Source organism: Olivibacter domesticus (assembly GCF_900109575.1).
GTDB classification, from domain to species: Bacteria; Bacteroidota; Bacteroidia; order Sphingobacteriales; family Sphingobacteriaceae; genus Olivibacter; species Olivibacter domesticus.
On the sequence record NZ_FOAF01000002.1, the window covers coordinates 576,714 to 807,399 of the forward strand.

177 protein-coding genes and 1 tRNA gene (2 of these 178 only partly in view) are annotated in these 230,686 nt (G+C 39.1%); 53 read left to right on the top strand and 125 right to left on the bottom strand.

The window, feature by feature from the left end; all coding sequences use genetic code 11:
- From BMY50_RS12960 to BMY50_RS12990, 7 genes are all read right to left on the bottom strand, one after another.
- Positions 1 to 180, bottom strand: partial view of an SCO family protein gene (locus BMY50_RS12960; protein WP_093324950.1) — the beginning only. The gene continues 423 nt to the left of window position 1, outside the view; the window shows 180 of its 603 coding nt (coding positions 1-180); it begins with the start codon at positions 178 to 180; the stop codon falls past the left edge of the window.
- A 15-nt stretch (positions 181 to 195) separates the two neighbouring features.
- A complete protein-coding gene (locus BMY50_RS12965) occupies positions 196 to 1,131 on the bottom strand; it encodes a transporter (protein ID WP_093324953.1) in 936 nt (311 codons plus the stop codon).
- A gap of 149 nt (positions 1,132 to 1,280) precedes the next feature.
- The gene (locus BMY50_RS12970) at positions 1,281 to 2,321 is read right to left on the bottom strand and encodes a cytochrome-c peroxidase (RefSeq protein WP_093324956.1); all 1,041 of its coding nucleotides are present in this window, start codon (positions 2,319 to 2,321) and stop codon (positions 1,281 to 1,283) included.
- On the bottom strand, positions 2,321 to 3,157 hold the full coding sequence (locus BMY50_RS12975) for an MbnP family protein (RefSeq protein ID WP_093324959.1): 837 nt from the start codon (positions 3,155 to 3,157) through the stop codon (positions 2,321 to 2,323). The genes BMY50_RS12970 and BMY50_RS12975 overlap by 1 nt, the downstream gene beginning before the upstream one ends.
- Before the next feature lie 3 nt (positions 3,158 to 3,160).
- The gene (locus tag BMY50_RS12980; RefSeq protein ID WP_139202253.1) at positions 3,161 to 4,027 is read right to left on the bottom strand and encodes a FixH family protein; all 867 of its coding nucleotides are present in this window, start codon (positions 4,025 to 4,027) and stop codon (positions 3,161 to 3,163) included.
- Positions 4,028 to 4,193: 166 nt separating this feature from the next.
- Positions 4,194 to 4,412 (bottom strand): hypothetical protein, encoded by a 219-nt coding sequence (locus tag BMY50_RS27940; RefSeq protein ID WP_139202254.1) that lies wholly within the window; start codon positions 4,410 to 4,412, stop codon positions 4,194 to 4,196.
- Positions 4,413 to 4,720: 308 nt separating this feature from the next.
- Positions 4,721 to 5,092, bottom strand: a complete 372-nt coding sequence (locus BMY50_RS12990) for a hypothetical protein (RefSeq protein WP_093324968.1) — start codon at positions 5,090 to 5,092, stop codon at positions 4,721 to 4,723.
- Between the two features lie 167 nt (positions 5,093 to 5,259).
- Between BMY50_RS12990 and BMY50_RS12995 the strand changes: the two genes are divergently transcribed.
- The 4 genes from BMY50_RS12995 (at position 5,260) to BMY50_RS13010 (ending at position 9,119) form a co-directional block, all read left to right on the top strand.
- Positions 5,260 to 6,864 (top strand): Na+/H+ antiporter, encoded by a 1,605-nt coding sequence (locus BMY50_RS12995; RefSeq protein WP_093324971.1) that lies wholly within the window; start codon positions 5,260 to 5,262, stop codon positions 6,862 to 6,864.
- Positions 6,865 to 6,900: 36 nt separating this feature from the next.
- A complete protein-coding gene (locus BMY50_RS13000) occupies positions 6,901 to 7,296 on the top strand; it encodes a DUF2721 domain-containing protein (protein WP_093324974.1) in 396 nt (131 codons plus the stop codon).
- Positions 7,297 to 7,405: 109 nt separating this feature from the next.
- A complete protein-coding gene (locus BMY50_RS13005; protein WP_093324977.1) occupies positions 7,406 to 8,059 on the top strand; it encodes an ABC transporter ATP-binding protein in 654 nt (217 codons plus the stop codon).
- Positions 8,043 to 9,119: a hypothetical protein gene (locus BMY50_RS13010; RefSeq protein WP_093324980.1), complete on the top strand. Its 1,077-nt coding sequence runs from the start codon at positions 8,043 to 8,045 to the stop codon at positions 9,117 to 9,119. Before BMY50_RS13005 ends, BMY50_RS13010 begins: the two co-directional genes overlap by 17 nt.
- 205 nt (positions 9,120 to 9,324) lie before the next feature.
- Here the strand turns inward: BMY50_RS13010 and BMY50_RS13015 are convergent, their stop codons facing one another.
- The 3 genes from BMY50_RS13015 to BMY50_RS13025 form a co-directional block, all read right to left on the bottom strand.
- Entirely contained in the window at positions 9,325 to 10,641 is a 1,317-nt protein-coding gene (locus BMY50_RS13015; protein WP_093324983.1) for a hypothetical protein, read from the bottom strand.
- Positions 10,642 to 10,721: 80 nt separating this feature from the next.
- A complete protein-coding gene (locus BMY50_RS13020; RefSeq protein WP_093324986.1) occupies positions 10,722 to 12,635 on the bottom strand; it encodes a hypothetical protein in 1,914 nt (637 codons plus the stop codon).
- A gap of 5 nt (positions 12,636 to 12,640) precedes the next feature.
- On the bottom strand, positions 12,641 to 13,321 hold the full coding sequence (locus BMY50_RS13025) for a hypothetical protein (protein WP_093324988.1): 681 nt from the start codon (positions 13,319 to 13,321) through the stop codon (positions 12,641 to 12,643).
- A 261-nt stretch (positions 13,322 to 13,582) separates the two neighbouring features.
- On the opposite strand from BMY50_RS13025, the gene BMY50_RS13030 reads away from it, so the two are divergent.
- The gene (locus BMY50_RS13030; protein WP_162276585.1) at positions 13,583 to 14,446 is read left to right on the top strand and encodes an alpha/beta hydrolase family protein; all 864 of its coding nucleotides are present in this window, start codon (positions 13,583 to 13,585) and stop codon (positions 14,444 to 14,446) included.
- Between the two features lie 68 nt (positions 14,447 to 14,514).
- Here the strand turns inward: BMY50_RS13030 and BMY50_RS13035 are convergent, their stop codons facing one another.
- The 5 genes from BMY50_RS13035 to BMY50_RS13055 all read right to left on the bottom strand — a co-directional run bounded on the left by BMY50_RS13035 (position 14,515) and on the right by BMY50_RS13055 (position 22,711).
- The gene (locus BMY50_RS13035) at positions 14,515 to 15,729 is read right to left on the bottom strand and encodes a glycoside hydrolase family 88 protein (protein ID WP_093325827.1); all 1,215 of its coding nucleotides are present in this window, start codon (positions 15,727 to 15,729) and stop codon (positions 14,515 to 14,517) included.
- A gap of 48 nt (positions 15,730 to 15,777) precedes the next feature.
- A complete protein-coding gene (locus tag BMY50_RS13040; RefSeq protein WP_202907830.1) occupies positions 15,778 to 17,277 on the bottom strand; it encodes a RagB/SusD family nutrient uptake outer membrane protein in 1,500 nt (499 codons plus the stop codon).
- 12 nt (positions 17,278 to 17,289) lie between these two features.
- Positions 17,290 to 20,568 (bottom strand): TonB-dependent receptor, encoded by a 3,279-nt coding sequence (locus BMY50_RS13045; protein ID WP_238383756.1) that lies wholly within the window; start codon positions 20,566 to 20,568, stop codon positions 17,290 to 17,292.
- Positions 20,569 to 20,744: 176 nt separating this feature from the next.
- Positions 20,745 to 21,941, bottom strand: coding sequence for a FecR family protein (locus tag BMY50_RS13050; RefSeq protein WP_093324997.1), 1,197 nt, complete (start codon positions 21,939 to 21,941; stop codon positions 20,745 to 20,747).
- Between the two features lie 182 nt (positions 21,942 to 22,123).
- On the bottom strand, positions 22,124 to 22,711 hold the full coding sequence (locus BMY50_RS13055; RefSeq protein ID WP_093324999.1) for an RNA polymerase sigma factor: 588 nt from the start codon (positions 22,709 to 22,711) through the stop codon (positions 22,124 to 22,126).
- Between the two features lie 218 nt (positions 22,712 to 22,929).
- Here BMY50_RS13055 and BMY50_RS13060 point away from each other — a divergent pair, with 218 nt between their 5' ends.
- Entirely contained in the window at positions 22,930 to 23,946 is a 1,017-nt protein-coding gene (locus tag BMY50_RS13060) for an aldo/keto reductase (protein WP_238383757.1), read from the top strand.
- Between the two features lie 12 nt (positions 23,947 to 23,958).
- Here BMY50_RS13060 and BMY50_RS13065 read toward each other — a convergent pair whose 3' ends face one another.
- A complete protein-coding gene (locus BMY50_RS13065; RefSeq protein WP_093325002.1) occupies positions 23,959 to 24,675 on the bottom strand; it encodes a DUF4198 domain-containing protein in 717 nt (238 codons plus the stop codon).
- A 336-nt stretch (positions 24,676 to 25,011) separates the two neighbouring features.
- Here BMY50_RS13065 and BMY50_RS13070 point away from each other — a divergent pair, with 336 nt between their 5' ends.
- The gene (locus BMY50_RS13070; RefSeq protein ID WP_093325005.1) at positions 25,012 to 25,662 is read left to right on the top strand and encodes a DUF6266 family protein; all 651 of its coding nucleotides are present in this window, start codon (positions 25,012 to 25,014) and stop codon (positions 25,660 to 25,662) included.
- Here BMY50_RS13070 and BMY50_RS13075 read toward each other — a convergent pair.
- Entirely contained in the window at positions 25,640 to 26,119 is a 480-nt protein-coding gene (locus BMY50_RS13075; protein WP_093325008.1) for a thioredoxin family protein, read from the bottom strand. The two genes, BMY50_RS13070 and BMY50_RS13075, sit on opposite strands and share 23 nt — an antisense overlap.
- A gap of 274 nt (positions 26,120 to 26,393) precedes the next feature.
- The gene (locus BMY50_RS13080) at positions 26,394 to 28,736 is read right to left on the bottom strand and encodes a TonB-dependent receptor (protein ID WP_093325011.1); all 2,343 of its coding nucleotides are present in this window, start codon (positions 28,734 to 28,736) and stop codon (positions 26,394 to 26,396) included.
- 305 nt (positions 28,737 to 29,041) lie between these two features.
- Between BMY50_RS13080 and BMY50_RS13085 the strand changes: the two genes are divergently transcribed.
- Genes BMY50_RS13085 through BMY50_RS13100 form a run of 4 tightly spaced genes read left to right on the top strand, consistent with a single transcriptional unit; the run spans position 29,042 to position 38,099 of the window.
- A complete protein-coding gene (locus tag BMY50_RS13085) occupies positions 29,042 to 32,143 on the top strand; it encodes a SusC/RagA family TonB-linked outer membrane protein (RefSeq protein ID WP_093325014.1) in 3,102 nt (1,033 codons plus the stop codon).
- Positions 32,144 to 32,176: 33 nt separating this feature from the next.
- Entirely contained in the window at positions 32,177 to 33,700 is a 1,524-nt protein-coding gene (locus BMY50_RS13090; protein ID WP_093325017.1) for a SusD/RagB family nutrient-binding outer membrane lipoprotein, read from the top strand.
- 33 nt (positions 33,701 to 33,733) lie between these two features.
- Positions 33,734 to 35,215: a S10 family peptidase gene (locus tag BMY50_RS13095; RefSeq protein WP_093325020.1), complete on the top strand. Its 1,482-nt coding sequence runs from the start codon at positions 33,734 to 33,736 to the stop codon at positions 35,213 to 35,215.
- A gap of 1 nt (position 35,216) precedes the next feature.
- Positions 35,217 to 38,099 carry a tetratricopeptide repeat protein gene (locus BMY50_RS13100; RefSeq protein WP_093325023.1) on the top strand — a complete coding sequence of 961 codons (2,883 nt, stop codon included), beginning with the start codon at positions 35,217 to 35,219 and terminating at the stop codon, positions 38,097 to 38,099.
- A gap of 96 nt (positions 38,100 to 38,195) precedes the next feature.
- On the opposite strand, the gene BMY50_RS13105 is transcribed toward BMY50_RS13100, so the two are convergent.
- The 8 genes from BMY50_RS13105 to BMY50_RS13140 all read right to left on the bottom strand — a co-directional run bounded on the left by BMY50_RS13105 (position 38,196) and on the right by BMY50_RS13140 (position 53,067).
- On the bottom strand, positions 38,196 to 39,092 hold the full coding sequence (locus BMY50_RS13105) for an AraC family transcriptional regulator (RefSeq protein ID WP_093325026.1): 897 nt from the start codon (positions 39,090 to 39,092) through the stop codon (positions 38,196 to 38,198).
- Between the two features lie 95 nt (positions 39,093 to 39,187).
- Complete coding sequence (locus tag BMY50_RS13110) at positions 39,188 to 41,908, bottom strand: M14 family metallopeptidase (protein ID WP_093325029.1); 2,721 nt, start codon at positions 41,906 to 41,908, stop codon at positions 39,188 to 39,190.
- A gap of 11 nt (positions 41,909 to 41,919) precedes the next feature.
- Positions 41,920 to 44,343 (bottom strand): S9 family peptidase, encoded by a 2,424-nt coding sequence (locus tag BMY50_RS13115; RefSeq protein WP_093325032.1) that lies wholly within the window; start codon positions 44,341 to 44,343, stop codon positions 41,920 to 41,922.
- Positions 44,343 to 45,938 (bottom strand): S10 family peptidase, encoded by a 1,596-nt coding sequence (locus BMY50_RS13120; protein WP_202907831.1) that lies wholly within the window; start codon positions 45,936 to 45,938, stop codon positions 44,343 to 44,345. Before BMY50_RS13120 ends, BMY50_RS13115 begins: the two co-directional genes overlap by 1 nt.
- A 10-nt stretch (positions 45,939 to 45,948) precedes the next feature.
- Positions 45,949 to 47,451, bottom strand: a complete 1,503-nt coding sequence (locus tag BMY50_RS13125) for a RagB/SusD family nutrient uptake outer membrane protein (protein WP_093325035.1) — start codon at positions 47,449 to 47,451, stop codon at positions 45,949 to 45,951.
- Positions 47,452 to 47,492: 41 nt separating this feature from the next.
- Complete coding sequence (locus BMY50_RS13130; RefSeq protein ID WP_162276586.1) at positions 47,493 to 50,963, bottom strand: TonB-dependent receptor; 3,471 nt, start codon at positions 50,961 to 50,963, stop codon at positions 47,493 to 47,495.
- Positions 50,964 to 51,249: 286 nt separating this feature from the next.
- Positions 51,250 to 52,419 (bottom strand): FecR family protein, encoded by a 1,170-nt coding sequence (locus BMY50_RS13135; protein WP_093325041.1) that lies wholly within the window; start codon positions 52,417 to 52,419, stop codon positions 51,250 to 51,252.
- 111 nt (positions 52,420 to 52,530) lie between these two features.
- On the bottom strand, positions 52,531 to 53,067 hold the full coding sequence (locus BMY50_RS13140) for an RNA polymerase sigma-70 factor (protein WP_093325044.1): 537 nt from the start codon (positions 53,065 to 53,067) through the stop codon (positions 52,531 to 52,533).
- Between the two features lie 626 nt (positions 53,068 to 53,693).
- Between BMY50_RS13140 and BMY50_RS13145 the strand changes: the two genes are divergently transcribed.
- Complete coding sequence (locus BMY50_RS13145; RefSeq protein ID WP_093325047.1) at positions 53,694 to 54,611, top strand: arginase family protein; 918 nt, start codon at positions 53,694 to 53,696, stop codon at positions 54,609 to 54,611.
- Between the two features lie 55 nt (positions 54,612 to 54,666).
- Here BMY50_RS13145 and BMY50_RS13150 read toward each other — a convergent pair whose 3' ends face one another.
- Entirely contained in the window at positions 54,667 to 55,662 is a 996-nt protein-coding gene (locus tag BMY50_RS13150) for an aldo/keto reductase (protein ID WP_093325049.1), read from the bottom strand.
- Between the two features lie 62 nt (positions 55,663 to 55,724).
- On the opposite strand from BMY50_RS13150, the gene BMY50_RS13155 reads away from it, so the two are divergent.
- From BMY50_RS13155 to BMY50_RS13170, 3 genes are all read left to right on the top strand, one after another.
- Entirely contained in the window at positions 55,725 to 56,081 is a 357-nt protein-coding gene (locus BMY50_RS13155) for a winged helix-turn-helix transcriptional regulator (RefSeq protein ID WP_093325051.1), read from the top strand.
- Positions 56,082 to 56,462: 381 nt separating this feature from the next.
- The gene (locus tag BMY50_RS13160; protein WP_093325054.1) at positions 56,463 to 57,236 is read left to right on the top strand and encodes an NIPSNAP family protein; all 774 of its coding nucleotides are present in this window, start codon (positions 56,463 to 56,465) and stop codon (positions 57,234 to 57,236) included.
- A 618-nt stretch (positions 57,237 to 57,854) separates the two neighbouring features.
- Positions 57,855 to 58,499, top strand: coding sequence for a DedA family protein (locus BMY50_RS13170; RefSeq protein WP_093325058.1), 645 nt, complete (start codon positions 57,855 to 57,857; stop codon positions 58,497 to 58,499).
- Positions 58,500 to 58,711: 212 nt separating this feature from the next.
- On the opposite strand, the gene BMY50_RS13175 is transcribed toward BMY50_RS13170, so the two are convergent.
- From BMY50_RS13175 to ppk2, 12 genes are all read right to left on the bottom strand, one after another.
- The gene (locus BMY50_RS13175; protein ID WP_162276587.1) at positions 58,712 to 59,752 is read right to left on the bottom strand and encodes a PKD domain-containing protein; all 1,041 of its coding nucleotides are present in this window, start codon (positions 59,750 to 59,752) and stop codon (positions 58,712 to 58,714) included.
- 76 nt (positions 59,753 to 59,828) lie between these two features.
- Complete coding sequence (locus BMY50_RS13180) at positions 59,829 to 61,223, bottom strand: BT_3987 domain-containing protein (RefSeq protein ID WP_093325062.1); 1,395 nt, start codon at positions 61,221 to 61,223, stop codon at positions 59,829 to 59,831.
- Positions 61,224 to 61,260: 37 nt separating this feature from the next.
- On the bottom strand, positions 61,261 to 62,982 hold the full coding sequence (locus BMY50_RS13185; protein ID WP_093325064.1) for an alkaline phosphatase family protein: 1,722 nt from the start codon (positions 62,980 to 62,982) through the stop codon (positions 61,261 to 61,263).
- Between the two features lie 16 nt (positions 62,983 to 62,998).
- The gene (locus BMY50_RS13190; RefSeq protein WP_093325067.1) at positions 62,999 to 64,600 is read right to left on the bottom strand and encodes a DUF5008 domain-containing protein; all 1,602 of its coding nucleotides are present in this window, start codon (positions 64,598 to 64,600) and stop codon (positions 62,999 to 63,001) included.
- An 11-nt stretch (positions 64,601 to 64,611) separates the two neighbouring features.
- The gene (locus BMY50_RS13195; protein WP_139202256.1) at positions 64,612 to 65,322 is read right to left on the bottom strand and encodes a hypothetical protein; all 711 of its coding nucleotides are present in this window, start codon (positions 65,320 to 65,322) and stop codon (positions 64,612 to 64,614) included.
- Between the two features lie 23 nt (positions 65,323 to 65,345).
- Entirely contained in the window at positions 65,346 to 66,875 is a 1,530-nt protein-coding gene (locus tag BMY50_RS13200; protein ID WP_238383758.1) for a RagB/SusD family nutrient uptake outer membrane protein, read from the bottom strand.
- A 69-nt stretch (positions 66,876 to 66,944) separates the two neighbouring features.
- Positions 66,945 to 70,112, bottom strand: a complete 3,168-nt coding sequence (locus tag BMY50_RS13205) for a SusC/RagA family TonB-linked outer membrane protein (protein ID WP_093325836.1) — start codon at positions 70,110 to 70,112, stop codon at positions 66,945 to 66,947.
- Positions 70,113 to 70,134: 22 nt separating this feature from the next.
- A complete protein-coding gene (locus tag BMY50_RS13210; protein WP_093325075.1) occupies positions 70,135 to 71,235 on the bottom strand; it encodes a DUF5007 domain-containing protein in 1,101 nt (366 codons plus the stop codon).
- A 39-nt stretch (positions 71,236 to 71,274) separates the two neighbouring features.
- Complete coding sequence (locus BMY50_RS13215) at positions 71,275 to 72,381, bottom strand: discoidin domain-containing protein (RefSeq protein WP_093325077.1); 1,107 nt, start codon at positions 72,379 to 72,381, stop codon at positions 71,275 to 71,277.
- A gap of 13 nt (positions 72,382 to 72,394) precedes the next feature.
- Positions 72,395 to 73,903 carry a RagB/SusD family nutrient uptake outer membrane protein gene (locus BMY50_RS13220; protein ID WP_093325079.1) on the bottom strand — a complete coding sequence of 503 codons (1,509 nt, stop codon included), beginning with the start codon at positions 73,901 to 73,903 and terminating at the stop codon, positions 72,395 to 72,397.
- A gap of 36 nt (positions 73,904 to 73,939) precedes the next feature.
- Positions 73,940 to 76,957, bottom strand: coding sequence for a SusC/RagA family TonB-linked outer membrane protein (locus tag BMY50_RS13225; RefSeq protein ID WP_093325082.1), 3,018 nt, complete (start codon positions 76,955 to 76,957; stop codon positions 73,940 to 73,942).
- Between the two features lie 838 nt (positions 76,958 to 77,795).
- Complete coding sequence (gene ppk2 / locus BMY50_RS13230) at positions 77,796 to 78,614, bottom strand: polyphosphate kinase 2 (RefSeq protein ID WP_093325085.1); 819 nt, start codon at positions 78,612 to 78,614, stop codon at positions 77,796 to 77,798.
- A gap of 215 nt (positions 78,615 to 78,829) precedes the next feature.
- Between ppk2 and pxpB the strand changes: the two genes are divergently transcribed.
- From pxpB to BMY50_RS13255, 5 genes are all read left to right on the top strand, one after another.
- Positions 78,830 to 79,600 carry a 5-oxoprolinase subunit PxpB gene (gene pxpB, locus BMY50_RS13235; RefSeq protein WP_093325087.1) on the top strand — a complete coding sequence of 257 codons (771 nt, stop codon included), beginning with the start codon at positions 78,830 to 78,832 and terminating at the stop codon, positions 79,598 to 79,600.
- Complete coding sequence (locus BMY50_RS13240) at positions 79,581 to 80,573, top strand: 5-oxoprolinase subunit C family protein (protein ID WP_093325090.1); 993 nt, start codon at positions 79,581 to 79,583, stop codon at positions 80,571 to 80,573. The genes pxpB and BMY50_RS13240 overlap by 20 nt, the downstream gene beginning before the upstream one ends.
- An 8-nt stretch (positions 80,574 to 80,581) precedes the next feature.
- Positions 80,582 to 81,349 (top strand): LamB/YcsF family protein, encoded by a 768-nt coding sequence (locus tag BMY50_RS13245; RefSeq protein WP_093325093.1) that lies wholly within the window; start codon positions 80,582 to 80,584, stop codon positions 81,347 to 81,349.
- On the top strand, positions 81,346 to 82,521 hold the full coding sequence (locus BMY50_RS13250) for an NRAMP family divalent metal transporter (protein WP_093325096.1): 1,176 nt from the start codon (positions 81,346 to 81,348) through the stop codon (positions 82,519 to 82,521). Before BMY50_RS13245 ends, BMY50_RS13250 begins: the two co-directional genes overlap by 4 nt.
- A gap of 309 nt (positions 82,522 to 82,830) precedes the next feature.
- Entirely contained in the window at positions 82,831 to 83,346 is a 516-nt protein-coding gene (locus tag BMY50_RS13255) for a hypothetical protein (protein ID WP_139202257.1), read from the top strand.
- 25 nt (positions 83,347 to 83,371) lie between these two features.
- On the opposite strand, the gene BMY50_RS13260 is transcribed toward BMY50_RS13255, so the two are convergent.
- The 3 genes from BMY50_RS13260 to BMY50_RS13270 form a co-directional block, all read right to left on the bottom strand.
- Positions 83,372 to 84,277, bottom strand: coding sequence for a hypothetical protein (locus tag BMY50_RS13260; RefSeq protein ID WP_093325102.1), 906 nt, complete (start codon positions 84,275 to 84,277; stop codon positions 83,372 to 83,374).
- A 58-nt stretch (positions 84,278 to 84,335) separates the two neighbouring features.
- Positions 84,336 to 85,133, bottom strand: coding sequence for a M12 family metallopeptidase (locus BMY50_RS13265; protein WP_093325105.1), 798 nt, complete (start codon positions 85,131 to 85,133; stop codon positions 84,336 to 84,338).
- 252 nt (positions 85,134 to 85,385) lie between these two features.
- On the bottom strand, positions 85,386 to 86,039 hold the full coding sequence (locus tag BMY50_RS13270) for a DinB family protein (RefSeq protein WP_202907832.1): 654 nt from the start codon (positions 86,037 to 86,039) through the stop codon (positions 85,386 to 85,388).
- Between the two features lie 352 nt (positions 86,040 to 86,391).
- Between BMY50_RS13270 and BMY50_RS13275 the strand changes: the two genes are divergently transcribed.
- The 3 genes from BMY50_RS13275 to BMY50_RS13285 all read left to right on the top strand — a co-directional run bounded on the left by BMY50_RS13275 (position 86,392) and on the right by BMY50_RS13285 (position 87,981).
- A complete protein-coding gene (locus tag BMY50_RS13275) occupies positions 86,392 to 86,883 on the top strand; it encodes a hypothetical protein (protein ID WP_093325108.1) in 492 nt (163 codons plus the stop codon).
- Positions 86,884 to 86,944: 61 nt separating this feature from the next.
- Positions 86,945 to 87,448 (top strand): hypothetical protein, encoded by a 504-nt coding sequence (locus tag BMY50_RS13280; RefSeq protein WP_093325111.1) that lies wholly within the window; start codon positions 86,945 to 86,947, stop codon positions 87,446 to 87,448.
- A 119-nt stretch (positions 87,449 to 87,567) separates the two neighbouring features.
- Positions 87,568 to 87,981: a putative signal transducing protein gene (locus tag BMY50_RS13285; protein ID WP_238383759.1), complete on the top strand. Its 414-nt coding sequence runs from the start codon at positions 87,568 to 87,570 to the stop codon at positions 87,979 to 87,981.
- 21 nt (positions 87,982 to 88,002) lie between these two features.
- Here BMY50_RS13285 and BMY50_RS13290 read toward each other — a convergent pair whose 3' ends face one another.
- The gene (locus BMY50_RS13290; RefSeq protein ID WP_093325117.1) at positions 88,003 to 88,539 is read right to left on the bottom strand and encodes an SRPBCC family protein; all 537 of its coding nucleotides are present in this window, start codon (positions 88,537 to 88,539) and stop codon (positions 88,003 to 88,005) included.
- Positions 88,540 to 88,780: 241 nt separating this feature from the next.
- Between BMY50_RS13290 and BMY50_RS13295 the strand changes: the two genes are divergently transcribed.
- Entirely contained in the window at positions 88,781 to 89,911 is a 1,131-nt protein-coding gene (locus BMY50_RS13295; protein WP_093325121.1) for a glycoside hydrolase family 88/105 protein, read from the top strand.
- Between the two features lie 94 nt (positions 89,912 to 90,005).
- Here the strand turns inward: BMY50_RS13295 and BMY50_RS13300 are convergent, their stop codons facing one another.
- The 3 genes from BMY50_RS13300 to BMY50_RS13310 form a co-directional block, all read right to left on the bottom strand.
- The gene (locus tag BMY50_RS13300) at positions 90,006 to 91,472 is read right to left on the bottom strand and encodes a RagB/SusD family nutrient uptake outer membrane protein (RefSeq protein WP_093325124.1); all 1,467 of its coding nucleotides are present in this window, start codon (positions 91,470 to 91,472) and stop codon (positions 90,006 to 90,008) included.
- A 21-nt stretch (positions 91,473 to 91,493) separates the two neighbouring features.
- Positions 91,494 to 94,637 carry a SusC/RagA family TonB-linked outer membrane protein gene (locus BMY50_RS13305; protein WP_093325841.1) on the bottom strand — a complete coding sequence of 1,048 codons (3,144 nt, stop codon included), beginning with the start codon at positions 94,635 to 94,637 and terminating at the stop codon, positions 91,494 to 91,496.
- Between the two features lie 167 nt (positions 94,638 to 94,804).
- The gene (locus tag BMY50_RS13310; RefSeq protein ID WP_093325126.1) at positions 94,805 to 95,680 is read right to left on the bottom strand and encodes an AraC family transcriptional regulator; all 876 of its coding nucleotides are present in this window, start codon (positions 95,678 to 95,680) and stop codon (positions 94,805 to 94,807) included.
- 383 nt (positions 95,681 to 96,063) lie between these two features.
- Here BMY50_RS13310 and BMY50_RS13315 point away from each other — a divergent pair, with 383 nt between their 5' ends.
- The 4 genes from BMY50_RS13315 (at position 96,064) to BMY50_RS13330 (ending at position 100,337) form a co-directional block, all read left to right on the top strand.
- A complete protein-coding gene (locus tag BMY50_RS13315; RefSeq protein WP_093325128.1) occupies positions 96,064 to 96,879 on the top strand; it encodes a universal stress protein in 816 nt (271 codons plus the stop codon).
- A 14-nt stretch (positions 96,880 to 96,893) separates the two neighbouring features.
- Positions 96,894 to 97,682 (top strand): SDR family oxidoreductase, encoded by a 789-nt coding sequence (locus BMY50_RS13320; protein WP_093325131.1) that lies wholly within the window; start codon positions 96,894 to 96,896, stop codon positions 97,680 to 97,682.
- 114 nt (positions 97,683 to 97,796) lie between these two features.
- On the top strand, positions 97,797 to 98,984 hold the full coding sequence (locus BMY50_RS13325) for an ankyrin repeat domain-containing protein (RefSeq protein ID WP_093325133.1): 1,188 nt from the start codon (positions 97,797 to 97,799) through the stop codon (positions 98,982 to 98,984).
- Positions 98,985 to 99,005: 21 nt separating this feature from the next.
- Complete coding sequence (locus tag BMY50_RS13330; protein WP_238383760.1) at positions 99,006 to 100,337, top strand: ankyrin repeat domain-containing protein; 1,332 nt, start codon at positions 99,006 to 99,008, stop codon at positions 100,335 to 100,337.
- A gap of 49 nt (positions 100,338 to 100,386) precedes the next feature.
- On the opposite strand, the gene BMY50_RS13335 is transcribed toward BMY50_RS13330, so the two are convergent.
- Complete coding sequence (locus tag BMY50_RS13335) at positions 100,387 to 101,205, bottom strand: alpha/beta hydrolase (RefSeq protein ID WP_093325137.1); 819 nt, start codon at positions 101,203 to 101,205, stop codon at positions 100,387 to 100,389.
- An 11-nt stretch (positions 101,206 to 101,216) separates the two neighbouring features.
- Complete coding sequence (locus BMY50_RS13340; protein WP_202907833.1) at positions 101,217 to 102,059, bottom strand: glycoside hydrolase family 16 protein; 843 nt, start codon at positions 102,057 to 102,059, stop codon at positions 101,217 to 101,219.
- 126 nt (positions 102,060 to 102,185) lie between these two features.
- Between BMY50_RS13340 and BMY50_RS13345 the strand changes: the two genes are divergently transcribed.
- The gene (locus tag BMY50_RS13345) at positions 102,186 to 102,650 is read left to right on the top strand and encodes a DUF1801 domain-containing protein (RefSeq protein WP_093325847.1); all 465 of its coding nucleotides are present in this window, start codon (positions 102,186 to 102,188) and stop codon (positions 102,648 to 102,650) included.
- Positions 102,651 to 102,660: 10 nt separating this feature from the next.
- Here BMY50_RS13345 and BMY50_RS13350 read toward each other — a convergent pair whose 3' ends face one another.
- From BMY50_RS13350 to BMY50_RS13365, 4 genes are read right to left on the bottom strand one after another with little or no spacing between them, the layout of a single operon-like run.
- A complete protein-coding gene (locus tag BMY50_RS13350; RefSeq protein ID WP_093325139.1) occupies positions 102,661 to 104,193 on the bottom strand; it encodes a SulP family inorganic anion transporter in 1,533 nt (510 codons plus the stop codon).
- Positions 104,194 to 104,216: 23 nt separating this feature from the next.
- A complete protein-coding gene (locus BMY50_RS13355; RefSeq protein ID WP_093325141.1) occupies positions 104,217 to 104,600 on the bottom strand; it encodes a DUF3037 domain-containing protein in 384 nt (127 codons plus the stop codon).
- Entirely contained in the window at positions 104,578 to 105,369 is a 792-nt protein-coding gene (locus BMY50_RS13360; RefSeq protein WP_093325143.1) for a HipA family kinase, read from the bottom strand. Before BMY50_RS13360 ends, BMY50_RS13355 begins: the two co-directional genes overlap by 23 nt.
- Positions 105,366 to 106,454 carry a glycoside hydrolase family 18 protein gene (locus tag BMY50_RS13365; protein ID WP_093325146.1) on the bottom strand — a complete coding sequence of 363 codons (1,089 nt, stop codon included), beginning with the start codon at positions 106,452 to 106,454 and terminating at the stop codon, positions 105,366 to 105,368. Before BMY50_RS13365 ends, BMY50_RS13360 begins: the two co-directional genes overlap by 4 nt.
- Before the next feature lie 349 nt (positions 106,455 to 106,803).
- Between BMY50_RS13365 and BMY50_RS13370 the strand changes: the two genes are divergently transcribed.
- Entirely contained in the window at positions 106,804 to 107,115 is a 312-nt protein-coding gene (locus BMY50_RS13370) for a GNAT family N-acetyltransferase (RefSeq protein WP_093325149.1), read from the top strand.
- A gap of 83 nt (positions 107,116 to 107,198) precedes the next feature.
- On the opposite strand, the gene BMY50_RS13375 is transcribed toward BMY50_RS13370, so the two are convergent.
- The 6 genes from BMY50_RS13375 to BMY50_RS13400 form a co-directional block, all read right to left on the bottom strand.
- A complete protein-coding gene (locus tag BMY50_RS13375; RefSeq protein ID WP_093325152.1) occupies positions 107,199 to 107,912 on the bottom strand; it encodes an HAD family hydrolase in 714 nt (237 codons plus the stop codon).
- A 9-nt stretch (positions 107,913 to 107,921) separates the two neighbouring features.
- Positions 107,922 to 108,956, bottom strand: coding sequence for a lysylphosphatidylglycerol synthase transmembrane domain-containing protein (locus BMY50_RS13380; RefSeq protein ID WP_093325155.1), 1,035 nt, complete (start codon positions 108,954 to 108,956; stop codon positions 107,922 to 107,924).
- Positions 108,957 to 109,901, bottom strand: coding sequence for a CDP-alcohol phosphatidyltransferase family protein (locus BMY50_RS13385; RefSeq protein ID WP_093325157.1), 945 nt, complete (start codon positions 109,899 to 109,901; stop codon positions 108,957 to 108,959). It lies immediately after the preceding gene.
- Complete coding sequence (locus BMY50_RS13390) at positions 109,867 to 110,772, bottom strand: ATP-grasp domain-containing protein (RefSeq protein ID WP_093325160.1); 906 nt, start codon at positions 110,770 to 110,772, stop codon at positions 109,867 to 109,869. Before BMY50_RS13390 ends, BMY50_RS13385 begins: the two co-directional genes overlap by 35 nt.
- Before the next feature lie 6 nt (positions 110,773 to 110,778).
- On the bottom strand, positions 110,779 to 111,498 hold the full coding sequence (locus BMY50_RS13395) for a nucleotidyltransferase family protein (RefSeq protein ID WP_093325163.1): 720 nt from the start codon (positions 111,496 to 111,498) through the stop codon (positions 110,779 to 110,781).
- Positions 111,499 to 111,574: 76 nt separating this feature from the next.
- The gene (locus tag BMY50_RS13400) at positions 111,575 to 112,900 is read right to left on the bottom strand and encodes an inositol-3-phosphate synthase (RefSeq protein WP_093325166.1); all 1,326 of its coding nucleotides are present in this window, start codon (positions 112,898 to 112,900) and stop codon (positions 111,575 to 111,577) included.
- A 323-nt stretch (positions 112,901 to 113,223) separates the two neighbouring features.
- On the opposite strand from BMY50_RS13400, the gene BMY50_RS13405 reads away from it, so the two are divergent.
- Positions 113,224 to 114,468: an MFS transporter gene (locus tag BMY50_RS13405; RefSeq protein WP_093325170.1), complete on the top strand. Its 1,245-nt coding sequence runs from the start codon at positions 113,224 to 113,226 to the stop codon at positions 114,466 to 114,468.
- 42 nt (positions 114,469 to 114,510) lie between these two features.
- Here BMY50_RS13405 and BMY50_RS28150 read toward each other — a convergent pair whose 3' ends face one another.
- Positions 114,511 to 114,675, bottom strand: coding sequence for a hypothetical protein (locus BMY50_RS28150; RefSeq protein ID WP_162276588.1), 165 nt, complete (start codon positions 114,673 to 114,675; stop codon positions 114,511 to 114,513).
- 400 nt (positions 114,676 to 115,075) lie between these two features.
- On the opposite strand from BMY50_RS28150, the gene BMY50_RS13410 reads away from it, so the two are divergent.
- Positions 115,076 to 115,624 carry a DUF922 domain-containing protein gene (locus tag BMY50_RS13410; protein ID WP_093325173.1) on the top strand — a complete coding sequence of 183 codons (549 nt, stop codon included), beginning with the start codon at positions 115,076 to 115,078 and terminating at the stop codon, positions 115,622 to 115,624.
- Positions 115,625 to 115,639: 15 nt separating this feature from the next.
- On the opposite strand, the gene BMY50_RS13415 is transcribed toward BMY50_RS13410, so the two are convergent.
- The 30 genes from BMY50_RS13415 to BMY50_RS13570 form a co-directional block, all read right to left on the bottom strand.
- Positions 115,640 to 116,842: an anhydro-N-acetylmuramic acid kinase gene (locus tag BMY50_RS13415; protein ID WP_093325176.1), complete on the bottom strand. Its 1,203-nt coding sequence runs from the start codon at positions 116,840 to 116,842 to the stop codon at positions 115,640 to 115,642.
- 142 nt (positions 116,843 to 116,984) lie between these two features.
- Positions 116,985 to 123,140, bottom strand: a complete 6,156-nt coding sequence (locus tag BMY50_RS13420; RefSeq protein WP_162276589.1) for an alpha-2-macroglobulin family protein — start codon at positions 123,138 to 123,140, stop codon at positions 116,985 to 116,987.
- A gap of 168 nt (positions 123,141 to 123,308) precedes the next feature.
- The gene (locus tag BMY50_RS13425) at positions 123,309 to 124,538 is read right to left on the bottom strand and encodes an FG-GAP repeat domain-containing protein (RefSeq protein ID WP_162276590.1); all 1,230 of its coding nucleotides are present in this window, start codon (positions 124,536 to 124,538) and stop codon (positions 123,309 to 123,311) included.
- Between the two features lie 89 nt (positions 124,539 to 124,627).
- Positions 124,628 to 125,872: an MFS transporter gene (locus BMY50_RS13430; RefSeq protein WP_093325185.1), complete on the bottom strand. Its 1,245-nt coding sequence runs from the start codon at positions 125,870 to 125,872 to the stop codon at positions 124,628 to 124,630.
- A 369-nt stretch (positions 125,873 to 126,241) separates the two neighbouring features.
- Positions 126,242 to 127,003, bottom strand: coding sequence for a phosphate ABC transporter ATP-binding protein (locus BMY50_RS13435; RefSeq protein ID WP_093325188.1), 762 nt, complete (start codon positions 127,001 to 127,003; stop codon positions 126,242 to 126,244).
- Entirely contained in the window at positions 127,000 to 127,842 is an 843-nt protein-coding gene (locus BMY50_RS13440; protein ID WP_093325190.1) for a PstA family ABC transporter permease, read from the bottom strand. The genes BMY50_RS13435 and BMY50_RS13440 overlap by 4 nt, the downstream gene beginning before the upstream one ends.
- On the bottom strand, positions 127,835 to 128,725 hold the full coding sequence (gene pstC / locus BMY50_RS13445; RefSeq protein WP_093325193.1) for a phosphate ABC transporter permease subunit PstC: 891 nt from the start codon (positions 128,723 to 128,725) through the stop codon (positions 127,835 to 127,837). The genes BMY50_RS13440 and pstC overlap by 8 nt, the downstream gene beginning before the upstream one ends.
- A complete protein-coding gene (locus tag BMY50_RS13450; RefSeq protein ID WP_093325195.1) occupies positions 128,722 to 129,681 on the bottom strand; it encodes a PstS family phosphate ABC transporter substrate-binding protein in 960 nt (319 codons plus the stop codon). Before BMY50_RS13450 ends, pstC begins: the two co-directional genes overlap by 4 nt.
- A gap of 399 nt (positions 129,682 to 130,080) precedes the next feature.
- A tRNA-Cys gene (locus BMY50_RS13455) sits at positions 130,081 to 130,151 on the bottom strand.
- Positions 130,152 to 130,161: 10 nt separating this feature from the next.
- Positions 130,162 to 130,968, bottom strand: a complete 807-nt coding sequence (locus tag BMY50_RS13460; protein WP_093325198.1) for a phytanoyl-CoA dioxygenase family protein — start codon at positions 130,966 to 130,968, stop codon at positions 130,162 to 130,164.
- A gap of 219 nt (positions 130,969 to 131,187) precedes the next feature.
- Positions 131,188 to 131,964, bottom strand: coding sequence for an SDR family NAD(P)-dependent oxidoreductase (locus tag BMY50_RS13465; RefSeq protein WP_093325851.1), 777 nt, complete (start codon positions 131,962 to 131,964; stop codon positions 131,188 to 131,190).
- Positions 131,965 to 132,164: 200 nt separating this feature from the next.
- A complete protein-coding gene (locus BMY50_RS13470) occupies positions 132,165 to 132,707 on the bottom strand; it encodes a hypothetical protein (RefSeq protein ID WP_093325201.1) in 543 nt (180 codons plus the stop codon).
- A gap of 39 nt (positions 132,708 to 132,746) precedes the next feature.
- On the bottom strand, positions 132,747 to 133,013 hold the full coding sequence (locus BMY50_RS13475; protein WP_093325203.1) for a hypothetical protein: 267 nt from the start codon (positions 133,011 to 133,013) through the stop codon (positions 132,747 to 132,749).
- Between the two features lie 306 nt (positions 133,014 to 133,319).
- The gene (locus tag BMY50_RS13480) at positions 133,320 to 134,783 is read right to left on the bottom strand and encodes a phytoene desaturase family protein (protein ID WP_093325206.1); all 1,464 of its coding nucleotides are present in this window, start codon (positions 134,781 to 134,783) and stop codon (positions 133,320 to 133,322) included.
- A gap of 18 nt (positions 134,784 to 134,801) precedes the next feature.
- Positions 134,802 to 136,061, bottom strand: a complete 1,260-nt coding sequence (soxC, locus tag BMY50_RS13485; RefSeq protein WP_093325209.1) for a sulfite dehydrogenase — start codon at positions 136,059 to 136,061, stop codon at positions 134,802 to 134,804.
- 13 nt (positions 136,062 to 136,074) lie between these two features.
- Complete coding sequence (locus tag BMY50_RS13490) at positions 136,075 to 136,635, bottom strand: c-type cytochrome (protein ID WP_093325854.1); 561 nt, start codon at positions 136,633 to 136,635, stop codon at positions 136,075 to 136,077.
- Between the two features lie 31 nt (positions 136,636 to 136,666).
- Positions 136,667 to 138,301, bottom strand: coding sequence for a hypothetical protein (locus BMY50_RS13495; protein WP_202907835.1), 1,635 nt, complete (start codon positions 138,299 to 138,301; stop codon positions 136,667 to 136,669).
- Between the two features lie 15 nt (positions 138,302 to 138,316).
- Entirely contained in the window at positions 138,317 to 139,678 is a 1,362-nt protein-coding gene (locus tag BMY50_RS13500) for a hypothetical protein (RefSeq protein WP_093325215.1), read from the bottom strand.
- A gap of 24 nt (positions 139,679 to 139,702) precedes the next feature.
- A complete protein-coding gene (locus tag BMY50_RS13505) occupies positions 139,703 to 141,037 on the bottom strand; it encodes a RagB/SusD family nutrient uptake outer membrane protein (RefSeq protein WP_202907836.1) in 1,335 nt (444 codons plus the stop codon).
- A gap of 11 nt (positions 141,038 to 141,048) precedes the next feature.
- Entirely contained in the window at positions 141,049 to 144,105 is a 3,057-nt protein-coding gene (locus BMY50_RS13510; RefSeq protein ID WP_093325221.1) for a SusC/RagA family TonB-linked outer membrane protein, read from the bottom strand.
- A 387-nt stretch (positions 144,106 to 144,492) separates the two neighbouring features.
- On the bottom strand, positions 144,493 to 145,311 hold the full coding sequence (gene metQ, locus BMY50_RS13515; RefSeq protein ID WP_093325223.1) for a methionine ABC transporter substrate-binding lipoprotein MetQ: 819 nt from the start codon (positions 145,309 to 145,311) through the stop codon (positions 144,493 to 144,495).
- Positions 145,312 to 145,322: 11 nt separating this feature from the next.
- A complete protein-coding gene (gene metI, locus BMY50_RS13520) occupies positions 145,323 to 145,979 on the bottom strand; it encodes a methionine ABC transporter permease MetI (protein WP_093325225.1) in 657 nt (218 codons plus the stop codon).
- The gene (metN, locus tag BMY50_RS13525) at positions 145,972 to 147,006 is read right to left on the bottom strand and encodes a methionine ABC transporter ATP-binding protein MetN (protein ID WP_093325228.1); all 1,035 of its coding nucleotides are present in this window, start codon (positions 147,004 to 147,006) and stop codon (positions 145,972 to 145,974) included. Before metN ends, metI begins: the two co-directional genes overlap by 8 nt.
- Before the next feature lie 136 nt (positions 147,007 to 147,142).
- The gene (locus tag BMY50_RS13530; RefSeq protein WP_093325231.1) at positions 147,143 to 148,837 is read right to left on the bottom strand and encodes a sulfatase family protein; all 1,695 of its coding nucleotides are present in this window, start codon (positions 148,835 to 148,837) and stop codon (positions 147,143 to 147,145) included.
- Positions 148,838 to 148,840: 3 nt separating this feature from the next.
- Positions 148,841 to 150,247, bottom strand: a complete 1,407-nt coding sequence (locus BMY50_RS13535) for a sulfatase family protein (protein WP_093325233.1) — start codon at positions 150,245 to 150,247, stop codon at positions 148,841 to 148,843.
- Positions 150,248 to 150,481: 234 nt separating this feature from the next.
- Positions 150,482 to 151,243 carry a class I SAM-dependent methyltransferase gene (locus BMY50_RS13540; protein ID WP_093325236.1) on the bottom strand — a complete coding sequence of 254 codons (762 nt, stop codon included), beginning with the start codon at positions 151,241 to 151,243 and terminating at the stop codon, positions 150,482 to 150,484.
- A 469-nt stretch (positions 151,244 to 151,712) separates the two neighbouring features.
- Positions 151,713 to 152,636: an AraC family transcriptional regulator gene (locus BMY50_RS13545; RefSeq protein WP_093325239.1), complete on the bottom strand. Its 924-nt coding sequence runs from the start codon at positions 152,634 to 152,636 to the stop codon at positions 151,713 to 151,715.
- 195 nt (positions 152,637 to 152,831) lie between these two features.
- Positions 152,832 to 153,389 carry a hypothetical protein gene (locus tag BMY50_RS13550; protein ID WP_238383762.1) on the bottom strand — a complete coding sequence of 186 codons (558 nt, stop codon included), beginning with the start codon at positions 153,387 to 153,389 and terminating at the stop codon, positions 152,832 to 152,834.
- Between the two features lie 207 nt (positions 153,390 to 153,596).
- The gene (locus BMY50_RS13555; protein WP_093325244.1) at positions 153,597 to 156,092 is read right to left on the bottom strand and encodes an outer membrane beta-barrel protein; all 2,496 of its coding nucleotides are present in this window, start codon (positions 156,090 to 156,092) and stop codon (positions 153,597 to 153,599) included.
- A gap of 657 nt (positions 156,093 to 156,749) precedes the next feature.
- The gene (locus BMY50_RS13570; protein WP_093325252.1) at positions 156,750 to 157,991 is read right to left on the bottom strand and encodes a PQQ-dependent sugar dehydrogenase; all 1,242 of its coding nucleotides are present in this window, start codon (positions 157,989 to 157,991) and stop codon (positions 156,750 to 156,752) included.
- 362 nt (positions 157,992 to 158,353) lie between these two features.
- Here BMY50_RS13570 and BMY50_RS13575 point away from each other — a divergent pair, with 362 nt between their 5' ends.
- The 4 genes from BMY50_RS13575 to BMY50_RS13590 all read left to right on the top strand — a co-directional run bounded on the left by BMY50_RS13575 (position 158,354) and on the right by BMY50_RS13590 (position 164,451).
- The gene (locus BMY50_RS13575) at positions 158,354 to 160,714 is read left to right on the top strand and encodes an ABC transporter permease (protein WP_093325255.1); all 2,361 of its coding nucleotides are present in this window, start codon (positions 158,354 to 158,356) and stop codon (positions 160,712 to 160,714) included.
- A 54-nt stretch (positions 160,715 to 160,768) separates the two neighbouring features.
- Positions 160,769 to 161,290, top strand: a complete 522-nt coding sequence (locus BMY50_RS13580) for a MepB family protein (protein ID WP_093325258.1) — start codon at positions 160,769 to 160,771, stop codon at positions 161,288 to 161,290.
- Positions 161,291 to 161,408: 118 nt separating this feature from the next.
- Positions 161,409 to 161,981 (top strand): Crp/Fnr family transcriptional regulator, encoded by a 573-nt coding sequence (locus BMY50_RS13585; RefSeq protein ID WP_093325261.1) that lies wholly within the window; start codon positions 161,409 to 161,411, stop codon positions 161,979 to 161,981.
- Positions 161,982 to 162,078: 97 nt separating this feature from the next.
- Positions 162,079 to 164,451 (top strand): TonB-dependent receptor, encoded by a 2,373-nt coding sequence (locus BMY50_RS13590; RefSeq protein WP_093325265.1) that lies wholly within the window; start codon positions 162,079 to 162,081, stop codon positions 164,449 to 164,451.
- Positions 164,452 to 164,680: 229 nt separating this feature from the next.
- Here BMY50_RS13590 and BMY50_RS13595 read toward each other — a convergent pair whose 3' ends face one another.
- Positions 164,681 to 165,559, bottom strand: coding sequence for an SDR family oxidoreductase (locus tag BMY50_RS13595; RefSeq protein WP_093325268.1), 879 nt, complete (start codon positions 165,557 to 165,559; stop codon positions 164,681 to 164,683).
- Between the two features lie 159 nt (positions 165,560 to 165,718).
- Between BMY50_RS13595 and BMY50_RS13600 the strand changes: the two genes are divergently transcribed.
- The 3 genes from BMY50_RS13600 (at position 165,719) to BMY50_RS13610 (ending at position 171,937) form a co-directional block, all read left to right on the top strand.
- The gene (locus tag BMY50_RS13600) at positions 165,719 to 166,552 is read left to right on the top strand and encodes a helix-turn-helix domain-containing protein (RefSeq protein ID WP_093325271.1); all 834 of its coding nucleotides are present in this window, start codon (positions 165,719 to 165,721) and stop codon (positions 166,550 to 166,552) included.
- 85 nt (positions 166,553 to 166,637) lie between these two features.
- Positions 166,638 to 169,088 (top strand): TonB-dependent receptor domain-containing protein, encoded by a 2,451-nt coding sequence (locus BMY50_RS13605; RefSeq protein WP_093325275.1) that lies wholly within the window; start codon positions 166,638 to 166,640, stop codon positions 169,086 to 169,088.
- Positions 169,089 to 169,378: 290 nt separating this feature from the next.
- Positions 169,379 to 171,937, top strand: coding sequence for an adenosylcobalamin-dependent ribonucleoside-diphosphate reductase (locus tag BMY50_RS13610; protein WP_093325277.1), 2,559 nt, complete (start codon positions 169,379 to 169,381; stop codon positions 171,935 to 171,937).
- Positions 171,938 to 171,963: 26 nt separating this feature from the next.
- On the opposite strand, the gene BMY50_RS28155 is transcribed toward BMY50_RS13610, so the two are convergent.
- The 3 genes from BMY50_RS28155 to BMY50_RS13625 all read right to left on the bottom strand — a co-directional run bounded on the left by BMY50_RS28155 (position 171,964) and on the right by BMY50_RS13625 (position 174,456).
- Positions 171,964 to 172,131, bottom strand: a complete 168-nt coding sequence (locus tag BMY50_RS28155; protein ID WP_162276591.1) for a hypothetical protein — start codon at positions 172,129 to 172,131, stop codon at positions 171,964 to 171,966.
- A 137-nt stretch (positions 172,132 to 172,268) separates the two neighbouring features.
- The gene (locus BMY50_RS13620; protein WP_093325283.1) at positions 172,269 to 173,456 is read right to left on the bottom strand and encodes an MFS transporter; all 1,188 of its coding nucleotides are present in this window, start codon (positions 173,454 to 173,456) and stop codon (positions 172,269 to 172,271) included.
- Between the two features lie 82 nt (positions 173,457 to 173,538).
- On the bottom strand, positions 173,539 to 174,456 hold the full coding sequence (locus tag BMY50_RS13625) for a helix-turn-helix domain-containing protein (protein ID WP_093325857.1): 918 nt from the start codon (positions 174,454 to 174,456) through the stop codon (positions 173,539 to 173,541).
- A gap of 241 nt (positions 174,457 to 174,697) precedes the next feature.
- Between BMY50_RS13625 and BMY50_RS13630 the strand changes: the two genes are divergently transcribed.
- Together BMY50_RS13630 and BMY50_RS13635 are read left to right on the top strand one after the other, a co-directional pair.
- A complete protein-coding gene (locus BMY50_RS13630) occupies positions 174,698 to 177,043 on the top strand; it encodes a TonB-dependent receptor (RefSeq protein ID WP_093325286.1) in 2,346 nt (781 codons plus the stop codon).
- A 5-nt stretch (positions 177,044 to 177,048) separates the two neighbouring features.
- Positions 177,049 to 178,224: a PepSY-associated TM helix domain-containing protein gene (locus BMY50_RS13635; protein ID WP_093325289.1), complete on the top strand. Its 1,176-nt coding sequence runs from the start codon at positions 177,049 to 177,051 to the stop codon at positions 178,222 to 178,224.
- 20 nt (positions 178,225 to 178,244) lie between these two features.
- Here BMY50_RS13635 and BMY50_RS13640 read toward each other — a convergent pair whose 3' ends face one another.
- From BMY50_RS13640 to BMY50_RS13660, 6 genes are all read right to left on the bottom strand, one after another.
- Positions 178,245 to 179,168 (bottom strand): hypothetical protein, encoded by a 924-nt coding sequence (locus tag BMY50_RS13640; protein ID WP_139202258.1) that lies wholly within the window; start codon positions 179,166 to 179,168, stop codon positions 178,245 to 178,247.
- Positions 179,169 to 179,172: 4 nt separating this feature from the next.
- Entirely contained in the window at positions 179,173 to 180,354 is a 1,182-nt protein-coding gene (locus BMY50_RS13645; protein WP_093325294.1) for a zinc metalloprotease, read from the bottom strand.
- A 5-nt stretch (positions 180,355 to 180,359) separates the two neighbouring features.
- Positions 180,360 to 180,890, bottom strand: a complete 531-nt coding sequence (locus tag BMY50_RS13650) for a hypothetical protein (protein WP_093325297.1) — start codon at positions 180,888 to 180,890, stop codon at positions 180,360 to 180,362.
- 46 nt (positions 180,891 to 180,936) lie between these two features.
- A complete protein-coding gene (locus BMY50_RS28325; protein ID WP_202907837.1) occupies positions 180,937 to 181,251 on the bottom strand; it encodes a lipocalin-like domain-containing protein in 315 nt (104 codons plus the stop codon).
- Positions 181,244 to 182,155, bottom strand: a complete 912-nt coding sequence (locus tag BMY50_RS13655) for a zinc metalloprotease (protein ID WP_202907838.1) — start codon at positions 182,153 to 182,155, stop codon at positions 181,244 to 181,246. The genes BMY50_RS28325 and BMY50_RS13655 overlap by 8 nt, the downstream gene beginning before the upstream one ends.
- A 124-nt stretch (positions 182,156 to 182,279) precedes the next feature.
- Positions 182,280 to 184,127 (bottom strand): endonuclease, encoded by a 1,848-nt coding sequence (locus BMY50_RS13660; protein WP_093325299.1) that lies wholly within the window; start codon positions 184,125 to 184,127, stop codon positions 182,280 to 182,282.
- 334 nt (positions 184,128 to 184,461) lie between these two features.
- Here BMY50_RS13660 and BMY50_RS13665 point away from each other — a divergent pair, with 334 nt between their 5' ends.
- On the top strand, positions 184,462 to 186,096 hold the full coding sequence (locus tag BMY50_RS13665) for an arylsulfatase (protein WP_093325302.1): 1,635 nt from the start codon (positions 184,462 to 184,464) through the stop codon (positions 186,094 to 186,096).
- A gap of 153 nt (positions 186,097 to 186,249) precedes the next feature.
- On the opposite strand, the gene BMY50_RS13670 is transcribed toward BMY50_RS13665, so the two are convergent.
- Positions 186,250 to 186,696 (bottom strand): GNAT family N-acetyltransferase, encoded by a 447-nt coding sequence (locus tag BMY50_RS13670; protein ID WP_238383763.1) that lies wholly within the window; start codon positions 186,694 to 186,696, stop codon positions 186,250 to 186,252.
- 143 nt (positions 186,697 to 186,839) lie between these two features.
- Between BMY50_RS13670 and BMY50_RS13675 the strand changes: the two genes are divergently transcribed.
- Both BMY50_RS13675 and BMY50_RS13680 read left to right on the top strand, forming a co-directional pair.
- Complete coding sequence (locus BMY50_RS13675; protein ID WP_093325307.1) at positions 186,840 to 187,076, top strand: hypothetical protein; 237 nt, start codon at positions 186,840 to 186,842, stop codon at positions 187,074 to 187,076.
- Between the two features lie 43 nt (positions 187,077 to 187,119).
- Positions 187,120 to 187,788, top strand: coding sequence for an FAD-binding oxidoreductase (locus tag BMY50_RS13680; RefSeq protein WP_093325310.1), 669 nt, complete (start codon positions 187,120 to 187,122; stop codon positions 187,786 to 187,788).
- Between the two features lie 47 nt (positions 187,789 to 187,835).
- Here the strand turns inward: BMY50_RS13680 and BMY50_RS13685 are convergent, their stop codons facing one another.
- From BMY50_RS13685 to BMY50_RS13695, 3 genes are all read right to left on the bottom strand, one after another.
- Positions 187,836 to 188,312 (bottom strand): nuclear transport factor 2 family protein, encoded by a 477-nt coding sequence (locus BMY50_RS13685; RefSeq protein WP_093325314.1) that lies wholly within the window; start codon positions 188,310 to 188,312, stop codon positions 187,836 to 187,838.
- 185 nt (positions 188,313 to 188,497) lie between these two features.
- Positions 188,498 to 188,746 carry a hypothetical protein gene (locus BMY50_RS13690; RefSeq protein WP_093325316.1) on the bottom strand — a complete coding sequence of 83 codons (249 nt, stop codon included), beginning with the start codon at positions 188,744 to 188,746 and terminating at the stop codon, positions 188,498 to 188,500.
- 21 nt (positions 188,747 to 188,767) lie between these two features.
- Positions 188,768 to 189,028 carry a hypothetical protein gene (locus tag BMY50_RS13695; RefSeq protein WP_093325320.1) on the bottom strand — a complete coding sequence of 87 codons (261 nt, stop codon included), beginning with the start codon at positions 189,026 to 189,028 and terminating at the stop codon, positions 188,768 to 188,770.
- Between the two features lie 278 nt (positions 189,029 to 189,306).
- Here BMY50_RS13695 and BMY50_RS13700 point away from each other — a divergent pair, with 278 nt between their 5' ends.
- Entirely contained in the window at positions 189,307 to 191,538 is a 2,232-nt protein-coding gene (locus tag BMY50_RS13700) for a heavy metal translocating P-type ATPase (RefSeq protein WP_093325324.1), read from the top strand.
- 43 nt (positions 191,539 to 191,581) lie between these two features.
- The gene (locus BMY50_RS13705; RefSeq protein WP_093325328.1) at positions 191,582 to 191,794 is read left to right on the top strand and encodes a heavy-metal-associated domain-containing protein; all 213 of its coding nucleotides are present in this window, start codon (positions 191,582 to 191,584) and stop codon (positions 191,792 to 191,794) included.
- A 61-nt stretch (positions 191,795 to 191,855) separates the two neighbouring features.
- On the opposite strand, the gene BMY50_RS13710 is transcribed toward BMY50_RS13705, so the two are convergent.
- The 7 genes from BMY50_RS13710 to BMY50_RS13740 form a co-directional block, all read right to left on the bottom strand.
- On the bottom strand, positions 191,856 to 192,560 hold the full coding sequence (locus tag BMY50_RS13710) for a 3-keto-disaccharide hydrolase (protein ID WP_162276592.1): 705 nt from the start codon (positions 192,558 to 192,560) through the stop codon (positions 191,856 to 191,858).
- 100 nt (positions 192,561 to 192,660) lie between these two features.
- A complete protein-coding gene (locus BMY50_RS13715; RefSeq protein WP_093325334.1) occupies positions 192,661 to 194,028 on the bottom strand; it encodes a Gfo/Idh/MocA family protein in 1,368 nt (455 codons plus the stop codon).
- 21 nt (positions 194,029 to 194,049) lie between these two features.
- A complete protein-coding gene (locus BMY50_RS13720; RefSeq protein WP_093325337.1) occupies positions 194,050 to 194,775 on the bottom strand; it encodes a 3-keto-disaccharide hydrolase in 726 nt (241 codons plus the stop codon).
- A gap of 10 nt (positions 194,776 to 194,785) precedes the next feature.
- Complete coding sequence (locus tag BMY50_RS13725; RefSeq protein ID WP_093325340.1) at positions 194,786 to 196,354, bottom strand: RagB/SusD family nutrient uptake outer membrane protein; 1,569 nt, start codon at positions 196,352 to 196,354, stop codon at positions 194,786 to 194,788.
- A 30-nt stretch (positions 196,355 to 196,384) separates the two neighbouring features.
- Positions 196,385 to 199,930: a TonB-dependent receptor gene (locus tag BMY50_RS13730; protein WP_202907839.1), complete on the bottom strand. Its 3,546-nt coding sequence runs from the start codon at positions 199,928 to 199,930 to the stop codon at positions 196,385 to 196,387.
- A 181-nt stretch (positions 199,931 to 200,111) separates the two neighbouring features.
- On the bottom strand, positions 200,112 to 201,257 hold the full coding sequence (locus tag BMY50_RS13735) for a FecR family protein (RefSeq protein WP_093325343.1): 1,146 nt from the start codon (positions 201,255 to 201,257) through the stop codon (positions 200,112 to 200,114).
- A gap of 86 nt (positions 201,258 to 201,343) precedes the next feature.
- Positions 201,344 to 201,928 (bottom strand): RNA polymerase sigma factor, encoded by a 585-nt coding sequence (locus tag BMY50_RS13740; RefSeq protein WP_093325345.1) that lies wholly within the window; start codon positions 201,926 to 201,928, stop codon positions 201,344 to 201,346.
- A 138-nt stretch (positions 201,929 to 202,066) separates the two neighbouring features.
- Here BMY50_RS13740 and BMY50_RS13745 point away from each other — a divergent pair, with 138 nt between their 5' ends.
- Entirely contained in the window at positions 202,067 to 202,612 is a 546-nt protein-coding gene (locus BMY50_RS13745; protein ID WP_093325347.1) for a DUF1003 domain-containing protein, read from the top strand.
- A gap of 74 nt (positions 202,613 to 202,686) precedes the next feature.
- On the opposite strand, the gene BMY50_RS13750 is transcribed toward BMY50_RS13745, so the two are convergent.
- From BMY50_RS13750 to BMY50_RS13760, 3 genes are all read right to left on the bottom strand, one after another.
- Complete coding sequence (locus BMY50_RS13750) at positions 202,687 to 204,105, bottom strand: arylsulfatase (protein ID WP_238383764.1); 1,419 nt, start codon at positions 204,103 to 204,105, stop codon at positions 202,687 to 202,689.
- Between the two features lie 15 nt (positions 204,106 to 204,120).
- Entirely contained in the window at positions 204,121 to 205,626 is a 1,506-nt protein-coding gene (locus BMY50_RS13755) for a RagB/SusD family nutrient uptake outer membrane protein (RefSeq protein WP_093325350.1), read from the bottom strand.
- A gap of 75 nt (positions 205,627 to 205,701) precedes the next feature.
- Positions 205,702 to 208,782, bottom strand: a complete 3,081-nt coding sequence (locus BMY50_RS13760) for a SusC/RagA family TonB-linked outer membrane protein (RefSeq protein WP_093325353.1) — start codon at positions 208,780 to 208,782, stop codon at positions 205,702 to 205,704.
- Positions 208,783 to 209,750: 968 nt separating this feature from the next.
- Between BMY50_RS13760 and BMY50_RS13765 the strand changes: the two genes are divergently transcribed.
- The gene (locus BMY50_RS13765) at positions 209,751 to 210,107 is read left to right on the top strand and encodes a hypothetical protein (protein WP_093325356.1); all 357 of its coding nucleotides are present in this window, start codon (positions 209,751 to 209,753) and stop codon (positions 210,105 to 210,107) included.
- Between the two features lie 138 nt (positions 210,108 to 210,245).
- Here BMY50_RS13765 and BMY50_RS13770 read toward each other — a convergent pair whose 3' ends face one another.
- From BMY50_RS13770 to BMY50_RS13825, 12 genes are all read right to left on the bottom strand, one after another.
- Positions 210,246 to 210,701, bottom strand: coding sequence for a PepSY-like domain-containing protein (locus BMY50_RS13770; protein WP_238383765.1), 456 nt, complete (start codon positions 210,699 to 210,701; stop codon positions 210,246 to 210,248).
- Positions 210,702 to 210,919: 218 nt separating this feature from the next.
- Entirely contained in the window at positions 210,920 to 212,197 is a 1,278-nt protein-coding gene (locus tag BMY50_RS13775; protein WP_093325361.1) for a sensor histidine kinase, read from the bottom strand.
- Positions 212,194 to 212,871 (bottom strand): response regulator transcription factor, encoded by a 678-nt coding sequence (locus BMY50_RS13780; RefSeq protein ID WP_093325867.1) that lies wholly within the window; start codon positions 212,869 to 212,871, stop codon positions 212,194 to 212,196. The genes BMY50_RS13775 and BMY50_RS13780 overlap by 4 nt, the downstream gene beginning before the upstream one ends.
- A 344-nt stretch (positions 212,872 to 213,215) precedes the next feature.
- Entirely contained in the window at positions 213,216 to 214,700 is a 1,485-nt protein-coding gene (locus BMY50_RS13785; RefSeq protein ID WP_093325364.1) for an FGGY family carbohydrate kinase, read from the bottom strand.
- Between the two features lie 2 nt (positions 214,701 to 214,702).
- A complete protein-coding gene (locus BMY50_RS13790; RefSeq protein ID WP_093325367.1) occupies positions 214,703 to 215,671 on the bottom strand; it encodes an ABC transporter permease in 969 nt (322 codons plus the stop codon).
- A gap of 8 nt (positions 215,672 to 215,679) precedes the next feature.
- On the bottom strand, positions 215,680 to 217,185 hold the full coding sequence (locus tag BMY50_RS13795) for a sugar ABC transporter ATP-binding protein (RefSeq protein ID WP_093325370.1): 1,506 nt from the start codon (positions 217,183 to 217,185) through the stop codon (positions 215,680 to 215,682).
- 1 nt (position 217,186) lies between these two features.
- Positions 217,187 to 217,816, bottom strand: a complete 630-nt coding sequence (locus BMY50_RS13800) for a DUF2291 family protein (RefSeq protein ID WP_093325373.1) — start codon at positions 217,814 to 217,816, stop codon at positions 217,187 to 217,189.
- 5 nt (positions 217,817 to 217,821) lie between these two features.
- Positions 217,822 to 218,760 carry a D-ribose ABC transporter substrate-binding protein gene (locus BMY50_RS13805; RefSeq protein WP_093325376.1) on the bottom strand — a complete coding sequence of 313 codons (939 nt, stop codon included), beginning with the start codon at positions 218,758 to 218,760 and terminating at the stop codon, positions 217,822 to 217,824.
- A gap of 136 nt (positions 218,761 to 218,896) precedes the next feature.
- The gene (locus BMY50_RS13810; RefSeq protein ID WP_093325379.1) at positions 218,897 to 219,871 is read right to left on the bottom strand and encodes a transketolase family protein; all 975 of its coding nucleotides are present in this window, start codon (positions 219,869 to 219,871) and stop codon (positions 218,897 to 218,899) included.
- Between the two features lie 2 nt (positions 219,872 to 219,873).
- The gene (locus BMY50_RS13815) at positions 219,874 to 220,683 is read right to left on the bottom strand and encodes a transketolase (RefSeq protein WP_093325382.1); all 810 of its coding nucleotides are present in this window, start codon (positions 220,681 to 220,683) and stop codon (positions 219,874 to 219,876) included.
- A 15-nt stretch (positions 220,684 to 220,698) separates the two neighbouring features.
- Positions 220,699 to 222,117, bottom strand: coding sequence for an L-fucose/L-arabinose isomerase family protein (locus tag BMY50_RS13820; protein WP_093325385.1), 1,419 nt, complete (start codon positions 222,115 to 222,117; stop codon positions 220,699 to 220,701).
- Positions 222,118 to 222,147: 30 nt separating this feature from the next.
- Positions 222,148 to 222,921, bottom strand: a complete 774-nt coding sequence (locus tag BMY50_RS13825; protein WP_202907840.1) for a DeoR/GlpR family DNA-binding transcription regulator — start codon at positions 222,919 to 222,921, stop codon at positions 222,148 to 222,150.
- Positions 222,922 to 223,452: 531 nt separating this feature from the next.
- On the opposite strand from BMY50_RS13825, the gene BMY50_RS13830 reads away from it, so the two are divergent.
- From BMY50_RS13830 to BMY50_RS13850, 5 genes are all read left to right on the top strand, one after another.
- Entirely contained in the window at positions 223,453 to 224,028 is a 576-nt protein-coding gene (locus BMY50_RS13830) for an RNA polymerase sigma-70 factor (RefSeq protein WP_093325388.1), read from the top strand.
- Between the two features lie 52 nt (positions 224,029 to 224,080).
- Entirely contained in the window at positions 224,081 to 225,226 is a 1,146-nt protein-coding gene (locus tag BMY50_RS13835) for a FecR family protein (RefSeq protein WP_093325391.1), read from the top strand.
- Positions 225,227 to 225,334: 108 nt separating this feature from the next.
- On the top strand, positions 225,335 to 228,757 hold the full coding sequence (locus BMY50_RS13840; protein ID WP_093325395.1) for a TonB-dependent receptor: 3,423 nt from the start codon (positions 225,335 to 225,337) through the stop codon (positions 228,755 to 228,757).
- 36 nt (positions 228,758 to 228,793) lie between these two features.
- A complete protein-coding gene (locus tag BMY50_RS13845) occupies positions 228,794 to 230,428 on the top strand; it encodes a RagB/SusD family nutrient uptake outer membrane protein (protein WP_093325398.1) in 1,635 nt (544 codons plus the stop codon).
- On the top strand, positions 230,428 to 230,686 hold the 5' portion of the coding sequence (locus BMY50_RS13850) for a heparinase II/III domain-containing protein (protein WP_162276593.1). The gene runs 1,712 nt beyond the window's last position; only the first 259 of its 1,971 coding nucleotides appear in the window; the start codon lies at positions 230,428 to 230,430; the stop codon falls past the right edge of the window. Before BMY50_RS13845 ends, BMY50_RS13850 begins: the two co-directional genes overlap by 1 nt.

A 230,686-nucleotide genomic window follows, 5' to 3' on the forward strand; every position in this document is an offset into this window, starting at 1 on the left:
CTTATCCTTAAAGGTGTTATTGGTAATCCAATTGCCATCCTGATCTTGAAAACGGAAATCAGCAATACGATGACTTTTATCACCATAAATAGGTAAAGCAGCCCGCTCCTTATTGTTGCAGCTAGCGAGCATCAGCATACAAGCCAATGCCATTATTATGTTTGATTGTTTAACTATCATAGCAATTAGTTTTAATTAAAAAGCAAAAGAAATGTGTGTCATCAGTCGGTTTCCAGCGTCGACCCTACCATCAGCCAAGTTTTGAGAAAACGGCATTTGATAATTCGCTCCCAGTGAAATCCTTTCATAACTTAACTCGACGCCTGTCACAGCCGAAGTAATATAGCCACCTGATTGCCCTACATTAAAAGTATTATACTCTACATCATGGGCTGCTCGTTCATACATCAGGCCTGCATTGGGAGCAATTCTTAACTTCATGTCTATTAAGAATTTATAATAGAAAAGTGCATTACCTGTAAACTTATTTCCGTAACGATATTCGTATTTATTTTCTGTATTGATCTTGTACAGCATATTAAGGTTAAGACCCAGGTCCATCAATCGGGCATCATATGACATATTTAAAGTAAAATCGGTACTACCAGTTCCCAATTGAAAATTATTGGGCGCATCCGATCCTATCGTCGAACGCTCTGTATTATCGTATTTTCCCGTTGGTATTTTAACACCAAATCCAGCCCATAGTGAATGATTGAATAGCTTACTGTTCTTTGTTGTTGCCCCTCCCTCAAAAATTTTGTAATACCCCATAACGGCAACATCCCCTATGCCATTCTTACTTCCAGCGGTTCCTGCGCCAGATACGTTCCTGTGGTTAAAATTATAAGGAAGAATAGCCATTACCCGGAAGCGCTTCCCGATATTCCAAGCACCCCATAGCTCTGCTATACGGTATGTCTCATCTGCACTTAATGCTGTCCGCTCGCCCTGTGGCCCTAAGTGTGTTTCCAGCGAATTGTACTGGTAACGTAGCCCAATAAAGCGCTTATTAAAATCAGGAAGAATCCCTAAATAATAGCTACCAACTCCGCAACCACAAATATCACAGGCAAAGAGTGGTATACTCGTTAATAATATTAAACTTGTAATTATAATGTTCTTTTTCATTTCTTGAATAATTAGGTATCTATACGCACCAGCCCAACGTGTTTACATCTTGAACTTGTGTCTTATGTCTTGATACTTGCGTCTTATGTCTTGATACTTGTGTCCTATGTCTTGATACTTGTGTCCTACGTCTTGATACTCATAAAACATCATTCAGCCAATAACTTGTTCTGTACGAAAGACTCATCATTAAGCGTTTCTAAAAATGCAAGCAGCAACTTTTTTTCCTTCGCTGTAAGTTGTATCCCTAATTTACCATCGTCATTTTCCAATGAGGGGTCAATTGTTCCATTATCCACAACTTCACTGGAATAGTGATTTAACACACCCTCCAAATTCAAAAACCGTCCGTCATGCATAAAGGGTGCAGTATATTTAAGATTGCGTAAACTAGGCACCTTAAACTTGTACTTTTCTAAAGGATTCAAGGTAATATCATATCGACCCAAATCGTTTACAGCACTTGGCACTAGCCCGTTATTACGGAAAGTTCCGTCGGTAAATAGCGGCTCGGGATGGCAGTTGGCACACTTACTTCGAAAAAGTGCATAGCCTTGTTCTTCCTCCTGGGTAAAGTCTGCCCCTTCTTTTCGCATTACCTTATCATATTTGGCGTTGCTACTTGTTGCCATTACCATAAAGGAAGATAATGCTTTCAAAAAGCGGATAGATGTGATTGCTGAAGTTCCGTATGCCTTTTCAAAAAGAGCGTGATATTGCTCATCTCCTTGAAGCTTTTTAAGAATATTAGGCACCTTTTCATCCATCTCCACAGGATTTTCTATTGGCACAATAGCCAATAGATCCAAATCCGCAACACCTCCATCCCAAAAGAAAGCTTTGTTCCAGGCAACATTCATAATAGGCATAGAATTACGTGTCCCAAGTTGATCATCAATACCGTGACTTACATCATGTCCATGATGTGTAAAACCAGCGGCCTGTATATGGCAACTGCCGCACGAAATGGTGTTATTCCGCGATAACCGTGCATCATAAAACAATTTTTTTCCCAGCTCAAACTGTTCCTTGCTTATTGGATTCTTTGCTACGTTATAAGCAGGTGCTGGAAAATTAGCCGGCTGTTTAAATCCTTCAAACAATTCTGGTAATTCCGGAATAATTTCTGAAGCTTTATTACAGGCTATTACCACAAGTAATAGCCCGATAAAAACAATCATTTTGTTCATTACAACTCATTTTCGTTGCGCACTCCGTTTTCCGTATGGTCATGACTAAACATGTGCTGATAGTTGTTTGCCACTACACTACTAAAATCACTTACCATTACCGTAGGATGTTGAGCGATATCGATATTGGGAGAGCCGTTAAATACTTTCATTAAATCAACCAATAAATGAATGTTGCTGCGATATCCCTTACGGACTTCAGCAACTCCACCTGGAGAAAGATCTAGCGTAATAGTTTTTATATTATTAAGTGTAGGTGTTGTTGGGTCATAGCCCCCATAAAGTCCTATATGATAGCGAAATTTATTATCGGCGCTCGCAACAACGGAAGAGGTACCTTCCATTTTAAAGAATATGTAACCACTATTCCAGCCCCAGTACATCCCAGCGCCATCATGCCCTCCTGTAGGGTCTAAAACACCTTGCCGTTGTTCAACAGGCATGGTACTTCGTATACTATCTACACCCAGGGTGAAGGTCACACTTCTATAATCGCCTTCAGGCACATTTACTTTAGCGAAACGACTGTTACGATCATGACCTAATATAAGAAAATAGCTACTGTCTTGGGGCACTATGTATTCTGCTCCTTGCGTATTAGTGAATTTTAAATTACTGACATAATATTGAACCAAAGAGAGATTGAATGTTTCGCCGGAAGCGTTGGTGTAATTTGCAGTATTCAGTTGTAGTGTCTTATTGCCTACAATGTTATCGAACTCCACCGACAGTTCCCCGACATTATTGCTGTCTGGCGCTGGCGTTTCATTTTTCTTACAAGCAGCTAGTAAGAGCGTCATTGCACTAAGTAGAAATATATGTTTAATCGCTTTCATCTTCTATTTTTTAACCTGAATTTTAAATATTACCGGCTCAGTGGAAACTTTCTTTCCATCTTTTAATAAGTCGGCCTTTACCTCCCAGAGGCCCGGCATCGAGAGGTTAACTTTACCTTTATAATAACCCTCGCCCGCTGCTTTGGCATTTTCATTTCCCTCAGAACCATGTCCCATATCGGGCATATGTGTATTTAATGCAATCTCATAACCATCGAAAACCGCCGGAAATTCATTTTTGCTTACTCTATGAAGCATAAAACGAATAAACTGATTACCTACCGGTAATCTTTCAGGCGCGATGAGGGATAAAAAGAAGCGTCCTTCATCTCCTCCGTCAAACGCGATCGTTCTTGCTTCCTTCACCTCTTTTACGTGAATAGGAACATTAACTCTATTGGATGGCTCTCCCATTTGATCCACCAATAAATTAATAGTCCAGTTATGCTGACTTTCAATCGAACTAGGCATGATAAAGATCACCCCGCCTTTAAAAAAACCATTTGCTGCGCTTTCAGCAGGCTGTATTACAGGCGCCCCATGGGCCATCATACCCATTTTCATCTCGGGTAATAAACTGATTTTCGCTTTCTTAACTACTGTACCTTTCGAATCTTCCATTTGTATGAACAGTTCCTGATAGCTATCTGTTAAGGAATCTGTTGCGAATACTTTTGCTGAAAGATTTCCGTCAACTGATTTACCTTCCCCAACTTCTATAAGCTTATCAGGAATATTATCTTGATCTTCTATTGTTTTTTCTTGATGAGTATCTGCCTGCTTATACGCTTTGGTATTGTTGTTACAAGCCATAAACAGAGGCAAGACCCAAGGAATGAGCGCAAGCACTATCTTATTGATATTTAACATATTAAATAACTTATTTTGAAATAAAATGATATATAATAAAAGAAGGGTATCAGATTTGTCATCCTGATTAGTCACAAATCCATTTTTGTTGACACCACGCTATGCAGCGCAAATCTCAAAAAGGAATGAATGTAATGAAAGCTTTTCAGCAATCAAATCTTTACCACTATAAACCGCTACAATTTCGTTTTGGCGGTAAGAAAGGGCAGTTACTAAAAAGATAAGAATAAGATTTATTATAGGGGGGAGTTATATTTTTGAAGGCTATTTTAATGAGCTCGGGTAAAACCAACTTTGTGGGAATAACAATAGCAACTTCCACTTTATTAAAATTAGAAGCATGTTCTTTATCTTGTTTATCTTCTAATTTTTTAAGCTTTTTCATGAGCACACATTGCCCATTGCAATGCATGGCCGGCTTATCTTTGTTTTCGCAAAGTTCGGCGACAATGTACGACTGGTTTGCTTGAAACCAAGCCAATACACCTAAACTACACAGGCACTGAAACACCAGTGTAACAAATAAAATAATCGATATAAATTTATTGAACACAATTACTCAATAAGTAAATATAATATTGAAGGGGCATATTCCTCCGTAATCGTAGAAAAATCTGGATAACACATTTATAGAGGTCCTTCAATAAAAAGACAATACTGCAAATGGTAGAAGACTAAGTTTAATGTAGAAAATTAGACTAGGGGTGGATGGAAAATAGTAGCAATAATTTCTATAGTATATATAGGTTTAACATAGGTTGCATAAGATAGCTGGACAATTGCGGCCACCGGCGTTTTTGTTAGTGTACTTACTGTATGACTCAATAGTAACTGCACTTCCTTAAATTTTAAATCTGGTTGTTTTTCTTCTCGCTCCTGTTCCTTCTTCAGGCTTTCTGTTAACACACAAGATCCGCCGCACATACTAACCGGCCGATTACGGTAATCACAGAGGTTCTTAGCAATATAATCTCTGTTGGCATAAAAAGCCGTCATAATAAATAAACCGGCACAACTCTGCAAGAGCATCATTGGCACCAGTAATATGACCGCTAAACGTTTCATCGCAGCAAACTTAGGTAAAGTTATTGTAAGTATCAAGATGGAAAATAGAGATATAAGATGCAAGACGTTAGACACAAGATACAAAACTTCGGTGACACCTCTATCTTGCTACTTGATACTCACATCTTGATACTTGATTCTTAACACTTAAATGCTATTTTTACTATATGATTCATGAGAACCTTTTGTTAATTCTGGCTTTGTTTTTTGCTATGGCGATGCTATACTTATTAAGTCAGCGTCTAAAAATATCTTATCCTATACTCTTAGTTATAGGTGGTTTGGGCATATGTTTTATCCCCGGAATCCCTAAAATAAGTATTAACCCCGATTTAGTATTCTTAATTTTCCTACCCCCATTACTCTTTGAAGCTGCATGGTATACCTCATGGAACGATTTTTGGAAGTGGCGCCGGTCTATTCTATTACTGGGATTTGGCCTCGTATTATTTACCTCTTTAGCGGTAGCTTACTTCTCCGTGTTCATTATCCCTGGCTTTACACTTGCTATGGGTTTTTTATTAGGAGGTATTATCTCACCGCCAGATGCTGTTGCAGCAACCTCTGTATTGAAAGGAGTCAATATGCCCAGAAGAGGCTTAGCTATTTTAGAGGGTGAAAGCTTAGTGAACGATGCGGCCTCCCTTACGGTTTTCCGTTTCGCATTGGCATCTGTTTTAACTGGTCAATTTGTTATCCAAGAAGCAACGGTCGATTTTCTAACACTCTCTATAATGGGTGTAATCGTTGGATTGGTTATTGCTCACATACTTTATTTCGTACTTCGTTATCTCGCAAAATCGTCCAATATTACCACTCCAATTACGCTAATAGCCCCCTATTTAATGTATCTTGTTGCTGAATCTTTTGAATGGTCTGGTGTATTGGCTGTAGTAAGTGGAGGTCTATTCTTATCTTTCAGGTCGAAAGATTTCCTGAATTATCATACACGGATACAGGCGACCGAAGTGTGGGCTACCGTAGGCTTTTTACTGAATGGTTTTGTGTTTATACTAATAGGCTTAGAATTACCTGTAATAATGGGTGGGCTGGAAGGTTATTCAAAGAAAGAAGCTATTCAATATGCGCTTATAATAAGTGCCATTGTGATTGTGCTACGTCTTCTTTTAGTTTATTTAGCAGCCTTTTTGCCCCGACTCATAAGCCACAGAATACGTACTAAAGAAAAAGGGCCCGGACTTAAACTACCTTTTGCTATTGGCTGGGCCGGCATGCGCGGAGTGGTTTCCCTCGCTTCGGCTCTAGCAATTCCCTTAACGTTAGAAAATGGTGAAGCCTTTCCGCATCGCAATTTAATATTATTTATCACCTTCGTTGTTATCTTAATAACCTTGGTATTTCAAGGTCTTACCCTCCCATTATTTTTAAAGGTGCTTAAAATAGAGGAGATTGATGAATATGCACCCGTTGCAGATCAAGTAGAAGCTATCCGCTTGCAGCTTGCGAAATCAAGCATTAAATATCTCGATAAAAATTATGATCATGAGATGGGAGAACATCCTACCATCGGTCGAATAAAAGAACAATTACAAAGGAGCATTGATGCAACTGAAAGTTCGTCCCAAGAACAGGAGAAAAAAGAAAAATTAATCTCCGTGCGAATGCTGTATAGACGTGTTATGCTTGAGTTAATAACGCACAGACGAGAAGGATTGGAGAAACTACGTAAGGAAAAAAAATACGATGACCATGTTATCCGTCAACTAGAACACAACTTAGATTTAGAAGAATCGAGGTTGAATAAACAATAATTCAATTTACTGGCTGTTTACTAAAAATTTTGAAAAATGATCACAATCACCACACCTGCTTTGTTGTTCTCGGCAATTAGCCTTATTATGCTGGCCTATACAAATCGTTTTCTGGCGCTTGCAAGCTTAGTAAGGAGTTTACATGCCAAATATTTAGAACACAATCAAAGTGGTGTCATCCACGGACAGATTCAGAATCTAAGATATCGACTTCAATTGATCAAATATATGCAAACGTATGGAGTACTAAGTTTTGTGAGCTGCGTAATTTGTATGTTTTTCATATTCATGAATTGGCTTTTTTGGGCTGAAATGCTTTTCGGACTGAGCCTTATTTTCTTTACTATATCGCTCATAATTTCCCTTATTGAAATACAAAAAAGCACCAAGGCACTTGAATTAGAGTTAAGTAGCATGGAAAAGACTAAATAAAACACGCTTTAAAAATTTCAAAAAGAGCGAAGAAATGCGCGCGCGCTTTCAACCTTACAGTATTACAATTAAAATGTAACTTTTTAGGTTTTGAAGGGTCTCAATATATATGCTAGAATTAGCCAACCTTTCTAAATCTTATGGATCAAATACTATTTTAGAAATCGACCATTTCTCGATTCCAAGTGGAATCTTTTGGCTTCTAGGGCACAATGGGATTGGTAAAACAACCTTACTCAAGATGATTGGCGGGATAGAGCCCTTTAAGGGAAATATTGCCTTTAATGGTATCGATCTAAGGCAATCACCAGTTGAGTATCGTCGATCAGTGAATATAGGAGAAGCTGAACCTCTATTTCCTACTTTCTTAAAAGGTAAGGAATTGATCGAATTATTTGCAAAAGCAAAACAAGCTGAGGCAACGCAAGTAAGCTTCTTACTAAAGACCTTGGACGTGCATCATTATATCAATACACCAATAGGTTCATACTCCTCAGGGATGATAAAAAAGCTTTCTTTAATATTGGCTTTCTTAGGGAATCCTTCCCTTATTCTGTTGGATGAACCACTTATAACCTTAGATAAAGAGTCTCAGGAGATGATACAAACTTTAATAATAAATAGCTGGAAAGAAAGGAATGTCAGCTTTATTATTTCCTCTCATCAAGAATTACCCATAACCGCTTCATCACTTTCCAAAATAATGATCCGGGATCGAAAGCTTGTTTTATTGGATAATATTATTAATGCTGGTCTTTTATAAAATCTTTGTTGCAGACTTTTATCGAGTTCATTTCGGATTCTTTCTTTTTGTAACACTCATATTATTCGGAGCAGGAGATCCTGGCCAGTTGCTGGCTTTTCATACTGGGGTTATTTATGCCATTTTGACTAATTCCTTTCCACTTACGATTACAATTTGTTTATGGTTCGTTTACCTACTGAAATCGTTACTCTTCATAAGAGAAAAGTTAAAAGAGGAAGCACAACAATTCTTATGCTACAGTTTTTCTTCACTTAGCAAAACGGCACGCATGACCTACTGGTTCACTACCATGGTTCTTATAAATATGCCCATTCTACTATATGCTATTACATGTGCGCTCGTTGGGTTCTATTCGAAAAATATAATTATTGCCCTTTTACTTATCATTGTGATAATTGCGTTCATTTCCGCTGGCTCCTTTGTAGCAGATAGGTTTTTCTATAGGAGGATTACGGTACAAACGGCAAAAGAAAATAAATTTTATTTTGCCAACACGCTACCTATCAGTTACCTATTCATTGGAATGAAGTATTTACTTGCCGAACAGAAACTAGCCTACGGAATCTGCAAATTATTTTCCTACTTGCTGATAATAGGTATGTACCATATATTCCATGATTTACAAAATAATGTAGCGCTAGCAGCCATCATTGTTACCTCCTTCGTTATTGCTCATGTCGTTCTTTTATTTGCTCAATTCAGATTCGAATATCAATCATTAGCTATCCTGAGGAACTTGCCATACACCGATAACTTCAGGTTTTATGCTGCTTTAAAAAGGAACTTTCTTTTGTTTATTCCTGAGGTAATTTGGCTATTTTCACGTTTCAAATTTTTTGAATCAGGTATTCTAGCACTATATATGCTTTCGCTATCTATATTTCTTTACCAAAGTATATCTTTGGTGGGTTTGAAGCTTGATTCCTTTGTGAAATTTACATTTTTCCTCTTTCTCTTCTTAGTCATCATCATTCCTATTGGGTATTTAGCCGTCATCTCTATTATACTTCTTTGTACTGCCTGGGCCATTTTTAAATTAAAAACCCAACCATACTAATCATGTTTCTTAAATTAATGGCAGCGTTAAAGGTTTTGACTTCTCTTTAACAATATCCATCACAAATACAGTTTGAATAGTACTAATACCGTCAACTTCGCTTAATTTATTCACATGAAACCGATCTTCACACTATTGGCTATTATATATTTATTAATTAGAAACAATCGATTAAAAAACAGGCTGTAATGTTTCTATAAATCAGCTAAGGCATTGCATAAAACCATTGTACTAGGCTATTTATAGTAGGCTCTTTAAAATCTAACTTGCCTTCAAGATTTATTAAAGAACCTTCTTCTGTGCGGCCTTTCATGGTGAAGGATTTCATTGCTGTAGTATATCTTTTTAGTTGGGGAAACTGCTCGTTGTTAAATAGTTTCTCAGCATTCACAAATAAATAAAAAAAATGCCCGCTTAAACTATTCACATGATCATCTTTAAAAGATGTTCCTGTTCCAAAATATAATCTGTTTGCTGTTGTACCTGATTGAAACTTATAATAGACCTGTTTCGGAATGTAATTTGCCAAGTGGGGAGAGGCTTCAAGCGCAAGGTATATTTCCGGTACCCGTTCTTCCTTTATCGTTCTTTTTTCAACTCTTTCAAAATCGTCGTTGTAATCGTAAGTTATAATGGTATCCTTCTGAATGATCTGCTGATTTTTCCATTCGAAATCTAGGTAGCTCCCGTAATATCTTAGCAAGGTATCTGCCGGTACATGATGTTGATCAAAAAACTGTCTATTTTTTCTAATAAAAGGAGTTATATCTGCAGCTAGCCATCCTTTAACTAAGCTATTGTCTGCAAATTTTTTAGGTTTCAATTTTTTCTTTCCGATCAGCATAGATGAACGAATTGAACCTTGCAGATCTAATTCACCTCTATTGAAATTTGCAATTAGTATGGATGAATCGTTTGTATAAGTAATGTGCTCTTCTTTATTACTTAGTTGTTTAAAAAACAGGCTTTCTTTTACTTTTTGAGTGTTTTTTTGATGGAGTACATCAACTAATATCTCAAGCGTATTCTCGGAAGTAGCAGAGAAGGAAATGGCCAATTTATCCTTCGAATAGGCGATAGTAACCTTTCCATTTTTACTCTTTGCCCAACGTATATGTTTATCCCGATCGTATACTTGATAATCCTTTATGTCCAATATTTGATGCGTAAAAGCTTTAAATGCTATGGAATCATCAATGGATAAGGAAGTAAAACAGGTGGTATTTGGCTTATTTTTAACGGTATAAAAAAAGAGATTAGCAGGTATCTTCAATCCAATATTAAGTGGCCGTTTTCCCTTTTCTTTTTTCTGATTGTTGGTTTTTATGTAGTAGGCCGGATTAGTTATGGCATTCCAAACAATGGATTTTAATATTCCATCTACATTGATTCTCGTTAAGGATGTAATATTTTGTGGAATGTTTTGTTTATATGATTGCTTTTGACGAAAATAAAACACACCAAGTCCTATCAAAAACAAGACTAGCAAAATCAAACCTAACCGTATAACAACCTTCTTCATATTAGGCCAATAAATAGTATTTGTTATCTATCAAATAAAATTGGATAAATACTTCAATGCAATATTGATGATACACCTAATTACATGCCTCCAAAAGCGGTATTTTCTATTAAAAACAAAATATATTTCAAAGCGTTTTTATGAGTGCTTGGAAATTCGCCACTAAATTCTGCAACCATTTTATTTCCATCCATACCTTTGGATGTGAAGTAGAAGTCGCCCAAGTTTTGAAGTCGCTCTTTCAACGCCTTAGAACCATAGCTATCCGACAAGTCCAACGTATTGACCGCTTTGCTTATTTTACTGGCGTTTAGCGCTAAAACCATACTATTCTTTTTCAATACAGCCTTATTTTTGGCAGAAAGATTATTTTTACTTTTTCCTTGCTGTACAGCTACCAAACTTTCAAATGAGGTTCCTATAAAGACAATACCGTCTTTAAGCAGTATGTGCACGTCAAAAGGACTTTTTTTATTTTTAAAAGTGTAGACCCCACTTTCTTCTGTAATAGCATGTTTAGACAAACCAATCGACAAAAGCTTCTCCATAAGCTTCGTATCGTCAGAAGAAAACATCCATAAAAAGTCGGGTAAAGTTTCTTTCTTCATTTTTTCGACTTCGATTGAATTATAATCATCGTCATATTCATAGGTAGTATACTTTACTTCTTGTTTTTTCAGGCCATTAAGTATAAGCACACCATCTCCTTTAACTACTTTTCCAATCGCTTTTTCATCTAATACTAATGAAAATAAGGTAGCCCCTAAATCTATCTCTTCTTTAAAACCACCTAATAAACTTCCATAATATTGCTTCATCAGGTTTGGAAGCTCTTCCAGGTATGCCTGTGTATTAACTTTATAACCCATATAAGCCAAAGCATCTTCATTAATATATTTGAAGAATTTTTTATTCATCTTGCGATTATAAATTCTATGATACCTCTTTACCTGATCATCGGCTACTTCTAAGGCCCCACTTAGCTTAACATGGTTTCCTTCAACAACAAGATGGGCATTGGCACTTCCAAATCCCGCATTAAACTTATTCGTTTTCGTTCCTAAAACCGCACTGTAAACGGTTGACAAAAAATCGTTATAAAGCTCGTCAACATTGCGTATCCAAACACTTGCCAATGCTTTTTTATTAACTGCGTGTTTAAAGGATTTATTTTCAAATGTTACCTTTGTTATTGACAAACGATTGACCTCGTTATTTAACCATTTATTCAGCAGTGCGCTTTTTATAGAATCATCAGCCGCTATACTGGCATAATAGTCATCATAGATCGAATCCTGGTTCACTGAATCTGTATAGTGATCGCTACTGTAATCGTTATACTCATCCTCTTGCATCACTACATCTGTGGAATCTAGCGATTCCGCAACAGTATCAGCTTTGTTCCAATAGGAATCAATTGTATCCGTCATGGGAGGTTCAGGGCTTGTTACTGTTGTATCATATGTATCACTGAGCTTTCTGTTTTTAATGCCATACTTCATTGCAACCTGTTCATTTTCGAAAAAACGATCTTGTAAGTTTCCAGAAAAGAGATGTAGAATTTTATCATTCCAGGTCACAATTTGTTTTTTGTCTTCCAGCTCAATTCTACGTAATCCATTCTGTGTATTAAGCGGAGTACCAAGGCCTCTCAATAATGTATCTAGTTTTTTAGCGTCATTTAATGGCACACACATTCCATAGTATACAATGCTATCTGTTTTGGTGCTGTAAATATACACCTGCCCATGTAAATCAATACCAAAATCTTCTACGCTTTGATATCGTATGTTATTATTTTTACCTACTTTCTCCAGTAGTGCCTGGCCAATTTTTGACTGGTTGAACTCACTTATACTTATTAGATCAAAGAAATATTTGCTGTTCACGGTGGCCACTGCATAGGCATTTTCCGGCACACCATTTTCTACTTGTTGAGCTGCCGCGGCAAATGCCAAGAATATACTTAGCAGTATTAAACTAAATTTATGCATATAAATTAATTAACTAATTGTATTTGATTGGAAATATTTTTGTTGCCGTTAATAAGATCTAAAATATTGGCTCGGAACATCACAGCTTTTTTACTGCCCGAAAGCTTCGCTTCTTTATTACGTTGGAATAAAATGGGTGAATCAAATCTATAAATACTCGTATAAGTGGCTTTCTTAAATACTTCTTTATCTTGACTTTTTAATTTTTGATAAGCTTGTTTTGCTTCGGAAGAATATTGATAATTTCGCACAAATAAATGGTTAGCATGTTGATAGCTGTACGAAGACTCACCCGTCGGCTTAACCTTTAATTTCTGGTAAATTAATTTATTAACGACATTTAAATCAGCAACCTTTGAAAATGAAAAGCTAATAGAAGCAATGTAATTATCAAAGTCTAATCGTTGCGATACCTTACTTATGCCTGGTGTTTTCCTTAAGTTGGCAACCGCATCATGCAGACCTTGCTGAATCGTTTCTTTATTAGGCACCTTATAACCATTGATGCTATCGAGTAACATAATGGAAGCTACCTTGGTCTTACTCTGACTAAGATTCAATGTTACGGTCATTTGTCCGCTGCCATCCCGCTTAACCACCATTTCTTCAACCACCTCAAAGCAGCCACTCAAACTTAATACCAGTATGGTCAATAAAAAATAATATAGTTTAATGTGACCTTGCATATCGAATTTTTAAAGGCAGCTACAAAAATAGCTAAAAATCAACCTTACGGACTACCTGATTTCAGGGGTATTTGCTTTAGTTGTTGGTTATCCGTTATTGGTTGCTGGTTATTCGTTGTTGGTTTGGCAGTTTGAGTGCGCTTGACAGCTAATTTCAGCGGTCTGCCATGAACTTTTGCTTTAGGCACTGCATTTTAGCTTTGTGCCCTTCACTTTCCTCTTAGCATTTCGTAACTTTATATGTTAAAACGAGGAGGTATTATGGCAAAAGTGAAGAATTTAACGATGAGGGGATGTGATAAAAAACCTATTACCTTTGATATTTTTTTTAATGAGTCTCTCATGCCTCAACCCGTTATTATTTACGCGCATGGCTTTAACGGTTTTAAAGATTGGGGCAATTTCGACCTAATTGCAGATCAATTTTTGGCATCGGGATTTGCATTTATTAAGTTCAATTTTTCTTACAACGGCACTTCTCCGGAACAACCTGAACATTTTGTGGATTTAGCTGCCTTTGGAGAGAATAATTATACCAGGCAGTTAGATGATCTCAAGTGCATTATTGACTGGATATACAATCCATTTAACCCCTATCGTTCAGCTCTGGCAATTGATAAAATTGGACTGATAGGTCATAGTATGGGAGGAGGAATAAGTATCATTAAGACGGCTGAAGATCGACGTATAAAATCGTTGATAACATGGGCGGCAATTGATCAATGCAAGACCCCGTGGGGAAATTGGTCAAGAGAACAATTAAAGGAATGGAAACATGAAGGAGTCGCTTATTATATAAACGGCCGTACCAGACAGCAGATGCCTCTAAATTATCAACTATATGAAGACTTTCTAACCAATCAGGAGCATTTAGATATTTTGAAGGCGGCCAATCAAATTAAAGTACCGTGGCTTATATGTCATGGAACAGAAGACATTAACGTACCGGTTACACAAGCATATAACTTAAAGAAGGGTAATGCTAATGCAGCCTTATTTACTATATCAACTGATCATGTTTTTGGCAGAAGACATCCCTGGAACAGTATTACGCAACCTTTTGCTATGCAAGAAGTGTTAAATAGAAATATCCTCTTCTTCAAACAGCACTTGGGAACACAATGACGGATTATTACGATATAAAAGCAATAAAAGGGTAGCTTAACTTGTTAATGCTTAAGCTACCCCTTATTCTATTTCTTTAGCATCTTCTTATACCGCATTAGCGCTTCAACATAATAATAATCAGCGTACGTTAAGGGCACATCTATCTCGCTTTTATGAGGAATAGACCCGACACTTTGCATCAAAATAAATCCGCCATTAGATCCAATGGTAGCTTTGTACGGAGATGATGACAAGCTTATCAGCATTTTTTCGGCCGATTGAAGGTATCGCTTAGCTTTCGACGGCTTAACAAAGGTACTTAACTCTAATAGCGCCGAGGCATTTATCGCAGCAGCAGAAGCATCTCTATTATTTTTATACATTGTAGCATACGGGCTGTCGGTAGGTAAATCAGGTGCATTAAAATCCCAATAAGGAACGAAATCCTCCGGTAAATTCGGATGATTTAAAATAAAATCTGCAATTTTTTCAGCAAACTTTAAATAACGCTTATCCTTAGTCTCACGGTACATCATGGTATAACCATAGAGGCCCCAAGCTTGGCCACGAGCCCAGGCAGATTCATCGTATGCGCCTTGTGCTGTTTTTTTTGCTACAATTCCGCCTGTTGTTGGGTTGTAATCGACCACATGATAACAACTCATATCTTTCCTATAATGATTAAGCATAGTTGTGTTAGCATGTGTGCTGGCTATCTCTCGGTACTTATTATCTCCAGTCATTTTTGATGCCTGCGTAAGGAATTCTAAATTCATCATATTATCAATAATTACCGGATAGGTCCACCCTTCCCACGATCTAATTGTTTTCGTTATCGGACTGAATCTAGTAATTAATGAATTCGCGCCAGTGAGTAAGACATTCTTATAAGCGCTGCTATCATGTGTTAATCGTAAAGCATTTCCAAAACTACAGTATAACATAAACCCAAGATCGTGCGTGGAAGTGTTCAGTTTCTCCTGTTCTAAAATTTTCAGCTTTTCTTTCGCTTTATTCAATAAATCATCATTGCCACTGTATTCACATAAATAAAGCAATGTTCCGGGGTAAAAACCAGATGTCCACCAAGCACTATTTGAACTGATAGATTTACCATCTTCGTAGGTTCTGGGAAATTTATCAGTAGGAATGTTTGGCGCTAAAAAGCCAATTTGTTCTACCGCTTCCGTTAAATTTTTGTCAATAAAGTTGCTACTCAAAGCATATTGTCCCCATGTGCTGTTTATACTTAAAAAACACAAGCCTGTTACCAGCAACAGCGATCTAAAATATTTCCACATATCACTCATTATAGAAAAATTGATTAATCAGTTAATTTGCTATTCTAATTAATAACCCGTATTCTGGGGCAATAAATTAGGGTTTCTACCTATTTCCTCTTGTGGAATAGGTAACAGCTTATGGTAATCTTTTACATTTGCTCTTTTCTCGTAAGCGTTTTCCGCTGTAAATGCTTCCACTACCGTATCCCAACGTTTCAAGTCATACCAGCGTTTCCATTCAAAGGCCAGCTCTACCCTACGTTCCTCTCTTACTGCCTCTCTGAAGTCCGACTGACTAAGTCCCACAGGTAAATCTACAGGCATTTCGCGTACACCTTGCGGCGTGTTCCTGGCTCGTCTCCTTACGGCATTTATATATTCATACGCCTTATCTGTAGGTCCAACATTTTCATTTATAGATTCCGCTGCCATCAACAACACCTCAGCATAACGAAATATTACATGTTTAATATCAGAATCAGCTCCTTCAGCATTTGCACCTGCCCCAGGAAATAAGCACCACTTAGCGGTATGTATTCTTGGCCATTTCCATCGCTGATAGGGTGTCATCACGCCCTTTACAGGTGTTTCAGTCAAATAACTCACTTCTTTTCTGTAATCATTCGCATTAAAGCTGTCATACATTCCAGGAGACGGAACAAGCACACTCCACCCCAACATATCTGCATCTCTTACACCTGTCATTGGAGCTGTATAATCCTGATTAGTAGAAGTTTCCCCAGTAATTCCACCCATAAAATCAACAATCCATACATGTTCCAATTGATGACCAAGGTCTGCTTTCCAAAGATCCTGAAAATCATTAACCAATCCATATTGATAGGTACTTGCATTGCTAATTACCACCTCGGCATGTTCTGCGGCTTTATCCCACTGCTTTAAAACCATATAAATTGATGCCAACATTGTATGTGCAACTCCTTTGGTAGCGCGCGATTTAATGCCGGGAAAAACGTCCGGTAAATTCGTAACGCCAAACTCGCAATCTTCAATTATCCGTTGATAAATTTCCGCAGCGGGCGTTCTTGAAACATCTTTAATGCTATTCGGATCGGTTACAAATTCACCTATATAAGGTACATCCCCAAACAGTTGTACCAAATGGTAATAATTTAATGCGCGGATCATACGTGCCTCTGCGATGAGCGCATTCTTCTTTTCTTCATTCATCTCAACCTTAGGGATGCCGTCTATAGCGGCATTAGCCGCACCAATTCCAAGATAAGCTAATCGCCATACAGCTAAGATATCCTGATTACTTGCGTCATGTGTAAAGCCGTTCAACTGAATCCGGCTCGACTGCGTTCCAATATCTGCAATATCGATATCATCACCCAACAACTGTAAAACCATTGTTAAACGTCTGCCGTAATAATCGGCACTGCTTAACAAGGCGTACGACCCCATAACCGCGGCCTCAGCATCTGCTTCTGTATTGAAATATTGTCCGGGCACGAGTATACTAACCGGCTTTTCATCTAGCTTCGTACAGGAGGCAAGTGCGAGTAAGACCCCTATAAATTTATATTTTGATAACCTTTTCATCTGTTTAAAAATCTAAAATCCAACGTTTATACCAACCGTTACTGACCTAATATTTGGATAACCCATATAATCTAACCCTACATTTCTATTAGAATCTTCGAAGCTCACTTCTGGGTCAAAACCTTTATATTTCGTGAAGGTTAAAATATTTTGAGCACTTGCATAAATTCTCAACCTACTTACCTGAAGCTTTCCTAATGCAAACTGGGGGAAATTATAACCAAGTGCCACGTTTTTTAACCGAAGGTAAGAACCATCTTCTACCCACCTGGAGGATACTTCTGGATTATTGGAAGCACTTGCTCGCGGTACGTCCGTATTCGTATTCTGGGGCGTCCAACGGTTTAAAGCGTCGGTAGTTGCATTACCTTTTCCAGCCATCCAATCTAATTCCATGCGCGTGATATTCAGCATATCATTTCCGTAGCTTCCTTGAAAAAATATATTCAAATCGAAGTTCTTATACTTAAAATCGTTATTTATGCCATAAATAAAGTCAGGATGGGGATTTCCGATGATCGTACGATCATCTGCGTTGACAACACCATTAGGACCTTCTACTAGATTATTGTTTTCATCTCTACCGTAAATATCCTTATATTTTACATCCCCCGGCTTTTTATTGCTTGCATTTGTAAAATCATCTCCCTCCTGATATAAACCGTCAAACATCCAACCATAGAAAGCACCAACGACCTCTCCTACACGAAGAATTTGTGATTCTGTTGAAAGCATATGTCCTGGTATCGTGTTATAACGGATATCTCCACCAGGCAATGCAAGAATTTTGTTTCGATTGAAGGTGATATTAAAGTCAGTTGTCCACTTAAAATCACCCTTTAAGTTGGTCGTATTTACAGCAAACTCCCATCCTTTATTCTCGACACTTCCAATATTTTGCAAGGAGGTTGTATATCCTGAATATATCGGTAGGGGTACTTCATAAAGCAAATCAACCGTTTTCTTATAATAGTAATCTACCGCAAGATTAATCCGTCCATCTAAAAAACCTATATCCAATCCAACATCCGTTTGTTTTGTAGTTTCCCAGGTAAGACTTGGATTAGCTACATTGGTTGGTCGTACAGCATTAACAGGTACGCCGTTAATGGTTGTCAACGTTGGTGAAAAACGTGCTAGCGATCGATATGAACCAATCTCTGTATTTCCTGTTTCCCCATAACTCGTCCGGATTTTTAAATTAGAAATCGCCTGTATTTCTTGCATAAAAGGTTCTTGACTGATATTCCATGCGAGTGCACCTGAAGGGAAAAAAGCCCATTTATTATTATCTCCAAAACGTGATGAACCATCATAACGGCCCGTAATCGTTAAGAAATATTTGCTTTTGAAGTTATAGTTCGCACGACCGTAAAAAGACGACATCACCCAATCTTCAAGATCCGACGTTGCTCGCTGATAATTGGATCCGGCACCTAAATTCCAAAAAGAAAAGTTGTCTGACACAAAATCTCTATTGTTGGCCACCCACTCTTCATTTCTTGAAGATTGATAGGAATAGCCACCCATTAGATCTAAATTATGGTCCTCCTGAAAGGTCTTTGTATAGGTGAGGAAATTTTCATTGATTACATTGGTATTTTTATGTGCCGTTATAGAACCGGTTCCCCCGTAATTACGCCCTTCCACCAACTCCTTGGTTACATAATTACCTGTTCGCTGATTGCTTATCTGTACACCGAGTGTGCTTCTGAATTTTAAGCCCGTCAATAATTCAACCTCGCCATAAGCATTTCCCTGAAAAAGGTCAGTTATCACCTCATTTTTACGTTCGCGGGCAACTGCAACCGGATTGTCATGGGGGTCTCCCACCTGTTTTAATGTATATTTTCCATTTTCATCATAAATCCCTTGTACAGGTTCAAATCTAAGTGCTGCTGAAATCACGCCAGCGCTAGACGTCCCACTGCTTGTTTCCTGCGTTCTCACACCATCCAATTTATTCCGTATAAAAAACATTTTACTACCCAATCTAACTCTATCAGAAACTTTTATATCTAAATTAGACGTACCCGAGAGCCTTCTAAAATCAGAATTTATAACAGTACCTTTTTGGCCATAGTGACTAAGCGAGGTATAATATCTCACATTTTCGCTACCACCCGAAACAGCTAATTGGTTGTTCAGCAATCCGCCAGTGCGAAAAATCAGGTCTTGCCAATCCGTACCTTCACCGTAAGAGGCTGGGTCTGCATACGGAACAGTTGTATTGCCACTGTTTTTGTATATATCATTAATATATTCAGCAAACTCCTGACCATTTAGCAAATCGAGTCTTTTACCTACATGCTGAAAAGAATAAGAGTTATTAAAGTCTATAATAGGCCTTCCAATTTTTCCTTTTTTTGTTGTAACCATGATGACGCCATTAGCACCTCTCGACCCATAAATAGCTGTTGCAGAAGCATCTTTCAATACTTCAACAGACTCTACATCCTCTGGTGGTGGAGGAGTTCCACCAGCAAAGCCATCTACCACGTAAAGCGGATCACTGCTAGCATTGATGGATGTACCTCCCCGAATGCGCACACGTGGTGCTTTGCCGGGCTCGCCATTTACACTGGAGACAGCCACACCAGGTGATCTGCCTTGTAAGGCCTGAGCGGTACCTGCAACAGGAAATGCAGCAATCTTTTCAGCGGAAACAGATGATACTGCACCTGTTAAATCGCTCTTTCTTTGTGTTCCGTAACCTATAACCACTACCTCGTCCAGTTCAGCATCATCAGCCATGAGTTCAACCGCAAGACTTGTTTGTCCTTCGTTCAGCCTTATTTCCTGGCGTATAAAACCAATTGAACTGACAATAATAGTCGCATTCTTCGGTACACTTAAGGTAAATGCACCTTTATCGTTCGTTTGTGTTCCTCTGTTTGAAACACCTTTGATACTAATAGAAACACCGGAAAGCTCTTTTCCTTTTTCATCTTTAACAATACCTGAAATCGTATTATCCTGTATCAGACTACGCGTATTTTCTTTTCTGGAGATAACAATATTTTTCTCTACTATTTTATAGCTTAATGGTTGATTTTCCAAGCATTTATCAATGGCTTCCTGCACCGTAGCACCCATTAAATCTATATCGATTGGTTTTGTATGATTCAAGACGCTGGCTGTATATAATATATTATACCCAGTCTGTTTTCTTATTTCAGAAAACACTTCGTTTAAAGAAGCATTTTTTTTATGGAGCGTTAATTTCTGAGCAAAGGTGAAAGCCTGAACCTTCAACATGCTCATTAAGATCAAGATTAAGGATAATTTCATGATCAATAGAGGTTTGGAATCAGCACAATTTCTCCTTATGTGCCAATTTTTAGCGTTTATTTTATACATTTGATTAGGTTAAAGAATTGGTTTGAAGTATTAAATCTTTAATCCGACAAGCAGCATAGCTTGTGCTTATCAGGGGCGTTGCACCGCCTCTGATAATTATTGTTATCTTATTTCATTACAACTACTTTCCTCCCTTCTATTTTAAAGTGAACCCCACCTGTTAATGCTATGGTATTTAACAATTTCTCAATGCTGTCGAATTTTGAAACAGTGCCAATAAAGGTTTCTCCACTTACGTCTCCAGCATAAACAACATCTACATCATACCACCTTTCTATGGTTTTCATCACCGTCCGGATATTATCTCCTTGAAAGACTAAAGACCCGCTTTTCCATGCTAGAACATCGTTTACATCTACCTGACGCATTGATATTCTTTTGGTCTGAACGTCTACAGTAGCCTGCTGCCCGGGTTTCAATGTCACAGCATTTTCATTGGATTTATTATCCGGTAACATCGCATTTATCCTGACCTTTCCTTCAACCAATGTGGTTGTATTTTTTTTCATATCCTCGTAGGCACTCACTAAAAAACTTGTTCCCAATACGTGGATTTCAGCTCCATTAGCATTTACTATAAATGGACGTACTTGATTTTTTGCAATTTCAAAATAAGCTTCACCTTTAAGGGTAACAACTCTTTTTTCAACCTCAAAATCTGTAGGATAGAGCAAAGAAGAAGCGGCGCTCAGCCATACCTTAGAGCCATCAGGCAAGACTAACTGGTATTGGCCCCCTCGAGGAGTCGAAAGCACATTTTGGCTTATTTGATTACTTTTAATCTCCTTGTTGGCCTTTGCCTCATAAATGAGTTTGCCATCACCTGTTTTTTTTATTATTACTCCCCCCTCTTTGATTTCTCCTCTTTCGATCTCTTCCAAATTAACCACCTTGCCATTTCCAAGCATCAACGTTGCTTTATTCTTTACCGGCATTATATTATTCAATACGACCCTCTGTTGGGGCAAAGAGTGTATTTTAGCCGTATTTAAATAAAAGAAAATGCCAATACCTATAACCAACACAATAGCAGCTGCCATAGCTAGCAAACGGTAACGAAGTTGATGTTTATGATGATTTATTTGAGCTTTTCTTATAATTGATCTTTCTAAGTTTTCGGTTTCTTGCTCAGAAAAAAAAGGCTTTTCATCAACGTAACTAAATCTAGCCTTTTCAAAAAGTTGTTCGATTTCATGGTTATTTCCCTCTTCTTCCAATAGGAGAAACAGTTCTTCTCTTTCTTGATCAGAAATATTATTACTTAATGCCTTTTCAAACAGAAGGGAAAGTCGGTTTTTATTCATAATTTATAATCGTAACCTATTATGCTACGAACAGGTGGTCTTCTAAATTAGCTTGCTAGTATCTGCATTTCTATTACTACATATATATGCCGACTTTTCGCAGGTTTATTATAAAGACACCAAAAGGAAAAATTGTGGATGTGAAAAATTCATTTTTTTTAAAAAAGATAATTAACTGATCATTAAGACAGGTAGATATACAATAAAGGCGTGATGACACTATAAGCCTTTACATAATCATTAATAAACCGCAAAGCCAACTGTTGGTATTTGGCTACAGACACCGTTGAAATATTCAGTATTCTAGCAATTTCCGGATTTTTAAGTCCTTGTTGTCTTAACGTAAAAACCTTCTGTTGCTGTGGAGGTAAATTGTTCACAGCCCTTTCTATCAACTGATAACGCTTCTCTATATCTTGTTGTTCTTCTAAAGCGGTATTTTCTAAAGTAATTGCTGACTGTAAGTAAGAGTCATGCTTCTCCTTTTCTCTTAACAGTTGTCTTATTTTATTTAAAACATGGTTACGCGTAATAATGAAAAGATAAGCTGTAAAATTGTTGATTTCTAACAACTGAGCTCTATTAAGCCATACTTTCACAAAAATATCCTGCACTACTTCTAGTGTAGTCTCACGGTCATGAAGCAAAGAATTTATAAAAGAGCCAATCTCATGATGGTAGGAAATGAATAGCTCCCGAAACGCTTGCTCATCATCCATTGCAATCCTTTGCAATAAAATATGCTCATTTTCTACTTTACTCAATAACATGAATTAGGTCTATTTTAAGGTCCTTCTCAGGGTAGCTTATGGAAGGCTAAATTAAGCTTTTTTGATAAAAAACAAACAAACGTGTTGAAGATATCGTTGTCATTGCTAAAATATGTTAAATCACTCTGCGTTAAGATACCTTATAAAATCGTCAAAATGCCTGAATAAAATGATCAGAATATATGTATTCTTTGTAATCGTATACATTAATATGCTAAATGATGATAAACCTACCCAATATAATTTTTGGAACCAGTGCATTAGGTAATCTATATACAACTATTGAAGAGCACATAAAACATCAAATTGTAGCATCGTGCATAAACAACAGTAAAGATATTCCAGTCTTTGACAGTGCAGGTAAATATGGAGCGGGTCTGGCACTCGAGGTATTAGGTCGAAGCTTTAAAGCATTAGGTGTAAAACAAGACCAAATCCTCATTAGCAATAAATTAGGTTGGTACCGTGTTCCCCTCGAAGGAAATGAACCAACTTTCGAAAAAGGCGTGTGGAAAGATTTGAAGTATGACGCTATTCAAAAAATAAGCTACGAAGGCATTCTAGCATGTTTTTATCAGGGAAACGACTTGTTACAAGGATATACTCCTCAGATGGTTTCTGTACATGATCCCGATGAATTTCTAAAGGCTGCAGCAAGTATTAAAGAAGAAGAACAGCGTTTCAAGAAAATTTTGCAGGCTTATCAAGCCTTAGCCGAATTAAAAGCGCAAGGACAAGTAAAATATATTGGTGTAGGAGCTAAAAATTGGCGTATCATAGAAAAAATCAGTCAGTTTGTTAAATTAGACTGGGTGATGATAGCGAATAGTTTAACACTTCACAGCCACCCAAAACAACTAATTAATTTTATTAATACACTGACAGAGAAAGGCATATCCGTTGTTAATTCGGCTGTTTTTAACGGTGGATTTTTAATTGGAAGCGATTACTATAATTATGCCTATGTTGATAAAGAGAGTGCAGAAGGTAAAGAATTGCATGTTTGGCGGGAAGAATTTTTCAAACAATGTGGAGAGCAAGGTATCAGTCCGGCTGCAGCCTGTGTACATTTCGGTTTACAATTCAAAGGGGTAAAAAGCATTGCGCTCAACACATCAAAGCCTGAACATGTTGAGCGCAATCTATCCTTAACAAAGGAAAAAATAGGTGTGGAATTTTGGAAGAGATTAAATGAAAAGGGACTGATAAAAATAGATGTTTCTGCTCCTTTTTAATTCCCTAACCTGCTATTTCACCTCAAAGGAAAACGTCGAGCCAATCCAGGCGGCATCAAAGGTTTTTCCATTATGTGTGCCCGCAGCTTTTTCATAATTCTCAGCTTCGGCCACATAACGTCCTGACCACAAAGGAGCAAATTCAAAAGCGCCTTCCGCATCAGTGGTAAATCCTTTTGACCAGCCCTCTGGTGAAGCTATATTAACCACCTTGTTAGCAAGAGGTTGCCCATTTAATTGCGCATATAATTTAATAGACTTGCCTTTACCAAAAATTTCTTGATTTGCAGCGTATACTTTAAGGCTATTTGTATTTAGATCTGCATTTACTTTCGTTGATTTACCAACGGCTACCTGCGCTGATGAAATAAAGTGATATTTAGTTGTTCCGCCAAGTTCCGCTGCTTCATGGCTTACCATTAATGTATAGACACCGTCATTTTCAGGTGTAAAACTACTGGTATAATGGGTACCCCCAGCTTTTGTTTCCAACTTTGTTTTCTTACCATCAGGTGCTACCAACCATAATGTAAACTCCTTTACATCCGAATACCATTTTTCGGGAGCATCCCGTTCATTGAGTGCAAATTCGCCATAGTAGACTTTCACATCGTGTAATGTCCCCTTTTTACCAAGGGTTGCTGTTTCAATCCATAACGCATGGGCATTTGCATGTGTGTAAACAAGCAAGCAAAAAAGTGCCAGTAAAGTAGTTTTTAAGATTTTCATTGTTTTACATTAAAGTTAATTCCGTATCATGAAGCCTCATCTTCATAAAGAATGGTTTTGTGAAGCAAATATACATTTATTTAGATTTATTACAAATAAAACAATTGCTTTCATATACACGAAGTGTTGTTGCAACCGAAGCAAAGGTATCTTATTGTTTTAACAATGTCTTATTTATTTATACAGTTATTTTTCAGTTATTCTTCAGTTTTTATTCAGTTATTGCTCAGTTAAAACTGAAAAATAGCTGTATTATATATGTAGTAATTTTTTAATATAGTTTGTATTATAGAATAAAACTATATAACTTCGTCTTTACACTAAGTAACAAAGCGTATGGCAACAGCAAAAAATGGTATTAATGGGCCCTTTTCGGGAAAAATAGGTTCGGTAGTTGGGTACATGTGGAAAGGTAGACCCGTTATGCGAGCGATGCCTAAAAAAACCAAAAAAAAACCTTCTATCTCACAGCTTGCCAATAGGCAGCGCATGGCTGTTACCCAACGCTTTTTGAAACATATCGTACTTATTCTGCGCAAAGGTTTTGCAGAAATAGCGGACGAAAAGAACATAACGCCTTATATGGCCGCTACCTCATATAACAAATTACATGCTATTAGTGGTGAATATCCGAACATAATTTTCAACCCAGCTTTAGCGAAGATATCAATGGGAGGTTTGCCAGGAGTGGAAAACGCGCAGATGACAAAGACGGAAGAAGGGCTTTTATTCAACTGGGAAGATAACCAATATACCAAAGGTGCGGATGATAAAGACCGTATTCTTATAGTGGCTTATGATCCTGCTCCTCCCCTGTTTCATTATATTGTAGGTGGTGCTTATCGTGCTGATAAAGAAGAGTTTTTATCGATGAAAAATATGCCATCGGGGGTCTACGAAATTTACATGGCATTTATAACTTTGGAAGGAGACAAAACGTCAGACAGTATTCATATTGGTACCATTACTTGGGAGGAAGAAAATTAATTAGCAACTTGTACAGCTCTCCACGTTTGAGAAAACCATTATAGCGAAAAACAATTTCGTTCTTACCATTAAGAATGCAAACTGTTGGAAAAGACAAGCTACCTTTTTCATCCGTAGCAAAATACGCCGCCAGGTCATGAACACCGGTTGATGCACCTGTTGGTCTATAATAGAACATGCGATCGTTAAATTTTAATGCTTTCCGTTCTTCACCGTCTATTTTTACGAAGTAATATTGATCATGAAGTATTTTGGTCAATTCCTTCTTTTTTAAGGAAGCTTCCATTGCGCTGCAATACTTACACCATTCTGTACCTATTATAACAAGTACCGGACGTTTTTCTTCTTGTTGCAGCTTAGCAAGTTGGTCAATAGCCACCGTATCCAAGGGCACTGCCAAAGCAGTCACCCTTAGAACAATGGCACAAACCAAACAAAAAACACCTTTTTTACTCATCTTTGGCACTTATTCTTTATTAATTTAATTGCTGTCTTAATCGCTGTTAAACGCCTAAAATATAGCTGGGCCTCCGACATATTTTTATGCATTAAGTCATGCCTTTTTACAGTCGACTCTAACCTATATTTCTCCTTTTCTAATAATTCAATTGCATAATCCATATCCATCATTTTTTATTATCAACAAATATCGTTTTGATACTTATTTTTGGTCTTGCTACTTATGTCTTACATCTTGATACTAACAACGAATAACCATCAACCAATAAAAACTACAAATTAACTCTTATGCCCAAAAAGCCTCTTATTCCCTGATTTGGTCCGTATGAATAACCATCCGGATCAAATTGCAATGCGTAAGGGTTGTCTTGCGTCCGTTCTATTTGGCCATTAACATCGTACTTAACCTTATCATTAAACGGATCAAAAGCTCTTGCGATGGGGGATTGAATACCTGCTCCTTCACCTTCCTCAAAAGCAGGTATGCTTTTGGAGATCGTCCAGTTTAGCAGGTTCTTCACACCACCGTAAACTTCAATTTTGGCACCACTATGCCAGGTAAACTGAACATTCTGTATACTCCACACCGGGGAATGATCAGGCCGCGGGTCAAAATCACTTAACAGCGCCAAACGCATGGGGCCATATATATTACCAGTATAATCGACGCTCAAATTCAACGGTTTAATAAGATAAGATACTGCCCAGGTACCCATCCAATTCTCGGTTAAGATGGGTCGAAATTTTTCCACTAGCCCCTCCTCATTTCTTTCCTTGTTAAATACATTCATTAAGGTGCCACCTGCAGTAATTTTCAGACCGTTGTACATCGCTAAATCCATATTTAAACTGAGTCCACGTGTGACCCCATGTCCATCTAAATTTCTATAAATAATTTTTTGAGGGTTTTCATCGTAATTTGGTAAAATGCGATTACTGAAATACGTATACCATGCCGAAGATTCAAAGCTCAATAAGTTCCCGTCTCCTACCTGCACTTTCTTAATATAGTTTAAATTCACGTTGACACTGCGTTCAGGTTTCAGATCTTCCTCAATCACCACATCACGTGCACCTGTTATGGCCGCATGGTCTTCCGTAAAGAGGTTAACCACCCGAAATCCAGTCCCAGCATTTAGCCGCAGTATATCATTCTCTGTGATACGCCATTTATAAGCCATTCGCGGAGTAAAAATATTACCATGTTCCGAATTATAATCATAGCGCATGCCCAGTAACAAGCTATGCTTTTCTGCTAATTTAATTTCATCCTGCACAAAAATACCTGGCATGGTTATTTTATTTGCATCGTTGATGATTTCTCCATTCGCACCTGTTTTAGTAGTTGCCGGTGTGTTATCGTTATAATACGTATAGCGTACAGCTGCTCCTGCTAACAAATCATGCCTTCCCAATTGTTTGTCCCATGTTAACTGGCCAAAGGCTATCCGTTGCTTGGCCATGTACCAATCCTCTCCATAAACTGAATTTTGATCGTGATCGTTATAGGAGAACATAAAAAACATTTTTTCTTTTACAGGTAGTTGATAATTACCTAAAACTTCCCATCTTTTGGTATAAATACTTTCGCCGTATATTTCATCACTCCCCCTAAAAGACCTGTTCCAATTCATTTGCCCTCCCCACCTATCTTCATATAGATATCTTCCGGCCAAAGAAAACAACCTATTCTCTTTTCTATTAAAATTCCATTTCTGAAATACCGATATCCTGTCTTGTAAAGTCATATCGGTAAAGCCGTCATGGTTATGGTCAATCCTATTGGTAAAGTTAAAATAATTTATGCCCGTCAATACATTTGCACTTTTTCCTACTTGTTGGTTAAACCCAAGATCTGCATTGTATTCTCCCCAAGTTGTCCCAAATATGTCGGCACTTAATCTTGATGCATTTTGAGGTTTCTTTGTAATGATATTTATCAAGCCGCCTACAGCTTCTGATCCATATAGAGAAGATGCTGGCCCTTTTACCACCTCAACCCGTTCAATCAGTGAAGAAGGAATTCCGGATAGTCCATAAACCGTTGACAAACCACTTACGATCGGCATACCATCAATAAGCACCATCGTATAAGGACCTTCCAAGCCATTAATGTGAATATCACCTGTATTACATACATTACAATTAATTTGTGGTCTAACGCCATTCACCATTTGTAGTGCATCAAAAATAGTTGCCGTTGGGTTCTTCTTGAAAAAATTATGGTTATAGACTTCTACAGGAACCGGTGTTTCCAATCTATTCACTTCTTTCATAGTTCCCGTTACCACTACCTCATCTAAACCATCCTCTTTTGTCTCCATATCAAAATTTAATATTTCGGCTTGACCTTCTTTTACCTGAACAGTTTTCGTTAGTCTATTAAAACCAACCCTGCTGGCCGTTAATTGGTACGACTTGGGAGCCAGCTGCTCAAAATGATACTTCCCTGCACTATCTGTAACGGCACCTACCTTAAGCCCCTCTATTTTTATCGTTACGCCTTCTAAAGGCAATCCTTTATTTATAACCCTACCTTCAATAGCCATTTTATTTTGGGCCATCGCAAGGAAGGACATTGAGAAAAAAAATAAGAAAGTATTAAACTGCTTCATTCGTGTATTTTTTAAATCGACATATGATTTTATATTCGAAACACAAAACTATAAAAGTTAGGTATATCTAACAAATAAAAATTCAAAATTCTAACATTTTATCATCATTCCTGTATTAAAGCAACATTATTGCATTTAAACAAATGTAAGATTTTTATTTTCTTTCCATTGCATTTTAAACCAAAATAAGTAGATGATTAATTTATGTTAACAAGTCGCCATTTTTGGTAAAAAAAGGCAAACAGCTATTGGCTAATTTCGAAATGTATTCACCCTTTTCCTGAACATTATAAACAATCGTCAGTATGAAGCGAATTATCCAATTAACATGTTTCTTTTTCTTAACAGCCATAGCCATTGCACAAGAACGAAATATAGGGGGTATCGTAACCTCTAAAGACGACGGAGAGCCCTTGCCTGGAATTTCTATTCGCATAGCAGGGACAACACAGGGAACAACAACAGATGTAAATGGCAAATTTTCGTTAAGAGCACCTATTACATCCACTTTAACTATTAGTGGAATAGGATATATAGAGCAAAAGGTCCTTATTGGTAATCGTAATATTATCAACATTGCTTTGGAAACGAACGCACAGAACTTAGATGAAGTTGTAGTGACTTCTTTCGGCATACAGCGTGATCGAAAAACATTAGGTTACGGTGTTAGTGAGATAAAGGCCGACCAATTGGCAAGGGCTCCGACTACAGATGTAACCAATTCGCTAGCAGGCAAAGTCGCAGGAGTACAAGTAAGTGGAGCAGGTGGTGGATTTGCAGGTTCAAATGTTACTATTCGTGGGTTTACGACCTTCACTGGCAGTAACCAACCGTTGTATGTTGTCGACGGCATTCCGCTGGATAATAGTGGAGGTAATAATTCCGTGAACACTGGTGTCGTCAATTCCAGTAGAATTTCAGATATCAATCCACAGGATATAGCAAATGTAAGCATTCTGAAAGGAGCCGCTGCAACGGTTCTTTATGGTTCCAGAGCAGCTTCAGGAGCTATTTTAATTACTACCAAGAAAGGGCAAAAGGGCACCCGTAACCAGCTAAGCTTTTCCAGCAATACCGCCGTCGGAACCGTAAGTCGTTTTCCTGATTTCCAGAACGAGTATGCTCAAGGAAGCAATGGAAATTATATTAACAATGTTTCTGGATCATGGGGGCCGCAGATTATGGGGCAAACAGTTACGAATTGGTTCGGAGAGGAAGAAACGCTTCAAGCATATCCTAATAATGTTCGCGATGTCCTACAAAATTCCATTTCATCCCAAAATGATCTCAGTTTTTCGGGTGCAAATGATAAGTTTGACTATCGAGTAGCTTATGGTTTTGCTACAGAGACCGGGCTTGTTCCCAACAACAAGCTTTATAGAAACAATCTATCTGTCAATGCTGGAATGCAAATGACTGAAAAATTTAAAATCTCGACTTCTTTTTCTATCTCAAATAATACGTCAGATCGAACGCAGTCGGGAAACCAAGGTGCAAATCCATTATGGAGAGGCATTTATGCTCCACGATCATACGATTTAACGCATCTTCCATTTGAAGATGCGGCCGGAAATCAGCTTTGGTATGCCGCTGAAGATCATCCTTACTGGTCTATTGAGCATGTAAAAAATCATCGGGAGGTAAATCGGTTCTACGGAAACCTCAATATGAAATACGACATTCTTTCGTGGCTACAGGCCGACCTGAAAATTGGAGCGGATATATTTACATCACGTCTTAAGGGCTTTGACGATAAAGGAATTAGAAGCAATGGAAATACTAGTTCCGCTGGTGCTGGAGGACTGCGCGAACAGTCTAATGCTGTCCGAAATATTAACTCCTATTTTACTCTTACTGGAAATAAACGATTAAATGATAACTTCAATTTAATGGCTACTGTAGGTAATGAAATCATTGTGAACTACAGTAACGATTTAGAAGCTATCGGCTTAGGGATTGTGGTGCCTGGATTTGATAACTTAAAAAACTTTATCACCTACAACCCCTCAGGCGCTATTACAAAACAAAGAGGTATCGGGGTATTTGCAGATGTAGTGCTCGACTATAAAAGCTTCCTTTCTATCAATGCAAAGGCAAGAAATGATTTCCCTTCGACGCTGTTAACAGGCAATCGATCAATTTTTTATCCCGCTTTGGCTATTAGCTTTGTTCCAACGGAAGCATTTCCCTCATTAAAATCAGGTATTCTTAACAACGCAAAAATCCGTGCCAATATTGGTGAGGTTGGAAAAGGGGCAGATCCTTACGCCATTGGCAGCTATTATGGAAGAGCGGCTGCCTCTGATGGTTTAGGTTCTACCGCCGTAAATTTTCCGTTCAATGGTTTAGCAGGTTATACGTTTAATAATAGCACCGGCAACCCAAACCTCACGCCGGAATTTACCAGAGAATATGAATTAGGTACCGAATTGAACTTGTTTAATAATCGTTTAGCCATAGATGCCTCCTTCTATAGACGGGACACACGTAACCTGATTTTTTCGGTACCAGTACCTGCCTCATCTGGCTTTACCAGCTTAGTAACAAATGCGGGTAAACTTTCTACCAAGGGTATAGAATTACTGGTAACGGGTATTCCTATACAACATGAACATTTCAGCTGGGAAGCTTCTTTAAACTTCACTAAATTCAAATCCATTGTTAAAGAACTTGCTCCAGGCGTTAATAATATTTCCATTGGTGGCTTCACCTCACCCAATGTGCGTTTAGTTGCGGGAGAGGAATACGGTCAGATCTGGTCGAACGCCTACGTCAGGGATGATCAGGGACGTATGATTATCGGATCTAACGGCCTGCCACAGGTAACGAGTGCCGTGCAGAAGGTAGGTAATCCGAACCCTAAATTTACAATGGGCCTAACGAATACGTTCCGGTACAAAGATTTTAGCTTCTCTTTTTTAATTGATTTCAAATACAAAGGTGATCAATTATCCCGCACTATTGGCGATCTCCGTATCAATGGTGTTGCAGCTGAAACTGCCGAATATCCACGTTTTAACGCAGATGGCACTCCAAATACACCTTATGTCTTTGAAGGCGTTTTGGCAGATGGAACACCCAACACAATTGGTGTTACCGCCCAACAATATTATGGCTTGCAAGGAAAATATGTGGCATGGGAAGGATATGTATTGGACGCCACTTATTTAAAATTAAGAGAAGCGAACTTCACCTATGTTCTCCCTTCCTCGTTGTTTGATAACATTAAATTTATCAAAGGATTACAGGTATCCATCTATGGGCGCAATTTATTCATATATGCACCAAATTATCCACACCTTGACCCAGAACAAAATTTATTAGGTGTTAGCAATGCCCGTGGTTTGGAATTTGGTATACAGCCAACGTCGCGAATCATTGGGGGGAGTTTAAGAGTTCAATTTTAATGACCATCCTGCTCAGGAGATAAAGAAAATAAGATGAAGAAATTAACACAACACTTTTTATTAACTATCGGATTATTGCTTTGCATTTCATGCAATCAATTCCTTGATGTAAACGATGATCCTAACAATATCAAACAGGCACAGGTCAGCCAAATGCTTCCTTCCATTACCGTCAATATCGGTTACATGGGAGCAAGCGATCTTTTCCGCGTAAGTAGCCTTTTTATGCAGCAATTTAGCGGCCATGGACCGGTGGCTGGCTTCAGTGCCAATAAGGAGTATGAACGGTATAACATCAATGATTCAGATATTAACAACCAGTGGGTCTCCATATTTGCGACTATCTTAAGTGATCTTGAACTATTAATAACACAAGCTACTGAAGAAGGAAGTCCTCATTATTCGGGTGTTGCTAAAATATTGAAGGCTTATGTTTATCAGGTAGTAGTAGACACTTGGGGAGACGTTCCATTTTATCAGGCCGTGAAGCATACGGACAACTTTTATCCGTCCTTTGATGATGATGAAGAGATTTACAACCAGCTTATCAGACTTTTAGATGAAGGCTTAGCCGAGATAAAAGCCGAACAATCCGTTCTCTCACCAAATCAATACAGCACCATTTACAACAGCTCTTCATGGACCAACAGTCAAACACAATGGGAGCGGTTCGCGAACACCTTAAAGTTGCGTATTTATTTACATTACAGTGCGAAAGATCCCTCTTTCACGGCCCAACAGCTTAACAATTTAGTAAATAGTGGAGTGCCTTTTATGCAGAGCAATACAGATAATTTCGAAATGCCTTTCTTAAATGAGTCACAACGGCAAAATCCACTGTACAGTGCTGAAAATGGTCAGTTCAAAAATCAGTTCTTTCCCAACCGTTATTTGGTAAATCTTATGAATGAGCGTAACGACCCACGTCGCTCAGCCTACTTTATTCCTTTCCCTTATGCTTCTAATCCTGCCACATATAAAGGATCGAGTATTTTGGAAGCGAATCCGTCCTTATCATACTCTCGATCTTACCAATATCTCTATGGCTCTCCTTCCGCTGTGGATCCTTCTCTTATAAATGCCGATGGAAGTTTAAAAGACGGAGCGATTACGTTTGGAGGAGACAGTCCAGCAAGGCTCATGAATTTTTCGGAATACAATTTTATTCGCGCTGAGGCGGCATTACGTTTTGGTATAACGGGTGATGCTCAAACCTTCTTTCAGGAAGGAATAAGGGCTTCATTTGAACAAGCTGGCATTTCAGTGCAACAGTTACAAACATACTTAGCAGCACATGGAACGTTGACGGGAGATGAAGAGGAAAAGTTGGAGCAGATAATTACGGAAAAATACCTCGCTAATTTTGGTGTATTGGTGGAGCCATGGACAGATTTTCGTCGCACAGGCTATCCAAAACTAACGCCCTTATCGCAACCATTAGCTATTTATAATGAAGTGCCAAGATCATTATTTTATGCCCAATCAGAAATTAACAACAATCCAAATGCCCAACAAAAGTCGAGCCTCCTGAATCGTGTGTTTTGGGATGTTAACTAAAACAAATAGTCTTATTCTTAAAAAACAATAGAAATGAATAAAAGAAAAATTTATTTATGTTTTGTACTTTTCATCTGTAATGCGCATTTATATGCCCAGAAGAAGCTCAATCCGGATAGTACGGTAGTCACAAAGCATCAAACAAGCATTAACGGCCAAGCCATGGGTTACACAGCAATGATGGGAACACAACCCGTTTGGGATGAAGCGGGCAAGGCAATTGCTTCGGTCAGTTATACCTATTACGAAAGAGATGGAATAAAAGACAGGAGTCAGCGACCTTTGGTTATTTCGTTTAACGGCGGGCCAGGCACTCCTTCCGTATGGATGCAAATTGCATATACCGGGCCCGCACTTATCAATATTGATGATGAGGGTTACCCGCTTCAACCTTATGGCACTAGTTCAAACCCTTATTCCATCTTAGATATCGCAGACATTGTCTATATTAATCCTGTGAATACGGGTTATTCCAGAATATTGGAAAAGGAAACTGATAAGTCGCAGTTTTTTGGGACCAATGCCGACATTAAATACCTAGCGGATTGGATTAACACCTTTGTCACACGTATCAATAGATGGCCTTCGCCTAAATACCTGATCGGAGAAAGCTACGGCACCACCCGTGTGTCAGGTTTGGCTTTGGCCTTACAGAGCACACAATGGATGTACCTAAATGGCGTAATATTGGTATCGCCAACCGATTTAGGTATTACAAGAGACGGCCCTGTAGGTATGGCACTCAGTCTACCTTATTATGCTGCCACAGCATGGTACCATAAGGCCCTGCCTACCGATTTGCAACAAAAGGATCTATTGGACATTCTACCAGAGGTTGAAAAATTCACAGTAGATCAATATCTGCCTGCACTCACTTGGGGAGGTTCCTTATCTGTAGAAAAGCGTCAAACCATTGCAAAACAGATAGCGCATTATACGGGTTTATCTGAGAAAACAATCTTGCAACAAAACCTAAGTATCTCCACCAATTTCTTCTGGAAGGAACTACTTAGAGATCGTGGTTTTACTCTTGGAAGATTAGATTCACGCTATTTAGGCAGAGATAAAAAAGATGCTGGGGAAAGACCCGATTATAATGCCGAATTAACTTCTTGGTTACACTCTTTTACGCCGGCAATAAATCATTATATGCGTAATGTGCTAAACTATAAAACAGACACAAAATATTATATGTTTGGGCCTGTACACCCTTGGGATAGAAGCAACGATCATACCGGCGAAAATCTCCAGTTAGCAATGGCCCAAAATCCTTATTTAAAAGTTATGCTTCAGTCTGGTTATTATGATGGAGCGTGCGACTATTTTAATGCCAAATACAATTTTTGGCAGATGGACTCCGGCGGAAAATTCCAAGATAGATTTAGCATAAAAGGCTACCGAAGTGGTCATATGATGTATCTTCGCAAGGAAGATCTCAAACAAGCGAATGACGACCTTCGTGAATTTATACAAAACAGCTTACCCAAACAGGGTCAGCCTGCTAAATACGAATAATATGAAATTTCGGCCCGCCTTTATTTGTTTCTTATTTCTGACGGCATCCATAAGCATTAGCTATGCCCAAGTTGATGATACGAAGGCAGCATTGAATCGGCTTGAAGACACTGGTCGGCTTTTTATTCAGCAATTAAAAACAGTACCTTCTTCCCAAAAGCCAGCGCTCTTAAAAAAAATGTTAAACCATGGTTTTTGGGAGGAAGCCTTTCGGTTCATTCAGTACGACAAGAAACTTTCAGAAAGGGATCGGAATCTACTATTAGTCCGTTATTACTGGCTAAATAATCGTTTCCAAGAAGCAGAAAAATACACTAATTTGGTATTGCAACATGATGCAGCCGATCTAGATGCGTTGAAGGCAAAAGCCACCCTATTTATTGAAGCGTGGAAATTACAGGAAGCCACAGATCTATGTTATGATCTTTTGCGTTTATCAACACAGGATAGTGAAACATCATTAATTTTAGGCAGAGCGCTTTTATTACAGCGTCACTATGATAAAGCACTCGCTTTAGCCAAAAAGCTACAAAAACAACATCCCAAATTAGCAGCTGCCTATCTACTGGAAGCGAATGTATATTTTTGGGACCAACATCCAGAAAAAGCGACGCCACTCATTATAAAAGCACTTGAATTGGATCCTTTTGATGCGGAGGCACGTTTCAGCTATGGTTATGCTATTTGGAGGAGAGTTGATGCCACGCAACTCAATCAGATGGCTGCCCAATGGGAGCTTGCACTAGCTATTAATCCCCTTCATTTTCAAACACATTGGCATTGGGGCAATGGGCATACGAATTTAACCTTTGCAGATTATGCCGATCCACAAGAGCAGGAAATACGTAAAAAACTGGAACCAGCCGATAGTTTAGTGAGGCAAAATCACCTACAAGAGGCACTTACATTAACAAAACAGGTTGCAAAAAAATACCCTTTATCTGTTTTGCCGTTGATGCATCAAGCTTCTATCTATTACAGCAGTTTTGATAGTCCACAACGGGAACGAAATCTCGATTCAGCAGAAGTTATATTTCGCCAAATTCTTGATAAAAAACCACATTATGGCCCTGCGCATAATGGCTTATCGGCTATCATTAAGTCAAAACGAATCCCTTATTTGAGTACTTACGACTCAATAAAAACCGTTTTAAAGCAATTAAAAATCAGTGATCCGACTAATTTTGAAGCTGTATTCCCCGATGTTATTTATTATCCGGGTGATTTAGCAAAAGCAATGGTCTGGAATCAATTGTATACGAGTACCGTTTATTTTCCTTTTTTGGCCAAGCAAGGGAATACATTTGTTATTCCTCCTCTGCACCAAGATTTAGCTATTGCTATGAAACGCCCGTTTTTTCGTTCCAGTACAACTTTTGATAATCGCCAATGGATGGATATCCGTGGTGTTGGAAGCGGTGCTGCTGCCATTGAATATGTAGAAAGGGGTGCCTACCAAGAACGCAATGTGATTTTACATGAATATGTACATCTTTTTCATGGCAGAGTACTCACCGATCAAGAAAACAGAAGGATCCGGTCGTTATACTATAATGCCATGGAGAACAAACGAACGCTTGACTATTATTCACAAAATAATGAATCAGAGTATTTTGCCCAGACCTATCCCGCTTATTTTGAAACGGTGAAGGTACACCCGTTGGATTTTAAATCAATGAATACACGTGCTGCATTAATCAGCAAAGACCCCGATATGTACCATTTTCTCGATAGTTTGATCCATAAAGAAAAGAGTTATTTAGCGGGTAATAAAAAGGCGATGGCTAGCAATTGGTCGGAAGTTTACATTAATTTAAGCAATCAAGTTACCGACTCTCTTTTAGCAGGACGCTTGCTAGACACTGCCCTTCAATACGATAAATATTACCAACCAGCCTATCTAGCTTACGCACGACTCAAGATAAAGCAAAAAAAGTGGAAGGAGGCCCATGCTTTATTGGAAACAGCAAAACATATAGACACCCTGTATGCCCCTACCTACCAAGTATTTGCTGAATGGGAAGCACAACAACTAATACATGCATCAATTACTGAGCAAGAAGCAGGTGTAGAAAGGCAGGCCAAGCTATTGAAAAAGGCGTTAAAGCTTGAATCTGATTATCAAACAAACGCCTATTTAGCCGCAGCGCTACGAACGTTATATGATCGGCAAGGAAAAATTGGTTTAGCGATAGCAGCCGCTGACGCTTACATTCGAACAGGCAGTGAGTTATCTACCTATTTACGTGATCAAAAAGATGCCGCCAGAACCTATGCTGCCACGAAGCGAGCACTTTTAGGTGATAGCACGCAGCTGACACAGCTAGATTATTTAGCCAAACAAAAACCGCAAAATATTGAGCTTCAACTAGCTTATGCAAAAGCCTTAACTTATCATCAATTATTTGAAAAAAGCAACAAGCAATTGCTGCGTGTACAAAAAATTTTAGCCGCCAATAAGCATAGGAATGTCGAATTTGATCTTCAAATAGCTGAAAATTATCTTGCATTAAGTCAACCTGATTCTACTTCTTTTTATTTAACTCAAGCAACCATCAACAAAAACCTATCAAGCGAAAACAAGCTTCTTGTACTACAATTGTTATTAAAATCAAATCGCTTAGAAGAAACTAAAACCCTTTTAAAAGATATAGAAGAGATTCAAACACCCCAATACCAAGCCATTAAATATTACACGAAGGGTTTGTTGCACGAAAAGCAAAGAGAGCCCGAAAAAGCAGCAGCAAATTATCGGCAATCACTCACTAACAACCCCTACTTAATGGAAGCTTATAATCATCTTACGGCTATTTATACAGCGCAAGGTAATAAGGAAGCTGCTGATAAGCTTAAGGAACAGCGTGCTTCCCTATTCATACCTTAATGGCGTGTTGATATCAAGCTATAAAATACAAGTAGCAACATTTTTATTTATCGTAAAGACGCCCCTATCATCGGCGCTATTTACTATTTAAACACCCTACTCAACAAACCGTCTTTGAATGGCCTGGTGATGTCTCAAATACCCTGTTGGTGAAGATCCAGTAACTTTTTTAAAGGTTCTATTAAAGTGCACAGCACTTTTAAAGCCCGTGCTATATGCGGTTTGCGATATTCCTAAAAAGTCTTCCCCAGTCATCTGGCTAATGGCTTCTTTAATACGTATTTCATTTAAAAAACTACTGAATGTTTTACGCGTTCTTTTCTTAAAATATTTACAAAACGCCTGAGGGGTTAGGTTAGCGATCTCTGCAATATCTCTTAATGAAATACTATCTGTATAGTGGGCCAACACATAACGGTATACTTTATTCCATTTAGCACCCTCTTGTATATCATACCTTACACTAAAATTACTAAAAACAATATGATGGTGTACGCCAGGTCTTTCGCATATATAGTTCAGTAATGAGACAAATTTTATAAATCGATCTACTCCAACAGTCTGCTGAATTGCTCGAATTTTTTCAGGGATAAATGGTTGATTTTCAATATTTATCAACAAACCATTATCCATACGGTCCATCACCATTCTGATATTCGTAAATTCGGGTAGATGTTTTAAATGACCTATTATTCGTTTATAGTTAAAATAGATATGAATGGCGTGGATTGCATTGGGGTTGTCCCCGTAAAGATATTCTTGCCTAGATTTAAAAACATGCGGAACATCCCCTTTGACTAAAAAAGCTGTGGAAGGGGCATAATCAAACGGTTTATCGCCAATTAATACGGTTCCTTCTCCCCGTAGGATAAGTGTTATTTGCATTTCCTCGTGCTTATGCAAATGTGAAAACATATAAGGGGCGATATCTTCTTCAACAACAACTGAATTATTTAGGGACGAAGGAAGAGAAAAGGTTATAATTTTCAACATAATTTGCTTTTTAACAACGATGATATATCATGTGTAGCGATTAAAAACAGCTACACATGACGCTCATTGATATAATCCACCTTCTTTAAGAAGGTTTATTTGTTCTTATACAACTCATTAAATAGTAATTTAAATGTAGCATGCGCTTGACCTCTATTCGTAATTTCGGGGCCAAAGGCATAAAAGTTGCCTTTACCAATAGGAACATAAAAAGCCGCAATTCCACCCTTTAGATACGATTGTCCCCACGCCCAACCACTCTTCAACGGTTTGTCTGTATCAAACCATAATAGAGGTTTTATTTCACTTGATGGTTGTTTTATCTTAAATGTTTCGCTGTTATTAAATACAACATCAACAGACTCGCTCATTCCCCAGTTTGGACGTAAAGTGGTATCCACTTTTACAGTGAGTATACTACTTGGGATATAGAATTTATCGCTTGGTAAGGGCGTCATTTCGCCTCTTTTATTTTGCTCAGTAAGCAGATTCTCTACAGGTAATTTAAAATGATAGGCTAAATTGGTTGCATTACCAACCGCTATGATTTGCCCACCTTCTTCTAAAAATGTTGTTAAAGGTGGAATCGATTTTTCCACGGTTAGCTTACCTAACATGGCGTGATATTTTTCTGGTACTTCCTCTTTTGAGGGCATCTTAAAATAGCGGTTACTAGCACTTTTCTCATCCTTTAAAGAGGGTGTTCCGCCTCCAATGAATAGGATTATATCATATTTTTTCCGAAGATTTCCTTCGTCAATCTCCTGTGGATAGATTACCTGAAAACCAAAATGATATTGTTCCATAATCCACCGTACCCATCCTGAAGGCATGGAACCTCCATAATAATCGAAAAGCGCAATCTTACTAACCTGGAGCTGTAGCATTTGCTGGGGCTTTTCTGCTATTGCTTGTGCAACGACCCCATAATCTCTTGCATACTTCTTTAGTAACGTCGCCGCCTTTGCATCGACATAAAATGAACCAGTGGGTAAATTATTTACTGCCTTCGTAATTCTATAAACTTTGACGTCAGCCTTTAACAGTTCATTCACTACCGTAAAAGCATCATTTATTTTTGCATTTAATAAAAAACCTCCTTCAGAAATAGGGAGCTCTTTTATTGGTGGATTTTGTAGAACACCGTAATCGATTTTTTCAAGTGGTCCGTCAAACAAATCCACTATTCTATCAAACTGAACGCCCATTTGAAAAGCTAAAGTCCAACCCGCCGCATCATAAGGTTTTACAGGCGGACCTCCAGGATACTGAAAATCATTGGGGTGATCTTGTGGTTCAAACATATCCAACACATGCGCTCTAAATGCCTGTGCTGTCTTTACAACATAAGAACCAGCGGGGTAATGCTTACCACCTATTGTAAAATCTGCTGTCGCTTTATGTACCAAAACACCTGATTTGATCAACGCATTGATAAATTTAACAGCTGTTGGAAAATCTGCCTGGTCGGCAGGTATAACATATCCCTTTGCATCACGAAATTTGGGATTTGCTAACACCATATCGTAATATTTTTTCGGAATAGAATCCCCTTTTAATTTTCCAGCTTCCTTCTCTCTCTTATAAAATAGCTCTATGGAATCAACGTAGCGGGGCAAAAGCGTCCAAGTATCCATTTGCCCTTTTTTTATAGCATTATTCCCCATTACATACATATTGTATAATAATTCATCACCATGACGTTGCGCGTAGTCGAGTATACTGTAGTTTAATGACACTGAATAGTCGATAGACTGTTTAAAATGCCATGGCTGTGGTGTAACAGGGTTTGGTGTCGCATTATTTGGTATTAAGCGTTTTGGTACTAAGGGCACCTCTTCAGGAGTTGGATTTCCAATGATTTCGGTAAGAATACCAATCATATTATGAAAGTAAGGGGTTGTTCTTAAGCCTCCATTCCACCAAGTAGAAAATACCGATCCGCTTAAACGTGTATATCCTGGTTTATTTTCCGCGTTTAATCTGTTGTTCATGGCGGCAGCTACTCCGTCAATACTTGTTATAATTAAAGGATCAAACACATGATTGAAAGGATCACGATAGGGAGGGCCAGCTAAAACAGATCCCTCAGGACCTCGTTGATGGTGATTATAAATAATCTGAGGCATCCATTCGATATACTGCTGTCGTGCGATGTGCGTACTTTCTTTCATATTCATCATGAAAAAATCGCGGTTATTGTCGTGACCGATATATTTCTGATACAGTCTTGGCACACGCATATTCCGTTTCTTTGGATCCGTCTCTTGCATGTACCAGCTGCTCATCAGTTCTTGGCCGTCCGGATTTACTTGCGATAATAATATAACTACCTTATCCAAAATAGCCACATTTTCGGCATCATTACGGCTTACAAGTTGATAATATGTTTCAATCAGCTGATGCGCTCCAACGGTTTCATTTGCGTGTAGCCCTCCATCTATCCAAACAATAGGTTTTCCTTCTAACGCTAGTTTTTTTGCTTCTTGACTTGACAGCTCCTCCGCACGAGCTAATTTTTGAGAAATTTCTTTATACCGATTTATCTGTCGAAGATTTTCTGGAGATGAAATCACCCATACATATTGTTTTCGTCCTTCCTCGGTCTTTCCTATTTCTATTGTTTGCACACGATCTGAAATAGCGTCAACCTTTTGAAAATAATCTTCTAGTTGCTGATAGGTTGCCAAACGGTAATCATCGCCGATTGAAAATCCAAAATGCGATTTTGGGTCGGGAATCACTTGTGCATAAGTCTTTCCTAAAAGGCTAAGACACCAAAGGAGCAACACACATGTCTTTTTAATATTTATCATAATCATCTAAATTACTTATTTCTGTTCTTCACATATTTTTCCAACCATGCGTCTTGCTCATAGAACGTATGCATTAAGGATTCTCGTGAACGATAGCCATGAAACTCATTTGGTAGCAAAACGAAGCGAACGGTTCCACCATGTCCCTTTATAGCGCTATAGAGCCGTTCAGTCTGTATAGGAAACGTACCCGAGTTTTCATCATTCATCCCATGTGTTAGCAGTAATGGTGTTTTGATTTTATGCGCATAATTAAAGGGGGACATTTGGTTATAGACCGTTGGAGCTTCCCAGTAGGTACGAGCCTCTCCCTGAAAACCGAAAGGTGTTAAAGTACGGTTGTAAGCTCCACTGCGGGCAATACCTGCGGCAAAAAGATTGGTATGCGCTAATAGGTTCGCTGTCATGAAAGCACCATAAGAATGTCCCCCAACAGCTATTCTATCGCGATCTATTACCCCCATGCCTACTACATAATCTATTATTGCAGTAGCATTATCCTCAATTTGCTGTAAGAATGTATCATTTGGCTCTTTTGTTCCCTCACCGACGATTGGCATATCAGCTTGATCTAAAATAGCATAGCCTCTTGTTACCCAAAACACAGGCGACCGAAAAGCCAAACGCGTGAATCGATAGGGAGAGCCTTTTACTTGACCAGCCGCCGCTAAACTTTTATACTCGCGAGGGTATGCCCAAATTAGTGCAGGTAAGGCTCCATCTTCTTTCTTATACCCCTTCGGAAGATATAATGTGGCTGATAATTTAATACCATCTTTACGTGGGTAAGATAAAAGTTGTTTTTGAACACCTTTTAAACTCGGGTAAGGGTCAGTAAATGAAGTTAATTGTTTCTCTTTTTTATTTTTTAGTGTGCGTGCGAAAATATTAGGATTCTGTTCAACAGATTCTCTAGAAAAATAAAGTATACCTTGATTATTAAAGAAAATAGGTTCTTCGAAATAAGGGGCTTTAGACTTAAATAAGGTATCTTGTTGATTACTCAATAAATTCCATCGTAACAAGAAAGGACGATCCCCTTGAGCGGATGCGCCGTTGCCAATGGTAAAAACGACAGGGTCTTTTCCTTTATCGAACAATAAACTTCCTCCGTGCGTTGCATAATCTGACGTAATAAATTGCCCTGGCTCTGTATAAGTATCTTCAGATGATCGCTGCGCAATCACCTTCATAACCTTTCCTGTGGAAGGGCTAAATAAGCTCATTTTTTGTATACGACTCTTACGCCAACGTTCCTGCACAATCGCATATTGATCATTGCCCCATGTAAAACCACCAAAACGATAGTTAAGGCTAAAAAGTTCTTTTGCGCCCGTATGGAACGGTGCTCCCAGCATATATACATTTTCTCTATTGTCAGTTTTTTTGTTAGGATTGCCTTCATCTTGTGCTACTACCCAATAAAGGGTGGCTGGTACATCAGTGCGCCATTCAAACGCTCGCGGCCCAGAAGCAACTGCATCAAAACCGGTAGGTAGATTCTCTGCCAGCGCGGCTTTATATAAGGTCTTAATAGTACTGCCTTTGTTATCCAATATGGCTGCTTCATATGGAAAATAGTTAATCGGAACTAAATAAGAATAAGGGTGTTGTATTGTTTCTGTTAGTATATAAGCACCATTCGGTGAATAAATTAGTTTACGATAAATTGCGGGTTCACCTATTTTCGACGCTCGCCCTTGAAGGTCAACAAACTGCAGCTGAGATGTTAAGTAATAATCCATTAATTCTTGATCGTATTCATCTTGCAAAAGATATTGATAAGTACGTGCAGGAGTTTTTGTTCCAAGATTTTCCTGAATGATAGGCCCCGTTGGGACCAAATTTTTAACCGGTTTCTCTCCTCTATTTTTTTGAAGAAATTGGGCGAGAATACCTTTTCCATCCGGCGCCCATTGCAACGTATTTCCCATAATATCATTCAGGTAATCATTCGTTAGCTTATATGCTACACAGGTTTGCAGATCGGCGTACCACAATTCTACACCATCCTCCTTTGTATTACTAAAACCAATTTGGTTGCCATTTGGGCTCCAGCAAATATTTCCAATACGATACGTTTCGGGCAACCCCTTTAATTTTTGTTCACTTCCCGAATGTAAATCTTTTATAATAATATCTTGATAGAGGCCAGAGATCTCAGCTTCCGTAGTACTATTTGCAGGGTTAACCCGCAAGCCAGCCAACCCTATAATGGGCTGAGATATATCCTCAATACTTGGGTATGCTGGTGGTGTTAACAGTAACATCCTACTCCCCTGCTTGTTAAACAACACATTTGGAGATGCCGGCGCATCCACCAAATCCTGTATGCTTTTAGGAGGCAATTGGTATGTAAGATTCTCTTGCGCTTGCACTTTTGCAAAAAGGAAAAGCCCTAAAAGGAGATAAACAAGTTTAAAATAACTTTTCATTACTTTTTTGAATAAAATTGATCAGCATCTTTGTTCAACTGCAGCATGGAATTTTTAGGCATATATACCATATGGCCTGCCTCATAGTAAGTAAAATTAACTTTTGGTTGCTGCTCTGGCCGTAGGTTCATGTGCTTAAAAACATACTCAGCAGCAGCATAAGGAGTTGCTAAATCATAGTATCCACAGATCACCCATACTTTCAGATCGGGATTTTTTGCCATTGCCTGCCGTAGATATTCGGCGGTATTCAAATACTTGTTCTGTACATTGTTATAATTCCAGGGTTGAACCCGTCCTGAGACATCATAAGGGAGATTATTCTTGTATCCCAGCTCTGTTCTAATATAATGGTTAAAGGATGCAGCAAAGGTGCCACCACTCTTTCCTGCAGGATCGAACTCGAACGTTTCTCCCGCATCATCGTAATCCCTTCCCGTAAATCGACTATCAAGTCGACCCACCGTTAATCCTTCTTTTCTCCTTAGCTCTTTGCAAAATTTATGAATATTTATCCGCAGGTTCGTCTCCACTACATAGTCTTTATTTAAACCCGTATATTTTGCTAATTTTTCTGCTATGGTGGTATATTCTGCGTCGGAAAGATCACTTCCTTTCATAAGAGCGAGCGTATATTCATTCTTGGCAAATGCTTCTACCTCCGTTAATGTTTTCTTTAGATCTTGTTGTAATGCCGGTTCCAATTGCTTATGATACCAGGCTGTTGCCGTATAAGTAGGTAAGAACAACGGATAAGGTAAATCATTACCTATATCAAAACGGGCAGTTTGCATATTGAGAATAGATGAGAGCATTATGACGCCATCAAAGTATAGAGAATACCGATCCTGAAGGTATTGTGCCAGGCCTGCAGCGCGTGGAGTACCATAGCTCTCGCCCATTATATATTTGGGGGAAGCCCATCGCTCATTTTTCGTGATATACAGACGAATAAAATCGGCCACTGATTGTACATCTTCCACAAAACCATGGAATTGAGCAGGGTTCTCGCCCTTAACAGCTCTGCTATACCCAGTAGATATAGGATCAATAAATACCAAGTCGGTTTTATCTAGCCAGGACTCCGGGTTATCTTCGTATCCATATGGGCTGATGGATTCTCCTTCATCCGTTAATTTAGGTCTTTTAGGCCCCATAAAGCCCATATGCACCCATACAGAAGACGACCCTGGTCCTCCATTGAAGGCAAAAGTTACCGGTCTATCTACCTTTTTTTCTCCGTCTGCAGTATAAGCAACAAAGAAAACATTTCCTTTTGGTTCGCCTTCTTCATTTTTTAGTTGAATATAACCAGTAGTTGTAGTGTATTTTATTAGTTTACCTCTTATCTGTACTTGGTGTTGCTTCGTAACAGGCATTGGTATAACTGCATTATTACTTTCTACGTAGGATGTATCCAAGATTTTTGATGGGCTGTCATTCTTAAGTTGTTCTTTGTTACTATATTGAGGTCCTCTTGGAATTGGTGGATGTTGTCCTCGTTGAGCAAAAGAAGTTGTATAAAGGAATAGGTTAAAAACCAGTGCAGCCAAAATAAAGTGCGATCTATAAAAAAATACACATTGTAGGTTCATAATAGTCAGATTAATTGTTTTCTATTAATTTATTAAGAATTAATTCGTCGCTAGATATAGGGAAAATATAATTTTGAGAAGAAGGATTAACGGCGGGAACAGCATGTTGCGTTTTGGCAGGAATAGCTAAGCCTAGGCGCATAATATCGGCATTACGAATTCCCTCACCTAAAAATTCAATTTGTCTTTCTTCTATGATGGCACTTAAAAAATCATCTACACCTGAAAAATCAGCAGCAAGGAAGGTGGTAGAAGCATCGGAACGATGGCGGATGGCATTAAGTAAGGCCAAGGATCTTTCATCAATTTGCTGTGTACTTCTAGCTATTGCTTCCGAAAGATTTAATAAAACTTCTGCATACCTGATTACGGGCACATAATCTATATAAGGAGAGGCTTGGTTAAATTTAAACAGCCAATATTTGCCAGATTTAGTGCCTTGTTTTACAAATAATCGCCTCACATCATTTTCTTTCCAAGTTACATTCGCTACAATACCATTTGGATTTAAGGAGTACTCCCCGGCACCATTACTCGTACTTGTACCGCCATCGGCAATACCTGGCAGGTAATATCTTGGTAAAGACTGCCCTGGAGCATCATTATTAGTAAACGGCATAGAGAAAATCGATTCATTGGTTGTATAAGGCGATTTAAATACCGTTTGAATATTACTTTCCAAAGCATGTTTCACCCCTTCGCTTGCAGTAAATGGCGCAGCATTGCCAACGATTTTATTTGCCTCAGTCATGACTTTATCATATGCCTGCATACTGAGGTATACGCGAGTTTTTAATGCTATAGCAGTATTACGATGGGCCCGTGTTGTGTTTAAAAAAGCAGTATTATATTCCGTAGGGAGATGCTCTTCAGCAAAATCTAAATCAGCCAAAATCTGCTGATAAGTTTCTTGTGTAGTACTACGCGCTAAATCATAATTTCCAGGAGCTGTATTTCCGGTAAGTCGTAATGGTAAACCAGGTTTAGTACCTTGACCGTCCCAAAATGGTCTTGCATATAACTGTAATAAGCTGTAGTAGGCAACAGCGCGTAGAAGCCGTGCCTCTGCTATATAGCTTTGTGCTAACTCTTCGTCCAAAACTTCTTTACCTTTGGCATTTATTCCGTCAATAAAAACATTACAGGTATTGATAGCCACATAGCCATATTGCCAAATATTCGTAACATCTTCTGTAGTGGTTTGGGTAAGCATTTGGTAGGTTATAGCACCTGTAGCAGCATTAAGGTTAGTGCAAATAAAATCACCAGCGCGTATGTCGCTCGCAATTAAATACCAACTGCCCCAAAACCTATCCGCTTTAAACTTTGCATATAAACCATTTACTTGGTTGGCAATTCTTTCGGGCGTACTAAAAGCCGTTTCATCGGTGATTAATGTACTCGGTTCCGGGTTCAGCCACTCGTCTTTTTTACAACTTTGAACAGACAAAAGACCAGCCATAACAACTAATAGGAATAGCTTCTTTATTGTACTTGTTTTTATGCTTTTCATTTTAATATCATTTAAATCATAAACATTCAGTTCATGGAATGTTAAAATCCAACATTTAACCCAAAAGTGATTGTCCGAGCGTTGGGCGCTTGGTTCTTATCAATACCTTGCCTAATCGCTACGTTAGCATTTGTAGACACCTCTGGATCAAGTCCCGAATACTTAGTAAGTAAGGCCAAATTTTGTCCACTGGCATATACCCGCAGGCTGCTCACATGTAGTTTTGTCAATAGAGATGCAGGGAAATTATAGGCCAACAAAACATTCTTTAATCGTAGGAAATCAGTCGAGTTAATATTTGCATCCAAGGGCAACGTATTACCATTCGATACGTTATCACTATTCACCACTCTTGGAATATCCGTTATATCCCCTGGGTTTCGCCAACGTCGTAACATATCAGTGGAGTTATTCCAGAATCTTAAATCGCGCATAGTTCCTTGCGTACCATTCATCATGTATCCACCAAGCTGGTATGTCAAAAGAATGTTCAATTCAAATCCATTAAATCTAAAAGTGTTATCCCAGCCGCCAAACACTTTAGGGGCAGTCGTTTTATATGGCACAGCATCGGCGGCAGGCGTAATAGCAGGTGCTTCAGACCCGTCTTCATACTCCCATTGGTGCGTTACCCCATTATCGCTCGTTATTGCTTGCTGATAAAAAACTTTATTCCCGTTTCCATCAAGAAAAATTCTGCGCCCTGTTTGTGCGTCCACTCCAGCGGTTCTTACTGCATATAACATCCCAGCAGCATAACCAGGCATCGTAATCGTCATACCATCCAACGTTCCTGTAATAATACTCGGAACACCGTTTGTTAAGGATACTACTCTGTTTTTATTTGTCGTAATGTTAAAGGAGCTATTCCAAGTAAATGCATTCCCAACAACTGGCGACCCACTTAAAGAGATCTCCACTCCCTGATTATACATTTCACCCACATTTTGCATAATGATATTATTTGTTACAGACCCGTTCGTAGTATTGGGGATGCCAGCCGATGGAGGTAATGGAACACCGAATATCAAACCGTCTATACTGTTTTTATAATAAGCTACCTCCCCTATTAATCGATCTTGAAGCAATCCAAAATTAATTCCTAAATCTGTTTTTTTGCTTGTTTCCCATTGTAGATTCGGATTACCTGTAGCCGTATAAGCCAACCCTGACTGCCCTCCGTAAAGGATAGCGCTATACGTATTTAGCGCTCCAAAATCGTTTAATCCACCCACGTTTCCTACCTTGCCGTAGCTTGCTCTCACTTTAAAATTGCTAAAGGTATTGTCAAGCCCGATATTTGTCCAAAAACCTTCCTGCGAAACGTCCCAACCACCTGAAAGCCCCCAGAAGGTTCCTTTTTTGTTATTCAGGCCAAGCGCCGAATATTCATCTTGTCGATAGTTCGCAGTAAAGAAATAACGTTTGTGAAAATCATATTGAACTCGGGAGAATAAAGAAAACAGATAATTATCTATTATTTGATTATCGGTTTCATATTCAAAGATATTTTGCCATCCACCCTGTATATTGGAATAATAGGGATCTGTTTGGCCCTCTCGCTCCAATCCAAATTGGTCGCCCTTAGTTTTTTGCTGTTCTTGCCCTAACAGTAAGTTTAAAGAATGATCTCCGAAGCTTTTATTAGCAGTAATCGTATTAGTCCATACCCAGCGCTCACGATTAAAATTGACACTGCTTGCCCGGCCGTTGGAACTTATTGCTTCACCCGAAAGCGGACTAAAATAATTATTAAAGGTCATGTATCGGTAATCAATACCATATATCGATCGTAACGAAAGCCAAGGTAAAGGCATCACCTGTATATAAGCGTTAGACTGGATTTGATTGACCTTATTATTTGAATAATTATTTTCAAGAGAAATCAAGGGATTATAAAAACCTAAGCGTGATTGATTAAGATGCCCTGCATTATCTTGTAAACCTAAAAAGCCATTCGCCGTTGAATTATAAGAACCATCATTGTTAAAAGGTGAAACAATCGGTGCATTTATTAAAGCCAATCTTGACATTGCACCGGAACTGCTTGAACTTTGAAAATTACTCCCACCAGCACCAGTGGACATGGCCGACAGATTATTTTCATTGACATAATTAATTTTAGCCCCTAGATGAAGCCATTCCGTTGTTTTATTATCTACATTAAATAGGGCCGATTTACGGTTAAACCCATTTTCTTTAAAAATACCGTCTTGTGCTGTATAACCAACAGATCCATAATAGTTAGTCTTTTCATTTGCTCCAGATATACTCAGGTTATGATTTTGTGAAAATCCTGTTTGATAGATATAATCATACCATCGCGTATTTATCGGCTGACCATCTGCGTCATATGATAGTCCATAATAGTTGGTTTCAGGATCATACGTTCCATCGTTTTGCAGCGATTCATTCTTAATTTCGATGTATTGCTCGGCATTCAGTAGAGAAGGCAAACGATTGGCTTTCGTTATACCAAACCAGGTATCATAATTTACTTTTGCATTACCCGACTTACCTTTTTTTGTAGTGATGAATACCACCCCATTTGCTGCCCGGCTACCGTAAATACTAGTTGCAGCAGCATCTTTTGCTATATCGATGCTTTCAATATCTGCAGGATTAATAGATGAAAGCGGGTTGTTTGCGGCGTAGCTTGGACCCGACTCATTATCATTTGTAAAGGTAGGTACTCCATCCACAACAATTAATGGGTAGGAGCTCAACGAAAGAGAATTAGTTCCACGGATTTTAAATACCGGTGCCTGATTCACTACCCCACCGCTTGCCGTAATCTGAACACCTGTGGCCCTTCCTCCTAAGGAAGCGTCAAAACTTTGCACGGGGAGTGCACTAAGTTTTTCCCCTTTCACACTACTTAGGCTTCCCGTTGTTTCCTTTCTTGTTTGCGTACCATAACCTACTACTACTACTTCGTCCAATTCTGATCCATCTTCCGTTAGCACTACATGGAGTGTATTTGAGGCACCCAAGGGAATCTCCTGTGTTTTATACCCAAGATAAGAAACAACAATCGTACTTCCTTTTGGTATTAAAAGATTAAATTGTCCATCATTATTTGCAGTTGTTGCCCTACCAGCTAAATTCTTCACTTTTATGGAGGCGCCAGGTAAAGGATTGTTTTTTTCATCTTTTACCGTTCCCACCAAATTCACCCCCTCTTGTGACGGGGAAACGTTCGAAAAAATATTCTTGGATGGTGCTGTTTTTAAACTTACTGTGTTTCCAACTATTTTATAGGATAGCTGATGACTTTTTGTTAGATGGTCTAAAACCTCCCTAATTGAAGCATCTTTTACGTCAATTGTAACAGTAGCAAGCTTTCCAATAACTTCCTCGCTATACAAAAAGCGATAGTCGGTTTGTTTCCGAATTTCAGCGAACACTTGCTCAGGCTTCGCCTTTATCATGCTAAGCGTAACTTTTTGAGCAAGCCCACTTGCATTGGCTCCCATTACAAGCAAGAGCATCAAGGAAAAAGTGAGTTTCATTCGTAATTGTATTGTAAATAAGATCTCATAAATTTTGCTGCCAGAGGCATTCATGAATAGAAAGATTTTGCAAAATGTAAAATAGCGAATGCCATTCCTACACCTTTTGCCAAATGACTTGGATTTCATACATTTGTAGGATTAAGGTTAAAATTTAATTACTTAATGGGTAATGAAAAAAGCCTTTAATAATAGGGGTGGTGCGAACACCCCTATTTTTTTGGTTTTTGTTTACTTAGGGTAAGTGTAAAAAGTTAACATACGATCGAGTTAATGTTTTTTAGATTCATTGTTTATTAAATATTATTTTTACTTGGTAATCTTCCACTTCAAATTTTGTTGTATTATCACTCACAAAATTGAGCATATCTAAAACCTCAGATAATCGGGAATTTCTAGAAATAGTGCCGCTAAACAATTGATTTGGTTTTGTGCCTTTATATTCAACTTTAAAGTCATACCATCGTTGAAGTTGTTGCATAACGTCCATTATATCATCCTTTTCAAAATAAAAATCACCTTCTTTCCAAGCGATTGCTTTGGCTAAGTTTGCAGATGTAACGGCTATTTGCTTTTGGTGGATTTTCGCCTCCTGTCCTGGCTTCAATAATTTGAACTTTTCTCCATTTGAAACTTTTACCATCCCCTCTACTAATGTGGTTGTCATGTCGGAATGATAAGTGCTCACATTGAATTGTGTACCTAAAACCTCTATTTGCGATCCAGCTATTTCAACAACAAAAGGTTTAGTATAATCTTTCGCCACTTCAAAATAGGCCTCACCTTCTAAATAAACTCTTCGCTCCTCTCCAACAAACTGTACAGGAAATCTTAAGGTCGACATAGCGTTTACCCACACTTTTGTGCCGTCAGGTAACGTTAACTGGTAAGTACCTGCTTTTGGCACTTTTAAGGTATTGAAAATCAACCTCTTTATTGAATTTCGATTTTGAGCATAATTAACTGTTCCACGTAAATCCTGGATTTCTGTTCCATCTTGCTCCTTTATTTGCTTAAATGGCTTACCAAGATCCAGCATTGTTCCATCTGATAAAATAATCTTGGCTCTTTGGTCGCCTGGGAGTATATCTTTGCCTTCAAGAGATATTTTTTGTTTGTTAACTTCGCGCATCTCCGACGATTTTTCTGAGAGGAAAAATCCGAGAGTTAATAGTATTATCGCTGCACTTGCCACTGCTAATTTCATCCAGATTTTGACAGCAGCTTTTCTATATTTACGTTTCTTAATTTTTTGCCATGCTGCCTCTACATCGAGGTGTTCTAAAAAAGTGATTTCATCATTCACCAAATCTGTGTCATTAAACGACTCTAAAAATCGTTTATGCTCTTCATTTTCCTCCAGCCAATTCTTTAATATGCGCATTTCATCTACAGAAATGGTATTCTGTAAATATTTACCAATAAGTGGTGCTATTTCACTATTATTTAATTCCATGCGATATTATAAAGGAACCTTAGGCGAAAGAAAGGGTGACAGGAATTTGTTTTTTTTTAAAAATTTTATCCTTTAATCCCTCAAATGAGGCAAAAGAATAGTTGAATATTATCAAAAATCAAAGAAACAAGGAATGATAAAGGATAATAACTCCGGTTTAAGTTTACTTTTTAGCATTTTCAAACCACGTTGTTTCTGGGTCTTCACCGTATTGATACTTATTCCTAAAAGTCCGGCAATTTTCAGGTTACTTAAACCCTCCATATATCCCAACTTAAAAACCTGTTGACATCCATCGGGGAGTGTTTCGATTGCTTTTTGGATCTCGGCAAATACTTCCGCTCTTAATAGGCAAGCAAGAATCTTTTCCTCTTCCCATTCTTCGAAATTTTGATACTGCCAGTATTTTGCAACTACTTTTTCATGTCTCGCGAGGTTATAACAAGCATGTCTTACTGTTGAATATAAATAATTTTTAATTGCTACTTCACTTTCTACTAATAACTGTTTATCATTCCAATAAGACATAAAGGCATCTTGTACAATGTCTTCTACTAAGGTCTTATTATCCAGTAACTGCCATGCAAAATGGCATAACTTTTTATAGTAGCTTTTAAATAATTGTTCAATATTCGCTAAATCTGACATATTTCAGAAGATAAAAAGTTTACAATTCTTTTTTTACCCAACAGTCAGCTTAATAAGGAATTCTTAGGCCTGATACTACAATTTTAAAACAATTAGTCATGAAATGCAAGACCAATATATTTTCGAAAAGATTTTAGTTAGATTTCTATGATATTTATCAATGTGAGAATTACACGACAATTCTAAGAAAAGACACGTATTTAATTTAGGTACGGTGATTTTGAGAGAATATCAAAACCACCAAACACTCAACATAGGCATTTGTATATTACGAATAAGTAACAACTATATTACTAAACACTACATCACTATAATCAGAAATGTCCCCCAATTTGTATTTGCTGCCTTATAAACCCTATTTTTGGCTCTTCTTATCTCAAGATATTAATTTGATTTTTTTAGGTTTTATCATAAAACAGGTTCATTATTTCCAGTTAACAACGTTCTAATTGTTTTTCCCAGATAAAGCGGTTCAGATCCGACGTTTTATAGTCCGAGCCCCAGATCGAGATGTTACATAAGCTCCCCACTGCAGCGGCATAGTCCAACATATCAATTCCAATACCGACGGTAGATATGCTCGCTGTGTGTTTTGCATATAAAATGCATTTTATCTAAGTTTACATATGTTTCCATTAACAACAGGAATATGTATTGTAGAGTTCCCTTCCAATTTAGGGTTAAAAGAACCCTATCCCGGTCATGAACCAGGTGTTAAACGCCTGCCCGATTGGTTAAGACAATACCATCTTCATGAATATATCAATCCTTCACAGGTATTAAGGCTGGAAGCTCCTCCGTACACCATGCATCTGGATGAAGAAAGTGGTGTACGAAACGCAGATTCATTAGTAGAATATGCGAAAGAACAAGACAGCTTGATTCGACAGGTTTTGGAAACAAAACAATTCCCACTAGTATTGGGGGGCGATTGTAGTATTCTTCTTGGTCCACTTTTAAGTTTACGCCAAATGGGGGAATATGCGCTCTTTTATCTAGATGGCCACACTGATTTTATGTGGCCAAGTCTGTCTCAAACTGGCGGGGCTGGCGGCATGGCGGCGGCATTTGCGGCAGGTAGAGGTCCTAAAAAACTTACTAATATCTCAAATTTAGCCCCCTATATAAAAGAAGAACATGTGTGGTGCGTTGGTAATCGAGAATACGAGGAATGGTATGAACAAGCAATTATAGAGTCAAAAGCCACCTATGTTTCACTAGCTCGACTTAGGGCCGACAGTATTAAACATATAGTTTCTTCTTTCTTAAAAGCTGTGTATTCGCAAAATTTAGATGGTTTCTGGATTCATTTTGATGTAGATGTACTAAATGATACGATAATGCCAGCAGTTGATAGCCGAACGCCTGACGGACTTCATTATTCGGAATTAAGAGAAGTTTTAAGCCCCCTACTTTCTGATCCAAAAGTAGTCGGTTTGACGCTTACAATTTTAGATCCTGATTTAGATAAAATGGGTGTTTATACAACAGAATTCGTGGAGCAGATAAAGAATCTATTTGAAACCTGTAATAAAGGCAGATAGACATTTTGACGGGATTCAGTTCGGTCAAAACGTCTATCTGTGCCGACGGAAATAACTAAATCACTAAGGCCAGTTGATCTAACTTCTCAGTAATAGCAGCCACTTCCTCAGCAGAAATGGAAGCATCAACAGCTTTCGCATTTTGTATCGCTTGTTGGGTGTTTCTTGCTCCTACTAACGTGATAGTAATTCCGGGCTGTTCTAGGGTCCATAAAAGGACTAACTGGCCGAGCGATATACCTTTATCGTCCGCTAGCGGCTTAATGCTTTCTAAGAAGGCATTGGTCTTTTTTAAATTCTCGCCCTGAAAAAAGGGTAACCCTGCACGATGATCTCCTTCTCCGAACACATGCCCTGGTTTTATCTTTCCCGTTAATAGTCCTCTTTCCAATGGGCTATAAGCGATAACTGATTTGTTATAATTTAAACAATAGGGAATTACCTCCTGCTCGATACCTCTTTTAACCATGCTATAAGGTACTTGGTTAGATGCAAGTTTTATTACCTTTTCAGCTTCGCTCATTTGTTCAGCATTATAATTACAGACACCGGCATATCTTATTTTACCATCCTTTATCAATTGAGCGACAGCTTCCATCGTTTCCGCTATTGGAGTGGTACTTTCAGGCCAGTGAATCTGATAAAGGTCGATGTAGTCTGTTCCTAGTCTTCTTAAACTGTCCTCACATTCTTTTATAATACTCTCCTTTCCGGCATATTTATAAATATCAATATCCTGGCCATCATTGTTTTTACTTTTGAATCCAAAGTCGCCTTTTGTGAGATCCCACCGCATACCATATTTGGTAAGAATATGGATTTTATCTCTTGCAATGCTCTTTATGGCTTCTCCAACAATCTCTTCGCTTGCACCTTGCCCATAAACAGGCGCTGTATCAATGGCATTAACACCTAAATCATACGAAGCCTTTATGGCATTTATTGCATCTTGTTTTTCACTTCCTCCCCACATCCAGCCACCTGTTGCCCAAGCACCAAATGTTATCACCGGAAGATTGAGTGCTGTTTCCCCTAGTTTTCTATATTTCATATCATTAATTTTATGTGTTTTATCTAAGTTAAAATGTATATTAGCTTTTAAAAGCTTATTTCATGAGAAAGCTAAGTTCAACAAACTATTACAATCAAACTTACTTAGAAGGCAAATGCACTTTGAATGAACTTATTCATCTGCTAAGCAAAAGGTGGTTAACAGAAGTGTTATTCAGCATTGAAGAAGGCAACAGTCGTTTTTCAAACATTAAAGAAGATCTCAAACATATAAGTGATAATATCTTGGCCAATCGCTTAAAATATTTAGAACATTACAAACTTATCAGTAGGAATGATAGTTTTCATGAAACACCAATCCGAGTTGAATATACGTTAACTGAATCAGGTCGAAAACTAAGTGATATGCTTGATCAACTATGTACCTTTGCTGAAAATGAAATTGCCTTTCCTGACTAAGCTGTTTACTGGTCATCGCATTTCATTTAAAATTATTAACGCTAAGAATTCCTTTCAGCAAAATTCTTATATCGGTTACCTATAATCCCACCATTACAATAATATTTGTCATTTTTTATCTCCCATCTTTTGTCATTTTTCTATTGAACTTGCAACAACTTTTTATTTCACAAATCACGTACTTTCTATTTTAAAATTCAATAACTCCTTAAATTGTGAGTGTAATATTTATGTTTGATCCTTTAATTTACCACAAATCAAAACTAAGTTTGTGGAAGGTCAAAAAATTAAAATGATGACAGCGAGATATTCGCACTTATCCGGTCCTACTAGATTGTCGGAACGTAATCGGATGCTACAAACAATCAAACCATTTTATAAATGAGAATCGTTTCCTTTTTTATTATCTGGATACTATCCACTAGCTTAATCTCAGCGGCAACAAGAGATTTTTATCAATTGAAAATTTATCATCTCAAAAATCAAGAACAGGAAAACAGAGTTGATGCATTTTTAGAGAAAGCTTATATCCCTGCACTTCATCGGGCACACATATCGCATGTAGGGGTTTTTAAACCGAGCTCTTTTATGAAGCTCCCAGCTAAAGAACAATTAATTTATGTATTCATCCCATATTCTTCTTACGAAGAATATACAAAGTTGGAAGCGGCACTTTTAAATGATCAAGAATACATAAAGTTAGGTGGCGACTATTTGAATGCCGCACATAACAATGCTGCTTACGAACGTATAGAAACTATTTTATTAAATGCATTTATTAATAGTCCCAATTATAATACCCCAGCATTGACAGGTCCAAAGCAGGAGAGGATCTATGAATTAAGAAGTTATGAAGGGCCCACAGAAAAGCTCTATCATAATAAAGTAGATATGTTTAATAAGGGAGACGAAATAGGTCTATTTAAAAGATTAGGCTTTAATGCTGTTTTTTATGGAGAAGTGCTTGCTGGCAGCAAAATGCCAAACCTCATGTACCTAACTACATTTGAAAACAAACAAGCGCGCGATGAACATTGGGAGGCGTTCGGTAAAGATGCTTATTGGAACAAGTTATCATCGTCACCAATCTATCAAAATAATGTATCTCATAGTGATATTCTTCTTTTGACCCCTACTACATATTCTGATTTTTAGCGATAAAGACATCATTTAAGTAAATAGCCGCTTGTCTTCTATGCACAACTGTGTATATATGACACGGCTACTACACAAGTTTAGCCTTTAGCCAATATAAGTTAGCAATATTTGTTATATTCGCAGCGATTAAAGTCTACCAACATAGAGACAGGGATGTTCATTCACCATAACTCAAGTACCAGTAAAATAAAAGTACAGTTACTTATTGTTTTTTTCTTCAGCTTTGTTTGCATTTTCTCCGTTTTTCAAAAAGGTTCTCAACAGCAGCTTTCAGGTAATATAGATTTTTCTACACTAGAGCATACTTTTGATGATTTTAAAGATGGCATATGTTTTCTTTTAAGAAGCAAACACTCAAGAGCGTCTATCAAGGTTATTCAAAATAAATATGCTGATACGCCTGTTCCCACTTTTGAAAAATTCGTAAACAGTTGTTTCTCTTATCAACCCCATTGGTATAAACCAGCCTACTACTCTTTTCTGTTTAGGTATAACCTATTCTAAACCTCTCTTTTATTCTGATATTAATACCCTAACACGTATCGTTCTTTAACTATTTATTTATTTGTGCTACTCTAATTCAATATTAGCAGCATTAAAGTTTAAAAAAGTCAAATGACAGAATTTTTTGATTTCTTCCAAAACCTAACCAATCCAGAATGGATTATGGAAAATGGAGGTTTATATCTTCTTCTATTTATAGTATTTGCCGAAACAGGCATACTATTGGGTTTTTTCCTTCCAGGTGATCCATTACTTTTCATAACGGGAATGATTTTGGCAAATAGCACCTTACCACATGTAAATTCCACTTGGAGCTTGTTATATTGGATTTTATTAATCTCTATTGCTGGTATTCTAGGAAACTTTCTGGGTTATTGGACCGGTAAACGATCAGGGAGCATACTTTTAAAGCGGAAAGACAGTTTTTTGTTTAAGAAGAAGTACATTGTTCAAGCGCAAGAGTTCTATGAAAAAAAGGGAGGCGGTGCCATCATTCTTGCTCGTTTTATGCCTATTGTCCGGACATTCGCTCCGGTTGTTGCTGGTATCGTAAAAATGGATTTGAGGAAATTCTCTATTTTCAACATTATTGGCAGTTTCATATGGGTAGGTGTTTTAGTGACCGCTGGTTTTCTATTAGGAGATAACGAATGGATCAAAAATAATCTGGAGAAAATCATCTTCTTGATTGTTCTTATTGCAACAGCGCCTGTATTGATAAAAATGTTCAAGGGCTTTAGAAAAAAGGCAGTATAGATAGTGTTAGCTGAGACAGATTTTAAGCGGGTACGAAAAGGTATCTCGAACAGGGTTAACCAAACTTATAACATTCGGTAGTCAAAAAATAAAAGGTCTTCAACCGGGGAGATTGAAGACCTTTAGCTAACCAATTATAAACCTAAATTATGATGATACAAAGATAGTGTACAAAATACACTTTGTCAAGTATTTTTTTTTATTTTTTATCGTTAGTCCTGCGGTATTTCTAACACGCGCCACTCAGCCATTTGTATCAAACCTGAACCTCTATTTGCTGTAAAGGAGATACGATAATATTTATACTTCGCAGTATTGTTAAAAGTGTAACTGTTCACCTGGAAACGTTCAGCGAATTCTTCTTCATTGCGTTCATCTAAAATCGTCCAATTTTCATCATCATTCGAACCTTCCAATTTCCATTCCTTTGGATCACGATCTTCTGCATCATCAGCAGCAGTAATGGTATAAGCTGATAATACCTTCGGATCGGAGAATTCCAGTTTGCACCACAGATCTCCTTTATAATCAAATTGTAGGAATTTAGTACCTGGATTATTATCTACCAGTTTTGAAGAGCCTTCACCAGACGCTGCACCACTGTTATTATCCCGCGATACCGTCAAGATACCCTCCGCTGTCGCGTCATTTACAAGCCCCTGCTTAGAAAGAATCTTCACCACATTTACCGTCGATTTGTTCGGTGTTCTTACACGGAGCATGTACCGTTGAAAAATACCTTCCGGAACGGAAGTAATAGCACTTTCTTCCTTGGAGAAGGTTTGATACACTACGGAAGTGGCAGTCGACTCAACTTCTTTCAACCAGCTAATAGAATCTATTTCCATATCCGTAGCAATGCTTAAACGCAGGTTATCTCCCCCCTCACGAGATACCTCAAAATTCAAGATACTATCCGGAGTAATGTTAATCAGCACCTCTTTTTCTGCCCAATAATCTTGACTATTTTTGGTGCGGAGCTTCACCCTAAAATTTCCGGAATTTAAAAAAGTATGTGTGGGCGATAATTCCAGTGAAGTACTATCATCGCCAAACTGCCATCTCGCTTCCTGATAATTTGTAGATGCATTCTCAAAGGTAAACGTAAAGGGATCATTTTCTGCATTTTGCTTAAAAGTAAACTCGGCCGTTGGTTTTGCTTCGTCTTCTACAGGAGGCACCTCTTTTTCCTTCTTACAAGTAAAAAGTAAAAGAGCCATTCCACAGATAAGCACTAATCTATTGCATTTCATATATATACATGAATATTTCATTTGACTATATCGTTATCATTATCAATAAATTTTCTATCGATCATTCCTACTAAAATTAGGGGGTTCTAATCAAGCGCCATTCTATCATCTGGAAAGCTCCAGCACCATGATTGGCCGTCACATTCACCCGATAATAGCGATAAGGTATTGTGGACGTAAATTCATAACGCTTCGTCTGGAATCTTTCAGGGAAGGTCTCTCCCGTTCTTGTATCGAGTATTGTCCATTCCTCTCCGTCTAATGAGCCTTGTAAATTCCAATCTTTTGGATCTCTTTCGGATGCATCATTACCTGAAGTGAATGTATAAGCTCCCGCTAGTATCGGCTCTGGATACAGTACTTGGAACCACAGCAAATTGTTAACATCCCAATTGGTTAAGAACTTAGAATTATAATTACCGTCGACTAACTTTTTGGAACCCTCCCCTGCATCTGGACCGTCACCATTATCCCGACTGACGCTAAATTCGCCTTGTTTAGTAATATCTACTTCTGCCACGCGGTCTGGATAGATCAATAGGACAAGCGTTGCCTTATCCGGACTGAGCACATGTCGACTGGGATATTGCAAATCCAAAGCAAAAGCAACTGGATGATCCAAGTGATTGGTGATCTTCTCCCATAGAATACCTACTGATAATGGAAACTGATTCGTATTTGCGGGAATACGCTGAATACTGTCCACACTGTAGTCCTGCCTGCTCAGTAGCTGCGTGTTCTGTGGCAAGGTTCCATTTGCGATAAGCTTATTAATGGTATCCGCATTGGACACAACAGATACTTCAAAGGCCCTCGACGCTTTACCCGCCAATAAAATATCGACAGGTATACTGATACCGCCCGAATTAACCGTGTAATTTTGCTTATTAGCGATCTCCAATAATTCACCCGCTTTCTGAAATGATAAGTAATGAATATCCTCTAAGTTGAGCACTTTATCCGTTTCCAGCAGCAAGGTCGTGATATCATTTGCCAGGTCCGTTACATTTCCTTTGCTTGGGTTGGTTAATTTAATGCCAAGTGCTACCTGTTTACCATAGACACGCTCAAGCGCAGTAATGTTGATCGGTACCTCAAATGTAGCCTCTTTTGCTCCAAAAGGAATTTGTACCACATTGGGCAATTGATAAGTACCGGCTTGTATAACTGTGGTATTTGCTAGCTGTCCTTGCTCAATGGCCTCTTCCAGCTGTTGATTATCCACCGTTAGCCCTACTTCAAAGGCTTTCGCTGCTGCTTGTGACAACTTTACCCGGAGCTTCACCGTTACATTCTCATCGTCCTTTACAACCGTTGTATCCATATCCCCGGCGCTAATGGTGCGGGGATCTACCTGCTCCGAATTGAATTGCTCTAAATCGTTCTCTTTACAGGAGCCCAAAAAGAGCAAGATTGGCAGGCAGCATATCGCTATACGTATACATAATTTTGGTATCAATTGTAGTTCCATAATGTTCAATTTTCTTTCACAATGTACAAGCACTGATTTATTGATCAAGCCACACCCTTCCGTCTAATTGCCAATTTTCTTGTCTGGGTATTTTCAACCAGCTAATGATTTGAGCGGGGATATCCTGATTTCTTGGCACCAAAGATCCCAGATCACTTGCACTAGGTGCGCATAGAAATTCATTTAGATTATCCCAGCTAGGCGTGCCATCTTTTAAGGCCAAATGACTTCCTAGAGGTCCCTCATCCATAATCATTTCCCCCTCGCTTCCAACTACTGGCCAATAACCGGCGAGGTAATCATAATAGGGATGCTGTTCGTCAATGCCGGTTCCACAGGCATACTGACTGATAACATCATCTGGTAAAGCAGCTTTCCAAATACGTACATCACTGATATAAGCATCCGGCTCGCGGTGGCCATTACCATTAATATAGCCTAGTTTTAACAGCGCTGCATTATTTAAATTTCCCCAACCGGTAATATCCCGCTCGTTATTAAAGCGACCATTAGTGAAGGTCCGCACAAACCGCTTGTTATCACGGATCACACCTACCACAGCAATACTATTCCAAGTAGCATCTCCCAGGGTTCCACCCCGCACCTGCTCTGCGCCTGAAGTGCCCCGGGCGTTGAACATCCAGAAATTATCCTCCAGAAAAACAACCCATCCCACCGATGGCCAACCACTGGACCATTCCGGACGTTTACCCAATAAAGACGGATAGTAAAATTTGTAATTATTATCTGGCCCAATATTCTTCTTCACTTTCAATTCGATCGTGAAAGCCTCCGTTGGTCCTCCCAAGTTATATACATCGTTGTTCTCACCAGTCAATTCACCATGTAAATTGCCTTGAAAACGTACGAAACTACCTTGATAGCGGCTACCTAAGTAGGGTTTTGCTATAAAGCGTGATCTATACTTTGGGGTATAGTAGACTAAAAAAGTGTTGGCATTAGGGTTACTAAAAATAGTATTATCATTCTCCTCATCCGGGATTTCAAAAGCGCCACCTTTATTGGAAGCAATAATCACCAGCCAGTTTTCTTCTTTATAAGTGGGTCGATTTTCCAGTGCGGCCATGATCTCACCCACCGTCTCATCGAATTGCAAAATAGCATCTCGGTAAGCCGCCACACTAATATCATAGCCATCCTGTGCGCCTGCCTTGTCAATAGCCGAGAACTGTCCCACAATCAAGGTGGTTGTATCCTCTTGCACGCTTTTCAGCACTGCCGCCTTCACCGCAGCATCATCAGCCAGCCTTTCACTCACTGCTCCTTCCACCAAGTATTGTTCAAAAATGCTGGATGATGTAAAAACTTTACTGCTATAGCCATTAGAGGCATCCGCAACGCGCTGGAAAACAGTGGGGAAAGTTTCGAAATTATTTTGTGAAAAATCATTATTAATCACCCCGTGTTTTTCTCTTCCCACACCTGTAATCATGCTAGCCCAATTCGTCCCATTTTCTGTTGCCTCCTCATCGCTTACGCCAAACCAGGAATAAATAGCATTGTTGAGCAGCGATGAAATATGCGTTGTTTGCGCCTGTTGTACCGAGGCACCACGTGTACCATCCACAATCAGGTACAAAACCTTTGGTTTGCCAAAAACCACATTTACCGAATCATTTGCTTCCGTAGCCGGTATCGTCTTTTCAAATTCCTGTTTACAGCTCCATATACCCAGCCCCATCATCAAGAGGAATAGCGGCAAAACGTACTCTTTCTTTCTATGGCTTGATCTCTTCATTTTTCTTTAGGTTTATTTAGTTAATTACAAGGCGAGTAATACTATTAACTGGCTGATTATTAAATCGATAAAAAGACCCTATTAACAATAATGCCCGTTTATTATCTTCGCTTTTGGTTTCAATAATATTAGATAGGCCGCCCGTAAATACACCGGTAGCGTTATATCCCACCGCCAACGAACCATCGGGATTGAGGACCATAAAGCCATTCCGGGTAATATTATCATACTTTTGGAAGCTACCATCCACCACAATAAGTCCGTCGCTCAGCTGCTGCGCCAAACCAAATGTACCTACATCCAACGGACGTGCTGTAAAAGAGGGATCCAAAGAACCGTCTTCATTCAGCAGGGCCATTCCTACTGCAGGTTGACCATCATAACTGGTGAATATACCCGTAATCAAATATTTCCGGGTAACAGGATTAAACGTAAGCGAGAAAATTTGTTTATTCGCACCCGTTCCTGATTTGAAGCTTTCATCAATGGTTCCATTCTCCTTCAAGCGCACAATATAACCCGCGGCCTGATCATCAAAGCGCGTGAAAGAACCGAAAACAACCAGTTTATCTTTATTCGGTCCTTCATTATGCATATAAGTAGACACATTGCCATTCCCACCCGAGAAGCCTTGATTCGTTGCCTCGTTGAAACGGAAAGTTTTATCCAAGGTACCATCCAGATTCAGTCGTGCCACGTGCCGAAATTCCGTGCTATCTACAATTACCGTATCTCGGGTTTCATAGCGATTCGGCTTATCGTATTGCCGGCTCAAGTAGTATCTAAAATTACCTGTGATCAACAATTTGCCCTGATGGGGATAAATCCTTGAAATAGACCCATCCGTGCCGCCATTGAATCGCGGAAAATATTTAGTCGTATCCGTTTGATCAGGTCTTCTGAAGGTTTTGATACCGATCGTATCTATACTTCCATTGGTGTGGAGCATAGCCAGATTGCTGATATTTTCTGTCCGCTGATCATAACCGTTGAAAACACCAGAAATAAAAAGTTTATCATTCACCATATTGATATCCATCAAATAACCGTTAGCTCCCCTGCCCGAACGGAGACTGGCATCGTAGCTACCATCAGAAAATGTTCGGACAATTCTATTAATGGGTTTCACAATACCTTTGTTATCATAATTGGTGAAATCGCCCACAAAAATGTATTTACCATCGCTGAGCTGAAGAGCCCTAGACACATCTCTATTTGCTCCGTTTACGGCGCGAAAGGTCGGATCCGGATTTAATCTTCCTGTTACCGAAAAATTGGGTCCAAAAACCACTGCATCACCCACCGAAACCGAAATCACCCCGGTGCTGGCATAATCTGGCACCTTCACCGTAAACCCCTCGGCTGTTATTTCATTAATCTCTGCCTGTTCCCCATTAAACCTGACAACCAACTGATCGGCATAAAGCGTAAGTCCGGTTGCATTGACCTTTACCTCTGTACCTGGCAAACCACTGGCCGGATTCGGCTCTTGTGAATTATCCATGACAATACCCAATGGATTTTTCCCAGAGGGATAGGGTTCCTCAAATTTCTCCTGCTCCTTCTGACAGGCTGATAGCACCAAAATAGCCGCCAATATTTTATAGATATTCTTCATACACAAATAATTTAAGGTTTACTCAGAAAAATTTCCAGCGTGATGTCTCCTCGGGAAAATCCAAAATCTCCTTGGGCCACAAGAGCATGTATGACGCCATTTTTAGGTTGAATATCAGAGGAAGCTACCGAACGCGTTAACCAGTCATCATTGGGCCGGGAAACATCTGGTATATAGGAAATTGCCAGTTGCCTGTATCCATTGTATTTAATTCCTCCGGCGTCAAAATAGACTACCCCAATATTTAAGACCGCTGTCTCATCATAATTATAGAAATTCTGCCCCGGAAAGATAGACCGTACATCAAAATCCACCTGGGGATAATCGGCCAATAAATTTTTACCTTTAAAGATATGACGCATCAAATACCTACGCCAGATCATGGAATCGACATCGGCAAGTGTCTGGATGGTATCTTTCCCCCCTACGAAGAGCAAATAATTTGCAGTTCCGATGGTGTTCATGTCACCAATCATATTTTTGATATCCAGGTCTCTGGGGGCAAAAAAAGTAAACTCCTCGTTTCGAAAAAAATCTTCCATACCGGCAAGCTTAATTACCTGGGCCACCGTATCAAAGTCAATCGGTTTGGATTCAATGTACTGCAAAATATCTCCATCGTAATAAGGGTTCGCTTTTCCGCCATCGATATAATAATCATCCTTTTGACAAGCACCCAGCAAGAGTACTCCCAGTAACAAGCTATAGATCAAACGTATCATACCTTTCATTTTAATGTTCATTTTTATATCCCCCCATTTGTCCAGAATTCATTTAGCGACATCAAGGGATTATTATTCCGCGCACTCTGGTCAATCGGCCAGGTCCAGGCCCTTCTAGTATATTGATCCAGTGTCATCGGTCGCCTAGTGAATTGTGCATTCATAATACGGCCTGTTCTCACCAGATCAAAATAACGATGTCCCTCACCGAGTAATTCGCGCGCTCTTTCCAAAAAAATAAAGGTTTTCAAGGGGGCACCACCACCGCCATCATATACGGGTGCTTCAGCACGGTCCCGGATCATGTTCAAGGCTTCAATAGCCGCTGCATCCTGATCGAGCTCTGCCAGTGCTTCGGCACGCAGCAGAATGGCATCTGCATAACGGAATATCAAAAAGGTATTATCCGGGTTACGGTCTTCATTACCGGACGCATAAGTATTATAGGCATATTTCAGAATCAGGAACCTTCCGGAATTACTGAGCATGTCTTCGTACCAGATCGTCTTTCGCAAATCGGCCACATCAGCAGGGTAAAGGGTGTTCATATAAAACGAATTGAAATAGGCCATGCTGTTGTTATTATTATACCGCGGGAATTTATATGGCCAGCGCAAAAAGTGATCGCCAAAAGGGGCGAGCGCCTCATTGTTATCATCATAATTGATGCTTCTGAAAAATTCAAATAAACTCTCTGGGGAACGACCTTTCACCACTTGCGACCAGCCCTCTACGGTCATGGGCAACAATTGATAAGCGCCACTTTTAATCAACTGATCACCAAAGGCTGCCGTTTCCTCATAATATTTATTCCGGTTATTCTTATCAAATCCAGCATTCCACATATTCATATGCATTACTAAAGCTGCGGCACTGCCCCTGCTTGCCCGGGCGCCTCGCTGTGCTGGATCGCTATTGGTCCAAGGCATACCCTCCATCTTACTTTTCATATCAGCAATGCAATTGTTCAAAACTTCCACCATCGGCATCCGGGGTAGTGGATCTGCCTGATAAGCTGTGGTATAGTAGACGACATCACCGTACAGCCGCACCATCCAGAAATAGGTAAAACAACGGATAAAAGTTGCCTCTCCCAGGTAACGTCTGGTATCGCTCTCCTCCAAGGTAGGAATTCCCTCCTCCAATTTATCAATCAAGATATTTGCTGCTTGGATAACACGGTAGTATTGTGTCCAATTGGTAATTTTCACTAAATTATACCAACCCCAAGGGGCACCGCCGTCAATCGCGTATAGCAAATTATTCTGGCCCAACACTTCCACAATCAAACGGGCATTGTCGCCCTCTTTCTCCGGACTCCGGAATACTTCGCCCGAGCGATACTCACCAATAGCCCCAATTACATGGCTCTCATTGATCTTCTCGAAGAAGTCGCTATACATCTTGGTGATATTGGCTTCCACATCGTCCTTGGATTGGAAAAAATTATTTCCGGTTAATTTATCTTTGGGCACCACATTCAGAAAATCTTTACAGGCATGGAACCCCAAGGAAATAAGGGTGATACACACCAGAGCACTTATTCTTTTCATGTATTTATTCATTTTGTACGCTTTAATGTTATTGCCTGACTAGCTGTTTTATCCATCATCACATCTCCTTTAAAAATCCACGTTAACACCTATATTGTATGTACGTGGCACCGGATATCCACCCGAAACATCCCTACCCATATTGGTTACATTCTCCGGATTTGGACCGGAATAACGGGAGAAGGTATGCAGGTTTTCAGTGGACAAGTATATCTTGATATTATTCAGCCCCAAATTCTGGGCAAAACGCTTCGTAAACATATAGGATAAGATGACGCTATTGATTTTCAAATAGGTACCATCTTCTTCCCAGAGAGTTTGATCAGGTCGGAACGGTAATATCGAATTGTAGCGCGTATAATCATAGGCGTAGGGATATTTGGATATATCCCCAGGTTGCATCCACATATCGATACTATTCAATGGAACCACAGCACGGGGACCCGCATTTGCGTCGAGCGCAAAAGGATCCCGCATCAGTGAAAGTCGGTCGGACAGCGCATTATTCAGTACCGTACGTTTGGCAGTAAAGGAAGTATAAATGGCTACGCTCCACTGCCCATAAGATAACGTACTGTAAATACCTCCGGTAAATAGTGGCTGCGAATTGCCCGTTAGCGCATAATCGAAATCATCCAAAATAAAATCGCCGTTTAGATCGCGTAAAATGGGATCACCAGCCTCAAAATAACGGCCATTGGTTTGATAACGTTTGCCCGTAACCGGATCTACCGGTACATCGCCATGATGAGAATACACACCATCATTGATCCGCAAATAATTTGACAAAGCATTCCGACCTATACGTTTCGCAATATGCTGTCTATAAGCATCGTTTGGATCTGCCCATTGAATAAATTGTCCATTATATTCCGCAGGCAAACCTGTTAATACATCCCTATTGTAGGCTCCATTGATGGTGAAAGACCAGTTAAACTTGCTACTGGCCGGTAAAGGACGGATAGTGAGGGAGACTTCATGTCCATAATTTACAATACTGGCATCATTGCTCAACAAGATGTCAAAAGCAGAGGTATTGGGCAGGTAACGTTCAAACAGAAGATTACTTACATCTTTATAATAGGTATCATAGATCAGATCTATTTTATTACCAAATAAACTCAAATCCACGCCCAGATTAAATTGTTCTGTCGTAACTGGCTTCAAAGTAGGATTGGGAATGATCCGGTAGTCGATACCTATGCCCTGTACATTATTGTACATGCCACCAATATTATATTTACCATAAATCACTTCCAAATTAGTCGAAGGCACAATGTTCTTACCCCAACTAAGGCGCAAAGCACCTAAATTCAGCCATTCAGAATTTTCAAACCATTTTTCCTTGTTGAAGTTCCAACGGAGTCCAATCGCGGGATTTTTAGAATAAGGATTGTCAATACCACTACCGGAGTCTCCATCCAAACGATAGGAAAGGTCGATGATATATTTTCGCATAAAGTCATACGACAAGGAACCGGCGAAAGAGGCCTGCCTCGCATCCTTAAAATTGGTTAAGACACCACCGCCCCTCGACGCCCAGGCATCAAAGCCCCAGGGTCCTTGGAATTGATCGTTGGGTGATTTATCTTGCCGGGTAATGCTGTTTTGTGTACCCTTCTTATAAATTTCACTAAAAGCATTAATAAAGAAATTATGCTTCTCATTAAATGTTTTGGAATAATTGATACTATTTCTGTTGTATAATTGATAATCTCGACCGTTGAAGGCATAAACCCTGGCAAACTGGTTATTAGCTGCGGCTGGGGTGAAGGTATCTTCGAGATTGGAAGAAAAATCATAACTCAAATTAGTGGTTAAGCGCAAACCTTCGATCACCATAAAGTTTGCATCGATATTGGTTCGGAGATTACGGGTGCTGTTATCATTGTTGGTGCGCAACGAGGAAGCCACTCCAGAAGACGATTGGAAGAAAGAAGGGCCAGGCAATAAGGTTGAAGCTTGTCCGTTATTGGCAACTCCCTGTTGCAATAGGCCTACCCCATTACCTTTATTCTGCTTTCCGATCTGTCCATACACCGTACCCGAAAAAGCAAAACGCTCACTGGGCCGAAACTCCATGCGTGTATTTAAGTTGAAACGCTGAAAACCGGTATTTTGTATCACACCTTTCTCACCAAAATAACCAATATTGGCTTTGTAATTCAACTTTTGATTACCCCCATCAATAGCCACATTATGCGTTTGATTATAGGTAGTACGATAGAAGATATCTTGCCAGTTGGTAGAATTATTATAATAAGCATTTAAACTATCAGAAAGAAAAGGGGTTTGCGAAATAGCGTATATATCCTTCATACCGATGGCATTACCCAAAATCTGCTGGATCTTAAATTGTCGTTCTAAATTACCACCAAGTGTTTCACGTAACATGGGAGGTGTTTTCATAAAGGCATTGCCAATGTAGCGAACCCTGGGTACCGGCGAATTTCCTCTCTTAGTGGTAATGATAATCACTCCATAAGCTGCACGCGAACCATACATAGAGGTAGCCTGTGCATCTTTTAAAATCTCGATACTTTCAATATCTTCCTGCGGGATGAGTGAAAGTGGACTCATACCGGGTCCTTGTTGTTGAAAACCAAATTCCGAGGCCTTGTCTGCATCAAGTGGCACCCCATCAATTACATATAAAGGCGATGTGGGTTGTAGAAAAGACTCACTTCCAGAACCGGTTACCGTCATCGTTGAAAGTCCACGCACCTGTGTAGAACCCCGAAAACCAGGTGCACCCGTATTGTTTTGAATATTCAGTCCGGGTACCCTACCTTGCAAGAGCTGCTCTACGTTGGCAACCGGTACTTCCTGTATTTCCTTACCACTGATGGTAAAGGAAGAACCCGTACTCAATTCTTTAGAACGTTGCACATAACCACGCACCACCACCTGTACCTCCTGCAACTGGTTATTATCCACCTGCATTTTGATATCAATGGTTCGTTGCCGACCATTATGAGTGATCCGCCTTTCGAGGTAACCCAGATAGCGGAATACAATAACGGCGCCCCGATCTATCGTTACACTATAACTTCCTTTTGCGGTGGTAGAACCGATTGCCCGAAGTGGACTGCCACTAAAGACGGTTACCCCTGGCAGACTTTGATTTTGTTCATCTGTAACAATCCCACTTACCGTTACTTTCTCTGTCTGCGCGTAGGCAATGGACAGACAAGCGGAACAGTACCATAGGCAAAGTATCCATAAAAATCTTCTCATAATATCAAGCTTGGTTAGGTTACTACTCATCTTCAAATTTTGGATTGTCGTTTATGAATTGGAAAACCACCTCCCAATCGCCTTTCCTGAATATCTTGAACTCCAAAGCAATCGAAGCGATCGTGCGTGAACCGCCTAAATCTCTCCGCGAATAGCGTAGATTAAAACGGGCATTTCCATTCACGGTATATTTCGTCGGGATATCTACCAAAGGAATCGGATAAGCCACATCATACTGCACATATTCCGTGGTGATTGTCTTATTAAAACCATGCACCTGTAAATCCCAATTGGTTTCATTAAATAAAGCAGGGGCAATAGGAATCGTGTCTTTGTCAAGCACCTTCACGCGGATGGTATTGCCCGTACCGCCCGGTACCTCTCGAATAAAGGCGATGACGTCCTTCTGTTGATCATTGCTCACCAATGCCCTTTTACTTTGCACACCAATCACGTTACTGAGCGCCGGACGAATATAATTTTGCTTATCAGGATTTAAAGGATCCCTAGGATCTGGTGCTGGGCCACCCGTGTAGGGATTAATATCCGTAGAAGGCTCATAAGCACGTTCTAACCAAGGGCGCACCTGAAAATCTCGTATGAGCGTTTCGCCACCTGAATTGGATATCTTCAAGTCAAAGAAGCGGACATTCTGTACCAGGTCGCTGCTATCTTTGGGACGGGGTGCAACTAGATCCTCGGTTGCTGCAGCCCACATAATAAACTGACCAGAAGGCCGCACCTCAAATAATGGGTGTTCTTCCAATTTACGCTTGGCCTCGATAGCCTCCAAACTGGTTTCCGTACCATCGTATGCATCCACCCAAACATAAGTTGGCTTTGTCTGAAAGAGATCCGTTACAGGTCGTCCATCACCATAACGCGCATTCACAATTTCAAAAGTGAGCGGCAAACTGGAGTTGGCTGAATTAAAACTCCCCATCAAACTGGTTCTTCCCAGTATTGGTTCCAAGTTCTGGCTTGAATAACTCATATTGGGGTTTAGGTATTCCTTTTCATCCGGTAGGTTATACATTTTCTTACATGCGTTTAAACTTAGCAGTGCAAGAGTGCTCAAGTAGAAGTATGCCTTGATCTGGTGATATGTTTTGCTATGTCTCATTGATTTCCTATCTATATGATTATCTAAAACCTAGGGATCTTACTGTTTTGGTTCGTTAACGGTCCAATCGGCAAACTGCATCGCATTGGTGCTGGTTCGAACAATGTTCAACCTAAAAAATTTATAGGTATTGGTATTGTTAAAGTAAAACACCCTTGTCAAGAAGCGCTGTTCAAACACTTCGTTGCTTCTGGAATCTAACGTTGTCCAATTTTCGCCATCCATGGATCCTTGCAGGTTCCAGTCCTTCGGATCGCGGTCTACATTATCATTAGCCGAAGTGATCGTATAAGCTCCTGCAACCGCCGCCTCATTTAGTTCAAATTGCGCCCATGCATTGCTGAAGTCGCCCAAAAACCACTTCGTTTCTGCATTTTGATCGACAATATTATTTGAACCTTCCACGCCACCAGCGCCACCGCCATTTTCACGTGATACCGTTTGTACTCCGCCAATCGTCGCAAACAAGTTTGGTGGTGGCGGGATATAGAGAAGGCGTGTATTAAACTCGTCAAAACCGAAAATATGGTCTGGATTGAGCACGTGCACAACGCCATTGCTGGTTCGGATATTGATAGATCCCGTGGTAGTACCCACCCAATCCCGTTCAAATTGGGAGCGCTTGGTATTACTATATAGAATCATCTCCGGTCCTCCTCCGATATAACCAGAAGAAGTTGCTTTCTGTACGCGGGCATGCATGGGATAGGCCGTTGAAATAGCATGCATTAATAAACCATCCTGACCGCGCAAGCTGTCGGAAGGGTAAACGCCCCGCATAATATATTGACTTAGCATCGTATCCAATTGAGCACCATCCACCGTTGCTAGGTATTCCGGGTCCTTATCCGTCAATTTGCGTACATTGTTCAGGTTCGTAATAGCTAGGTTAAAACCGGCATTCGATACCGCAAACAGCGTAATTGCACTATCCTGCAAAAGCGGTTGCAGCCCTAGGCGGTCTACCACCTGCACCAGCGAATCGTAGATACCCGCCTTACTTTTGAGGTATTCATAAGTATTCCCCTTAAATTCTTTATCAATCGCAGCCGGATTATAAAAGCCCTTATCTTTTTCACAGGCCGTCCACACCCCCGCTAGGAGTAATAGGGAGACAAAAAAATAACTGTAATTTATCTTCTTCATAATCTTAGAGCGCTTAGTTCCAATAGGAGTTCTGTTTCAACAATTTATTCTGACTAATGAGTGCTCGGGAAATGGGCCAATAGATACCACCCTGGCTCAATAGCTCATTGAAGGCCGGATTATTTTGCCTGATTCGGTTATAACGCACGAGATCATACCAACGATGCCCCTCACCCATGAGTTCGCGCCTTCGCTCTTTAAAGATGGCCTCGAGTAAATCACCGTTCCTGACTTCATCATAAGGTTGAAGTTTTCGTAATTCCCGGATCACATTTAGGTTTTCAATGGCCTGCCCACGCTCACCCAATACCGCAAAAGCCTCCGCTCTAAGCAAAGTCACATCCTCCAATCGGGTAAAAATCATAGCGCTTGAAAAAATGCGGAATTCAGGGTTACTAACACCGCCCATAATACATTTGATCTTGCTAAAAATGGGATACTTTCCATTATAATTGGTGAAGTACCGTTCAGACTTAGGATTACCCAATGTATCCAGACTAAAGCGCTCATCCCCGTACTCATCAAAAATGGACAGAATGGAGTCTTTTGGCATGAAAATATCCGGAATACTTTTATTTACTACCGGTTGAGCTAGGGTGAGCTCTTCAATATGCCCGGTAAAAGAAGCATCAATATGTCCCCAATCAAAATTAAAACCAAATAATTGATTGAAATTTTTATTAAAAAAAAGTCCATTTGAATTGGTTAAATTATCGGTTGTCACATATCCATTCTCCCCTTTTGTATAATTATCAATGACAAATTTGGTATAAGTAGCCACGTTGGGATACTCTCCCTGCCAAGCAGCCACATGTGCCAGAACCGCATAGGCTGTTAGCTTTCTAGCCAGCGCACCAGCCCATCTGCTTTTCGACTCATTATAGTAATTACCCGGTTGTTGCTCATCATTATCACTATATTTATAAGGCAGATCCTGCGCTGCAGCCAGCATTTCCTGTTCTACCCAAGCCATGATCAGTCCCTGATCTTCCCTGGCTTTGTTTTCAAAATCATCTTCATGCGAGCTGATGATGAATGGCACATCACCCCAGATACGTACCATATAGAAATAGGCATAGGCCCTTAGAAATCGTATTTGGGCAATATCAACCCGCATATTATTATCGGTATAGCGTGGATCTTTTGCCTTCACCTCACCTACTCGCTCAAGGAATAGGTTCGCTGAGTTAATCACCGCATACCAGCGTCGCCAATTTGATAAGGCGTCTAGCGATGGGTAGGAAGCATTCAAATCATTATTTCCGATGGCTTTTAAGTCCTGGCGAACCGGACTGATAAAATCAGCCGAACGCACCTCTCCATATAACCAATGCGCATTATGGTCCGCCATGGCCGACCTTACTAAGCCGTATGTACCCATCAAGGCCGCCCGGGTATCCTCTAATACGTTCCACATATTCTGCTCTCCCACTGCCCGCGTTGAATCGACATCTAAAACCTTTTTACAGCCTCCCAGCGTGATGGTAACTGCAAGTACCAGTATTGTAAAATAAACTTTCATGGTTTATCTGTTTTAAACATTATCTGCTGTTAATCTTTATAAATCTACTTGTACCCCCAATGTATAGGTGCGTGGGATGGGTAAACCATATCCCGTATCATAACCTGTGTAATTGACCAACTCCGGATCCTGACCTGTATAGGGTGTAAGGGTGAACAGGTTATGACCAGAAACATAGACACGTAGTTTCTTGACGACTGCTGTTCTTTTGTTGAGCCATTCGCTCATATCATAGCTGAGCGAAAGAGTACGCATTTTCAAAAAGGCACCATTTTCTAAAAAAAGATCTTGTTCTGCGCGGTAAGGGATCACGGTACTCCAAGGGTTGTACAAAGGATATTTGCTATAGTCTCCACGCTTCTCCCAAAAAGTGATCTCCTTCACCGCGTCCATGGTATTCGTGCCCTCCCGGTTAATGAAATCAAAGCGGTTAGCCATTTCCTGATTCAGGATCTTCCGGCCAAGATTAAAGTACAGATCAGCCGTTAAGCTCCATTTCTGATAAAAGAATTGATTGGTAAATCCACCTGCTACTTTTGGAAGCATGTTACCCACTAAGGTTTTATCTTCACTACTGATTACTTGATCATTGTTCGTATCTACCCATTTAGGATCACCCGCTTTTAAGGCAGTACCATTGAACTTCATAGGCTGTCCGTTCACGAGCGGTACTTCATCATCCGCCAGGTAAATGCCCTCATTTTGGAACAGCCAATATTGGTCGATCGGCTTTCCAACTTCCAACTTTCGATTTCCAAGCACAATTTCATCCAGTCCGCCAGGCAAAGCATTTAGCTTATTCTTGTTCAGGTTAACATTCAAGCGCGTTGTCCAGGAAAAAGGCCGGTCGGTCGGAATAATAGTCGCCTGTATGCCAATATCCAGTCCACTATTGTGCACTTCCATTCCACTTTGCTGTGCATAGTTATAGCCATATTCCGCGTAAGCCGGTATCGCCAGCATCATATTTTTATCCTGCCGTATATAGCCATCCAATTGCAGTTTTATCCTGTTTTGCAGGAAGCCAAGATCCAAACCCAGATTCAACTGATCCGAATAGGCCCATGGCAAATCATAACCAATCCAACCTGAACTATAGGGCCTGGTGAGCACCGCAAACCCATTATAACCTGGAGTTGTTACATTTCCGGTAAACCCTACTTCCGCTGTATATTGTGGTCCTTGGGCGAAATTGTCAAAAGCATTGATACGTCCCGTTCTACCAGCCCCTGCACGCAGATTAAAAACATCAAAGAAATCTTGCTGTGTCATCAAGTCTTCTTTGATATTCCACTCGGCCGCCAGCACGGGGGTAAATAACCATCTATTAGTGGGTTGCGCATTAGAGGATGCATCGCCACGGAGTAAAAGCGAAACTTTATACTTCTCATCGAAGCTGTAATTAGCTCTGCCATAAAAGGCCAATAAATTGTGCTTAGTCCGATCTAAAAATTTGTAAACCAATTCTCTTGGAAAGGCAAGTGGCGTGAGATATTCGTCTTTACCTGGATCCGACTCCAATAAATTCAGTTTGATAAAGTCATTGACCCCTCTGTAAGCATAGGCATAATTATATTTGTAAGTATCCCACTGCACAAACTGTCCAGCTTCCAAGGATAAATCGTGTAACCCATTTAAAGGAACTTTGTAGGTAAGTAAGTTGTCAAACTGTATACGTTGGCTGTATCCGTAGTAGTTAGAAGCGAACGAGTTATTCTCTAACAAGGTGCGCGGGTAGAAAAGGTCACGATAACCCTCATTATAATCTACCGAGAATTTGGTAGAGAAAGTAAGCGGACCAAAATCAAATAACAGACCGGCAAAGCCTTCCACGATATTGGAGTTATTGTCATCGAAACTGTTTTCAAAATTCTTCAGATAACGATCATAAGATTCCTTATTCGGAGCCAGCGGTGCCGATAGATCCGGGATATAATTCATCAGTGCAAAACGATCGCGGAGGTTTCGATTACGTTGCCGTTCTATTCGGTTACCATTAAACATGGCCGAAAAAGTCATCCATTTAATAGGCTTCATATTTAAGGTAAAAGAAGCGCTGTAACGATCTAAGCCCGTATTGTCGGCCACCCCTTTATTCTTGAGATTTCCCAAAGCGAAGCGGAAGTTTGCGCGATCGGTTCCGCCTGCAATACTGGCATTGACCGCGTAAATCAGCGCGTTTCGATAATAGCTATCTGTCCAATTAGAAGGACCGTAATAGTCTGCATTCAAGGAGTCGCTCAGATAAAGCGGATAGACGTCGTCTTCAGTATACCTGCCTGCAGGTGTGTAGCGATCGTAAAATTGTTGCCGGAAACTGTTTTCATAGTCACCATTCATTGTTGCCACTGTAGGTCGCTGTACCAAGCCGGTATAGGCATTGAAACTTATAGCTCTTCGGTTTCCTGCCTGCTTGGTTTTGAGTAAAATAACACCGTTTGCTCCCCTGGGACCGTAAATAGCCACGGCCGGTAGGTCTTTTAACACCTCAACGGAAGCGATATTTGCCATATCGATATTGGTCAATAAGTTCGTAGCAGTTCCTATCCTATTAAAATCATATTGCTGGATATCGTAGGCAAAAGGATGTTCTCCGATAAGTTGCACCCCATCCAATACGATGAGCGGCTGATTTTGGTACAACTCACGGGCTGATAAAAGCGGCATAGAAGCACCTCGGATGAGCATGGATTGCACTGAGCCCGGTTCGCCATTCGGTTCCTGCACATACAAACCTGCAGCCTGCCCCTTTAAGTACTGTTGGAGAGATACTGCAGGAAAGCGTGCCAAATCGTCGACCGTTGCATCCAAATTTTGAGCTGGCCGCCCAACCTTCTTTAATGGAAGGGGTAACTTCACTTCATAAACAGTATCTATTTTTGCACTATCCAAGGCAGTAGAATCCTGCACAATCGAATCTTGCATAAGTATTGCAAGATCTGGAGGACCTGCATATAAGGGCTCGCCGTAAGCCTTATCGAAGATCATCGCTAAGCTACAAGAAAAAATGGCCAGCATTTGATAGAGCCATCCTACATGTAATTTTTTTGGCATAATTATTTATTTAGGTTATTCTTAAATTTCGGACATAGTAATTCCTTTAGCCGTATTAATACGGCGGTATTGGCATGAATTCGCATATACATAGGGGTCAAGTCCTATAATATACAGTCATATAGCTATCGTCCAAAGCAGCTTGTATCTATTTCCAGCAATTGATCAAAGAGATTATCATAATTAGGTTTTGATCGTTCTTGACAAAATAAAACGGTTTAGCCTTGCATTGGTAAAGTTCAATCCATATATAATTATTTTAACATAACATGTATAAATTTTTAGGTTTATCTAGTACTTGTTTCTTAAAGTACTACATACACCACAAACAACAGTAATATTTTTTTTATTTGCAACACTTAGCACATAACTTCATATCACATATCCGCTTAATATCTAAAAATAAATAAACAACAACTGATAATCAATTGATTATGAACTGTTAATAGATTGTTAATACGTTTTAGTTGAGTATTTTAAACGTATTTTGTAACAATTTCAACGCAAAAGATATTATAAAAAAACATTTAACTTTCTTTAATTTTTAATTTTTTAGCAAAAGTATCTCAGACGCTACAAGAAAATTTTACATTCACTTAATAGCAAACTGGCATCTATAAACTCTTAAGGACTGGTTAAATAAACACTCGAAAATTTAATATTTGCTTTTTAGGGATAATAATTGTTTCTGATTAGTCGGGGTAGGTATAATTATAGCCTTGCGCCATAGCAACAAATTCCTTGATTATTTATTATCGAAGCTGGTGCAAAAATATACTTTAGCTTTTTTCTTATTGGAAGAGACTGTCGGTTCAAGCAGGAGTAATCGCAAAATGTGCTAATGTATTTTTAGGATTTTCTCGTCATTTTCAACAGCATGGGAAGGGACATAACCCCCAACGTGGGTCAACAGATATTTAATGGTTTCTAGTCTGGCTATTTTTTTATCATCGGTTGCAATTTCAACCCATGGGCTTGTTTTAGTAGCTGTCTTTTTTAGCATTTTTTCAATATATCGAGTATAATCGTCCCATTTCTCTTGTGCTTTTTCATCCAAATCACCAACTTTCCACTGTTTCATCGGGTCGTCTTTTCGTTCTTCCAGACGTTTTTGTTGCTCGTCTTTTGAAATACTAAGAAAAAACTTAATTAAAATTACACCATCATCAATTAACAATTGTTCGAGCTTTGTGACCTGTTGCAAAAATAATTCGTATTGCGTTTCGGTACAAAATCCAAAAACGGGCTCTACAGTAGCACGGTTGTACCAGCTGCGATCAAAAAAGACAAATTCACCTTTATTTGGCAATTGTTTAATATATCGCTGAAAATACCATTGACCTTGTTCTTCTTCAGTAGGTTTCGGCAGTGCAACTATTCTACATTTTTTAGGATTGAGTTTTGCTATCATTCTGCTAATCGTCCCTCCTTTTCCGGCAGCATCTCTTCCTTCAAAAATGACTAGCAAACGTTTATTGTTTAAATAGAGATATTGTTGTAGTTTAAGTAACTCGAACTGCAATTTATTGAGTTCCCTTTCATAAGCTAGTTGCTTCTTAAATTTCTTTTCTTTGATCACCTCCTTTGCAACTAAGAAATCTATTATTTCTTCGCTTTTATTTATTTTTTCTAAATCATTAAGGTCGAATTCCGCCATAAATCTTTTAATTTAACATTACTAACAAGTGGTTGAAGACAATGTTTTAAAAAAAGCTTTTGTATCAGAACTGAAAAAATTGAAATCTATTTTTTGTTTTATACAAATCCTTACAATACATATGACATCTGTATAATTAGTTCCATTATTTTCTTAAAATAAAGACACATTTGGTACCTTAGCTTCTGTGTGGAACAATTAAATAGCAAGATCAAATGTCGAAAATCGAAATCAAAAAAAAATCATCTGATGCTGCTGATTTCAATCTATACACTTTATCAGAATGCGCTATTACTTTAGCCTATGATGTTGAGATAAATACCTTTACGTTCTATCAAATTAGCCATCTCAAAGAGATTATTTACAAAAACCCTTTTGCTGGTTTCCAATGTGCAGTTCCTGCTTATGCGTCTATGACTATTTTTTATGATCCGATACAGGTTATGCAATCTAAAAAGCTTAGGGGGATTAATTGTTTTGAGAAGATCTCGAATTATTTATCGCAGATAAAGGAAGCCTTTAGTGCTAACCAAGCTATAAAAAAGCCACCGATTATTATCCCCGTTTGTTATGAAGATGAATACGCTCCAGATATTAAAGAATTAGCAAAGTTTTTAAATCTTACGATAGACAATGTTGTTCAGATACATGTTGAAGCGCATTATAAAGTGCATATGATTGGCTTTGTGCCAGGATTTCCTTATTTAGGAGGCATGTCTGAGCGTCTATCAGTTCCGAGAAAAAACACACCCTTAAAAAAGGTACCTGCCGGCTCCGTAGGTATAGCGGGAAAACAAACAGGCATTTATCCCTTTGATACCCCTGGAGGATGGTGCTTAATAGGTCGAACACCCATGACGCTGTTTGATACCGAACGTATTCAGCCATCGTTATTGCAAGCGGGTGACGAGGTTATTTTCGACCCTATTAGTAAACAAGATTTTGAACGGATTAAATCAAAAGAAAATGCGATTAAAGATCATTAAACCTGGAATAATGACGAGTATTCAGGATTTAGGACGGTGGGAATATCGATCGGAAGGGGTACCATCTTCCGGTGCGATGGATACGTTAGCTGCTCGCATTGCTAATATCGCATTGGGAAATGCTCCACATGAGGCCGTGATCGAGTTTACTTATGGTAATATCGCCATTCAAACACAATCAGATATGTTATTAGCCTACTCCGGTGAGGGAGGAACATTTTTTATTGAAAAACAACTATTAACACCAGGAAAACCTATTTTTATACCCTCCGGAACCGTTCTAAATTTAGTTAACAACCCCTCAAGTGTATACACTTATCTGGCAGTTGCTGGAGGTTGGGATATCAAGGATATTTTAGGAAGTAAAAGCACCTATATAACAGCGGGTTTTGGAGGTGTTCAAGGACGCGCTTTAAAAATCGGCGATGAATTGTCTAATAATCATAATTATACCGACACTACAAAAAAAATACTTCTCAAACTCCAGGGCAAGAAGATTAATTTCCCAAAATGGCACCTTAATAAAATGAGTTTTATCTATCATCAAACAGTGGTAAGAGTGGTTCCTGCTCATGAATTTACCTGGTTTGAAGCTAGCTCTTTGTTGAATTTTTTATCGAGTTCTTATGAGTTGAATGTAAATAGCAATCGTATGGGCTATCAATTAGACGGTCCTAAGCTCAACCGATCAGTAAAAAAAGAGCTGCTATCCACTGCGGTCTGCCCTGGTACCATTCAAGTTACCAATGATGGAAGCTTAATGCTTTTAATGGCAGATAGTCAAACGATTGGAGGTTATCCCCGCATTGCACAAGTGGCCGCCGTGGATCTACCAACATGTGCTCAACTCTCTCCAGGAAATACCATTTCATTTGCAGAGATAAGTAGGACTGATGCAGAAAAACGCTATCTTGAAAGAGAAAATCAACTTAGGAAACTTGCTATTGCGGTAGCTATGGCGGTTAACAAATAAATCAATAAATGAGTTCGATAGATTTAAATTGCGATTTGGGTGAATCTTTTGGCATTTACAAAATGCACCAGGACGATATCCTACTTGACTACGTTTCCTCCGTAAATATAGCCTGTGGTTTTCATGCGGGTGATTCACAGGTAATGCATGATACCGTAAACAAAGCGCGAAAAAAAGGAGTGGCAATAGGTGCTCATCCAAGTCTACCAGATTTGCAGGGATTTGGCAGAAGAGAGCTAAAAATAGAACCCCATGAGGCTTATCAATTGACACTTTACCAAATTGGTGCTTTATATGGATTCACCAAAGCTGCAGGAATTAATTTACATCATGTAAAACCTCACGGCGCCCTGTATAATATGGCGGCTAAAGATCGGGCTGTAGCCCAAGCAATTGTACAGGCGATATATGACTTCGATCCTTCTTTATTTCTCTACGCTTTAGCTGGAAGCGAAATGATTTATGCAGCAGAACAAACGGGTATCAAAGCAGTTTCGGAGGTCTTTGCAGATCGCACTTACCAAAGTGATGGCTCGCTCACTCCGCGTAGTAATGAAAATGCTGTCATAAAAAGTGAGGAACAAGCGATCGAGCAGGTACTCCTCATGGTACGAGAACAGAAAGTTCTCTCCGTTCAGCAACAAGATGTTCCCTTAAAAGTAGAAACGATTTGTATACATGGCGACAATCAAAGCGCTATACAGCTGACGCAAGTAATTCACTGCAAATTAATGCAAGAAGAAATTACCATTAGCGCTCCACAACATCCCCTATGAAAAGAAACTGGAATGTTTTAATAGGTGCAGCTTTTTTAATGGCAACATCAGCCATAGGACCAGGTTTTTTAACACAAACGGCTGTATTTACTGCTCAACTTGGTGCTAGTTTCGGCTTTATTATTTTACTTTCAATTATCTTAGATATTGTTGCACAATTAAATATTTGGCGAGTCATTATTGTAGCAAAAAAACCTGCCCAGCAAATTGCCAATCAGGCAATCCCTGGTTTGGGATATGCTGTAGCCACTTTAGTATTTATAGGTGGACTTGCATTTAATATAGGAAACCTCGCTGGTGCTGGGCTTGGCTTAAATGTTCTTTTTGGTACGGACGTGTCTTATGGGGTATTAACAAGTGCGATGATATCAATTGCTATTTTTATTTATAAAGAAGCTGGAAAAGTAATGGATTTCTTCACCAAGATGTTAGGTCTGGTGATGATCATACTGATGTCTTATGTAGCTTACACGAGTAGTCCTCCCCTTTCTGAAGCCTTAATCAGATCAGTTGTTCCATCAAAATTCAGTTTCGAGGCAGTATTAACAATAGTAGGAGGTACTGTTGGCGGTTATATTACTTTTTCCGGAGCCCATAGGTTATTGGATGCAAACGTTTTAGGGAAGGAAAACTTGGGTGCTGTAAATCGGGGAGCCTTAAGTGCCATTGGAATTGCATCTCTCATGCGCATTTTATTATTTCTAGCTGCGTTGGGTGTTATCAGTAAGGGTGATATATTGGATTTTCAAAATCCCCCTGCTTCTGTATTCCGATTAGCGAGTGGTCAAATTGGTTATAAACTTTTTGGGTTAGTTATGTGGTCGGCCGCTATTTCATCTGTAATTGGCTCTGCTTATACCTCTGTATCATTTATAAAAACCTTTCACCCATCTATCAATCGAAACAATCAGGTCATCATTATCATTTTTATACTAATCTCTTGTGTTTCGTACCTCGCAGTGGGGCAACCTATTAAAACACTCATTTTTGTAGGTGCTTTAAATGGCCTCATTCTTCCCATTTCTCTAGGAGCTATGATTTTCGCTGCCTATAAACGTAACATTGTTGGAGATTATAAACAGCCGCTTTCGCTTACAATAGCTGCTATAGTAGTTATTATACTTATGGCTTGGATGGGTCTTCAGGCGATTGCAGCGTTGACTATTTTTTGATTTTTTAAAAAGGACACTGTTGCACACTAAGTGGTAGATACACATAAGTTTTTGTAAAAGGTGAGGTATTATCTTTACTAAACAATATTAAGTGAATAACAATAGAATACAAAATGTTTAAACAACGCAAACGTGTGCGTAATCGATGATTTCCGATTAATTCTAATATTTAAATAAGAGCAAGCATTTTTCAAATAAAAATACGCAAACAGCTAGCAGTCACAGTCTTTCACACTTTACACTTTTTGTTTACAATATACCGTGACCACTGAATTAAAAATGTTTGAATAACTATTTTTGGCCATACAAATGGTAACAATGAAATATGTGGAAGTGGCTGATGCACTATACGGTACTGACGTAAGTAATATTTTAGAAATAATACATTTATCACAGCAGGCGAAATACTTTGATCAAAAAATTAACTCAGCAGTTATCCATACCGGATTTATTTTTCCTGTATCCGAAACAAATCAAACAGCGTTGTTATATGATTTAACCACAGAGAGAATAATCAGGCAACCTCATTATCAAGAGCACATCATGCAACTCAACGGATTGCTCCTTGTTAAGGTAAATGCTAATTATTTTAACATTCCCATTCCCATGTTTTTTACAGAAATAAAGGATAATAATGAAATGAATAAACATTATTCCATTGAAGTAGAAAACAGGTTGCCTTTTAAAAGCAAGGTAAGAGTGAACGAAAAAAATGAAATACTATACATAGACAATATAAAAATCATTAGTGCAAAAGATTCGACTCTTATTAAAGAATACCCATTGAACAGAACATTCGAGCAATTAGTACCTTTGGAAAGTTAATTACTTTTGAAGAGGTCACAATTATTTAGAAAATTAATTTTAACCCGCCACCTATCCCAAATGACCTATTGGACACACCATTAAGTTGCGTGGAGGCGTTAGAACCACTCAAATAAAAAAGTTTATCGGTGCCAGCATTTGTTTCAAGGAATGAAATATCAGCATTGGCCATTATAAAAAGATTACCAAAAACTGGATATTCGAGCTGAAACTGAGCATCAAAGCCTTGTCCTTTTGCACGATGTTCGAAGCTGATTGGGTGGGCATATTCTTCAATCAAATTCCAGTCGGCCTTTGCATAATAATCCAACAGGCTTCCACTTAAGCCGATTGACAAAATGGCTTTTCGAATGTAAAACATAAACTCGCTTCCTAAAGAAACTCCTTGCCAAGACGGTTGATAAGTACTATTGAGGTGCTTACCTTCAACTAGCGCTATTTCGTTATCACTCATATAAAGACGCTGATGCTTATTTATATATGCTAGATAAGGAGAGATTGCAAAAAACGACCCACTGTATAAATGGTATTGTAATCTGGCGTTCAACAAAATAACATGTCCTCTATCAGCATTTAATTCCTCATAAGAAAACCGTTGTTGCCTATGATCATCAGCGTAATCTGCATCCGTAACCCTTCCTGTTATAATATTTAGATATGAAAGATCCAATCCTATGGACAGCTTTTTTAAAATCTTCCACTCAGCTAATAGACCTAATTGTGGACCGCGTACTTTTTTCCAAATAAGTTCTGAAAACACATTAGGATTTTGCCCATTTTCATCTCCAGCGATCGACCAGTCTAAGTTTTCTTGTCTATATTTTATATAGGGTTCAAGTGAAAGGCTGTGTTTTCTATATTCCTGACTATTTACTTTACATCCTATTAGTAATAATAGACAATAACTCAGCCATGATTTTAAATAAGTCATTTCTAGCTAATTAAATATGGGTTTGGCAATTGCCAAACCCATTCTTTTAATTCCTAATTTAGTTTGTCGGATATAAGGAACTGATGAAAGATTTATCAGTTGAAGATAGTACGGTATTCCAACCAACTTCAAAAACACCGTCAGTTAAATCTTTACTCACAGCGTAATGCATAATAGATTCTTTATCATAATTACTGTACTGCGTTTGAGAAGTAGAGTAAGTTGCAAATAAGTTATTATCTACATCTTCCTTTGACCAGTAATTTGGTGCTCCAGCGTAATATTCGTACACCAGGGGTTTATTCCAAGGAATGCTAGCTTCCGGATGTTGATGTTCATGTATCAGACCTAAAGCATGCCCAAATTCATGTATGGTGGTTCTACTGAATTCTTCATCTGAGGTATTATCATCAAACCAGCCAAAATTCATTGTTTCCTGATTTTTCGGAATCCTTTTAGCGTCTGTTCCGATATAAGAATAAGACCCGGCCCCATCTGTAAACGTGATCCGAATATCGGCGTTACCACTTGTGACAAAATTAAATTTAATGTTGGCATAATTTGACCACTGATTAGCATAATCCCTTACTTTCTGTCTTACGTAATTAGAGCCACCATACAACCTAACGTAGATGGTGCTCCCGTTGCTCCAAATCTTTGACTTTATAGCTGCTGCACGAGGGGTCACGCCATCTGGATAAACATCTTTACACATCTTAATCCCCGCAAATTTTGGGATGGCAGTACCAGCAATTTCATCCTCCGTATTAGTGGATTTGAGTGTTTCATTTTTCTCGCAAGAGATAAAAATAATAGACATAAGAGTCCCTAAGAAAAACATTTGTAACGCTTTCATGTGTGATAAATTGAGTTAAATAAATGATTAATTAAACTATAAAGAGAATAGACATACCTAGGATTGAAGCTAACTCAATACAGTGCCTTTAATAGGATTTCCCCATATTTTTTTTAAAACTTATTATTGATTGATAAGAACAAGAAAGGGACTTTAACCTTAGGTAACAAATAATTTACACAAAAGCCTTATTTCCTTACACAAAAAGAATAACTAAATATCTAGACGCATGAACTACCTGGGAATAGTTGTTTAGCCAATTTTAGGAAGTCTGCTTTTTATCCAGGCAATTTGCCCTCGATGATTTGACTCATGCTCACAAACGTGAAACCATTTCCAATAAGTATTAACGGTCTCTTGGTCAGCACTGGCTGGGTCTATAGCTAGCAACCATTCATCATCCTTTTTCTTAAGCTGCTCTAAAGTAGTTTGTCTAATCGTCGAAAGAATATTAAGATAATATTTTACGTTATGGCCCTTTATTTCTTCGCGTCCTTCATCACCTAAGTTAAGGGCAGCATTCCACGCTTTTTTTTCTTCCTCATTGAACTCTTCCCGTCCTTCAAATGTGTTAATTTGATAGTACTTTTCAACAGCTGCCAAATGAAGAACCAAACTACCGATTGTGTTTGCCTTCGGATCGTATAGATAATCAAGTTGTGCTTGGCTTAATGACTGTATTGCTTTTATAATAGTGGATCTATTATAATTCAACATCGATACTAGGGTACCTATTTGAGGAGTATATCCTTTCATCGGACCTATCATAAATAAGCCCTGTTTCGTTGTTATTTCATCGGCATAAGTCGCTTGTGGTAAAATGCCTGATGAGAAAGTTACTGCAGCAATAGTTACTGCAGAGCCAATGAAAGATCTTCTATTTACTAAATTACTGGTTGTTTTCATTCCGTTTTAATAATTGATAAGCCTATCAAACTTAGATAAATTGCTTTTTATATGCAATATAATCGCGTGGCATATAACAGCAGTTTATTGGTCTCTCCTCTGCCATTTGGAGCTTATTGTTATAGAGGAAATATAAAAAGATCATTTTATTACAATAAATATATATTTGGGGGACTATTTAATAAAATTCTATTTTCTATCTTTATGGCATAAATTGTATACATTCATCATGAGTCATTATTTATACATATCTCCGTCTTGTTATAGGCATATTTTCTCAACCAAAAAACTGTGTTACGGGAACCTGTAACTGCAGCTATTTTTGACCTCAAACCAAATTTATATTTTATTTATGCGATCTGTTGTATTCTGGAGATTTAGTATATTTTTTGCATTATTTTTCTTAGGTTTTGCTTGTAAAAAAAAGGAGAATTTATCTCAGCAGGAAATTGTTGGGGTATGGAGAAGCGTTTTAATAACTACAGATATTTATGAACAAGATAAGCTAACAGAATCTTTCGAGCTTACGTCTGATGAAAAAAATTTCAATATTATGGAATTTCATAAGGATGGCACATTTAAATCCTCTGGTCAATTTGCCTTAGACAGCTCTCCAGATTCAACTATCAAATTAGCAGATCAATTTGGAAAATATAAGATTAAGGGGAATGAAATAGCAACACACATTAACGATACAACAGCTAATTTAAAAATGACCTTCAATTTCACAGACAAAAACAATTTAACGGTCATTTCCGAACAGATGCATCTACCAAACCTCAATGGGTGGGACACAAACCATACATTCATTACAATTACCACATTTAAAAGGACTTCACCTTAAAGGCTTTGACACATTAATATTGTAAAAATTCCGCATTTAGCTTAAATTTGTAGTACAGGCAATGAAAAATGTACAGCAATATAAGGTTATTAATAAAAAAGGCGAGATTTATTTATCGTGCTTAGAAGCTACTACTGCTCCTTGCCTATATGGTGGCACAAAACATTTGCGAGCTAATGAAATTTTGGCCTCAAACCAGTTTATAAAAGTATTACAAGCATTAAAGCATGGCCATTGGATAACCCTAGACAGTTATGATCAACAGCTAGGAATAGGTATTCCCTATGAAACAAGGTATATCCTATTAGATAATCCCATTACATTTCAGGAAGAAGAATCTTCCACCTTGAGAAATAATAACAGATGGATTCCGACAAAGCTGGAACTTCCCAAAGAAATGGAAGAATGTTTCTTTGTGAGTATAAAAAATGTGCATGGGCAATCAACAAAGTCTCCCGTGCTTGAAGGCACTCATCTTAAAAACGGACTTTTTAGGTCTATACATGCTAAATCGGGCAATCATTTCAAACCGACTCATTGGATGCCCATCCCCCAGATACCTTGAAATAAATTTAAGATTGGCAAGTACGCTTCTTCATAAAAAGTAGAAAAACTACACCGCGTATTTGATGTATTGACCTGTTTATGTATCTTTAAAAAAAGCAATAGATTATAGGTATGGAGATGGTAACACTCAAAGTATTTGACAATGCGATGGAAGCCCATTTACTCAGGACAAAGCTTGAGAGTGAAGGAATACACTCCTTCTTGCAAGATGAAAATATCGTCTCCCTCAATCCTCTTTATAATTATGCCGTTGGTGGAATAAAATTGAACATCCAATTGGCTGATGCGGAAAGGGCAAAACAAATTATCCAAGAAATTGAAAACACACCAATCTTAGATGATTATGATCAGCAAATTAGTTGCCCTCAATGTGGGTCGACCGATTTATATACCAATTTCAAATCAATGAAAGGAACAAAAGGAATGTTCTCTGCGGTTATATCTTTTCTAATGGGTGTATTTCCTATCTATTATAAAAATGTATATAAATGTAAAAACTGCGAAAAAGAGTTTAAAGTCGATCTAACCTGATTTCACTTCGATATACATTGTTTATTTCTCCAAAACGTTTTTTAGGTTGTTGAGCCCTGTTTGTAAATCATTTCCAATCATTTCTTCAAAATTCATTACCAAAAGCATTAGGTTCGTTGGATAAGACATTTTGCCTTTAAAACCCCATTTTACGAGGGTTTGGTTTCCTCCTACCTGTTCGGTAACAAAATATGCAGGAGCGGTAGATTCCATCGGTTTTTTAAATCTCACCTCAAAATCTACTCTCTGACCATCCACTATGTTTTTTATCTCTTGTTCACCTTGGCCGGCTTCTTTTTGACTATCCCATGCATAAATAAATCCTACAGTTCCATCCGTTCCGTGGTAGCTCTTTTTCATATCTGGGTCCATTTGATTCCACTTACTAAAAGTGTCTTGATTTTTCAAGTATTTTATGTAGCCAAAAACCTCCTCTTTCGGTTTGTTTATCATCACTTCCCTTTCAACCAAATATTCTTTTTTCACGAATAATGCTACAATGAGTGCAATTATTACTATTGCTAGTATAGCAAACAATAAACCTTTGATGATTTTCATAATAATAATTTATAAATGGTTAACATCGCTTCCTTCGAAACGATTCTTAAAATTACAACATTTATGTTACAATACTAATGAAATTTCTTTTTTATTCAATAAGCCAAAATAATTAACAATTTGGCCAATTTTATATATAAATCACAAAGCTAATTTTAGTTTCTTGCAAGACTATTATAAAGCCTGGAGGGGTTTCATTGCCCAATTAAGTAAACACGAACCTTAAAAACAAATCCTATATATGAGAAAAATCATAGCAATAGTTATTACAACAGCGACATGTCTAATAAGCACCGTTTATGCACAAGAAGATGCAGATCTAACTAAATGGCCTCAAGGAAAATCTCCTACAGAAGTAGGAAATGCGATTGCTTGGCGATTTATTAAGACTCCTCATCCTAACTTTGGAAGACCGACGCCTCCAAAAGTAATCACTTATCCGGAAACATGTACGTGGTATGGCGCACTGACATTTGCCGGAGAAAGCAAAAACGAGGAATTAATAACAGCACTAGCTGACCGATTTGAGCCACTTTTTTCTACCGAGGCCAAGATGATTCCAATTCCTGACCACGTAGATTATGCAGTCTTCGGATCCGTTCCATTAGAGCTTTATCGCCTTACAAACGAGCAACGTTATTATGACTTAGGAGTTAATATAGCGGATAAACAGTGGGGGCCACCGGAAGGACCTAGAGTCAAACCAGCATCGCAGGGATATTACGACATGGGATTGACCTGGCAAACCCGTTTGTGGATCGATGATATGTACATGATTACCGCCCTACAGGCACAAGCATATCGTGCTACCAAGGATGAAAAATATATCAACAGAGCGGCCAAAGAGATGGTATTTTATTTAGATGAGCTTCAAAAAGCAAATGGATTATTTTATCATGCTCCAGATGTGCCATTTTTTTGGGGAAGGGGAAATGGATGGATGGCTGCGGGAATGGCAGAGCTGCTTCGCTCTTTACCCAAAAACAACCGTGATTATAAAAGAATCATGGCAGGATATAAACTTATGATGGCGTCCTTATTGAAATATCAAAGCACTGAGGGTACTTGGCGACAGCTAATTGATGATGAAGCATCATGGCCGGAAACCTCCTCTACAGGTATGTTTACTTACGCCATGATAACAGGTGTAAAAAATGGGTGGTTGGATAAAGAAATCTATGGTAAAGCTGTACGAAAAGCATGGTTAGGCCTGATTACTTACCTTAATGAGCATAATGATATCCAAGAAGTATGCGAAGGAACAAATAAAAAGAATGATCGCCAATACTATTTAGATAGGAAACGCATTACGGGTGATATGCATGGACAAGCACCATTATTATGGTGTGCTGCCGCTCTTTTGAGAGATTAGTATATGTATTAAATTGATATTCCGTGATTATTTATATCGAATAACTGATCTACATTGACGAGGTAAGTCAGCTATTCGATCATAAACACGCAAACTAGTAACCGTCATTTTGCTTCCAGGTTTCATTCATTCTGTCCATTTCAGAAAGCGGAATGGGAAAAAGATAGGCCTTAAATCGACGTTTGTTCCCTTGTTTGTCGTACATAATTTGCGGAATTATTTCATGCGCTGTTCCCCACCTTATGAGATCATTATAGCGAAGTCCTTCAAATGCCAATTCCACTCTTCTCTCATGTCTAATTGCTTCACGGCTCAATGCGTTCAACGGAGGTAAATTAACGCTGGGTCTAGCCCTAACATCATTTAGTGCTTTTAATGCGCGAGCATCGTTGCCTTGTCCACTTTCAAACATTGCTTCAGCATACATCAATAATAAATCTGCATAGCGTATTTTAATAAAATGTTGGTCGCTCAAGGTAGCGCCTGATGCGTTATTTACAGCAGTATCGACATATTTTTTAAAGGCCATAACATTAAAAGGTATCTGCCCTTCAGCGATGCTTCCCTGTTGTTTAAACCCGTTAGGATTGTACGCCCAATTATCTCCCTCCTCAAAAATGGTCATCTTACGACGGGGATCATTTTCCTCATACGCATCTCTTAATTCTGTTGTTGGAAATACAGACATTCTTCCACCAATTACTTGATCTAGCGAATGATAATCAGTTGGAGAAGCAAAGAGAACAGAAAACATAATCTCCTTATTATTAGATTGCTCGCCAAAAAAAATACCCGAATAATTATTATGCAAACCAAAAGGATTGTTTGCATCACCTATTAAGCTCCAAGCTGTTTCAGCAGTCTCTTGGTATCTTTTATTATTAAGTAATACACGAGTTTTAAGGCCAATAGCTGCTCCCTTTACAGCCCTCCCATCAACATAGGCTGCTTGGGGTAAGTTGGTAATTGCTATATCCAAATCTTGTAATATTTGTTCGACAACTTTGGCTTTTTCTGTTCGGGGTCGCTGCTGAAAATCTCCATCAAGTGTTTCAGGTATTAAGTTTAACGGAACATCTCCAAATAGTTGTACCAAATCATTGTAAAAGTAGGCCCTTAAAAATAGTGCCTCGCCCTTCATTTTTTTGTTTGTCTCTTCCGATAAAGCATTCACCCTATCCACATTGGCTAAAAAATAATTACAAGCAGCTATTCCCTGAAAAGCGATTTGCCATGTTTTAGTTACTACGCCAGCAGTGGTACTCGGATCAAAGTCGCCACGCATAATAACATCAAACCCTTCCCAATTAGAAGTATTTAAAGCATTATCAGATAATGCTTCCCAGTATAAGCTATTTCCGCTTTGATTCGCCCCTCCGGAGTAGATAGGTTCTTTAAGTTTTGCATAACAAGCAATTAGGGCCTTATTTGCTTCCACCTCTGTATTCCAATAATTGGTAGAGCTAGGAGTCGTTAGGGGGTCTTTATCTAACACACTTGAGCATGACATTAATATGCTACCTAACAGCATCCATCCATATATATTTTTATTTATTTTCATCCGTCAGTCTTTTTATTTTTCCTATAAAGTTGCTTTAATTCCCATCGTATATATTTTAGCTTGGGGGTAAATAGCCATTCTTGAGTTAGCTGCTAATCGCTCTGGATCACCCCCTTCAAAGAATTTAGTAAAAGTAAACAGGTTATCACCTGACAAATAGATTCGCAATCGTTGAAATCCTATTTTATTTACTAGAGAACTCGGGAGCGTATATCCCAACTGTATATTTTTTACCCTTAAGTAAGAAGCATCTTGCAGCCACCAGTTAGAAACCTGCGTATTAGGGGCATAATTTTCATTGAAGATATGTGGGACGGTGTTTGAGGTTCCTGGGCCATCCCATCCATTTAGCCAGAAAGTGGGCGGCGGACTAGCCTGCCTAAATGGTGCTATTCCCCATTCTTTTACATAGATCTTTCGTCCCTCCACACCTTGTAAGAAAAAGCTTAAATCAAAATTCTTATAGTCGGCGCTGAAAGTTAGCCCGTAATTAAAATCAGGAAAGGCTCCATCTACCACCATACGGTCGTTCGCATCTATTTTACCATCTGGTATTCCATCTGGACCGCTAATGTCTTTGTACCGCATATCTCCCGGTTTCGTTAAGGCGCTGATGGGTGTTGGCCCATTTGTTATTTCTTCTTGTGTCTGATAGATACCATCAAATACATACATAAAATAAGAATTGTAGGGCAAACCTTCTTGTCTGATCAATCCATTTCCATTTTCAATCTCACGTGCACCGAATTTTACCAGTTCATTTTTATAAGTCTCAAAATTCGCTTGGATTTTATAGTTAAAAGCATTTATCTTGTTCTGGTAACCCAGTAGAAATTCAAGTCCTGTATTTCGCATCTCTCCTCGATTTACAGTAGGGCCATTTAACCCAATAAAATCCGGCACCTGCAAGGTTCGTAGTATGTCTGTAGTATATTTTGTATACCAATCAACCGAACCAAATAAACTCGATTTAAATAAGTCAAAGTCAAGCCCAATATTGGTAGCTGTTGTCGTTTCCCATTTTAGATTTTCGTTGTTAAGATCTTCTAAGCTCATTCCTTGCTGTAATGCTCCTCCAATATTATATTCAACAGGTTGAAGAATAGCCTGGTAAGGATAATTTCCGATATTTTGGTTACCCAATTGACCCCAAGAAAGACGCATTTTTAAGTTATTGACCCATTCAATATCTTTCAGGAAGTTTTCCTCCGAAAGTCTCCAACCAACCGATGCCGAGGGGAAAAAGCCCCATCTTTTTCCAGCAGGAAGTCTTGAGGTTCCATCGTATCTAAAATTTGCCTCAAAGAGGTACTTTTGCTTGTAATTATAGTTCAGTCTGCCATATATCGATTTAATAGCCCATTCATATGCTTGTCCCTCTGAAATTTGCCCGGCAGAGGAATATGCATCCAGTTCCGTTAAGTTATCTGTCGGGGCATTTCTTCTAAATCCTTGAAGACGATCGTATTTAAAGGTTTCTTGGTTGTATCCCAATAGCGCACTTACATTGTGAACATCTGCAAAGCTTTTTGTATAGTTTAAATTTAGGTAATATGTTAATTGTAACTCCCTCTCACCCCGAACAGTCAGGTTATTCTCTCCTACAGTGCCATTGTATTGAGTATTGTAAATGTATTCACCGTTTTCGTCTGGCTGATATAAATAAGCTGGTATACCAACGACGTGCACTTTCGACTGTCTATCTTCGTACCTCACAGCTCCCTTTAGCTCTCCCGTTAGTCCGGGCATTATATTTACATTGATGAAAGAAGAGGCCAACGCGTAATAATTACCGGTATTCTTTCCTCCATTTTCCGCTACAGCCACAGGGTTCTTATTCCCTGATTCAAAAATGTACGCCTTCGAAGAATATCGGCCACTGCCATCCGGTAAAGTGGGTTTAAATGTTGGATTAGCCGCAAGGGCACTCAATATTTGATCTTCGGTGGTGTTGCCATCGAAGTTACCGTTCAAAGCACTTTCATGCCGATCGCCTTTAGAAAATGAAATATTAGAACCGAACGTAACCCTCCCCCCTAGATTCGTTTTAAAATTAAGCTGTGCATCATATCTTTTATATCCTGTTTCAATGAGCATTCCCTCCTGATCAAGATATCCTAGTCCGAAATTATAAGTTGTACCATCCTTGCCACCATTTACACTTAGAAAGTGCTGCTGCATGGGGGCTGTTCTAAAAACGGCATCCATCCAATCATAATTTGGAAATTGCTCCGGGTCAGTAATTGCACCCTGCCTATAAGCCTCTATCTGATCAGCAGAATAAAGCTGATTTGTGTTGGTTCCAGTGTGATTGATCGCTTTATTCAACAGCTCCATAAATTGTACTGAATTGGTTACCCGATCATACATAGAAGTGGCTTTCTGTCGACTATAATTATAACTGTAATCAATGTTCAACCTTCCCGCTTTACCACTTTTAGTGGTCACTAGTATTACACCATTAGCCGCTCTAGATCCATAAATGGAAGCAGAAGCAGCATCTTTAAGAACAGATACATTTTCAATTAAGTTGGGATTAAGATTATTAAGGTTTCCTTCTACCCCATCAATAAGAATAAGAGGGTTATTTCCAGCACCGCTGAAAGTGCCCATTCCTCGTATCTGAATATTAGCACTTTCAGCACCCGGCTGTCCGGAATTCTGGGTTATTTGCACTCCTGGTACACGTCCTTGTAAAAGAGATGTGGTATTAGGGGCTTGTCTAGATATTAACTCCTCGGAAGAAACTGTGCCCACTGCCCCCGTCAGATTAACTTTCTTCTGCGTTCCATAACCTACCACGACCACTTCGTCTAACGCGGCAGCATCACTAGCCAAGAAGATATCTAATCGCCTTTTATTATTTATGGGAATTTCCTGCGTTACATAACCCAAATAAGAAACGATTAAGGTTTGGCTGCCAAGTACATTAATAGTAAACATACCTTTAGTATCTGTAACAACTCCTTTTTTGGAATCTTTAATTTTTATACTTACACCGGCCAATGGCCCTTCCTTATCTGACACTTGTCCTTTTAACAACAACTCATCTTGCTGCTTATAAACATTTGTCATATTCACTTCTTCTTTTGCTAAAGCCTGAGCACTCGTTAATAGGTTCAGTAGCATTAATAGACAAGCACTTTTCAAACAAAAAATTCTCATTTTTCTATTCTCTTTTGGTAATTTGATAAAAAATACCGCATACGATTTAAACCTGACGATTAGATTGGTTAGGGTATCGACAATTGGCATTGCAAGAAAAGAAGAAAATAGTGTCTTTTTGTGAATCAAATTGGCCTAATACTAAGCCTCGTTTACATCTCCATTTATTAACTTGCTTTGGTGATTATAAATTCGCGTTTATAGGTTAACGGACTTTTGCCGGTTATTTTTCGAAAGCATTTAAAAAAACTTGTGAAGTTATTGAAGCCACTATCGTCGCAAACTTGCTTAATGTCCAACCGATCTTCGATTAATAGCTTGCAAGCATGACCTATCCTTATTTCGGTTAAGAACTGGGAGTACGTTTTTCGTGTCTGTGTTTTAAAATATCTGCAGAAGGAATGTGGACTTATTTTGGCTACCTCGGCGATTTCTTCTAATTGAATTTTTTCTTTAAAATTAGCGCAAGAATAATCGTATATATTTTTAATTCTATCGCTGCTAAATTCATCATAGGTGCAGTTAAATCCAATAGAAGAGAGCGTTTCCAGCTTGCAATATTTAGCGATCTGTACTAAGATTTGCATTAAGATAATAATTTTTTCGGCACCGTCAGCGCATAACATCTCTACTAGTAGATCGGCAACATAGTCTTTATGTTTGCCGGTAATATTCACCCCTCGTTGAGCACGCTCCATAATTGATTTCAGCAGCTTATTTTCCGGTAGATTCAAAAATCCATTTCCCCAGATTTCCTTTCCAAAATGAGCTACTCTTACGTCCATATCAACGGCTGGACTTTGCTCTAATTGCTTATCATCAAATTTCACATAATGAGGTAATCTAGGTCCAACAAGCACCATATCCCCCGACTTAAATCGTTTAATACTATCTCCGATAAATTGTGTTCCCTCCCCTTTGTAGAAGTGTATGAGTTCTAACTCGGGATGGTAATGCCATTTGGTATTAAAAGGCTCCCTATCACGGCGGACACTAAATGACTGTGCTGGCCCCTTAAGCACTTTAAGAAGTTGTGGTTTCATCTTGTTAACAATTGGTTTAGGATAAAATTCAGAAGAAAGAAAGAATTTAAGCGGGTAAAAATTGGTTATTTTATGGGTAAAATTTGACCGTTGATTTCTCCAAAAGGATTACATGTTTAAAGAGCATGTTTAAAACTCATCTAATAATTTGTTTATGCTTCTTTTTGGCTGCGACTTTGTTATGTTTTCTTGAGGTAGACGCATGCTATCTCTTCAAAAACATGCCTCGTCTCGCTCAAAAAATAAGCTATAAACATTTTTACAATATAAATTTAAACAGGCTCTAACATTGTTATATGTAAGTAATATTCTCAACTATAAGACCTCAAAACCCGTTATCAACAGCTTTAAAATGTAAATTTAACAATCTAAATTTTTAATATATGAGAACATTTATTGTTACTACTGATTTTTCAGACATCGCAGAAAATGCTGTTGAATATGCCGCTACAGGTGCCAGTATTATGGATGCTAAAATTATACTTTTCAACTCCTTTAAATTGCCTTTGCATGCTTCCAACACTATCCTTTCGGTAGAAAATGTACAAGCAATGGTCAATAAAAACAAACTAAAACTGGAAGACAGAGCAAAAGACTTAATGAAGCGATACGGTATTGAAGTGGAGATAGAATCAAGTTTGCTTAATGTAGAAGATGAGGTTGAACGACTAATTGAACAATATAATGCAGAAATAGTTATAATGGGAATGGCCCAACGATCTCTTGAACAAGATCTCTTAGGAAACACCACCACAAACCTTATTCAAAAACTTAAATTTCCCGTATTAGCGGTACCGTTGGGCGTGACGTTTAAGCCAGTGAAACGAATATTATATGCATGTGACGTGATGCGCGGTATACAGAAAAAAATACTTGATCGCATTAAGGAGATTGCTCAATCATGGAATGCTGAAATTGAAGTGTTCAATGTACAAGAGAAGGTCACAGCACTTCAAGATGAGGCCTTACACCCTTCCAGCATGTTAAAGGAAGAAATGGATAGCATTCAATATTTCTATAAAAATGTAGCTTCTAATGCGATCATTAAAGAAATAAAAAATGAAATCGTAACTTACCAACCGGATGTTGTTATAATGGTTCCTAATCGCTATGGTTTCTGGGCGTCCATTGTACATAGAAGCAAAACACGAATGATGGCTGCCGGGTTAGATGTTCCTTTATTGTCTATTCCACTATAGAAAATTTATTTTTTATGATAGATATTTCACTCAAAGGTAGATACGCGTTGATATGTGGAAGTAGTGATGGTATTGGTTTAGCGACCGCTCAACTCATGGCAACGCTGGGAGCCAATTGTATTCTAATGGCAAGGAATAGGCAGAAACTTGCGGATGCTGTTAATAAATTGCCTACTACGTTCTCCGGACAGCATCGTTTTGTTGTGGCGGATTTTGACAAAGTGGAAGATGTAGAAGCAGCCATTGGCGCGCTTGTTGACGAACTAAAGATATCAATCTTGGTAAATAATAGTGGTGGGCCAGCTCCCGGCCCGCTACTCACATCATCGTCAACTGCATTCCAAACAGCTTTCACACGACATGTTTTATGTAATCAAATTATATCAAAGGCTGTTGTTCCTTCCATGAAAGAACTCTGCTACGGCCGTATCATAAATATAATTTCCACATCAGTAAAAAGCCCACTTCCAAATCTCGGTGTTTCTAATACCATAAGGGCGGCTGTTGCATCGTGGGCAAAAACATTGGCCAATGAGGTTGGCGCTTTTAATATTACTGTAAATAATGTGCTTCCAGGAGCTACCAGTACGGCTAGACTAACTAGTTTACTACAGCAAATGGCTATTGATCGAACTATTAGTACAGATCAGGTGGCGGAAGAGATGACGAAAGCTATACCCTTGAGAAGGTTTGGTTATGCCGAAGAAATAGCCAATGTTATAGCGTTCTTGGCCTCTCCCGCGGCATCCTATGTTACCGGCGTAAACATTCCCGTAGACGGCGGAAGAACACCATCCTTATAATTTGTTATCGTCTACAAAACGACTACAGCGTCTTTCATGCATGGGTGCATTTAAAGTAAATGATTATAATTGCCTTTTCTTTTTAATTATCAGGTAATACGATTACACACTATTATGTACACACCAAATGTAGTAATGGATGCTCTAAATAGAAGAGCCTTTAATGAAGCAGAAGAATTACTAAACAAAGGGGAGAAACTTCCTTCGACAATTGAGGCATTTACATTAAAACAAATTCTATCTCAGTTAATCCAAGCAAAATATTTTAAATTGCTCGATTATTTCATTCAGGAAGGCATCATAAATTTAGACGTTTATGAATATGAAACTTTCAGTAATACACTATTTGAAGCGATTGTAAAAACCCAGACCTGGGATGAAGAATCTGTTCAATGGTTGAATAGTTTATTACAAAGGGTCGAGAATATAAATGATGAATTGCAGGATATTACCCTGTTAGGCTACGCTTTTGAAAATGGCGCAAATCCAGCTATTATTAAGGCTTTCATTGCGGCAGGTTGTGATGTTCAGTATAAAAACAACGCTGAAGAAAATTTCATTATCCAAGTAGCCGATAGTACTCAAGTTCACGTTGAAAAGACCCTTACGTATTTGACTTTATTAACAGAAGAGGGTTTGGATATTGACCAGCAAAATATTGTGGGCAAAACAGCTTTGATCAAGGCTATTGAAAGGAACAAAACAGCTGTCATTGACTTTCTGCTACAAAATGGAGCACAGGCAAACTTGGTAGATAAAAGCGGTAATTCTGCTTTTTATTACGCAGTAGTTAATTTGTTAAATCTTGATTTGTATAATTTATTGGCAACTCATGAAAGTCCGGATTTCGAACATAAAAATAAGCAAGGCGAAAGCATACTCTTAGGCTATTTACGAATGATGTATACCGACTCTCCTAGTTATTTAGCTTTACTTGAGCGCTTACTAGACGATGGGGCCAGCCTATATCAAACTTCTTCTCATTATCACCAAGATAAAAGTGGGGTAGATTGGATAGCAGAGAAATCAGCTAACGTACTAACGCTTATTTTATCTAAAGGATTACTAGACATCAATCGGCAAGATAATGAGGGCAATACGCTTTTACATAAAGTATGTGCATTTAACATTAATTACGAAAAAGAAAAGGCCAAAGACCTTTATAGAAAGGTAAAACTATTACTTGATAGCGGAGCAGATGCATCGTTATTGAACGATCAAGACAAGACTGCTGCCGACATGGCAGCGGACGATAACTTAAAATCAAAATCTGTTGAGCTTTTATTAAGCCATCAGCTTTAACTCAAAGAGATAAATATGTCAATGTCATTTATAATAGCCTGTGAGGAAGGAAAACGTAAAATCGCCGAAATTTTACTTGACAAACAGGAAGTAGATGTAACTTATACCGACGAAAAAGGGCGAAGCGCACTACATTACGCTGCCCATCATGGATACTTAGATATTGTAAAAAAACTAGTATTAGCGGGAGCAGATGTAAATTATGAAGACCATCAAGGCGAGACACCTTTATATTTTGCCTGCTTGCAAAGGCAAAAACAGACGGTAGATTATCTGATGGAACAAGGGGCACGGATAGATATCAAGGATTATTTAGGCAATAGTCTCTTACATTTAACTGCCAGAACAGCTCAGCTAGCGCTTGTACAGCATTTTCTAAAAGAAGGTTTAGCGGTTGACGGCCTAAACAATGAGGCGCAAACCCCATTATTGATTGCTGTTGCTTACAAGCATAGACCTATAATACAAGAATTGTTAAGTCATGGAGCTCAAATTGATGCTTCAGATAAATCGGGAGATCATTCCCTTATACTTTCGGTACGGAGCAACAATTTGCCTATTACGCAGCTGCTATTAGAAGCAAACACTTCTGTAAATCATACAAATGATCAAGGTGAGACAGCCATGCTTGTGGCAAGTATAAATGGTAATAGGATGATCAGCAAGCTTTTGATAGAACACCATGCTGATATGTTTTTATCCACGAAAGAAGGTATATCACCGATATGGTATGCTTGCACACATAATCAAAAAGAATTAGTTTCACTATTTTTAGACCATGGCTTAGATGTCGATTATAGCAAACCCGCTGCGTCTACCGATTCAGAATTTGGTTCATTTATTGATTGGGTTGAAAATAATCAAGGCAAGAAGAATAATTTTAATACTGCTGCCCCATACGCTGGTGAGACATTATTGCATGTAGCTATCAAACATGGTCATACAGCCATGGCAAAACTTCTATTAGACGCCGGGGCATCGATAAATAAGTTAGACGATTCGGGAAATACAGCCTTACATTTTGCAGCAGCAAATGGAAAAAAAGACATAGTAAAAATGCTATTAGAACATGGCGCTGATGCTACCCTGATCAACAATAGAGAACAGTTAGCAATTGATTATGCTAATATGAATGGTTTCAACGAGATAACCGCGCTTTTAGTCGAGTATTCGCCAACCACTAAGAACAAACCAAGTCTAAAAGCTGTACCGGCAAAAGAAAAAGCTAGTGAATCGATCGGCCAGGATATTTCTTCAAAAAAGCAGGCGCTATTAGATCTCAAAGAGTTATTAGATGCGGGTATACTGACGCAAGAAGAATTTGAGGTGGAAAAGAAAAAATTACTCGCTTAATGGATTATAGCCCTATTATTTAATTTTAGGGCTACACTAAAATCAAATTTTATACTTTATTCAGCCAAGATAAAATAAACGCTAGTACCTCCATTTTATTGGGTTCGTTATGCAATTCATGAAAACCCCCTCCCCATTCTTTATAGGTAAGTAAGTTTTTTTGCGCCTTATCTGCGAATAACCTAGAACCTTCTACACTAGTGAACTCATCAGCATCGCCATGTATTAAGAGGGTTGGAATCTTTAGTTGTTGCGCATGTTCTATACACCATAAACCATTTATAAGCATTGAATAAGCTAAACGTATACTCATTTTATTATGATTTAAAGGATCTTTTTTAAAAGCCTCTATCACTTGGTGATCATGAGAAATTTTTTGCAGGTTCAACCCTTGCTTTATTCGCATATTAGGGATCAGCTTATTTAAAACCGCTAATATCATTAAGAGATATCTTGGTACTTTTCGGTAGGTAAGTAATGCTGGTGATGTGATGACAGCTGCTTGAATGGAGCTCTTATACTTTAGAATAAAGCCGGTCACGATTCCTCCCCCCATACTATGTCCGTACAAAATAATAGGTTTATTGTGTTGTTGATGAATGTAATCCAAGAAGGCCTGCAAATACTCAAAATAAAAAGAAAAGCCCTTTGATGCGCCTTTTTGGCCGTCTGATGTACCATGACCATAATGATCAAGACCTATAACATGGTAGCTATACTGATTGAAATACTTCGCTAGATTATCATATCGCTCGATATGCTCTCCAATTCCATGAACAAGCACAATAATTTTATGCGGATCAGCTGCTTTCCATTCGATCCCAGCAAATTTAATATCCTGATATTTCCAAGTGAAATGCGCTTTCATAAATCTTGGCTCTATTGTGGAATGTAGTAGCGCACGTAATCAACTTTCATGATTGCTGGAAAGACGCTATCATCAACTCCTTTTTGTCCTCCCCAATTTCCGCCGACCGCTATATTTAACAATAAGTGAAATGATTGATCAAATGGCCACTCTTCATTTCCTCCCTTGCTATTGGCAAATCTATAGTAGTGTTTTTCATCTAGATAAAAATCGATATATTTTTCATTCCATTCAATTGCATATACGTGGAAAACATCATACGGGTCTTTCACAAAACGACCTTTTGTTTTTTGCGTACCTATGACATGATTAAATTTCTTCGTATGCACGCTACCATAAACTGTATCAGGGGTAAAACCTACATGTTCCATGATATCAATCTCACCGCTGCTTGGCCAACCGCCGTATTTCCAATGCGTTGGCAGCATCCATATAGCTGGCCATAATCCCAGACCCTTTGGGAGGATAGCACGAACTTCCACTCTACCATATTTCATGTCTAATTTATTTTTAGTTACTAAGCGGGCAGAGGTATAGTGTTTATTCTCCTTATCCTTCCGTCGCGCTATTAGTAAAAGAGAGCCATTCTCTACCCTTATATTATTTGTATCTTTTGACGTATAATATTGCAGTTCATTATTTCCCCATCCGTGCCCTCCCTCATCATAATTCCAATAAGTACTATCGGGAAGCCCTGATTTGTTAAACTCATCGCTCCATTGCAACTTCCATTTCGGTTTATCAAAAGTATCCCGTATAACAAACCCGCAACAAACTCCCATCAGAAGCGATGCAAGCGCAAAAATTCGAAGGTATTTCAGGATATTGTTTTTGGTCTTCTCAGGTGATTTCATATATCATAGGTCATCTATGGGGATGAATAGCTAATATATAAAATACTTTACCCATTCAAAAACATTATTTTAATTGCAGGCAAACACTATTTTAACTACGTTTGTAGTCAATACATGTTACTGGTTATGCAAATCCAAGCAAGCAATCCGGCTGATTATATTGCTCAGCTTCCTGAGGAGCGGAAAGAACCTATTCGTAAACTTCAACAAGTAATTTTAGGGAACCTACCAAACGGTTTTGAAGAAACGATCAGTTATGGTATGATTGGATATGTTGTGCCACACACGCTTTACCCAGGTGGGTACCATTGTGACCCCACGCTACCCTTACCATTTATGGCCATAGCTTCCCAAAAGAATTTTATAGCGGTATATCATATGGGAATTTATACCAGTAGAGCATTAATGGATTGGTTCGTAGAAGAATATCCCAAATATTCATCAACAAAACTCGATATGGGAAAAAGTTGTATCCGGTTTAAAAATATAAGAGCTGTCCCCTATGATCTTATTGGAATACTCAGCACAAAAATAACTGCACAGGAATGGATTAAATTATATGAAAAAAACATAAAATCAGCTAAAAACTAGTATAAAAGAATTAAAACTTATCTGAAGGGATACGGTAGGTAGGATCTTCTAAAATATTAACATCAATTACCGTCGCTGCATTTTTCAATAGTGTTCTGCAATCCTCACTGAGATGTCTTAAATGTAATTTTTTGTTGGCTTGTGCGTAGCGTTCCGTTAATTTATTAAGCGCACTGATGCCCGACATATCCGCAATTCGGCTTTCCTTAAAATCAATCACTACTTCTACTGGATCGTTTGCTACATCAAACTTGTCGAGAAAAGTCATGACAGAGCCAAAGAAAAGCGGACCATATATCTCATAATGCTTAATACCTTTATCGTCTATATATTTATTTGCCCTTATACGCTTAGCACTTTCCCACGCAAAGACCAACGCAGCGATAATAACACCTGCCAGTACGGCCAGTGCTAGGTTGTGCAAAAGCACGGTGATAACGGCTACTAGCACTCCCACAAAAATATCAGACTTAGGCATCTTATTAATGATACGCAAGCTTACCCATTCAAATGTTCCGATGGCCACCATCATCATAACCCCTACTAAGGCAGCCATTGGCACTTGTTCAATAATTGGGGCTCCAAATAATACGACCATTAATATTGTTAAAGCAGCAATAACACCCGAAAGCCGCGCTCTAGAACCTGCCGAGAGATTAACAAATGTTTGGGCAATCATCGCACAACCACCCATGCCGGAAAAAAAACCATTAATCATATTAGCGCTTCCTTGTGCAATACTCTCTTTGTTGCTTTTACCTCTGTTGCCAATTATTTCATCTACAACATTTAGTGTAAGTAGACTTTCAATTAAACCTACTCCGGCCATTACTAGCGCGTAAGGAAAAATTAACTGGAGTGTCTCAAAATTTAAGGGCACCTGCGGAATATGAAAAGGCGGGAAGCCGCCACTAATAGAGGCAATATCCTTCACTGTTTTTGTATCAATTCGAAAGCCGAGTACCAAGCAAAAGATTACAATTATTGCAATGAGAGAGCTAGGTACAGCTTTTGTAAGTTTGGGAAATAACCAAACAATAGTGATCGTTAGTGATACCAGGCCAAGCATAATATACAAGGGGGTGCCACTCATCCAAGTGCTAACATCTCCCTCTATCACCTTGAATTGCTCTAATTGAGCCATAAATATGATAACGGCCAAGCCGTTAACAAAACCGTACATAACCGGTTGCGGGACTAATCGGATAAATTTACCCAATTTAAATATACCTACCAGTAGCTGCAAGAACCCCGCCAGCGCAACTGCAGCAAATACATATTCGACACCATGTGATTGCATCAATGCTATTAATACGACCACAGTGGCCCCTGCCCCGCCTGATACCATGCCTGGGCGACCACCGAATACAGCTGTGACTAGCCCCATAATAAAGGCTGCATATAATCCTGTTAAAGGTGAAAATCCAGCTAATATGGCGAATGAAAGAGACTCGGGAATCATAGTCATTGCCACGGTGAACCCGGCAAGAATTTCATTTTTATAGTTAAGCTTTTGCTTAAAGTCGAATAAACGTAGGAGCATACGAACAAATTAAAATATAATAATTAAAGCACAAGCTGCTCAAATAGTTGCTCCAATTTACTGGCAGGATCAATACATAAGCCTAGATGGACTTTCGATGTTTGCATAACCGTACTACGTGTTGCAGTGAGCCACCTAAATCGATCAGATCGATCCATCATTCCTATAACGCCACCAGGCTTCCCTCCTACACAAATTTTGTTAAAGGCCTCCAAGTAAGAAATTATTTCGTCCACATCCAGATCCTTATCAATCATTTTCCACTTTATCGTGTCAACGTGATAACACATTTGTAAAAATTTATATTTGGCACAATACAGTACTACTCCAATGTTCAAGAATTCCTCTCGTTCTACTTTTGGTACCAGCCGTATTACCGCATATTCAAATACCTGCTGTTCTCGCATCTTGTGCCCCTTTAACAAAAATTTCTGAATTTTCTATGCGTGAATTTAGAAATTGCGCATAAGCTTGTCTGTGCTCTTCAATTGATTGGAATACCTGCTCGTTTTCTAACCATTCATCCGGAATCAATGACACCACCTGCTCTATAAAATCTCTATGAAGAATTTTCTTTGCCACATAATCAACTTCCTCGAGACCAGAAGCACGTGCGAGCAATACATGATCCTTGATCTGCACAAACGGTTTGAGCGCTTGCTCCTGCCAATTGTGCCAGCTGTGATGAAAATAGAGGGAAGCCCCCTGATCAATCAGCCACAACTCTTTGTGCCACATCAACATATTCGTATTTTTTACCGTGCGATCTACATTCATCAAAAGGGCATCGAACCAAACAATTTTAGAAGCCAGGTCTTCATCAACGCTATTGGCTATAGGATCATACGTGATAGCGCCAGAAAGGTAATGCACTGCCAGGTTTAAACCAACACTAAACTTTAACAGATCCTGAATTTCTTCATCTGGCTCTAGTCGACCGAAATCGGGCTCCAAGTGAGCAAATACTAACTCTGGTATTTTTAAACCCAATGCCCTAGCAATTTCACCACCAATGAGTTCCGCTATCAGCGCTCTCGTTCCCTGGCCAGCACCCCTAAACTTTAGCACATATAGAAAATCATCATCCGCTTCTATGATAGCAGGCATAGACCCTCCTTCCCTTAAAGGAGTAACATAACGAACAACATTGACTTTTCTTAGTTGTAACTTACTCATTTGTTGACAACTTTATCGATTGCATGGAGCATTCCGTCCCGATTGGTATCTAACGTTAATTCCCAAAACATAATTCCCCCCAATTTTTTATCCAAAGCATATTTTGTCTTTCCTCTTACAGAAGAGAGATCATCTCCCGTAGCAAACTTTTTTTCGCTTTTATTATACCAATAGGGGGCCTGTGCCTTGTTATCCCAAAAATACTCCCATCCGTTAGCTGTTGTTAACTCTTTGGCATAGGATTTAAAATCATAACCACTTGTATGTTCGCCGGCCTGATAAAGTCCATTATTTTGGTTCTCTACACCTTTCCAAACACGTGTATAAAATGCTGCTCCGATGACTAATTTATTAGCTGGTATCCCTAAGTTCAATAGAAATTGTACTGCTCTATCTGTTGATTCCTCTGCTGGCTTTGTTCCAAAAAGCGGTGTATGATGACCGGTAATTTTTGAATAACCGTTTACTAAATCATAACTCATAATATTAACACGATCTACCAATGGCATTATCTCCTTCCACTCCACAGATGCATCTAAATATTTCTGAAAACCTCCTGCTGCAAAACTGAGTTCATTCTTTTTTCCCAATACCTTTCGCAGTTCTTTTACAAGCGCAGTAAAATTTTTCTTATCCTGCTGCTGGTATAGGTGACCTGGATATCCTTCAATTGTAGGATACTCCCAATCCAGATCGATCCCATCTGTTTTAAAATAATCATTTACTATTTTAACAGATTTAGCAAAGCCAATTCTGCCATCGGCACTTGAAAAAACCTCCGAACAAGGTTCACAACCGCTCCATCCACCGAGTGATAACATGATTTTCAGATGGGGATTAATTTTCTTTAAAGAAACCAGATACTTAATTGTGGTAGAATCCTTCGCGTTATCTACACTTAGTTTTCCATCTTTTAAATGACAAAAACTAAAAATAATATGAGACAACTTGTTAATTTCAAATTCATCTATCTTTTTACTATCACCTGTATAATAAGCTATTACAGAAAACCCTTTCTGCTTTTGAGCCAATACATTTAACGAAATTAAAACAAGGATTAAGAGTAGAATTTTATGTCGATACATGTTGTTGAATTATTATATGTGCCTTATTGAGCTTTAAAGTTAATAATAATCCAGTTATTTCTTAACATACATCAAGGTACATGGAGACTTTTCTTTCTTATTTTTATAGAACGATAAAATAGATTAAGCAGTAGCATTGTTGAGTAAGCGCAAACCAAAACATCATGATTTTGTATAATTTGAGTTGGGCGCAAAGAAATACCTATTAACTCCAACACTAAAAGTGTATTTTTGTTATAAGGGGGCAACCTGCAAATCATTGTAAATTAAGACAAAGATGGTTGGATAGCCATTAGCATATACGATGACATCAGAAAGTATTATATCACACATGTAATATACGAACAAAATGAAAGACGAATTCGACAATCTGAACCTAATCAAAAACGAAGAAAATAATCGTTTTGAAATGATAGTAAAAGGTCAAACAAGTTTTATCGACTATAAAGAGCGTAATGGTAAAATATACCTTGTCCATACAGAAGTTCCTGAGGCATTAACTGGACAAGGTGTAGCTTCGTCATTAATAGAAAAGACGCTCTATTATATTGAAGAAAATGGCTGCAAACTTGTCGCTTTATGCCCAATGGTTGTTGCTTATATAAGACGTCATCCCGAGTGGAAACGTATACTAGATTTAAAGCAAAGTGATATTATTTAAGCCTATAAACCAGTCTATCCTTGCAATGAGCTTTGTTTCATTGCCTGAACAGCGATATGCCCTGCCCCCCTACTGGGATAAAGCTAATTTGCGTTCAGTTTTTCCAAGGCGGCAGGGATTTGAGAAAAATCGGTGATCTGTATATCGGCAATCTCAGCTCCTGCTCCTTCTAGGTCTTCAATAAACCCGTCTACGTTTAGCCAAAGAGTTTTGCAGCCCGCCTCTTTTCCTGAGAGGATATCTTTCTTAAAAGAATCTCCAATAACAACACATTCTTGTGGCAACAAGCCTATTTCCGCAACACCTAGGCTGTAAATCTCCGGATTTGGCTTGCGTACGCCCACTATTGCCGACTCTACCACACCGTTGAAATAATGATCTATATGTAAATCGCGAAGCACCGCCTGTATATTTCCATAGAAGTTAGAAACAAGCACCATCGGATATTGTGCATGTATTATATCTAAAGTAGGCTTTGCTTTTTTTATTGTCCCTCGCACAATTTCCATACAATAGCCGACCATTTTATCAATTTTATCAGATTCGGTAGAACCCTTTAAGGATAAAAATTCCAGTTGCTGTTCTAATTTTAAACACAGTACATCTTTAAATGTATGATATGGTTTAATAATGGGATTAATGGCTAAAGCTCTTTCCCCAAAGGCATAAGCATTCATAAACTGTTCCTTTGTCACATTGACGTTAACGCTCATATAAGCTTCCCAAATTACGTTTGCCCAATGCCTCCCATTGGTATCAATCGTTCCTCCGTAATCAATTAAAACTCCTTTTAACATAAAAAATGATTAAGCCTCTGTTCTACCTGTTATTTCAATGGTTACATTGTCGTCTGTACTCTTTTTCGATAATTTCATAAGAGATAAACCAATAAGAATCCAAACAAACTCTCTTATACGCATAATAATACCTATAAAGATCCCAGCTGTTGCGGGCATACCAACACTTTTAAGGGCCAATGCGAGCCCTCCCTCTCTTGTGCCCAACTGCATGGGGAAAAAGAATATTAGATTAGCAAATAAAGAAGATCCTGAACTGATAATCAATGACTGAATAATGGTCATCTCCAATCCGATAGCCTTTGCTGTACAATAGATTTCTAAGCATCCAACAACACGGGCAACGAATTCGAAACATAATGATTTCCAAAAGCGATCTCGTCTTTTTGAATAAAGCTGGGTAATCTGCGTATCTATTTCTATGAGCGAATCATGCTTTTCTTTCACAAAAGCACCAACTTTTCTTTTTAAGCCGGGTATTTTTGCTAATACTTTAAAAGTGCTTAATGTAAATCCCTTTTTATATACACGTCCAAACCAATAGCATAATATGACACCCGTAACGAACATCGCTATACAGCCTGTGATCATAATTGTATTTGCAGGTACATATATTAATATTAAAATAATGGATCCTAGCCAAAAAAGTACATGAGAGAACATGTGCATTAAGCTGTACAACAAGACAGAGGAGCTCGCTTTTTGCATACCGAGCTTGGGTTTCAATTCCATGATACGGAATGGCTCTCCACCCAATGCAACGAAGGGTGTAATATAGTTAATGGCGTATCCGGTAATTGTTAGTCGGAGCACCGACAAATAAGACATATTACTAGCAGGCAAATGAGGCTCCTGTATAATGGCTTTAAAAGCCACCGCATTGAGCATATAAATAACGAGCCAACTGCCAATTACAGGAGCAAACCACCATCCTGTTTTCAGTATATTTTCCCATATTACTTCAAGCCCTAAGCTTGATATCATATAACAAAGGGTACCTATACCTATGATGAAAAATAAAATTTTATATATTTTGGTAGCCATTTACCTTTTATATTCATCAATATGTTTGTAAAAATGCGCGCTTACTTTCTCTTGCCGTCTGCACATATAAATCAAGATGGGGTTCAGGACAAAAAGGTCAAAGAAAAAATAAATCCAAGCATAATCAATAAATAACCAGAGAAATAGAAATATGACCCTTGTATTAAATTGCACGATATTGGTATATTTCATTAACGGTTTATTCATCGCTCGAAAATCTGCTATCAATGTAGAAGGCAAACCACCACTAAAATCTACTCTTATTACGCGTAATAGTTGTTGTAATTTGGGAGATAAGCGTTCCTGGATTTTAGTGTAGCCTAAATATCCCTGTAATACGAATTTTGTCCACGCATTTTTACTCCAAGTCAATCGATCATATTCTTCTTGCAAATCAGCACTATTATCTAGTTCGCTCCCATTGGTACCTTTAATAAAAAACAGGTGTACGTTACGATAATAGTCGGCCATTGCAGATTGTAGTAAGTGTGAGATACCAGCTGAAATACCTAAAATCCAGATAGCAGCAGACCAACCTTCATTCATCGCACGCAAGCAAATCGCTATATGAATAGACGCAAACCAAAAATCACCCGCAAATCCATCTAAGATACGGCCAAATCTACTTTTATTATCTGTTAAGCGAGCCAACTGTCCATCAGCGCTGTCCAATGAATTTGCAAACATCAGCAATAACATACCCACGACATTAATCCAAAGAGAAGGGTAATAGAAGAGGATACCTGCGGCAACACCAAAGAAAATACTGATAATAGTTACAGCATTTGGTGTTAAGCCCACTTTCTGGCAAAAAAAAGCAATCCGGAGGCCTATAGGTCGATAAAAATAAATATCAATTTTTTCTTCTGTATCGTTTGATTTTAAAGAGTTTTCAAATATTTCTTTATTTTCAGTTTTTTTGTTTTTCGCCTGCAATGACTCCATTGGTATGTTTCTCAAGTATATTTATTAGTAGCTGGGCAATATATTTAGCTCCTTCTTCCCGACAAGGCGCAAAACTAGGCCAATCGTTTAAATCTATGATATGCAAGTTTCCTGCTGCATCCACAATCGCATCACCGCCAAATATAAAGACATCTAACACTTCAGCTGCACCAAAAGCAATCCGCTCTAACTCCGACTCATCAAAAGCGTTGTACACCAGCTTCCCATTTATTTCTTCATAATGAGCATATTTATGATGATTATGCTCATACGGGTAAAACCAAAAGAAAAAATCAGTATTCCGAACGCCATAAAACTTCACCAAATCGCCCACTAGGTGCTTGGATATGACTGCGTCTGGAATTCCTCTTAAGGCATATTCTCTTAAAATTTCAATTCCTTCTTCTTCCGATGCTGCAAAGGTAACATCTTCTTTATGAATAGCATGAAAATCTCCTCTTTTTATCCAAACACCAGGTTTCTGAAAGTTATTGGAAAAATGGTTTTTTTCGCAAGAAGTAGGCACAATGAAGCTCTCTGGGTACGGTATATGATTGTTCAGCAGTAAATTTGTCATATTAGTGCGAAAGCAGTTTTCTACGCCAAATCCTGAATTAATAATCTTTATCCCTTGTTGCTCTAATTGTTGTAACTTCTTAATCACCGCTTTTTCACGGGCCATTGATACAATCAGCACATAAACAGGGGATACTGGTTCCGACAAAAATTCCTCTTCACTATATATTTCAACAACATACCCTCTTTCTTTAAGGGCTTCCATTGATAATAAAAATATAGCTTCATCATTACCTATATGATTCGGCGAAAAGGTTTTCCCTCTCTTTATTCCTAAAACTTTAATATTTTTCACTTTGTTTTATTGAGACACGTTCATTTCGCTTAACCACTTTTCTGCTGAGGTTAAATCTGTCAAATGATCGATATCTATTATTTTTTCAAATGTAAATGCTTTTACTTCTAAATTTTCCTCTAATAAGGAACGTTGGTAATTCCGCATTCGTACGATATTGCTATTGATAGCTTTTTCCACACAATCAAGGGCTTTCTTTCTTAGCGCGTAGATTCCTCCGGAAACTAATATTTCAGCTCCGTTCGTATTTTTATCTTCAAAAGCTGTTACGTTTCCATCCGTATCAACTTTTACATATAAGGGGCTTTCATCTTCCACAAAAGGGGTTACCCCCATTAATGCGTCCAGTGTTGTATGTCTTTGGAAATACTTTAAATAGCTATCAAATTCTTCTTCCCTGAAAATCGTATCTACTGTTGTGACACATAATTCCTGAACCTTAGGAATTCCTTTCAGAAGTTCATGAAAACTATGTAAAGAGCTTTCAGTCGATTTGATAATCAACCGCAACGGAAATGTAGACGATAAAGAATCTAGATGCTCTTTAAGCATATCTGATTCTTGATTGATAATAATATTAACAGAATTGGCACTATATTTTGTAAAAATAGCTGTTAGTCTATCTAATAATGGTACTCCCTGTAATCTTGCTAATGGTTTAGGATAAGGATATCCACTTTTGGCTAACCTCGACCCTTCACCTGCTGCTATTATTGCAAAATCCATTCTTTTCTAATTTTAAAAAGGTAAAGGCTATTATGGGCCCTTACCTTTTACCTTATCCTATGGTTTTCGGTCCGGATTATAGGCTATCAACCAATTCCTGATAATAATCTAAACCAAGGTGAGTAATTAAATCTTCACCCATGATGTGCCTTAATGTATTTTGTAGCTTAATAAGCTGTTTAAAAATATCATGTTCCGGCTTAAGACCTGGAGCTGTTTGTGGTGATTTTAAATAGAATGATAACCATTCCTGAATACCCGACATACCTGCTCGATGCGCTAAATCCAAAAATAATGCCAAATCTAATACAATTGGCGCCGCTAGAATAGAATCTCTACACAAGAAATTGATTTTTATTTGCATAGGATAGCCTAGCCATCCAAATATGTCAACATTATCCCAACTTTCTTTATTATCTCCATGAGGGGGATAATAATTAATGCGCACTTTGTGATAGAGGTCGCCATAAAGCTCAGGATTTATTTCTTGATTCAAAATTTCTTCTAACACACTTAATTTTGAAACTTCTTTTGTTTTGAAGTTGTCTGGGTCATCCAATACCAACCCATCTCTATTTCCTAAGATATTTGATGAGAACCAACCCTTAACACCTAAAGCCCTTGCTTGTAAACCGGGGGCCAAGATAGTTTTCATAAGTGTTTGCCCAGTTTTAAAATCTTTACCTGCGATAGGCACTTCTAATAGCTGAGATAACTCAACCAAAGCAGGAATGTCACAAGTTAAATTTGGGGCCCCATTAGCAAATGGAACATGCGACTTAATTGCTGCATAAGCATAGATCATGCTGGGAGAAATACGTCGATCGTCGCTATCTAATGCTTCCTCAAAGGCTGCTATACTTTCAAAAATTTCACAATCTTCAATATATTTCTCTGTAGAGCCGCACCATACCATTACAAGTCGGTTACAGTTATTGTTTTCTTTAAACTGCGCAATATCTTCTATCAAAGCATCTGCTAATTCCCTACGATGTGTCTGCTCTTTAATATGAGTGCCATCAAGATTTCTAACAAAATCCTTATCAAATACAGCCTTCATTGGCTTAATTGATTCCAATTCATCTTTTACAGCGTGCAATAAAAGTGGTTCTAGTACCTTCGCATTACTCGCTGCCTCGAAAACATTGTCTTCGTAAACATCCCATCCGCCGAAAACTACATCTTTAAGATTTGCCAAAGGCACAAAATCTTTTATTAAAGGATAACGATTTTCCGTTCTTTTACCTAATCGGATGTTTCCCATTTGAGTAAGTGAACCAACTGGCTTAGCCAAACCTTTGTTAATAGCGGCAACACCTGCAATGAAGGTTGTGGCTACAGCGCCTAAACCGGGAATCAAGATCCCCAATTTTCCTTCTGATGGTTTAATAGTATAACCCATATTTTTATAGCATTAATATATATTAAGAATGAATTGTTTGATTGTTTAAATTTGTTAACTTATCCTTTATAAATATCTAACAACCTTTTAACACGACAAATTACCGATTAAATCAACATTTAAACAACATTTTTTTTTATAAAAGGAGTCAGAAAGTCAGTTGTCTTGTAATTTTACACTTGAGAAACAAAACTACTTAAAAATTTATAAATGATTTTTTAGCATCATTTAATTTTTTGGTAAGTTTTATTACTTTTACAATCAGCACACATAAACATCATCATAATTTTTACTACTATAAAATTCCTGCTAAATTGCCATTTATGAATTTAATGAGACGTGTACAGCTATCCATCATGATGTTTTTAGAGTATTTCATTAAAGGAGCCTGGTTTGTTACACTCGGAACATATTTAACCACAAATTTACATGCAACTGGTTTTGAAACAGCCAATATTTTCTCCACTCATTCGTTAGGTGCAGTAGTTGCCCCTTTTATTATTGGGTTAATTGCAGACAAATTTGTCAATGCAGAAAAATTACTGGGATTACTTCATTTTTTAGGTGCCTTTTTACTTTATAAAATGTATCAAGCAACAAATGCAGCTGATTTTTATCCTTACGTACTGATTTATTTTATTGCTTACATGTCTTCGCTATCGCTAACTAATTCTATTACTTTTCGGCAATTATCTCATCCTGAAAAGCAATTTCCAAGCATTAGAGTATGGGGTACCATTGGATGGATAATTTCTGGTCTAACCATTAGTTATATATTTCATTGGGATACTACTACAGCGATACAGCAGGGGGCACTGGAAAACACCTTTTTATTAGGAAGCATTTTATCAGTTATATTGGGAGTCTACAGCTTTACTCTTCCAAAAACACCCCCAATAGCGAATAAAACAAAGCAAAAACAATCTATTACGGAGATCTTAGGGTTAGATGCACTAAAATTGTTGAAGCAAAAAGATTTTCTGATTTTCTTTATCTCTGCTGTATTGATTTGTATTCCATTAGCCTTTTATTATCAAAATGCGAATCCATATCTTACCGCCATCGGCCTGCCAAACCCAACCGCCAAAATGGCGATAGGCCAAATATCCGAAGGCCTATGTCTTCTTCTCATTCCCTTTTTCTTTTCACGCTTAGGCTTCAAAAAAACCATCATGCTAGGTATTTCCGCCTGGGTAGTACGGTATCTACTTTTTGCCTATGGAAACGCAGGAGATAAAACTTTTATGCTCATTCTAGGCATTGCACTTCACGGGATTTGTTATGACTTTTTATTTGTAGTAGGACAAATTTATACCAATACCATCGCTGGTGAACGGTATAAAGCTTCCGCGCAAGGTTTGGTTACCATCGCCATGTATGGTATTGGCATGCTGATAGGATTCTGGGTTGCCGGCTTTATTACAGAATATTATAAAACACAGGAGTCTGCTCTATATTGGAGAAATTTATGGCTTTCGCCAGCAATCATTGCTTCGTTGGTGTTTATACTTTTCGTAATAATGTTTAAAGACAAAAAGCAAAACGATGATAGACAACTATTACAATAAACGCCTGTCTTTTTATTAAAATTAGTTGATTAGGCCTTAGGTCTAACGTGTACTTAACTTATTAAACCAGTTCAAAATCTCTCCATCATCTATTGAGCAAACAGCGGTGATAATAATTACCAAAAAGGCAAAAAGAATCAACGCAGAATAGTCTGATGTATGATGTCTTTCTGCGAACGTCACACCATGGCGAGTCCGCCTTTTCATATTTCTCTGATTATGATTAATTCTTCTGTTATGCATTGTTTTGTTCTTTTTCTGACTAAAACCTAAAATTAGTATAAACAAGATATGCAAACAATCAAAACGATCAGATGGTAAGTTTTTTGTTGACTTTTGCTCATAAAGTCACAATTAACACATTGCCAATTAAGACTTTACTTGTATCTTTTTAACGCCGACAATTACTTAGCGCATAAATATCTATTTCGTTGCTTAGCTCATTTCCGCAGATTTAGGCATTCATAAATAAAATTGGGAATGTGAGCGGCTTGAAGAATGGGGCAATCTAAGAGAAAAAAATGGCTTTATATTTTATAGGCATTGTTTTGTTTAATATTTTTTCTGTATTTTATTCTTTGAAAACATTCTTAATAGCTACGGCTCAATGGTCAAGAAAAAATCATATGCCTTTGTTATAATTCTTCTGCTGGGATTTTTTTGGATCTATCCTATTTATGCCCAAGGATATCGAAAATTAAATGCTGAAGATTTTCGGGGGAAACCCAAAACAAATGATCGTTATTTATCATACACAAAACTACGTATAGGATATAGTTCTACGGCAACCAAAAAAGGAAGTAATTATTCATTAACCTTTCACGTATATTTAGACATCAATAAAGCTGAATCTTGGATGAAGTTTGACAAAATAAATAGTCGGGAAACGTTTGTCGCTTTACTAAATCACGAGCAGGGTCATTTTAAGATTGGTGCCTTGATGCAACAAGAATTAATGCAAAGATTAAAGGCCAAGCGATATTCATCCCACTATAAACAAGAAGCGGCAACAATTTTCAATAAAGTTGCAACTAAATATCACCTATTGCAGCTTCAATATGATAAAGAAACAAGGCACATGATGAACATTGAAAAACAAAAACAGTGGGACGAAAAACTAAACAGCAGCTTAATTGAATATGGCATACTGCCTTAAATTTCATAACTAACCTCAATATGCAAAACTAATTTTACCCATAGAGACGTTTGGAATGCCGTTTTTCCCTTCACCAAATTTCAGGTTGTTCCCGCTAACCGATTCGTTTGCTAATACAGCAAACAGGACCGCTTCTTTTGCATCGGGATCAATATGCAGGACATCAGTATTCAAAAATTTATGCCCAGGTAATAATTCAGCTAAATTCCTCATTAAAACTGGATTGTGTATTCCGCCCCCACTCCCATAAAATACGGCATCTGTTTTATCCTTCGTCGTTAATAAAATTGCTTCGGCAATGGTTTCCGCAGAAAATCTATTAAGAGTTGCTATGGTATCTTCAACAGAGAGGTCCAATGTATCTGATTTTGCCATTGCTTGCTGCAGATAAGTCAAATTAAACAATTCAGGTCCGGTCGTTTTCGGAAAACCTTGTTGAAAAAAAGAATGATCTTTTAGTCTCTTTAGCAAATGCTCATTTATTTTTCCCCTTGCTGCAAGCGCGCCATTTTCATCAAAATATTTACCCGAAAAATGTAAACGGATGAAGGCATCCATTAATGTATTACCGGGGCCTGTATCGGTAGAAAACACCTTATCTACATTTAGATTACTTGGTAAATAGGTAAAATTAGCAATTCCCCCTATATTTAACATGATACGTTCCTCTCCTCTCTTTGAAAAAATCAAAAAATCACCATATGCGGCCAGAGGTGCTCCTTCCCCCCCTGCTGCAATGTGTTTTTGACGGAAATCGCTCACGGTAGTAATACCCGTTTCTATCGCCAGGTGATCTCCATCCCCCAACTGTAAGGTAGCATTTCCGAACTTGGACTGATTATGTAATTTCTTGGGAGCGTGGTATATAGTTTGCCCATGACTGGCAATTAAATCTACTTCTGCTAATGGTTGGTTCCATTTTTTTAAACATTGTTTAACCATTTGCCCATGGATTCGGCTTATCCAACCATTCAAAAGGCATATTTTTTCTAGATCAACTTCTCTTTTTGAAAAAACACTTGCTATCTCTTGCTTGTAGTCATCATCATACGGAACAGTAGCAAATGCTAAAAGTTCGATTTTAGTATTCATCCCCACGCCAGAAAATTTGCATAAAGCGACATCCAAACCATCCAAAGAGGTTCCCGACATTAACCCAACAATCATTCTTTCTGGGCTATTGGCTATCTCATAAAGGCGTAAGACATTATTATTCATATTATTTCTAGCGGTTTAGTTAATGTGTAAAAAAACCAAATTACAAATTAAGTTCATTTTACAATAATTTAAATATTAAAGTACTTAAAAAGCAATTTCACCCTTGTATTGCCTATTGCAGGTCAACATCTAACACCTATAATTATTTCATTATTTCTTTGATGTTGACACTAATTCCTTCACTATGAGCGCCCATTTCAGGAGCATACATGCTTTGAATACTTGAAATTCCATTTGAGAACTTTCCCGCATTATTAGCTCTAACATCGTATTCAAAAACATAAGTACCTTTTGGAACACGATCTATAAAGAAGTTGGTTGCAGCATCACGCGTACTTTCATAGTAGCTCAGTCCATTTTGCCACTTAAAAGAAGATAAAACATTCACCGGCTCAAAACCACTCGCACGCATATCCTTTAAATGAACAAATTCTAAATCTCTATCAGCACGTATAATTAATTTTACGGTTATAAGATCGCCAACTTTCAAAGGTGTTAAGGAAGTTATCGATTTTAAAACAGGTCCTTGATCAGTGTTTTCCTTTAAATAGAGTGTTCTTTCCAATTGTACTCCGGTAGCGGCCGCCTTAATATTTATTAATTTCTCAAAATGTTGCCAGTAAAGCCCGCCCCATACAGGTCCTGGGCTCTTCTTAACGATCTCTACCTTTGCCATATCAGGTTTAATGGCCAGCGGTTCCCACGATGCTTTTATATAACCTACCGCCGTTGTTGAACTTTTCAGATCTATTTGTTGATTTCCTAATTTAACCTCCAATCCATCTTCGGTAGTAAGCCAGTCTTTACCCGTAAAGAGCAAGGCATATATAGCCTCTGTTGTGGCCTTTGTGCTATTCCAATGATTGGTCTGTTTATTTTTCAACAACCAAAGCTTCATTTGCTCTACACTTTCTGTATCCTGCGCTACTTCTTGAAACGCTTCTATTAAGAAAGCTTGTGTTTCAATAGGACTTTGCCACCAATTCCATCCACTTTTATTTTCCTTCCAATACATCCCCATTTCATCATCATTAACGGCATAATCTTTTAAGGAAGAAATTATCTTTTTTGATTTCTGCATCTGCCCATATCTATGATAAACCAAGGATAGCATTGCTTTTTCTTGCAAGTTATCTGCAAACCCTTTCTTAGGATCTTTATTCAAATTTGCCAAAATACGTGTTTTGATATTCTCTTTTAAGGGATACTCCTTTAAGAAATAGCTTCTCGCATATAAATACCTTGCAAACGCATATACCGACCAATTTTCTTTATTGTTGAAACCTTTTAATGCTTCTTCGTCTAAATATTGAATAGCCTTGTGTAACACCTGTTGATAACTTGAGTCGCCTAAATTCGCAATATCAATTTTCATATTTTTTAAATGACCAAAACCAGCCACAATATGCGTGGTGATAGCCACGCTAGCCTCTCCACCCTCAAACCATGAAAAACCTCCAGAAGAAAGCTGACGTGCCGCAAATTGCTGATAAGTAGATTGCCATTGATTACGTAAATTGTTTACATCAAACAACAGCGCCAATCTTTTCATTCTTGTCTCTTCATTTTCCGCTTCACGTACCCATGGTGTTTCTTCCAATAAGATTGATTTTAGTTCCTGATTTGTTTCTAATTTTGATTTTAACAATCCTTTTTTATTCCAATCATCAAAAATCGCTTTAATTTTGGGTGAGGCATCCATCAGTTTTTTAGAAACTAATGCACTATACAGTTTGGCAAAGAGTTGTTCTGAGCAATCATATGGATATTCTTGCAAATAAGGTAGTGCCTGAATGGCGTACCACATTGGATTACTCGTTAGCTCTAACGTTAAACGTGCGTGTGCCGTTTCTTTAGAAGCCTTTGCAAGTGTTGGCATCCTAAAAAGTTTGGCCTGTCCTTCCTTCGCATAAAGCGGTAACGTTTCGGTGACCAGCATCTTATCGGGAAGTATCGGCAAAACGGCTTCTTCACCATCGGTAAAATTGCCTGCGGTAGCGGCTATGCGATAAACCAGGAGCTGAGTGGCTGGAATTTTTAAATGCCATGAAAGGCTGGTGCTCGCCCCCTTTTTAGCTTCAAACGATCTTGTGCTTTCCTTTAACTCATATAAACTATCAATGGGCTGCATGGTATAGGCATCAAATAGCATAAGTTTGGCAGCACCATTTAAATTGGTATCCGATAGGTTTATTATTTTAGTACTTAACACCAACTCATCCCCTTCGCGTAAAAAGCGTGGTGCATTAGGAACCACCATTAAATCTTTACTCGTACGCACTCGTTGTTCCAAATAGCCCGTCTCTAGCGTAGCGGTATGTGCCAAAACCATAAACTTCCATTCTGTCAAACTCTCCGGAGTAGTAAAATGAACTTTTATATTTCCCTCTGCGTCCGTTTTTAGATCAGGATAAAAGAAAGCTGTTTCTTTCAGGTTTGTGCGTACTTTGATTCCTTGCAAAGCGGTGTCAACAGCTTTTTTTGTAGTAACAATAATTACTCCATTCGCTCCTCGAGAACCGTATAATACACTTCCCTCGTCCCCTTTCAGCACCTGTATTGACATGATTTCTTCAGGTTTTATGGATGCTGCGCCTTGAATAATCTCACCATCAACCACATAAAGTGGTTGAGCACCTGCAGGTAATGAGCTACTACCCCTTATCTGCACCCCGGCAGCCGACCCTGTGACATCCTGTTTCATCTCCGAATTGCCATACCCCAATACAACAACTTCCTGCAGTGCATTACGCGTAGGGGCAGCTGCTACCGCATTAAAATCCATCACGCCGCTTTCTTCTGTCCTTACCCGATCAGATCGCGACGACAGTTTACTTAGATAACGTCGTTGCTTCCACCCTTCGTTTGCAAAACTAAAACCAAAATGGTTGAGATCTTCATATTTAATAGTAGGTAAATAATTATATCTCCCCGCTAAGAACATTTGACTGCCGTAATTTATTCCGTAGGCATAATTGGTATTCCAAGCCGGTATTTTCGAATAAGTATTATTAAATGCAGGTGGAAAATATAAACTATGTTGCGCAAACTGGTCTAGAGATGCATCGTACATTGTTGCCAGTACTTCTGCGAAAACCTTGTCTTTGTTAGGCCCACTAATATTCAACTCCCACATTTCTTCTTTACCTGGTTGCAATTTATCCCGGAAGGTGCTGGTAGTAATAGTTAAATCTGTTGCTTTTTGTTGTATGGCGATTTCTAACCTTCCACTTTCTACCGCATTATATTTGCCCATATAATAGTGCAAAAACAACTTGTCTCCTTGCTGTTCCGGAATAGGGAATTCGAACTGTTTTACTTCATTGTTAAGTGTAAGGTTTTCGCTTCTTATTATCTTGCCGTTCTGCTCTAATTCAACGCGTATGGTTGCATGAGGCAATACAGATGAGAACATAACGATCGCATTCTCGCCTGGCTTATACGGTGATTTAAGTGCCGCTACTCTTAAAAATTCATTGTCTACCGGTTTTTTAGCTTGCGCATGGTGAGCATGAACAATCTGTGTGGTACGTAAAGTATCTTGTCCGTCCAATACATATGCCTCCAATAGATAAGCACCCGCTTCAAGTTCTTTCCTCTTTTCTAATGTTACGCTATGCTGATAGGCCGAATTAAAATCCTTGCTCATTACAACCTGACTCTTTGGCCAACTTTCCACATGATGCTCATTTCCAAAAGGTAGGTGTGGAAAACTCTGAATATAGCTTAAGCTATCCATTAATATATAATCCGTTTCAGAGAAAGGTATTTCTCTGAGTATTCTATTAGGTGCTTGCAATTTAGTAAGACGAATGTTACCCCTAGCAGAAACAGGTTGCCCATTGAGATTCATCGTACGAAAAGAAATAGAGTCCAATTGATCAATATTTATATCTGGTGGCAGAGATATCTGTAACATGACCGACTTATCGCCCACCATAATAGTTTGACTTCCTTGATGCGTTTCGCCATTTATATCTGTTACACTTACTTCTAAGCTATAATTATAAAACCGATAATGGCCAGCTTTTTCCATATCAGCAGCTTTTGCCCGAAAAGGAATTTCAAACCGCCCGTCCGTATCAGTATTTGCCTCCCCTATTGCAATTTCTTCACTTTTAGCCGGAAAATAAAGTTTAGACGTTAACCATGATCTATAAGGATAGACACTATTCCGCACTACACGATAATTTACTTTAGCCGCGCTGATCACAGCACCTGAATATGTCTGGGCTGTTCCTTTAGCTATGATCGAATCGCCTATTTTGTATTGGGCTTTAACCGTATCCATCACTACCGAAAAGGTAGGTCTTTTATATTCCTCTACACGAAAGGCCATCTCTTCATCGCCATCTTCCTCTTCCAGATGATAACGTCCGGTGGCCTTTCCCATCGGCAATGTAAAATGGCCAAATACTGAACCGAATTGGTTACTAGTTAATTCAGAAGTCGCTATCTTTTCATTATTAGGATCATACAAATGTATTTTTGTCTTGTGTCCTGTTACTGCTTGCCTTTCTCCTTTGGTCTCTTTATAAAGAATCCCTTTGAAATAAACCGTTTGCCCCGGCCTATAAATACCCCTATCGATAAAAAACTGCACTTTGAGTGGTTGCTCACCTTCTTGTTTTTCATTATTAGCATTATAAAAATATTGATGGGTGTCAAAAAACACTTCATCCCCCTTTACTTGATATACCCATCGCTTACTACCTTTATTTAGTGAAAGTGTATGCTTATTATAGGAAGCTTTCCCATTCTTATCTGTAATCAGTTTTTCTAGCAGCCGTAAATCTTTACCATTACCAGAAGGTTCATAAATAGCGACTTCACTTTTGGAAATTGGCTGTCCACTATTCCGATCAGTTAATAAAAGCTCGTCTTCTTTAAAAACCAATGAATTTATGCTTACATTAATTGGTTGAAAAAGTATCGTATTGACGCTGTCGAGCTTAAAAGATTCGTTATTTGAAACCAATGCCATATATGCACCTCCATCTAGCGCATTGAATTTAGCAATCGTTGCATGCCGATCGTAATCGTCAAATTTTTTCAGTGTAACGGCATACGACTCAATTTCCGGGTATATTTCCAATAGTGAATCAACATCTTGTTGTTTCTTAATATCCCGCCAAGCATTAAACTCATTCGCTAGATACCCGGAAACCGATTTTTTATATTTCAGTATTTTCACATAAATTTTATTTACATTTTTATGTGCAAGGTAAACAGGTATGGATTGCTTCGGAATATTAAAACGCTCTGTCTGCATGCTGATTTCAGGTGCAAGAATGTTTTTTTTGATTAGCTGAAGCTGCTTATTAGCATTGGTATTTAAATATAATTCATTTGTTTGCTCACATATATACAGGATGCTATCGGCATAACGTTTCCGTTCCGCATATTTTTCCTTAGGTTCACTCGAAAGTTTCTGTTGATAAACATTTGCCAGCTGCAGCAAAACTTCAGCAGTATACCAAGCCTCAGGGCTCAGTCTTGATAATGTCTTTAGCTGCGCTAACCCATCATCGTCAGGAGCTTTTGCCTTGCGTTCTATGCCTAATAAGCTATTATATAAATAGGCATTTCTTGAAGTGTCGTTGGCATGTTGCTTTAAGAGTAAATCAACTATAACCGCTGCCCGTTTCTGCTCATCATTCGCTACATAGTAAGAAATCGCTCGATGGGCCAACATATCGAAAACGGTGGGTCTTAATTCACGATACTGTTCTGCAGTATCTAAAATGAAACTCCATTTTCCAATTGACTCCTGCTGCAATTGCTTTACGTTATCTATTGAAGCACTATATAGTGTTGTTATTTCTTTTTTATAATTGGCCTCACTCCAGGTCAGAAAGTCGTCGTTTTTGCTGGTAGAATCTTCATTTGTACGGCTCGAAATTTGGTATCGATGTTGCTGAAAATACTCATTTAATAATTCGGCCAATAGCGATTGTAAAATACTTCGTTCTACTCCTGCCGCTGCTTGAATTTCATCTTTGAAGCGCTTATGCAATTTCGCTTCTTGCTGCTTACCCTCTTCTGTAATAATTTCTATTTTGGATTGATACAAAAGCGCCTTAATCTTTTGTTGCGGCAATCTATCCTTTTTGGATTGGATATAGATTTCATCTACCACCGGTTTTGTACTTTTCAATAAGCCCTCCGATTCTTTCTTTTCTATTTCTTTCCATTTTTCCGGATAAGGATAAGACTGGGCATTGGCAACATTCTTTGTAAAAAGCAGAAAAATCAATAAGAATAAGCTCTTGCTACATAAAATTTGTAGATGTTTCATGGGATGGTATTTCAAAATCATAAAAATACGTTTAATCAACTTGAATAAATTCTATATAATCATCTATCAATTTTACGGATGAAATCTATACAGAATATCCATAAATTATTTTCAAACCAAACAACAACTTATTGTATACAAGAACTTTAAAATAAAAGAAAGGAAGTATCAGGGAGCATTTTTTCCTAATAGCAAACGAACTTGAGAGCCCCAGCCACCTATAACAACATCTTTTATACCATCGTTATTCAAGTCACCAACAGCGATACCCCAACTTCGCCCATGTGTTATCTTGGGAATGACTTCCGCCGTTATATCGGAAAAATTTCCTTTACCATCATTTTTATAAGCATATACCTGTCTCCCTTCAAATGGTGGTATCATGATGGTACTCAACAGTAAATCTTGGTCGCCATCACTGTCAAAATCTATGGGAATCGCAGCATACGTAGAGACTTTTTTTGCAGGCATCTTGTTCTGTGTTTTATCTTCGAATTTGGTGTGTCCATTATTAATGAGAAGGCGGGTGTGCGGATTTTTTTCCCATTTACCGCCATTGCTTGTTAAATTCGCAAACGCAATATCCAAATCGCCATCCATATCTGCATCAAAAACAAGTACCTCTCTCGTATGCAAAGGTTCAGGCAAATCCAGCTGACTCTCTGTAAAAACACCCTGCCCATCATTTATTAACAGACGATTGGGTGGGATTTCATTTCCCACTACCATATCTAAATCTCCATCACCATCCAGATCTGCCAATTTTACACTTTGCGTTGCATCATTTACCTGAGGTAGTGCTTTTGCTGTAAGATCTACAAAAAAACCAGGTTGTTTTGAATCATTGATCCAAAGAAAATTCTGTCCGTTTTCACCGGAATTTCCAATTACAATATCGGGTAGTCCATCACCGTTTACATCACCTACATCTAAACCATTTCCCTCGCTTCTGGTTAACAATCTTTCGCTTACGTTCTCAAAACTACCATCACCTTTGCCCAAATAATACTCATGATGTTGATCATCTTCAGCCACAAAAATAACATCCATTAGGTTGTCGCGATTAAAGTCGGCTATACGAACATGTTCTGTATCGTGATTTTCATTTACAAAAACCTTCTTTTTCCATTCTAATTTTCCATTGCCATCATTGAGATAAAGCCTATTAGGCTGCGATTCGAGTGCCAAAATAACATCTAGATCGCTATCTCCATCCACATCAAGCAATGCCACGTCCAACGCATGGGCTTCTGGATCAGCGGGCACATGACTAACTGTTACATCCTTAAAATAAGCTGTTTCTGATTCTTGCGCATCGAGACACGAATAATTTGTTAGCGTAAAAAGAGCAAGAATAATTATTACCCTTAAATTTTTTAGGTTCGTTCTGAATTCCATAAAAGGTTCATAGAGATTAATAGTACTCAACATGAGATAATAAACTATTGTTAAATTTAATAATTTATTTCTCAGAACCAGCTTGATAGTTAAACGGTTTGCTGTTTACTAAAGGATTGTTCCTTATCCTTTCTATTTAATCGTACCACAAAATACATAACTAATATGGAAAGTATGATAAGAAGCAAATAACTATAAGACAGATTGACACCGTCTTTAGCGGGAAATAAATAAATAATGCCATAGCTCAAAAAAGAAACAATTACATAGGTTACACCGCCCGTAAGCCCTCCGGCAATTCCTGCGTTAGCTGGAAACTTACCTAGGCAATACGTGAAATAATTATTATAGGTATAACCAGCACCGATATGGATAAGAAATGCAAAAAAAATCAAAACGTATAAATTATCTACCGCCATTAATACAAATAACATGGCGATAGCTGCAAGCAATTGAAGACGTAAGTTCATGACCATTTTACCCACAAAAGGTTTGTTTATTGTAGCCTTGCCTGTAAATCCACCTACCATCCACGCCAACCCCAAGAACAAGGAGGTATAACCGGCTACCACAGGTGATAAATTAAAGTGATGTTCAACAATAAAAGGGCCCGTCATATTATACATCATTACCATGCAATAAGCAAAACCGAGCATTAGAATTCCCAATGAAAAACTGGCAGTACGAATCATTGACACATAAATCTTTACAATGCTACGAATCCGAAAATCTATAGCATATTGTAAACTTTCACCGCTAAAAAAAATTTCTAGTGCAGCAATGATCAACGCAAAAGCCGCCAAAAAATAAAAATTAGATTCCCAGCCAAAGTGATCTTGAAAATGCCCTCCAATAAAGGGTGCTATTATGGGGCCTGCCGACCAGATGATTGTAAATAAACTCAAGTAATGTTTTAGCTTCTCGCCCTTATATATATCTACAAAAAAAGCCCTCTTAGAAACTACAATTGCTCCCACAGTTAAACCATGAATGATGCGCATAGCATAAATAACATAAATATTATGCGTAGTAGCGATTACAATGCTAGATAGTGCAAATACAAAAAGTGACACAAGGCATATTCTATATCGACCAAAACTATCCAATACACTTCCAATAAAGAGTTGGGATATACCATAGCTAATAAGAAAGAGGCTCAACGTAAGTTGAACCTTTACATCGTCAACTCCTAACGAAACAGCCATATTGGGTAAAGAGGGGATATAAATATCCGTAGCGAAACCCGAAAGCGGTATCAGGGCAAAAGCCAAAATAGTTGAAATACCAAGATTTTGTTGTTTTATAGTTTTTACAGGAAGTGTTTTAGTGGCCATATCTCTCAAATTGCATTAGATGAGTTGGATAAATCTTAGCTATTATAACAATATGAATTACCTGTAAGTAGTTTAATATAGACAAAATCCCAGCTCAACGAAGTCGCCAAAATTAACCTTTAAATATCAAATTGCAGAGGTCAGGGAACCGTGTTCTATTATTTTTACATGAAGATGTTTTGCTGGTATTAAAATGTATAGATACAGGTCATATTGCAAATTATTGTATACCTAAGTCTTTTTGACTAATTTTGTAAATGGGTTTAGTTACTGGGAGAGATTGGTGCAACGCCAAATTGATAGCCGACTCTTTCAAAATCCTGAGGGAATGGTAAACCATTCCCTTAATTTTTAGTAATGAGTAATTTATTAACTTATAAATCCCTTCACGTATTCTTTGGTAAGCTCTTCTTTCGGATTTAGCAATACCTCTTCAGTCGGGCCAAACTCTATGATCTGCCCCATGTAAACGAAAATAATATAATCTGAAACGCGACGCGCCTGTCTTAAAATATGTGTTACCAATACAATGGTATAGTTTTCTTTCAATTTGATCAATAAATCTTCAATGGTTTTTGTGGAAATAGGATCTAGCGCAGAAGTAGATTCATCGCCCAATATAATTTCCGGTTCAACTGCTAGGCCTCTTGCAAGGCAAAGCCGTTGTTGCTGACCAATCGAGAGAGCCGTAGCAGAACCATTGAGCCTGTTTTTCACTTCTTCCCATAGGCCAACTGCTTGAAGATAATGCTGCACCAATTCATTCAATTCTTTTTTACTCTTTGTCCCGTGAATGCGCGGGCCATAGGCTATATTATCATAAATCGACATCGGCAAAGGAAAAGGCCTTTGTGCCAATAAACCCATTTTTTTACGAATATGCGTTACTTCCGCTTGAGCGTTATATATATTTTCGCCATCAACGAGTACGCTTCCACTTATGTTAACGCCAGGTATATCATCTAAGAGCCGGTTAAAGCTTTTTAACAAAGTTGTTTTGCCACAGCCAGACGGCCCTATTATAGAGGTAACACTTTTATCTGGAATATTGATATTGATATTTTTCAGCAGGTGGTTATCTCCTATATGAACATTTAAATCTTTTACACTAATATGTGGAGTCTGAGTCATGATTTTTTACGTCTTTTATTAGTAAGTAATGTACTGAACACGACAATAATTAAAATTACAATAGTTAAAATGAGTGCAGAAGCATATGCTCGACCCTGTACTTCGGGGATGGGGCTTCCTAATTGAAAGAAAATAGCCAAAGGAAGCGTAGCGGCAGGCTCGTGCAACGATACCGGGATATTATCACTAAAACCTGCTGTAAACATGACGGCAGCAACATCACCTACCCCTCGTCCAAAAGCCAATAGAACAGCTGTCAACACACCCGCTCTAATCTGTCGAAAATAAATTTTCGCCATCTCCCATCTCGTGGCTCCCAACGAAAGAGTAGCTTCCTTTAGCTCTTTGGGTACATGAACAATTACTTCATCGAGTGTACGTACCATAATTGGGATTACAAGCAAAGTCACAGCAATAACACCCCCCAACAACGAGGCACGGACGCCCAAATAAACCATCAAGCTAAAAGCGAAAGCACCATATACAATAGACGGTATGCCGAACAATACATCGAACGAAAGCTTCGCAAAACGTGCGAAATGATTGGCTTTTTTAAGATAGACATTAAGATATATTGAAACAGGCAGGCTGATAAACATACCCAGAAGAGTTGCACCTCCGGCTATATAAATGGATCCTATAATTGCGTTCAACATACCTCCAGAGCGGCCAAAATAGTATCCTCCATCGGGTATTTTACTAATCATGTCCCAATCCAAAAAGGGTAACCCTTTTACAACTATCGTCCCAATAATTAAGAAAAGGGATAGTCCCACTAAAACGGTAGAAACGATCATAAGTGCTTTGAAGATCGCTTCTTCCAACTTACGTTTACGCATTTTTAACTTCTATTTTTTGTAATATAACTCTTGAAATAATATTGAAAATCAAAATAATAACGAATAGCGAAAAGGCGGAAAACATCAAGGCAGCATCATACAAAGGTACCGACATCATCTCACCGAAGTTATTCGCCAACAACGCCGGCAAAGGATAAGCCGGATCAAATATAGATTTCGGCGAAATCGGAACATTTCCACATACCATTAATACCGCAATAGTTTCACCAAAAGCTCTAGAAATTGCCAGCACAATTGCAGCAATAATGCCTGGCATTGCTTTCTTTAAAATTACTTTCTTAATTGTTTCCCACTTAGTAGCCCCTAAAGAAAGAGAAGCCTCTTTCAGCTCCTTGGGGATGGTTTGAAGCACTTCTACAATGATACTTACAATCAATGGAAAGATCATCACAGCTAACACTATTCCTCCAGATAAAACGGTGAAACCAGTAGAAAAATCAACAAAACTAGGAGCAATATAGTGCTGCACCAGCGGAACAATAAAAAACACACCCCAAACACCATATATTACGGGTGGTATACCCGCTAATATATTCACCAACGGCAAAAAAAAATTCTTAAAGCGTATTGGTGCATATTCAGAGAGATAAATCGCGACAAGTAAACACAAGGGTACGGCAATAGCGATAGACATACCTGTAACCCACAAGGTACCCATAATAAAAGATAGAAAACCAAATTCACCTTTCAATGGACGCCAAGTGCTCGAACTGATCAATTCCCAAATAGAATGATGTTGCAAAATTGGCAGAGATCTCCAGTAAAGGCCTATGCCTATCAATAAAACCATCGAAACGGCTAATATTGAAAAGGTAAGCATACCTGTTCCGATCACTTTATCTTTAATTAAACGTATTTTCATTTTATTTTAGCTAACTCTTGTTCGACGGTCTTTTTATTTAAACTTACATAACCGTTTTCAGGTAATCGAGCCTGTCCTTCAGCCGATAGTATGTAGCGCAAAAAAGAAATAAGCATTTTACTTTTAGGTTTTCCATGAAATAGTAACCCCAGTGTACGCGCCGGTGGGGCAGGGTATCGTCCATCGTCAATTGCCTGATTTAAACTGTCTAAATTTTGATAGAACGACTCTTGCGCATCTACTTTTCCATTATTATTCCAATCAATTGGTATAATCATCACATTAGGTTGCGGCTTACGATCTTTCAAGCTATATACATAATTGAGGTTGCTAAAGCCGATCGAAAGCGGGTCACGCATGATGGCTTGCGCCTGTCCAGGATCGCCAAATACTCCAATACCCAATAAATCCTCTTGAGAAGCCTCTAAAAATTTAGCCCATGTTTCGGCAGCCCCTGCAGCATCAGATCGTACATAAACATGCATATCATAATCGCTTTGCACCCCCTTTAACTGATTCCAGCGATTGATTTTACCTTTTAAAAATATGCTAATAAATTCATCCTTCGTCATCCCCCTTTTCAAAATTTGATCTGCTACCGGATTATTGGCATTAAATGTCGCCACCACTGCATCGTTTGCTACATTTATCAGATAACCGCCTTGCTCGTATTCCTCTGGGTGTACATCACGGGAAACCATTCCAATATCTACCATGTCCGACAACACATCTGCTATTCCCTTACCTGCACCTCCTGCCGAGATATTAAAACGGACTTCAGGATGTTTAGCTTTGAAATCTTGGCTCCACTGTATAACCATCGGATACAAGGCGAAAGCGCCGGATATAGATATTGTTTCATTTGCGTTTGCATGTCGATCACGAGTACCATTGCTGCAACTTAACATACTACTCAACACAATCAGTATTATCGTTATTGTTAAACAGTTATTCATTTTCTATTTGCTCGGGTTAAGGATTGCCAAATATAGCAGAAACAACAAGCAAAACCATATAAAATCCACCTTTTTTATAGATAATAATAATATATAAAATCAGTAGCTTTTTTTCGACCTCTTTGATAGTGCCCTTAACTAACAGTGAAAGCATTAGTTAGCAATATAATGCATTTACCGAAAATAAAAATGGCGATCGCCTGTTTACCAGTTTTTAGATCACATGCAGAAAAAATGTCGCGGGTAGATTCGAACTACCGTAAAAGGGAATGCAGCCCTTCACCTAGCCACTCGGTCACGCGACTAAAAATATTATGGAAGCAAATATAAAATAAAATCTACTAAATAAGTAGATTTTATTACTTTTTAAAAATCATAAACTATAGTGACATTTAATAGAGGCCGTGAGCAGATTCGAACTGCTGTAGAAGGTTTTGCAGACCTCAACCTAACCACTCGGTCACACGGCCATTTATCATACTATTTAACCAAACCAGCAAATCGTTGATAAAATAGTGTTGGACTGTGCTCATTTTTTGGGGTGTACTTCCCGGCAATAATTGGTATATAAATTACCCTCCTTCTACTTGCTTCGCCTACAATAGTTGATTTGGCAACCCGATGCCAAAGACGTCCATCATGAATAGTAAGATCCCCTGCCTCTGGGATGATAGCCAATTCATCCGGATCTGTATCATGCGATAAGAAATATTTTTTTCTGAATAAAAGTTGATAGAGGCTCTGTTTATGGGTTCCAGGTAAAATCCTCAACCCCCCTTGTTCTTTGTTAAGTGAACTTAGATGAATGCCAACATTTAACATTGGATTTAGTTTCGTACCTTGAAATACATCTCGCAACCCATCTGTGTGCCAACCCATTTGAGCAAACTTACTTTGCGGGCCATTTATATAATGATTAAACACCATGCCATCTTTTTCAGTAGTGCCTAGTCGAGCATGGCTTCCAACAAAATTTAAAAGCTTTTGGAGCCTAGGGTCTAATGACAACTCATTCAACACAGGATGATGTTGATTAATAAAGGCAAATCGCTGCACAATTTGACTCCCATCTAAATCGACGCCATATTTAATGGGTACACCATTAATCTTTTGTAAGCCAGCTGCAATCCATTTTTTCTCTACCTCTTTCGAGGCCTGAACAATAGACGCTACTGCTTCCTGATTAATAAATTGTTTGAAATGAATAAATCCATAAGCTCCAAAAAAGGCAATTTGCTCTGCCGTGAGCTCACCAGTAAAATGGAAGGTTTGATACGTGGTAACCATAAGAAAAAATTAAACGATTAAAAACTGAATAAGGAGGAAAGCGTACATGACGCAAGGAAGGAAGCGTTTAACAACAACACATCTTCCCATCAACTAAACACATTCGTGTTAATTGATTGGGTATTGAATATGTGTTATTTGAAAGAATCATAAAGTCTATTAATTTAGTAGACTTTACAAAAGTAAAGAGTTTTTTTAATTCTCCAAATATTTTTAATATTATTTTTTGTAAAGGTTAGCAGCTATTCTTTCTGTCATATATTTTGGAAATAGCCAGTCGCCAAAACGTTGTATTTTATTCATTACTCCAGGCACCACCTCTATTTTCCCGGAGAACATCTCTTTAATAGCCTTTTGGGCAACTATCTCCGGGTTCATGTTATACTTTTCGGTAAGATGTGCCAGCGCTTGCATCCCCGCTCTATCTGAAAACCCAGTTTCCATCGGCCCTGGACATAAACACGTAACACGAACACCTTTAGATTTGAGTTCGTGGTGCAATGAACGACTAAGCGATAAGACATAAGCCTTTGAAGCCGCATATACTGCCAAACTAGGCACTGGTTGGTATGCGGCAGTGCTGGCAATCTGCAATATATATGATCGCTTATTCTTAATTAAGAAAGGTAATATATGATAAGTCAATGAGGTTAATGTACTGATGTTGAGGTTGATCATATTTTGCTGATCGACCATAGATAAACGTTCAAAACTCCCCCACAATCCAAAGCCTGCATTATTCACTAAAACACTTATTTCTAAACTTTCAGTCACACAAAAATCACGAAGCTTGGTCGAAGCATCGATCGCCGAGAGATCTAACACTAATATTGTCAAAGTAATATTATGAGTACGTACGATTTCTTTTTTTACCGCTTCGAGCGCTTGGACTGACCGGGCAACTAATAGTAGATTGTATTTTCGTTTAGCTAATTCAACGGCTAAGTATTTTCCCAGTCCCTGGCTTGCTCCTGTTATTAGTGCGTAAGTATTCATATGCTCGTAGTCGTTTTCGTAACAATTTAAAACCATCTATTTTCACTAGTAAGATAAATATAATAAACTCCAAATTTATCTCTCTTTTTGACCGGTTATCGTGAACGCAGTACAGTAATTATTCACCTCGCGACGAAACGGCGTTTCTCTAGCAAAATTATCCGATTATTTTTCACTTAACAGCTATGAATCAAAATTTGTTATGATATACTGACTACTATATCATGACTTTTCTTAACCGATCGCCTCGCACGTTTTAACAGCGGAAAATCTATCATATTTTGTTTAACAATAGTCGCTATGTATTCATAATTCCGCCGCTCCTCTAATCTAAACTCTAAATGAATCTGCTTAAAAGCATATAGCACTAAACTATTCCGCCCCGAACAATCAACCATCAACAAGCTTTTAATTGTTTCGATTATGTAAATCATCTCCGGAAGCTTAAAGTAATGTAATGCTTCTTCAAGGTGTCTCCACCATTTGTTTTCATGGTAAAAAACACTATACACATAAAGGTCTCCTCCTGACAGAACAGCATGTTCATAAAAGTATAGAAACGAAAACAATGCACGTTCTCCTGTACTAAGTTTTTGAAAAAATAGTTCATGCTTGCTTTCCTGCCCCCAATGCTTAACAACTCCTATCTCTTTAAACCTCTTAAGCAATGGCTTATACGCACGATTTAATAAATCGGTACTGTTTACCATCGATGTTTTTCCTTCTTTTAGTTTTGATTTCATATTACATAGCATTATTTAAATAAGAAGTCAAAAAGGCGCCTAATCGATTACTTGGAGCACTAGAAATTTATATGGCTGCCTAAAAGTTGATAGACATATAATATCGCCTTCTTTTGCATTTACGATAGAGCGCCCTAATGGAGAATACTCAGAGACAAATTGATAACCTTTTGGAATCTTTTTAATAGTAGAAAGAGCTAAATATAATTTCAGGTCGCCTTTTAGGGCCCTTAACTTAACGAATGAATTTTTTTTAGCTCTTATTTCTTTTTTACTTTGAAGAGCTGGATCTAGTTTATCAGCCATAGTTTATTAATTATTTAATAACTATTCCAATCATATGAATAGACAAATCAAATATAAATAAAGTCTACTAAAATAGTATACATTTATTTAAAAACATCACTGCCAGATTTTCCTCCTGATGATAATGTCAACTTGGTCTTGGTAGACGAATGCCCTTCTTTATCGGCAACACTTCTTTCTCTTTATCTTTTATATGTATATTTCTGTTATAGGTGGAAACTTCAAGACAACGTAATTTGTAATCATGATCCATGTCCACATAATTTTCTTTTTTTTTGGCAACCATGCTTTACCTCCAAAATTAACTTACATAAAATATTTGCTGCTATTTATATTGATTTTAAAAATATCTAACAATGCCTTTTTCGCTGCATGGTATCCTCCCATTCCGTGAACACCTCCTCCTGGCGGGGTAGAGGCAGAACATATATACAAGCCTTTAGTAGCGCTTCGATAGGGAGAAAACCTTAAAGCTGGACGAGTAAATAGTTGTCCTAGATCTAACGCTCCGCCATTCACATCGCCGCCATGATAATTCAAATTGTAGTTTTCCAAAGCTTCGGTATCTGTTGTATGCCTAGCTAAAATACGCTCTTTGAAACCAGGCGCAAATCGTTCAATTTGGTTCTCTATCCTGGTTGTCATATCTTTTGTTGAACCGTTAGGTACATGACAATAACCCCAAAGAACCTGCTTACCAATCGGTGCTCTACCCTCGTCAAACAAGCTCTGTTGTGCTAACAATACGAAAGGCCGTTCAGGGTGTTTTCCTTTTGAAATCTGTTGTTCAGAAAATGCAATTTCCTCAAATGTATTACCGATATGTACAGTTCCGGCCTCTCTACACTGAGCGGCTGTAAAGGGCACCGGGCCATCTAGTGCCCAATCGACCTTAAATAAGCCCATGCCATAACGATATCTCCGCAGTTGCTGTTTATAGATTGATGAAAAAGTATGGCCAGCAATCTGCAATAATTGTGTGGGTGAAGTATCAAACAACACGACTTTCGTCTTAGGAAGCTGACGCAAAGAACTGATAATAGTATTTGTTTCGATCTCACCCCCCAAAGAGCAGAAATAGTTAGCCATGGCATTGGCTAGCATTTGCGTACCACCTTTTACAATGGGCCATCCTTTTAAATGCCCATTGATAGTCAACACCATAGCTATTGCGGAAGTTGTCAATTTAGAAAAAGGTAACATACTATGAGCTGCCATGCCAGACCATAAACCTCTTAAATGTTTTGTCTTAAATTTCCGAGCTAATAGTTGAGCAGGTAATATCGCCGACAAACCGAAACGAGCAAAAGCCAATGGATCTTTAGGAAACCCAAATGGCCCCAATAAGTCATCCGCAATCGCCGGCCATTTTTCGACTAAGGGTTTAAAAAAATTAAGATAAGTTTCACGATCGGGTCCAAGAGCAGTAGCCGTTTCGTCTAGCCCTGCATATAAGGCTGCTGCTGTGCTATCATCAAAAGGATGCGCAGCCAAAATGCTAGGATTAACATAACTTAATCCATATTCCTCCAATGGAAGTTTACTTAGAAATGGAGACGCCGCTGCCATAGGGTGTACTGCAGAGCAAACATCATGTACATATCCAGGTATGGTCAACTCAGCGCTGCGCATGCCTCCCCCAATCGTATCCCGAGCCTCCAACACCAACACATTCAAGCCATGCTGCTGCAAAAGAATAGCCGCTGCCAATCCGTTAGGACCCGACCCGACAACAACTGCATCATACGCTATATTATTATTCATGTTCATTTTTCTCACAAAAAATTATCACCTGTCATTTACCAACCAAATAGTACCGTCTTTCTTTACTTCCCATGCAGTAATAGGATTAAAATGATAGCCGCCTTTACTTTCTCTCGCTGTAACGAGCTCCTGGTAACTTGGTTGATAATAACCTGTTTCGTCAATAGCCCTACTTTTGATAATTGTCTGTCGCCCATCCCAATACCACAACAGGCGAAAAGCCGTATGTGCCTTACTCAAAACAGGCTCCTGCAAAACAGCCTGTTTCCAATTTCTGCCTTCATCCGTGCTTACTTCTACCTGAGTGATTTTTCCGCGGCCAGTCCATGCTATACCCCGAATTTCCACCCAACCTTTCTCAATTTGTAGGGGATAAGAGGGAAAAGTAATAATTGAGCGAGCATCCATCAGAAAACTAAATTGCCTTATTTTTCCACCAGCAATATTTTCCGTGTATTTAGATGTTTCTTCTCGCGTCATAAAAGGTTGATCCGCAATTTCAATACGCCTGATCCATTTAACCTGGGTATTCCCCTCCCAACCTGGAAGTAATAGACGTACAGGATAACCTTGTTCAGGTCTGAGTGCCTCTCCATTTTGCGCATATACCAACATGGCGTCCTCATAGGCTTTAGCCATTGGAATACTGCGTGTCATTACCGCAGCATCATTTCCTTCGGCCAAAAACCACGTAGCTTTAGAGTCTGCCCCCACTTCTCTAAAAAGAGTTGAAAGCATCACACCAGTCCACTCACTTTGGCTTGTTAGTCCGCAAATCTCCTGAGGGCTAAGGTTGGTATTTCCCGAGCGGAAATTCCCAGAGCATTCAATAAAACAGGTACGCGTAAACGATGGAAAGCGTTTTAGATCATGCAATGTAAATCGCATAGCTTTCTCAACCATCCCATGGATCACTAACTCATAATTAGTTGGGTCTATAGCTGGCACCCCACCATGATTTCTTTCAAAATGTAAATCAGCTGGAGTGATTGTCCCAAAAAGATCCTGTAATGGGGTTCTCGAAGAGGTAAGCGAAGGTAATTTTCCTGGTTGTTCATAAGGAGACCGTGTACCTAAAATGCCGGGTGGTACACCAAGTCTTTTTGTTGGATCCTTTGGCACGTCAAAAAGTGGTTGTGCCTCTTGTATAATTTTTCCAAAAGAATCTTGTACAAGCACCAAACCAAGAGCTGCCGCTCCCCCCAACATTCTACGGCGACTAATTTTTACGGAGGGCACAACACTAGGTAATTGTGTTTCTAACACTTTTCTTTTTTTCTCCATTGTCATTTACCATTTAGTAGACTTCATGGCCACCTTTCCGATCATCAACCACAAAAAACTTCTTTGCGGGCATTTCAATTTTTGGAAGTGTTTTGGCATTTATTTCTTCATTTATCTTTACGATGCCATTAGCATATAGCAAAAAAGCCGTTAACTGGTATACTTCTTCGTCACTTAATGATCCTGGCGCATTATAAGGCATGGCACGGCGTATATAATCAAAAACTGTTGTGGCATACGGCCAATAATTACCTATTGTTTTCGCTTTAGATGAATCGTCACTTACTAATTGATCAAAAGGCCCCTCCCACCCTTTCGAGCCGTGGCATGCAACACACTTTACCTTATAAATTACCGCACCTTGATCCGCAAAACCTTTACCAGCAGGTAAACCGGTACCATCTGGAGCAATACTGATATCTAACCTTTTAATAGTCGACCTATCTGCTTCATTTCCGAAACCAAAACGGGCAGGCCACTTTTTATCGTCTGGATGCACTGGTACATCAAACCCCTTTACTTCCTTCTCTACCTGTTCTTCTTCATTTGTCGATTGGCACGCGGTTGCTGTCATCAGAACAAGACTAAAAAAAAGAATATGTAGGTTAATGAGTTTTTCCATACTGTCCGGCATCCAAGGAACTTCTGGTTAATATATATTTGCGATCTTTGCGTACAAGTTCAACCTTGATAGAATCGCGGTTTTCATTTAATCCTTTTAAGGTTACGAGCGCGCCATCATCGCTTGTTTCATAGTGTAGCATCATTTTCTTTCTAATCACTTCCTTCGGTGATTCTTTAAATGCATTAGATCGTCTAGTGGTAGCCCCTCGCGGATCTATCATGTTGTTTTCATTACCTATATGACGCCAAGCCTGTTCATTTATCCAATCTTTTGGATAGTTATCACTTCTACTATTTAGTTGATTTTCGGATCTATTCGGATAACCTTCCGCATCTCTCTGCCTTCCTTTCGTAGCACCAGCAGTGGCTATATTTTTATCCTGTAAATAAAGCACCTTATCGATGGTATCAGCATAGTAATGATATACTCTTCTACCTCCCCCTACTCCAGCTACCTCGAAAGTACGGTCAATATCCCGAATAGGATTTCCTCCTCCATTAGACAGATCCAGCCGCTGCGCTTTATTCACTTTAAAGGTCATCGTTGTCCATTTTTCAAAAGTTAGGTCTTGCCATCGCAATGAATCATACGGATTATAGGGAATCAATATGTTGTTAAGATAAAAGGCTTTCACATCATAATACCCTCTCAGTTTAGCTACACCAGGAGAAGAAGGTTGTTTATACGGATCGTACCAAAAATTAAGTAACTGTACATAAAGCAAAACACCCAAAAAAACTACGATAACTCCAGCCTTTAGACCAAAGCGTAATATATAGAGCCAAGCCTTGTCAAATGCAGGGTAATAATTTATTGGCACAGTATATTGTTCCAGAATCGTTAGCTTATAAATGCGCGGAATATAATAGCTCAAAATAAATAGGCCATAGAGCACAAAGTAAGAAGCATAAATATGCACACCGCCTTCATAAGCAAAATTTACAAAAGTAATGCTTCCCAATGCGCCCATAAGCAAAGCTGCTCCATAAAATGTTGTTTTTCTAAAAAAAAGCATTGTGCCTGCTAATAACTCTACCAAACCTGTAAACACCTGATACCAGGGTACAATACCAATAGAAAGCCAATAAATTTTCTGTTGCGTAAGATCGCCAAGGTCTGTGTTCAATAATCCCTCAGAAGGATAAGGCATCTGTACGGGAAGTACTTTTGTGAAAGCAAAACCAATAATGCCGATCCCGGCTCTGTATCTCGTTATCACTAACAACCAATAATAAAGCTTGTTATAATTTTTCGTTTTCCCATCAACAACTGACCAGATGACAGCCCCTACAATTGCAAGGAACAATACGACAATCCAATCAGCATAACCATATAAATTTGGCAACCATTGGCTTAATAGTGGAAACGAAGGTTGAAAACGTGCAATATCGTAGAGATCGCGATAATGCAAACCGGTCCAGTCGATCGCAAATAAGTCTGCATACCACCTCCAGTTCCATGGAATGGACATGATAACGAAAAATATAAACGCAATCCTGAAGGCCACCTTTTCTACTTCGGTCCAACCTTCTTTTTCTCCCTTATTATCTATTTTCTCTACACCATTTGTTTTCAACATTTGATGAGTGTGTTGTGCAACGTGCGTGTTCATCATAAAAGATTTAAATATCTATAATACCAAACCGCTTCTCCTACCACCCTTTTTAGCCTCTTCCAACAAATATTTTTTATCATTTTGCTTTAGTACGACCTGAAGTGAATCTCTCTTTTCGTTCACCCCTTTCAATAAAATGGTGCTATCATTTAGCTGGTTAATATCTAATGTAAAAGATTCATTTTTATCCCCATTCAAGGTTTTTAACAACAATTTCTCCTTTGATTTATCGAGTTGGTAGCGATAATACTGTCGGCCAGTTGTTCCTGAAAACTCATAATCTTTTTCTTCATCACGCGAATGGATGACTTCTACATTACTCGTAATTGGATCAGCCTGCTGTCCGGTTTTTATGCTAAGGGTAGTCCATTTTTCTATCACAACATCTTGCCATCGCGCATGATCATTTTTACTAAAGGCGAGGTTTTGTCCATTATAAATAAAGCTCGAAACATGATAGAATCCCTCCTTAAGTTCTCCTTTTTCTAACGGAAACTGGTATCCACCTTTCTTATATATACCATAAGTTTTTATTCCATATAGTAAAACAAAAAATAATACAAAAGCGCTTTTTAACAAGAGTCTTGCCTTTGACTGCCAATCTCTTTTATAAGGCATTTTAAATGTGTTTGGATAAGCTGGTTTTTCGAGCGAAAGCAAACGAAATAATCGTGGCGCATCATACCATAACAAGAAGAGTGCAAACTGGATTAGATATAAACTGTAAACCACCTCACCTCCCGCATAAGCTAGGTTGGAAAGAAACACATTTCCTGTGAAGCACAAAATAATAAAAGAGGCCAAAAACACCGTTTTTCTATGCAATAACAATAACCCCGCTGTTATTTCCACAAGACCGAGAAACATCTCAAAAGAAGGTGCCACACCCAACGTAAGCGAGAAGATTTTCCATGCAGACAAATCTCCATAGTTTGTATTTAGCTCGCTTAAAGAAGGATAAGGAGATTGCATAGGAAACAATTTAATAAAACCATATGCGATAACACCTATTGCAAGGCGGTAGCGAAGGATAACCCGCAACACATAATATAAGAGAGCATATTCTCGTCGTTTATCAATAAAAGACCAAACTGCGGCACTTACTAGGGCTATAAGTGCCATAATACCCCAATCCCAAAAAGTGTTTATCCCCCAGAAGTCGGGTGTAGTTGGACTGTTTAAAATTTGACGTGTGTACCTACTGATATTAAAAATATCGCTAAAATCAACACTCCACCAACTTATTCGGTGCAAACGTTCATAAAACTTCCAGTCAACCGGCACCGCCTGTAATATGAAGTACACAAAAAAGAAACGAAAAAGAACCATTTCATGTTTCTTCCAACTTGTTTCTTTATTAATGGCGCTATTTCCCATAGTTTTTTAAATTAGATATTAACTTTAGTATCCAGGATTCTGCTCCAATGTATCATCTACTAGCAATTGCTCGGCAGGCAGTGGCATGAGAAATTTATTTGGGTCCGTGATATTTAAAACGCTTGTTGCCCTATTAGTACGCACCAAATCAAACCACCTATGTGCTTCCAAACCGAACTCCAGCCGCCGCTCATTTTCAATTGCTATTAACAAGTCTGCCAGGCTTGAAGTCGTGACATTGGCGATGCCCGCTCTACTTCTTACGGCATTCAAATCGGCTTGAGCTTCCTCCAATAAGCCCAGCTCAGCTCTTGCTTCAGCACGGATGAAATACAATTCAGCTATACGGATCACATAGGTAGGGTCAGTTGCTGGACTTCGATAGTATAAATTGCCATACCAGCGGTTCTGATTATCTTTAGCCACAAGGGCGCTACGCGAACCACCAATGGCTGGATCATTCACGAGGTTCACAAAAGTATTGTTAGGAGCCCATTGCCTGGTTCCTCCGTTCTGCTGAGGTTGCCACTGTCCTCTATGAGGATTTAGCTCATTGGCATTATAAAAAAGTTCAAAAACAGACTCACGAGTTCCTGTTACGCCGTCAGCAAAAAATGCATAATAGGGTTTTAACAATTCATAATTTGCATTATCATTGATGAGACGTGTCGCATAATTTTCCGCCTCATGCCAATTCTTGTTATATAAATAGTAACGCGCTTTAAGAGCCCAAACAGTCTTACGTGTGGCTTGAAATCGATTGGTTGTTTCGGGAAGTAAACTTTCCGCCAAATCGAGATCGGCTAATACCAATTCGTAAGTTTCTTCTACTGTACTACGAGGAATGCCGGTATTATCCTTTACTTCCAGCGTTGGCTGTGTAATGAGCGGAACACCTCCCCAAGTACGTGCCAAATCGAAATAAGCCAACGCCCGAATAAAATGTGCTTCACCTGAAATCCTATTTCGGACAGATTCGGCAATCACATCATCTCCTAATTCTTCTACATTCTTAATAACCTGATTAGCTCGATTTATAGCAACATATATGCCCTTCCAGGCACTGGTAATAGTCGCATTCTCTGCATTCACCTGGTGATTAATAAATTCCTGTACCTGCGATTGAGAACCTGTCCATTGAATATTATCGCCTGATAGGTAAGCGATCGATTGAAAATCCACACTGTAATAAGTCCTCAACGCACTATATACCCCATTGAGGGCGGCGTTAGCAGACGTCTCATCCACAATAATATTCTCACCAGAAATAGAGGCCTTAGGTTGCACATCCAAAAATTTATTACAGCAAACCAAGGTCATACAAAAAGAAACCAACAATATATATTTTAAACTTTTCATTAGCATACATTTTAAAGGGTTACATTAACTCCCAATTGGAAACTTCTGGGTTGCGGCGGGGTTCCAAGATCAATTCCCTGCTCGTTTGGCGAACTGCTCGCAGCTGCTTCAGGATCTAGACCTGTGTAATTTGTCCACGTAAATAAGTTATTCCCTTGTAGATAAAAGCGCAGTTTTTCAAGATGTAGCTTCTCCGAAACAGATTTTGGCAACGTATAACCAATAGTCAAAGAACGTAAGCGTAAATACGACCCATCCTCCAGCCACCTGCTGCCTCCATCCTTATAATTGTTGACGTTCACACCATCTGTTCGAGGAACATCCGTAATATCTCCCGGTTGCTGCCATCGATCTAAATTAGACGCAAAAATCACCCGAGCCGCGTCGCGTGCTCCACCAGCTTCACCAAAAAAACGATTGTGATTATAAATTTCATTACCATAAGAGAACACAAAAAAAGCAGCAGCATCAAATCCCTTATAAGTAATTGTGTTGGTTAGGCCTCCATAAAAATCCGGCCAAATACTTCCCATAATTTTCCTATCAGCAGTCGTAATACGTCCGTCGCTATTAACATCCTCGTAAACCACATCACCTGTTTGCGGATCCACATACAGCTGGTGATAGACCCAAAAGGAATATAATGGGTTTCCCTCCTGAAAGAGAATAAGGTCCCTACTGCCATAGTTCAGTGGGTTATCCAATTTTTCAATCTTATTGATATTTCTAGCAATATTAAAACTGGTTTGCCAAGTAAAGTGCTGTTTTCTAATGTTGCGGCTGTTGATAGCAAGCTCAAAGCCCTTATTGCTTATTTCTGCGGCATTGCTGGTATAGCTATCAAAACCCGTGGTTGCCGCAAGTGTAACCGGCAGTAAACCGTCTTTTGTGTATTTACGGTACACATTGAAGGAAATGTCTAATGCTTCTTTAAACAAAGAGGCATCCAAACCGATATTCAATTGATCTGTTCGTTCCCACCGCAACTGTTGATTTGGTAATTGTTCCGGAGAGATACCTGGTATACCTTGATAAGAAGAACCCACGCCAGACCATAGTCTACGGGCTGCGAATGCACCGATACCATTTTGGTTTCCAGTACTTCCATAGCTGGCTCTAATTTTCAGATCATCAATAAAAGTGATGTCTTTTAAGAAACTTTCCTGTTTAACGCGCCAGGCTGCTCCAACTGCTGGGAAGAAGCCCCAAGGATCTGCAGAACCGAAACGAGAGGAACCATCTGCCCTTATGGAAAAATCCAACAAATATTTATCGGCGAAGGCATAATCAATCCGACCAAAGAAAGAAGCCAAATTATACTTTTCCCAATCCTGACTGCTTGTACTGGTAGCAGCAGATGAAATCAGCTTAAAATCATTACTAGCGAAACCTCTTCCCGTTGCAGAAGTTCTTTCGAGCGTGGAGCCTTGAAGAGTATTTCCTAATAGTACCCCAAAAACATGCTTGTTATTCCAACTTTTACGATAGGTTAACGTCTGTTCATTAATCCATGTGGTAGCTTGCCCGATGGCAGAAGTGGCCAGTCCATTCGGGCTTCCTGCTATCAGTTGATTATTCCAATACTCCCCTTCATTATAGTTATTATAGTCTAGGCTGAAAGTAGAACGAAATTTTAACTCCGGTAAGATTTCTATATCAGCATATAGGTTGCCAATATATCGTAAGCTTGTGGAATGGACATCGTAATTCTCCAAGAGCAGCGTCAAATTGTCAAAACCTGCCCGACCCACTAACAAGCCCTGATCATTGTAAGGAGAAAGATAAGTAGGTGTATGCAATGCTGCCTGCAGTAAACCACCTTGCGGTCCATCACCGGCACGTGCTTGATTACGCCCTGTCCTACCAAATGTATTACTCGTCCCTATTTGTACCCGATCATTTATTTTTTGATCAAGATTTACTTTAAAACTGACTCTATCAAAACTTATTGGTTTAAGAATTGATTCCTGTTTATTATAGCCTCCACCAAGATAATAACGTGTTCCTGCCGCCCCCCCGCTAACAGAAAGATCAGCATTGGTAAGAGATGCGGTCCGGAAGGCTTCACCTAAACGATCATAGGTTTGCTGCTCTGACGGCAGCCCTCGGCCAGAAACACCGTTAACAACCTCATTTACAGAACGGAAAGGTTCAGGCTGACCAATATTTCGATAATATTCGTTCACCAATTCTGCATGCTCCGGTCCTGTTGTTAAATCCCATAATTTTGCCGCTTTAGCGATACCTTGCGATACATTTAGGTTAATTTTTGCTTTTTGATTGAAATTCCCTCTTTTTGTAGTAATAATTATGACACCATTGGCTCCCCTTGAACCATAAAGTGCCGTTGCTTCTGCATCCTTCAACACCTCGATACTTTCGATATCTGCTGGATTTATATCAGCGATAGGAGAAGTTGCTTTCCCTCCTGTATTGACTGTTTGTAAACTATTGGTATTCAGAAATACGCCATCTACTACATACAAGGGATCGTTACTTGCATTAATGGAAGTAGCGCCTCTTAATCTAATATTTACAGCTTCACCAGGAACACCCGTATTACTGGATATCTGAACACCCGCTACTTTGCCTTGTAGCTGCGCATCAAAACCTCCAGCAGGGATATCCTTACTTTCTGCCGGATTAACCTTCGTAACTGATCCGATTAGATTTTTCCGCTGCTGTGTAGTATAACCTACCACGACTACATCATTTAATTGGTTAAAGCCTGGTTTTAATAAAATTTCGGCCTTATCATGGTTAATAACAATTCGTTTTTTATCATAACCGATGTAGCTTATTATAAGTGTAAACGGAAATTTTTGTCCTGTTATGAAACTGAATGCACCTGCTTCATCAGTAGAAACGCTGTGGGTAACACCTTCAATTTGAACTAGCGCACCTGGCAGCGGTTCCTTGGTTAGCGAATCAAGCACGAGGCCACTCAGTGTGGCATTAATAAGCGGTTTAGTTTCCTGTGCAGATAGCTGATTAGTTAGACAGGAAAGTAATAAGAAGAAAATAAAAGAATGCACAAAAGTTTGTGCATTCCCTGGATTGTTTTGCATAAAATTGAGTTTAGTTACTTTTTTGATGATCGACGCAACGCCAATTGAAAACCGATCACCTTTTTAAATCCTAAAGAAATGCTTATATTATCTCTGCTCTACCAACATCGACAAGTATTTAACATCGAGACATTATTTTTCATTTTGTTAATTCGTTAGATTAAATAACCACAGGTTGATATCTACAAGCAAATGTATAATATTTTTTTAATAAAAGAATATAAAGTCTATAAATTTAGTATACTATAAGCAATAATATTGAATAAGAGAAAATTCTAGGAAAGCTACTCAAGCCTTTTAAGGGATTATAAAAACAGGTAAGGGAAGATTCGAGTGGAATCTTCCCTTACGACAATGGGTAGGTACGTTAGATCAGTAATTAGACATTTACCATCCCTTAATCGCGCCACCTTTAAAAACCTTTTCAGCTACAGCTTCCACCTCAGCTGACTGGTAGGCCTTCACAAAGGTTTTTACCTTCTCTTCGCTTTTATTATCAGTTCTTGAAACGATTATATTGACGTAAGGTGATTTTTCGTCCTCTACAAAAATACCGTCTTTTTTGGCCACTAAGCCAACAGAAGCAGCAAATGTATTATTGATAACAGCAATTGTAACTTGCTTATCATCTAATGCCCGTGGTAATTGAGGGGCCTCCAATTCCAGAATGCGTATTTTTTTTGGATTCTCGGCAATATCATTTACTGTTGGTAATAAACCGACCCCATCTTTTAGTTTCAATAAGCCAACGCGCTGTAATAAAAGTAGTGCCCTTCCTCCGTTGGTGGGATCATTCGGAATAATGATGGTATCTTCATTTTTTAATTGATCCAATCGTTTTATCTTTTTCGAATAACCAGCAAGCGGATAAACAAATGTATTACCAACGATAGCGAAATCGTATCCTCTTTGCTTCGTCTGCACATCTAAATAAGGTTTATTCTGAAAAACATTTACATCTATATCCTTTTGATGAAGGGCTTCGTTCGGCATCACATAATCATTAAACTGCACGAGTTCTACCTCTAATCCGTACTTTTCTTTTGCCACTTTTTGTGCAGCTTCAGCCAAACTATATTCAGGTCCAGATTCCACCCCTACTTTAATTTGATTAGGATCATTCTTATTTCCTCCACTACAAGACATAAGTCCGATAAGTGTCGCCGCAAAACCAAATAATTTCGAAATCTTCATTATTTTATTCATGTGAATATCTTTTATTTTCTGTGATCTACCTGTTTTGAAATATAATCTCCTAAAAACTGGATGATAAAAACCAGTGCTACCAGTAAAATAAGCACCACATTCATTATCAGTGCATCGTAACCCACATAGCCATATTGATAACCAATATGGCCTAAGCCTCCGGCACCAACAGCACCTCCCATGGCAGAGTAACCCACGAGTGTTATCAAGGTAATCGATGCACTATTAATGATAGCAGGTAATGCCTCTGGCAAGAGCACTTTGTTAACCACTTGCAATGGCTTTGCACCCATTGCTCGGGCAGCTTCAATCAATCCGTGAGGTATTTCCAACAAACAATTTTCAACCATTCTAGCAACAAATGGAGCTGCACCAATACTTAATGGGACTAACGCAGCTCCCACTCCAATAGAGGTACCCACCACTAAGCGAGTAAAGGGAATCATCCACACAATAAGAATGATAAAAGGTACTGATCGAAAGGCATTTACAAGCACGGCAACCGTTCTATTAACTGTCTTATTAGCAAGCATTTGTCCGTCTCGTGTCATAAAAAGGAGTACACCCACTGGCAGGCCCAAACAGAAGCCAAAAAAACCTGAAACAAAAGTCATTACAATTGTTTCCCACGTGCCTCGCAGCAACATCCACAACATAGCATCAGACATATCCTATTATCTCTACCTCTACTTTTTTATCTTTGAAGTAATCCATTGCTTCCGATATTTTATTCACTTCGCCATTAAACTTCATGAGCATAACACCCACCTGCGCCTTACCTAAAGTATCCATTTTTGCATTTATAATTTCGTAATCAATGTTAAATAATTTTACGGCCGCAGACAATACCGGTTCATTGGTGCTAGCTCCATCGAAATGTAGTTTCACTAAAAGATCTTTCTTAGTTTCATCAGATGCCTGCACCAAGCGGTTTAAGTAATCATGGGCAATATCAACATGCATAGATGAATTAATAAATTGCTGTGTTAATTCGCTTTTCGCATTTGAAAAAATATCACTTACTTCCCCTTGCTCTATTATCTTTCCATCTGCAATTACCGCTACCTCGTCACATATCGCTTTCACCACTTCCATTTCGTGCGTAATCAGTACAACCGTAATATTTAACCGCTTATTTATATCTTTAAGCAGCTCTAAAATAGATCTGGTTGTGGCGGGATCCAATGCACTGGTAGCTTCATCACATAATAACACTTCCGGATCGCTTGCCAATGCCCTTGCAATAGCTACCCGCTGCTTCTGCCCTCCAGATAAATTAGCGGGATAATCGTCTTTCTTATTACTTAGCCCAACCAGCTCCAGTAGTTCTAATACCTTCTTCTGGATGGTCTGTTTTGGAGCATTGATTAATTCGAGTGGGAAAGCAACATTCCCAAAAACTGTTCTAGAAGAAAGTAGATTAAAATGTTGGAAAATCATTCCCATTTGCCTTCTAACTTTCGCCAGTGCACTTGGTGTCAAAAGTGTTAGATTCACGCCATTTAAGAGTACCTCGCCAGAAGTTGGCCGCTCCAATAAATTGATGCACCTGATTAAGGTGCTTTTACCTGCGCCCGATGAACCAATTATCCCATACACACACCCTTCCGCAACGGTCAGGTTAATGTCCGAAAGTGCATGAATTTCGATATTTTTTTTATAAAATACCTTACTTAAATTTTTTAGTTCAATCATACTTGAGCAGCACGTCTACCTGCATCTCTTTATTAATTCCTTATTAATTATCAGCCTGCTAATGAATTAGAGAGGCAAATGTAGAACAAAAGTTAAAAATCTACAAACTAATAGGCTTTTAAGCGCATTAACGCGATTAAGGTTTTACGTATTCAACTATATTTGGCATAAACCCAATCCGCATGGCCTGCACTTGCAACCGCTCTCCTTTTACAAGTTTAATAAGCGCTCCCTTATAAACACTCCAAGGACTTTCTACATCTATAAGCGTGCCTTCTTTCAGCCTCCCAGAAACAAATCCACTGTCCCAAGTAAGGATAGGTCGCTTACGGCTGATTTCTATCTCTTTTCCAACACGATATCCAATAGAAGCACCTTCGGTGGCACAAGACAGTTTAATGCCCTCTTTTAAAACGATAATTTCAGGTTTAGCAGTAATTGGAGGATGGTCTTCCCCATCCCACCACTTTGATACCATTTCTTTTTCCGATAGTTCAGACATATCCCCTACATCTTCTATCCATTTATCCATTGCTTTTCTCAATTCTGTCAGCTTATTAGCATAATGGTCATCTGCTGCTAAGTTGTTCAGCTCGTTCGGATCCTTTTCTACATCATACAGCTCCTCGGTATCTTTAGGTGATTTAAACCAAGCTGCTTGATATTTATCCAATTCTCCTTTCTCCTTTAGTTTTATCATCTCCTGCATCATCGGAACACTTTTACGGTATATAAGATCCTGATAGGACGGCTTTTGTGGCATTAAATTCCGAACATATCTAAATTTGTGGTCCCTTACTGCTCGCACCCGATCATATAATTCATCCATCCTATCGCGCGCAGAAAAAACATAGGAATGCGCAAACTGGCCATTCTTTTGCCCAAGGAAAGCATGCCCTTGTAAATAGTCGGGAATCGGCGCTCCTGTGAGTGACAGTACGGTAGGCGCAAAATCAATACTACTCAGCAAACGGTGATCTACCGTGCCACCATTTGCTCCTTTGGGAAAACGAATAATGAAAGGAATATGCGTACCTCTTTCCAACAATTCACGTTTCATCCAAGGGAGACTGCCACCGTGGTCGCTATAAAAAAAGATATAACTGTTTTCGTAGACTCTATCTGCCTTCAATTTTGTTATCAACTCACCCACCTGTTTATCCATTAGTTGAATATTTGACAATAAACGTGCGATATCTCTTCTGGTAGTAGGTGTATCTTTGTAAAATGGGGGCACGTAGACACTAGCTGGATCGACTAATAAACTATCCTTCCGAGAAAAAAGTTGTGATTCGTGCGTTGCAAAAAAATTGTAGATACTAAAAAAAGGCTGCTCTCCTGATCTATTTTCATAGCTGGCTGTTGCTCCATTTTCATCCCACACCGTTACCGGTGCGTCAAATTGATAGTCTTGCTTTTCATTGTTCGTAGTATAATAGCCTACTTCACGCAGGTATTCCGGGAAACATTTTACGTAGGCAGGTATCACTGCTGAATAATTGGGAATACCTTTACGTATATATTGGGCGCTTATAGCCCGAGTTCGCATATGTTGCGTACCAATAGCTATTGGATACATTCCAGTGATAATAGATGATCGACTTGGTGCACAAACGCCGGCTGTCGTATACATCTTCGTAAACCTTACACCCTCAGCTGCTAATTGATCAATATTAGGTGTTTTCACAACACGATCTCCATACGCACTGATAAATGGTGATATATCCTCGCAGGTAATCCAGATAATATTTGGCCTCTGAGGCGTCTCCTGCGCCCACAAAGAACAAATACCTGTTACAAAAAAAAATAGGGCAGCTATATATTTGTTCATGGGTCAATATTTATCGAGCTGACTTTCAGTAGGTATGATAGTTTTTTGATGCTGTAGTGCTAATTCTTCAAGCGCTTGCACTATATCCAAATGCTTTCCAGCGATATCATAACATTCGCCAATATCTTCATTTAAATTAAATAGTTGTGGCTTTTCTAATTTCGTCAGTTGATCTGGATAGCCAATCTCATTATTACGATAGAAACTTAATTTATAAGCGCCTTGCCTCACGGCCACCAGTTTAGAGGCGTGATAATAAAACATTTCATTTCTTGGGCTTTTTGATGTAAGACCTTTCAAAACCTCCGTCAAATCATATCCATCGTAAATACGATCCTTAGGAAGCGCTGCATGAGACAGACTGGCAATTGTAGGTAAGATATCCAAGCTACTTCCTAATTCTGCAATTTGACCAGGTTCAACAGACCCCGGTGCCCAAAAAATTGCCGGCACCCTGACTCCTCCTTCATAACTATTACCCTTTGCTCCATATAATGGACCAGAAGAGCCTCCTAGCTCCTTAAATAATTTCCAGGGGCCATTATCTGTTATAAATATTACATAGGTATTTTTATCTAAGCCTGTTTCCTTCAATGTATTTAACAGCACTCCCACACTCCAATCTATTTCTTCAATAACATCTCCATAAGTTCCTCTCGCACTTTTTCCTTTAAATCGCTCATTTGGAAATAGCGGTACATGTGGCATGGAATGTGCGAAGTATAGAAAAAAAGGTGTTTTCTGATGAGACTTAATATAATTAACTGCCTCAATTGTATAACGCTCCGTTAGTGTATTTTGCACCACGGGGCGCTCAATAATTTCCTCATTACGCATTAAGGGTACCCGAAAATATTCATTCTTCGGCTTCGTAATCGCTTTGACGTAAGGAATGGAATCTACTTTATCCATATCATTACTATAAGGGAGGCCATAATAATAGTCAAAACCATGCCTTGTAGGTAAATATTGAGGCAAACTACCTAAATGCCATTTACCTACAATGGCTGTTTGATAGTCCTGTTGCTTTAATAATTTCGCAATCGTAATTTCAGTAGACGGAAGTCCTCCCTTAGAATGTGGAAAGAGAACACGCGCACTATCTCCCTGCATACCGCTTCTAATCGGTAATCGTCCAGTTAGTAGCCCCGCCCTAGAAGGTGTGCATACATTAGCAGCAACGTAAAAATTAGTCCATTTCTGCCCCTCAATGGCCATCTTGTCAATGTTTGGTGTTTTTATTGTTGGGTTTCCATAGATCCCTAAATCGCCATAGCCTTGATCATCTGTAAAAATTATGATAAAATTTGGCTTTTGTTGCTTTTGAACATCTTGGGCCTGCACAATTGAAAATATTAGTTCAAATAACGACACTAACCCTACTATAAATAAATAAGTATAATATTTCATTTTATATGCTTAATTCAGTGCGTTTCTAAAAGAACATGACAATACCATTAAGAAACGATCTATACGCATCAAATATATTGACATTTTGGTGTTTTTTAACAAAAAATCTACTTTTTCCATAGACTTTATTAATTATCACAAACACAATTATACCAATTGAAGCATTAGACATTGAAAATGAATCAATTACACTATCCAGTCGCTATCCAACTAATCCTTAATAAGTAAATAACTTTAATAAGATCCATACGGTTTCTTCATAATGTAGAACGCATAATTATAAAATCTACCGTATTTCTGATAAATGAATATTTCTTCAACAACACGATCGAGAAAAGATGCCATCGGAGAATCATTCGATTGCTTTCCTATACTCGATGCCACTTTTTTTATCACGGGGTGATAATAGTTGTCCCAAGCGCTGCTCGGTAACGTAAAACATCCTATTGGCAAATAACCACTCTGTTCAATTGTTTTCATTTTATTTGAAATCAAATCAATTTCAGGATAGTTTAACATCCAATAATCCGTTACTTCTTGCGGTCGCCGATTGGTAATCCATGATAATTCGGAAACAACTAAATACCCGCCTTCCTTCAAAAATCTATTCCATTGCAATAGTCCTTTTTCAAAACCAATATGATAGATTGCTCCTTCGCTCCAAATCATATTGAAGGTTTCGCTATCAAACGGAAGGTTATCCATATTAGCCTCACGTGTGGTAATTCTATCTTGAAGACCCGATGAAGTAGCCCTTTCATCTAATACCTTCAAAAAACCAGGCAATAGATCAACTGCAAAAATGTTGGCATTGGTTTTTTGGGCAAGCGCAAATGTTTGTGACCCCGTACCACAACCGACATCCAATATATTCTTAAAGTTCTCGTAATCATCAACAAAATTTAAAGCCCTTATTGTTGCATCATTACTTCCGGGACCTTGCCGTTCATTATTCTTAAAAAAATCGATTATGGTCTCAATTATTTCTTGTTCCATTCTTTCTTAAAATTACTTATTCAATTAAGAGTCTCCTCTTGCTATTCAAATCTGTCTTTCTCTCGAACTAACCTTGTTTTATCTGCTATTCTGGAATAATCATGTTAATTTATACTTAAGTCGACTTTGCACAATAAGACGGTTAGCGATAAAAAACTATTTCTTATGAAAAAGAAGTCTTAAAAGTTAAAAAATATGATGTATGATAAAACATGCCACAAGGTTTAGTGGCATAAATAGTCGATCCTGTATAGGCCTTAGACTATTGTATTAGGGAAATATGTGAAACTGCTCTGCTTCATAGTAAAGCAAAGGTAATAAATTCTATAATAATGCAATCATTAATTATTTCTTTTAAGAAGCGTATGCTTCATGATAAGCTAAAATACGTAATGAGCTATTTTGCAGGGTAACCACATTTACGACACAATTGCGCTGCTTGATTAAATGTTCAAACGGATATTATTCGCTATGCCAGTACACCGTACATTCGTTGAAACTCAGTCGGACTGTAACCGGCAATATGTTTAAAAAACCGACTAAAATGTGAGCTTGTATCAAAATTAAGTTTACCTGCTATCTCTTTCACGCTTAAGCCGGGTGTGGAAAGCCAATGCCTGGCCTCCTGAAACAATCGCTTATGAATCAAATCCAAGGCCGTCATTCCGGTATATTCTTTCACCACTTCACTTAAATGTTTTGCGGTAATAAACAAACTGTCGGCATATCCCTGAACAGTACGTTTTGTTAAAAAATGTTCATCAATCAATTTTTTAAATTTATTCACCATAAGCTGTTGATGCGATGGCGGGGCAATCGTCCGTACAGAGACATAAGTACTGTTACGACTAATTTCAAAAAGCAGTTCAACAAATAATAGTTTTAGCATCTTATCGCGAAAAAGTTGATCTCGTCGATATTCATAAACTAATCGCTTAAACAAATTACGTATAACAGAAAACCCTCTTTTATCTGGTTTACAAGCGGCTGGTTCATCTAAATTAGTCCACATTAAACTTTCGATAAAAGGTTCTTGCATCAACTCCTTAGAAAGAAAACCCTTCCTGAAGATAATCAAACAACATCCAAAATTTTCAGACAAATCTTTAACAACATCTATGGATGTGGGCTTAATTAGATAAAGACTATTAGCCACGAGCTTAAGGGAGAAATCGTTCGTAACCAAGAGACCGGTACGATTAAAACTAATCGCTAATACAAAATGGTCATCCAATGAAGTAAATTCAGGTATCGGCTGGTTTTTATGATAAACCACCGTAAAATTTTCTTCAATAACAGGCTGAGTAAAATATGCTTGCTTTTCTATTATAGTAGAAACAGCGTGAAGTCCCTTATCATCTATAACTGCTAATTTACGTAATGTACCGCCCATATAAATCAATTGTATTTAGGCTTGCAATAAAAGCATATCCTTTTATAGAATCGTAAACTGAATCTCATATTAATGCTAGTGAAACGTCATAAACAAGGGAATTTAATCATTACGAGTAATAAAAAAGCCTGCCTTATTGTTAAGACAGGCTTCGAAATAAAGCACGGCACTGATCACTAAAATTATTATTCAAATTTACAGCCCAAATCCGTAGGCAATTCTTAATCCTAAGAAATTATTACTACTACCTTGATCGGTAAATTTGCTATTCCCTTCAAAACGAATACCCGCATCAAGATAGTTTTTACCACCAACATGGAATAAATACCCCACCTGCGGAGCATAAACAAATGCAGCCGATTTTGTAGCGCCGATATCATCTTTATTAGTTAAGAAGGAAGCTCCTGCTTCGCCTTGTACATAAAAATTACTTATTGGAAAATATTTTAATCCCGCTTTTACCGGAATCAATTGTAGGTCTTGGCCGGAAATGCCGTTAATATCTTTTGCGAAAAAGTTATTATACCCAGCGTTAACAGTTACAAATAAATCGTTATTAAGTATTGGAAAATCAGCTTGAAGAGAACCTCCAATGCTCCAATCATAGAAATCTCCAAAATCTCCAATAGGTAAACCTACTTCTGGCCCAACACTCAAGCGTATCCCCTCTCTGTCCTGAGCTTTAGCAGAAAAAGTAACAAACGTTAAAGCAGCTATTATAAAAGTACTCAGTTTAATTGCAGTTTTCATCATGTTAAAGTTTAATGTAAAATATATTCATTGTTAATAATTAGAAGTTGAAATTGACTTCTCTCTGCATTAGTGATGCCATGTGCCATTCCTTGTATTCATTTTGACAATTCAAAGGTAACTTGGCAAACAGAGGCCATCAATTCCAAAACTGCGGATTGTAGAACCAATTTTTCGGTTCTTTACATTATAAGTCTAAATACATCATCACTAACCACCTACTCGGTTTTGTATATCTTCACTTCCCGTTTTACGCTCTCTACTCTTTAATCCTTGCTTTCCAAACCTATAAGTAAAAGACAGCATAGCCATGCGACTATCTAAACGTATATGTGTATACATATCAATATTTTCATATCGTGCAGTACGCCTGAATTGTCTTGTTTGGAAGATATCATTCACCATGAGTTTCAGTGTGGCTTTATTATCGAGTACCTGTTTCTGTATCCCTGTATTAATCGCATAATAAGGTCGCCCTCGAGAAATACCATAGACTGTTTTTGATTCATAAAAACCGCTTAACTCGGCACTGATTGTTTTGGCGATTTTAAAGGTATTCTGACTATTCAACGAAAAGCTGGTAATACTGTTCGTGAAATCGCCTCCATCTGGATGACCTTCATAGATATTTCGAAAAACATTGCCAAAATGACTCCCCGTCCACCATGGAGTTAGCTCCGTCATTGCTGTAAAACTGATCCCATAGTTAATAAAGCGACTAAGATTCTGCGGACTTTGATAGGTAGTGTTCGTAGCATCATTTTGCCGCATTAACCAATTCATCACATCCGTTGTACGATTATAACTAATGGCTGTTATATAGTTACTTTTAAAAGTATGGCTTAACTGTAAAGTATGAGTGAGTTCAGGTTTCAAAAAAGGATTACCTTCATAATAAAGAAACGGATCTCTAAACATCCTAAAAGGGTTAAGATCGCCATAATCAGGTCTTTCTATTCGCCTGCTGTAAGCAAGCTGCAACTGCTGTTCTTCGTCCAATTTCCTTGTCAGAAAGAAGCTCGGAAAAAGCTGAAAGTAATTCCGGTTAACGAGCGAATCTGTGGTTATTTGATGACCACGTGTTTTGGTATATTCTCCCCGCAGCCCAACCTGCAAACTAACTTTTCCCCATTCTGCATGTAGATTAACATAGGCTGCATGTATATATTCTGTATAATTAAAATGATTACTAGATAGATTATCGGGCACCCAAGTATTGTTATAAAGGGTATCATATCGCAAATTATTATCTGCTTTCACATAGCTACTCTTTCCACCTAACTCTATTTTGGCCTCGCGGGTAAGAGGCTGTACATAATCCAATTTAGCCACATAAACATCAGTTAAGGAGGGTACGTATCCTCTGCGCGAAGAAAAATCTCCAAGCGGCTCTCCAACATCATTTAAATAGCGTGTATCTAAATTCAGGTTAGAAGTAAATGAATTTGATGAATAGTCTATATCTGCCGATAAATGCTGCCCCTCCCGCTTGAAGCGATGTACATAGTTTAGGTTATAGGTTATACTTTCCCATTTTTGCTTATCGTAATTGGAACTTGTGGCATTCCATAGTGGAATACCCGTCTCTTGATCTATCATCGAGTTGCTTGTCTTACTATCATGTGTATATTTTCCAAGATTGCCATTTATCAACATACCAAGTGTATTTCGCTCATTCAAAAAAAAATCTACTCCCGTCCTGAAATTGTGCGTATGTAATGGCTCATTAGTATTGGTGTGCTGATAGGAGGTCCGCTTGGGAGGCTGATCCGGCATAAAGTTTCCATCATAAAAACGCCTGGTGAAGTCTAAATATTCGGTTTCCCCTCGGAATCCATAGTTATAATTACCATAAATATTCACTTTTTCACCCCGATAGTTTAAACTTCCTCCACTTCCGTAACGTTCGTTTCTACTGCTTCCCCCATTAACAGTAAAGGATCCATTAAGACCCGTTTTTACATTTTTTTTCAATACAATATTCACAATACCGGCATTTCCTGCAGCGTCATATTTTGCAGAAGGGTTACTCATTATTTCTATGCTGGAAACCGCGTTCGAATTGGTTCCCTTTAACAAATTAGTAAGTTCTGCCCCCGAGAGATAGGTTAATTTGCCATTTAACATAACAGTAGCGCCCGATCGTCCTTTGAGACTTACATTACCTTCATCATCAACCGCTACCCCTGGCGCTTTCTCCAGAAGTTCCAAGGCAGTACTTCCCTCCGACAATACACTATTCTCGACATTCATTATTGTACGGTCCAACTTTTGTTCAATTAATGGCTTCTGGGATGTGATCGTTACCTCCTGTAGCTGCTGTGCGTCTGCAATCAGCAGAATGTTACCCAAGTTAATCGGCGACCCATTTAGATTGAGTTTTAGTACATCACTTTCATACGATTTAAATCCTACCATGCTAGCCCGTAAGATGTACTCACCTGGTTTTATCTGCTCAAAAGAGAAATCACCGGTTACATCGGTAAATGTTCCTTTTACCGTATTTCTTTCGGTTACAGTAAGTAATGCAACACTGGCAAATTCAATCCCAATTTCCCCTTCAGCGGTCAATAACTTCCCCAACACCTTCCCTTGTTGTGCATGGGCAATATGTATGCAAAAACAGACACCGATTAATATTATTTTTTTTAATAGTCTGAACAATGAAAAAGTCGATACCGGGCGAAAACGTTCTAACAGATACATAAGCTTTCCGTTTGAGCATAAAACAATTTGAATACTATCTCTCCGCAAACAGCTGTTATTTCACAACAGTTTTGATCTGCACTTATACCCACAAATTGCGTAATTAATAATTGGATAGAAGCAGCTTTTTCAGATTCCAGCCACCCAGTTATCAAAAGGTCTTTGACATTTGAGCGCGCTGTTGTTCGAGCATGGAAAAAAAATGTGATGGCACAGAACATGCCGACTGGCAAAAATTTGTTAATTTGCATTTGCTTTTAAATGATAAAGTGATTTAGAAGTACCCCAACATCGTTTGGGATGAGCTGTGCAGGTCGCAACTGTACAGCTCTTTTTTAATAAAAATTCAATACTGTTTTTTCGTTTACATGTAAACTAGATTGTGAATTCGGTTGCGTTTGCAATGTGTTGTGGCAAATATACATTTATTTAGAATAATTCCAAATAATAACCAGGCCTTTATAAATTTGGAAATTCAAGACCGAAAATCTGCTGCGGAAAAGTTGCACCTTGTCAATGTACAATATGTGCTTCGTGCTTGGGTGAATTCTTTTGAAAGAATGAAAAAGTCGGATAAACTTTATTTGCCCCAAGTCTAAATATAAGTTAAAACAAAGGCCCTTATTTGAGATTAGGGCCTTTGTTATGATAATTAACTTATTTTTTTCCTATTCGGAACAGCCATCCCGAATCCGTAATGGCATAAAGTGCACCATCTGGACCTTCACAAACGTCTCTAAAACGTTGTGCCTGTTCCGACAGCAGCCTTTCTTCTCCTACTACTTTATTATCTTCAATAACCAACCGTGCGATATGTACACCGCTAAGTGCCGCTATAAATAGATTATTTTTCCATTCGGGAATAACATCACTTTTATAAAAAGTTATCCCACTCGGCGAAATTACCGGATCGTAGTAGTAAACAGGTTGTTCCAGTCCTTCTTTTTGCTGAATACTATCCCCTACTTTCTTACCACTGTATTCAATTCCATATGTTATAGTTGGCCAACCATAATTCTTTCCTGGTTGAATCCGATTTACTTCATCCCCACCTCTTGGGCCAAATTCAGTTTCCCAAAGATCTCCCGTAACCGGATGAATGGCTAAACCTTGTACGTTTCTATGTCCGTAAGAATAAATCTCCGGTCTTGCATCGGCATTATTTTCAAATGGGTTTCCAGGTGCGGGTTTTCCATCTTTTGTAATGCGGATCACCTTACCCAAGCCCGATTTTAAATCTTGTGCTTGCGGTCTTGTTTCCAAATCAGAACGTTCGCCCGTACTAAATATAATATTGCCACTTTTATCAATTAAGATTCGCGAGCCATAATGCAATTTGCTATCAAAAGCAGGTGTAGCTTGGTAAATGACCTGTGCCTGTTCAATTTTTTTCTCATCTTGCGACAGTTTACCCTTAGCAACAGCAGTGAGATTCTTGCCATCCAGTGGCTGAGAAAATGACCAATAAATCATTCTATTGCTTGAAAAATCAGGATCAACGGTTAACCCTAACAAGCCACCCTGACCTCTGGCATCCACCTCTGGCAATCCAGTGATGGGTTCACCCAATGTACCCTCTTTATCGGCGATACGCATTGTACCTTCCTTTTCCGTAATAAGAAATCTTCCATCCGGCAAGCTGGTAATTCCCCAGGGGTGATTCAACTTTTTATTCAACACGGTAGTCTCATAAGCTGTCGTCGTCTTTACTCCGGCAATACGAGTTTGCCCAGCGAATGCAGGTTTATAGTCACTGTTCGCAGCTTCAGTTTCTACAGGTTTTAATTGGGCGGTGTCTGTTGCTGCAACATGATCGTTTTTATTTGCTGATGTATTGCAGGAGGCCATTACGATTGCTAATCCTGATACTATTCCAAATAAGCTAAAGTTGTTTGACATAAAATACGTTTTTGAGATTATAAAACTATAGATTTTTATTTACTTGATCAATTAAACAGTCCATTTCCTTCTACCCGCTAAAATATCTTTCAATAAATCATCCATCTCAGATCAAATTCCATCTTTTTTCATACAATTAAACGACCTTGCTTACAAAATATGAAACAATGTACCGAGAGGGGATTTTATTCAACACGTAAAGCATTGAAAGGAACTAAATGGGTCGTTCGAAAGCGCACGCTTTTTGTTCGAAAACGAACAGTTATTTCACATAAAAAAATAATAAACAATTAAAAATAAGCATATTACAACAACGGCACAGTCTTTTAGATGATTCCATCTATGGATAAATAGGCAATCTTATGTTCAAGAATTATATCAAAACCGCTTGGCGCAACCTATGGAAGAATAAGTTTTTTTCTCTTCTTAATATTTTAGGGTTAACTGTTGGACTAGCAATAGGCATGCTGATTCTTATGTGGGTCCAAGATGAATTAAGCATAGACAGTTTCCATTCCAAATCAAAAAATATTTACAGAATGGAACTCTTCGGTGGCACTGGTTCAAGCAGGCAGATTTGGACAGTAGATGTTGCACCTATGGGGCCTTTAGCCAAACAAGAGCTTCCGGATGTGGTCGATCAGGTACGTATTACAAGCAATAATCTGTTTTCGCTTTATCAATATGAAGATAAGGTCTTCGCTAATGAAAGGGCTGTTTATGTAGACCCGTCCTTCTTTACCATCTTCGACTTCCCCTTATTACAAGGAAATAAGTCACATCCATTTACGGATGATAACTCCGTGGTAATTACACAGAAAACAGCACAAAAATATTTTGGCAATGAAAACCCTATAGGCAAAATTATTATTGCTAATGACAGCGTCAACTTAAAAGTGAGCAGTGTGATGGAAAACTTTCCGAGCAACTCAAGTATGAATTTTGACATGCTTATGCCGATAAGCTATTATGCAAAGAAGGAATTAATTAACAATCAACACGACATCAATAATGACTTCAGTAATTTTAATTATGAAACCTATTTGCTTTTAAAACCGACCACCGAATTAAAAAAACTTACTACCGCGCTGTTCAATATTCACATCAAACACAAAGCCGAAGACACGGATGCCGAGTACCTGCTACACCCACTTCCAGATACGCATTTATATAATGCTGATGGCTCAGACAAAGGGATGCAGACAGTAAAAATATTTTTTTGTATTGCACTTATCATCTTAATTATAGCCTGTATTAACTATGTAAATCTTTCTACAGCCAGGTCAATGCTCCGTGCGAAAGAGGTAAGTATGCGCAAGATTATAGGAGCCGCAAAAAGTCAGCTTTTCCTTCAATTTATGATTGAAACAACCTTGTTGTTTAGTATTGCAACGATTCTTGCTATCATGCTAATAGCCGGTCTTATGCCACTATTTAATAAGCTCTCCGGTAAACAATTAGTATTGGATTTATCTAAACTACAATTTTGGTTCGTCCTTGCCTGTACAATTGGTGGCACTTTACTTGCTTCCAGCATTTACCCAGCACTGCTCTTATCTTCTTTTGAACCGCTCAAAGCGCTTAAGGGCAAAATTTCAAATGCAATTGGAGATGTGCTTTTCCGAAAAATATTAGTGGTTAGTCAATTTTCATTTTCTGTTATACTCATTGCTGGCACTATTTTAATCACTCGCCAATTGGATTATATTCGATCAAAAGAGCTTGGCTATGACAAAAGTCATACGATGTTATTCTGGATGCGAGATATGACCCCTCACTATGAATCGGCAAAAGCGGAGCTATTAAAGAAACCAGGTGTAGAGGCCGTAACCCGTTCCATGGGCAATATTTTAAACTTCGGACTTATTTCGGGCGATAATGATTGGGACGGTAAGGAACCGAACGCCACCTTTATTCTTCACCCGGTGGCCGTAGATTTTAACTTTTTACCCTTCTATAAAATGAAGCTAGTCCAAGGCAGCAATTTTACCGGGTCTCCCAGTGACAGCAATCATTTCATATTGAATGAAACGGCCATAAAAGAAGCGGGCATTAAAGATCCCATTGGCAAACGATTCAAACAGTGGGATAAAGAAGGAACGATCATTGGCGTGGTAAAAGACTTTCATTATGCATCCATGAAGGAAAAGATAGGCCCCTGTATTTTTTATTATGCACCTCAGAAAGCCTCGATTATGCAAATTCGAACCACTGGCAAAGATGCAGCAAAGGCAATCCAAGCAGCGGAAGTACAATTCAAAAAATATAACGGACAGTTTCCTTTTGGTTATGCCTTCCAAGATGAGGTTTTTAATTATCTATATGAAAGTGAACAAAGGGAGGCTGCTTTATTCAATTATTTTTCTGCCGTCGCCATTTTTATTTCGTGTTTAGGATTACTTGGTTTAGCGGCCTATACTGCACAGGTGCGCACAAAGGAAATTGGTGTTAGAAAAGTGCTCGGAGCGAGCACAAAAAATATAGTAAAATTAATGGCCATCGATTTCATGCGATTGGTGCTCATCGCTATTGGTATAGCGGTTCCGCTTGCTTGGCTTGGTATGAGTAAATGGCTGCAATCATTTGCCTATAGAACAAGCATGGATATCTCTATTTTTGTTTACTCAGGCCTCATCGCAGTAGCCATTGCTTTTCTTACCATCAGCTATCAATCTATAAAGGCGGCCTTAGCTAACCCAGTAAAAAGTTTACGAAATGAATAAGTGAAATTAAAATGCTCGCATTTTACTTATGTTTGCAGGACTAAATTTCAATCTTTGGCAACATCATCACTCAACAACATCCATAAAGATCTTTTAACAGCCATAACACTCGTTTACAAACGATGTGGAGCTGAATGTACCTCGCCGATAGCCGATGCTGAAAGCGCTGATTATGCCGCATTTACTTTCAAGATTAATAAATTAACAGTTAAATACCGTGCTGCCAAAATTACGCCTACAAAAATAGGGCAATTTGTTACGCTATGGAAAAGAGAAAAAGGCTGCCCTATCCAGCCTTTCCATCTATCAGACGACATAGATATTTTTATTGTTAGTACACGCTATGAAAATCGCTTGGGTCAGTTTATCTTCCCAAAAACTGCACTGCTCAAGCACGGGATTCTGTCGGATGAAAATAAGGATGGTAAGCGCGCTATTAGGGTTTATCCTCCGTGGGATTGCGCAACAAATAAACAAGCACAGAAAAGCCAACAATGGCAATTGAGTTATTTTTTAGAAATTCAACCAGTACCCACAATTGATTTGCAACAGGCAAAAAAACTTCTTTTTTTATAAAATGCAATAATAAATTGGCGTCGTTGAGGCATCATCGTTCACTAGCGCATTCTTTGAGATTTACATGCTTCCTCAAGCACTTTTTTTGTTATTTTAGCTAGCCTTAATTTCATGATACATGTTCCACAATTTAAAAACGTTTTTTCAACGATTAATTCCTAACCTTGACGAAGAAACATGGCGAAGTTTCTTAGATCTTCAACAGATTAAGCATTATAAAAAGGGAACTATTATTAGTCATGAAGGCAGAACCAATAACATTGTCTCGTTTATTGAGAAGGGTGCCGTTATGGTTTACAATCATATAGAAGATAAGAGATGTATATATAATTTTTTCTTTGAAAATGAATATACCGGAGATTATGAAAGCTTTCTCACCCGTCAACCAGCCCAGTACGGTATAGAAACAATTGAAGATTGTACCTTATTTCAACTGCATTACAACGGCCTCCAATTAATGTATGATAAACATCCTATTTTCGAGAGAGCTGGCCGTCTTATTGCCGAAGCTCAGTTTTTACGGTTAACTTCCAGAAATGCCTCGCTATTGGCCGAGAAACCGGAGGAACGCTACCTAAATCTTATCAGTGCTAAACCACAAGTTATACAGCGCGTACCTCAATACCATATTGCTTCCTATCTAGGCATTACTCCTGAAGCTCTTAGTAGGATTCGTAAAAGAATAAGGTAAAATACTGTAGTACGTAACAAGATATTATCTTTCTTAACCTCGATCAATTATAAAGCAAATAATAGCCAAGTTATTTGCAGTAAAACAAGATATTGATATGAGATACATTATTTTATCCTTTTTGGTTATATGTCTTATTATGCCAATCAAGGCCCAACAAGCTGCCGTTCAAATAGTAAAGGGAAAAATAACCGATGAAGCATCTAAACAGCCCATCTCTGGAGTAACGATCCGCCTTGCAGAAGAAGAGACTACTATAAGCTCATTAAGTGACTCCTCCGGTAATTTCAAGCTATCAAAGGTGCCTTTAGGCCGACGACAATTTATTGTGAGCTCAATGGGCTACGAACCCACTATATTAAGTGACATCATTGTTACGGCTGGAAAAGAAGTAAACCTTAATATTAGTCTTCGTGAAAGCTTAACAAATTTAGAAACTGTTGAAATCACATATCATCAATATGAGGGCATAAAGACAACCAACAATGATATGCTAAGTGTAAGTGCGCGAACATTTGATATGGACGAAACGAAACGCTATGCCGGATCTTTAGGTGATCCGGCCCGCATGGCGGCTAATTTTGCCGGCGTAGTTTCTACCAATGATACGCGAAATGACATTATCATTCGAGGAAACTCGCCCAACACGATGCTTTGGCAGCTAGAGGGACTTAATATCCCGAATCCCAGTCATTTTGGCTCATTAAATAGCATGGGGGGCTCCATTAGCATGCTTAATAATAATATCATTGATAAGTCGGATTTCATGACCGGTGCCTTTCCTCCGCAATATGGAAATGCGCTATCAGGGGTATTCGATCTGAGGCTCCGCGATGGAAATAACGAAAAACACGAGTTTTTAGGGCAAATGGGTTTCAACGGCTTTGAAGCGGGAGCTGAAGGACCTATTGGCAAGCTCGATGGCGCAAGCTATCTGATAAACGCAAGATATTCCACCTTATCGATCTTTCAAAGCCTGGGTTTGGAGTTTGGCACTGGAGGAGCCACTCCCGAATACACGGATATCAATTATAAATTTACGAGTCCAGTAGGTAAACAGGGGAGCATTTCAGTATTTGGCATTTGGGGACGAAGTAGCATGGATATTTTAGCTAGCGAATATGATCCGGAGGGTCAGGCCTACGGAAATGAATATTCCAATCGTTATCCCCGCTATCAAACAAACATTACAGGATTAAGTTATACACATAAGCTAGGAATCAACACTACAGCTAATTTTGTCTTCGGCTATAGCCGAACAAATGAGCGATTTGATAGAGATTCCGTTAGCCAAAATGATCCTTCGCATACAATTCCCGACTGGCATTGGCGTTTTGAAACGAATAAATTTTCGGGCGTATTTTCGCTACATCACAAGTTTAATGCTAAACATAGTCTCATCGCTGGGCTTATAGAGGATGTCACAGATTATTCTTTGTTTAATAGACGCATACAGCATGGCGTAAACGAAATCATATTAAACGATCGCCATGATCAATTTGGCCTTACTCAAGCTTATGCGCAGTGGAAATTCAGAATAAGCAATGCCCTTAGTATGGTATCGGGATTGCATTATCAGTATCTCAATTTATCTAATAGCAATAGTGTAGAACCTCGTATTGGTTTCAAATATGAAACAGGTGGATCCCATATTATCGGACTTGCTTATGGCTTACATAGCCAGATGGACAATGTGCTTACATATGCTACTGTCACACCTACACCGAGTGGAAATACCTATACCAATGAATCCTTAGGTTTCATGCGCAGTCATCATTTCGTGTTGTCACACGACTGGAACATTTCATCCAATACACATTTAAAAACAGAGCTTTACTATCAACGCTTATTCGATGTTCCGGTAACACGCAATCCAAGTTCTTTCTCTACCCTTAATCTTGGAGCCGAAACGATCCCTATTTTACGTGATAGTTTGGTAAACGAAGGTGTAGGAAGAAACTATGGACTTGAGGTAACGCTTGAGCGATCTTTTGACAAAGGTTTTTACTATTTAGTTACAGGTTCTTTTTTTAGCTCAAGATACCGTGGAAGTGATGGGATATGGCGCAATACTGCTTTCAATATGGGAAATGTGCTTAATATTTTAGGCGGCAAGGAATGGAAAGTGGGTAGGAAAGAAAATATTCTAGGCTTAAGCCTTAAAGTATCCCGGGTTGGCGGTAGGTACTTATCTCCTGTGGATGTAGCTGCTTCTGCTGCAGACGGAGAAATACAGTACGATGCGGATAACGCATATTCTATTCAACAACCGGCTTATTTCCGAACAGATCTCAAACTTTCTTATCGCAAAGAATTCAAACGTACAACGATGGAGCTTGCACTTGATTTACAAAACATTACGAATAATGAAAACATCTTTCGCCAAGAATGGAATGCCAGACAACTTCGAGTAATCGAAGTCTATCAGCAAGGTTTTTTCCCCGTTCCTTTTATTCGATTTACTTTCTAATGAAGCGCACCGTTTAATGGCAGGAAGGTAATAAGACAAAATGCTGACTTTACTAGAAATAATTGGCACAGTTTATGCCACTGTAACAGCAGGTTTAGGTTGATTAAAAAGAGTAAAGGCCCAGCATCCCAAAAGCTGGGCTTTTACATTAGTAAATTTTTTCAGCTAATTATCCGCCTCAATCACAGCTGAGGGTTGGCTTCGAAAAACACCTTCAATACCAGCAATTCTATTGAAAAAACGGAGCATAATCAGCAATAAATGTTTGAAAGTTACGTGGTGAATTCCCTGTTATATCGCTAACAGTAGAGCTAACATGAGCCGCTTCACCCCTTGCATAATGGGCGTAGTCTTCGATCAGACCATCTGCCTGCCATAATGGAAATCCTGCTTTTACAATTTCCCGGTGCATATCTTCAGGTTTCACATGTATAAATTTTATAGTGTTCTTCAGCTCTTTTGAAAAATAATCGGCCATTTGCTGGTGTGTTATTGCTTCAGGTCCTGTTAAATCATATATTTTATTCTCATGTCCTTCGTTTGTAAGCGTTTCAGCGGCCACCACGGCAATATCTCGTACATCTATGGCACTAATTTTTGCTTCCCCGACGGCTGCAAAAAACATCCCCTTTTTTATGATACTTTCTCTAAAACCTAACAACCCCTGCATAAAAAGATTGGGCCGCAGAAAAGTATAGTTCATTGCCAGTTCTTTTATTTTTTGCTCTACTGCGGCATGATATCGTAAAAATCGAACGGGTGAGTGCAAACTAGCCGCAAATTGAGATAATTTAACAATGTGCTGCACACCATTGGCCTTCGCCGTATCTACAAAATTTAACTGAAGCATTTCTGCCTCCTCTGAAGAATTAGTTAACAGGAATACCTTTTCTATTCCCTGCAATGCGTTCTTTACGCTATTTTTATCTGCTAAATCTCCATAAACTAACTCAAGCCCTTTTATAGAACTGAGTTTTGTGGCCCTATCAGATTTTCTTGCAAGTACTCGAAAGCTTACATTTTTTTCCGATAAATATTTAATAAGATGGGCACCTACGCTTCCAGTGGCGCCGGTGATTAAAATAGATGGATGTTTGAATTGTGCCATAACTAAAAATTTTATAGCACAAATTTTGGTAATCGTCGACACCTAAAATTGTAAGAAAACGAAAACACCGCTTTATTAGTTAGCGTTTTTCAGTAAGTGACGTAAGATTGTTTAGTAGATTAAATAGAAGAGTATTATCTTTATTGAAATTGATGATCAGTGGAAACATTCAGAGTAAAAGAAAAAATCAGCTCAAATACGACGTTTAAAATCGCCCCCTTTCGAAAACATATTCGACAGACTGAACCACATAAACACAAAAATTATTTCGAGATTATTTTTCTTTGGGCAGGTAGCGGAATCCATTTAATTGATAGCACAAGATATGAAATTTCGCCTCCCACCATCTTCATCCTAAAAAAAAACCAGATACATGCCTGGAATATCACAAAAGAGCCTGAGGGCTATGTGATTATCATAAAAGACGAATTCCTTGAGCATACCCGCGATACAGAGCTTAAAATATTGTTTCATTTATTTTGGAGCATAGAACATTTAGCATTAAGAAAAGATACCATGGGCATCCGTTCACTTTTTGAAAATTTACATAATGAGTTCACGAGCGAACAACGATTTAGCAAAATGGTGGTAGAGGGTTTATTAAAGAGCATTCTAGGTAAATTACTGCAATATCAATATCTGTATAATATTGATCATAAATACATAGATATCTACGCGCAGTTTATCGAGCTGATCATCACAAATAAAACAAACACCCGAAATCTTATTAATTACGCTGGGCAATTAAATATTTCCGCTCAAGTATTAAACGATATATGTAAAAACGCAACCGGTAAATCTGCAAAAAAAATGATCGATGAATTTACTATTTCTGATGCAAAACGTTATTTAGAATTTAGTAACTTAACCATTAGCGAGATCGCATTCAAACTCCAATTTAATGATTCTTCTTATTTCGTTAAATTTTTCAAAAAACATGAAGGGCTAACTCCTTCATTATACCGTGAGATGCGCTTTCAAAAACTACCGTAAATAGCCTCTTTTTTACCATTCAGAATCTGAGAAGTATGCTAGTTTTGAACTTTCAAAAAGCTCGATTCTATCGCAACACCTTTGTATGAAAATTTCGCATTTAAAAAATTTACTTTTTTTATTATTCATCACTACAAATGCGCTGGCACAACCGACTACTGTAGAAGGTACGATATATGACGAAATCACCTCCACTCCTATCAGCTACGCCAGCGTCACTATCCACCAGAAGAAAGACGCTACTTTAGTTAATGGCGTTATCACAAATAAACAGGGAAAATTTTCTTTCCCCAAATTAAGTGCTGGAAATTATATCCTCCAAATTAAGTTTATGGGTTATGAAACGAAAAAAATTGATCTCAAACCCTTTACTGCCGGTCAAAAATTAAATCTCGGACGAATAGATATAAATCCTTCCGCGAACTTTTTAAACGAAGTAAACATAGTATCCAAACAAAACCCCAGTTACAACGTGATCGACAAACAGGTCTACAAAGCTGGCCAGTTTGAATCGGCAAAGGGCGGTACCGCTGTAGACGTTATAAAAAATATGCCCTCTGTTTCCGTTGATGGACAGGGCGAAATTTCGGTTAGGGGATCCAAAGGTTTCTTAGTTTTAATTAATGGCAAGCCGGTACAGACCGATGCGTATACCATTTTAAGTCAGCTTCCCGCAAACACGATAGAAAACATCGAATTGATTACAGCCCCATCAGCTAAATATGATCCAGATGGCAAAGGAGGTATTATTAATATAACTACCAAAAAAGGAGCAGACAACGGTACCTCATTGGTGGTAAATATCCAGGGAGGCCTTCCAAGTTTTGAAGATTACAACAATAAGGAAAGCCAAAAGAGATACGGTACAGATCTTACATTTAACTATAAAAATGATTATTGGGACCTAACAGCTAGTGCCAATTATCTTCGAAACGACAACGCTGGACTTAGAGAAGGGGATGTCTATACGATTATAAACAACATAAAAACCACATTTCCGTCAAATGGAGAACGTAGTTTTGATAAATACAATTATGGCGGACGTTTTAATGTAGGATTTAGCCCTGATAAGAGGAACACCTTTTCGTTAGGTTTCTTTGCGGGACACAAGTTCCAGGATAGATTGGCTGATATATACTATGACAATACTAAAATAGACTTATCGACAGGTCAAGCTATTGGAAAGAAGCAATATTTCAATTCAAACTTACAGAACAAGCAGGGAGATTTTATACTTGGTAACTTTAATTACACACATAGTTTTAACAAGAAATCTAACTTGGCTTTATCTGTATTGTATGAATATGCCGACCTTTTTGGTTCTACCATTAATAAAAACATCGAAGCTGAAAATGTTGTTCAGCACACCGTAAACACCTATAAAAATCCATTAAACGGTTTCCGTGCCAACCTTGATTATACGTTGGAAATTGGAAAAGGAAAGTTGGAAAGTGGCTATCAATTTCGTCAAGATAGCCAAGATGGCAATTTCATATATTCAGTAGCAGAGCAATCGGAAGATTTTGAAATCGATCCTGAATTTTCAGGACTTGTAAAAGCAAAAAACACCATTCACTCATTATACAGCCAATATGCCGGGAAGCATAAAAAATTGGAATATGCAGCGGGTATGCGGTATGAATACGCCTACAGGGAGGTCATGATATCCAGTGATCCAGATTCACACACACTCGAATTGAACAATTTATTTCCTTCTGCGAATGTGCTCTACACGCTCGACAAGGGGTGGAAAACAAAAGCTGGGCTAAGCAGAAGAATCCAGCGAACGAATAATTTTGAATTAAACCCTATTCCTGAACGAGAACATTCGGAAACGCTTGAACAAGGAGATGCTGACCTGCTTCCTGAATATATCTATTTAATGGAGCTTGGTTTAATTAAATCTTTTAAACAAGGTTCGTTCTTCACAACCTTATATTTTCAGGATATCAAAAATCCGATTCAGCGTGTAAATAGCGTATATGCAGACACCATTTTAAATCGCATTTTTACAAATGCAGGTAAAGCCCATCGTTACGGCATCGAAACAGGCACAAACCTTCAAGCGACAAAATGGTGGCAGCTTTATCTTGGCGCCAATTTATATAAATACGACATCAAAGGGACATTATTTGATAATACAGTAAACGTAGAAAACTCCGACTGGGTCTATTCTATCAATTTCAACACCGATTTTCAGCTGAATTCTACACTAAATATCCAAGGGAATGTCAATTACCTATCCGCAAGACCCACTGCACAAGGGCGCGATTCTAGGTTTTTATCGCCAAATCTCTCCATCAAGAAAACCTTTATGAATGGCAGACTTAGTGCTTTGTTACAATGGCAAAACATGGACATGGGTTTATTCAATGCGAATGAGCAACGCATCACAACCTTTGGAGCTGATTTTTATACTACTACCAATTACATCTATGAAAAAGATGTCATTATGCTCAATTTAAGTTTCAACCTCAATAACTTAACACGAAAACTCAAATTGCCTGAGAGTGAATTTGGCACGAGAGAGTTTTAATTTTAATATACAAAGGCAAGTATAGCGTTTCACACAGTTGGATCTATTGAAATAATTTCCAAGACCGTCTTCGAATGAATTTAAAACGAAGACAAACTTTTTATTCATGTAAAATCTTAAAAGTTACATTTATTTGTAATTTTTAAGATTACAAAAACACATAAACAACTAATAAACAACTAATTAATCTTTACTTTTGAAAACTTCTGAAATGAACACCTACTAATTAGTGTACAAATTAAGTAATTTTGGTTGACCGACAAAACGATCAAAGAGCAAAAGAATTTGTTATGAAAGTTGAAAATCACCAAAATATCGAGAAAACCACCTACACCACAGAAGAGGCTTTTCAGGAATCACTCCGCTATTTCCAAGGAGATGACCTAGCCGCGCGTGTATGGGTGAATAAATATGCCTTGAAAGATTCGTTCGGAAACATTTACGAGGCAAGTCCTAACGACATGCACTGGCGTATAGCAGGCGAAATAGCCCGTATAGAACAACGTTATCCAAACCCTTTAAGTGAAGACGAAGTATTTCAACTAATAAAAGACTTTAAATACATTATTCCTCAAGGAAGCCCGATGACGGGGATTGGTAATCCCTATCAAATCGCCTCGCTATCTAATTGCTTCGTAATTGGTAATGACGGCGAATCTGATTCTTATGGCGGAATCATGAAAATTGATCAAGAGCAAGTACAGCTGATGAAAAGGCGAGGTGGCGTAGGTCATGATCTATCACATATCCGTCCTAAAGGTTCACCCGTCAAGAATTCGGCACTAACATCGACCGGTATCGTACCATTTATGGAACGCTTTTCTAATTCTACACGAGAGGTTGCTCAAGATGGACGAAGAGGAGCGCTTATGTTATCCGTAGCCATAAGACATCCAGATTCCGAAAACTTTATCGACGCTAAAATGCAAGAAGGCAAAGTAACTGGAGCGAATGTTTCTGTACGGATTGATGATGCTTTTATGAGAGCTGTTGAGAAGCAACTTCCTTATCAACAACAATATCCTATTGAAAGCAGCGCCCCTCTTTACAAAAAAGAAATAGATCCTACCGCGCTATGGAAAAAAATCATTCATAATGCTTGGCGCTCCGCGGAACCTGGAATTTTGTTTTGGGACACCATTATTCGCGAATCTTTACCCGATTGTTACGCTGACCTTGGTTACAAAACGATATCTACAAATCCTTGTGGCGAAATACCACTTTGCCCTTATGATTCTTGTCGCTTATTAGCTATCAACTTATTTTCTTATGTGGAGAAACCTTTCACGAAAGAGGCTTTCTTTAATTGGGAATTATTTAAAAAACACATCCATGCGGCACAACGTATGATGGATGATATCATAGATCTTGAATTGGAGAAAATCGATGCCATTTTACAAAAAATAGCGGATGATCCGGAAGATGATGAGATAAAACGTACGGAGAGAAACCTTTGGCTAAACATCCAAAAAAAGGCACAGGAAGGGAGAAGAACAGGCATTGGCATCACCGCCGAAGGAGATATGCTTGCAGCACTTAATTTACGTTATGGTAGTGATGAAGGAACGGCTTTTGCAGTCGAAATCCATAAAACCGTTGCCTTGGAGGCTTATCGTGCGTCGGTATATACGGCTAAGGAAAGAGGTGCATTTGCTATTTTCGATGCCGAAAGAGAAAAGAATAATCCTTTCATACTTCGACTAAAAGAGGCAGATGCACAACTTTACTATGAAATGTTAGAACATGGAAGAAGGAATATTGCGCTGTTAACCATCGCCCCTACTGGCACAACAAGTTTAATGTCACAAACAAGTTCGGGAATTGAACCGGTCTTTATGCCTGTTTATAAAAGAAGAAGAAAGGTAAATCCTAATGATAAGCATGTTCGTGTTGATTTTGTAGACGAAGTAGGCGATTCCTGGGAAGAATACGCAGTATTTCATCATCGCTTCAAGCAATGGATGGACATAAACGGTTATGATTTAACAAAAAATTACAGCCAAAAAGAATTGGATGATTTGGTGAAAAAATCACCGTATTACAAATCGACATCGAATGATGTAGATTATTTGAAAAAGGTAAAAATGCAAGGAAGTATCCAAAAATGGGTAGACCATTCCATCAGTGTAACGATTAACATGCCCCACGATGTAACCGAAGAACTAGTTGGCGAGTTATACATGGAAGCCTGGAAGGCGGGTTGTAAGGGTGTAACTGTTTATCGAGACGGTTCGCGCTCCGGTGTCCTTATCGCTAATACCGAAAACAAGTCGAAAGAAAAAGAACTTCAAAACACTATTAGCTTTCCGACAGTAAGACCCCAAGTACTCGAAGCAGATATTGTTCGTTTTCAGAATAACAAAGACAAATGGATTGCATTCATTGGTTTAATTGACGGAAAACCGTATGAGATTTTCACCGGCTTGGCCGACGACGAGGATGGTATTCTAATACCAAGGTGGGTAAACAATGGGCTTATCATCAAAAACAGGGAAACAGATGGAAGTTCGCGTTACGACTTTCAGTATAAAAATAAGCGTGGACACAAAACAACCATTGAAGGATTATCCTACAAGTTTAATCCTGAATATTGGAACTATGCAAAATTGATTTCCAGCACCCTTCGACACAGCATGCCCATCGAAAAGGTGGTAGATTTAATTAACAGCTTACAACTAGATGAGGCTATCAACACCTGGAAAAATGGTGTAGCAAGAGCTCTAAAACATTATATTCCAGACGGCACTGAAGTAAAAAAGCAAAAATGCATGAATTGTAACTCTACCAATCTCATTTATCAAGAAGGGTGTTTAACGTGTAAAGATTGCGGTTCGTCGAAATGCGGATAATTATAATATTTTCCAGCTTTAAACTGTTAATCAGTTGTCTGTGTACTCTTGGCAGCAATTCGAAAAGCCTCTTTTATTGATTCAAGCCCCTCATCTAAAATAGTACCATTTAAGAGAGGGGCTTGAACCCCTCTAAAGAAATCATAAAAACTAAAAACCACAGCAATAATACTAATTATTTTAGTTATTTTCAAATACTGTTTGACAAAACGTTGATTATAAATCAATACAGCTTGTTGAGCCTATATCTTAGAAAAAATTAGATATATTCTTAGCAATCTGATCTACTGTTTTAACGCTTCGTTTCCAACTGTTAGGCAGTGATACTGAATCAAACAATAGAAATCTTTCTCAATATTAGCAACAATGAAAAAGTCAAAGCAGCCATGATAAAATAACAGATAGCCAAGGTACTTTGGTTATTCACGTTCAGCAAGTTAACCGTACCATAACTTAATACGGAGGTGATTAGGTAGGCGCCGCCGCTCGTAATACCGCTTGAAATACCGGCATTTTCAGGAAAGCGCGTTAAACAAAAGGTAAAATACACATTGTATATAAAGCCAGCACATATATGCATAGCAAATACAAATAACATGAGCACATAAATACTCGAAAAAAAGTTACCAACTATAAACATCAGTAGTGCTAAGAAACATTGAGCCAAATTTCCAAACCGCAGCTTCGCCAGCAGTGGCTTTTTTGTTAAAAATTTAGCGAGCATTCCTCCAACGAATAATCCTAAACCTGAAATTAAAGCGCAATACCCGGTTACTATTGATGAAAAATGAAAATGCTCTTCAATAATAAAGGGGGCCGTCATTCCAAAAATCAACACCATTGCATAACTTGTACCCAACACAAAAAGTCCGAGTGAAAAGTCAGAAGTCCCCAATACCTTACGATAGTTCTTTATAATAATAGGAATGCGAAAAGAATGAACACCGCGCATCGCTTCACCACAGAATATCCATTCTAATGAGAAAGAAAAGAGCGCATAGAAACCCACAAAATAAAAATTGGAAGTCCAACCCCAATAAGACTGCAGGTATCCACCCAGGAAAGGTGCTGTAATCGGACCAAGTGACCATACTACCGATAATAATCCCATGTAATGTTTTAGCTTATCGCCTGTATAGATATCTACTAAAAAAGCTCTTTTAGCAACCACTATAAAAGCAGTTAGCACGCCTTGCAATACACGCATTGCATATAAAAACAGTAAATTATGTACAGAAGCAATAAGAAAGTTACTGAGTGCAAACAGCAATAAAGCTCCTAGCACAATGTTGTACCTACCATAACTATCTACTAAACTTCCTGCTACAAACATTGTTATACCGTAGCTGATCAGAAAACACGAAAGTGTCAATTGTATACCAGCAGCGCTTGTATTAAAAGTTGATTGCATATCGGGGAAAGATGGTATATAAATATCCGTCACTAATCCAGATAAAGGAATTAAAATAAAAGTAGAAAGCGTACTTATTTTTTCATATTTACTGTTATATAACTTCATGGTCTCCCTCAGTTTAATCGACACAAAGCTAGCATACCTAAAAGACCCGAAAAATAAGCAAATCAAATATTAATTAATCAAATCAAATATCACTCAGTAACAATCCTCGATAGTCTCTCGGACTTTTGCCTGTCTTTCTTTTGAAAAAATTATTAAAATGTTGGGGGTATTCGAAACCAAGACTATAAGCAATTTCGGCTATACGCCAATGGCTATACTGCAGCAAATCAAGTGCTTCTTGCAAAATTCTCTCCTGAATAAGGTCGCTAGTGGTTTTTCCAAAATACGAACGTAAGCAATAATTTAAGTGGTTTACATGCACTTGTAGGTGACGGGCATAATCGGCGGGAGTTTTCAGCGCAAGAGCATTGTCTGGAGATTCTATCGGGAATTGTTTTTCCAGAAGATCGCTAAACCTATTTACTAGATCGCCTTCCGACAGCCCCTTTTCAATTTCGCCCGAAGCCATTCGCAATTTGATAGTTGTATAAGCTATTAGCCTTAAAAAATCTTCAATGACCTGCTTTTTATATACAAAATCACTATTGTATTCCTTTAACATCCACTCAAAATATTGAGAAAACAGTTCATATTGTTCAGCTTGTAAAAAAATAAAAGAATAGCTATCATTCCGGAACAACTTAAACAGGTTTGATAAGGCCTTTCTTAATTCACTACCGATAAAAATATCATTGAACAGGCACACATAACCTTTTTGTGCAGGCGACACATTTTCCCAACCGAAACGCACATTAGTGTTTGAAAAAAAGATAGCTGGCTGGTCTATTGTAATAGTTCCTTTATCGGTATGCAGTATAGCGCGCCCTTGTGTTAAACAGATCTTATAATAATCTTTCCGGGAAAAGTGTAAGCTCGCATAGCAGTTATTACGCTTTAACACGTTAAAATGAGCATTTTTCCCATCAGAATCTATCAGGTCGTCCGGTAACTTTCTACACGTTCTTTTATAATACTCCTGCAATGTTTCCGCTTTCTCCATAATCACAAAATTAATCAATTCAAAGATATCAAAAAACATCCAATACGGTGAAATGATGAGTTACTACGACTATTCCTAATATTTTTTATTTGCGCTTCTATTGCCAATATCTTCTCAATAGCATAAACATCTCTCTCAGTATGTCATAATATTGTCATCTGATTTTTTTCTATTTTTAATAGGTCTAAATAGATATACATTTGCGACGATTAAAATTTCAGTCGCCTTACCCCAATACGTAATGAAGTATTTATTAGCATTAGCAGGTATATTAATATTGAATGTGTCTCTACTTTATGCCCAATCACATGATGGAAAATTGAATGGAATCGTAACGGACGATAAGAAATCACTTTTGGAAAACGTAACCGTGCAGTTAATTGATACCGCGCCCCAGCGATCCGTCACCATAAAAACCGATAAAAATGGCCATTTCTTCTTAACCAATCTTCCTATTGGAAAACATGTACTAAAGGTGAGTTATGTGGGGTACAAAGAATATCTTCAGGAAGTGCAATTATTTGCGGATAGTATCATACAAACAGCAATTATACTTAGTCAAGATATTGCGCTTGATGAAGTTGTAATAACGGCGGGACGGAAAGCAGAGAGTATTGATGAGGTACCCTCGTCGATCAGTATTCTAAATGCAAAAGAAGTACAAGAACAGACAAATGTCAATCCATCCATATCAACCATTTTGGGAAATGCTATTCCCGGGCTCGGAACGGCTACGAATAAAGCAACTAACAGTGGTCAAACCTTACGTGGGCGGCAGGTATTGGTATTAATTGATGGCATTCCTCAATCTACACCATTGATGAATGGTAGCCGGGATATACGAACCCTCGATCCCGCCGTTATTGAACGTGTAGAAGTAATTAAAGGAGCAACTTCGATTTATGGAAACGGATCTGGAGGCGGGATCATTAACTTCATAACAAAAAATCCGTCTCCTACCAAGCGCTTTGGTGGTACCACCAACCTTGGAACAAGTGGCAACCTCGCACATCCTTCAAACACAATAGGATATCGCTTCTCTCAATTATTTGAGGGAACGATTAACAAATTTTCTTACGTGCTCAGCGGCACTTACAATTATACAGGGGTACTTAAGGACGCTGAAGGAAACGTCAATGCCCAAGCAGATGGCTTGGGGGAAAACAAGCTCTACAATACCTTTGTAAAGCTGGGCTATAAGATAAACGAGCACAGTGCTTTTACAGCTTCCTACAATTTGTTTAGAAGCGTGCAAAACAGTGACTATATAAATGTTGTAGGAAAGTATGGTGAAACGCCATCTATTGGCATAAAAGGTAATGATCCAGGAGAACCAGCAGGAACTCCATATAACCATAACGTTTTTATTTCGTATCATCACGATGCCCTACCCTACAACACGTCTTTAGATATAACGGGTTATTATAACCGATTTGTATCAATGAATCGTTATGTTGAAAGTGGAACGGCCTGGTACGGACCTGGACAAACAAAAATCCAGTCTTTTAAAAAGGGGCTGCGGTTAAATTTAAATACACCTTGGGTGGTAAACGACGAGCTGCGTGGTGAGTTGACCTATGGATTAGATCTCTTGAATGATAAGACAAATCAGATACTAACAGATGGTCGTGTATACATTCCTGATATGAATATGATCAACTTGGCACCCTATGCACAACTCAAGCTGGATCTCTGGAATAATTTGGTACTAAAAAGTGGTGTCCGTTATGAAAATGCCAGCGTAAAGGTACAGGATTTCAACACGATCGCAACCGGCCCCAACGGTGAGGGGAGTGTCGCCGTTAGTGGAGGAAAAATCCCCTACCATGCCACTATGTTTAATGTAGGATTACGCTATAATAAATATGATTTCTTGAATCCTTTTGTAAGTTTTTCACAAGGTTTTGCGATCAACGAGCTTGGTCGAATATTACGTCGTGCAAAAGAGAATACGCTAGAGAACATCGAAACAGATCCTATCATCACAAATAATTATGAGCTGGGCGTCAGCAGCCGTTTTGATATCTTTCATCTAACGGCAGCCTATTACATCAGCACATCTAAATTTGGTGCTAATCTGGTAGATGTAGGAGGTTTTTTGGTGGCGCAACGTGAGCCTGAACGCGTCTATGGCTATGAAATTACGGCAGATGCGTACTTGCATCCACAATGGACCATGGGAGCAAGTTATTCATTTGTAGAAGGAAAATCTGAGCAAGAAGATGGTACCAAAGTGTACATGAACGGAACGCGGATTGCTCCTCCTAAGACAACAGCTTACCTTGCTTTCCGGCCTTCAACATCATTCGATGTAAAATTGAACTGGGTGTGTACGGGGAATAGAGACCGATTCGTTACCCGCGACAATGGTTTGTATGGAAATAGCGAAGGCCCGGTGGAATCGGTGAGTCTTTTAAATCTCTCGGCCTTGTATAAAATAAACAGTAAATTCGTATTAGGTATAGGAGTTGAAAATTTATTAAACTCATCTTATTACCCGGTTGTGAGTCAATACCGAGCAATAGATGCAGAATATGTCCGCGGCAATGGCGCCACAATGAATATGAACCTGTCTTACAGCTTTTAAATTATATGGCCAAGAAACTCTTTCTTTGGCTACACCAGTGGCTTGGGCTACTTACCGGCATTGTGATCGTATTAGTGAGTCTATCTGGCAGCTTATATGTATTTTCAGATGAGCTGAAAGAGCTCGTTTACAAAGATCGCGTATTTGTAAAAACACCTAATACTGGCGGGGCTTTACCATTGAGCACCTTACAGGAGCATGCACAACAAGCACTTGGGCCTGCTTATAAGATTACAAGAGCCGAGATTTATCCTGACAAAAGACGATCATGGATATTTCGTGCTTCGCAAACAGATTCAAGCGCTATTGGCCATTGGAACTACTATAAGTATTATTATCGGGTTTATGTGAATCCTTATAATGGAAAAGTTCTTTATATAGAAGACAGTAAGAATGAGTTTTTCCAACTAGTATTAAACCTCCATATGAATCTACTGCTAGGCGGACGGATTGGTAGCTCATTAGTAGGTTATGCTGTTATCGCCTTTGTCTTTATCTTAATAAGCGGTCTGGTGCTGTGGTGGCCCCAAGAATGGAGCAGAAAAAAGCTTAAGAAAAGCTTTCGGATAAAACGAAAGGCCTCTTCTAAGCGACTCAATTACGATCTTCACAATGTATTGGGTTTTTACATCTTAATACCGGTTTTTATTATCGCCTTGACAGGACTGGTATTTTCTTTTAAATGGGTTGATGACTCCATGCAATATGTCTTTAATGGTGGCACATCAACAACAAAACGAGCGATTCCCACATCAGCTCCCGCAACTTTGGGAAATGGCGATAAAGCACTAGATAGAGCGGTGCATGCCGTACTTCAAGCGCATGGCGATGCTGATCTTCTTTCGATTAGATTTCGACCCGGAGAAACTACCCCAATTGATATTCAAACCCGTTTACTTAAAAGCAGAACCCATATTTTTGTCTGGTATTACTTTGATCGCCAAAACGGTAATCTGCTGATGAAATATAGCGATGCGGATTTACAAGGTGGTGAGAAAGTGCGCAGCATGAATTATGACCTGCATGTAGGTTCTATAGGTGGAACAGGAACAAAAATATTGGCTTTTGGAGTTTCACTTATTTGTGCAAGTTTACCAATAACAGGTTTTTTAATCTGGTATAATAAAAAAAGGAAGAAAAAGAAACGACAAAATAAACGACCAGGCATGCGTATACCTTAACCCTCGTTTCCATTCTCTATTCATTTCTGGATATTAATTGTAAATAGCCAAAACTGTTGCTGATCCAGCGCTTGCTGAGGTTTGGAACCATAATTGAATGACACACCTACTGATAGATCCATATTAGTTGAATTTTCTGCAGCAGTTAAAAAAAAATAATCAAAACCTCCTCTAAAAAAATGTGTGTAATTTTCTTCATAGTCAGTTGTATTGATAAGGTCGTACCATTGGTCGTAATTAAAGGTGAAAGCCCATGTTTTTATAGGTTCTGTCATAAGGTCTCTCCTTTTATTACCGGCTAAACTATATTGTACTTTTAACGTAGGTCTTAAAATAAAACCCTTTTCACCGTCATTCTTAGCAGAGAAATTTTGTTGTATTTCTGTACCGCCTGATAGAAGGGCAAAATGAATTAACCGTTTATTTGACGAGAGTGTATTCGTGGCCAAATTCAAACCTTTTTCGCCAGAACGGAAAGGTAATGCGTCTACGTTTAAGGCCAACGAATGAACAGTGTCTACTTTATCCATTATATATTTCAATGTGGGAGAAAAAAACCAGCGATTAATGGTTGTACCCGCCTGATTTCTCTTCGCTTTAGCGTACCATACCGATGCAAATCCAGCTTGCCAATTATGTTGTTCTTTTTCTACCAATGTATTGCGGTGGTATTCACCAAAAATTTTCCCATCACCCCATTGCTCGAGGCTATAAGCAATACCTCCATCAATCAAAAAGGAATGATCTTTATTTTTTGGAAAAGTCATTTGAAATTGAACCGGCGCATTTTTGCCGTCCGGTGTATTGAATGATTGCCTAAGTTCTACCCGATCAAAAAAGGACTTTTTTTGCTCAGTAGTATCTTGGGCTGCTACAACAGTATATAAACAAGCTAAAGAAAAGATCGATACCAGATACCGGAAAAGGATTATAAGATCTGACATATTTTTATCCTTTTGTTTTCGTATTAACCATATCAATTACGTCCTTCACAATCCGACAATTGTTCAGCTCACTTTCCGTGAAGGATGCCGATGCTAAATAAGTTTTCACCAGTTCGTTCAAGAGTTCCGCGCAGAGATTATAGGCATAACTAGAGGGTAATAAGTTGCTAAGTTTTGCCTTATCCTCCAAGTTGTTTGGGTTTTCGCGGGCCTGCCCCGCTCCTATCAAAATGCATTTCTTGGCTTTATACTCCCTGCTTTCATCTTTCTCTACAAACAGTTTTTTATGACTGGTATCGTCCGTCAAATAAACAAGATAGCTATTCAAAAATTCTTCATTTAATTTAACATTTTTCCATCTTTTCAATGCTACTTTTAGGTTTTTTATGCGCTCTTTTCGTTGCTTTACAATACTATTTTTGCTAAATGGATATGCTCTTTGTGCCATCCGTTTATCTTCGTCGGACAAAGTAGTATTTTCAGGAACATAGCAAGGCGATGCTTCCTTACTCACGAACATCCAAGCGGGAAAAGAATAATGCATAATCGATTCTCGATCATGGGGTGAATAGATCAACCCACCAGCAGCCATTTTTCTTAAATTATAATCGACGGTTTCTTTTGACCAATTATTGGGAGGCTCAGCCAAATATTTATACAAGGCTGGCCAATCAAAATCACAATCTGAAACAGGCGATTGATGTTCATGATGAAATCCTAATGCATGCCCAAATTCATGCAACACGATGGACTGCCAATTATCGGGTAGCTTTTTATCAAATCCTTCCAAGTTTAAACTTATCTCGCCTGGTATACAAAATGCTTCATCAACGCTTTGCGTGCCCACCCACGACCAATAGCCAGATTCATCAAACCCAACTCTTATAGGAGAGAAGTCTTGAGCGTGCCATGTACGATAAGTATTCTTTTTGGAATCATACCCAAAATCAAAAACTATATTAGCATACTTTGACCACTCCGCCGCCGCATTGGCTATTAGTTTATGTAATACCGCATCCCCCCCTTTAAAACTCACTTTCAGCACCCCTACCTGCCATAGTTTTAAATCCTCCATAACCAATTCCATTTTTTTGGTTGGCTTTCTTTTAAAACGATTAGCTTCCTCCGCCTTTATTCGTTTAATTAAGTAGTCCGGATATCCTTCTATAAGTTGCTTTTTATTCATGCTGCTTATTTTTTCTTTGTTAATACTTTATAAGCGTCAATACTCTCTTTTATCGCTATAATCTTCTTACTTAGCGCTCGTTGTAATTCTTCGTCATTTGCTAATCTCGTCGCTTTGTTAGGGGCCGCTAATTCTTCTACTTCTTTTATCTTTTCATCGAGATGTTCTAAAAACTTAAGCGTTATCCCACTATTATTAATACTTAACTCCTGTAATTTAGGAAGTGCTATTATAACAACTACAAATACAGAGGCGAGGAGAAAATAAGAATAGGTGGAATCTTTTTGAGAAAAATGCGCGCTATCGGCATCTTTCCTTTTGGCAGTAGTGGCCATCTCTTTACTACTACTGACGGTTATGGTCCTTTTCTCTTTATTTAGTAAAGTATCTAATTTTTCTTCTCTGCTATAGGTAGAGTCGGTAGTTATCAGAGAAGGCGAGACATCTTTATCATGCTCATGGGGTGTGTTTACAAATACCGCATACACAAAGATGAATATAGGAAACACTAATAGAAAATAATAGTTTCTTTCCATAACAATAGGTTTTTTCTACGGCAATTAAAGCGTCTCCTTCAGATCTTTAATTGTTTTTTTTAAGCACCAGCCTCTCGGCATTTACTTCCCTAATGGTGTATTGCTCCTGGTTTTTCTGATCGAAAGTTAAAATCAATTTATCCTCCTTCACTTGCCAAAAACCAGTAGTAGACTCAAGGGCATCCCCCCTTCCCGGAAAGGTATTTATCAACTTCCCTTCTTCCTCTAAAGCTATTTTATCTCTTCCCCTCGATCTTGGCATCACAAAACCTTCTGGACGATACACTTTTTCTTCATCCGTATCTTCTTCATAAGAGTGAACCCACTTACGAACTATCACCGATTTATGCCGGTTATTCATTTTCTACAACTGGTATATTACGTAGCAAAGGCGCCCTTGGGCCTAAAAGTGTGGCTTTCATGCGATATGCCTGTCCTTTCGTAAACATAAACATACTATCGTCATCCACATAATCCATGTAATTCATAAACATATCCCCATGGGGAGCATTAGCGCATGAAACCGTTGGAAAAGTGGGTTTGTTATAATTTGGACCAAGCTGATTGGGTGTATCGTCTACATAGTCTGAATCATCACAGGAGTTGCTTCTTCCATCTCCAAAAATATGCGACAAATTAAGGTAGTGTCCTATCTCATGGGTAGTGGTTCTGCCTAGGTTAAAAGGTGCTTCCGCTGTGCCTAAAGTACCAAATGCCCGATAATCAATTACAACACCATCCGTTTCTGGCGGGCCACCAGGGAACTGGGCATATCCTAGCAGCGAATTTTCCAAATTGCACACCCAAATATTAAGATAGCTCTCTGTAGGCCAGGGATCTTTTCCTCCCTTGCTGCTACTTTTAATAGTATTATCCGAACTAAATTGAAGTAAATCTGTGGCCGTTCTCGTAATACCGTCCGGGGCCAGCTCAAAATTAATAAATGTATCTGCCGCCAGATCATCCCACACATTTGGTACTTGATCCCGATCTTTATTCGTTCTTCTAAAATCGTTGTTTAACACTTCGAGCTGACTCAAAATCTGTTCGTCAGAAATATTTTCTAGTGCCTCATGGTACACCACATGTACTACCACATAAATTCTGACTGGATCAACAAATCGTAATGATTCTCTGCCAGTTAACATAGTGTTAATATCGCTTTCAATCTTAGCTTGTGCCTTTCTATATGCCGGAAACATATCTGCCTGATGATTAAACACTTCCATTGTGGCACAATATCTTTTTTTTCTGATGGGTTCCATGATTAAATTATTTAAGCGTACGAAGAAGAAGTCTTATACGGCAAGTAAAGCGGTCAACGGCTAATACATAAAAGATTTATAGTATGAAGTTACTTGTTTTTCTCTTAATATTCAATTCTAATTTCTAAATAGCATCACTAAAATTTAAGCTACCACACAAAGAAGGAAAATCAATAAAGGGATTTCTATTTCCCTGCATTAAAAAAATTTCGCGATTGCGGTGTTTTTCGTAAAGTGAAATGGGTTCCTTCTGTGCCCATTCTTTCAACATATCCATATCACGTTGTTTATAAACCTGAATTGTTTTCGGATATCGCACAAAAAAGTATAGCACGGCCCGCGCCACCACGCCTTTATTCCGCTCCGGCTCAAACAACTTGTTTTCCATATTTCCACATTCATTCCTAACTTTTTCCACTGGCTCCAGCGGGTCAGGGTCGTAGTTTTCAAAATCAAAATAAGGATAATTGTTTCGGAAACTGTTGCAGCCCGACTCACAGGCAAAAAGATGATGTAAATCTCCCCGCATTGGTTCCTGCTTGTTAAACCAAGATTGGCACACCACATGTTCACAATTATATGGAAACATGGCTTCTAATTTGTCAATCTCCAAGTTATAGGCTTCTCTTTCCATCTCTTTCCCAGTTTTTTCTATTTCAACAAATTTCAGCCTCCTTTCTGCATCCACCCTTTCGTCTGCCAACATTAACTCCTGCGCGGTAAATTCTTTGCCGGAATAAATACTTCTAAGTAAACCATCAGGATGGAGATCTATTTTAGGATATACATACTTCGATGGGTTATAATTGTGATGTGATGTATGAGTATCCTTTAGTAATTGATGCAATACATCAACTGTTACATTTTCAATTACCGAAATGTCTTTATAGTAACGGCTGATATCCTGATGATCACTCGCTTCGGGATAATATATTTCATTGCCCAATTTCGTACGACTTATCCCCATTGATTTCTCGATAACTTCCACATCAGAAATTGGTGAAAAATGATCCAACAAAAAGGGAAAGCTCGTTGCCGCCTGTGTTGTAATATCATATATGATACTGCTAACCCTCACCCCTTCGTTTTCTACCCAATCTATTTGCAGCTCGCCCTGTGATTTATCCCATGGGAGACCATCAATATTTAGTATTTTTCCGTCTGGATTATATTTGGGAATTCCTGCGTGATGTAGAGCCACTACTTCCCATTTGTCATTAAACACCGGCGCACCAGAGGTACCCTGTTTTGTGTCGGTCATATAACGTATGAATTTAGGCATATCCAAATTCGTCACCTGATTCTCTCTCAATGCCACCTTTTTCATTTTACCATCCGGATGCTGGATGATGGATACATAGTTGCCCTCTTTCGTTTTACCAAGATTAGGATTCAACGTTAAAAAGGCAAATTCACTTATATTATGCAAACCGTCGGCAGTAATTGACTCTAGCGCTATAATACTATAGTCTAGCTCTTCATTGGTATAAAACAACCGACTGCAATCAAATCTAAAATACTTCACCTGTTTGGGTAATCCGTTTGTTCCCTTTTCATAGTCAAACGCTGCATAGGAAAGTCTTCCATAATCCGCATTAGGCAATACATGGTTATTTGTGATGACAATAAACGGGGCGATTAAGAAACCTGTTCCATAGCCTTCTTCTCCATCTGGCGAAGCAATAGTAATACGGCAGACCGATCTGCCAGCCACTACCCCCATTTCCAAATAATTCACATCTAATATATCATCTCCTTTTATTACCCGCTCACGCAGCAATCGGTCATTGATAAACTGGTTTAGCGTAAGATCATTTTGTTGGAGATAACGATTCATTTGACGTGGCACCACCACCCTGTTGTCTGTGCTTACTTTCATTTGCGGTAGAGGGGGTTCTCCGAATACCGTCTTATTTACAGACCTTTGCTTGACAAGTTCAATCTGCTTAATAAATTGCATCGATATTTTCATAGAAGAGGTTATATCTTATTTTTAGATAAATCATTCGCTTCTTACAACACTTACTCAATAATTTTTCCTTAATAACGTATTGACAGTATAAAAAGGTCGGGTTATACTAATCGTCCAATATAACAGCGACCTACCTTAATTTGTTAGACATTAGTGTCCAATTTAGGGTACTAATATTAGCTCAATGTTAGTTTTTTTATAAGTTTTATAACAGCTATCACTTTTTAAGGAAAATGCTATTTTCCTTAAAAATAAAAAACACTACTAAAGTTATAGATTTTATATATTTGTTTTTAAGAATAGCGTTTTACTCTTCCAAATTAAAAATTGATTTATGAGACAATTAAGACATAAGATCATCGGTACTATCCTAATTAGCTTATTCCTTTCAGGTTGGCTTACTGCTCAGGAAAAACCCAATATCATTGTCATACTCGCTGACGACTTGGGTTATTCCGACATCGGCTGCTATGGCAGCGAGATCCCTACACCAAATTTGGACGCATTGGCCAAAAACGGTATTCGCTTTACTCAATTTTACAATACAGCACGGTGTTGCCCCTCCCGTGCCACGCTTCTTACCGGCTTATACAGTCACCAAGCAGGCGTCGGCCACATGGTTCAAGATCAAGGAAGCGATCATGAAGCCTATCGAGGCCAACTCAATAATAGATCTGTAACAATAGCAGAAGTTCTTAAAAGTGCAGGTTACTTTACAGCCATGACGGGTAAATGGCATGTTGGTTTTGAGCATGGCGTTACCCCGGTAAATCGAGGATTTGACAGATCTTTAGCTGCTCCAGCTGGGGGCTTTTATCATGCAGATAAGAGATCACGACTCTTTTTAGATGGACGGGAGTTAGATGTAAACAATGCTCCCGAAATTCCGAAAAACTGGTACAGTACAGATTTGTGGACCGATTATGGTTTGAAATTCATCGATGAAGCATTAACAGAAAAAAAACCCTTTCTACTCTACCTGGCACATAATGCTCCACATTTTCCTGTACAGGCACCCGAAGAAGAAATTGCTCAATTTAGAGGAAAATATCTACAGGGGTGGGATAAGCTAAGAGAAGCAAGGTATAAAAAGCAACTGGCTTTAGGCTTGATTGATTCGTCTTTGAAATTAGCACCTGATAATCCGATCATCTATAAATGGGATACTTTAAGCGACGCCAAGAAAAAACAATATGATGACATGATGGCCATCTATGCGGCCGTTATCAATCACCTTGATAAAAGTATAGGCGTGCTCGTAGACGGACTAAAAAAACGGGGCGTCTTCGAGAATACGGTTATTCTCTTTGTATCTGACAACGGAGGTAACGCCGAACCTGGAATCGACGGTCGTTATGAAGGCGATCAACCCGGACAAGTATTCTCAAATGTTTTTATCGGACAAGGGTGGGCGCAAGCTGCCTGTACCCCCTTCTGGATGTACAAACATCATACGCACGAGGGCGGTATCTCTTCCCCTGCTATCGTAAGCTGGCCCGCTGGTATACCAAGGAAAAGAAATGGAACTTTTGAAAAACAACCCGCTCATTTGATTGACATCCTACCAACACTTGTCGATCTATCGAAAGCCACCTATCCAACCGAGTATAAAGGCAATAAAATCCAAGCAACGGAAGGCATTAGTCTTAAACCCGCCTTTATTGGAAAGCCTACAAACCGTAAAAATCCTATCTTTTGGGAGCATGAAGGTAACAGAGCGATACGGGACGGTAAATGGAAACTCGTTGCCGAGCGATCCGAAAAATGGCAACTATATGATCTTGAAGCGGATCGCACTGAATTACATGACCTTTCTGTTCAGTACCCTACTATTGTTGCCGATTTGGAAGTAAAATATAAGGAATGGTATAAAAGAGTACATGCAGAACCCTTCGATAAACCGCTTAACAAATGGTTTTATGATTATAATAAATTAAAGGCAGATTCTCAGTTTTCACAATTAAAATAATTAATTCCGGGGACAGCAATTATTCTAAACGCATTCTGTAGTTCTCTCTATATCTTTTAGGAGTAAGCCTTTTTAAGAGAATAATAGCCATTAAGAAAGAGGAATTAAGTTAATTTCCTTGTTTCTTAATGGTTTCAACTATAAATTCTCAGTTTAAATAGAATGCCTGAAAGAATAGGAAAAATTGATAAATTTACTAGCTACTGCGCCGGTTGAATGGTAAAACGTTACAGCATGCTGATCAATTTCCTCAGCTTGAACATACATTTCCTCTGCTCCTATTTCTTTACTATATTCTGTAACAGCAGAGATCAGTAGCCTACCTATTCCTTGCCGTTGGTGTTCTGTCTTGACCGCCAGATCATACACATACAGCAAGGGCCGCTCAGCATAATATTGTTTTAAAAGATAAGCAGTTAAACCACCCACAACCTTTTCGTCTTTTACTGCCACGAACACAGAAAAATTATCTTCCGCTAATATCTTCTGCAGATACTCATCTTCGGGCATCTTAAAATTCTCCATTTCGAAAACATCTTCAAAAATCCGGATTAATTCTATAAATGACATTAGACCATGGCCTAACTTTTTAATTTCCACAGACATATCTTTTTATTTATTAACTAACAGGAACATCTTGAATCCAAATCTACACGCTTCAGGTAAATAATTAAAATAGTCGATCACCAGACACATTCGATTTGTCTTTAGAACAATTATGCACCGTCCTTGTTTATACCTGTATGACACTTGATCTTACACCCGCAATAGTAGAAGAACTGCAAAGAAAAGATTATACATTCTTCATTGATAAGGACAATATTTCGAATACCGAACATACATTCACACCCGTTAAAGAATCATTAGATCGATATGGCGTAAATCTCGAGCAGGATGCTATACTCACAATGGATGACGCAATACAACTATCCTTTGATGAACTGAGTAAACATAAGGTTATTATGCCAGACGTAGATTGAAAATCACAAAAAAAGTAAAAGGGTCAATTTAGAATAAAAAACAATGGCAGACTATATTGTAGAAGTTCTTGGGATAAAAAACATAACGCATAATGTGCATGCGTTTAGAATCGAAAAACCCAGAGGTTTCACGTACATACCCGGACAAGCTACTGATCTTTCTATAGTAAAAGATACTTGGCAAAAAGAAAAACGTCCGTTTACCTTTACCTCCTTACAGCAGGAAGACACGTTGGAATTTACCATTAAATCTTACACAGACCACGATGGTGTCACCAATCAGTTAACCTATATAAAACCGGGTGATAGATTAGAAATAAGCGATGCTTGGGGCGCTATTGAATTTAAGGGAGAAGGTACTTTTCTAGCTGGTGGCGCCGGTGTTACGCCCTTTATAGCTATCTTTCGCGACCTGTATGTAAAGAAACAGCTGGGCAGTAATAAATTGTTTTTTTCAAATAGAACCGCAAGAGATATTATTCTGAAAGACGAGTTTGAAAAAATATTAGGTCCAAATTTCATTAATCTTATTTCACAAGAAAAAACAACAGAGTTTTATCATGGAAGAATTGACAAAGCTTTTCTAAAGGAACATATCAAAAATTTCGAACAAGCTTTTTATGTTTGCGGTCCAGATAATTTTACAAGCTCCATTTTAGATGCTTTAAAAGAATTAGGGGCAGATCCTGATGCGCTGGTATTTGAAAAATAGTTTAAAATATATACACTTGTTCCTTCTATTGTCTTTTCCATCTTAATTCATTTTTTCATCAATTTTGTTAGCTCATAGGTATCTAAAAAAGCCGTTGCTTGTACGATTTTCCCTCCTCTTATGGTCATCAGCCAAGCATAATGATTTTCATACATGTTCCCTTTCTTGGTTGCAGCCCGGCCTGTCCAAGTGATCCATACCTGATCTTTGATGGCCGTCACACTAATAAGTGAAGGGGTGATTTTCGTGTTCAATTTTTCATGGATGGGGGTAACAGCTCGGTCGACAAAATCCTGCTTACCAATATAAGTTCCCGAAACAGGCGACCTACCTGCTACCGTCCAAATCACCTCATCGTCAAGCAGATCAAAAAAGTTGAATGTACCATTTTCCCAACCATTAAATGCCTGTAGGATAAGTTCCTTATTTTTTTGACTTTCGGTTAGCATACAATCCATCTCTTTGTTTTCTACGGATAAATGGCTACTCAATAAAATCATAGCTGATATGGATAATAAAATCATACGTCTTTTTTATACAAAAATACGCCAGAACCAATCAGCAAAATAGATCATATCAAACCAATCATTGCATTTTTCAAACAATTTAACACACAGCTGTCTTTTACTTAACCAACGCCCTTGCCTTCATAATTTATTACTTTACTATAAATATGGCCAATATCGACATAGCTATGGTACAAATACCTTCAAGGTGCCTTTTTGAGCGAAGGCTTTCTTTTCAACGGCATAGAAGATTTTCTTCTTAGCTGTCTTTTAATCCAATGCCCTTTCCAAAGCCAAAAACCCGAAAGCACTATTATTGGTAAAAAAATAAATTTCGTAGCCAAGGCAGGGTATGTTAAAGTAGCTACCGGCCCGTATATGTAACCCAGTACCGGTATGCTTAGCAGGATATGTACCCAACGAATGACTTTTCTTTCTGTAGCTCCTTTCATAAGTCCTATTGTTAATCTAACTTATTTATTTCTCATGGTCGAATCAGGATGCTGAAAATAGCAAGCCTGGTTAGTATGATGATCTCCTCTGTGGAACCTGCCTCCCCAAGAAGCGAAGAAAATACCTGTGAGAATAGGTATCACAACGATCAAAATGGTTGCTACTTTAGTGATCTTGGTAAGTGTTTTGCTCTTAGCAAACGACCCAAAAACGTAGCCTATAATAAACACCATACTGGCAACTAATAATAGGCGTGTAAAAATGAAAAATCCAAAAAACATAATCTTTATATTTTAGTGTTAATCGTTGCTGTCCGTCAAAAAAGATGTCCTTTCTTTCCTTTATTGAACGGCAACAATACAAAGCTACACTCGAAAATTATTCAAAATTGAGAGAATAGATTAGCAGGTTAAATGCTGCGACAAGATGGAGAGTTCTGGCTACTTTGTATTTTGAATGTAATACAACACTGTTAAAAAATTATATAATCTTTTCGCAGAATCCTGTAATTATACTGCGCGGCCTCTCATTTATCTTTGTGATATACAATTCAAAGAAAATGTTAGAAAGAGAAAATATACAAACCATCTCATTACCTATTCTGGGTATGACCTGCGCCGCCTGTGCTATAAGCGTAGAATCTATGGTAAAATCTTTGTTCGGTGTTCAAAAAGCCGAAGTGAATTACGCCACTCAGACGGTTAAGATTGATTTTGATCCTTCTTCCGTGCAGCCACCAAAATTCCAGGAAGCTGTTCAGTCCATTGGCTATGATTTGATTCTCGATACCGAAAAAGGAAAAGAGGCACAGGAAGAAGCGCAGAAAAGTAATTATAAAGCACTAAAAAGGCGGATTATCGCCACAACTATTCTTACTATTCCCATAGTCATTTTAGGCATGTTTCTGATGGATATACCTTATGCAAACTATATGATGCTCGTGTTATCCACACCTGTATTATTTATCTTTGGGAAGAGCTTTTTTACCAATGCCTACAAACAGGCCAAACACAGAAAGGCCAATATGGATACATTGGTAGCGCTAAGTACGGGTATCGCCTATCTGTTCAGTGTGTTCAACACCTTTTACCCTGCGTTCTGGCATCAGCGAGGCTTACATCCTCATGTCTACTATGAAGCCGCAGCGGTTGTAATTCTGTTTATCATGCTGGGAAAATTATTGGAAGAACGGGCTAAATCAAACACTTCTTCCGCTATCAAAAAGCTAATCGGTCTGCAGCCAAAAAGTGTATTAATCATTACAGATAGTGGTGAAAGGGAAATACCTGTGTCGGAAGTACAGGTAGGCAACCAGTTACTAGTGAGGTCAGGAGAAAAGATACCGGTAGATGGAGAGGTGTACAACGGTACATCCTACGTGGATGAAAGCATGATAACAGGTGAGCCGATAGCTATACAAAAAATTTCGGGTGATAAAGTGTTTGCCGGAACGATCAACCAGAAGGGAAGTTTTCGTTTTAGAGCAGAAAAAGTAGGTGCTGACACCATGTTATCCCAGATCATCCAATTGGTTCAAGATGCACAAGGATCGAAGGCGCCTGTACAGAAACTAGTGGATAAAATAGCCGGAATTTTTGTCCCTATTGTAATACTAATTTCTCTGTCAAGTTTAGGAGCATGGGTTTTGTTTGGCGGTGAACATGCTTTTACACAAGGGTTGTTAGCAATGGTAACAGTATTAGTTATTGCATGCCCATGTGCACTCGGATTGGCAACTCCAACGGCTATCATGGTAGGTATAGGAAAGGGAGCCGAAAATGGTATTCTGATTAAGGATGCAGAAGCTTTGGAATTAGGATATAAAGTAAATGCCATTATTCTTGATAAAACAGGCACAATCACGGAAGGTAAACCAACCGTTACAGATATTTATTGGAACCCCGCACTGCCCGAAGATAAAAAGGCATTAGAAAGTATTTTTCTTGCATTGGAACAACAATCAGAACATCCACTGGCAGAAGCTATTGTCAAATATTTTAGAGAAATAGAAGTGATTTCTGCTCCAGTGGAGCATTTTGAAAGTCTCACCGGTAAAGGGGTAGCCGCGATTTTTAACGGCGAAAAATATTTAGCCGGAAGTAAAAAGCTGTTTACAGACTTAAAAATTGAAATCCCTGAAGTTTTAAAAGAAAGGGTGAACCAATTACAGGCACAAGCTAAAACTGTTATTTACTTTTTAAATGAAAGCCAGATACTTGCTACGGTTGCCATTACTGATAAAATCAAAGGAGGGTCTAGAAAAGCCATATCGCAATTAAAAAGCAGAGGAATAGACGTTTACATGCTTACTGGCGATAATAAACAAACAGCTGCTGCAGTAGCCGCTCAAGTTGGTATTACGCGGTACAAGGCAGAAGTCTTTCCAGCAGATAAAGCGGCGTTCGTAAAAAAATTGCAGGCCGAGAAAAAAGTAGTAGGTATGATTGGTGATGGTATTAACGACAGTCAGGCTTTAGCACAAGCCAATCTTTCGATCGCCATGGGTAAAGGCTCTGACATAGCCATCGACGTAGCCAAAATAACATTGGTGTCATCCGATCTGCAGCAAGTACCTAAAGCCCTGCGATTATCCCGCTTAACCGTAAAAACAATCAGGCAGAATCTTTTTTGGGCCTTTATATATAACCTCATCGGTATTCCTATTGCCGCGGGCATTTTATATCCTTTTAACGGCTTTCTTTTAAACCCGATGATTGCAGGAGCTGCAATGGCTTTAAGTTCTGTATCCGTTGTGAGCAACAGCCTTCGGTTGAAATGGCGGAAACAATAGAAACCAAGAAAACGCATTTAATTACTAACGTATCAATAAAATCATGGAAACACTAAAATTCAAAACTAACATCAAATGCAGCGGCTGCATTGAAACAGTTACTCCTTTTCTTAATAAAATATCCACCATTGAGTATTGGAAAGTAGACACCGCTAGTGCCGATAAAACCCTCACCATCCAGGGAGCATCACCTCTCAACAAGGAACAAATTATATCCGCGCTCGAGAGTGCAGGTTATAAAGCAGAAAAGGTTTAAGTTAAAGGGGGGAGCAAACAAATAAGCAATATTTCTTTGCTCCCCCTTTCTTCTCAAACGATCAATTTAACGATTTAATCTTGATATTACGGAAGGCAATAGGAGTACCTTCATTTTGGAAGAGCAAATGCCCTCTCCTTGTTTCTCCAAAATTTTCAAGATCCTTGTACTTGCTGCCCTGCACCAACGACTTAAAAGAAGAACCGCTCCTATCGTATGCTACTATTTTCTGACCGTTTAACCAATGGCTAATATGAGTGCCTCTTACAATAATTTTCGCAAAATTCCATTGGCCAATTGCTTTTGTCGGTTTATTGATATCGGCAGGGATAAGATCATATAAAGATGCCAAAGAGCGTAAGTCGCCCCGTTCGGGGTATTTGTAGTTAACATCGTCCAGAATTTGATATTCCAGCCCTAAATAAACTCCTTTCTGGCTAGGAAAATCGCTTGTCACTAAATATTTAACACCACTATTTGTATTTTTTGAGATCTCGAATTCAAAAGACAACTCAAAGTCACCAAACATTGCTTCTGTAATGATATCCATTTGCCTACCGTGTGGAATGGGAGTTGCCATTAGCATACCATCTTTCACTTCCCAACCATCATCTGCTAATTTCCTCAAGCCATTAAAACTTTCCCCATCAAAAACTAGCTGCCACCCATTGGCTTTTTCTTTTGCAGTTAGTACATTTTGTGTTTGTGCCTGCACATGGTAGACCTGTAGCACAAAAAATAACAAGATACCTTTTAGTATATTCATTTGCTTTGGTTTATTAAGTCTAGTATAACCCCTTAAAGAAAAAGACCCTACAGGATTAGCCGTTGCCGTCCGCCTCGTGTATCTCTGTAGGGTCTGGTGCTTATATTTTAGGCTCCCATCCTGGTTCATAACTACGGCTCCACAATTTCCCTGCGTCTGCATCACCTACGATATGACCATTTTTAGGATCAATTTTTAGATCACGCCCCACCCGCCAGGATATGTTGCCTAACAACATGGCTACAGTACTTTTATAGCCTAACTCAATGTCGCAATTTGGACGTCTGTTATTTTTTATTGCATCCAAGAAATCGGCAACATGCATGCTATCCATTCCTAAACTGGGGCTTGCCGTATTTCTACCGGCCAAACCTTCGGTTGCCGAAGTCGATTTTTCTTCCTTGATGAGCTTACCTTGTAAATCATAGACCTTATAGGCATCTTCTCCAGTATCTAAACTTCCCTTCTCGCCATAAAAAATGACTCCCCGCTCTAAACCTTCCACCTGTCGCCCATTACAGCTTCGGTTTTCCCATATCAAGGTAGCAGTAGGATATTCTACTGTTACGATCTGCGTGTCGGGTGTTTCCCAATCATCCTGAAATTGATAACGCCCGCCGATAGAGCTTACCCTTGTAGGGAAATCTACTCCCAAACCCCAACGGGCAACATCTACTTCGTGCGTACCATTGTTCAAGGCTTCACCTGTTCCCCAGTGCCAGAACCAATGCCAATCGTAATGGATTAAGCCCTCCTTGTAGGGCATCCGCGGTGCAGGACCTTGCCACAGATCATAATCGAGCCATGAAGGAACAGTGCCCGGTTTCAAAAACGTTTCTTTGCGGGTATTGGTGTACCAAGTTTTAGCCATATACACCTTGCCAATGATACCATCATGCAATAGCTTTATTCCTTTGGTAAGCGTAGGCGCTGAACGACGTTGTGCACCCATTTGTACCACTCGGTTATATTTACGGGCAGCTGCTACCGCCATTTCTCCTTCCGCTGGATTATGTGCCATGGGCTTTTCAACATACACATGCTTCCCTGCCTGACAAGCCATGATGGTTAATGGCGCATGCCAATGATCAGGTGTCGCCGTATAAATGGCATCGATACTTTTATCTTCCAACACCTTCCGTAGATCTTTTTCAGAACGAGGTGTATTGCTTTGCCCGGCTTCCATGACACGTTTCATCGCTTTTGGAATGGCTCTTTCATCTACATCACAAATGCAGGCGACCGTTGCATTTTTTTGTTTGGCAAAGGTACCGCTCATGCTGCTTCCACGACTATTTACGCCTATGGTGGCGACCTGGACGCGCTCATTTGCACCGACGATGTTGCGGTAACTTTTGGCACTAAAGGCCATTGCCGGATGATGATTAAACAAGCTACTCCCAACAGATAATGCAGCAGTGCTTACACCTAATTTTTTGATAAAATCTCTTCTTGATTTAGCGTTCATAATTTCGTTTTTTATAGCATTTTATAAAGCTTTTATTTTCACATTTTTAAAATAAACGATATCGCCATGGTCTTGTAGCAGAATATGGCCTTTGTTTACTGAACCGAAGGCAGGTTTTGCCTCATTAAATTTACTTAACTGTCTGGCATTTTCAAATGCCGGACTTTTACGGTCAAAACTTAATACTTCCTGACCATTTACGTAGTGTGTTACTTTGCTGCCTTTTGCTACAATGCGCGCATGATTCCAATCACCCACTTTAACCGCTACTTTTTTTGTAACCGGTATCATATCATATAAGGCGCTGAGTTGGCGATTTCCGTTACGACCGAGCTTAGCGTCTGGATGACGATCATTATCAATAAGCTGATATTCCATACCGAGCCATCCGCCTTCGCTGTAACGTGTAAAGAAGTATTTGATGCCGCTATTGGCACCATTCGTTAACTTAAAATCTACACGCAGATCAAAGTCGCTATACTCATCCACACTAATCATATCTATGTGCGTTTTGGTCCCTGTCTCATTTAAAGAGAGCTTCCCATTCTCAACTTTCCAGTCCGCATCAAGTGGAGTGCCTTTAGGAGAAGTCCAACCAGACAAATCTTTTCCATTAAAGAGTAATTGCCAGCCAGCTGTTTTTTCCTTTCCCGTTAAGGTATTATCCTGCGCGTGAACAGCCGCGCTACTTAAACCTAGCGCACTAACTAGTACGAATGAAAGAAAGAAATTTACTTGAATTGTCATGATATAAATTTTATAATTGGGTATAACCTTTGTTTTGAATAATTTTTTGCGGATTGGATTGCATGACAGTTAGCGGAATAGGATAAGCTAATGCATCGTCGCTCCATGTAAAATTACTAAAGCCATCTGCTTTCTGCTCTGCTATCATGACATCTTTTGCTCTTCCAGTGCGTACTAAGTCAAACCAACGGTGGTTCTCAAAAGCAAGCTCTATACGACGTTCCTTTTCGATCGCCAGCAGAAACGCTTGATCATTAGCAAAATCCGAGGATTGATAATCGGCCAGTAAATTAGTAGGTGCCTGAATATTTGGATCACCGGATGTGTTTCTAGCCCGCTCACGGACCTTATTTAGATAAACTAAGGCAGTAGCCTGATCGGTACCTGTGCGGACTAAAGCTTCCGCATATAGCAAATAAATATCGCCTAGACGAAGCTCTAACCAGTTATTGCCATTATCAGAACCACTAGTGGCAACATCATAATATTTGCGAACATATTTCTCGGTTTCAAAAGCTCCGGTAGAGGCGTTTACCCAACCATCCCGCATGGATACATATTTTCGAGGGTCACCTGTTTCATAAGCGTTCGACATGTCTTGTGTAGGTGCATTTTCACCACCTTTGTCACCAACCTGCACAACCTCTTTGTTCGAAAAACGAGGAGCAAAATTATTGTTCCATGGACTGCCGGTATTTCCGCCAGGACCTCCTTTCATGTATTGTACCTCAAATAGGGACTCCACACTGTTTTTCTTGTTCACATCAAATAGATCTGCATAGCTGGCTACTAAAGCATAACTACTATTATTAACCACTTCCCTGAGCTTTTCAATGGCCATTGTGTAGTATTCGTTTCCTTTGTTTAAAGGGTAACCTGCCATAGTCATGTATACTTTTCCTAATAATGCGGTTGCCGCAGCCTTCGTCGCCCGTCCTTTATCCGTACTTCCATAAGATTCAGGCAAGTTCGCCTCTGCAAATAGAAGATCTGAAACAATTAAATTGTAAACTTCTTCTAACGGCGCACGACCTAATTCGTAGGCTTCACTTGGAGTGAGTTCCTTATCTACCTTGATCACTCCCAGTAGTTCGCCATTTAGTCCAGTTCCACCAAATATTCGGTTTAACCAAAAATAGGTTAGTGCGCGTAAAAAACTGGCTTCCGCCTTATATTGATTTTTTAAACTTTCGTCGGTAAAAGTCGCACCATCGGTACGACCCAAAACCAAGTTACATCTCAAAATAGTATTATAACTATCATCCCAACAATCCATTAAAAAATTATTTTCAGGAAGAAGAGGAGAAGCAAACTCATCTACTCCTTTTTCGTTTGCTGGGTTACCCGCCAGCCAAGAATAGGTAGTATTATCCGAACGAATTTCACCCAAGCGGTAAAATGAACCGTTATATAAAATGCGAAGACTTTGATAGGCCGATAAAGTAGCCTGATTAATGTCTTGCTGGGTTTTATAAAAGGCCGTATTATTTAAGTTAGAAGGCGGTGTGAGTTCAATAAAATCCTTGCTGCATGATGCCAGCACGAAAACCGCTAGGCATAATAAAAGAATCTTTTTCATATCTGTTTTATATATAAAATAAACGATGAGTTAAAAAGTTAAGTTAGCACCGAAAATAAAGGATCTGGCGGTAGGATAACCCAAATAATCGCCTCCCCTTTGAAGACCACTTTTTTGAGTGCCATCTTGGTTAAGACCACTTTCACTGCCAGTTTCCGGATCATAACCTGAGTAATCGGTAATGGTAAATAGATTGCTACCGGTTACATATAAGCGCAATCCTTTAATTTTAAGTTTATCCAATACCGGCTGACCGAAATTGTAAGAAAAGTTTACATTACGCAAGCGAAGATAGGACGCATTTTGCACCCATGCCGATGAAGGGTCACGTTGCCAGCCAGTAGGATTACGGGTTGCTCGGAAGTGAATACCGTCGCCTGGTTCTTCTGGTGAACGCCAGCGGTCAATCTGCTCGATCATACCATTCCGGTCGCCATGGTAAATACCCACCATCCGTTTAAAGAAGCTAAACACTTCGGCTCCATAAGAACCTGTAAACTGAACACTCAAAGAGAAATTTTTATAAGAGAAATTATTGGTGATGCCAGCAGTAAAATCAGGCATATTATTACCTAAAATGGTCTTATCATTTTGATCCAACTTGCCATCACCATTCACATCGGCATAACGTCCGTCACCTATTTTATCGGCAGCTAAATGCGGATAGCGGTCCAGTTCTTCCTGCGACATGAAAACACCTTCCTGTTTATAGCCATAGAAACTCGCGATAGGTAAGCCAATGGTGGTGATGAATGCATTATTAGCATTTGGAGCACTGCCATAAATAGGGCGTTGATCAGGGCCTACTTCTAATACCTTATTTTTGTTAAAGGAGATATTGAAATTGGTGCTCCATTGAAATTTATTAATAAAGTTTCTGGTAGTTACCGAAAATTCCATGCCTCTATTTTGTACTTTTCCAACATTTTGAATCTGCGAGGTATAGCCTGTAATGGTAGGAACGGGCACGTTTAATAATAAATCAACGGATTGACTGTCATAAAAGTCACCTTCTACCCGTACGCGGTCATTTGCCAAACCGAATTCAAAACCTAAATTATACTGCCGGGTTTTTTCCCATCCCAAGTCATTATTAGGAATGGTGCTAGGATCGACTGTATTTTGTAAGGTACCTCCGGTAGGATAATATCCTGGGGATAATAGACCAATAGCCGAATAATCACCTATACGGTTATTTCCTGAAATACCATATCCAGCCCTGAGTTTTAGATCGCTGATCTGGTCTACATTTTTCATGAATTCTTCTTCTGAAATTCTCCAACCAACCGATACAGAAGGGAAAGTACCCCATTTCCGATTTTGTCCAAAGCGGGACGAACCATCACTACGGAGCGTAGCCGTAAAAAGATAACGGTCATCATACGAATAATTAACCCTACTTAAGTAGGAGATCATGGAGTATGCAGATTCTGTACTAGAAAGCGCATACATGTTTCCAGCATTCAAGGTTTCAATATCATCGTTGGCAAATCCACGGGCTTCACCATTCATATAATTTTTTGTATGCTTTTGTGTCGTGTATCCAACCAAGGCGGAAAAGTTATGTTTTTCACCAAAAGTTTTGGTATAATTTAAGGTGTTTTCAATTACCCAATCATAGTCTGTATTCCGCATATCAACACCCTTTGCAGGACGTGGTGCTTTTGATGCATCCAAATCTACTATTGAAGGTTCAAATCTTTTTAATTGATCATCTTGGATTCCACCATTAATGCTCAGGCGATATTTCAGATCCTTCATAATTTCCCAATCGGCAGAAATAGTCCCCAACCAACCATAACGTCTTCTATTGAGGTTTACCAAATTAGCAACGCCAAGAGGGCTGGCCACATCCCCAACCAGCGTTTCAGGATTCCGTACCATTGATCCATAGGTGCCGTCTGCATTTCTCTCCGGATAAATCGGAGGTAATTGCAGCGCATACATCACTGCTGAATATTTACCCTCATCTTGTTCTCTACCCTGTGCTGAATAGGCCATCAGGTTTACGCCAAGATTGATTGTCTTGCTAACTTTTGAATTGATTGCCGAACGGAAGTTGAAACGATCATAATCGGTATTAATCACAATACCATCCTGTTTCATATAACTTCCTGAGAAATTATACTGCGTGTTTTCAGAACCACCATTAACGGAAAGTTCGTTTTGTTGTGTTAAGGCAGTTCGATATAATAAATCCTGCCAGTTATTATCGGGCATGGTTGCCACAGAGGCTGGATCCATAAAGTTATATTTATATCCACCTGTACCATCGGGTATCATGTATTGCCCACTAGCGCCAGGATAAAGGCTCCTTCGAGCATTTGGATCGTTGATACTATGTGGTGATTGATTAGGGTCACCCGGAATAACAGCTGCATCCAACCACGCTTGATTCCGACCATCAATAAACCAATCCACATATTGATCCCTGTTCATCATTTCAATTTCTTTTCCACGCTGCTGAAAACCTACAAACGAATTGACATTGATGGTAGGAGGGCCTTTTTTTCCTTTTTTGGTAGAGATTACCACCACACCATTTGCACCTCTCGAACCGTAGATAGCAGTTGATGAGGCGTCTTTTAACACCTGAATACTTTCGATATCCGAAGGGTTAATAAGACGAAAGGCATTTCCTTCCATGGGATAGCCATCAACCACATATAAAGGATCGTTAGATTGGGTAATAGAACCCGTACCCCTTACCTTGATGGATAAACCTTCGCCTCCCGGTGCACCACTGGTTTGTTGCACCTGAACACCCGCCATTTGGCCGGCTATGGCTTCTCCAAAATTCTGAACAGGGCGATTTTGAATAGCTTCTGCCGATACCGAGGCAACTGCTGTTGTTACGTCTGCTCTTCTTTGGGTTCCATAACCAACCACTACTACTTCATCCAACGCGGATGGTTCTTCCTTCAAAGTTACATTAACAACAGGGTTCGAGCCAACGGTGATCTCCTGTAAGGCATAACCTAAAATGCTAAATACTAGGGTTGCATCAGCTCCCGACACTCGCAAGGTATATAAACCCTCTGCATTGGTTGTCGTTCCTGCCGTTGTACCTTTTATCTGAATACTCACGCCAGGTACAGGCAAGCCTTGCGCGTCGATTACTTTTCCTTTCACCTCTCGCTGTTGTAAAAAGGGAGAAGCCTGAAAGGTCTCACTTTTTCTTTTGATCATTACGTTATGTCCGGTAATCTTATAGGTAAAAGGTTGATTTCTGAGACATTCGCGCATGATCTCTTCTACCGTTGCATGCTGTGCATTTATGCTCACCTTTAGGTTTTTGATTTCTTTGCTATTGTAAACAAAGACATAGTCGCTCTGCTGCTTAATGGACCAAAAAACCTCTTCTAAGGTTACATTTTGTTTATTTACAGAGATTTTTTGTGCGTATGTTGCTGCGCGTAGCTGCATCAAGGCAATGAACAAAAAGAAAAATGTAAGATTAAAGCGCATTATAATTTTCCTTTTAATATTGGCGGTTCGGTGTTGAACTAGGCTTGGTTTTCCAAAAAATTCGGATAATGACCTAGCCCAGGCCATTGTCTTAGGTCTAATTTTCATTATTTTTGTAAAGTTTGAGTTAATAAAGGTTTTAACAAATTGGTGTTCCGGATTTTATCCGGAAAGAGTTAACTCAATGTATTCCGTTTCCTAATGGCGTTAGGAAACGGTTTTTTGTTAACCCTGTCCTTACTTAAGTGATTTTCGTTTTTGGTCTTCTCATAATTTAATTGATTAAAGTTTATTGGATAATAATGATCTTTTTGGCGTTTCCTTTTGCTAAAATTTTATATTTTAAATCGAAATACCGTAAAATTTCCAACGCTTCGATGGCATTGGCATTTCTATGTACTTCCCCCCAAAGCTGAATATCAGGTGCGTCTCCTTCAAATTCGATCGTTAGATCATACCAACGGGCCATCTGCCGTAATGCTTCTTGAATGCCGGAGCCCTGAAACTGAAAAAGACCGCTTTTCCATGCGATTACATTTTCAGCATCTATCTGATCTACCTTTAATTTTCCACTTTTCTTTAAGGCTGCTTGTTCTCCCGGTTTAAGAAGGATGGTATGATTAGTTTGAAGCGCTGATACTTTAACACTTCCTTCTAATAGGGTTGTTTTAATTTCGGGCTCGTCTTCATAACTGTTGATATTAAAATGAGTACCTAACACCAGTAGTTCCTGTCGATCCGTCAGTACTTTAAATGGTTGTTTTTCATTTTTGGCTACTTCAAAGTAAGCTTCACCTTTTAATAAGACCTTTCGTTCGTTTCCGGTAAATGTTGTAGGATAGCTGAGCGATGAAGCTGCGTTTAACCAAACCTTGGTACCATCTGATAAAATGACTTGATATTGCCCGCCCTTTGGTGTACTCAATGTATTTGATTTTGCCTCTTGGATACCCGGATTAATTTGATAGGTAATCAAACCATCCTCATTCTTTGTAATTTTTATTCCTCCCTTGTCCAGTATCTTCTGATCCGGAGCATTATCCAATGCTATTTGCGATCCATCAGCCAACGTTAACAGCGCCTTATTGGTACCAGGTGCAAAATCATTCGGATTGATTTTCGACTTATCAATGACTTCAACAAGTGGCTGGCTCGACTCTTTTTCTTTGAAAAAATAAAAACCAATGGAAACAAAAAGTAAGAATACCGCAGCCGCAACGATCCTAGGCAAAAGGGTAAAACTTTTGTTTTTCGATAGAGCAGGTATCCGTTGATAGACATCTGCTAAATCTGCTTGTATCATTTCTTCCGTCAGATCGGAAGATGGGAGATTAGCCAGTTCATCGTAAAAGGATTCAACCCAAGCTTTTTCAGCATCGGTGCACAGACCTTTTCTGTATTTATGAAGCAACTCTTTTATTCTTTCTTTCTCCATAAGCTCGGTTAATGAGGATCGTTAAAAGTAAAGTACGACAAGGAGGTCTTTGGGGGTAGAAAAAAAATATTTTTTTTACCATTGACTCAAAACAGCCAATAAAGTAGGAGAAGGATGGCGTATAGAAAGGCTTCTAATTTGCTTCTCAAGATTCGTAAAGCATTCTTAACCTGCGTCTTAACCGTTGCTTCTGATAAATGTAATTTAGCAGCAATTTCTTTATGGGAAAGGTGTGCTTTTCTACTGAGGTTAAATACCTGTCGCATTTTTGAAGGTAATTTGCCGACTTCCCCTTCTACCAACTCCTGCAATTGTTTTTCCTGGATAGCATGATCGGTAATGTCAGCCCCTACCTCTGCCATTGTTTGAAGCCAGTCGAAATAAACCGAACTAATCTTCTTATGCGCCATTAATTTAATTACCTGATTACGATTAGCAATATATAGGTATCCGGCGAGGTTATTGATCTGGAGTTCGGCCCTTTTATTCCATAGAGATGTAAAAATATCCTGCACAATATCCTTTGCATCTTCTCGGTTTCTTAATACATGATACGCCTGCTTATACAAGCGTTCACCATAACGCACATAGCTTTCGGAAAAAGCAGTGGCATCATCTGCCTTTAATAGATGTAATAATTCTTTATCCGTATACAGCTTATAGGATGACATACAGGTTAAATAGCAAATAGAACAGATATAAATTGGTTTGCTGCTACGAATCTACTAAATGATTTTAAAGTTTTTTATAATATTGCTTATATAAATAAATTTTATTAACTATCTATATCCCATAAATAATTTGGAGCCATGAATGAACAGGAAATTGATAAACTACTGAAACATGAGAATGATCAGCTCGACAAACTACATCAAATTGTTAAAGAAGCTATATTAGATGAAGAGCTCATTGTCCAAAATTTGCTTAATCCCCCACTGGAAACAATTAGCAGGGGCCAGAAGCTGTCCGATAAAGTTGCCCGATTTGGCGGAAGCTGGTGGTTTATTATATTGTTTATCGTACTACTAATAGCATGGATTACCTTCAATACAGTGGCTATTAAATTTTACAGATTTGATCCATATCCGTTCATTTTAATGAACTTACTTCTATCGTGTGTAGCAGCATTACAAGCGCCTATCATTATGATGAGCCAAAACCGTCAAGAAGAGAAAGATCGTAAAAGAAGTGAAAATGACTACCTAATTAATTTAAAGGCTGAAATGCAGATTCGTAGCCTGCACAAGAAAATGGATCTTTTACTGGGGGAACAAGTCAAAACCTTATTTGAAACGCAGCAACAACAATTTGAAATATTAAAAGAAATTCAAACAAAGTTAAATGAGCGATCGTAAAGTTTCTAAATAGTAATACCCCCAGCAGTCAAAAAAAATCTTTCATAACCATCATTATAACTTAGGTATTCTCTCTACTTTTCCCAAGGAAAAACTAAACTTTCTGTGTGTGACTCCAACATAAATTGCTGGATTTTTTTGACAACATCTGGATATTCGCTCGCAACATTTCGTTTTTCCTGTACATCTTTAGTTAAATCGTAAAGCGCAATAGGCGCATTTCGATCTTTCAGCACATTAAGTTTAATACCCTTCCAATTACCATACCTAACCGCCTGTTTACCTCCCTGTTCATGAAATTCCCAGTAAAGATAAGCATGCTCCTTTTGCTCACCTGTACCTTTCAGCGCACTTACAAAAGAAATACCGTCTACTCCCTGAGGAGGCTGCACACCGGCCAATGTTGCAAAAGTTGGGAATAGATCCCAGAAAGCACCAACAAATTCACTTTGTTGGTTGGGGCGGATTACACCAGGCCATCTCGCTGCAAAAGGCACACGAATTCCCCCTTCATACAAATCACGTTTAAACCCGCGAAGCCCACCTCCGCTATTAAAAAATGACGGATCTGCGCCCCCCTCCAAATGCGGGCCATTATCACTTGTAAATATCACCAATGTATTTTCATCCAAACCAAGGCTCTTCAGACGTTCAAGTATTTGCCCAACATATAAGTCTAATCGGGCTACCATTGCCGCAAAAGTTGCATGGGGGTATTGTTGAGAGGCGTAACCTCCGGGGCGAGCGCCTTTTCCATAGTCCTCACCCTTAAATGGTTTTTCAGGAAACTTACCTTTGTAATATTGGAATATACTGTCGTCAGGCACTAACAGTTCTGCATGTGGAAGAATGTAAGGAAGGAAAAGAAAAAATGGTGCCCCTTTATTTTCATCGATAAAAGCCAAAGCCTCCTTTTGTATCAGATCAGGAGCGTACTGTTTATGATATTGCAAATCGCCATTCTCCTCAAGTATTATCTTTTTATCATTATCCCATAAATGAGTAGGATAATAGCGATGCGCCAGCGATTGGCAGTTATATCCATAAAAGTGATCGAAACCCTGTTTATTTGGATCTCCTTCCGAATTCACCGGTCCTAAACCCCACTTTCCAAAAGCACCCGTTTTATAACCAGCCTTCTTCAATACTTCGGCCATCGTGTTCAACGAATCAGGGATAGGATACTGCCCTTCAGGGGCTACACCTAAATTTCCACGAATAAAGGTATGGCCCGTATGCTGTCCGCTCATCAAAGAAGACCTGGATGGGGCACAAACAGCGGTACCTGAGTAAAACTGATTAAAACGGATTCCGTCTGCCGCCAATCTATCTAAGTTAGGCGTATTAATCAACTTTTGGCCATTAAATCCAACGTCACCATAACCGAGGTCATCAGCCAGAATAAAAATAATATTCGGTTGTTTATTTTGTGCCTGTGAAAAAAGAGACACCAATAACGTTGTTATTAATAATAAAAAGGTTTTCTTCATCATAAATTAAATTTTTTATCAATTACCGTAACCAGGATTTTGTTTTAGTGCATTATTCTCCTGAATAGCTATCGCCGGGATAGGCCATAACCCATCTCTCTGCTCATTAAAACGACGCGTATCGATTCGCTCTCCCTTATCGTTGTAAATATCGTTATTCAATACTTGCTGAGCAATACCCCATCGGCGTACGTCAAAGTAATATAAGCCTTCACCGGCTAATTCAATTCTTCGTTCATGCCTTATTTCCTGACGCAGTTCTTCTTTAGAAAAATCAGGCTTTAAGGCCGGCATTCCTGCCCGGTCCCGAATCTGATTTATCGCTTCATAGACGGACCCATCCGGTCCGTTCACCTCATTCTGTGCCTCTGCATACATGAGTAATACATCCGCATACCGGAGCAAGATATAATTTAATTCGGACTGTCCATCAGGTATAGTTGCCGCGGGTATATCATCTTTAAAGACCGTATATTTCTTTTGGCCATACCCAGTGCGGGGGTATTGGCTTTCTGTTACTGTGGCTCCCTTAAAAAGACTACCTTTTACAATTGCGGTTTTTTGAAGCCGAGGATCGCGGTTCTCATAAGGTTTAGCAGGATCATACAAAGTCGATGCTGTTATTGGATTTCCCTCTATGTCGTAATAATCATTCACTAAGTCAGGCAAAGGCGCAATATTATTGTACTGATCGAGATTAATATCAAAGCCATGTGTAAATTCAGGATATTTGAATTGCGCATCAAAAATAACTTCTTCATTTCCCTCATTTTCTAAATAAAATAAGCCCCTATAATCCGGAAAGAGCTGATAGGTTTTCGCATCTATGATAGCTTTGGCTGTTTCCGCCGCCTCGGCCCATTTCCCACCATACAAAAGCACCCTCGCCTTAAAAGCTAAAGCCGCTCCCTTAGTTGCCCTTCCCTTTTCATTTGCTCCATAACTTACCGGAAGATCGGTTGCCGCCTCATCCAAATCTTTAATAATTTGGTTATAAATTTCAGCAGCGCTATTACGCGGCAAATTCGCCTGCGCTCCATCATCTGTGGCGTCCAGAATTAAAGGGGCACCACCGTATAAGTTCCATAGCGGAAAGTAAAAAACCGCTCTTAAGAATTTTGCCTGTGCTACATAACGTTTTTGTGCAGTTTCATCGAGTGGCACTTTATCAATATTAGCCAATAGATTATTCGCACGACCAATACCTTGATAAGCACCTTGCCAAACTGTGTAAAAAAGACCTGTATTAGCATCATGTAAGCCTTGTGCAATCAGATTATAATCCCCTTGGTAACGATAAGTATTTGGCGATAGGTTTTCATAATACAACGGTGTAGTACCTCCATACAAACCATTATGCAATAGTGCTGCATATACGCCATTAAGGCTTGCTACCACCCGTTCCTCTGTTTCCCAATAATTGTCGTCTGTATAACGATCTGTGGGTTCCACATCCAAAAATGTTGAGCACCCGATAAACCCTAAAAGACCAATTGTTGAAAGTAATATAGTTAAAGATCTCATCACTTTGATATTATTTTTTATGATCTAACGGACTTCATTAATAGTCCACTGATATATATTTTAGTTATATACTACTTATAAAGATATATTCACACCTGCTGTAATCGACTTGTAATTTGGGTAATCTATCCCATTAGCTCGTGTTAAGTTCCGTTCCGGATCTCCCAACTTAAAATTTGTAATAGTTACATAGTTTTGGGCGTTAACAAAGACTTTGGCCCGTTTAATATGGAGATGCTGCAACCAGTCTGATTGAAAATTATAAGCTATTTGGATATTTTTTAATCGCAGGTAACTTGCATCCTTAACCCAGTAATCTGAAGTAAGATAATTTTGAGGATATCCGGACGACGTGGTAAGTCGTGGCAGCGTAGCCGTTGGATTTTCCGGTGTCCAAGAATTACTCAACCATTCGTTGGTAACACCTGCTCCATTACGATAAGGAAAAGCCAGATTACCATTTGCGTAAGTTTCCGCATCTGCTACCCCTTGAAAAAAGAGATCTAAATCAAAGCCTTTATACGCCCCATTAAATGTGAAACCATAGGTATACGTTGGAATGCTACTTCCTATAACCATTCTATCGTTGTTATCGATTACATTGTCACCATTTTGATCTATATAACGGATATCTCCCGGTTGGGTACTTGCCGCCTGATAAGCATGCGCTTGCACTTCTGCCTCGCTTTGGAAAATGCCATCAGACTGAAGGCCGTAAAAAGAGCTAATTGCGTCCCCTTTTCGAATGATCGTCACGCCATCATAATAAATATTTCCCTTAACATCCAGCACCTTGTTTTTCACGTAAGCGACATTCCCCCCTATCCGATAACGAAAAGCACCTGCTTGATCTTGATACGCAAGGGATAATTCAATGCCCTTATTTGAAACTTTACCAATGTTTCGGTATGGGCCCTCCAACTTTCCAACTTGAGCCGGAATATTAACCTTTCGTAGAATTTCATTAGTTGTTTTATCAAACACATCTAGCTGAAAGGATAATTTATTTTGGAGGAGATCCAGGTCCACCCCAAGGTTTGTCATGGTAGTCGTTTCCCATGTAATCGTTGGATCGCTAATTTGTGTAATAGCTGTACCACCCACTACATTATTATTAAAGCTATAACCTTGCCCAAGGCTAATCGCATTTACATAGCTAAATAGAGGAATTTGCTGGTTTCCCAATCTCCCCCAGGAGGCTCTTAATTTCAGATTATTTATCCAATTAGCATCTGCCAGAAACGCTTCCTGATTAATACGCCAAGCTCCAGAGAAAGAAGGAAATACACCCCAACGTTTTCCTTTAGCAAATCTCGATGAGCCATCGTAACGAATGTTAGCCTCCAATATATATTTATCGCGAAAACTGTAGTTAACCCGTCCGAAATATGACTGTAAGCGTGATTGCGAAGATTTTCCTCCCACTTCAGGAGCCGTACTACCAGCATCGAGCTCCGTAAGCTCATTGCCTAAATATCCTTGGTTATAGGCATCAAAATCGCCTTCGTCAAAACGTTCAATACTAAAACCTCCCAAAGCATTAATAGCATGATCATCCAACTGTTTTACAAAATTTAGCGTATGAAAATTCGTTAAATTCACCGCATTTGCTGCAATCTGTTTTACACCCCTAGTAGGAATATTCCCCATAGGCGTTAGCACACCAGTTTTCGGGTTGGTAAGTGAAATTTGCGGGTAAGCATATTTCTCCTGCCTATAAAGTAAGTTAGCCGCCGCCGTTATTTTATAGGTAAGGTTTAAAGGTAATTTTACTTCGGCATATACATTAGCCAAGGTCCGATAACGGGTATTTTTCCTAAATCCTTCGTAAGACAAAGCCAATGGATTACGGAAAAAATTATGCCCCGGCACACGAACCCATTGATCGGCGTACGAGCCATCTTGCGCATAAGGTGCCTGCATAGGTAAACCTCTATATAACAATCCCATTAATCCCCCTTCACCATTAGCCTCATCTGATGTATAAGCACTCTCTCGATCGTTCCAGAATGTCCCCGCAACATTGGCACCTACCTTGAGCCAGCCAGTGACGTCGGATTGTATATTGCTATTAAATGTATATTTTTTTGCATTTGTTTCCAACAAAACCCCTTCCTGATCGAGATAGCCAAAAGAAAGCGAAAAAGATGTTTTTTCTCCTCCTCCTGAAAGCCGTAGATTATGTTCTTGAATCGGTGCGTTTCTATACATTACATCAAACCAATTCGTATTCGGATAAACGTATGGATCTGTTCCAGACCTATATTCCTGAATAAGGTCATCACTGTACTCAGCAGGTTTACCTTCGTTTGCCAAGGCTCGGTTTTTCCCTTGCATATATTGAACAGCATCTGTTACCACATCGGGCTTAAAGGTTGCTCTTTGCGACCCTCCATATACGTTATAATCGATTTGAAACTGACCTTTCTGGCCCGTTTTGGTTTTAACCAAGATAACGCCATTAGCCGCCCTGTTTCCATAAATAGCAGCAGAGGCGGCATCTTTTAACACGGAGATGCTTTCAATATCGTTGGGATTTACCTCACTCAATGGATATTCAATACCATCCACCAACACCAACGGATTATTATTATTTAATGTACTTACACCCCGAATTCGAATGGTATTCCCCTCCGCACCGGGTCTTCCTTTATTTTGATTGACATAAACACCGTTAGCGCCCTGAAGCGCTTGGGTTGCATTAGTAATAGGTCTGTTTGCCAAAAATTTAGCATCAACAGTAGCAACTGAACCTGTCAATGTGCTTTTCTTCTGTGTACCATACCCTACCACCACCACATCTTCCAGTTGGTTCAAATCGGCTTCCAGAAAAATCTCCACGCTACCTGTACTAACTATTTTCTTCTGGGCTTTATATCCAATGTAACTAATAAGCAATGTATAAGGGAATCTTTGGCCGGTCACGAAGTGGAAATCACCATGCTCATCACTACTTGCCCTATGTGTTGTTCCATCCAACGCAATCGTTGCACCGACAATAGGTTCTTTGGTGGCTGCATCAAGTACCTTCCCTTGTAAAGTCGAATTAATAAGCGGTTTAGTTTCTTGTGAATAAACATTTTGGAGTAAAATCCCAAAAACGAAAGTTAAAAGAAGCAAGCTCCTATGAACACCTGCCTTTAAACATTTAATCATATTGAAATGGGTTAAGTAAATTAAAAAAGGCGCAACGCCATTGTACCCTTTTTATTAAAATATATTATTGTTTGGCTATTCTATAGCTATATAATACTATACATCAGACAGCATAGTGATTTTTCCACATGAAGCTCGATAGTCGAAATGAGGTTTTTTAAAATAACAGGGATGCATGCACTGAGCTGCACCGCTTACATGGTTATACATAAGATTGAGTTTTAGTTAAATAAATGATAAGTGCAACGCCTATTGAAACTTATCATTTTTAATCCTTAAAAATTATATTCCTTTATAACGTATTTGTTTTGGCAGCATCGATAGCGGATAAGAATTTTTCTTTAGCATTCAAGCATTGCATTTATAAAAGATTGATTATCGGCGACAAAGGTATAAGAATTTTTTAAAAAACAATACAAAGTCTATATGTTTAGTCTATTTTGTAGCATTAAACAAATACACACCTATTATTCAATAAATTACACATTATGCTATTTAAAAAAAAACAATTAGCCAAGGTCCAAAGACTGCCCTCTACTACAACACATATTGTTAATAGGGATAGAGAAACCTTACATTCAATTAAAATATGAATATCTGGTAGAATGCCCAAAATTGTTTTTATAAGAAACCGCAACACGTCAGTAGTCCTTCCGTTAATGTAATAGTATAACTAAAACTTATTCCCACGTACCTTTCACCTACCTTTTACCTAGGTGTTACATACCTTTCTTTAGTACATCTTCCGTAGCTCAAAAATACTTATTGTCTATATGTCCTATACTTCATTAAAGTATTTCGGGAGCTGTTAGATGCTCTTTCGTAATGGCGGCTTTTTGCCCTTTGGGTAATTTGTCGGATAGTCATTTAAGAAAATATTGGCCCTTCCACTTATAAGGAAAATATTCTTGGTATAACTATTGCTTATAAACTTAATTATAGATCAGTTACACTAAATAAGTTGAGCTATGGAAATTACAACAACTACAATACACGAACTTAACTGGGATTTTCCGAATGCGCAGGATTTTAATGCCGAGATTATTAATGGAAAAATCACCAAGCTTATTCTACAGGATGTGGGAGAGCTCACTAATTCTCATCTCGATTCAACCAATGAAAAATACTTACGCCATGTGCATAGAGCTTTAGGTGGTTTATTTCAGCATCTTGATAAAATAAGGGGGATAGGTAGTTTAGATCATCAAGAAGATGAAGATGCAGAACTAAAGGATGAAGAAAGAAATTTACGTTATCTTCAACGGGATGAAAGTGAGATGAAAGAATATAAAGAACGTGTTTTAAATTCCATTAATCGCTCTTAGTTTTTTCTCTTATTCAACAAGCTCCCACTGCCCAATGGTTTATTAAAACAGTATTCGAAGAAAGCCAAAAAATCCAGAAATAATAATTCGGAAAAGGGCTGATCAATGACCAGCCCTCAAATCTTGTTTTTGAAATTATTAATCGAGTACCTGGCTTAGCACATTCCCGTTTGCGTCAAAGGCAACCTTCAACTCTTCAGTGAAGCTCTTCAATTCAAGCGTATATCCTATGCTGTTTCCTTTGGTGATTTTTTTTACATCATCTATTCGGTAACTGTTAAAATTTGCTCTAATCTTTGTTAAAACCTTTTGCGGCAAGTCCCTTTTTGAAAGATCTTCTTTGTGTTCGGTTAATTTCCCTGCTTGATCGTACCATGCATCATGATCCGTTGAGAGCAACCCTGTTTCAAATTCCACCTTATACAAATCGCCTTGCTGTTCCCATTCCACATCCGACGCATTAGGGAAAGCTTTGTGAAAATTATTGATCACTACAGAGGGTACTTGGCTTGATTGAATATCCTGCCCTAACGAAACATTCGCATTGATAAGCAATGCAAGAAAACCGATTAAAATACTTTTTTTCATCTTCATATCATTTGTTTTTTAAAGGTGATGACGCTATCATGATTCATTAATTCAACTGTATTATTCGCAAATCATGATAGTTCCATGTCAATAATTTTTAATTCTAATACGAAGAAACAGTTCAATTCTGGAAAAATGTTGGAATATTTTGGTGCAATACCGGGGGAAGAAAAAATTAATGCATTTTAGACGAACGAAGATCAAGCGCTTAGTATAGAGGTCTATTATTGAGCATTGAAGCGCACATTAAAACAGTGCTTATTGTTTTCGAAACGATAGGTAACATCAAAACCATACATGCTACAAATCGCCTTTACGATGGCCAATCCCAATCCGGTTCCCATCGACTCTTTATCCAACGACTTATAGAAGCGGCTAAAGATTTTATTCGCATCCAACTCTTCCACTTTCCCTGTATTCGAAATTTCAATGGCATTTGCCGAGATGTCAACCGTCACAACACCATTTGTTACATTATGAAAGATGGCATTCTTTATTAAATTAGCCACGATTATGTTGGCAAGAGATGCATCCATCTGAACATTCAAATCGCTTGTTTCATTAACAATGATTTTTACCTCTTTAAAATCTGCAAACTCGTCCAGATCTTGTACGGTCTGTTGTACAATCCTATTGAGGGAAATGCTTTGCTTATCAAAAAATTGCTTGTTTTCTATTTTCGTTAAGAGTAGCAACGACTTATTCAAGCGTACCAAGCGTTCAATAATCGCTAAAATTTGCCCAAGACTTTCGGCGGCTGAATCCTCAATACCTCCCTTTTCTAGCAACAACTCTAACTTACTGGTGGCCACCGCCAAGGGTGTCTGCAGCTCATGTGACGCGTTTTCAATAAATTGCTTTTGTTGTTCGTAGGTTTCCAAGCTGTGTTGCAGCAAGGTATTGACGGCATTTTTTAAACTATTGAACTCTTTAATGTTGGTGGTTATCTCGGGTAACTCTTTGCCCCTTCCTAGCCTAAAGCTTGTAACTTGACTAAGAAAGTTGTAAAAGGGTTTCCACAATTTTCGTAAAACAATATTATTGATGATAATGATACTCGCTACCAAGATGAAATACAACCAAAACACCGACCAAAATAAATCTTCAATCAAATCATCTTCTTCCACCATTGAATTGATGATTTTCAGCTCGTAAAAATGTCCGTGATTTTCAAATGCAGTAGTGAGTATACGCACCGGTTCCAGATCATCTTCATCTTGCATATACATCAGGGTATCAACGTATCGATCTTTCATGGCAAGAGCAATTGGTTCGCCTATTTCCCGAATGGCATAATTGCTTTCATCGAAATAGTTTTTCTTTAGTACCGATGAATCATCATTCGCCTTCTGAATAATTAAGAGTTTGTAATTTTCCAATCCATCGTCTATACTATCGTGGATTTCGTCAAGCATATTTACATAAAAAATAATCGACCAAATCGTGACAATCAGAAAAATAGAGATAGAAAGATACTGTAAGGATTTATTGAGCAGTTTCATTTCTCAACCATTTTATAACCAACACCATAAACTGACTCAACTTCTATCGCTGCATGTACTGCATGTAATTTCTTTCGAAGGTTTTTTATTTGGTAATAAATAAAGTCGAAGTTGTCGGCCTGATCAATATTGTCACCCCAAACATGTTCCGCCAATGACGATTTTGTTATCAGTCGGTTCATATTAAGCAGAAAATAATTAAGCACATCAAATTCCTTCCTATTCAGCACAACAAGTTCACCGCTCACAAAAAGTTGCCGTTCCTGTAAATCCAATACAATGTTTGTGGTTTCAATGGTATTTTTTCCTGCGAGCTTTTTTCTCCGTAAAACAGCTTTTACTCGTGCATTAAGTTCAGCAATATGGAACGGTTTGGTCAGATAGTCATCAGCACCTAGCTCAAGTCCTGCAAGCTTATCGTCAAGTGAATCCTTTGCGGAAATAATGATAACATTTTCCGATTTACCTGAATCTTTCAGCTGCTCCAATAAATGAAGGCCACTTCCTCCAGGAAGCATAATATCTAGCAAAATACAGTCGTAATCGTAAACAATGATTTTTTCCAGCGCCGTGGGGTAGTCGGCAGCCGTTTCTATTATAAAATGTTCTTTTATAAGCGAAGCCGAAATAGCCTCCAACAATTCCTTTTCGTCCTCAACTATTAAGATTTTCATTAGAACAAGTATAGGGTTAAATTCTGGAAAGATTTTGGAAACATCGAATATCTCTTCTACTTTTTCTTGACAAAAAGTAGCCAAAGTCAAGGCTGCACGGACTTCGCTAAAGATTCAGATCCGTCCGCTCAAGACTGTTGAGCCGCTTCGCTTCCTAACAGCCTTTTATACCTTACACTCGCTGAATCTTCTTAACGCTCATCCCATGAGGCCGGTCCTACCAGCGTGCCGAGACTGTCTTGCTACTTGATACCCACAACTAACAACTAGCAACCAATAACTGACAACTAATAACTAATAACCAACTAGCAACCAATAACTAACAACTGACAACTAATAACCAACTAACAACTCATCACCCTCTGCCATCCTTTGTAGGCTTCTGCTACTTTAGGCACAGATGCACTCCGGGCAATTGGGTGCCTTTGAAAAAGGGAACGGATAGCATCTACATCGGTGAAAATCCCGGTCTTAAGTCCTGCTAAAACACCTGCACCCAGGGCCGATATATTTTTATTTTCATTTTTTACAAGCGTGGCATCCAATAGGTCACTTAAAAACTGCGTAACGAACTGATTGCTACTAGCACCACCATTCACCATGAGTTCATTTACGGTCATGCCAGCATCCTGATTCATCGCCTCTAAGACGTCCTTAATTTGGTAAGCGATAGATTCGAGCGCGGCCCGCACAATATGGTTCTTATTGCTGGCAAAGGTCAAACCCTCAATAGACGCCTTTTTGTTCATGTCCCAGTAAGGAGCACCCAAACCGCTAAAAGCAGGAATCAGGTATACGCCGCCATTATCTTCTACCGAATTGGCCATGGTTTCTACCTCTGAAAAATCTGTAAGTAAGCCGAGTTCCGTTTTTAACCAGGCCAGCGGCGAGGCGCAAGATACGATGATGCCTTCAAGCGCATAATCCACCCGGTCTTCTGTGCTCCAGCAGATGGTAGAAACCATCCCCGAAGTCGAATTTTTACGTTTGCTCCCCACATTGAACAAGATGGAACATCCCGTGCCAAGTGTTGCTTTTGCTGTGCCTGGGTAAATGCATGCCTCCCCAAAGGCCGCAGCGTGGGAGTCCCCTATGAGTGCATGGATGGGCAGCGCCTCTTCAAATAACCCTTCAAAATGACTTGCTCCAAAAGCATAGGACGACGGTTTAGCTTCCGGCAGTTGAATACCATCCAAGTTAAACCGCGATAACAATTCCCGGTCCCAATCCAAGGTGTCTAAATTAAAAAACAAGGTACGCGACGCGTTAGTATAGTCGGTCAAATATTTTTCGCCCCCTGTTAGTCTGTATAGCAACCAAGTATCTATCGTTCCAAAATACGCCTCGCCTGCATCAATGGTCTGGCGGATTTCCGTATGATGTTGGTACAACCACATTAACTTTGTGCCAGAAAAATAAGGATCAATGCACAAACCCGTTTTCTCCTGTATGATATAAGCCAAACCCGCTGCTTGCAAGGCTGTGCAGATACTAACCGACCGTTTGCATTGCCAAACGATGGCATTATAAAGCGGCTGGCCGTCCTTATTCCAAAGTACGAACGTTTCACGCTGATTGGAGATGCCGCAAGATTTTATTGCCGATAGTACCCCTCCGGCAGCGCTGTATTGATCTACACAGGCTTGAACGGACTGTAAAACATTTTTATAAATCTCTTCCGGGTCTTGCTCTACATAGCCTTCAGGCAGGTAATGAGTTTTTAACGGAACGGTAGCCTCCGCGAAAATGCTTCCCGCTTCGTCAAAAATAATTGATTTCGTTCCACTCGTACCTTGGTCGATCGCTAAAATATACGAACTGCTTGTCATGCCTATTCTTCTTTATGATTTGCTTTGTCAATGATTACGGCTAGTAAGATCACCACTCCTTTTACAACCTGTTGCCAAAAGGGCGAAACATCCATCAATACCAAGCCATTGTTCAATACACCAATAATCATCGCACCTAAAACAGTGCCTATAATGGTACCTCTGCCACCTGCTAAAGACGTACCGCCGATAACAACCGCCGCAATGGAGTCTAACTCATAACTTAGACCAGCATTGGGCTGCGCAGAATTTAAACGCGAAGTAACCATAATACCCCCTACTGCTGCAAGAATTCCCGCCAGTGCATATACCCATATTTTGACGCTATTGATATTAATACCCGATAATTTTGCTGCACTTTCGTTGCCTCCGATGGCATAAATATACTTTCCAAAGGCCGTTCGGTTGGTGAGTATAGTGGCTAATAGCACAACAATAGCAGCAATCCAAACCAGTACCGGAATGCCCAGAAACCATCCCGTACCAATAAAAGAAAACTCCTTCCCTAAAGATGAAATAGGATAACCCTTTGTCCAGAGCATCGTAAATCCTCTAGCAATGGTTAGCATTGCCAGCGTTGCCACAAATGGAGGCACTTTAAATTTAGTGATTACAAAACCATTGAAAGTTCCCAGTGCAGCGCCGACCAGGGTACCTGCCAGCAAAGCACCCAAAAGTGTAAAGCCTATATATAGATCATATGTAGGTAATGCTATACCAAATTTAAGGAGTCCGGCGGCAATTGCACCACTAAAAGCCAAAATAGATCCTACCGACAGATCAATCCCCGCTGTCAGGATTACCAAGGTCATGCCAACGGAGATGCAAACATTTACCGAAATCTGCCGCAATACGTTCCAGCCATTGGCGAACGTAAGGAACTTATCGGAGAGCAGGGAGAGCACTACACACATTAATAGCAGCGCTATAAGCGATTGAAATTTGGCAATTTTTGAACGTTGTTGAATCATTTTTTTAATTATATGGTCTTCGGAATGGCAGCCCTTAATACATTATCTTCATTTGCCTCATGTGCTTGAAACGTAGCGGTTAACTTGCCTTCACACATCACCATCACCCGGTCAGACAGGCCAAGAATTTCCGGAAGTTCCGAGGAAACTACCACGATAGACATCCCCTTTTCGGCAAGACTCACAATAAGTTTATATATTTCATTTTTGGCGTGCGGATCAATGCCTCTCGTCGGTTCATCTAGCAACAACACACGCGGCTTCGTCACCAGGCATCGTGCCAGAACTACTTTCTGCTGGTTGCCGCCACTCAGGTTTTTCGTTTGCTGCATAGGAGAAGAACACTTAATTTTTAGCGAGTCTACATACTGCCGCGCTAACTCCAGGTCTTTCTTTCTGTTGATGAAACCCAGTTCAGTCACCTCACTAAGCCGACTGAGGCTGACATTTGTTTTGATGTCTAAGTTCAACACCAGGCCATTCTTCTTCCGGTCTTCAGGTACTAATACGATTCCTTCCCGAATTGCCTGTTGCGGAGATTTCAAGTGTAATGTGCGTTCCTCCATCCAAACGGTTCCACTTCTACGCGCATGATGCATGCCAACAATGGTTTCCAATAGCTCGGTGCGGCCCGCTCCCATCAACCCGAACAAGCCTAAAATTTCACCCCGACGCAACTGAAAAGAAACATGATCCACGATGAGGTTCTGTTTTATTCGCGTATCCTGCAAAGACATACCCTCAACGCTTAATAATACCTCCTCACCTACTGCTCTATGTGCTTGACCTAGTAGCTGAATCTCCCTGCCTACCATCTTGTTAATGAGTCCATCATGATCCACATCCCCCATTTCCCCACTTTCCATCACGCAACCATCTCGCATAACGATGTAGGCATCCGCTATTTTAAACAGCTCATCCAGCTTATGCGAAATGTAAACAATTGTTTTACCTTCATCGCGCAGCGCTTCAATAATGCCAAAAAGAACATCCACCTCCTGTTCACTGATGGCCGAGGTAGGCTCATCCATAATGAGCACATCGGCATCCGTTAGCAGGGCTTTGGCAATTTCCACCACCTGCTGCTGCCCAACCTTCAGTTCGTTTATCAAGGAATTCGGGCTCACATTGAGTTTTAATCGTTCCAACAGCTGCTGGGTATTGCTCCGCATCGCTTTCCTATCTACAAAACCCCATTGATCCGTGAGTTCCCTACCCAAATATATATTCTCAAAAATGGAGAGATCCGGAATCAGGTTGAGTTCCTGATGAATAATCGCAATACCACCATGTTGGGCCTCCCGTGGATTAGCAAAATGTACTTCTTGCCCCTTGTATACGATCTTACCTTCATAATCCGGGTATACGCCCGACAGGATTTTCATCAAAGTTGATTTTCCAGCACCATTTTCACCAATAATAGCCGTCACTTTTCCGGGCATCAGCCTCAGGTTCACTGCATTAAGGGCTGTTACGCCTGCAAACTTCTTTGTAATATTAAGGGCTTCAAGCATATTACCTCCTTTCTTTTTGTGACTTTTCCACGTGTAAAGGAATAATTGTCGTTTCTGCCAATACCGGATCTTTTCGGTTTAACTCTATCGCACCTATAAAACGAAGACTATCGCCAACTGCCAGCTGCTGCAATGTTGGTGTAAGCTGTTTCTTGATCAAGAAATTTATTTTTTCCGAGACCTCGTTAAATACCATGGTATTATCAAAAGAATCTACCGAAACGAGTCCTGCAGCATCTCGTGCTGCCGTGCCATAGATGTATTGAGAAGCTAGCTTAAAGCTTTGTTTTGCGCTGTCTTCCAACCACACATAGCCTGAGTCTTTGCTAACTACAACGCCGCTACCATTTACCATAAAATACCGGATATCACCATCACTAGGCGCATGCGAATAAGCGTCGAAAGCTTCCGAAGGGTTAGCTTGTAAGGTATTCCGCAACAACGCAAAATCGGTAAAAGCAGCCGTAGATTTGGGTATTGTTTTAAACAAATAATTGCTGGCATAGCCATCAACGTCAAAGCCTTTGTTAGCAGCTTTCACTGCTTGGAGGCTTTTAATGTATACCGAATTGTAAACCAGTACGGCACCGACGAGCACCAACAATGTATATTTTATTCCCCGCTTTGCCATATCTGTTAGTTTTTCTTACCGTAAGCAATGTATTGGTCAATGTTTTTTGGCGTCACCACATCCACTGCGATGGGCAATTTCTTTCGGAAATTCCGCTCGCCTTTAAAATAAGCGTCTGCGAGCGTTGCCGCCTTTTCAGCAATCAATTTCGGAAACTGCATAGCCGTAGCGTTAATTTTTCCATCTTTAACAGCATTAACGGCATCTTCCGCACCATCAAAACCATAAATTTTCACTTGATCTTCCTTTCCTGCGGCTACCGTAGCCTGGTAAGCACCCATAGCCATCGCATCATTGCCACAAAAAACGCCCTTGATATCCGGGTGTGCCTGGAGTATAGATTCCATTACCTCCATCGCCTTATTTCGGTCGAATTCTGCACTTTGCTGGGCTACCATCTTCAGGTCCGGAAAATTATCTACCACGCTGTGAAATCCTTTTGAACGATTCCAAGTGTTGTTGTCCGAAACAATACCAAGTATTTCTGCATAATTTCCCTGCCTGTCCAAATCGCCCACAAATAATTTACCCAGCTGCACACAGGCAGCATAGCTATCAGATAAAATTTGAGAAGTAGCCGCCGTTCTAGAATTAATTTCCCTATCCATGCAGAAAACAGGAATATCGGCATCCGTAGCTTTCGTTGCATTCACAACAGAACCTTCGGCGTCTGTTGGATTAAACAAGATAGCATCATAGCCCGCAGCTATGGCATTTTCAAAATGATCCGTTTCTAAGGCTGTATTATTCTGCGAATCAAAAATTTTGCTGGTGTAGCCAAGTGCCTTTGCTTTTTCCGCTGCAGATTCTGCCAGAAAAACAAACCAAGGGTTATTGAGGGTAGAAACCACAATAGCAATCTGTTTAGGCTGCCCATCTTTGTTTTTGTTGCCGCAGCCCAAACATAACAGCAACAACAAGGCCCATATATTTAGGTGTTTCATCTGTTTATTCGTTAGTTTAATTGCCAGATGAAGCCGCTGATGATCAAATAATCATTATGTTATGTACTCAAGATTATTTTAACCATGCCGGGTTCATAAAGGGTTAGTTTTATAAAAATTATTGCCTAAGATACATCTATGCAATCGTGTTTAGTAATGCCAGCGCTGTATCAGCCAAACCTGTTTCCGAAATACCGTAATGATTCAGAATTTCAACCTGCGAACCGGTCACCGTGTATTCGTCAGGTATGCCAACGATTTTAAAGGGTTTACCATGATGATTCTGTAGCAGGTAAGCCGCACAGGCCTCCCCGAGCCCACCATTTACACTATGTTCTTCTACCGTTATAATAGCCCTTGTATGCTCCGCGCGCTCCTTCAATAAAGCTGTATCCAATGGCTTGATCGTATGCATACTCACCACCGAAACGTCCAATCCATTCTCCCGTTGCAATCTGCCCGCTGCTTCTAAGGCCGGGTATACCGTTTCCCCAGTAGCAATAAAAGTTAGATCCTTTCCTGCTTTAATCATGCGCCCTTTTCCTAATGTAAATGTATTTGCCCTATCCTCGGTGAGGAGTGGCATGTTCTTTTTTCCAAAGCGCAAATAGATGGGCTTACCAAGCTCGCTAGCCTGTAAAATAGCCTGTTCCGTTTCATAATTGTCGGCAGGGGCAACGATTGTTAAATTATTTATAGCCCTTAAAACGGCGTAATCATGCAAACTGTGATGGGTTGAGCCGAGTGCTCCATAACTTACTCCTGCACTGATGCCAATAAGTTTAACCGCATTATCCGAATAAGCCACATCATTTTTTATCTGCTCTAAGGCACGTGCTGTGAGAAAACAGGCAGGTGACACTGCAAATGTTTTTTTACCAGTAGAAGCCAGTCCCGCCGCTACACCCACCAAATTCTGTTCAGCAATGCCGATTTCTACGATTTGCTCCGGATATTTCTTACCAAAAGGCACCAACTTACCAGAACCTCTAGAATCGCTGGTTACCACCACCACATCTCTATCATGAGCAGCCAGCTGCTGCAAGGTAGTAGAAAACACCTCCAGATTTGGCTTTGCAGCCTTGGCAACCTCTGTTGTTATATGTTCCATAGTTATATACTTAATTCTTCCAGTGCTTGTGCATATTGTTCGGCATTTGGCACACCGTGATGCCAGCTCACACTGTGTTCCATAAAACTCACCCCTTTCCCTTTTACCGTGTGTGCAATAATTAAGCTTGGTTTACCCGCTTCAAAAGGCATGCTTTCGAAGGCTTCTTTAATAGCCTTTAGGTCGTGTCCATCCACATGTTTTACGGCCCAACCGAAACTTTCAAATTTCTCATCCACCGGATCGGTATTACACACATCCGCGGTTGGCCCTGTAATTTGCAAACTATTTTTATCGAGTATAGCACATAAATTATCCAATTTATAATGGGCAGCTGTCAATGCCGCTTCCCAGTTTGATCCCTCCGGCAACTCCCCATCTCCCAAAAGTGTAAACACCCGATAATCTCTTTTATCCATTTTTGCTGCAAGGGCGGTACCTACACTGATGGGCAAACCATGACCAAGCGCACCTGTATTTTGCTCCACACCGTTTACCTTTCTGGTAGGATGCCCAATATAGTGTGACTGGTAGCGGCACAGAGTATTTAAATCTTCTTCCGGGAAGAATCCTTTATCAGCCAATACCACAAACAACGCTTCCACGCAATGTCCTTTACTTTGAATGTAGCGGTCTCTATCGGGCGAGGCGAAATTCTCCGGTCTCGTATTCAATACCACATTATACAAAACGTTCAAAATATCGATGCACGACAAACTCCCACCTGTGTGACCAGCATTCGCGCCAACTATATATTTCAGAATTTTCTGACGATATTCTTTTGATTTTGCAATTAATTCGCTTTCTACCATAACCTATAATGATTTTTAATTTTCGGGGTGATGTTGGTATACATCCCAGCCCATATAATTACCCAGAGCTTCTTTTAAAATGCCGGCCGTATTGGAGGCGTTCATCACTACATGATGCTCAAACCCATTACGACACACATATTGCATTAGTCCCTGCAGGTTTGGGATTTGTGCCACGGCACGATTTCCAAAGGTATTTAAAGGATCATCCGTTAAAGTTCCCTCTCCAATGTAGGCCTTAATAATACCTTTTGGGTCATCCGTACTGATGCGCCCATATGTTAAGGCCGAAGCAGGTGTACGGCCATCCAAGGCACCAAACGTATTTTCTACGCCAACAGAGGTTCCCAAGATAGGTGCATTGCTGATTTCAACCTCCGGTAAAAAAGATTTAGCCCAGTTGCCACAATGAAAGAGTACACACTTATCCGCATCATCGGCATAATTGTTATTCCAATCGACCAAGGCACTGGGTGAACCCGAAGCCAGTTGCATAGCATACATACTCAAGGTTCCGGTTACATCCACCTCACATGCACTAGGCAGCATATTTTCACTCATGATACTCATGGTGGTGCACACGTTACAGCCGTAATTTGTTTGCAGTGATGTCCAGCACTGAATAGCCGTTGCATCCAAATCATGTTCTTCTACAAACTGATTGAGTACCACATCCAACTTGGCAATCTGTATCATCGCCTCATCGGGTGTTTTACCACGGGAGGCATACGCATTAATTTTGTCGAGGTGTGCCTTTACGATGGCGTCGTTTTTCGTGAGGCGATTGGCTTTTCCTAGAATTTCAGACAAGTCAACTGTTACCACAGAGATACCATGTCGTTGCAAGAGCTTCTCACTGTACCGAACAGTATTAAAACCACCAGGCCGAGCACCTACAGCACCTATTCTTAGGCGTTTCAATCCACGTACCACACGGCATACTGCAAGAAAATTCACCAATTCACTTTCAAAAGCCGGATCCTTCGGATGAATTACATGTTGATCAGTAAGCGTATATTTGATACCATACTGATACAAATTATTACAAACGGAAATCTTTCCGCACCATGAATCGCGCCTTCTGGCGAGGTCTAGCTTATTTAATTCATCAGGATAAGCCTGCACCAATACCGGCACGTCCAATCCCGCTAATTTCAATGTTTCAGCTACGCCACGTTCATCACCAAAGTTGGGCAACACTACCAGCACCCCAACAATTTCTGCTGCGTGCTGTGTAAACAGCGTAGCACATCTCTGGGCATCTTTAAAGGTCTCTACTCCCCCTAATTTAGTGTGAAGTTCATCCAAGACAATGTAGTCTATTTTCAATTTTTCGAGCTGTTCAATAACCTCTGCCCGTGCTTCTGAAACCAGCTTATCCGGAAAAAAATCACGATTTCCGATAATGACTCCCAAACTTCCCTTCTTGTTCATATTTATGTTTGTTGTTTAGTTTTTTGTATTTTAAGCGAGCAGCATTTCAATATCATTCTCCTCAAAAACCTTTTTATCGCGGTCGTTGATATCCGAGTCGGTAATAATATAATCTACCAGTGATAGTGCTCCTAAACTAGCGAAAGAGCTCTTACCAATTTTTGTTGAATCGGCCACCAAATAGGTCGTTTCCGCAGCATCAATCATCGCTTTCTTAACCACAATATCGTTAATGCTTGGATAGGTCAGTCCAGCTTTCAACGACAAACCAGCCGTCGCTAAGAATAACTTCTGCACATAGATCCCTTGAAAAAAATCTGCAGCTTTCTGCCCCGTAAGAGATAAAGTGGGCGGTTTAAACTCCCCTCCAGTAACAATGAGGTCAATGCCCGGCTCTGTGCCAAGCAACATGGCAATATTTAAGGCGTTGGTGATGACGGTGAGATTCTTAAAGCCTTTTAATTTCTTGGCAATCTCTGTGGTGGTTGAGCCCGAGTCGAGAATAATGCTATCACCACTTTCAATGTATTCAATGCACTTACTGGCTATTTTCTCCTTTTTATCAAGGTTATCCTGATTGATGAGCGATAAGGTCCTTACTTTATCTTCGATATTTTTCAGGTAGGCTCCACCATGTTCCCGCACTAAAACCCCTTCTTTTTCGAGCTTCTCCAGATCTTGCCTGATGGTGACTTCGGTTACCTTGAAAATTTTTGCCAGATTAATCACTTTAGCAAAACCATCTTCTCTAAGCATCTCTACTATTTTTTCCCTTCGCTGGTTTGGAAGTATCGTTTCTGACATAGTACAATCTTTGTTTGTTTTCGTTTATTTACGAAATCAAAAATAAACAAAGATTATAACAAATCATAAAAAAAATAAAAAGGATTTTATTTTCGAAAACGAAAGTATAATTAATCGTTCTTTTCTCTTAAAAGAAAAGAACCAAACCGAAGAACGTAGAGATGAGCTCATGAACGCCATATAAAAAGACACATGGTGAATAACGTCAAGGCTACATAGTCCTCGCTAAAGATTCAGATCCACCTCTCAATACTGTTGAGCCGCTTCGCTTCCTAACAGCCTTTTTACCTTACACTCTCTCTGAATCTTCTTAACGCTCATCCGCCAGTAGTCGGACAGGTTCTCATGAGGCCGGTCATGCTAACGTGCCGTAGTTTTCGTTTTAGCCGTCATCTCGACCGTAATGAAAATGAAGTGGAGAGATCTCTTGCTTCGAACTAACAACGAATAACTAACAACGAATAACCAACACCTTGCATGCTATTGAAAAATTAGTAAGTTTGTAGTTCAGCACGATTGAACCTAATGTGTATGATGAAAGCCTACGAATCGTATAGCGACATCGAATTATTAAGTTATTTAAAAGCAGGTGATCATCTTGCCTTTAATGAAATTTATGATCGGCATTGGGAAAAATTATACCAACAAGCCTTTCGAATGCTGCGCGATGAAGCAACGACGCTGGATGTTTTACAAGAAATTTTTACGTGGCTGTGGGCAAACCGCGAACAGGTACAACTGAACTCTTTTGCAGGTTACCTCGCAATGGCTGTTCGTTATAAAATGGCCAACTACATCAGGCATGGAAAAGTAAGATTAGACGCTTTCAAGAAAATTGCCGATGAATCCTTAAAAGAATTGAACACAACCGTTGATAGTTATGAGGTGAAAGAGCTACAAACCATCATCGAACAATTTACTGCGCAGCTCCCTGCACGATGCAGAGAGATCTTTCATCTCAGTAGGAGTGCATGGCTTACTAATCCCGAAATAGCAGAAAGGTTACAACTATCAGAAAAGACCGTAGAAAATCAATTAACCATTGCACTAAAAAAGCTTCGGCTTCACCTCGCTAAACATAGCCACCTATTTTTTTTATTTTTATAATTTTTTTGGGGGATCATTCATTTAGAAGTGCCTATAAGATATAAGCACCCGTATGACAGCTGATCAGTATAAGCAAATAGCCCAGAAAGTAGCCAATGGAACCGCTTCGACAGAAGAGATGGAAACCTATCTGTTGTACTTTAAACTACTTGAAAAGCATCAGGAAGACTTACCTTTTGATACGAAAAATCAGCGCCATTTAAAGGATAGCTTGAAGCAGCGCATCGACGCGCAGATACAGGCATCACCGCAATCAACGTCCAAAAAACTACCCTATAAATATGCTGCCGCAGTTGCATTATTAGTGTTCTCTTCCCTTGTTGGCTATTATATCCAACAGAATCAAGAACCCCTGGAGAAGACTGTTAATGTATCCAATAGGCCCATTTCCGATTTTCAACCAAAAAAAACTACCCTTACGCTAGCCGATGGCTCAACCATTACGCTAGATGATGCAGCCGCCGGGGAGCTCGCTAAACAAGGTACAACAAGCATCATTAAATCATCCGACGGAAAAATCCATTATAAACCCATAGGCACCGCTGCTGCCGCGACCAATAGCTACAACACTATATCCACGCAAAAAGGTGGGCAATACCAATTAGCCCTTCCGGACGGGTCGCTTGTATGGCTCAATGCTGCTTCGTCTATCACCTACCCAACAGCCTTTGGTAGTACAGAACGAAAAGTGAAAGTACAAGGAGAAGCATACTTCGAAATAAGGCAGCTCGCCAATCAACCCTTTATTGTAGAGACTAATAATCAAGAAGTACTGGTGTTGGGCACCTCTTTTAACATCAACGCCTATAAAGTGGATGTAAGTGAAACTACTTTAATAAGTGGCCGTGTAAAAGTAAAGAATCTAAGAAGCACAAACACTGCTACTCCCATCTTATCTATTGGAGAAAAAGCGCTTGTTAACCATCAAGGCATCCAGATCGCCAAAGCCAACATTGAAGAAATCACCGCATGGAAAAATGGTTACTTCCAATTTCAGGGGGAGCTGCAGGATATTATGGAACAAATAGGACGCTGGTATGACGTACATATTGATTATCGTCTGTCTGGCAAAGAAGCCTTAACCTTCGGTGGGAGAATATCCAGAAACCGATCACTTCAAGATGTGCTTGCCATTATCGAAGCAACCGGAAATGTCCATTTCAAAGTAGAAGGAAGGAGGGTTATGGTATCTAAATAAGGATAATTAAGACAAGAAAGCCGGGAGTGCTTGTACCATCTCCCGACTAAATCTTCAGACAAATAAATAAACCTAATAACAATCATTTACAGCTGAAAATTCAAAAATATGAATTTAATTGACATCTTATGGTCTAAGCCCATACGTTGGGCAAAGCCTAGGCCAACTTTTTCAATAGTACCTCTGATTATGAAAATCAACTTGGTTATAGCAATAACATTTGGCTGCTTTGTGCAAACATTTGCACTGCCAGCCAATGCGCAAAATATCACCATTAAAAGGAACAAAATATCCTTGATGGAACTCATTAATCTAATTGGTAAACAAAGCGATTACGATTTTATTTATGATCTTAATCTGCTGCAAAAAACAAATCCCATCAGTATTGATATCCGAGATGTAAATTTAGAAGAAGCACTTCAACAATCCTTTAAAAACCAGCCGCTCACCTACACCATCCAGAACCGGGCAGTTATCATTAAAGCCAAGCAATTGGAAGCTACACCTGCTAACGCTACTCCTGTGCAGCAAGTAAAAGCAATGGGTATTGTACAAGATATCAAGGGCCTTCCGCTAGCGGGCGTAAGTGTCTTGGAGAAAGGCACCAGTAATGGCGCAACTACCAATGAACAAGGAGCCTTTTCGCTTTCCTTACAGAAGCAGCCAGCCACTTTAGTCTTTCGTTTTCTAGGCTACAAAGCGATGGAGCAGGTGTACGACGGCAGAACCATGAGCATTGTTTTGGCCGAAGATCAAACGGGTCTTGATGAGGTGGTAGTAGTGGGCTATGGTACCCAGAAGAAAGTCAACGTAACCGGTGCCGTTTCCTCGATCGACTTTAATGATGTGGCCGAAACCAGGCCCATTTCTAACTTATCATCCGGTTTGGCCGGTCTCAGCTCGGGTATACAAGTAAGACAAGCCTCCGGGCAACCTGGAAAAAACGAAGCAACGCTCCGTATTCGCGGACAAGGTACCCTGAACGAATCATCACCCTTGGTATTGGTTGATGGCGTACCGGGGGATATGAATGATGTCAATCCACAAGATGTGGCCAACGTATCTATCTTGAAGGATGCGGCCTCAGCGGCCATATATGGTTCAAGAGCAGCGAATGGTGTTGTCCTCGTAACCACAAAAAGGGGGAAGGCAGGCACCTCAAATCTAAGTTACAATGTAAGGTTATCGCAGCAAGAGCCTTCCAATTTAATTGACATGGTAAGCAATTATCCACGTCATATGGAGCTAATCAACGAGGGCTTCAATAACCTCACCCCTAATTCCGGTCCTTTCACACAATCCGTGATAGACGATTGGCGAGCCAATTCGGTGATTGATCCCACACGTTACCCCAATACAAACTGGTTCGACTGGATCCTACAGAAGAAATGGTCGCAAGAACATAATCTATCCGCCAGTGGAGGCAATGAAAAAACCACTTATCTACTCTCCGGCAACTATATAAACAGTCCGGGAATTGTAGAACGGGCCGGCTTCAAGCGTTACGGTGCACGCGTAAATGTCGAAACAAAAGTGAACGACTGGCTAACAGTGGGAAGCAATACCTTCGGACTGTGGTCAAATGCTGGTTTAGCAAATATAGGTGACCTATTTGCTTTTACGGCCGGATCTGTACCCGGTATTTTACCTCGGGATGCCCAGGGACGCTACGGGTCGGCCATGGCCCCAGGCGAGAACCTACAAGCCAATAACTATCTTCATAATATCAACAGTACGATAGGTGATCTCGAAAGGCAGAAGATATTTTCCAGAATGTATGCTAATATTGATCTGTACAAAGGTTTACGATTAGAATCCGGCTTCTCCATTGATTTTGATAATCAGTCAGAGAGGAGCCACAGTATTTACATACCACGCTATAACTTTCAAACCGAACAAGTTACCAATCCTAACCCTTCGCGAAACAGTGTATATAATACCCATCAGCGCGACTTTCAATATGTCATGAATCACGTGTTGAAATACAATACTAAATTGGGAGCGCATACCGTGGATCTATTAGCGGGTTACCAAGAAGAGTATTACCGACGTAATGACTTTCAGGCACGCCGATACGATATGATTGATGAATCTACACCCGTGCTCGACGCAACAACTTCCTCAGATGCTGTGGTAGGTGGAAATGCAACCGACTGGGCCTTGCGTTCTTTCTTCGGCCGCTTCAACTACAACTACCAAGACAGATACCTATTTGAGGCCAACATCCGCAACGATGGCTCATCACGCTTCGCCAAGGCACGGCGCTGGGGGGTATTTCCCTCCTTCTCTGCAGGATGGCGCATCTCGCAGGAAGCGTTCATGAAAAACAATACCTTCATCAACGATTTAAAATTGCGGGGTTCTTGGGGAGCTCTTGGTAACAACAGCATTGGCGATTATGATTATATCAACTCCTACGGCTCGGCCAACTACTCCTTAGGCGGCACTATCGTACGCGGCGTCGCTCCACTGGGCATCACCAATCCCCGTTTAACATGGAAAAAAACCGAAGTAACTAATATCGGAGTAGATCTGGCAGCACTGAACAATAAAATCAGCTTTGAATTCGAATGGTTTAACCGCCGTACCAAAGACATCCTGATTGATTTACCTATTCCTTTGGTAAATGGAATACCCATCAATAGCGATGGCGACCTACAATCGCCCAAACAAAATGCAGCTATTGTACGAAACCGCGGTGTAGAATTCTCGTTGGGATGGAATGATCAAGTAGGTGATTTAAGCTACGGTATTCATGCCAATTATACGTACGTGCAAAACAAAGTCATCAAATACAAAGGGGATGAATATAGCTTGGCCAATCAGAACATTTTGGTAGAAGGAAGTCCCATTTGGGCCTTTTATGTGCGGCAGGTAGATCGAATTGTGCAAGAGAGTGATCGTGCCTACATCGATCAGCTAGTGGCAGACGGTTATACCTTTCAGCCCAGTACTCCGCAGCCCGGCGATTTCCTCTATGTAGATGCCAATGGCGATAAAAAGTTTGACGAAAACGACCGCCAGATTCTCAATGCAAGTCCCAACCCAACATCTCTGTTCGGTTTAAACCTCGATGCAAGTTATAAAGGTATTGGCATACAGGTTCTTTTACAGGGGCAGGCCGGCAATAAGGCCTATTGGCGCGACGGTTACCTTACCACGGGTGTAAGAAACGGATATCTCATTAGCCAAGCAGTGGCTGATAATCATTGGACACCCGAAAACCCCAATGCCAAATACCCGCGTTTAACCAACTATGTATACGGTCAAAACACGGACCCGGCATCCGACTTTTGGCTGCAGGATGCGTCCTTTTTACGTGTGAAGAACATCCAGTTAAGCTATAATTTACCAAGCAGATGGGTGGAGAAAATAAATATGAAACGACTGATGCTCTATGTGAACGGCGAGAACCTCTTCACCTTTACCGGCTATGAAGGTATCGATCCGGAAATCACGAAACTTGGTAGCACACAAACGCTCTACCCTACCATGAAGCAGATCAGTTTTGGTTTAAACGTAACTTTTTAAGAAGAATAGCCTCATCACCTTTAAACATATATACAGATGAAAAAAATTATCTTTATAGGTCTTACAAGTTTGTTACTCGGCGCCTGCAAAAGCTCCCTATTGGAGACCACACCATACGACCGCATTGGCGAAGAACAAATGTGGCAAACGCAAGATCAGGCCATATTAGGCGTCAATGCTATTTATAACAATCTACGCGATGAAAATGTCTATCGTGAATATTATATGCTCGACTGCCTATCGCCCTATGCCTACGGTTACGATCGCTTTGAGCAGGAAATGGCCGGTACAACCACCACGCTAAGCAATACCTATGCAAATAAATGGCGTGAACTGTACAAAGGCGTGCAGCGGGCCAATGATGCGCTGGCCCATATACCCAACATGGCGGCTGTAGAAGAGACCCTTAAACAGCGTCTCATTGGTGAAGCACGATTTCTGCGCGCCTTACACTATTTCAATCTCTTAGATTTCTATGGAGGGGTTCCCCTTTATGAAGAACCCGTTTTGTATAATGAAGCGTTAAAACCGCGCAATACCGTAGAAGAGGTACGCGCCTTTATCGCGACTGATCTAACAGAAGCCATCAATGTATTACCCGAATCGTACGGAGCATCCGAATTTGGCAGAGCCACTAAAGGGGCGGCTATAGCACTAAGGGGCAAACTCGCCCTGTACGCCGAAGATTGGGAAGCTGCAGCGGCCGATTTCAAAACCGTTATGGATATGGGCTACAGTCTACATCCCAAATATAACGAACTATTCCGGGCAGAAACCGAGCGTAACGCCGAGGTGATCTTTTCTATCCAAAATGTACCAGTACAAGGCATGGGCGAAAACATGAGTTTCCGTTTAGGCACACGGGCTACCCGAGGCTCCTGTTGGACAAACGGCGTACCTTCGCCAACGCTTATTGACAGCTATGAAATGCTAGATGGCTCGGCCTTCAACTGGGATGCAATCATCCCGGGTTATTCCACCATGTCTGTAGCTGAGCGCGATGCGCTCTTCCGTAGCCCAGACGTCATCAAAAAAGCCTATGAAAATCGTGATCCACGGCTGCAACAAACTATCATCACACCTTACGCACAATATATGGGCGCCAACAATGTTAACTATATCTTAGCATGGCCCTTTGTATCTGATGTCAGTCCGAGTTTCCATATCCGCCACAATTGGAACGCCAATGCCTTATACCTATGGCGTAAATTTGTCAGTGTAGGCGATGAAAGCCAGCTACGTGAGCATGGTCCCATCGATTTTCCTGTTATTCGCTTGGCAGATGTATTATTGATGTTTGCCGAAGCACGTAATGAGCTTTTAGGAGCGCCGGATGCGGAAGTTCTTGCCGCCATCAATCGCGTGCGCATACGTGCGGGTATACCCGAACTACAGAATAATAACGCTGGTTTACCTACCTTTGTTGATTCAAAGGAAAGCATGCGCCAACGTATTCGCCATGAGCGTGCAATCGAACTGGCTACCGAAGGTGTCAGCTTTAGCGACGTACGACGTTGGAAAATAGCACCTGAATTATGTAACAGACCAATACTGGAGTTTACTACCCGTGTATTAAAAACGCGCGTGTTTAAAGATAGAGACTACCTATGGCCCATTCCGCAAGCCGAAATGGACCAAAACGATCAGTTAACCCAAAATCTTGGATGGTAATGAAAAAAAGACAATCAATACTATGGATTTTCCTCCTACTCTTGGCCACATCGGTTAGAGCAGCCGAAAAGCGCGACCTATTGATGAAGGGTTTCGCTGCTGATGTATTAGCCCAACATTTAGCCAAAGCACAGGAATGGGTGGCCTTCCCTACTTATCAGGATCGGGCGTTTTGGGACCAGCAACCAGCTGACCTAAGGGCCGCCAGCATACAAAAAGGAGAGGCAGCGCTCAACTTTAGCTGGGACATTATTAAAG

Coding starts and splice junctions, on each gene's coding strand:
- BMY50_RS13505 (WP_202907836.1), bottom strand. CDS start 141,037: ATGAAAAGTTTAAAATATATATTGTTGGTTTCTTTTTGTATGACCTTG.
- BMY50_RS13595 (WP_093325268.1), bottom strand. CDS start 165,559: ATGGCACAATTCAAACATCCATCTATTTTAATCACCGGCGCCACTGGA.
- BMY50_RS13240 (WP_093325090.1), top strand. CDS start 79,581: ATGCGATTAAAGATCATTAAACCTGGAATAATGACGAGTATTCAGGAT.
- BMY50_RS13570 (WP_093325252.1), bottom strand. CDS start 157,991: ATGTCAAACAACTTTAGCTTATTTGGAATAGTATCAGGATTAGCAATC.
- BMY50_RS13225 (WP_093325082.1), bottom strand. CDS start 76,957: ATGCCAAAAAAATTACATGTAGGATGGCTCTATCAAATGCTGGCCATT.
- BMY50_RS13665 (WP_093325302.1), top strand. CDS start 184,462: ATGAGACAATTAAGACATAAGATCATCGGTACTATCCTAATTAGCTTA.
- BMY50_RS13150 (WP_093325049.1), bottom strand. CDS start 55,662: ATGAAATATAGAAAACTAGGGGAAACAGCACTCAATCTTCCGGTGATA.
- BMY50_RS13015 (WP_093324983.1), bottom strand. CDS start 10,641: ATGAAGAAGGTTGTTATACGGTTAGGTTTGATTTTGCTAGTCTTGTTT.
- BMY50_RS13040 (WP_202907830.1), bottom strand. CDS start 17,277: ATGAAAAGGTTATCAAAATATAAATTTATAGGGGTCTTACTCGCACTT.
- BMY50_RS13075 (WP_093325008.1), bottom strand. CDS start 26,119: ATGAGTAAAAAAGGTGTTTTTTGTTTGGTTTGTGCCATTGTTCTAAGG.
- BMY50_RS13705 (WP_093325328.1), top strand. CDS start 191,582: ATGGAAACACTAAAATTCAAAACTAACATCAAATGCAGCGGCTGCATT.
- BMY50_RS13355 (WP_093325141.1), bottom strand. CDS start 104,600: ATGCGAGAACAGCAGGTATTTGAATATGCGGTAATACGGCTGGTACCA.
- BMY50_RS13785 (WP_093325364.1), bottom strand. CDS start 214,700: ATGACAAGCAGTTCGTATATTTTAGCGATCGACCAAGGTACGAGTGGA.
- BMY50_RS13175 (WP_162276587.1), bottom strand. CDS start 59,752: ATGAAATGCAATAGATTAGTGCTTATCTGTGGAATGGCTCTTTTACTT.
- BMY50_RS13030 (WP_162276585.1), top strand. CDS start 13,583: ATGGCAAAAGTGAAGAATTTAACGATGAGGGGATGTGATAAAAAACCT.
- metQ (WP_093325223.1), bottom strand. CDS start 145,311: ATGAATAAAATAATGAAGATTTCGAAATTATTTGGTTTTGCGGCGACA.
- BMY50_RS13840 (WP_093325395.1), top strand. CDS start 225,335: ATGAATTTAATTGACATCTTATGGTCTAAGCCCATACGTTGGGCAAAG.
- BMY50_RS13810 (WP_093325379.1), bottom strand. CDS start 219,871: ATGGAACATATAACAACAGAGGTTGCCAAGGCTGCAAAGCCAAATCTG.
- BMY50_RS13795 (WP_093325370.1), bottom strand. CDS start 217,185: ATGCTTGAAGCCCTTAATATTACAAAGAAGTTTGCAGGCGTAACAGCC.
- BMY50_RS13000 (WP_093324974.1), top strand. CDS start 6,901: ATGATCACAATCACCACACCTGCTTTGTTGTTCTCGGCAATTAGCCTT.
- BMY50_RS13255 (WP_139202257.1), top strand. CDS start 82,831: ATGGTAACAATGAAATATGTGGAAGTGGCTGATGCACTATACGGTACT.
- BMY50_RS13055 (WP_093324999.1), bottom strand. CDS start 22,711: ATGTTATTGAGTAAAGTAGAAAATGAGCATATTTTATTGCAAAGGATT.
- BMY50_RS13700 (WP_093325324.1), top strand. CDS start 189,307: ATGTTAGAAAGAGAAAATATACAAACCATCTCATTACCTATTCTGGGT.
- BMY50_RS13085 (WP_093325014.1), top strand. CDS start 29,042: ATGAAGCGAATTATCCAATTAACATGTTTCTTTTTCTTAACAGCCATA.
- BMY50_RS13310 (WP_093325126.1), bottom strand. CDS start 95,680: ATGAAACCACAACTTCTTAAAGTGCTTAAGGGGCCAGCACAGTCATTT.
- BMY50_RS13270 (WP_202907832.1), bottom strand. CDS start 86,039: ATGAAAACAACCAGTAATTTAGTAAATAGAAGATCTTTCATTGGCTCT.
- BMY50_RS13110 (WP_093325029.1), bottom strand. CDS start 41,908: ATGATAAATATTAAAAAGACATGTGTGTTGCTCCTTTGGTGTCTTAGC.
- BMY50_RS13720 (WP_093325337.1), bottom strand. CDS start 194,775: ATGACAATTCAAGTAAATTTCTTTCTTTCATTCGTACTAGTTAGTGCG.
- BMY50_RS12980 (WP_139202253.1), bottom strand. CDS start 4,027: ATGTTAAATATCAATAAGATAGTGCTTGCGCTCATTCCTTGGGTCTTG.
- BMY50_RS12990 (WP_093324968.1), bottom strand. CDS start 5,092: ATGAAACGTTTAGCGGTCATATTACTGGTGCCAATGATGCTCTTGCAG.
- BMY50_RS13830 (WP_093325388.1), top strand. CDS start 223,453: ATGATGAAAGCCTACGAATCGTATAGCGACATCGAATTATTAAGTTAT.
- BMY50_RS13130 (WP_162276586.1), bottom strand. CDS start 50,963: ATGAAACTCACTTTTTCCTTGATGCTCTTGCTTGTAATGGGAGCCAAT.
- BMY50_RS13010 (WP_093324980.1), top strand. CDS start 8,043: ATGCTGGTCTTTTATAAAATCTTTGTTGCAGACTTTTATCGAGTTCAT.
- BMY50_RS13620 (WP_093325283.1), bottom strand. CDS start 173,456: ATGAAGTTATATAACAGTAAATATGAAAAAATAAGTACGCTTTCTACT.
- BMY50_RS13630 (WP_093325286.1), top strand. CDS start 174,698: ATGAAGTATTTATTAGCATTAGCAGGTATATTAATATTGAATGTGTCT.
- BMY50_RS13315 (WP_093325128.1), top strand. CDS start 96,064: ATGAGAACATTTATTGTTACTACTGATTTTTCAGACATCGCAGAAAAT.
- BMY50_RS13425 (WP_162276590.1), bottom strand. CDS start 124,538: ATGGAATTCAGAACGAACCTAAAAAATTTAAGGGTAATAATTATTCTT.
- BMY50_RS13765 (WP_093325356.1), top strand. CDS start 209,751: ATGGAAATTACAACAACTACAATACACGAACTTAACTGGGATTTTCCG.
- BMY50_RS13805 (WP_093325376.1), bottom strand. CDS start 218,760: ATGAAACACCTAAATATATGGGCCTTGTTGTTGCTGTTATGTTTGGGC.
- BMY50_RS13330 (WP_238383760.1), top strand. CDS start 99,006: ATGTCATTTATAATAGCCTGTGAGGAAGGAAAACGTAAAATCGCCGAA.
- BMY50_RS13680 (WP_093325310.1), top strand. CDS start 187,120: ATGGCAGACTATATTGTAGAAGTTCTTGGGATAAAAAACATAACGCAT.
- BMY50_RS13200 (WP_238383758.1), bottom strand. CDS start 66,875: ATGAAAAGAATAAGTGCTCTGGTGTGTATCACCCTTATTTCCTTGGGG.
- pxpB (WP_093325087.1), top strand. CDS start 78,830: ATGTCGAAAATCGAAATCAAAAAAAAATCATCTGATGCTGCTGATTTC.
- BMY50_RS13070 (WP_093325005.1), top strand. CDS start 25,012: ATGGCAACAGCAAAAAATGGTATTAATGGGCCCTTTTCGGGAAAAATA.
- BMY50_RS13780 (WP_093325867.1), bottom strand. CDS start 212,871: ATGAAAATCTTAATAGTTGAGGACGAAAAGGAATTGTTGGAGGCTATT.
- BMY50_RS13365 (WP_093325146.1), bottom strand. CDS start 106,454: ATGTATCGACATAAAATTCTACTCTTAATCCTTGTTTTAATTTCGTTA.
- BMY50_RS13690 (WP_093325316.1), bottom strand. CDS start 188,746: ATGAAAGGAGCTACAGAAAGAAAAGTCATTCGTTGGGTACATATCCTG.
- BMY50_RS13495 (WP_202907835.1), bottom strand. CDS start 138,301: ATGATGAACACGCACGTTGCACAACACACTCATCAAATGTTGAAAACA.
- BMY50_RS13105 (WP_093325026.1), bottom strand. CDS start 39,092: ATGTTGAAAATTATAACCTTTTCTCTTCCTTCGTCCCTAAATAATTCA.
- BMY50_RS13685 (WP_093325314.1), bottom strand. CDS start 188,312: ATGATTTTATTATCCATATCAGCTATGATTTTATTGAGTAGCCATTTA.
- BMY50_RS13440 (WP_093325190.1), bottom strand. CDS start 127,842: ATGCGTAAACGTAAGTTGGAAGAAGCGATCTTCAAAGCACTTATGATC.
- BMY50_RS13710 (WP_162276592.1), bottom strand. CDS start 192,560: ATGAATATACTAAAAGGTATCTTGTTATTTTTTGTGCTACAGGTCTAC.
- BMY50_RS13360 (WP_093325143.1), bottom strand. CDS start 105,369: ATGAGTAAGTTACAACTAAGAAAAGTCAATGTTGTTCGTTATGTTACT.
- BMY50_RS13490 (WP_093325854.1), bottom strand. CDS start 136,635: ATGACAGCAACCGCGTGCCAATCGACAAATGAAGAAGAACAGGTAGAG.
- BMY50_RS28150 (WP_162276588.1), bottom strand. CDS start 114,675: ATGAAAAGGCGGACTCGCCATGGTGTGACGTTCGCAGAAAGACATCAT.
- BMY50_RS13540 (WP_093325236.1), bottom strand. CDS start 151,243: ATGGAACAAGAAATAATTGAGACCATAATCGATTTTTTTAAGAATAAT.
- BMY50_RS13530 (WP_093325231.1), bottom strand. CDS start 148,837: ATGAACAAATATATAGCTGCCCTATTTTTTTTTGTAACAGGTATTTGT.
- BMY50_RS13475 (WP_093325203.1), bottom strand. CDS start 133,013: ATGGCTGATAAACTAGATCCAGCTCTTCAAAGTAAAAAAGAAATAAGA.
- BMY50_RS12995 (WP_093324971.1), top strand. CDS start 5,260: ATGATTCATGAGAACCTTTTGTTAATTCTGGCTTTGTTTTTTGCTATG.
- BMY50_RS13120 (WP_202907831.1), bottom strand. CDS start 45,938: ATGAACCTACAATGTGTATTTTTTTATAGATCGCACTTTATTTTGGCT.
- BMY50_RS13405 (WP_093325170.1), top strand. CDS start 113,224: ATGAATTTAATGAGACGTGTACAGCTATCCATCATGATGTTTTTAGAG.
- BMY50_RS13605 (WP_093325275.1), top strand. CDS start 166,638: ATGAAAATTTCGCATTTAAAAAATTTACTTTTTTTATTATTCATCACT.
- BMY50_RS13215 (WP_093325077.1), bottom strand. CDS start 72,381: ATGAAGAAGATAAATTACAGTTATTTTTTTGTCTCCCTATTACTCCTA.
- BMY50_RS12975 (WP_093324959.1), bottom strand. CDS start 3,157: ATGAAAGCGATTAAACATATATTTCTACTTAGTGCAATGACGCTCTTA.
- BMY50_RS13625 (WP_093325857.1), bottom strand. CDS start 174,456: ATGGAGAAAGCGGAAACATTGCAGGAGTATTATAAAAGAACGTGTAGA.
- BMY50_RS13730 (WP_202907839.1), bottom strand. CDS start 199,930: ATGAAAATTAGACCTAAGACAATGGCCTGGGCTAGGTCATTATCCGAA.
- BMY50_RS13260 (WP_093325102.1), bottom strand. CDS start 84,277: ATGACTTATTTAAAATCATGGCTGAGTTATTGTCTATTATTACTAATA.
- BMY50_RS13410 (WP_093325173.1), top strand. CDS start 115,076: ATGGTCAAGAAAAAATCATATGCCTTTGTTATAATTCTTCTGCTGGGA.
- metN (WP_093325228.1), bottom strand. CDS start 147,006: ATGATTGAACTAAAAAATTTAAGTAAGGTATTTTATAAAAAAAATATC.
- BMY50_RS13345 (WP_093325847.1), top strand. CDS start 102,186: ATGCAAATCCAAGCAAGCAATCCGGCTGATTATATTGCTCAGCTTCCT.
- BMY50_RS13545 (WP_093325239.1), bottom strand. CDS start 152,636: ATGGGCGGTACATTACGTAAATTAGCAGTTATAGATGATAAGGGACTT.
- BMY50_RS13285 (WP_238383759.1), top strand. CDS start 87,568: ATGGTAACACTCAAAGTATTTGACAATGCGATGGAAGCCCATTTACTC.
- BMY50_RS13460 (WP_093325198.1), bottom strand. CDS start 130,968: ATGGTTACCACGTATCAAACCTTCCATTTTACTGGTGAGCTCACGGCA.
- BMY50_RS13325 (WP_093325133.1), top strand. CDS start 97,797: ATGTACACACCAAATGTAGTAATGGATGCTCTAAATAGAAGAGCCTTT.
- BMY50_RS13770 (WP_238383765.1), bottom strand. CDS start 210,701: ATGAAGATGAAAAAAAGTATTTTAATCGGTTTTCTTGCATTGCTTATC.
- BMY50_RS13375 (WP_093325152.1), bottom strand. CDS start 107,912: ATGTTAAAAGGAGTTTTAATTGATTACGGAGGAACGATTGATACCAAT.
- BMY50_RS13145 (WP_093325047.1), top strand. CDS start 53,694: ATGTTTCCATTAACAACAGGAATATGTATTGTAGAGTTCCCTTCCAAT.
- BMY50_RS13295 (WP_093325121.1), top strand. CDS start 88,781: ATGAGAAAAATCATAGCAATAGTTATTACAACAGCGACATGTCTAATA.
- BMY50_RS13245 (WP_093325093.1), top strand. CDS start 80,582: ATGAGTTCGATAGATTTAAATTGCGATTTGGGTGAATCTTTTGGCATT.
- BMY50_RS13555 (WP_093325244.1), bottom strand. CDS start 156,092: ATGTATCTGTTAGAACGTTTTCGCCCGGTATCGACTTTTTCATTGTTC.
- BMY50_RS13815 (WP_093325382.1), bottom strand. CDS start 220,683: ATGGTAGAAAGCGAATTAATTGCAAAATCAAAAGAATATCGTCAGAAA.
- BMY50_RS13435 (WP_093325188.1), bottom strand. CDS start 127,003: ATGACTCAGACTCCACATATTAGTGTAAAAGATTTAAATGTTCATATA.
- BMY50_RS13300 (WP_093325124.1), bottom strand. CDS start 91,472: ATGAAAATAAATAAAAATATATATGGATGGATGCTGTTAGGTAGCATA.
- BMY50_RS13465 (WP_093325851.1), bottom strand. CDS start 131,964: ATGAATACTTACGCACTAATAACAGGAGCAAGCCAGGGACTGGGAAAA.
- BMY50_RS13745 (WP_093325347.1), top strand. CDS start 202,067: ATGAATGAACAGGAAATTGATAAACTACTGAAACATGAGAATGATCAG.
- BMY50_RS13470 (WP_093325201.1), bottom strand. CDS start 132,707: ATGAAATCAAAACTAAAAGAAGGAAAAACATCGATGGTAAACAGTACC.
- BMY50_RS27940 (WP_139202254.1), bottom strand. CDS start 4,412: ATGAAAAAGCTTAAAAAATTAGAAGATAAACAAGATAAAGAACATGCT.
- BMY50_RS13395 (WP_093325163.1), bottom strand. CDS start 111,498: ATGGATTTTGCAATAATAGCAGCAGGTGAAGGGTCGAGGTTAGCCAAA.
- BMY50_RS13195 (WP_139202256.1), bottom strand. CDS start 65,322: ATGATACGTTTGATCTATAGCTTGTTACTGGGAGTACTCTTGCTGGGT.
- BMY50_RS13005 (WP_093324977.1), top strand. CDS start 7,406: ATGCTAGAATTAGCCAACCTTTCTAAATCTTATGGATCAAATACTATT.
- BMY50_RS13385 (WP_093325157.1), bottom strand. CDS start 109,901: ATGGAGTCATTGCAGGCGAAAAACAAAAAAACTGAAAATAAAGAAATA.
- BMY50_RS13140 (WP_093325044.1), bottom strand. CDS start 53,067: ATGTCAGATTTAGCGAATATTGAACAATTATTTAAAAGCTACTATAAA.
- BMY50_RS13735 (WP_093325343.1), bottom strand. CDS start 201,257: ATGGAGAAAGAAAGAATAAAAGAGTTGCTTCATAAATACAGAAAAGGT.
- BMY50_RS13065 (WP_093325002.1), bottom strand. CDS start 24,675: ATGAAAATCTTAAAAACTACTTTACTGGCACTTTTTTGCTTGCTTGTT.
- BMY50_RS13060 (WP_238383757.1), top strand. CDS start 22,930: ATGATGATAAACCTACCCAATATAATTTTTGGAACCAGTGCATTAGGT.
- BMY50_RS13045 (WP_238383756.1), bottom strand. CDS start 20,568: ATGAAATTATCCTTAATCTTGATCTTAATGAGCATGTTGAAGGTTCAG.
- BMY50_RS13590 (WP_093325265.1), top strand. CDS start 162,079: ATGAGATACATTATTTTATCCTTTTTGGTTATATGTCTTATTATGCCA.
- BMY50_RS13635 (WP_093325289.1), top strand. CDS start 177,049: ATGGCCAAGAAACTCTTTCTTTGGCTACACCAGTGGCTTGGGCTACTT.
- BMY50_RS13190 (WP_093325067.1), bottom strand. CDS start 64,600: ATGAAGAATATCTATAAAATATTGGCGGCTATTTTGGTGCTATCAGCC.
- BMY50_RS13250 (WP_093325096.1), top strand. CDS start 81,346: ATGAAAAGAAACTGGAATGTTTTAATAGGTGCAGCTTTTTTAATGGCA.
- BMY50_RS13835 (WP_093325391.1), top strand. CDS start 224,081: ATGACAGCTGATCAGTATAAGCAAATAGCCCAGAAAGTAGCCAATGGA.
- BMY50_RS13090 (WP_093325017.1), top strand. CDS start 32,177: ATGAAGAAATTAACACAACACTTTTTATTAACTATCGGATTATTGCTT.
- BMY50_RS13825 (WP_202907840.1), bottom strand. CDS start 222,921: ATGTCAGAAACGATACTTCCAAACCAGCGAAGGGAAAAAATAGTAGAG.
- BMY50_RS13275 (WP_093325108.1), top strand. CDS start 86,392: ATGCGATCTGTTGTATTCTGGAGATTTAGTATATTTTTTGCATTATTT.
- BMY50_RS13135 (WP_093325041.1), bottom strand. CDS start 52,419: ATGGAATTAAATAATAGTGAAATAGCACCACTTATTGGTAAATATTTA.
- BMY50_RS13350 (WP_093325139.1), bottom strand. CDS start 104,193: ATGCTCCTACGTTTATTCGACTTTAAGCAAAAGCTTAACTATAAAAAT.
- BMY50_RS13695 (WP_093325320.1), bottom strand. CDS start 189,028: ATGTTTTTTGGATTTTTCATTTTTACACGCCTATTATTAGTTGCCAGT.
- BMY50_RS13800 (WP_093325373.1), bottom strand. CDS start 217,816: ATGGCAAAGCGGGGAATAAAATATACATTGTTGGTGCTCGTCGGTGCC.
- BMY50_RS13115 (WP_093325032.1), bottom strand. CDS start 44,343: ATGAAAAGTTATTTTAAACTTGTTTATCTCCTTTTAGGGCTTTTCCTT.
- BMY50_RS13480 (WP_093325206.1), bottom strand. CDS start 134,783: ATGAACATGAATAATAATATAGCGTATGATGCAGTTGTTGTCGGGTCG.
- BMY50_RS13640 (WP_139202258.1), bottom strand. CDS start 179,168: ATGTCAGATCTTATAATCCTTTTCCGGTATCTGGTATCGATCTTTTCT.
- BMY50_RS13335 (WP_093325137.1), bottom strand. CDS start 101,205: ATGAAAGCGCATTTCACTTGGAAATATCAGGATATTAAATTTGCTGGG.
- BMY50_RS12965 (WP_093324953.1), bottom strand. CDS start 1,131: ATGAAAAAGAACATTATAATTACAAGTTTAATATTATTAACGAGTATA.
- BMY50_RS13220 (WP_093325079.1), bottom strand. CDS start 73,903: ATGAAAGTTTATTTTACAATACTGGTACTTGCAGTTACCATCACGCTG.
- BMY50_RS28325 (WP_202907837.1), bottom strand. CDS start 181,251: ATGAATAACCGGCATAAATCGGTGATAGTTCGTAAGTGGGTTCACTCT.
- BMY50_RS13100 (WP_093325023.1), top strand. CDS start 35,217: ATGAAATTTCGGCCCGCCTTTATTTGTTTCTTATTTCTGACGGCATCC.
- BMY50_RS13550 (WP_238383762.1), bottom strand. CDS start 153,389: ATGATGAAAACTGCAATTAAACTGAGTACTTTTATAATAGCTGCTTTA.
- BMY50_RS13775 (WP_093325361.1), bottom strand. CDS start 212,197: ATGAAACTGCTCAATAAATCCTTACAGTATCTTTCTATCTCTATTTTT.
- BMY50_RS13305 (WP_093325841.1), bottom strand. CDS start 94,637: ATGAGAATTTTTTGTTTGAAAAGTGCTTGTCTATTAATGCTACTGAAC.
- BMY50_RS13170 (WP_093325058.1), top strand. CDS start 57,855: ATGACAGAATTTTTTGATTTCTTCCAAAACCTAACCAATCCAGAATGG.
- BMY50_RS13205 (WP_093325836.1), bottom strand. CDS start 70,112: ATGAGAAGATTTTTATGGATACTTTGCCTATGGTACTGTTCCGCTTGT.
- BMY50_RS13210 (WP_093325075.1), bottom strand. CDS start 71,235: ATGAGACATAGCAAAACATATCACCAGATCAAGGCATACTTCTACTTG.
- BMY50_RS13650 (WP_093325297.1), bottom strand. CDS start 180,890: ATGGAAAGAAACTATTATTTTCTATTAGTGTTTCCTATATTCATCTTT.
- BMY50_RS13180 (WP_093325062.1), bottom strand. CDS start 61,223: ATGGAACTACAATTGATACCAAAATTATGTATACGTATAGCGATATGC.
- BMY50_RS13790 (WP_093325367.1), bottom strand. CDS start 215,671: ATGATTCAACAACGTTCAAAAATTGCCAAATTTCAATCGCTTATAGCG.
- BMY50_RS13725 (WP_093325340.1), bottom strand. CDS start 196,354: ATGAAAAAGATTCTTTTATTATGCCTAGCGGTTTTCGTGCTGGCATCA.
- BMY50_RS13500 (WP_093325215.1), bottom strand. CDS start 139,678: ATGGGAAATAGCGCCATTAATAAAGAAACAAGTTGGAAGAAACATGAA.
- BMY50_RS13660 (WP_093325299.1), bottom strand. CDS start 184,127: ATGAAAATATCGATGCAATTTATTAAGCAGATTGAACTTGTCAAGCAA.
- BMY50_RS13340 (WP_202907833.1), bottom strand. CDS start 102,059: ATGAAATCACCTGAGAAGACCAAAAACAATATCCTGAAATACCTTCGA.
- BMY50_RS13080 (WP_093325011.1), bottom strand. CDS start 28,736: ATGAAGCAGTTTAATACTTTCTTATTTTTTTTCTCAATGTCCTTCCTT.
- BMY50_RS13585 (WP_093325261.1), top strand. CDS start 161,409: ATGTTCCACAATTTAAAAACGTTTTTTCAACGATTAATTCCTAACCTT.
- BMY50_RS13655 (WP_202907838.1), bottom strand. CDS start 182,155: ATGGAACCCATCAGAAAAAAAAGATATTGTGCCACAATGGAAGTGTTT.
- BMY50_RS13160 (WP_093325054.1), top strand. CDS start 56,463: ATGAGAATCGTTTCCTTTTTTATTATCTGGATACTATCCACTAGCTTA.
- ppk2 (WP_093325085.1), bottom strand. CDS start 78,614: ATGGCGGAATTCGACCTTAATGATTTAGAAAAAATAAATAAAAGCGAA.
- pstC (WP_093325193.1), bottom strand. CDS start 128,725: ATGAAAATACGTTTAATTAAAGATAAAGTGATCGGAACAGGTATGCTT.
- BMY50_RS13845 (WP_093325398.1), top strand. CDS start 228,794: ATGAAAAAAATTATCTTTATAGGTCTTACAAGTTTGTTACTCGGCGCC.
- BMY50_RS13155 (WP_093325051.1), top strand. CDS start 55,725: ATGAGAAAGCTAAGTTCAACAAACTATTACAATCAAACTTACTTAGAA.
- BMY50_RS13095 (WP_093325020.1), top strand. CDS start 33,734: ATGAATAAAAGAAAAATTTATTTATGTTTTGTACTTTTCATCTGTAAT.
- BMY50_RS13265 (WP_093325105.1), bottom strand. CDS start 85,133: ATGAAAGCGTTACAAATGTTTTTCTTAGGGACTCTTATGTCTATTATT.
- BMY50_RS12970 (WP_093324956.1), bottom strand. CDS start 2,321: ATGAACAAAATGATTGTTTTTATCGGGCTATTACTTGTGGTAATAGCC.
- BMY50_RS13750 (WP_238383764.1), bottom strand. CDS start 204,105: ATGATGAAGAAAACCTTTTTATTATTAATAACAACGTTATTGGTGTCT.
- BMY50_RS13050 (WP_093324997.1), bottom strand. CDS start 21,941: ATGAATAAAAACCGACTTTCCCTTCTGTTTGAAAAGGCATTAAGTAAT.
- BMY50_RS13610 (WP_093325277.1), top strand. CDS start 169,379: ATGAAAGTTGAAAATCACCAAAATATCGAGAAAACCACCTACACCACA.
- BMY50_RS13740 (WP_093325345.1), bottom strand. CDS start 201,928: ATGTCATCCTATAAGCTGTATACGGATAAAGAATTATTACATCTATTA.
- BMY50_RS13370 (WP_093325149.1), top strand. CDS start 106,804: ATGAAAGACGAATTCGACAATCTGAACCTAATCAAAAACGAAGAAAAT.
- BMY50_RS13820 (WP_093325385.1), bottom strand. CDS start 222,117: ATGAACAAGAAGGGAAGTTTGGGAGTCATTATCGGAAATCGTGATTTT.
- BMY50_RS13415 (WP_093325176.1), bottom strand. CDS start 116,842: ATGAATAATAATGTCTTACGCCTTTATGAGATAGCCAATAGCCCAGAA.
- BMY50_RS13430 (WP_093325185.1), bottom strand. CDS start 125,872: ATGGCCACTAAAACACTTCCTGTAAAAACTATAAAACAACAAAATCTT.
- BMY50_RS13380 (WP_093325155.1), bottom strand. CDS start 108,956: ATGGCTACCAAAATATATAAAATTTTATTTTTCATCATAGGTATAGGT.
- BMY50_RS13450 (WP_093325195.1), bottom strand. CDS start 129,681: ATGAATAACTGTTTAACAATAACGATAATACTGATTGTGTTGAGTAGT.
- BMY50_RS13185 (WP_093325064.1), bottom strand. CDS start 62,982: ATGAAGAGATCAAGCCATAGAAAGAAAGAGTACGTTTTGCCGCTATTC.
- BMY50_RS13575 (WP_093325255.1), top strand. CDS start 158,354: ATGTTCAAGAATTATATCAAAACCGCTTGGCGCAACCTATGGAAGAAT.
- BMY50_RS13760 (WP_093325353.1), bottom strand. CDS start 208,782: ATGATTAAATGTTTAAAGGCAGGTGTTCATAGGAGCTTGCTTCTTTTA.
- BMY50_RS13320 (WP_093325131.1), top strand. CDS start 96,894: ATGATAGATATTTCACTCAAAGGTAGATACGCGTTGATATGTGGAAGT.
- BMY50_RS13400 (WP_093325166.1), bottom strand. CDS start 112,900: ATGGGTTATACTATTAAACCATCAGAAGGAAAATTGGGGATCTTGATT.
- BMY50_RS13420 (WP_162276589.1), bottom strand. CDS start 123,140: ATGAAACATCTACAAATTTTATGTAGCAAGAGCTTATTCTTATTGATT.
- BMY50_RS13125 (WP_093325035.1), bottom strand. CDS start 47,451: ATGAAAAGCATAAAAACAAGTACAATAAAGAAGCTATTCCTATTAGTT.
- BMY50_RS13280 (WP_093325111.1), top strand. CDS start 86,945: ATGAAAAATGTACAGCAATATAAGGTTATTAATAAAAAAGGCGAGATT.
- BMY50_RS13675 (WP_093325307.1), top strand. CDS start 186,840: ATGACACTTGATCTTACACCCGCAATAGTAGAAGAACTGCAAAGAAAA.
- BMY50_RS13645 (WP_093325294.1), bottom strand. CDS start 180,354: ATGAATAAAAAGCAACTTATAGAAGGATATCCGGACTACTTAATTAAA.
- metI (WP_093325225.1), bottom strand. CDS start 145,979: ATGTCTGATGCTATGTTGTGGATGTTGCTGCGAGGCACGTGGGAAACA.
- BMY50_RS13535 (WP_093325233.1), bottom strand. CDS start 150,247: ATGAAATATTATACTTATTTATTTATAGTAGGGTTAGTGTCGTTATTT.
- BMY50_RS13510 (WP_093325221.1), bottom strand. CDS start 144,105: ATGCAAAACAATCCAGGGAATGCACAAACTTTTGTGCATTCTTTTATT.
- BMY50_RS13025 (WP_093324988.1), bottom strand. CDS start 13,321: ATGCAAGGTCACATTAAACTATATTATTTTTTATTGACCATACTGGTA.
- BMY50_RS13715 (WP_093325334.1), bottom strand. CDS start 194,028: ATGAACGCTAAATCAAGAAGAGATTTTATCAAAAAATTAGGTGTAAGC.
- BMY50_RS13755 (WP_093325350.1), bottom strand. CDS start 205,626: ATGAGATCTTTAACTATATTACTTTCAACAATTGGTCTTTTAGGGTTT.
- BMY50_RS13290 (WP_093325117.1), bottom strand. CDS start 88,539: ATGAAAATCATCAAAGGTTTATTGTTTGCTATACTAGCAATAGTAATA.
- BMY50_RS13020 (WP_093324986.1), bottom strand. CDS start 12,635: ATGCATAAATTTAGTTTAATACTGCTAAGTATATTCTTGGCATTTGCC.
- soxC (WP_093325209.1), bottom strand. CDS start 136,061: ATGGAGAAAAAAAGAAAAGTGTTAGAAACACAATTACCTAGTGTTGTG.
- BMY50_RS13035 (WP_093325827.1), bottom strand. CDS start 15,729: ATGTGGAAATATTTTAGATCGCTGTTGCTGGTAACAGGCTTGTGTTTT.